This window comes from Pseudarthrobacter sp. B907, from assembly GCF_040137805.1.
GTDB lineage: Bacteria > Actinomycetota > Actinomycetes > Actinomycetales > Micrococcaceae > Arthrobacter.
Map to the genome: position 1 here is coordinate 1 of NZ_JBEEQE010000001.1, position 223,477 is coordinate 223,477.

Genomic DNA, 223,477 nt, shown 5'->3' on the forward strand with positions numbered 1-223,477 from the left:
CAAACCCGAACACATCGCGGCGATCTGCGACTCCAAACCCGAGGTCTTCGCGCACAACGTCGAGACCGTGCCGAGGATCTTCAAGCGCATCCGCCCCGCCTTCCGCTACGAACGCTCCCTGGACGTCATCACCCAGGGCCGCAACCTCGGCATGGTCACCAAGTCCAACCTGATCCTGGGCATGGGCGAGACCCGCGAGGAAATCTCCGAAGCCCTGCGCGACCTGCACGAGGCCGGCTGCGACCTGATCACCATCACCCAGTACCTGCGCCCCTCCGAACGCCACCTCCCGGTGGACCGCTGGGTCAAACCGCAGGAATTCGTCGACCTGCAAAACGAAGCCAACGAGATCGGCTTCCTCGGCGTCATGTCCGGGCCCCTGGTCCGCTCCTCCTACCGCGCCGGCCGGCTCTGGGCCACCGCGATGCGCAAAAAAGGCTGGGACATCCCCGCCGAACTCGCCCACATCGAAAGCTCCGGCAGCACCCGCCAGGAAGCCAGCTCGCTCCTCGCGGGCGCCAACTGAGCGCCTGCTACGTACTAGGCTGTGGGCCCATGAGCACTTTCCCCAGCATGGATCCGGCCATCTTCGCGGCGGATCCGAAGGCGCAATTCGACGCCTTCCTCGACGAGCACCGGGCCGCCCTGCACGACTGCTTGGACGGGCTGAGCGAACAGGAGGCCCGGGCCTCCCTGGTTCCCTCGCGGACAACGCTGCTGGGGCTGGTCAAGCACGCAACATTTGTGGAGAAGGTCTGGTTCGACGAAGCCATCACCCGCCGGAGCCGATCGGAGATCGGCATCCCGGCGACCCCGGACGAATCCTTCATCCTGGACGACGGCGATACCATCGCCGTCGTCCAGGCCGCCTACGTCCAGGCCTGCGAGGACTCGCGCGGCCGGACCGTATCTCTGGGGCTCGACGACGTGGTTACCGGCAACCGCCGCGGGCCGCTGCCGCTGCGCTGGGTCTATCTGCACATGCTGCGGGAACTCGCCCAGCACTGCGGGCACGCCGACATCTTGCGTGAGCAGCTCCTCGCGGCGCGCGCCGGCGCAGCCGAAACGCAGGACGAAAGCTAGGCCCGGAGGCTGCCGAAGTCGCCGTCGTTGAGCGAGGCGTAGCGCCCGTATGCGCCCAGCACGGCACCCTCGATGGCGTCCACATCCAGGTGCGGGACCAGATCGTTGACCGCCCCCGCCGTCGCCGGGTCCCAGTCCAGGCCCAGGGCCGCGTAGCTGGCCTCGAGCACGGCCCGGATCGGCGCGGAGTTTTCCACGATGATCACCGAGCTGAACAGCCAGCCGCCGGAGACCACCCGCTGGGCGGTGCCGATGAGCTTGACTTGATGCCCCGGCACCGCAGGATCCTGCCCGTGGACGCTGAACTCCCCCGGGCAGTACTCGCCCGGGATCTCCCCGACGGCGGCGTTCACCCCGGCGTCACGCAGTCCTTGCGCCAGCAGTTCGCCGAACAACGAAAAGCGCCCCTTGGCGCCTGCGATCGCGTCGGTGTGCGGCTCGAGGTGGTCGATCACCAGCGTGCCCTCGTGGTACGCGGCTGCCCGGCCGCCGGCTTTCCGGATCAGGGGTTCGAACCCGAGTTCGCGGCAGGCCTGCGCCGCGGCCTCGAAGCCCGGAAGATGGGTGTCCCGCTGGCCGAAGGCGACCGTGGGCGCGGGCCGGTAGAGCCGCAGCATGGGCCCGGCCGCGCCCGTCTTCACCCGCTGCAGCAGTTCCAGGGCGAAGTCCAGGTCCGCCGCGGCGCCGAGCGAGTGCTCCTGCCGGAACACCCTCAGGGTCCGGGGTCCGGCCGCGGCCTGCTCCATGTTGTTATGCTCCCTTATGCTCATTCTGCAATTCCTGGTGGTGGCCGCCGCGTTCGCCGTGATTGACGCCGTCTGGCTCAAGTCGATGAACAAGTTCTACCGCCGGCACCTGGGACACCTGATGGCGGACAAGCCCCATCTAGGGTACGCCGTGGTGTTCTACGTGCTCTACATCGCCGGAATTGTCTTCTTCGCCCTCCGGCCGGCGCTCGACGGCGGAAGCTGGCTGACAGCCTTGGGCTATGGCGCCGCGCTGGGCGCGTTCGCGTACGCCACTTACGATCTGACGAACGCCGCGACGCTGAAGAAGTGGCCGCTGGCGATCGTCGTCGCGGACATCGCGTGGGGCGCGTTCCTGACCGGCCTGGCCACCGTTGTCGGCTGGCTCGTCTTCCACTAGCCGCCGCCGGGCGTCCCGCTGCTCAGCTTTTCCGCAGCGTCAGAATCTGTTCGGCGCGCCCGAAGGGTCCCTGCAGGTCATGCAGCACCGTGGAGGTCAGCCCGATGCCGTCCGTGCCGAAGGACACCTCGTTGTCCAGGCCCAGCCACTCCCCCTCAGGGCGGCGGTACATGTGGATCTGCAGGTCCAGGTTGGGGAAGGCGTAGCTGCCCTTGCCCGGCGGAACCCGTGCGGCAATGCCGTTGGCCGTGTCCACCAGGCCCACCAGCCGGGCCAGGTCGCTGCTGTCCGCCCGGTCCGTGAGCGGGTGGTCGGTGTGCAGCCAGACGGTGCCGGAGCCGGCCCGGTGGCCTTCGGCGATCCGCATTGTCAGGGAGGCGATGTAGCCGCCGGGCCAGACCGTGGCGGCGTCGTACGGTTCGCAGTCTTCCGGCGCGGGGATACCGGGGTCCTCGAAGGCGGCGACCGCGGAGGTGTCGGAGGTGATTATGCGCCAGGCCGTGGCCCGGATGGCCACGCGGCCGCCGGCCACGAGTTCGGCCTGCAGGAGCTCGATCGTCCGGCCGGGGCGCAATGTGGTGGTGGTGACCTCGAACTCGCCGCCCGGGATCAGGCCCAGGATCTCGTAGCTGATCCGGGCCATCCGCATGTCCTCGCGCGGCTCGTGCCGGGCCAGGGCGTCTGCCATGATGCCCGACGCCGGCGCCATGTGCTGTTCATGCGCATTCCAGGCACCCTGGGCGTGGATCGTGGAGCGGTACCGCCCGTCCCCCAGCACCTCGTAGTAGAAATCGCCCTCGGCCAGCACCGGTAGTTCAGCAGTCAACGTCGACCCTTTCGCAGCATCCATCAGAGAATCCAACCCACCTTATCGCCTCGGGACGCCGCGCTTCCGCCGCGCCTTTTGTCTCCCCGGACCGGCGGACTGGGTACACTCGGGAGCAGGCTTACCCCGACTATCCTGCGAAGAGGTGCTCCCCCTGATCCGCGTAATCAGCTACAACCTCCGCAAACACAAGGCCAGTGGCGAACTGGAGGCTTTGGCCGGCAGTTTCAATATCGATGCGCTCTGCCTCCAGGAATGTGACACCGAGGATCTGCCCGAGAGCATCGGGGACCTCCACCTCGCCGATGCGACGAGGGGCAACCGGCTCGGCCTGGCGATCTATTACCGCAAGGACCGTTTCACCGCGTATGAGACCAAGACTTTCGCGCTGAAGAAGTCGCTACATGACCACGTGCTGGCTCCTGCCCATGAGCGGCTCATCGGCACCCGGGTGGTTGACAACGAGACTGACCATGACCTCGTCATCGCGTCCTTCCACGCCGCGCCGCTCACGGCGTCGAACTCGCTGCGGCGGAACCAGATCCATGCCGCCCACGCGGAGCTGCTGAGCATGGGCGGGGGGCTGATGACTCTAATGGTGGGCGACTTCAACTACCCGTTTTTCACGAAATACCTCACCGAGCAGATGAAGGACGCCGGCTACGAGCTCTCACTCAGCGACCGGCGCACCTACACCCGCTACAAGGTGTTCAAGGGCCACTTCGACTTCGCCACCTCGCAGGGCCTCATGATCGAAAACGTCGAAACGCTCCCGCGTGGCGCCTCCGACCACCTGCCGATCCTCATCACGGCCGAATACGGCCAGAACGCACCAGGGGCTGCCGCGGGGTAATGCCCCTCCCCCGCCGGCCGCGGGGCAGCCGGCCGCGCATCGGCGTGGCCTCGCTGGCTGTCCAATTCCGGTAACCGCCGGGTGAACCCGGCCGTCCTGTGCGCGAACGTGTGATGAACAGCGCGTGAACTGACCCCCATATCGACCCGGGCGTAACCGTTTCGTGATCTACTTTTTGGCGTGAACTCTACCCGTGAGTAACTTGCCGGGCCCTCCCAGCGATTACCCCTGTAGCGGGCTGGCCGGGTCTCCTCCGGCGACGCGGGAAGTCAGCCCTGACGATAAAGGAATCCGAACGTGAACTTTTCAAGACGCAACTTTTTGGGCGTGGCAGGGACCGCTGCCGCCACGGCTTTGGCCACCGGCGGCACCCTCCGGGCCGCTACGGCCGCCGCGCCCGCGCTGCCGGCGCCCGCGGCCTCCGGAATCGAGCACATCATCGTCGTGATGATGGAAAACCGCTCCTTCGACCACTTCCTGGGCTGGATGCCGGGCGCGGACGGGAAACAGTCCGGGCTGAGTTACATCGACCGCTATGGCATTCCGCACTCGACCCACCACCTGACGGACTTCCAGGGCTGCGGCCACCCGGACCCGGACCACTCCTACGAGGGCGGCCGGATCCAGTACAACAACGGCAAGAACGACGGCTGGCTCCGGGCCGGTGAGAACGACGAGTTCGCCGTCGGATATTACGACGCCGCCGACGTCGACTTCTGGCGGCAGGCCGGCCCTGACTGGACGGTCTGCGACCGGTACTTCGCGGCGACCATGGCCGAGACCTACCCCAACCGCTTCTACCAGCACGCCGCCGCCACCGACCGGATCCATAACTCCTCGGCCACCAGCTCGCTGACCACGATCTGGGACCGGCTCGCCGCAGCGGGAGTGTCCGGCAAGTACTACTACGGCGACATCCCGTTCACCGCGCTGTGGGGCACGAAGTATTTGGGAATTTCGCACCACTACTCCGAGTTCCTTTCCGACGCCAGCGCCGGGACCCTGCCGGCAGTGTCCTTCGTGGATCCGCGGTTCACCGAGGAGGGCTCCGGCACCTCCGGGGACGACCACCCGCACGCCGATATCCGCTCCGGCGAGACGTTCCTCGCCGAGGTCTACAACGCGGTCACTTCCGGCCCGGGCTGGGCCAACACCCTGCTGGTGGTCAACTACGACGAATGGGGCGGCTTCTACGACCACGTCGCCCCGACGACCGCTCCGGACACCAGCCCGGACACCGCACTGCGCGGCTTCCGGGTTCCCTCCCTGGTGGTCTCACCGCGCGCCCGGCGCCGCTATGTCGCGCATGACGTCTACGACCACACCTCGGTCCTCAAGGCCATCGAATGGCGCTGGAACCTGCCGCCGCTGACCCCGCGGGACAAGGCCGCCCGCAACATCGCCGAAGTCCTCGACTTCGGCGCACCGGCCAATCTTGCCGCCCCCAAGTATCTGGTCCCGCCGTTTGTTGCCGGCCCGGCGTGCACCCCCGTGGGACCGCCGCCGGCCGAGGAATGGTCCGGACTGAAACAGAAAGCACTCGCCGACGGATGGAAGCTCCCGTGAACCCCACTACTCCTACAGCACCGCCCGCGCTGGAACGACGCGGCCGCCGCACGCTGCGGCGGCTCGCCGCTGCCGCCATGGTCGTGCTCGCAGCCGCCTCGCTCAGTTACGGCCCGCAGGCAGCCACCGCGGGCACCCCCGCAAGCACCGGCGCCGCTCCGGCCGCCACCAAAGCAGGCGGGTACCTGCCCGGGGCCAAGCATGTCTTTGTGATCAACCTCGAGAACAAGGGCTACGACGAGACCTGGGGTCCGGCGTCGGCCGCGCCGTATCTCTCGCAGACGCTGCGCGGCCAGGGCGTGCTGCTGAACCAGTACTTCGGCACGGCGCATAACTCCCAGCCCAACTATGTGGCCCAGATTTCGGGCCAGGGTCCGAACCCCCAGATGCAGGCCGACTGCCAAAACTACTCGCCGTTCGTCGGCAGCGGGACGGCCAGCCCGGGCCAGGCAGTCGGCGACGGCTGCGTCTTCCCGGCCAGCGTCCCCACCGTCGCGGGGCAGCTCAAGGACGCCGGGAAGACCTGGAAGGGGTACATGGAGGACATGGGAACCCCCTGCCGGCACCCCGCGCTGGGCGCCGTCGACGACACCCAGAAGGCCAAGGTCGGCGACCAGTACGCGGCGCGCCACAACCCGTTCGTGTACTTCGCCGGCATCACCGGTTCGCCGGATTGTGCTAAGAACGACGTCGACCTGTCCGCCCTGAAGACGGACCTCGCCTCGGTCGCCACAACCCCGAACTTGTCGATGATCACGCCGAATCTGTGCAATGACGGCCACGATTCCCCGTGTGTCGACGGGCGGCCGGGCGGCCTGGCCAGCGCCGACGCCTGGCTCAAGCAGTGGGTTCCGGCCATCACCGCCTCTCCCGCGTTCAAGCAGGACGGGGTCCTGGTGATCACCTTCGACGAGTCTGACGGCCCGCAGAGCGACGCGAGTGCGTGCTGCGGCGAGGGCCCTGGCCCGAACTCGCCGATGCCCGGCATTACCGGCATGGGCGGCGGCCGGGTCGGCGCGCTGGTCCTCTCGCCCTTCACCAAGGGCGGTACGTGGTCCACCACCCCCTACAACCACTACAGCCTGCTCGCCAGCATCGAGGACACCTTCGGCCTGCCCTACCTCGGGTACGCCGGGACGCCGGGGCTGAACCGCTTCGGCCTCGACGTCTACAACGCCGGGGTCTAAAACAGGTCCCGCAATGAACGGCAAACGCCCGGCCGGTGCTCCTGCACCGGCCGGGCGTTCGTGTTCACGGTGGCCCCCGTTGACCCGCACGTTCAGTGGATGAGACCCGACACAAGGTTAATGGTGGTCGCCAGCACGATGGCGCCGAGCAGATATGACAGCAGCGCCTGGCGCAACACCGTAGTGCGGATGGCGTCCGTTTTGAGATCGGTATCCGAAACCTGGAACGTCATCCCTACGGTGAAAGCCAAATAGGCGAAATCCAGGTAACGCGGAAGCTTGTCCTCATTGAAGTCGACGCCGGTTTTGTCCCGGTAATAGATGGAGGCGTAACGCAGCGTGTACAGCGTATGCACGAGCATCCAGGACAGAGCCACGCTACCCAAAGCCATCCCGATAATGGCTGCCTTCGTCCCGCCCTCGGCATTGGATGCGTCCAGCAGAATCAGGGCAACCCCGCCGAAGCTGGCCACCGTGGCCGTCAGGACAAGAAGATCGGAGACGCCCCGGCTCGGATCCTCGCGCCGGGCGTGCGCCGCCGTCGCCTCGGCTTGCAGTCCACCGATGACCGCCCAAACCCATATCAGGTAGGTCAACGACGCCGCCGCCCACCCCGTCGCGGGCGCGTAGGCCCACGACTTCAATACCCCGACCGCCAGCCCCGTTCCCAGGCCGACGACGGCCATCACCAGAACCCTGAGCCGCGAATGATGGGCCCGGCTATTGAAACTTCTGCCGTGATTTCCCGGTAATCTGTTTGCACTCATGCTGCGATCATGTCATTTTGCCGGGCATTAAGACCTCCCGGACGCGCCGCGGGTTTTGGCGCCGCGGCGCAGGACGCTGCCGGCCAGCCGGAAGCGCTCCCGGAGAGCAAGGTCGGGCAGGTAGGCGCGGGTGAGCGCGCTGGCAATGCCGGGTAAGGCCGCCGAGTCCGGATAGACCATGTACAGCGGGGCGTACAGCGGACGGAACTTCCCCTTGAAAGCCAGAAGGGACCGGAAGCCGTAGAGGGGCTCCAGTGCCGACCCCAGGCGGTCAAGCAGACGCTCCAGGCGTCCGGCTTCGTCCGGTCCGGCGTCGCGGAGCCGGATTTGCTCCTCCCCCGGGGCATGGGCCAGGGGTGCGCCGGAGAGACTGATGAAGTCGAAACCCTCGTCCCGGAAGCTCAGCGCAGCGGAGGCGATGAGGAACTCGATGCCCGGCCGGAATCCTGAGCTTCGGCCGCGCATGAGGTCCAGCGTCCATCCCGCAATGCGTCCGTCCCGGTAGACCGGCAGCCATGACGTGACCGCGTGAACGTGGTGCCGGACGTCGATGGCGAGCAGGCAGCGGACTTCGGGGTCGTTCAGCTCCTCGACACCCCCAAGGGTGAAGCCCATCTCGGGCATCTTCCGGTCGGCCACCCATTCCTCGGAGATGGCCTGGATCTGCGCCTGGATTGCCAGCGTCGCGGCGGGATACCGCACCCACTCGGCGCTGATGCCTGCCTTCGCGGCGTTGTTCATCGCCGTCCGAATATCCTGGAACTGCTTGCCGCGGAAGGACAGGCCCGCCAGGGGAAGAATGGTCTCCTGGGCGACCTGCACCGAATCCCAGCCCAGGGAGGACGCGGCCTCACGGACTTCGGTGTGCACGGAGTAGAAGCACGGACTCCATCCGTTGGACCTGCAGTACGCGGCGAATTCGTTCACCTCATCGCCGGTCCCGGACCCCGGTCCGACCGGCCCGCCAAGGGTCAGCGCGATACCGGCGATGACCCGGTAGGCGACAAAGCTCTCGCCGCTGCTCGAAAACCAGTAAACGTTACCCGGCCACGTCGTCATCCACGAGATGGAGCTTCCCCGGCCGGCCCGAAGGATCGCCCGGGCCCGGTCAATATCGGCACCGCTGCGGGGGTGGGCCGGACGCAGGAACGAGGTCAGTATCCACCCCCCGCTGATGACCCAGAAGGCGATTCCGACGCCCTCATAGAGCAACACGGCCGGGGTACTTTCGGGGAAAAACGCCGGCGGCAGGTCCACGGTAAAGCCCAGCGGAAGGAATCTGTCCGGGACGTCAGCCACCAGGTCAGCGAGCGTCGGGTCGGGGCTGAAGCCCGGAGCCAGCGCCACTCCGAGGAGAACGTAGAGAACACCGAGAAGTCCCGCCAACCCGAGGACCCGCAAGGCCAGTCGCCGGTACGTCCCGCGCGGCGCAGCAACCGGAAACATCGGCTGGCACGCCAGCAGCACAGCAAAGAGAATGACTGGCAGGAGCAGCGGGAGCACCAGGGTCAGCGGATGGGTCCGGCCGCCCACCCGGCTGGCGTCCACCAGTTCCCCGGCGACCGTGTTGGGACCGGCCGCCTGCAGGACCCCGACCATAGTGATGAGCGCCAGGACCGACAAGGCGGCCTGGACCAGCACAGCACCGAACCAGGCCGCCCGGCGCCCCCGGCGCAGGCCTTCAGCCAGCAGCAGCAACAAGAACGACGGCACGATCGCCATAAAGATGGCCCCGCCTCCGGCCCTCAGCTGCAGGAGCATGGCCTCGCACTCCCGATGCTGGGCGGGGATGGCACACACGCTCTGCAACGTCTGGGGATCCACCGGCTGGATATCGGTGAAGATCAAACGCAGCACAGCGAGCGGACCCGCCGCGTGCGGGGTCAGACCGGCAACCACCGGCCCCACCGCCGACACCGCTACCAGCAGCGCTATCAGCACCCGCCCTTCGTGCCGGGAGCTGACCGGACGCCGGAGCCGGGGTCTGCGGCCAAGGAGCACGGGGCCCAGCAACGCGCCGGCAGCGCCAGCCCCAAGACGGACCAGGTCCGTGAACCCGCCGCTGTAGAACGCCAACAGGATAAGCAGGCCGAACAGTCCCAGCCGGATCCGGCGCCTCCACAGCGGCCCCATCGACGCCGTCGCAGCCAGGAGGGAGCCGTAGACCATGGCGCTCGGACCCAGGAAGTAGGTTGCATCCAGGCCCCGGGCCCAGCTCCCCATCAGGAGCCTCGTTGCCTCCCAGACGCCGGTGGCGGCCAGAACGCCGGCAACCTGGGCCGCGATGGCTGCGAGCGCCAGCTTCAGGCTGCCGATCTGGCGTTCCACAGGGACGCCGACCAGCAGCACGAGCACTGTTCCCAGAATGTAGCCCGGCAGGTTCCGGGCCCAGAGGGCGGAAGCCAGCACGGCGGTCCAGTGGTCGGGCCAGAAATGCGCCGTAGCGGCCACCTCTGCCTTCAAACCCGGCGCCGGCCCCTCGAAAATGCTCGACGACGCGGCGCCGACGATCCAGAAGACAGCGACAAACCCGAGGGTCACCGGCGCGCTCCGCAGTGACGAGAAAACCCACCATGGCGACCCGCTGCGACGCGTCCGCTTCGCCCCGTGGACTGGCGTCGACACTGGAGCTGGCAAAGGGCACTCCTTTCAGGACATCGGAGCTTCAGTTACCCCGTCCCGTTGCTACCATTTGACCACTCCAGCCCGCACGGCAACAGGGGCCCCCGACCGGCTGCCCTTGGCACCTCCGGATCACCCGCAGGAGGGCCGGCACCCATCGGACTCCCAGCGTTTTCCGCGGTCTGCAGTGTTATAACGTCCTAAGAGGGACGCGCGTGATGGAGGGGACCCCATGCAGCAGCTGCTCGGCCTGAACGTCGTGGATCAAACCCTGCTCTACGCCTTCTACGGGCTGTCGGTACTCGCCTGCCTCTACCTCGCGGTCCGGAGGCCGCCCCCGCCGCGCTGGTTGCTCGTGGCGTTTGCGGGGCTGGTGGGCGGGGCCCTCGCAGGTGCCATCACGCTCTTTATCTGCGAAGTCGTGGTCAACGTGTTCGGACTGCCGCTGGAGTCCGATACCCGCGTCTGGGTTATCTCCGCCTTCGCCGGCGTCGGCCTCGCGGTGGTAAACCTGTGGCGTTCGCGCTGGTGGCGAAAGGCGGCAGCCGTGATCGCCGTGCTGGTTTTCGTCTCGACGGCGGCCTTGGCAATCAATGCCGGCTACGGGCTGAACCCCACCCTGGGTGCCATGCTGGGGCTGAACCAGGCCCAGCACCTGGCCCTGCCTGCGCTCAACCCGAAGGCCCGGCAGGACAGCAGTGTTGCGCTGTGGCAGAGCTGGACGCCTCCGGCCGGGATGCCGGCCACCGGCAGGAGCGGGGCCGTATCGATCCCGGCAACCGCCTCGGGTTTCCGCGCCCGGGACGCGTATCTGTACCTGCCGCCTGCGGCCCTGGTTGCCGATCCGCCGCCCCTTCCGATCATCATCATGATGATGGGCCAGCCGGGAGGGCCTGAACAAAACAAATCCGCCGTCCAGGAACTCAACGCCCTCGCCCAACGCAACCACGGGCTGGCTCCGCTCTTCCTCACCATCGACCAGCTGGGCAATCCCTACCAGAATCCCGTCTGCGTCGACTCGGACAAGGGCAAGGTGTACACCTACGTCACCACCGACGTCGTCAATTTCATCCGTACCAGGCTCAATGTCTCGAGCGCCCGCGTCCAGTGGGCGGTGGCAGGCTACTCCAACGGCGGGGAGTGCGCCCTCTCGTTCGGGGCCAAGAGGCCGGAGCTCTTCGGGTCCCTGCTGGACATTTCCGGCGAGCTCGAGCCAATCGACGGCTCTCCCGACAACACCGTGAAGACCATTTTCGGGGGGAACCAGGCGGCCTTCAACGCCGAGAAGCCTGCCACCATCCTCAAGGCGCACCAGTACAGCGACTCGCTCGCCATTTTCACCAGCGGCGCCTTGGATCCGGTGTACGGGCCGCAGGCCGCCGCCGCCGAGGGGTTCGCTAGGGCCGCCGGCATGACAACCCGCCGGTTCGTCGGCGAAGGCATCGGCCACCGCGGCGACTCGGTGGATTACGGTCTCAAAACCGGGCTGCCGTTGCTGTACGAGAGGTTCGGACTGATTCCGCCGGGAAGTTCTTAAGCGTTTCTTAAGCCGGGGGGCAAAGACTGGGATAGGACGCGTGACCGCGCGCCGCCGCCCCCGAGCCGGAGGATTCCATGACTGGACCCGTCCCTGACAGCCGCCCTGCACCAGCCCGCCTTCCCGACGCGCGTTCCGCCGCCGGGCAGCGTTTTCGGGCCCTGCCCCAGGCCCGCCACTGGCTGTCCCTGGGTGCGCTGCTTTGCGTTGCGGTCATGGCGCTGGGCCTGGCCGTGCAACTGGTGCCGGGCGACACCGCAGCCGAGCTGGGCGTAGACCAGGGACTCAGCCTGCACCACGCCGCAGCGCTGACCGCCGTCGCGATGGGCATCAACGTGCTGTTCGGGCCCGTGGCCGGACTCGCGTTAGTCGGCGCCGTGGCCCTCTACCTCTGGCTGGTCCGCCGCGATCTGGTGAAGGCCGTAGCGTTCGGCGTTGTGGCCTGCTCGGGCTGGGCGGCCAGCGAAGTCTTCAAGCTCCTCATCTCCCGCCCGCGGCCCGACCCGACCCTGCTCTTCGACCCGCTCGCGCCGGAGACAGGCGCCGACAGCTTCCCCAGCGGCCACGTCGCCTTCGCCGCCGCGCTGGCCTTCGCGCTGTATTTCCTCGCCCGCGGAACCCGCTGGTCCACGGCCGCCGCAGCCGCCGGCGCGGCCATGTCGCTCATCGTGGCCTGGTCCAGGCTGTACATCGGCGTCCACTACCCCACCGACGTCGCCGCTTCCTTCCTCGCCACGGGGGCCGCAGTCGTGTTGCTCGCCGGGCTATGGAACCGGTTCGGCCCCCGGACCGTGGAACGCCTGCCCGACGCCGTCTTCCTCCGTTCCAGCCGACCCTAAGGACCTTCCCATGCCTGGTATTTTGACCTCGGGGCTTGCCCCGGCCCTGGCCGCCGCCGGAACACCGTCCCTGCTGGACCCGGCCAGCCTGCTCGCGGGGCTCGGCCCCGCGGCACTCGGCGTAATCGCCGCGATGGTGTTCATCGAGTCCGGTGTGCTGTTCCCGTTCCTGCCCGGCGACTCCCTGCTCTTCACCGCCGGCCTGCTGCACCAGCAGCTGCACCTGACCCTGCCCGTGCTGATCGGGGTGGTCACGGCCGCCGCCATCGCGGGCGACCAGGTCGGTTACATGCTGGGCCGCACCTTCGGGCGGCGATGGTTCAAGGACGACGCGAGGATCCTGAAGACCGCCCACCTGACCGCAACGGAGGAGTTCTTCCGCCGCCACGGCGGCGCCGCCGTCGTCCTGGCCCGGTTCGTCCCCATGGTCAGGACGTTTGCGCCGCTAACCGCGGGAATCGGCCGCTACGGGTACAAGGCCTTTACCCTCTGGAACGTCGTGGGGGCGCTGGCCTGGGCCACCTCCGTGACCTTGCTGGGCACCTGGCTGGGCCACTATGAGATCGTCGCCAAGAACATCGACGTCATTGCAGTGGTGATGGTCCTCGTCTCCGTCGTGCCCTGGGTAATCCAGCTGCTCAAGCGCCGCCGCAGCAGCCGCGACACGGACGGCGCCGGACTGAACCGGGAACCGGCCACGGAAGAATAGGGCCCATGACACTCGCTGACCGGCCGGCCCTGCTCCTCGTCGAGGACGACCCCGTCCTGGGCCCGCTGATCGCCGAACTGCTGGAGCCGGACTACCGCGTCCGGCTGGCCGCCACGGGCCAGGACGGCCTGCACCTCGGGCTGACCGAGCCGTGGGACGTGCTGGTGATTGACCGCGGACTGCCCGTGATGGACGGCATTGCCGTGATAGCCGCCCTGCGGTCCAAGGGAATCGCCACGCCCATTCTGATTCTGACGGCGCTGGGCGAACCGGACGAGAAGGTCCGGGGCCTCGACGCCGGTGCCAACGACTACGTGACCAAACCGTTCGACGCCGGCGAGCTGGCCGCGCGTCTCCGCGCCCTCACCCGCAGCTACTCCCGGCCCGCGGGCCCCGTCAGCATCGGCGACTGGGAGCTCGATCCGGCGTCGCGCTCGGTCCGCTCCGTCTACGGAGCCGTGGTATCCCTCACGGCGAAGGAAGCCGAGCTGCTGGCGGCGCTCGCCGCCGAACCCGACAGGGTCTTTACCCGCGATGAACTTCTCGCGGGCTTCTTTGATCCCACTGACCAACCCGGCGTGATCGACACCTACGTCCACCACCTCCGCCGGAAAATCGCCCGGACCGTCATCCGAACCGTCCACGGCGTCGGATACCAGATCGGCGAGGCCAATGACTAGGAAAGCCCATGACTAAGGAAACCCCGCCGGGAGGAACGCCGGACCAGACCACCCTGCGCAAGGCCTCGCTCAAGGTGGCCGTCCGCATCAGCGCGGCCTGCGCGGTGATGGTGCTTTGCCTGCTCGCAGTCGCCGCCCTGTATCTCATGAACAAGCTGGCCCGTCCGGAATTGCCGCCCCCGGCGCCGGCGGGGACCACGTACACCTACCTCGATTCCAGGGACCTTTTGGAGGCGATGGTCATCGCCGGGGTAGCCGGGATTGCACTGGCCGGCCTCGTGGGCTGGCTCAGCGCCCGCAGCGCCATTCGGCCGCTGGGCGAGGCACTGGCCCTGCAGCGCCGGTTTGTCCAGGACGCCAGCCACGAACTCCGCACCCCGCTGGCCATCCTGGACACCCGGATCCAGCTTGCGCAGCGCGGCGCCGCGGCGGATTCGCGCCCGGGCCGGGAGCTGGCCCGGATCCGCGAGGACACTGCCCGGCTCACCGACATCGTCAACGAACTGTTGCTCGCCGCTACGGCGGACGCCCCGGATCCCGCGGCCGGGCCGGCGAATTTGGTTGACCTGGCCGACGTCGCCGCCGCCGTCGCTGAAAGTCTCCAACAACTCGCCGCGGCCAGTGACGTCCGGCTGGAATTCTCCGCGGCCGGCCGGCCGTCGGCCAGGATCGACGCGAACGCGCTGCGCCGCGCAGTGCTGGCGCTGGCGGACAACGCACTCTCCCACACCCCGCCCGGCGGCCGCGTCACCATTTCAGTGGCCGCCGAGCAGCAGCACGCGGTGATCACCGTGGCGGACACGGGCGCCGGGATCACCGGCGTCGACCAGAACAGAATCTTCGAACGTTTCGTCAGGACTGCAGGCCCCGACGGGTCACGCGGGCAGCGCAGCTACGGCATCGGGCTGTCCCTGGTCCGCGAAATCGCCATGGCGGCCGGCGGTTCGGTGGAGGTGGCCCGGACCGGGGCCGATGGAACCGTGATGAGGCTCATCCTCCCTGCCGCCGGTGACTGAGACCGCAGGGGTGGTCAGTTGGCGGCCGCGGCCGACGATCCGCCCCGCTCTTTGACCGGGGAGCCTGCCGGCTCCAAATCCGTCCTGGCGAGCAGCGCGGCCACCACCTCCGCCACAATGTCTTCCTTATCGCGCTTCTTCGCGTCCTCCATCTGGGCGACTTCGACGCGGGCGGCCTGCCAGGCGGACCAGTGGCCGGAGACGAGGGCCCAGAGCGATAGGGCAGAGACGTACACGACGGAGTCCAGCCAGCCCATCATCAGGGAAATAGGGATCATGAGGATCCAGAGGATGGCCAGCCACCCGTTGACCCTCCGCATGAAGACGGGATCCCCCTGCACCATCGCCCAAAGACTCTTTACCGGGCCCACGCATTCTCCTCACATCGGCGGTAGGACAATCCTGCCGTCGGGGACTTTAGCCACGGATTCTGAGAACAGGCTGAGAGCCGTAAACGGGGGGTAGCCCTGCGGCAACCCGCCGGCCGCAACGCAGGTCGACGCCGGGCAGTTACGGGCACCCGGCGCGCGCGGGACTAGTCTCATTCCATGGTGAGTGACTCTGGAATGACGGTGCGCGCCGCCGCCGGCGCGCCATGACCTTCCTGACCCTGGCGCTGATCGCCGTCGTCGCGCTGGCCGGGCCCCTCCTCGCGCTGCCGGTCCGCTGGAACCTGCCGGTGGTCCTGGGCGAATTGCTGGCCGGCGTCCTGATCGGGCGCACTGGGCTCGCGCTGGTCGACCCGGCGGATCCGACGTTCAGCTTGTTGGCCAACATCGGCTTTGCGCTCATGATGTTCGTGGCCGGAACGCACGTACCGGTGCGGGATCCGCAGATCCGTTCCGCCCTTGGCCAGGGGGCACGCCGCGCCGCTCTGGCGGCCATCGCGGCCGCCGTGGTTGGCACCGGCCTGGGCCTGGCCTTCGGCACCGGGCACGCACCGCTGTACGTTGTGCTCCTGGCCTCCTCGTCTGCCGCGCTGGTACTGCCAATTGTCGATTCCCTTCGCCTGGGCGGACCACAGGTAATCGCCATGACGGCGCAGGTGGCCATCGCGGACATTGCCTGCATTCTCGCGTTGCCGCTGGCTGTGGACCCGCCAAACGCCGTCCGCGCCGCGCTGGGGGCGCTCGCAGTGGGGGTCTGCGCCGTCGCCCTCTTCTTCACGCTGCGCTTGCTGGAGCGCCGCGGGACCCGCCAGCGCATGCATCGCCTCTCTGAGGACCGCAAGTTTGCGCTGGAGCTCCGCATCCAACTGGCGCTCCTCTTCGCCCTGGCCGGAGTCGCAAACTTCGGGCACGTCTCTGTCATGCTGGCCGGCTTCTCCTTCGGTCTGGTTGTGGCGGCCGTCGGCGAACCCCGACGCCTGGCGCGTCAGCTCTTCGCCGTCAGCGACGGATTCCTCGGTCCGATCTTTTTTGTCTGGCTGGGATCGTCCCTGAACCTGCGCGACCTGGCCGGCCACCCGGACATGGCGGCCCTGGGCCTCTCACTGGGCGTCGGTACCGTACTCCTGCATGCCGGCCTGAGGGCGTTCGGCCTGCCCCTGCCGCTCGGTGTGCTCTCCGCGGCCCAGCTGGGGATCCCGGTGGCGGCGGCCAGCATCGGCGCGCAACTCCACGTCCTGCAACCCGGCGAGGATGCGGCCCTGCTCCTCGGCGCCCTCGTCACCATTGCCGCCAGTTCCTTGGGCGGAGCGCGTTCCGCACGGTCCTTTGCCGCGCCGCTCAAATCCTGAAACAGCGCTGGGCCACGACCTCCGCCCCTGGTAAAAATTGGGAAATCGTGCAGTCACTGGGGGTTTGCTACCCGCAAGTAGCCCGCCTTAGCCAGAAACCGCTGCACAAACGTGCAAAGGTGGTGCGCGCAATGACCACTTTCCTAGGCTTGAGTGATGGACGTGAGCCGGATCACAGGGGGGCGGATCCCTAACTCACCCCATCCACGCTGACCCCTCACAGCCGAGGGGCCCAACCGAAGAGGTATTACCGTGTCCCAGCTCAACAACACTTCCCGCCCCAAGCGCACGCTGGCCAAGTCCGCGGCCCTGGGGGCGATTGCGCTCCTGTGCGGATCCCTGGCGGCAGCACCGGCAGCCACCGCCAGTACCGTGGATGTTTCCCCTCCCGGCGCAAACGACTGGTCGTGCAAGCCCTCCGCGGCGCACCCCAACCCGGTAATCCTTGTCCCTGGAACGTTCGAGAGCATGGCCAAGAACTGGGCCACGATGGCGCCGGCCCTCAAGAGCGAGGGCTACTGCGTCTACGCCCTGAACTACGGGACCACCAACGGCATTGACGCCACCGGCCCGATCGCGGACTCGGCCGCGCAGCTGGCCCCGTTCGTGGACGCCGTATTGGCCTCGACCGGGGCAAAGACGGTCGACCTCGTGGGACACAGCCAGGGCGGCATGATGCCCCGTTACTACATGGGCTTCCTGGGCGGCGCGAAGAAGGTCAACCAGCTTGTCGGCATCGCCCCGTCCAACCACGGCACCCAGGGGCTGATTACCCCGGCGCCGGGCTCCGTGCCGCCGGCCACGTCTTTGGGCGGCTCGAACTGCCAGGCCTGCGCAGACCAGCAGGCGGGTTCGCCGTTCCTGACCAAGCTGAACTCCATCGGGGACACCGTGCGCGGGCCGGCCTATACCGTCATCTCGACGACCCACGATGAAGTGGTCACGCCGTACCAGAGCCAGTTCCTGGCCGGTCCGGCGGAGAAGGTCACCAACATCACCATCCAGGACAAGTGCCCTGCGGATGTGATCGAACACGACCAGACGCCCAATGACCCGGTAGTCCAGCAGTTGGTCTCCAACGCGCTGGGTCGTCCGGCCGGCCAGCCGGCCGACCCTGCCTTCCAGCCCAGCTGCCTGTAGGCGCAGCGTCGGGGTAATTCCCGGAGTTGCAGGGGGCGGGCGGACGTAGAATCGATCATGAGTCTCGTCCGCCCGCCTGCCGCCCGGAACTAAGCCGGGCCCGCCGTGCGCCGCCGCCGTTGGCTAGGCAGTGCCCCGCCCGGCCTCAAAACTGTCCTCGACTACGAACGGTCCTGGCTCAAATCCGACCTGGCTGCCGGAGCCGCCCTGAGCGCAGCCCTGATCCCGGCCGGCATGGCGTACGCCCAAGCAGCCGGGCTGCCCGCTGTCACGGGCCTCTACGCCTCGGTGATTCCCTTGCTGGCGTACGCCGTCTTCGGCCCCTCGAGGGTACTGGTCGTGGGGCCGGACTCCTCGCTGGTCCCAATGATCGCCGCCGCGATCCTGCCGCTGGCGGCGGGGGACTCCGGCCATGCCGTGGCCTTGGCGGGGGTGCTGTCCCTGCTGATCGGGCTGATGCTGGTCGTGGGCAGGTTCCTCAATCTCGGGTTTGTCACGGGCCTGCTGTCCAAGCCCATCCGCGTGGGCTACCTCAATGGAATTGCCCTCGTCGTGATCGCCAGCCAACTGCCCAAGCTGTTCGGCGTCCCGGCCACCGGCGGCTCCCTCGCGGACAGCCTCGCCGGGACAGCCCGCCAATTGGCCCAGGGCACGGTCCAACCCCTAGCTCTGCTGTTCGGGGCCGGCACCATCGCGATCATCCTCGGCTGCCGGGCGCTGCCCTGGAAGGTTCCCGGGGTACTGCTGGCGGTACTGGCGTCCATGGCGGTCGCAGCGACGGCGGGCCTGGAGTCCGCCGTGCCGGTGGTGGGTGAACTTCCGGCGGGGCCGCCCGCGACCGATCTTGGGAGTGTCCCCCCGGCGGAGGTCCTGGCCCTGCTCGGCCCTGCGGCCGGCATCGCGCTGATCGCGTTCGCGGATACCTCCGTGCTGTCCAAGAGCCTCGCACGCCGCCGTGGCGCCCACGTGAACGGGAACCAGGAAATGGGCGCCCTCGGCCTGGCGAACGCCGCGTGTGGACTCTTCGGCGGGTTTCCGGTCTCCGGGAGCGCCTCGCGCACCCCGATCGCGCTCGAGGCGGGCGCCCGGACTCCGCTGAGCGGCGTGATCGCGGCAGCCCTGGTGGTCCTGTTTATGGTGGCGGCCCCCGGGGCCACCTCATTCCTGCCCTCCAGCACCCTGGCCGGCGTCGTGATCGTCGCGGCAGTCTCGGTAATCGACCTGAAGACATTGGCTCGGCTGGTCAGGATGAGCCGGACCGAAGCGGCGCTGCTGCTGGCGACGTTCCTCGGCGTCGCCTTTGTGGGCGTTTTGGAAGGGGTGGTGGTCGCGATTGGCCTGTCCCTGATTGCCTTTGTGCTGCGCGCCTGGGATCCCTACCGGACGGAACTGGCCAGTGTCGAGGACATGCCCGGCTACCATGACCTCAACAGGCACCCGGAGGGACACCGGGTGCCCGGACTGGTGATCGCACGCTTCGATGCCCCGCTGTTTTTCGCGAACGGCGCCGTGTTTGCCGAGCACATCCGGACGCTCGTGGCGCACGCCCCCGCTCCGGTGCGGTGGGTGGTGGTCGCCTCGGAGGCCATCACGGATCTTGACACCACCGCCCTGGACGATCTGGTGGAACTCGACGACGAACTCGCCCGGAAAGGCATCAGCCTGGTGTTTGCGGAGATGAAGGGTCCGATCAAGGACCGGCTGATCCGATTCGGCGTGAGCAGCCGGTTCGGACCCGACCATTTCTTCCCGACGGTGCACAACGCCGTGCGCTCCTACCGCAAGGAATTCGGCCTCCCGTCGCCCTAGCCCCGGCGCCGGCGCCGGCCCCTCAGCCGCGCAACGGAATGACGTCCACGCTGCCGTCGGCTCCCGCGATAACAAGCACCCGTTTGGCGCTCACCCCGGCCAGTGCCTCGGCCAGGCCGGCGCCCGAGGGCACCCGCGGCGCACCGCCGCCGGTACCAGGCACCCCCTCTCCCGTTGCGGAAGCGGCCGCGGTCAGTACGGGCACGCCGACGTCGGCCCGGCTCCATAGCGTGACGCCGGCCCCGGTCAGCTCTTCGACTGCCCGGCGCAGCGGCTCGGGGTCGGGACCGGCCACCAGGATCACGTGCCCGATCGTGCGTTTGCGACCGGTCCCCGCCGCCGCCTGACGGGACCGGTCCTGCCGCCAGACGGCGAAGTGGTACCCGGCGGCCAGAGCAGTGGCCACCAGCAGCCCCAGCGGCGCACGGATCCGGTCCACCAGGCTGCCGCCCGTTACATCGGCCAGGAAGAACTCGAAGAGCCGGTACCCGATCACCAGCAGGGCGACCAGGGCCACCACGGCGCTGAGGCCGAACACGGCGACAAGGTAGACACGCCGTCCCGTCGGAACCGCGGTATCCTGCCGGTGCTGCCGTGCCGGCCGCCACGCCAGCCACCACACCGCCCCGCCCACCACGAGCGAACTGATGCCGCCCAGCAGCAGCGTGCGGGCATTGCCGCCGGCGAGCGGCGAAACCGCGATGGACAGCGCCGCATTCACGATCACGCCGACGCCGGTCGCGGCCGCCGCCAGCGCCACGCCCGAGGTCACCAGCACGCCGGCCTGCCGGGTCCGCTCGGAGCGGCCGGTCGCGGCGGTGCGGTAATACCGCCAGACCAGCGCGCCGACGGCGGCCGCAGCTATGGCGGCGGCGAGCGGCGACAGCAGTTCCAGCAGGGGGTCTTCCCGGTCAAAAGCCAGCCGCAGCAGCACAAAGAGGACCGTCCCCGCACCACCCAGGGCGAGCAGCCCGGCCGCCAGCACGCCCAACACGATAAGCCCCACGTCGGCGAACCCACCGCGGAGCCGGCGCGCGCCGCCGCGGGCCCAGTGCCACCACCACACCAGGGCTCCCCCGGCCGCCCAGACCAGGTCCTGGAGGGCCGAGCGCCACCAGGGATCCACAGCTGCCGTCAGTTCTAGGGACCCCCGGATTGCGACATCGAGCAGGGCAGCCAGCGCCGTCACCGCGCCGCCGACGCCGATCCCCAGCCCGAAGTAGGTGCCGATCACGGCCGGCACGCTCGAGAGTTCGAGCGGCCCCCGCACCGGGTGCCGCCACATCCAGCGGTGCCACACCCACACCAGGGCCCAGACCAGCCCGACGGACAGCGGCGCCCGCCACTCCGGATTCTCGTCGCCGATGAACGAGGCCGCCATCGCCAGCAGGGACGTCACGAAGATGACCAGGGACACTGTGTAAACCGCCGCCACGTAGAGGCCCCACGACGGCGCTTCCCGCTCCCCGGCCTCGTCGAGCCGCCGCCAGATGAGCCACCACAGCAGCGCGGCGAGCGGGCCGCCGATCAGGGTGAACGCCAGAGACAGCGCCAGCCCCGCCACACCTTCCCCCGCCAGTACCTGCCCGGCGCGCAGCAGCCGCTCCAGCAGGCCGCCGAGCCCGTTGGCGGCGATCACCACCAGGGCGAACAGCAGCACGAACACCACCAGACGGCGGACCTTGGCCTGGGCAGACCCGGCGGCAGGGCCGGTGTGGGTCCGTGCGGCGCTCACTTTTTCACCCCGGGGCCGGTACAGGTCTGGAGGCTGTAAGGGAGTTCATTGATCATCCATTTGCCCGCCACCTTCACGAGGACAACCACGGCGTCCTCGGCAAATTCAGAGGGGCCAAACGGGCCCTCGGCGGACGAATGCACAATCGAGATCTTCACCGTTGCCGTCTCGCCGCGCTCGGTCGTGGACACCAGAACCACCCGGCTGGCCTGCGCGCCGCCGTAGTAGTTGGCGCACCGGGACCGGGCGTTGTCGGTGAGGTAGGCGTCGGCCGCGGCGGGATCGGCGTCGATGACCGCCTTGCTGTAGCGCTGCACGACGCCGGCCGGGGACGCTTCGTCCAGTGGCTGCGGTTCTCCACGAAGGAAGACCACGGCCAGCGCCACTGCCACCAGGACGGCGATCGCCGCTACGATGCCCAGCAGGACCCTGTCCGGCCGGCGGTGTCCGGGGGCCGGTGCCGGCTCCGGAACCCTTGTTTTGTCGTTCTGTGGCGCTGCCGGCGGTCCGGGATCGTACGGTGGTTGACTCATGCCGTCAGTATGGATGCCCGCCACAGCACCGTCATGGTGTCTTTAGGCCCTTTCAGCCCCGGCGCGCGTCGACGACGCTGGCAGCAAACACTACGCTCAGACGATGGGGATCATGCGGAAAATCTTCGGCCCGAAGCTGGCGGGCGCCCTGTTGCTTCTCATCGGCCTGGCCGGCATCCTGCTCGGCGCCGCACCGGCCGCGCTCGCGGTGCCGCCGGCCGACGTCGTCGTGGCCGACCGGGCGGGCGTCCTGGACAGCAACACACTGCTGCCCGCGGTACGGAAAATCGAGTTCTACCAGCCCACCAAGGTGGCTGTGTACACGTATAAGGGCACCGCCGCAGACAACCTCAACGAGGAGGTGCTGCGCTACGCCCGCGCTGAGCACCCGGACTGGATCAGCCAGGACGGGCAGAAGTGGGCGGACGGGCTCTTCATCTTCGCGCTGGATCCGGTGGGCCGGCACGTCGGAACCTACATGGGCGAGGACCGGAAGGTCTCCCTCGAGCAACGCGATGACATCCAGAACGCCGCCAAGGACCTGCTGCGTGATGCCCAGTGGACGGAGGGCACGATCGCCGGCATCCGGCGCGGCGCCGAACTGATCAACCAGCCCTGGTACCGCTCCACCGCCTTCCTCGTCGCGGCCTGGAGCGCGGCGGGTGCCGTGGTGGCCGGTGCGGGCACCTGGTTGCTGGTGCGCTGGCGGACGAGGGTGGGCAGCCGAAAGGAGATCGCCCGCGGGGACGCGAATTACGCCAACGTGAGCATGGACCTCCAAGTCACCGAACTTAACGCCGGCACCATCCCGGAGTCCTCCCGCTACGGCAGCACGGTGCTGGAAAAGCACCGCACTTTCCTGGGCCGGTACAACACTGCCACCGGCCTCTCCAACCAGGTGCACGCGCTGACACAGCGCCAGTTGGGCCGCCGCTCAAGCCTGGCGCTGGCCCGGCAATACGCGGATGCGGCCGCCGAGCTCGATGCCCTGGACGATGTCATCTCCGACACCAACGCCCTGCTGAACCGCGGGTCCATCTGGGCGACGGCCTGGGACCGCCAGCTCGCACCCTTCCGCAGCGATCTGGCTGGCGTCGAGGGCCTGCTGGCCAAGAGCCACGGCGAGGGCGGCTCCGCGACCGCCGCGTCGCTGCGCTCGTTCCGGGACCGCAGCCAGCGGGACATCGAACGCTGGACGGCCGAGCTGTCCGACGGCGGCATCAGCCCGGAAACGGCGCTGGACCGGCTGCGTGACGCCCGGACCGAGCTCTCGGAACTGCTGAAGGCCCATGCGGAGACCGTGATCGCCGGCTATGCCCGCAACGAGCGCGAGGCCAGACTGATGCGCAAGGATATGGAGCAGGCCCAGTCCGGGACCGGGAGGAAACAGCGGCCCCGCTACGAGCCCAGCATCCTGGGCACCGTGTACCCGTCGTACTACTTCTTTTCTGTCCCCACGTTCAACACTGGCCTCAGCACCGGGGTCAGCAGTGTCAGCACCGCCCGTGGCGGCACCACCACGGGATATGGCGGCAGCGGGGGCAGCTTCTCCGGCTCCGGAAGTTCCTCCAGCTTCTAACTCCAGCTGCGAAGAAATTCATATCGACAACCGGCGGCCAAGCGAGGATTCTAGGCCCCGTAAGCAGTTCATTTCCCTGATCGAAGAGAGGGAGTGCAATGTCCGCAAACGTTGTCACCCAGCTGCAAGTGAAGTCCCACAATTCCCCGGATGAGAAGCGCCGCCCAGACAAGAGCGAGATCGATATTGTCTCCGTCGGCGACTACACCATCGGCCGGTTCAGCTTCGAGCCGGGGTGGCGCTGGTCCGAATGCATCAAGCCGGTGGTGCACACGGACTCCTGCCAGAACAGCCACGTCGGTTTTTGTGTCTCCGGCCGGCTGAGTGTCGAGACGACCGACGGCGGCCGGATCGACGTCGGCCCCGGCGATTCCTACACCATCCCGCCGGGCCACGACGCCTGGGTGGAAGGCGGGGACCCGTTTGTCGGGGTGGAGTTCCTCAGCGCCGCCACGTTCGCCAAAGCCGGCGAATAGCCGGCCTGCGGCTTCAGTGGCTCAGCCGGGGAAGAGCGCGGCCGAGACGGTCCGGGTCAGCAGGTGGATGACCCGGGTACGGCTCGTGATTTCCGCGGGACTCCGGCCCAGGGTGTACACCACAAACGCGTACGCCTTCCCGCCGCGGACCAAAAGGCTGGCGTCGTGCAGGTTGCCGTACAGCAGCCCGTATTTGTGGAACACGACGACGTCGGGCGGCAGCGCCGCCGGGATCAGCGTTTCCAGGTTGGTGTCCTGCATGTACGAGAGCAGCTCGGCGGTATTGGGCGCGCTCAGCAGCTGACCGGTGTAGAGCAGTGCGAGCGTGCGCGCCGTCTCGGCAGCCGTGAGCTTGTTGTAGGTGCGGTCGTAGTCGATGCCGATCGACGCCGCGTAGTCGGTCAGGCGCCGTGATCCGAGCGCTTCGAGGATCATGGCCCACGACTCGTTGTTGCTCTGCTGGATCATCTGGCGGATCTGCAGGCCCGCCGTGCTCGCACCCATCGGCGCGTCCAGCGACAGCTCCCCGGTTTCGGCCAGCCGGTAGTACGCCGCCGCGGCGAGGACCTTGGCGGTGCTGGCCGCCGTGAACTTGCTGCGCACACCGTACTCGTGCACAACGCCATCCGCCACGTCGATCAATGCCACCCCCAACTGGTAACCGGGGTAAGACCGGACGATGCGGTTCAGTTGCGCGTCGAGGTCGGGCCCGATGGACGGCGCGGGCGCCGCGGCGGCGGCCGCCCCCAAAGGTGCCCCGGTCTCGGGCGCACCGTCTTCCGGCGCGCCAGCTTCCGGAGGGCTCTGGCTCGGCAGGTTTTCGCTTTGGCCTGGCGGCACCGCGGCCGTCGACGACGGCGACGGCGACCCACCGGTTCCAGCCGGGTCCCGCTGGGCCGCGGCGGTTGGCGCGGGGTCGGCTGTTGGTGCTGCCTGCTGCACGGCGGGCGCGACCGCCATCGCACCCGCTGCGCGCGGGGCGGAGAATGACTCGCTGGACGGGACCGCTGCCTGACCGACGGCGTAGACGCTGGTAGCCAGCACCAGGGAGAGAATGGCGCCGATTCCGGTCAGGGTCTCAGCGCTGGGCCGCCCCCGGCGCGTGTGCCGGACCCCGTGGCGGCTGGAGCCGCCGTTGCGCACCAGACCCACGGGGCATCATCCCCGGCCGGTCGGATCTGTCCGCCGGCCGGTGCCAATGGGCGCTGATAAAGGCATGCAATTCCTCCAGGCACAGGCACTTTCATGAACCGCGGGGCTTCAAAGTCCCTGAATTTTGCCTGCCGGAGGGCGCCGTGGCAAGGGCCGGACCTTGAGAAAACCTTGGCTCAGAACCCCAGTTCCTGGCGCCTGAAGCGCAGCTCCCGTTGGGCGCCACGCAACGGGGAGCCGGCGAACGGCAACTCCTCGAGACGGATGGCCCCGGCTGCCGCAAGGGCGGTGCGGTTGGCGCCCGCCGCAGCCCGCGGCGGCAGCCCAAGGGTGTGCGCGAATTCCGCCCAGTGCCTGGCCTTGAGGTTCTTGGTTTTTCCGGCCACGGGCAGCGCGAGGGTTTCGTCGCCGTACAGCAGGGTGCACGGAACGTCATACACGGGGGCCATGATGAAGCCGGCGGCGCCGCCGAGGACGGCCAGGTTCTTCGCGTGAAGATCGCCGTTTCCGGTCAGCCAGGCGAAGAGGAACTGCAGGTACAGGTTCCGGCTGGCAACCAGCGGCGCCTTGCAGATGCCGGCCAGCGCGGCAGCCACCTGTTCGGCGCTCACCCCGTATTTCGAGGCCGGCGGAAGGCCCAGCACCTGGGTGCCGTCCTCCAGGGGCAGCCGGTGCCACGCGCCGTCGGGCGTCCTGTAGCGGTCGAACCGTTCCACCAGGAGCCCGGGCAGCCCGTTCCGGTCCGCGATGACGGAACTCTTGGCGACCGCGATCTTCAGCGCCTTCGCAGCATTCAAATGGGCTGCCTCGTTTTCCACCAGATGCGGATGTTCCGGCGGATCCAGCTTCAGCAGGTAGCGGTGCCCGCGCAGGGCCAGCGGCGTGGTCAGCATGGAGGCACTGGTCTTGCGCTGCACGCCCGGGATGCCGTGCAGGTCCACGGTGTTCGCGAGGAAAGAAAAGTCCAACTCCTCGGGCCGCGAGGTGTCGGCCAGTGCCGCCGGCTCGGCCGGGGGCTCGCCGGCGGGCACCACCTGGACGTCGCCGGGCACGTCGGAGCCGACGGCGAGCAGCAGGGTCAACTCGTCATCGAAGCTTGTCTTGGTAGCGTTCTTCAAGACCGTGAGCCGGTGCCCCTCGGGCAACAGGCCTGCAAAGAAGGCCGGCAGGGCGCCGGCCGGGGCTTCCACCGCCGTCTCGGACAGGGGCAGCGAGACCGCGACGGCGGGATAACCGCCCGCGAGGTAGTCGGCGCGGTAGGAGAAGCGCACGCCGCCCTGGCCGGTGCGCGCCAACTCCCCCGCCGGGACCCCGTTTTTGTAGACATCGGCGGCCCGGACAAAGCGCAGATCCTGCAGTTCGGCCGGCATCAGGCCACCGCGAGCTTCAGGCCCAGCACATTCGCCACGGCCACCACGGCCTGCAGCGAGGGGTTGCCGGTCCCGGTCTCGATGGCGCGAACGGTGCGCTCCGAGGTGCCGGCCAGATGCGCCAGGTCCTCCTGGGTCAGCCGCGCATCCTTCCTGCCCCGGCGGATTCCCTCGGCGATCGCCGCCACATCATCCATTGTTTTCCCTCCCCAACGGACCCGCCACGACTGTCCGGCATCATTTTGCCGGTTCGGGCGGGAAACTCCCCCTATCGTGCCGCAATTTACGACTTTCGGCAAGATACTGCCGAAACGACCTGAGTGAGGAGATTCAGCCCGCCACCCGGCCCCGGACCGGCACCATGTTGCCGGTCTCCGCGGGCGGGGGCGGCGGTTCCCGCCGTCGTTTCCCCCCGGAACGTTCTCCGCCGGGCTGTTCCCCGGGGTCCGGTGCGCGCGTAGGCTCGGCGCATGCGGAAGATCATCTTTGCACTGCAGGTGTCCCTGGACGGGTTCATGGAAGGCCCCCACCGGGAGCTTGACTGGCACATGGTGGACGACGAGCTCCACAGCCACTTCAACGAGGAGCTCCGCACCATGGGCGCCTTCCTGGACGGCCGCATCACCTATGAGCTGATGGCCGCCTACTGGCCGACGGCGGACCGGAACCCGGCCAGCACGCCGCCCGAGGCCGAGTTCGCGGGCATCTGGCGCGAGATGCCCAAGATCGTCTACTCCAAAACCCTGGAGAGCGCCGATTGGAACACCACGGTGGCGCGCGACGTCGTCGTCGAGGACATCCTGGCACTCAAGGCACAGCCCGGCGGCGACCTGGCCCTGGGCGGAGCCCGGCTGGCGGACAGCTTCCGACGGCTCGGACTGATCGACGAGTACTGGATCTACATCCACCCGGTGCTGCTGGGGCAGGGCACGCCGCTGTTCAAGCCCGCAGACAACAGGGCCGCACTTACGCTCGCCGAAACTCGGACGTTCGGCAACGGAGTGGTCCGGCTGCGGTACACCAGCTGAGTTGCGGCGGACCAGCGAAAGCCGGTGGCCGGCTGTCGTAGCGACAACCGGCCACCGGCCTTCGGGAGCAGTGCTGGTGCAATGCCTACACGGTGCTTACGCTCCGGCGCGGACGAACGTCACACCGCCGGTGGCGGTCAGCCAGGAGAGCGGGTGCGAGATCGTCTGGTTGGATCCGTTCATGCCGCCGCTGATGGCCTGGCCGTTGCCGGCGTAGATGGCGACGTGGCCGGACTGGACGATCATGTCGCCCGGCTGCGGGTCGGCCACAACCTTGCCGTAGTTCATGAACTGCTGGGGACCCAGGTCGCCGACCGGGATGCCGGCAGCGCCGAGGGCCTTCTCGACCATGGCGGTGCAGTCCTGGGTGATGCCGATCTGGCTGTAGGCGGCCGACAGCATTGCGGCGTTGACTCCGCCGGCAGCCGGGGCCGGGGCAACGGCAGCCTGGGCCTGGACCGTGATCTTGGGGGCGGCAGGAGCCTGGGCAACCGCCGGTGCGGCGACGGGCTTGGGCTGCTCGACGACGGGCGCGGGCGTGGTGGCCACGGCCGGACGGTCGAAGCTGATCTGCACCGCGGAGTCGGCGGTGACCGGGGCCGAGACCTTGCTGGCGACGTCGACTGATGATGCCGGGGCGGAGTCGCGCTCGGCCGGTGCGGACGCGGCATTGGCCGCCATGCCGCTCGTCAGGACGAGGCCGGACGCCGCCATAATGACTGCGGCCTGGCGGCCGACCGTGCCGGGCTTGACCGAAAATGCTGAGGTCCGTCCTGCGGGGACGTCGGAACGATGGCGCGCGGCAGTAGTGCGTGAAGTCATGTTGGTAGCCTCTCCCAATGCCTGCGAGGTGAGCTGTCGGATTCGGATGGGAGGCACCCGGCCGCGGACCCGTCAGAGCGGGTTGTGCGGCTTCACCCCAAGACCCGCCGGAGCGGCAGGTCATAAGTGGTTTCCCCGTCTCTGCCAGAAGGTTGCATTCGGATTCCGGGCCGCGGCAGAGTTAGGCAATCGGCTCGGAAGCGCCCGTATCGGAAACAAACAGGCACCTATCCACGGTAACGGTACTGGGCGGTAATGTCACATTCAGGTAACGGGGGCGTGTCCTGGCGGGGAATTAGGCCTAGGGCGCCGGGCGCCGCCACGCATAGGATGGGCTCATCCAGCGTTCCCGGAGCGGAGGCCCTGTTATGAACCGGCACTGTGTCGCCATCTGCCAGCTAAGTGACCAGCCGCAGGAGGACTTCGACGTCAACACGGAGCTGCTGATTCTCGAGGGCGGGGAAATCCACGTTGCCACCTGGGACGCCGAACCGCGCGACGGCGGATTCGACGTCCACGTCCTGAACGACCGTGTAGATGCCCTCGGCTTTATGGTCGTGACGGATTGGCAGTTCCTCGATGGCAAGGCCTACGCCGTTGTGGAGCGCAGGCCGTCCCGCTAGGGAAGCTTGCGGCGCCTGCCACCGTCGGAGCGGAGTTCGCCCGTTGGTGCCAGCAGCGCCGCGCGGCGCAGCCACGGGTCCGGATCCTGCAGCCACCGTTCCAGCACAGCCTCGGCCCGGTTCCGGCTTACCCCGTCAAGACCCGCAATCAGCGGCCCGACGACGTCGACCGCCAGCGGATCCGCCAGCTCACGCAGGCGCGCACCGCGCAGGAAGCCTTCGATCCGGGTCAGGTCCGAGTTGTCCAGCATGGCGAGACGGGACTGCAGCAGGACGACGGCGGCGAGGCGGCGTTCGAAGACCGGTACCGCCCACAATTCCGAGCTGAGCGCCGTGATTCCCTCACGGCCGAGGTGCCGGTAGCGGCGGAGCGCATCCCGGACCGCGCCCCGGACGGCGCCGACGGAGGCGCCATAGGACCCGAGTTCCGGGCCGAAGCGGGACCGTGCCTCCTCGGCCCGCTGCCAGGTGCTTTCGCGCTGCAGCGCCGCATCAATGAAGTCACCGGCCTCGCTCATGGGTCCATTCTGTCGCAGCCGCCGGCCCGGTCCGGCAGCCGGGGTCAACCCTGCGCGGCGAACTTTCCGCGTGCGATGCTCTCTGCGGAGTGGGCCGGGTTCCCGTCGTAGGGTTCGTCGGAGATGTCGAGGACCGGCCGCCCGGTTGCAGCAGGGCCCCATCTCTTTCTCCGGCCATGGCCCTAGGACCGGCAGGCGTTTTGCGAACGAAGGTTACGATCGGGTAACGTTGACGGCTGGCCCGAGGGCCAGGCCCGAACGCAGGGCCCCGGATGCCCGCTGTGCAGGGCGCCGCCGCGCCATTCGGCGCCTGCTCGCCCTGTCCGCCAGGCGGGGCTGAAAGAAGCTGCAAGACGCTCGCCAGCGGCCCGACCGCGCCTGACGCTTGCGCCAATTCAATAGCCCGGAGGGGTCACTTGTTCAAGAAGATTGCCATCACCGTTACCCTCGGTGCCTTGTCGCTGACCGGATGCAGCGCTGCGTCCTCAGCCGGTACCGCCGCGCCCACCAAGGCGGTCAGCCCGACGTCGTCTGCCCGGGCAGCATCCCCGACGTCGGCGCCGGCCACCTCCGCCGCCGCTCCGGCCCCCGCGGAGACCACCGCAGCGGCCCCGGCAGCTCCGCCGGCTGCCGCCGCGGCGGCACCCAACACTCCCCCGGCCGTGCCGGCCGCAGCATCCGCGGTGCCGGCAGCGCCCGCAGTGGCACTGGCCCCGGCAGCCCCCGCCGGCGACGGAGCACAGGCCGCGGCCGCCCTGGGCTGGGGTCCCGTTCTGGCCGGCGACGAATTCTCCTACGCCGGCGCCCCGGACGCCACCAAGTGGGGCGTCTTCAACGGCGCCGGACATGCCGGCAAGGGCGTCCGCAGCCCGCAGGCGTGGTCCGTGGCCAACGGCGTCGCCACGGTCACCGGCGACGCGGCCGGCACCACCGGCGGGATGTCGGCAAAGTTCGGCCAGCAGAAGTACGGCCGCTGGGAGACCCGGATGAAGACCAACGCCCGCGACTCCGAGTACCACCCCGTGCTGCTGCTGTGGCCGAACAACAACACCTCGCCGAACTGTGCCGAGGTGGATTTCGCGGAAGGCACCTCGAACACGGCTTCCATGAAGTTCTTCCTGCACTACGCCTGCAGCGGCGGGGACTTCCAGACGACGGCCGCCACGCCCGTGGACACGACGCAATGGCACAACTACGCGGTGGAGTGGACGCCGACCGGGATCACCGGCTACATCGACGGCGTGAAGACGTTCAGCGACACCAACCCGGCGCACCAGCCCACGGTGGGCATGCACCAGACGATGCAGCTCGACTGGTTCCCCGACGGCACCGCCACCAGCCCGTCGCAGATGCAGGTCGACTGGGTCCGCGTCTACCAGTAGGACAGAGGCGGGCGGCGCCGTATCCGTCACCGCAATACCTAAGGCATCGTCACACCACAAAGGCACCATCTTCGGCTGAGGACGGTGCCTTTGTGGCGCCGGGCATAAATCCTCTGGTGCCGCCGGAGCGCGGGGCGGAAGCTGGGCGCAGCACATCTTTCGACGGCAGGGAGTCCAGTCGTGCGCCCAGGTGCTGCAACAAGAACCAGAATCCCCGGCGGTCCCCCGTGGCGACAGCGCTGGTTTCTGGCCTGCGCCGCGGCCGCGGTGGCGCTGGGCGGCTGCACACCCGGATCACCACCCCCTCCTCCTGCCAGCAGCCGCCCCGCCTCGTCCGCCGCCGAGTCCCCCTCCCCTGCCGGCGCCTCAGCGTCTCCGGCAGGTGATGCGGTGCTCTCCGACGAGGAACTGATGGCCCTGGTGGACCGGGCGATCAACGGCAGCCAGCAGGGCGCCGGGAGGGTCTCAAAGAGCGCGGACCTGCGGACGCGCCTTCAGGGACGGCCTGCACCCGCGCAGGGGCCCGCCGTCGAGCCCGGTGAATGCGGCGTCTTCCAGCCGCACAGCGCGCCGACCAGCAGCGCAGACCTGGACATGAATTTCGCGGCCGGCGTCCTGACGCTCACCGGAGCGTGGTCCCGCGAGGCCGTGGCCTTTGTGCTGGCCAGGAGCGCGCCCCGGGACACGGTGGTTGCCGCGGACTTCGCCTACGCCGACGAGCAGGCCGCCACCTGCGCGAGCTTCCGGCAGGCCTCCGCGGACTCGCCGCCGACCACCATCCGGCTGCTGACCGTCCCTGAACTGGGGGAACGGGCCTACGCCCTGGTTTCGAGCCCGGCCGCAGCAGCAGATACTGCCCCGGCTGCCAGCACCGTGTCCCTGCAGGTCCTCAAGGGAACGGTGTCTCTCGGGCTCAGCCGGCAGGTGCCGGCCAATCCGTCCGACGACGAACTCCAGTCCGCCCTGGCGCCGCTGCTCGGGCTGGCCCAGAAGCTGGTCCGGGAACTGGCCGGCGGCGCCCCGGCCGCCGCGCCGCCCGCCAGTGCGCCGGCCAGCCCGCCGTCGGAACCGGCGTCGGCGCACCCCGCACCAGCCCAACCACCGTCGCGGCAGGCACCCGAACTTCAGACCCCGGAGCAACTGGCGCGGCTGCTGCAGGGCATTACCGGGCCCAACGGAAGCCCGGCCCAGGTGCTGGAGGGCCGCTACACGCCTACGGCACCGGCAACACCCGCGGATCCGGCCGCCCCACACTGCATCTACGACGACGCGGCGTACCTTGCCTCGCTGGGCGGGGCAGCCACCGTGGTGGCGGAGATCCCAGGCACTGGCCAGGAACCTTACCAGATCAGCCTGCGGCTCATCGGCCTGCCTGCGCCGTCGCCGGACGGGTCCGCTTTCGACCGACGGGCCGCGGATCTGGCCGGCTGCACCACGGTTCAGGAGCAGCTGCCTTCGGCCGGGTCCCGGACCTGGTCGCCGCTCAAACACCCCACCGTCGATACCAGCGGGCAGACCGGCTACGCCGTTGTATATATGCTTCCCGACGGAACCGGCGTCCGGCATGTCCTTGTGGGTGCCCGTAAGGGCAGGCTCTGCGTCGAAACCGAAACCAAGACCCTCTCCGACAGCGCCGTCCAGCAGGCGGCGGACGGCCTGGCGGCAACCATCAACAAGGTGATGGCCAGGGTGGGCGGCTAGGCACCGTCCCGGCCGCCGAAGCCGTCCGGACGCAGCTTGCGTGATACCCCCGGGGGTATTATTGTTGAAGTCAGAAGAGGAAGGAATCCCTTCCCCGTCTACATCAAGAAGGAGCACCCTGAATGCTTATCGAGCGCATCTATGACGAAGACCTCGCCCAGGCCAGCTATTTCATCGGCTGCCAGGCCAAGGGAGAGGCGCTGGTCGTTGATCCCCGGCGCGACATCGCCGTCTACGAGGACCTCGCCGCCGCCAATGGCATGAAGATCGTGGCCGTCACCGAGACCCACATCCACGCCGACTTCCTCTCCGGCACCCGGGAACTGGCCGCCGCAACCGGCGCCACCGCCTACGTCTCCGGCGAGGGCGGAGCCGACTGGCAGTACGGCTTCGACGCCGAACGCCTGCACGACAATGAAGAGATCACCCTCGGCAACATCACGGTCAAGGCGCTGCATACCCCCGGCCACACGCCCGAGCACCTGTCCTTCCTGATCACCGACGGCGCATTCGCGAACACCCCCGGTTACCTGCTCTCCGGCGACTTCGTGTTCTCCGGTGACCTGGGCCGGCCGGACCTGCTCGACGAGGCCGCCGGCGGCGTCGATACGCGCTTCGAGGGCGCGAAGCAGCTCTTCGCCAGCCTCCGGGACAAGTTCCTGACCCTGCCGGACCACGTTCAGGTCCACCCCGGCCACGGCGCCGGCAGTGCCTGCGGCAAGGCCCTGGGCGCCATCCCCTCCTCCACCGTCGGCTACGAACGGCTCTACGCCTGGTGGGGCCCTTACCTCGCCGCCAACGACGAGCAGGGCTTCATCGACGAGCTCCTCGACGGCCAGCCCGACGCGCACGCTTACTTCGCCCGGATGAAGCGTGAAAACCGCGAAGGCCCGGCCGTGATGGGCGAGCGGACCCCGCTGGCCGAACTCGCCACCGCCGACGTTGCCGCCGGCCTGGCCGACGACACCCTGACCTTCGTGGACACCCGCCCCAACGGCCAGGTCCACGAGGGCACCGTTGCCCGGTCGCTGAACATCCCGGCCGGCAAGTCCACCGCCAGCTTCGGCGCCTGGGTCGTGAACCCCGAAACCGACAAGAACCCGCTGGTCCTGCTCGCGTCCAGCCAGGCTGACGCGCAGGAGATGTGGGACCACCTCGTCCGCGTCGGCATCGACAACGTCGCCGGCTACCTCACCAGCCTCGAGGGCCTGCCTGCCAGCACCCCGAAGCTGATCCAGCCGGAGGAACTCGACGGCTTCGACGCTGCCATGATCCTGGACGTCCGGAACCGCACCGAGCACACCGCCGGCCACATCCCGGGCTCGTACCAGCTCAGCGGCGGCCGCGTGATGTGGCACCTGGATAAGCTCCCGGCCGAGGGCACCATCGTGTCCTACTGCCAGAGCGGTGTCCGGAACTCCGTCGCGGCCAGCGCCCTGCGCCGCGCCGGCTACGACGTCGTCGAACTCGACGGCAGCTACGCCGCCTGGGCCGCCTGGCAGCAGACGAAGGCAGCCGTCAACGCCGCCTAACCGGGCCCGGACGCCCGGACACCACCGCGCAAAGACCATCGGCGGCACTCCCAGCAGGGGGTGCCGCCGATGGTCTTTGTCGTGCTGATGGTCGTTGTTCTGCCGAAGGTCTTTGTTGTTCCCAGGCCAATCCCTCATCCGGAAGGCGGCATGGTGGGGCTCGCTATCTCAAACCCTTGCCAGTTCACGCACCGAGGGCCAGGTGGTGTAGCCGAGCCGGCGCTCTGCCTTGTATGGCCGGGCCGCGATCACGCAAAGGATGATCACGGCCACGGCCGGAGCCACGATTGCCGCAAGGGCGACGGAGATAAGCCATTCCGGGGGCCTCGCCCCCGTCACTGAACAGATCGCCAGCGACGCCATTACCCCAAGGGCCGACAGGAACGCAACCGAGAGCCGCCGCGTCAGGCGCCACCAGTAGCCGGCGGGCGGCTGGATCGGCAGGGCGCTCCATTGGTCCGGGCGGACGACGCGGACGCCTCGGATCCTTTCCTCGCCGTCATGACTCATCCGGCGTACCCCCTGTGCGTGTCAGTCGCCATGCGCCCACCATGCCACACCGAGACCCCTAACCCCTGTATCTCGAGGACGGCCCGGCCCACGCTCCTGCCAACGGCGCGGGCACGCAGAAAGGCGCCGGAGGAATCAATCCTCCGGCGCCTTCTGTAGGCAACGGGTGCTGCTAGGAGAGCAGGGCCTGCACGCTCACGTAGGCGGCGACCAGCAGGACCAGGACGCCGAATGCGCGCTTGAGCACCTTGTCCGGGATGTTGGTTCCGAGCCGGCCGGCGACCAGGGACGCCACCATCGCTGCGCCGGCGAACGCTGCCGTGACGGCCCAGTCGATCTGCAGGTCACCAAGGTGCGCGGCGAACCCGGCGACCGAGTTGATCACGATGATGACCAGCGAGGTGCCGACGGTCACCGCCATGGGCAGGCCCAGGACCAGGGTCAGGGCCGGGACGATCAGGAAGCCGCCGCCGACGCCCAGGAGCCCGGTGAGGAAGCCCACGACGGCGCCGGTGGCAATGGCCTTGGGCAGGCAGCTGCGCCAGTGGACACCGCCGCCGGGCAAGGCGCAGGACCCGCCGGAGGCCTTGGACGGCAGCATCATCCGGATCCCGGCGAAGACCATGATCGCGGCAAACGCCAGCAGCAGCACTTTCGGGTCCAGCAGCCGGTTCACGTAGGCGCCGAGGTACGCGGTGGCGGTGCCGGCCGCCCCGATAATGAGGGCCAGCCGCCAGTTCACCCCGCCCCGCAGGCGGGGCAGCACCGCGACGGCGGAGGACGCACCGACGACGACCAGCGACGTCGGGATCGCCGCGGCCAGCGGGAGCCCCACGCCGTAGACGAGGGCGGGGACGGCAAGAATGGACCCGCCGCCTCCGACCAGGCCGAGCAGGCCGCCAACGATCAGCCCGAACGCCGCCGCGGTGAGGATCATGCCTTGGCGCCCAGGTTCTGCAGGGCCTGGTGCGCGGTGGGCTCGTTCGCGGAACGGTTCCACGGCATCTTGGAGAGCATCTGGCCCATGGCGCAGCTGTTCGTGGCCGCGGAGAAGGTCAGGCCCGCGCCGATGCCGCCGGCCAGCAGGCCGAGCTTCGGCGAGAGGAACTTGCTGCCGACGATGCCGGCCAGGACCAGCGAGCCCGCCGTCATGCGCACCTGGCGCTCCAGCGCCCAGGTGTTCTTACCCTTGACGACGTTGCCGCCGGCCATGGCGTAGGCGGGGACGCCGCCGGCGAGCACGCTCGCGCTGCCCAGGCCTACGGCGTCCAGGTGCTTGCGGGCCTGCTCGGCCCGGTTGCCGGACTGGCAGACCAGGACCACGCGGGTGCCCATCTTGGCGGCGAACTCTTCGGTGTGCTCGCTCAGCAGCGGCAGCGGGACATGGTAGGAGCCCTTGATGTGCATCGAATCAAACTCGGCACCGCTGCGTACGTCGATCACCATCAGGTCATCGTGGTTGTCCTCCCAGGCCTTCAGGGTGGACGCGTCAATGGTCTGGGGTGCGGTGTCGGTCGTGGTGGTTTTGTTTGAGGAAGTCATAGTCTCTTTCGGTCTAGCTTGGGTGGTTCCGGCGGCAGCCCACGGTCGGGAAGCCGCCATCCACCGGTCCGGCAGCCCGCGGGGGCGGAGCCTGGACAGGTGGGGCCCGGGCGGCGCGCTGGGGGGAAAGCGCCGCCCGGGCAGTTCGTGGGGGTCTTAGCCGGCGGGGAGGCCCGCGGCAGCCCAGTCGAGCATCCCGCCAGTCATGGTGTAGGCGGTGAAGCCGGCGGCGGTCAGCTGGTCGGCGGCGGCCGCACTGCGGCGGCCGCTGCGGCACACGGCGACGACGGGACGGGCCTTGTCCAGTTCGCCCATCTTTGCGGCAAGGTGGCCCAGCGGAATGTGGCGCGCGCCGGCAATCATGCCGCCCGCCACTTCCGCGTCCTCGCGGACGTCCACGATCTGGGCGTCGCTGCCGTTCTTGAGCTGGTCGTTGAGCTGCTGTGCGGTGAGATCCATGCGGGTGCACCTTTCGGGCGTTGGTGGAAAAGGTCGTGGTGAACTGGGTTGAGATAACCCTCAACAATATACCCCAGGGGGTATTGGGCGTTCAACCTGCCGGGAGGCGTACGGGCCTCAGGTCAGGCGAAGGAAAAGCCCGCGGATTTCCTCGAGGGTCGGCTTGCGCCCCGCTGCAGAATCGTCATCCCCGGCACGGGGCGCAGCCGGGGAGTCCGCAATGCAGTCGCGCATGGCGGAGGAGATCAACTCGAAGCCCGCCTTATCGAGGGCCCCGCGGACCGCAGAGAGCTGGGTGACTACTCCCCCGCAGTCGGCCCCGGACTCGACGGCGGCGATCAACGCCGCCAGCTGCCCCTGTGCACGCTTGAGCCTATTGACGGTTCGACGCCGGCCGGCATCGGGGCCCAACCCTGCGGCCGCCCCGCCAACGACGGTGCTCACGGTCAGTTCCCGCCGCTGTAGGCCACCGGATGGCCGTTCCGGTACCACTCGGTAATGCCGCCCATGACGTTGACCGCGTCATATCCGTGTTCCACGAGGTGCGCCGTGGCCCTCGAACTGCGTCCGCCGGAGGCGCACATAACGTACACGGTGCGGCCGATCGGAATATCCCCAAGCGACTGCGAAAACCGGGACAGCGGCAGGTTTTTGGTGCCGGGAACGCTGGCTTCGGCGTATTCCTCGGCCTCGCGGACGTCAATAATGGACACGCCCGGCCCCAGGGCCGCGAGGTCATCCACTGAAATGCTTTTCATCATGCTTTCCTTTCAGGCGTCCGGGTATCCCGGGTGGGTTTGCTTCTCTTCAATCGTGATACCCCCGGGGGTATTTGGCAAGTCGAGACGATCGGGCGGCCTGAAAGCATCCGGACGCTTGCGCAAAATACCCCCGGGGGTATAAATTGGATTCATGGCAACCATCGACATTTCCGAAAAGACCTTCAACGACACGATCTCCGGCAACGACATTGTGCTGGTGGACTTCTGGGCAGCGTGGTGCGGTCCGTGCCGCATGTTTGCCCCGACGTTCAGCAAGGCCTCCGAGGCGCACTCCGACGTCGTCTTCGCCAAGGTGGACACGGAGGCCGAGCCTGCGCTGGCCGCGGCGGCACAGATCACCTCCATCCCCACCCTGATGGCGTTCCGCGACGGTATTCTTGTCTTCTCCCAGCCGGGCGCCATGAATGCCACCGGCCTGGACGAGCTCATCACCGCCGTCAAGGGGCTCGACATGGACGAGGTCCGGGCGAAAGTATCCGCCTCGGCCGCGTCCTGAGCGGCCACGCCTCACCACGAGCAGTTCAACAGAACCCGCGGCACAAGCCGCACCCGTAGTACCCGACTCAAGGAGAAACAATGTGCAGTCCCGTCCGTTGCAATAGCTGTGGCAAGATCACCTGGGCCGGGTGCGGCGAGCACGTGGAGTCCGTCATGGCCGACGTGCCCACCGAACAGCGCTGCACCTGCAAGTGACCCCTCCCCGACCGGCCGGGATGCCACGGCGCCTGCGCCCCACCGGGCGATGATGCCGCCCCGGCCCGCGGCCGTACGGGAGCACCTTCCTGGCCGCGCTTCGCAGCGGAAGGTGCTCTCCGTGCTGGTCGGCGGCCAGATCCTGGGCGGAATCGGTATGGGCGCAACCTTGTCCCTCGGTTCGCTGCTGGCGGCCCAGCTGTCCGGCTCGCCGGCCTGGGCCGGCACGGCAGCGACCATGAGCACTCTCGGCGCAGCCCTCGCCGCGATTCCCCTGGCCCGGCTCGCGCGCGCGCGGGGACGCCGAGTGTCGCTCTCCACCGGCGCCTTCATCGCGGGTGCCGGCGCGGTCATCGCGATCAGCTCGGCCGCGCTCGCGATCTTCCCGCTGCTCCTGCTGGGGCTGATGCTGCTGGGTTCGGGCTCCGCGGTGAACCTGCAGGCCCGGTTTGCCGCCACCGATCTGGCCCGGCCCGGTTCGCGTGCCCGCGACCTCTCCGTGGTCGTCTGGTCCACCACAATCGGAGCCGTGCTGGGCCCCAATCTCTTCGGCCCCGGGGAAACCGCCGGCGCCGCACTCGGCTTGCCGCCAATGACCGGGGCTTTTGCCTTTTCGGTGGCCGCCCAACTCGCCGCCGCCGCCGTGTACCTAGCCGGACTACGGCCGGACCCGTTGCTGGAGGCGCTGAAGTCCGGTGACCGGCCCGGGGAAACTACGGTTCCACAGTCCGGACTGCGGATCCTTCGCAGCAACGCCCGGGCCCGGTACGCCGTCGTCGTCGTGGCGCTAAGCCACGCCACCATGGTGGCGCTGATGTCCATGACTCCGATCCATCTGCGCGAGCACGGCGCAAGCCTGACGATCGTGGGCTTCACCATCAGCCTTCACATCTCAGGAATGTACGCCCTCTCCCCCGTCTTCGGCTGGCTTGCCGACAAGACCGGACGGCTGCCAGTCGTGCTCATGGGCCAGGGCATGCTGCTGACATCTCTCCTTATCGCCGGTTTCGCCGCGGATTCCCGCACGACCGTGACGGTTAGCCTCATCCTTCTGGGCCTGGGCTGGTCCGCCTCGGTGGTCGCGGGATCAGCAATGGTGGCCGAATCCGTTTCCGGGCAGGACCGGCCGGCCATCCAGGGCGTATCCGACCTGGGCATGAACGCCGCCGGGGCCCTCGGCGGCGCCCTTGCCGGTCCGGTCCTTGCCGCGGCCGGCTATTCCGGGCTCGGCTTTCTAGCTATTGCGCTGGTTGCTGTCGTCATCGGCTGGACCGCCATCCGTGCGTGGGGAAAGGCGGAAGAACATGCCGCGGCACACCAAGGCTGAGGATGGGCCCGCCGGCGAACCGGTGGAAGCCTCGGGCTGGCCGCGACGGGAGTGGCGTTTGCTGCGCCGCTGGGAGCGCCCACGACGTGTGACTGCCGGCATTACCGCCGCGACGTTCGCGGTGGTCCTGGCCGCCGCGACCGGCATCGTCGGCGCCGGCGCGGTCTGGGCCGCGTGGTGGACCGTCCCGGCGATCGTCGCCGGTTCGCTACTGGCCGGCCTTGTCGTCGGCAGCTACGTCCGGGCCCCGATCGGCGCAGAGGCCACGGTGTGCGACACCCGATGGCCGGTGCTTGGCCTCGCCGGGCTGGCGCTGGGCACCTCCCCCGGCCCGGACAGCCTCCTTGGTTATCTGTTCAGCTGGGCGTCCCCCGCGTTGCTGGGCGCCGTGATCCAGCCTGCCGCCGCGCTCGCCTCGCTGGCCCTGCTGGGCTGGGCGCTGCGCCTGCGCCTGGATCTTGAACGGACTGCGCTCACCCCGGCCGGCGAGGCACCGCCAGGCGGCGAAGCCTGCACTCACTGCAGGCCGCTATTTCCCGCCGAAACGTCGAACCACACCCTCTGACCCGGAACCGCCTGCAATAGACTGACGCCCATACGGTACGGCCTACAACACGCCGGCAGCGGCCCGCGGAAGGGACCCCTCCATGTCAGACACCCCCACCACCCACTCCCCCGATCGCCCCGAAGGCCCGGGAAGCGTCATCCGGTGGGGAATCCTTGGCACCGGCCTCATTGCCGGGCTGCAGACCTCGGATCTGGTGCAGCACGGCTTTTCGGTCCAGGCGGTGGGCTCCCGCAATCTGGCCACGGCCCGCGAGTTCGCCGCCAGGTTCGGCCTGCCCGCGGCCCATGGCAGCTACGAATCGCTGGTGGAAGACGCCGACGTCGACGTGGTCTACATCTCCTCGCCGCACCCCTTCCACTACGCGAACGCACTGCTGGCTCTGAACGCCGGCAAGCACGTGCTGGTGGAAAAACCGTTCGCGATGAACGCGTGGCAGGCGCAGGAGGTCGTGGACCTCGCCGCGTCCAAGGGCCTGGTCGCCCTCGAGGCAATGTGGACGCGGTACCTGCCGCACATGGTCCGGATCCGTGAACTGGTCGGCTCGGGCGCCCTCGGCGAGGTCCGGACCCTGCTTGCGGACCACAACCAGAACCTCCCCAAGGATCCGGAACACCGGCTTAACGACCCGGCATTGGGCGGCGGCGCCCTCCTGGACCTGGGCATTTACCCGGTGTCCTTCTCCTTCGACCTCTTCGGGGTGCCGGCCGGAATCCAGGCCGCCGCCAGCATGACGGCCACCGGCGTCGACCGCCAGACCGCCATGATCTTCGAATACGGGGACGGACAGCAGGCGGTGCTGCATTGCGCGCTGGACACCGCGGGACCGAACCGGGCCGCGGTCATCGGCACCGGAGGCAGCATTGAAATCGATCCGGTCTGGTACACCCCCACGGGCTTCACCCGCTACGACGACGGCGGTAACGTCGTCGAGCGCTTCGACGAGCCGGTGACCGGCCGCGGCATGCAGTACCAGGGTTGGGAGATGGAGCGGCTGATCGCCGCTGGCGCCACCGCGAACGACATCCTGCCGCCCAGCCAGAGCGTCCAGGTCATGGCGGCGCTGGACACTGTCCGGGGCCAGATCGGGCTCAGCTACAGCAGCGACGCGCGTCCCTGAGCCCTGCCGGGAGCCCACCGCAAACAGCTCAGCAGTTGGGCGAGTCGAACTCGTAGGCTCCGGAATCGGCGGCGGCCGTTCCGTTGCAGTCACCGTCCTGCGGCACCGCGAGTTCTGTCGTTGCCCGCGGCACTGACGTAGTACGTGACACCGGCCGCCTGGGCCGGGACCGCGGATCCGGCCAGCAACCAGCCGGCCAGGATGAAGGTGCCGAGGGCGGCCGCGGTGGGGGAACTGGTTTTCATGGTCATCCTTGCCGTTGGTCCGCCGCTGGAGGACCGGCCCCCTGCCGGTTTGTCCCCTGAATCTAGTGCAGGCCGGTGGAAATGGCTACGCCAACGGCAACCCTTCCTGCCGTGCCCGGTCGACGTCGGCCGCGCTGGCCGTGTGACCGGCGGCCCGAAGTCCTGCCACCACGCCGTCGATGTCCAGGGCAGAGCGGTTCTGGCTCAATTTGGCCTTCGCCTCGATCCTGCTGATCAGCAGTTCGACGCCGACGATGGCCCGCAGTTGGCCGGCGATATACCGCTCCGGGGCGTCGTCGACGGACCATGGCCGGTCTGAACGCGCTTCGTGGAATTCGGTCAACTGCCGGACATGGCGGTCGAGCCAGGCCGGGTCCTCATGGACCACCAGCGTGCCGTAGACGTGTGCGGTGGAGTAGTTCCAGGTCGGCACAACGCGGCCGTGCTCGGCCTTTGAGGCATACCAGGCCGGCGAAATGTAGGCGTCCGCACCCTGAAGGATGACCAATGCCTCTCCGATCGGCGGCTTGGACCACTGCGGATTGTTCCTGGCCAGGTGGCCGTGCAGCGCGCCGTGCGCGCCGGCCGAGGGATCGTAGAGGAGCGGCAAGAAGCTGGCGAGCAGGCCCTCCGAGGTCATGGTGATGAGGTTGGCGGCTACCGGGGCAGCGAGGAGTTCCTCGATGGCGCCCGGGCTGGCGGCGAAGTGTGCGGGGATATACATGGGGCTGTCCTTTGACGATGGGTAAATTGGCGCAGTCCGCGCGTCTTCAGGCTCGCGGCGGCGCCAGCGGCGGCTTCACCCGGGCCCGGACGGCCAGGCCGGCGCAGGCGATCACGGCGGCGCCGCCCATCAGGGTGACCGGCGTCAGCGCTTCGCCGAGGAGTAGCGCCGCCCACGCGATACTGAGCACGGGCTGAACGAGCTGGATCTGGCTGACCTGCGTCATCGGGCCGATTGCGAGTCCCCGGTACCACGCGAAGAATCCGAGGAACATGCTGACGACGCCGAGGTAGGCGAAGGAGGCCCACTGCGCCGGGGTGCCCGACGGCGGCTGCTGGGCCACCGCGAGCGCGGCCAGGGCGACCATCAGCGGCGCCGCGAGGACGAGCGCCCACGACACGGTCTGCCAGGCGCCAAGTTCGCGGGCGAGCAGGCCGCCTTCGGCATAGCCCACCGCCGCGACCGCGACGGCGCCGAGGAGCAACAGGTCCGCCCAATGCAGTTGCCCGAAACCTCCCGGCGGCGCGAAGGCGAAGCCGACAGCGGCAGCAGCGCCCGCCGCCGTGGCGAGCCAGAACGCCGCGGGCGGCCGCTCATGTCCGCGGAGAACGGCGGCAGTCGCCGTCGCGGCCGGGAGCAGCGCGATCACGACGGCGCCGTGGCTGGCGGGAGCGCTGGTGAGGGCGAAGGAGGTGAGCAGCGGGAAGCCGACGACGATTCCGCCGGCGACCACCGCGAGCCTGGCCCACTGCCGGCCCAAGGGGAAACGCTGGCGGGTTAGGACGAGCGCCGCGGAGGCCAGGGCAGCTGCCACAACCGCCCGGCCGGGGCCGATGAACAGGGGCGACAGTCCGGCGACGGCAACCCGGGTGAACGGAACCGTGAAAGAGAACGCCGCCACGCCAAGCAGGCCCCACCAGAGGCCGGCCGCGCGGCCGGCCGAGGGGGCAGCGGGCGCGGCCGGTATCACTGGGCTTACTTTGACAGTAGCGCTACTCTTGTCTCTCATGGACAACGATAGCAGTTCGCGGATTGTGGCGCAGCTGAAGGAATGGATTGCACGGGCCGCCCCCGGCTCACGGCTGCCGTCCACGCGCGCGCTCGTGGCCGAACACAGTGTCAGTCCCGTTACGGTGCAGAAGGCCCTGCAGGCCCTCACCGCCCAGGGCCTGATCGAAAGCCGTCCGGGCGTCGGGACCTTCGTCCGCGCGGTCCGGACGGCGCGTCCCTCCGACTACGGCTGGCAGACGGCGGCCCTGCGGTCACCGCAGGCGCCGCTGCGCTCGGCGTCGGCCGCGATGCGCAGCGCACCCAACGATGTGATCGCCCTGCACTCGGGCTACCCGGCCCGCGAACTACTCCCGGAGCGGCTGGTCCGGGCGGCCCTGATCCGGGCAACCCGCGGCGAGGCGGCACTCACCCGCGCCCCCGCCGCAGGACTTCCCGAGCTGCAGTCCTGGTTCGCCCACGAACTCGGTACCTCGACTCCTCCGGGCGTCACCCCGCCCGGGGCGAGCGACGTCGTCGTGTTGCCGGGCAGCCAAAGCGGCCTCAGCTCGATCTTCAGGGCGCTGGTGGGCAGCGGGCAGCCGCTGCTGATGGAGTCCCCCAGCTACTGGGGTGCCATCCTCGCGGCCGCCCAGGCCGGCGTCCGTGTCGTCCCGGTGCCGAGCGGGCCGGACGGCCCCGACCCGGACGGGTTGGCCCGGGCGTTCGAGGAGACAGGGTCGCGGCTGTTCTATGCCCAGGCAAACTACGCCAATCCCACCGGGGCCCAGTGGAGCGTCCGGCGCGGAGACGAGGTCCTGGAGGTGGTGCGGCGGCATGGGGCGTTCCTCGTGGAGGACGATTGGGCACACGACTTCGGCATCAGCAGCGCCCCCTCCCCCGTGGCCGCGCGCGACGATTCCGGCCATGTGGTGTACCTGCGGACGCTGACGAAGAGTGTGTCGCCGGCCATCCGGGTGGCCGCCGTCATTGCGCGCGGACCGGCCAGGGAGCGCATCCTCGCCGACCGCGGGGCCGAGTCGATGTACGTCAGCGGCCTGCTCCAGGCCGCGGCCCTGGACGTCGTCACCCAGCCGGCCTGGCAGACGCACCTGCGCAGCGTCCGGCACCAGCTCCAGTCGCGCCGCGACCTGCTGGTGACGAGTCTTCGCGAGCACGCTCCGCAGGCCCATCTGACCCTGGTCCCCAAGGGCGGGCTGAACCTCTGGGCGCGGCTGCCGGACGGGACCGACGTCGAGCAGTTGAGCGCCGACTGCGAGCGTGCTGGCCTGCTCATTGCCGCCGGCACGGAATGGTTCCCGGCCGAGCCGGCCGGCCCGTTCATCCGGCTCAACTACGCCGGGCCCAACCCCGGCGCGTTCCCGGAGGGTGCCCGCATTCTGGGCCGGGCCATTCAGGAGAACCTGCGGTAGGGCTGCCGGGTGCACGGACGCTGGTAGGGTCTGCGCATGGATGAAAATTTGGGGAAGTTCATCGACAATTTCGCGCAACTCGTGCAGCTTGCGCAGGCCGGACAGCACCGCGCATCAGCCGGGCCGCAGCTGCTGACGACGCTCACCGGGCATCTGGGCGTGCCGGCCCGGTCGGTCTCCGTCGTGGTGGAAGACATCCCGCCACACCGGTTCGTGGACGCGGACATCCAGATGGCAGAGCTTGCGGGCGAGGATCCGCAGTTCCGGCTGGTCGGCATCGGCGGAGGGGACCAGCGCCACCATCACTCCCTAAGCGACATGCTGCAGCAGGCGCAGGTCTTTCCGCAGTTCCCGCTGTCCCAGCCCGACTACGCCAACCTGGCGGTGGGGCCGGACGAGCAGCGCCAAGCGGTGGCGCTGGGGCTCTGGCTGTTCAGCCACGGCGGCCGGCCGATCGCCGTGCTGCAGCGGGACGCCAACCCCCGGTCCGGCCGGCAGACTGTCCGCCTGGAAGTCCTTGCCGCAGATACTGACTCCGCGGCGGCCTTCCTCGCCGACTTCCGCCGTCGCATGCAGCATCACAGCGTCCTCAAGGGGCAGGTCATTTCACTCGTTATGGGTGAATACGGCCCCAGCGCGGCGGGCGTGACCTTCCACGCGCGCCCATCCCTGGCCGCTGCCGAGGTCATCCTGCCGGACGGCCTGCTGCAGAAGGTTGCCGACCACGCCTTGGGGATCGCCGAGCACCGCGACACCCTCAACCAGTACGGGCAGCACCTCAAGCGCGGCATCCTGCTCTACGGCCGGCCGGGCACCGGGAAGACCCACACGGTGCGGTATCTGCTCAGCCGCAGCCACGGGGCCACCGCCATCCTGCTGTCCGGCGGCTCGCTGGCCCGGATCTCGGAGGCGGCCACCATGGCGCGGGCGCTGCAGCCGTCCATCGTTGTGCTCGAGGACTGCGACCTGATCGCCGAGGACCGCCGCTTCGGCCACGGGCCCCAGCCGCTGCTGTTCGAGGTGCTCGACGCCATGGACGGCCTGGCCGACGACGCCGATGTGGCGTTCGTCCTCACCACGAACCGGGTGGACATGCTGGAGCGTGCCCTGGCGCAGCGGCCGGGCCGGGTGGATCTGGCCGTGGAGATTCCGCTGCCCGCGCAGGCAGAGCGCGTGGCGTTGCTCCGGTTGTATGCCCGCGGGATCGACTTCAGCCCTGCGGCACTCGAGGAGGCAGCGGACCGGACCGACGGCACCACGGCCTCGTTCGCCCGCGAGCTGATCCGCCGCGCCGTCGTGGCCGCCGCCCTTGCCGGCGTCCCGGTCGCGGACACCCACCTTCAGGCGGCCGTGGGCGAGCTGATGGCCGACGGCGAGGCCCTCACCCGCAGTTTGCTCGGCAGCGGAGGCCCGACTACCGGCGGTGGCGGTTACGGCGGGCCGGCGGGCGCCGGACGCTCAGACGCTTTCTGACTCGGCGAGACGCTTGAGGTTGGCGAACTGGCGGGTCTGCATCACCCAGTGCGAGGGCTCCAGCACCACAATGCTCAGGAGAGGCTGTAGCCATTTCGGCCGGAACGACCAGTACCCGCTGACGACGAGCCGGGTGCGCCCGTCCGCCGTTTCCTTCAGCTCGAATCCCCAGAGCGAGTCGGTGAAGTGCCGCGGCCGTGCTCCTGCCGGGTCGAACGGCCTCCCCCGCAGATCGAGGGACATCCGAAGGCCAAGGAACCGTTCCGGCTCCAGCGCTGCCACCTGCCACCACTGGCTGCCGTCCGGTGTGGCCGACAGATGGTCGCCGACGGCGATGTCCTGCCACTCGGGGTGGATGGTTTCCGCGCTGCGCCGTCCGAAGTTGTCCAGCCGGTCCCAGCTGTACCAGCCGCCCCGGTCGGTGCCCATCTGCAGCAGCCAGGGCCACACGCGCGACGGTGGCACGTTGATGGTCACGGCCATCGTTGCGCTGCGCTTTCCACCCGGGACGATCACGGCGCCCGGGTAGGGTCCGAGGACCTCGCCGCCGGTCGCGCCCGCGCGCAACAGGCGCGGGCGCACGAGGGCCAGATAGGCAGCTGCGGACCCGGCGGCAACGATGCCGGCCCGCCGCCCCGGGGCGCTGTTGGTCATTGCTCCTCCCCCGCAGGGCCCAGGTGTTTCTTGAAGAAAACGAGGATGCGACGGCGCGCGTCCTCGGCGGAGGGCTCGTGGTAGCCCGCCGCCACCAGTTTCGCGAGCAGTTGGTCACCGAACGTCAAGTCCGAGGGGCCATGCTTGTTGAGAAAACCATGCCCAGCGCCCGGGTAGACCTTGATGTCGTGGTCTATCCCGGCGGCGGTCAGCAGCGGCTCCAGCCGGGCCGGTGCCTTGCGCACTCCCGGCCAGCGGTCGTTCGCGCCATAGCTCGCCACAATCGGGCAGGCGCGGGGCATTGCCCTCGCCGTCTCGTCGTCGAACCCGCCGTAGTTCACGCTGGCAGCGGCGAAGTCGTGGTCCGGGGCCAACATGAGCGCGAACCCGCCGCCCATGCAAAAACCGATCACGCCAACCCGGCCGGTGCAGTCCTCGCGTGCGGCCAGCCATGCGCGGGTGCGGTCCAGGTCGCCGAGGGGCCGCCACCCGCGGATCAGGGACCACAAACACGTTGCCCGGCTCCCCCAGTGGAACAGGTCCGGCGCCACCGCGAGGTACCCCTCGCCGGCGAGCCAGTCAGCCTGGCTGCGGGTGTCGCGGCTCAGGCCCAGCGCGTCATGGATGACCACGACGCCGGGCCAGGGACCCGCGCCGGGCGGAGCAGCCAGGTAGGTCGGCATTTCGCCGCGTTCCGTCGCGACTGTCACCTCGGCCATGCGCACCTCCCGGAGCGCTCGGATTGATAACACCTGGGTTACCGGTCTACCAGCACAGCGGTGGGGGCGGGAAGGGCCTAGGGCCACCCGCTGTCCTTGATCTCGTCGCTCAGCGGTCTAGGCTGGATCGTGCCAGCGGCGCCAGGACTTCTCCGTCGCCTTCAGCCAGCGAGAGCGAGCTGCTCATGAGTAACGTCGCAACGGTCCTAGGCGGCCTCGATTCCGAGCTGGGGTGGATTCGCGAAACCTACACCGAGTTGCACCGGCATCCGGAACTCAGTCTGGAAGAACACGCAACGTCGACGATGGTCGAAGCCAAGCTCGCGGCGTTCGGCTATTCGGTGAGCCGCATCGGCGGTACCGGCGTCGTGGGCGTGATGCTGAATGGCGAGGGTCCCACCGTCCTGGCCCGGGCCGACATGGACGCGCTGCCCGTCACGGAGGCCACCGGGCTCCCCTACGCGTCGCAGGTGGACGGGGTCATGCACGCCTGCGGGCACGACGTCCACGTCAGCACCCTGCTCGGCGCCGCCAAGTTGCTGGCGGAGGGTCGGGACGCGTGGTCCGGTACCTACATTGCGTTGTTCCAGCCGGCCGAAGAGATCGGGGCCGGGTCCCAGGTCATGATCGACGATGGCCTCGCCACCAAGGTTCCGAGACCCGATGTCGCCTTCGCCCAGCATGTGATGCCACTACCCGCAGGAACCGTCGCGACCACGGCGGGACCGGTCCTCTCGGCCGCCGATTCACTCAAGATCGTCGTATACGGAAAAGGGGCACACGGCTCGATGCCGCACATGTCCGTGGACCCGGTGGTGCTGGCCGCGTCGATCGTCGTCCGGCTGCAATCCGTCGTTTCCCGACAGGTCAAGCCCGGCGACTTCGCAGTCGTAACCGTGGGAGCGTTGAAAGCCGGGACGGCGTCGAACATCATCCCGGACCACGCCACGATGCTGCTGAACATCCGCACCTACGATCCACATGTCCGCAGCACCGTGCTGGCGGCAATCGAGCGGATCGTCAGGGGCGAGTGCTCCGCCGCGGGCACATCGCGGGAACCTGACTTTGAGTATTACGACCAGTTCCCGGCCACGAGCAACGACGCGGCCGTGACGGAGGGCGTACACGCCTCGTTTGTGGCCCACTTCGGGGCGGATGCCGTGCACGAGGCCCAGCGGCAGACGGCTTCCGAGGACTTCAGCCGCATTCCGGACGCGTTCGGCGCGCCGTACACCTTCTGGCTCCTCGGCGGCGCGGACCCGGAAGAGTTCCAGGCCGCGGCGGCGAAGGGAACGGTGGCGAAGGACATTCCGGCCAACCACTCCCCTCTGTTTGCCCCGGTCATGGACCCGACCCTGTCCATGGGCGTCCAAGCCCATGTGGTCAGCGCACTGTCATACCTTGCCGCTCAATGACGCCCGTCCAACGCCGCGAGGAGCCGTGTGACCGAGCCGCCAAGGTTCCACTCGGCGGCAAGGGCCTCAAGTTCGGCGCGGGAACCGCCGGCGACGGGCCGCAGTTGCGCACCTGCCTCCTCAAGAGTCGGCAACTCAAGGTCGCGCACGACGTTCACGACGTCGGGCGCGACGGACAGATAATCCTTGGCCGAGCCGAGCCTTGATCGAATGGACGGGGACAGTCCGCTTCCCGCGTCCGTTGCAGCGGCCAAAAGGCTCTCCAGCGTGCCGTAATCGGCCAGAAGCGCCGCAGCGGTCTTTTCGCCGATGCCGGCGACCCCCGGCAACCCATCCGAGGTATCGCCGCGCAGGGTCGCATAGTCCGCATACTGCCCCGGGAGCACGCGGTACTTGCCGAAAATGACCGACTCGGTGACGACTTCCAGGTTCCGCATTCCCCGCGCCGTGTAGATCACCCGCACCTGATGGGCGTCGTCAACAACTTGGAAAAGATCACGGTCGCCGGTCACCACGTCCACCGGAGACCTGGCGTTGCTGGCGTAGGTGCCGACGACGTCGTCGGCCTCGTGGTCCGCCGCCCCGACGACGGCGATGCCCGCCAGGTCAAGCACCTTGCGGATCAACGGAAGCTGGGCGGTGAGGGCGTCCGGCACGAGCTCGACGTCAGGAGCGCCCGCCACGGCCTCGGCCACGCGATGCGCCTTGTAGCTGGGGAGGCGATCGACCCGCCACTGTGGGCGCCAGTCATTGTCCCAGCACGCAATGAGATGCGACGCGTCGTAGTCGGTGGTGAGCCGCGCGATCATGTCGAGCAGACCGCGAACGGCGTTCACCGGTGTGCCGTCGGAGCTGTGGATTGTGTCGGGCACGCCGTAGAACGCACGGAAATACAACGAGGCGGTATCGAGCAGCATCAGGCGTTGGCGCATAGCCGATCCTCGCACGAATGCGTCCTCACGTCAGCCGGAGGTCCGCATCAGTCCCAGCCCAATGCGGGGCGCAGGTCGCGGGAAATCGACTCCAGCAGCCGCACGTTGAAGTCGACGCCAAGCTGGTTCGGGACGGTCACCAGCAGGGTATCCTCTGCCGCCACCGCGGCGTCGCGGGAAAGCTCTTCCACGAGACGATCGGGCTCTCCGACGTAGCTGCGCCCGAAACGGGCCAGACCGCCGTCGCGGTCGTTGCTGCGGCCGTCGACGCCGACATCCTCCGCGGCCACGGCCAGGTCAACTGCCTGCAGGAGGGCGTCCCGGGCCGAGCGTGTGCGCGAACCGGCGACGTCACCCCAGTGGCCGAAGGACAGAAAACCGATGCGTTTCATAAGACCTCACGCTCTCACGGGAGCTCCGGGGCCCGGAAGCGTCCCGGCGCCGCCCTATATGAACGTTCTTTCCGCGGACCGCTGCACCGTAGGCATTATTGTCGGTGCCTGCTTCTAGTGTGGGGTTATGGAAAGCGGAGCGGCTTTGACTTCGGAGACCCGTGCGGAGACCACGGAGGCGCTGGCGGCTGTTGCCGCGTCCGTTGCTGCGCTGGCTGTCATTATGGACGACGGCGCGGAGCACACCGACCCGTTGCGGAAACTAGCCGACACTTGCCTGGACGGCCTGGCCGAGGTGGCCCGGTGCGAGGGCCGGTTCGCGGCGTTGAAGGTCCGGCTCTCCGCGGAGTACCTCGCGGCGGCCGAGGCCCTGGCGCCGCCGGCGGCGACGCCGCAGGAATGCACCGTCCGGGAGATGGCGGTGGTCTCCGAGGTCGCCTGTGTCCTGACTGTGAGCGAACGGGCCGCCGGGGCGCTGATCTCCGAGGCCCTGGCCCTGACGGCGGGGCTGCCGCTGACCCTGGCCGCCCTGCAGGCCGGCACGATCTCCTGGCAGCACGCCCGGATCATGGTCGACGAAACCGCGAACCTGGACCCGGCCGGGGCGGCCGCGCTGGAAGCGCATTTCCTGGACCCCGACGCGCCCAACCCCGCCCGCGGCTGCGGCGCCGGGGAGCTCGTCCCGGGCCGGTTCCGGGCCAAGGCCCGCGCCTGGCGCGAACGCCACCACCCGGTCAGCATCGAAACCCGCCACACCAAGAGTGCCGGGGACCGGCGGATCGAATACACCCCGGACCGGGACGGCATGGCCTGGCTCTCGGCCTACCTGCCCGCCGACACCGCCGCCGGGATCTGGGAACGAACCACCGCCGCCGCCCGCGACCTGCAGGGCCCGGCCGAACCCCGGACCCTGACCCAGCTCCGCGCCGACATCGCCGCCACGTGGCTGCTCACCAGCGGAATCAGCGACGAAGCTGGCGGAATGCCGTCGCCGCGGGCGCAGGTCCTGATCACCGTCCCGGCCCTGTCCCTGCTGGGCGCCACCGACGAACCCGCCGTCCTCGACGGGCACGGTCCGATCCCGCCGTCGATGGCCCGCCGCCTCGTCGCGGACGGCGCCGAGTCGTTCCACCGGGTCCTGACCGACCCGCGTGACGGCGCCCCGCTGGAAATCGGCCGGACCAGCTACCGGGTCCCGAAGGCCCTGCGGCAATGGCTGCGGCTCCGGGACGGGAAATGCCCGTTCCCCGGCTGCAACAACGCCTCCCTGGACAACGACGCCGACCACCTCCTGGCTTGGGCCGACGGCGGCACCACCGGCATCGCCAACCTCGGCCAGCCCTGCCGCAAACACCACCGCCTCAAACACGGCTCCGGCTGGACGCCCACCGCGGCCGGCAAGAACCACCCGCCAGGCTGGACCTCACCCACCGGACGGACCTACCCCAGCGAACACCAGGACTGGGAACCACCCCACTGGCCAGGCCCCATCTTGGCGGCGGATATGCTGTTCGACTGCGTGCCGCCCCCGGATCTGGCATCTGACTTCGAATCGGACGCGCTTCCAGACGAACCGGACGATGCGGACCAGGGTCCGGACCAGTGTCGCGGCCCGGATCCCGAAACGGACCTGCCCGCTGACCCCTTCCCGGAGTGGTACTTGTTTGCGGCTGCGTAGCCACGTGGTGCAGCGCCCCCATCCCGAAAATCTCAGGCGCCGTAGGCCCTCCTGGGCTATCGTGGTGCCATGCCGAGCCAACTAGCTTCAATTGCCATCGACGCGATCAATCCACAGGTGGTGGCCGACTTCTGGTGCGCCGTCTTCGGCTGGCACGTCCTCGAGGAGGACACCGGGATCATCAGCATCGGCCCGCACGGCAAGACGTACCCCACCATCGATGTGATCGCGGTCCCTGAGGGCAAGACCGTCAAGAACCGGCTGCATTTCGACCTGCGCGCGGACGGCACGTCTACGGCGCAGGAGCTCGAGCGGCTGCTCGCCCTCGGCGCAGAGCGCACGGACGTGGGCCAAGGCCGCGACGTAAGCTGGGTGGTACTGGCAGACCCGGAGGGCAACGAGTTCTGCCTGCTGTCCCGCTCCGTCCAGGACGTGGACCACGACTAGGGGAACCGCGTGGCACGCATCTTCATCACCGGCTCCGCCGCCGGGCTGGGGCTCGGCGCCGCGGTTACCCTTATCGATGAGGGCCACGACGTCGTCCTGCATGTCCGTACGTCCGAGCGCGTCAAAGCCCTCGGCGACCTGGCCAACCGGGCCGCCGGCGTCGTCGTGGGCGATCTCAGCAGCGGGACGGAAACCCGTTCACTGGCCGAGCAGGTGAACAGCATCGGCCGCATGGACGCCGTCATCCACAACGCCGGCACCTACCTGGAGCCGGCCCGCGGCAACACCCCCGAGGGGCACGCACGGACACTGGCCGTGAACACTTTGGCGCCGTACCTGCTGACCGCGTTGATCGACAAGCCGGCCCGCCTGATCTTCCTCAGCAGCGGCCTCCACCGCAGCGGCAGTGGCTCACTTGAGGACATTGACTGGACCCAGCGGCCCTGGAACGCCAGCCAGGCGTACACCGAGAGCAAGCTTTACACCACCACGCTGGCCTTTGCAGCAGCGCTCCACTGGCCCGGCGTGCTGAGCAACGCCGTCGACCCCGGCTGGGTACCCACCCGAATGGGCGGCCCCGGCGCGCCAGACGACCTGGACAAGGGCCACCTTACGCAGACCTGGCTGGCCACCAGCAAGGATCCTTCCGCCCTCACCAGCGAAGGGTACTGGCACCACCGCACACTCCGCGCGCCCTCCGCCGAAGCCCGGGACCCGGGTTTCCAGGACCGGCTCATGGGACGGCTCGGGGAACTGACCGGCATCGCTTTGTTCTGATTCAGTACGTATAGAAGCCCTCGCCCGTCGCGACGCCGAGCTTGCCCTGGTCGATGTAGTTGTCCTTCAGATACCCGGCGAAGGCCTGGGACCCGGCGTCCGGGGACGACGACGCAATGTTGTATGCGGTTCCCAAGCCAACGACGTCGAAAATCTGAAACGGTCCGCTCGGCGCTCCGGTTGCGATGCGCCACGTCTTGTCGATGGTTTCCGGGCTGGCGATGCCCTGCAGTAGCAGGCCTGCGGCCGCGTTCAAGAGCGGGACCAGCAGCGAATTCAGGACGTAGCCGGCCTTCTCCTTCTTGATCTCGATCGGTTCCAGCCCGCTGTTCCGGGCGAACTCGACGACGGCGTCGAACACCGCCGGATCGGTGTCGGCCGTGCCCATCACCTCGGCGATGTTCTGCGCCCAGATGTTGTTGGCGTAATGGATGGCGAGGAAGCGGTCGGGGCGGCCGGTGGACTCCTTGAGGTCGCTCGGCAGCAGGGTCGACGAGTTGGTGGCGAAGATGGTCCTGGCGGGGGCGAGCCCAGCGAGTTTGCGGTAGACCTCGCGTTTCAGCTCAAGCAGTTCGGGGACGGCCTCAATCACGAGGTCCGCACCGGCGACGGCGTGGGCCAGGTCGGCAGTCAAGCGCAGCCTGCCCAGAGCGGCCTCGGCTTCGCCCTCCGCGGCGCCTCCCACCTTTGCCGCCCGGTAGATACCTGCGAGCTGCGCGAAACGGGCCCGGGCCTTGGCGAGGGCGTCGTCGTCAATGTCATAAGCCGTGACAGCGAATCCGTGGAAGGCGGCCTGGTAGGCGATTTGCGAGCCGAGCACTCCGGTGCCGAGCACGGTCAGCGTCTTGATCTGGGGCATCTGCGTTCTTCCTTTCAACGCGGGCATTACCGGCGTCCGGGGTTGTCGGATCCATAGATACTGCGGATCCAGATGGTTGATAGCACATCCAGGGCACTCGACTCGGGGATGGCGGGACTCTCCTGGTTGAGGACCGCGGTGATCACCCGCTCGTTCATCAAATTGAGGCTTACTGCCAAGTCCCGTGCGTCGACACCCTGTGGCGCAGCCCCTCGGTCCTGCTCGGACTGAATCACGTCACTTGAGAAGTCGGCCCAGGACTGCATCGACTTGGACCAGAGCGCACGCACTGCCTCGTTGCGTGCGCGCGCACCAATCGCCGCGGTGGCGACGCCGCGGTGGGCTACGAACACCTCGACGAACATGCCGATGGAGCGCGTCCACGCTCCCGCGGGGTCGGTCGCGAAATCCCGCGGCAATGCGCCCACCCGGTGTTCCACCTCGGTAATCACCCGGTCCAGGAGGGCCAGCAGCACCTCGTCCTTGGACGAGAAGTAGAAGTAGAAGGTGGGGCGCGAGATGCCGGCGCCTCGGGCGAGATCCTCGATCGAGATCTCGTCAAAGGCCCGCTCGCAGAGGAGCCCCTCGGCGGTGAGCAGGATCGCGTCCTGGCGCTCATCCCCGGAGACCCTTGTGCTGCGTCGTCCTCGCTGAACCATGGGCCCATCCTAGCCTCATCTCTCAACATGCTGTTGACTCTCTCAACTTGGAGTCGATAACTTGGCATGATGAGCGAACACGTGGATGTGTTGATTGTCGGCGCCGGGCTAAGCGGCATAGGTTTCGCCAGCCGACTGAAACGCGAGGTACCCGGAAAGACTTTTACGATTCTGGAGTCCCGCGGCGCGGTGGGAGGCACCTGGGACCTTTTCCGCTACCCGGGCGTCCGCTCCGATAGCGACATGTACACGCTCGGCTACTCCTTCCGGCCCTGGGCCGGCGCCAAGGCGATCGCCGACGGCGAGTCGATCCGCGAGTACATCGAGGAGACGGTCGCGGACGAGGGCCTGTCTCCCCAGATCCGGCTGAATCACCGGGTCGTCTCAGCCGAATGGTCCAGCGATACCGCACTGTGGACGGTGACGGCGGTCCCGACGTCGGGCGGAGAATACCGGGCAGGCGATGCGGCGTCTGGTCCCGGCGCGACTGTCACGTTTACCTGCTCGTTCCTGTCCGTCTGCTCCGGCTACTACCGCTACGACGAGGGATTTACCCCGGCCATTAAGGGGACCGAGACGTTTGCGGGGCCGATCGTCCACCCGCAGCACTGGCCGGCCGACCTCGAATACGAGGGCAAGCAGGTGGTGATCATCGGCAGCGGGGCCACCGCCGTGACACTGGTGCCGTCGATGGCGAAGTCGGCCGCCAAGGTGACGATGCTGCAGCGCTCCCCCACCTACATCGCCCCCGTGCCGTCGCGGGACCACCTTGCCGACCGTCTCCGGGGCAAGCTGCCGGCGCAGCTGGCGTACGACGTCGTGCGGGCCAAGAACATCCTCTTTTCGATGTTCACGTACCAGCTCAGCCGACGGCGGCCGGAGACGATGAAGGCAATCCTGCGGAAGTCAGCCATCGCCAAACTGCCGGACGGCTTTGCGGTCGACACGCACCTGGCACCGACGTACCAGCCGTGGGACCAGCGGCTCTGCGCGATCCCCAACGGCGACCTCTACCGTGCGATCAGCGCCGGGACCGCCGACATCGTGACGGACGAGATCGCGCGGATCACCCCGACGGGAGTTGACTTGGCCTCGGGCGGGTCAATTCCGGCCGACGTCATCGTGATGGCGACGGGACTGAACCTGCTGGTGATAGGCGGCATGACGCTCACCGTCGACGGCGAACCTGTGGACGTCGGCAGGACACTGACTTACAAGGGCATGATGCTCGACGGCGTCCCTAACTTTGCGCTCACCGTCGGCTACACGAACGCCTCGTGGACGCTCAAGGCCGATCTGGTCGCAGGTTACGCCTGCAGGTTGTTGAAGTACCTCGACCGCCGGAACCTGCAGTGGGTGGCGCCCAGTGCGCCCGCCGGCGTTGCCGACGCCGAACAGACGTCGCTGATCGATTTGAAAGCCGGCTACATCCTGCGCGGCGCCGGCGACCTGCCCAGACAGGGCCCCCGCTCGCCTTGGCGGCTGCACCAGAACTATTTCCGCGACTTCGCCTTGCTCAGGGCCGGCCGGCTGAGGGACCACGTTCGTTTCGGACGGCGCGGGCAACCCGTGCATGCCCCCGGACGGCGTACGACGGCGGGGAGCCAAGATCCTCTTGCTCTTCCCGGAACGGGACACGTCGACGTCGGCGGCACACGCTTGCGGTACCGGAAGACCGGCAGCGGGGATCCCCTGCTGCTCCTTCACGGCATCGGCCAGAGCCTGGAGGACTGGAACGAGCAACACGAGCGGCTCTCGGCACGCCACACCGTCATCAGCGTGGACCTGCCCGGCTTCGCGTACTCCGACCGGGTCCCGGGACAGGCGACGCTGGCGAAGCTTGCAGCCGTCCTTCCAGGCTTCCTCGATGCCGTCGGGGCGCCTGGGCCGCTGCCCGTGATGGGCAACTCGCTCGGCGGCGCCGTTGCCATGAAACTGGCTGCCGAGCATCCGGACCGCGTATCGGCCCTGGTTCTTGCCAACAGCGCGGGGTTCGGCAAGGAAGTCGCACTGGTGTTGCGTCTGCTCGCAGTCCGCCCGCTCGCCGCGCTGCTCATGCGTCCCGACGAGGACGCTTCGCGCCGCACCGTGCAGTCGCTGTTCTATGACAAGGCCTTGGTTACCGAGCCCCGGGTGGGCCATGCGTTCGCACTGTCGCAACGGGCAACCCACCGCAAGACGCTGCTTGACGTCGCCCGCGACCTCGGAACCGTTTCCGGCGTCAGGGCCGAATGGCGGACGGCCCTTATCGGGGCGTTGGCGCAGCAGGACGTACCCACGCTTGTGGTGTGGGGAACCCACGACCACATCCTCCCGCACAGCCATCTGGCGGCGGCGGTCGAGGCATTCCCACACGCCGAGTCGTACGTCTTCTCGAAGACGGGACACATGCCCCAGATCGAACGCCCCGACGAGTTCGCCGAAGTAGTGGAGGAGTTCCTCTCCCGGGCCCCTGCTGTACTGTCAGGTAGCGATAGCTCTCGCTAGACCGACGGTGCGCCCGGAAGACGAAGCGTTAGTCGGGCATTGGACGCACGGAGGAAGGCCCGCGTGCGGAGCCTTCCTCCGACGTTCAGGCCCTAAGCTGGCGCTGTGAACAAGAATCGGCTGGAGGCGTTCAGCGACGGTGTGCTGGCCATCATCATCACGATCATGGTCCTGGAACTGCGGGCGCCGGAGGAACCGACCTGGTCCGGTCTGGCCGCCGTCCTGCCGACCTTCCTCAGCTACTTGCTCAGTTTCGTCTACGTGGGAATCTACTGGAACAACCACCACCACATGATCCACCTGGCCGACTCGGTCAACGGGTCAGTCCTGTGGGCCAACCTGCACCTATTGTTCTGGCTGTCGCTGTTCCCGTTCAGTACACGCTGGATGGATGAGTCGGGCTTCGTCGAGGTACCGGTGCTGGTCTACGGGATCAACCTGCTCTGCGCAGCCGTCGCCTACTTCGTCCTGCAGCAGGCGCTGATCCGCCGGCAGGGCCGAGGCGGCGCGCTGTCACGCGCAATCGGCCGGGACTGGAAGGGAAAGGCGTCGCCGCTGATCTACCTGGCCGGCATTGCTACCGCGTCCGTGCAGCCACTGCTCGGTCTTGCGCTGTACACCGCGGTGGCCCTGATCTGGCTCGTTCCGGACCGCAGGGTTGAACACTTCGTCACACAAGAGGGTTGGGGCGGGAACGGCGAACGGCACACAGGGTAAATACTTGGCCCTGCCTGTAACGCCTGACGACGTTCCGGAAACTTTGTTTTCAAGCGGGCATTCAGGCCGCCGTCACCGAATTTTGGGGGTTACACAATGAATTCACGTCGCACCGCATTCCTCACGGCAGTCGCCGTGGCGGGAGTCTCCGCCAGCCTCGTCCTGGCTGGCTGCGGGCCGCAACCAGGAACTCCGGCCGCAGCCTCGGACGTCGCCGTGAGTGGCACGGGCGAGCGGACGACGGCGCTGACCGTCCCGGCGTCGTCCATGCCACCGTCGGGAGCCCCCGCTTCCAGCTCCGTACCGGCGTCGAAGGTTCCCGCCTCAAGCGCGAAGCACGGGTCTCCGGCGCTGAAGACCTACACCTTCCCGGACGGGCACATCTCGTTCGCCTATCCGGAGACGTGGACGGTGCGGACGGTACAGCCGCCGGCCGGCCTCCCCGGGGTCGAAGCGATCGTCGCCGACACCGAAGGCAACGATTTGCTGACCTTAGCCAACGGCGTCACCGCCGGGTGCGCGGGCGGCCCGGTGTCACGTCGGGTCTTGGACCAAACGGCGGCTCCCGGAATGACGGCGCCGAACGGTGTGGAACCCAGCTTCGGCTTCGTAGCGGAAGACTATGGGAACGGCGAAGCGTATTTCATGGGACTCACCGATCCCCGGTCGCTGAAGGAAGGTGAGGGCGTCTCGTCTTGGTGCAACCTGATCCCCACGGCGAACGGCGGCCTCTTCACCCGAGTTCATTTCAACGAACCCGGCTTCCCGAACCGCGGCGCGGCCAAGGCCTGGCTGGCGACCGATCAGTACGCCCAGCTCAAGGCCCTGCTGCTGAGCCTGAACTACGCCTGATCCTGGCTGGAGGAGCGGCGGATGTGGCGAAAGCCCTGCACCCAACCGGGTGCAGGGCTTTCGCGTCGCCGCCCGCCGGCCCTGCTTAGGTCAGGGTCCAGGAGCGCTTGGACAGGCCGAACCAGAACCCGTCAATGGCGGTCTTGGCGTTCAGGTCGCCGGACTCGTAGGCCGCGCCAAGAGCCACATAGAGCGGGGCCCAGTGTTCGCTGCGGGGGTGCGCCTCGCGGGCCGCCGGAGCCTTGTCAAGGAAGTCCAGGATGGAGTCGACGTCCCCGCGCGCCATTGCTTCCTCTGCCCAGTGATCGAACTCCCGGGAGACCGACGGCGGTGTGCTGTCGGGTCCGCCGGCGGGGTTGAACCAGCGCAGGTTGTGCGTGGTGAAGCCTGAGCCGACGATCAGCGTACCGCGGTCGCGCAAAGGCGCCAGCGACTTCCCCAGATTGAACAGGCCCTGCGGATCCAGGGTGGGCATGGACATCTGTACCACCGGCACATCCGCGTCCGGGAACATCTCCTTGAGCGGGACGTAGGCGCCGTGGTCCAGGCCGCGGTACTCGTCGCGTTCTACGTGGTGGCCGTGGTCTGCCACGAGCTTCGCCACCTCGGCGGCGAGCTCGGGGGCCTGCGGCGCGTCGTAGGTGACGTCGTAGTACTTCTGGGCGAAGCCGCCGAAGTCGTAGACCAAGCCCGGGTTGCGGGTGGTGGCGCTGAGCGTCACCGGGGCGTTTTCCCAGTGGGCGGACACCATAAGGATGTCCGTGGGCTTGTCAAAGGTGCCGGACCAGGTCTTGAGTTCACGGGTCCAGGTGGCGTCGTCAGCCAGAGGCGGTGCGCCGTGGCTGAGGAAGAGAACCGGGGGGCGGTCGAGTGTCGAAGTCATGACACCATTCTAGTCGGTTTTAGTTGAAGGTTCAAGTGTCTAAATGAGGCGGGCGTTCAGGACGGCTTCGGCAGCCCGCATCAGGGGACGCCCTACACAAACGAGCGCGCCCCCTCCAACGGGATGGGGCGCGCTCGTTGCACCAGGGTCGGCCTAGACGGCGGTGTAGCCGCCGTCGATCGGAATAGTCGCACCGGTGATGAACTTCGCCTTGTCGCTCGCGAGGAAGGTAATGAGGTCGGCGACCTCCTGTGCCTCGCCGACGCGGCCGGCGGGGTGCAGGCCTGCGTACTGCTCGAGGGTCGGCTCGTCGATGAGCGGGGTGCGGATCACGCCCGGGGCCACCGCGTTCACGCGGATGCCCTCCTTCGCATACATGGTCCCGGCGGCGCGGGTCATGTTCACAACGCCGCCCTTCGAGGCCGAGTAGGCGATGTTGTTGGAGACGGCCACCAGACCGAACATCGAAGCGAGGTTGACCACGACGCCCCCGCGGCCCTGCGTGAGGAGCTGCTCGATGGCGTACTTGTTGGTGTAGAACACGCCAGAGTAGTCGATGCCGTTGGTGCGCTCCCAGTTTTCCACGGTGGAGGTGACGACGTCGCCCTCGCCTCCAACGCCGGCCGAAGCGACGGCGATATCAAGGCCGCCAAATTCCTCGACCGTCTTCGCGACGGCCGCTTCGACGCTCTCGGCCTTCGAGACGTCACCCTGGAAGAATTTTGCGCCGATCTCGTCGGCCACTTCCTGCGACTTGGGATTGAAATCGAAGATCATGACCTTTGCGCCTTCGGCAATGAAGGTCTTCGCGGTCGCGAGGCCCAGCCCCGATCCGCCACCGGTAATAAAAGCGACCTTGTTCTCGAGTTGCATGGCTTAATCCAATCTCTCAGCGATGTCGCGGTCAGGGTCGTTATGTCGGCGCTCCCGCGGTACGCGTTTATATGCGTATGCATCTATCCTTGCACTATTACTTGAAAAGTCAACGAATGTGCCGCGTCTCACACGCCGGGAAGGAGCGGAGCGTTGTGCTCCGCGCGACCTGCACCGTCTCGATCCGAAATGAGCTGTCGTTTGCCGAGCACCACTTAGTCTGGACAGGCGCCAACGGCACGGAGGGAAAAGTCAGGGAAGCAAGGCTCGCAACTTCGCCGGCTGTCCACCGACGTCGCCCGCCACGCGCATGACCACCACACGAAAAACGGGGAAATAACAATGAGTTCAATCCAGGCGGATTCAAATGCCAGGAAGAAGTCGACAATCAAGCGCATCACGTTCACACTTGTTGGCGCAGTCGTCGTGGCGCTGGTCGCGCTCGGTGTAGCGAACCTGCTCGGATTCAGCCCGTTCCAAGCGGGCAAGAACGATCGGGACCGGCCCGCACTGTTGAAGTCGATCCAGGACGTCAGCCAGTACCACGCGGCGGTCGGCAACTTCGAAGTCGTGATCGACGACAAGACCGACGATTCGTGGGTGCCGCCCATCATCGCCGGAAGACGGACGTTGTTCGTCGCGGCCGGCACCGTCAACGCCTACATCGATCTATCCGGCCTGGCTGAGAAGGACCTAAATCTGTCCGCGGACGGCAAATCGCTGACGGTGCGGCTGCCAGAGGCGCAGCTCGACAAGCCCAATCTGGATCTTGAGCGCTCCTACACCTACAGTCAGGACCGCGGCGTCTTGGACCGAATCTCGGATGCAGTCGGTATGCCAGAGCAGGAGAAGAAGATGCAAATCCTCGCCGAGAAGAAATTCACCGCTGCCGCTGAGCAGTCAGAGCTACGGAAGCGTGCCACCGAAAACACCAAGTCCATGCTGACTGGGATGTTTGGCTCCATCGGCATCAAGGTTTCGTTCCTCGACAAATAAGTTGCATGGGAACCGGCTCGACCATGGACCCCGCACGAGTTAATGTGCGGGGTCCATTCGGTTTTCGAAGCGCTCACGGGGAGCACTGCGGACAGGCCGGGGACACCGTCGGTTCGGTGTCTGTGTAGACCGCTATCCTCGGGATTATGACTGAAAGCCCTCACTTGGTGAACCGAACCCGCGACTGGATCTCCAGGGCCCGTTCTTTTCACGTCCGGCAACTCACCACGCACCGCAAGGTGAGGCGTCTCGGAAAGACGCGACTGACATTTACCACCGGCCAGGCGCTAACGAACTTGGGCGCCTTTTTCGTTGCCGGGTCTACAGGCTCGGCAACCCTGCCGGACTGGGTGGTTGTAGGCATCGTGCTCGCGGGTTTCCTGTTGGGCAAGTTCCTGTTCCCCATCCCGGTCAGCAGCATCGCCAGCCGGCGCGGCCCAAGCGATGTGGTCAGCCGAAGCTCGTCGGAGCTGGACCGTATGACCCCACAGGAAATCCGGATTTATGAAAACAACATGGTTCTAAAGCACCGGCTCAAAGACTCCAAAGGGCTTGGAGCCGAACAAGCATTGCAACGCCAGCAAGAGGCCATCCGGAAGGCGGAAGAAGCCGCGGGTCTGGCTTCCGGAAGCCTAAGCGGGCTGTCGCTGGCTGACGCCCAAGCCTTCGGCTCCGTTGCCGCACAGCATAAGCTCCTAGACAGCCAGTGGCTGGCCTACGAAGTTGACCCTAAGCTGCAGTTCGATTTCCCGGCCATGTCCGACGCCGCTTTCCCCGCGACCGCGGCCATGAACAGGGCCAGGCGCCACGCCGAGCAGGCAAAGTCAGAATCCAACACGGCCAACTACCGGTCCGCCGTAGCGGCGTTCCGCGCGTCGCTGACTGCGGCCGAGGCCGCCGCCGGGGTGCCCCGGAAGTAGCCACCTATACCATTCGGGAACGACGAAGGCTCCGCGTGTTGATTACAACGCGCGAAGCCTTCGTCGTTGACAGCAGTCGCGGACGACGCGATCCGCCCTTCTCAGGGGAAATCGACGGACGGGACCTAGAAGTCCCAGTCGTCATCCTCAGTGTTAACAGCCTTGCCAATCACATACGACGAACCGGACCCCGAGAAGAAGTCGTGGTTCTCGTCGGCGTTGGGCGACAGGGCCGAGAGGATCGCCGGGTTCACGTCGGTGACGGAGGCCGGGAACATGGCCTCGTAGCCCAGGTTCATCAGCGCCTTGTTGGCGTTGTAGTGCAGGAACTTCTTGACGTCCTCGGCCAGGCCGACGGAGTCGTAGAGATCGTGCGTGTACTGGACTTCGTTCTCGTACAGCTCGAAGAGCAGCTCGAAGGTGTAGTCCTTGATCTCCTGCTTGCGCTCCTCGGACAGACCTTCCAGTCCCTTCTGGAACTTGTAGCCGATGTAGTAGCCGTGCACGGCCTCGTCGCGGATGATCAGGCGGATCAGGTCGGCCGTGTTCGTCAGCTTGGCCCGTGAGGACCAGTACATCGGCAGGTAGAAGCCCGAGTAGAACAGGAAACTCTCCAGCAGCGTCGAGGCGACCTTGCGCTTCAGCGGGTCGTCGCCTTGGTAGTAGTCCATGACGATCTGGGCCTTCTTCTGAAGGTTCTCGTTCTCGGTGGACCAGCGGAAAGCCTCGTCGATCTCCTTGGTGGAGGCCAGCGTGGAGAAGATGGAGGAGTAGCTCTTGGCGTGCACGGACTCCATGAAGGCGATGTTCGTGTAGACAGCCTCTTCATGCGGGGTGAGCGCGTCCGGGATCAGCGAGACGGCACCGACGGTGCCCTGGATGGTGTCCAGCAGGGTCAGGCCGGTGAACACGCGCATGGTGAGCTGCTGCTCGTCCGGGGTCAGCGTCGCCCACGACTGCACGTCGTTGGACAGCGGAATCTTCTCCGGCAGCCAGAAGTTGTTGACCAGACGATTCCAGACGTCAACGTCCTTTTCGTCCTGGATGCGGTTCCAGTTGATCGCCTCAACATGGCTAAGAAGCTTCACTTTTTCTGTCATGACTCCGACTCGCTTTCTGAAGAGAGACTGGGTTTGGCTGAGTCCTCGATGCAGAAGCTGCACTCGGCTTTCTCGATGCCTTTGTTGGTGTGATGTCTTGTGTGGGCACTGCGTCGGCTGGACGGCTTAGGGACGCCTTTCCGTACTGCTGACATTTTCGCACGGGTTTCCGCGCTGGCCTTCTTACCGAAGTTCGGATTGCCGGCACCTTTCCTGGCTTCCGAAAGAGCCGCACGTGTTTCCTCGCTCATGACGCGGCCATAGCTGGGATGTTCAGGGCCGAACTTGCCGAAGTTGGGATTCTCAGGGCCAGTGATCGTGCCCTTGCGCTCACGTGACCATTTTTCGCGCTGCTCAGCACTGTGGTTCTTCCCATAGAAGGAGGCTCCCGGCCCTGAAATCCGGGCGATCTTACGACCAGTCGAACGAATGCGTGCGGCCTCCCGCATGGCGTGCGTCCAAACAACTCCGGTCGGCCCAAGGCCACCATCCGACAGATTGAGCAGACGGTCCCCCTCGCGCCGCAGGTAGCTGATCCAGTCGATCTCGGCCTTCCCTAACTCGGGCAGACCCTCTATCCAGTCCAACTCATCCGCGATAACGTCCGCCGGGTCATGCTTTCGGAGCCAATCGTAGAACGGGGTCTTGCGTCCCTCTGCGGCCACGCGGAGGTGCTGATGGAAACGACGACTAGCCGTCTTGGTGGTGATACCGACATAGCGGTACTCGACCTCCCGCCGAAGACGGATGCCGTAGACCAAGCCGCCCGTCGCCGTCGCCGTTTCCATCATTTCATCTCCTAGTGAGAATCAACCGATATTGGTTTCATAGTGCGCAGCTGACGCAGCCCTCAACCTCGGTCCCTTCCAGCGCGAGCTGGCGGAGACGGATGTAGTAGATGGTCTTGATGCCCTTCTTCCAGGCGTAGATCTGGGCCTTGTTGATGTCGCGCGTGGTGGCGGTGTCCTTGAAGAACAGCGTCAGGGACAGGCCCTGGTCCACGTGCTGCGTGGCCGCGGCGTAGGTGTCGATGACCTTCTCGTAGCCGATCTCGTACGCGTCCTGGTAGTACTCCAGGTTGTCGTTCGTCAGGTACGGCGCCGGGTAGTACACGCGGCCCAGCTTGCCTTCCTTGCGGATCTCGATCTTGGACGCCACCGGGTGGATCGAGGAGGTGGAGTTGTTGATGTAGGAGATCGAGCCGGTCGGCGGGACGGCCTGCAGGTTCTGGTTGTAGATGCCGTGCTCCATGACGGAGGCCTTCAGCTCCCGCCAGTCATCCTGGGTGGGGATGTGGATGTTCTGGAACAGCTCGGCCACCTTGGCCGTCTGCGGAACCCATTCCCGGTCCGTGTACTTGTCGAAGAACTCGCCGGACGCGTACTTGGACTTCTCGAAGCCGCCGAAGGTCTGGCCGGTCTCGATCGCCAGCAGGTTCGAGGCGCGGACCGCGTGGAACACCACCGAGTAGAAGTAGATGTTGGTGAAGTCCAGGCCCTCTTCGGAACCGTAGTGGACCCGCTCGCGGGCCAGGTAGCCGTGCAGGTTCATCTGGCCGAGGCCGATCGCGTGGCTCTGGTCGTTGCCGCGGGCGATCGAGGGCACCGAGGTGATGTTGGACATGTCGGACACGGCCGAGAGCGAGCGGATGGCCGTCTCGATGGTCAGGCCGAAGTCCGGCGAGTCCATGGCCTTGGCGATGTTCATCGACCCCAGGTTGCAGGAGATGTCCTTGCCGGTGGTGTCGTAGGACAGGTCATCGTGGTACGTCGTGGGCTGCGAAACCTGGAGGATCTCCGAGCACAGGTTGGACATGATGATCTTGCCGTCGATCGGGTTTTCCCGGTTCACGGTGTCCTCGAACATGATGTACGGGTAGCCGGATTCGAACTGGATCTCGGCGAGGGTCTGGAAGAACTCGCGCGCCTTGATCTTGGTCTTCTTGATCCGGGAATCGTCCACCATCTCGTAGTACTTCTCGGTGACCGAGACGTCGGAGAACGGCATGCCGTAGACCTTTTCGACGTCGTACGGCGAGAACAGGTACATGTCCTCGTCCTTCTTGGCCAGCTCGAAGGTGATGTCCGGGATCACGACGCCGAGCGAGAGGGTCTTGATGCGGATCTTCTCGTCCGCGTTCTCGCGCTTGGTGTCCAGGAAGCGGTAGATGTCCGGGTGGTGCGCGTGCAGGTACACCGCGCCGGCACCCTGGCGGGCACCGAGCTGGTTGGCGTAGGAGAAGCTGTCCTCGAGGAGCTTCATGACGGGGATGACGCCGGAGGACTGGTTCTCGATCTGCTTGATGGGCGCGCCGACCTCGCGGATGTTGGTCAGCGCGAACGCCACGCCGCCGCCGCGCTTGGAGAGCTGCAGCGCGGAGTTGATGGACCGGCCGATCGACTCCATGTTGTCTTCGATGCGGAGCAGGAAGCAGGAGACCAGCTCGCCGCGCTGCTTCTTGCCGGCGTTCAGGAACGTCGGGGTGGCCGGCTGGAAGCGGCCCTCGATGATCTCGTCCACCATCGCGGTGGCGAGCTTCTCGTCGCCGCGGGCCAGGTGCAGGGCCACCATGCAGACGCGGTCCTCGTAGCGCTCCAGGAAGCGCTTGCCGTCGAACGTCTTCAGCGTGTACGAGGTGTAGAACTTGAACGCGCCGAGGAACGTCTCGAAGCGGAACTTCTTCTTGTACGCGCGGTTGAAGAGCTCACGGATGAAGTTCATCGTGTACTGGTCGAGGGTTTCGCGCTCGTAGTACTCGTTCTTGACGAGGTAGTCGAGCTTTTCCTCGAGGTCGTGGAAGAACACGGTGTTGTTGTTCACGTGCTGCAGGAAGTACTGGTGCGCGGCCTCGCGGTCGGCCTCGAACTGGATCTCGCCGTTGGGGCCGTACAGGTTCAGCATGGCATTGAGCTCGTGGTAGCCCAGGCCCTGGTAGGCGGCCGGCAGCGCCGGCTTCTCGCCGGGGACGGTGTGCTTCTCGACGGCGGTGTTACCGGCCATGTGGGAACCCCCGGTCACTTCGGTGTCTGCGACAGTCGTGTCCAAAATTCTTCCAATCCTTGTTGTACTCGGCTGACGTCTTCCGGCGTCCCCATGAGTTCGAAACGATATAGGTGCGGGACCTGGCATTTGGCGGCGATGATGTCGCCGGCCATGCAGTAGTTGTCCCCAAAGTTCGTGTTGCCCGCCCCGATCACTCCACGGAGCTGTTGCCGGTTCCTCGGATCGTTCAGAAAGCGGATGACCTGCTTCGGAACGGATCCCTCTCCCCCGGTCCCCCCGTAGGTGGGAAGCACCAGCACGTAGGGTTCGGTCGCCAGCAGTGCCGGTTCCCTCGCGTGGAGGGGGATGCGGGCGGCGTCGACACCCAGCTTCTGCACGAAGCGTTTGGTGTTCTCTGAGGTGGAGGAGAAGTAGATGAGGTGGCTGCCGGTAGTGCGAACCGTGGCTGAGTCCACGGTGGTCGCTGCCAGCGGCGGTCCGGCGGTTGCCAGTGCCATAGGAGTCACCTCATCCGACGTGGTGGTGCTGCGTGGAGGCTTTCAGGCGACCGCGACGGCGGCAGCCTGCGCCAGTTCTTCGATCTTGTCCGGGCGGAAGCCGGACCAGTGGTCCTGGTCGGTGACGACGACCGGGGCCTGCATGTAGCCCAGGGACTTGAGGCGTTCGAGGGCCTCGGCATCCTGGGAGATGTCGACGCTCTGGTAAGCGATGCCCTTCTTGTCGAGAGCGCGGTAGGTAGCGTTGCACTGCACGCAAGCCGGCTTCGTGTAAACCGTAACGGTCATGTCCTGAGTCCCCTTTGTTGAAGTCTTTGGTTCGTGTCCGGTGGGGCCGACTCGGAACAGGAATCCTTATCCGCTACTGGCCTCGCCTGGCGGTCTGCAACCGCTTCGCTCGAACTGTAAGTCGATACTACATGTAGTGCAAGAGCCCCGCGTGGACCCCAAGATGATGTATTACAAGTATGTCATTTAACGCACCATTAATCCACAGGCCGGGGCCTTCAAAATGTCCGGAATTCAGCCATTTTCGAGGACACCATCCACACCCTGTGGAGTAGTTAGCCACAATTAACCGCCCCGCGTGTCGCATTCTGGACGGCGTGTCGCGGGTTCCCCCAGAAGGGGCCGGAGTGGGACGAAGCACTACATGTAGTGGCTGACCGCACAGCAAAGGCGGGCACCTCTCGGTGCCCGCCTTTGCTCACGGTGATTCGCCTAACAGCGCTCCCGGCAGGGGACCTGCCGGGAGCCGCCTAAGGGCCGCTGGGGCCGCCTACTCCGGGCGGCTGCAGAGGATCTGTTCCACGCCCATCCGGCCCTCGGCGAAGCTGCGCAGCGCGCCGACCAGGTAGAGCCGCCAGACCCGGGCGATCTCTTCGCCCATCACCGCGACGGCGGCGTCGTGGTTCTGCTCGAACCGCGCGTACCAGGCCTCGAGGGTCCGGACGTAGTCGCGGCGCATCGCCTCGACGGCCTCGACCTCGAGTCCGGCGTCCTCCAGGAACCCCAGGGTCTCCCCCACCGGGCGCATGTGCATGTCCGGGGCGATGAACGACTCGATGAACGGCCCGCCGCCGGGGTGCTTGCCGCGGCGGGACATCTGCTGCACCAGCACCCGGCCGCCGGGGACCACGTTGTTGAACAGCGCGGCGGCGTACACCGGGTAGTTCCGCTGCCCCACGTGCTCGCCCATCTCCAGCGAGGCGACGGCGTCGAACGGGCCGTCCGGAATCTCGCGGTAGTCCTGCACCCTGATCTCCACGCGCCCCTCAAGGCCGCGTTCCTTGATCCGGGCGTCGATGAACGCCTTCTGTTCGACCGAGAGCGTGACGCCGACGACGTCGACGCCGTAGTGTTGCGCGGCGTGCAGGCTCAGCGAGCCCCAGCCGCAGCCGACGTCCAGCATCCGCATCCCGGGCCGCAGCCCGATCTTGCGGCAGACCAGGTCGAGTTTGTCCCGCTGGGCGTCTTCGAGGCCGTAGCCGGGCGCTGCGTTCCCGCGCGAATCCGTCCAGTACCCGCTCGAATAGGCCATCTGCGGGTCAAGAATCAGTGCGTAGAAGTCGTTGCTGAGGTCGTAGTGGTGGCTGATGGCGGCGCGGTCGCGGATCAGGCTGTGCAGCCGCCCCTTCACCCGGGCCTGGCTGGCCGGCGGCTCGGGCGGGGCGCCCAGGGCTCCGGCTTCCCTGGCGATCCGGGCGACGCCGGCGAGCACGGCCGGGGTGGGGCGGATGCCGGACAGGCCGCGGTCCCTGACCACCTTCCACAGGTGCTCGAGGGCGGCGTTGAGGTCGCCGTCGACGTCCAGCTCTCCGGTGACGTACGCCTGGGCGGCGCCCAGTTCCCCCGGTGCCCAGAGCAGCCGGCGGATGGCGTCAGGTGAGTTGAGCCGCACGACGGGGGCGCCGGCGGGGCCGGCCTCGCTGCCGTCCCAGACGATCAGCCGGACGGGAAGCTCGCCGCCCACAAGCGGCCGGAGGACCTCGGCGATGGTGCCGGCCAGGGCGCCCCTCATCCTGCCGCCCGTTCGCCGGACGCCGTCGTCGCGCTGCGGCCGGCAGCCTTGGTGGCTGCCTTGTCCAGGACGATCTGCTGGACGTTCAGGTAGCCGGTCTCGAAGCCGGCGCGGGAGTAGCAGAGGTAGAACAGCCACATCCGTTGGAAGATCTCGTCGAAGCCGAGGGCGCGGACGTCCTCGCCGCGGGCCATAAAGCGCTCCTCCCACAGCCGCAGCGTCTGGGCGTAGTGCTCGCCCATGGCGAGGCGTTCGCGGACGCGGAGCCCGGTCTGCTTCTCGGTGATCTCTTCAATGGCCCGGACCGAGGGGATGACGCCGCCGGGGAAGATGTATTTGTGCACCCAGGTGTAGCTGGTCCGGGTGGCGATCAGCCGGTCGTGGCCGATCGTGATGGCCTGGATGGCGACCTTCCCGCCGGGGGCCAGCACGCGTTCGATCGTCTGGAAGTAGGTGGCCCAGTATTCGTAGCCGACCGCTTCGATCATTTCGACCGAGACGACGGCGTCGTACTCGCCCTCCACGGCCCGGTAGTCCTTGAGTTCGATCGTGACGGCGTCGGCGTAGCCTGCCTCGGCCACGCGCTGGCGTGCCAGTTCCTGCTGTTCGCTGGAGAGGGTCACGGAATAGACCGTGGCCCCGCGGGCTGCGGCGCGGAGGGCGAGTTCGCCCCAGCCGGTGCCGATCTCCAGCACGCGCGTACCTTCCGTCACCCCGGCCTTGTCCAGCAGCCGGTCGATCTTGGCCTGCTGCGCGGCGGCCAGGCCGTCCCACGCCACGTGGCCCAGCGCCTCGCCGCTCTCAGGGAAGAGGGCGCTGGAGTAGGTCATGGTGCTGTCCAGGAAGGTCGCGAAAAGCTCGTTGGACAGGTCGTAGTGCCGGGAGATGTTGGAGCGGGTGTTCTGCTCCGAGTTCCGTTCGGTGCGCGGGGTGCGGGGCAGGTAGAGGCCGCGGAGCTTCTGCAGCGGCTCCGGGACCAGCGTCCCGACCCGGGCGGCGAAGACTTCCATCACTGCCGTGAGGTTGTCCGCGTCCCAGTCTCCGGCCATGTAGGACTCCCCCAGCCCGATCAGGCCGCCGTCGCCCAGGCGTGCGGCGAAGGCTTCCGGCCGGTTCATGGTCATGACGGGGTACGGCTCGCCGGACGGGGACTTGCCGGCGGCGGCCCTGCCAAGGACGGTGCCGTCGGGGTAGCGCACCTCCAGCGGGAGGCTGCGTACGGCGGCGCGGAAGATGGCGTCCGCGACCCGCCCGGCGAGCCGGGCCTTGAGGCTCGAGGGCACCGCGGCGATGCTGGGCCAGATTCCGGCGTCGACGACGGCGGGCGGCTGCGGCACGGTGTAAGGCACGCCGTGGTTGGACTGGGCGTTATTCAGCGCTGCCTTGGACTGTGCTGGGTTCTTCTCCACCGGCTGGGATCCGGTCGCTTCGGTGATGGTCACTGGACTGCCTCCTGTGAGGGGTGGTGTGGTCTTTTGATGACGGGCAGCCTGCGTGCCCAAAGTTTGATGCCCTGCCAGCGGATCTGCGCTGCGACCCGCAGCGGCGCCAGCGGGACGGCGAGCGCCGCGGCCAGGATGTTCGGCACGGTGGCTTCGCTGCGGACGCCGTCCATGGTGGCGACGAAGGGTTTCTGTCCTTCGCGTTCCAGGACGATCGAGACCGCCAGCCGCTCGCCGGGCTCCGGAAGCTTCATCCGGTACTGGCCCTCGACGTCGTTGAACGGCGAGACGTAGAACGCCTTGGGCACGCTGGCCCGGCCGGCGTCGTCGGTCTCCAGGAGGTAGCAGTGACGCTCCCCGTAGGTGTTGTGGACCTCGGCGACCACGCAGCGCAGGTTCCCGGCGGCGTCGTGGCACCAGAACAGGCTCAGCGGGTTGAAGACGTGGCCGAGGACGCGGGCGCTGGCCAGCATGGTGATCCGTCCGCCGTCGAGGGTGATGCCCTGCGTGGCGAGGTAGCGCTCGACGTTGCCGCGAAGTGTCCCGTCCGGGTCGCCCAGGTGGTCCGCGGCGGAGAAGCCGGCCAGCGGCGCGAGCCAGCGCGGCAGCTTCGGGAGGGAGTCGACGTCGACATACCAGCTATAGCAGCGGTAGGTGAAGGCGTTCTTGAGCGGGGTGCGCCGCACGTGCGCGATCGAGGTGCGGTAAATCGCTGCCTGGCTGCTCATGCGCCCTCCAGGGACGTCTGGAGTTCCGCTGCCTGCGGCCCCGCCACGCGGTCTTCCCAGTCGCGGCCCAGCCGGGCGGCGGCGCGGACGCCGGAGAGGGCGCCGTCCTCGTGGAAGCCCCAGCCGTGGTAGGCACCGGCGAAGGCCAGGCGGCTGTCGCCGAGGCCCAGGATCTGCTGCTGGGCGCGCAGCGAATCCGGGGTGTACTGCGGGTGCTCGTAGACCATCTGCTCCAGCACGGTGCCGTCGCCGATCAGCTCCGACTCCCCGAGGCTGACGATGTAGCGTTTGCCGTCCGTCGGTTCCAGCCGCTGCAGCCGGGTCATGTCGTAGCTGACCAGCACCCGGTCCGGGCGGGCGTCGCAGGAGGGCAGTCGGTAGTTCCAGGAGGCCTTGGCGTTGTCGCTGGCGGGCAGCACGGCGTCGTCGCGGTGGAAGACGGTGTGGTTGACCGAGTAGGGCATGCCGGCGAGCGCCTCCCGCTCGGCGGGCGAAGCGTCCGCGAGCATCCGCAACGCCTGCGCCGGGTGCGTGGCGATCACGACGGCGTCGAACGTCTCGGTGCTCTCGGTACCGTTGTCTGTGGTGATGTCCACCCCTCCGGCGAGGCGCCGGACGCGCGTGACCGGGCTGGCGAGGCGGACGTCCGGCAGCGTGGCGGCGAGCTTGTCCACGTAGGTACGGGAGCCGCCGGTGACCGTGCGCCACTGCGGGGAGCCATTGACGCCGAGGAGTCCGTGGTGGCCGAGGAAGGTGAAGAGGTAGCGGGCCGGGTACGCCAGCGCGGTGGTCGGGTCGCAGGACCAGACGGCGCTGACCACCGGGGTCATGAAGTGCACGATGAAGTAGCTGCTGAACTTCTCCCGGTCCAGGAACTCGCCTAGGGTGAGCTCGGGAGTGCCGGCCGTGGCGGCCCCGTCGGCGTCGGTTTCCGCGAGAAGGGCGCGGGCCCGGCGGTAGAAGCGCCCGACCTCCAGCAGCATCTTCAGGTAGCGGCCGCGCAGCAGGGTGGAGGGCCGCGGGATGATTCCCCGCGCGCCGCCCCGGGCACCGGCGTACTCGAGGCCGCAGCCGTCGCAGCGGATGGACATGCTCATTTCCGAGTCCTGGGTCTGCACGCCCAGTTCACGGAAGAGCCTCAGCAGGGTGGGGTAGGTCCGTTCGTTGTGGACGATGAAGCCGGTGTCGATGCCCAGCACGGAGCCGTCGGTCAGGGGCACGTCATGGGTGTGGGCGTGGCCGCCGAGTCGCACGTCTGCCTCGAAGACGGTGACGTGGTCCCGCCGGTTCAGCACGTAGGCGGCGGTCAGTCCGGCCACCCCGCTGCCGATCACGGCAACCCGCCGTCCGTCCGGGATACTTGCTGCTTGCTGCACTGGTCCGCTCCTGTTGCTTCGCCTGAATTGTCCTGATGGATCTACTTATGGGCAATTCGTCACCGCGGGGCCGCCGGATGAGTGTGATTTCGCACCGGCTGCCTGGGAACCAATGTGCCAGAATGAAGCGGGATTTCGCACCCGCCTCACCGTAACCACCGAAGGGCAGCCCTTGATCAACCCCGTGCACCTCCGAACGCTGGTGGAAGTGGTCCGGCTCGGCTCCTTCACGGCGGCCGCCACCCGGCTCGGCTACACGGCATCGGCGGTGTCGCAGCAGATGTCCGCGCTGGAACGGGACACCGGGGTGGCCCTGTTCCAGCGCTCGGCCAGGAGCATCCAGCCCACGGAGGCCGCCGTCGTGATGACCCGGCACGCGGCCAAGGTCCTCACCGATATCGACACGCTGATGGCTGCGGCGGCCCGGACCCACGACAGCACGAGCCAGGAGCTCCGGCTGGGCATCTTCCCGTCCCTGGCCACCTACGTCCTCCCCCGCATCCTGCAGAATCCGGCCTGGCGGAAGCTCGGCATCGAGCTGCGGGTCTCCGTGGCCGAACCTGGCCAGACCATCCAGGGCCTGCGCGCCGGCGGCGATCTCGACGTGGCCCTGGTCTACCAGGTGGGCCAGTCGGGCCTGGCCTGGCCGCACACGGTGAACCGGCAATGGATCGGCGACGACGACTTCCGGGTGGTGCTGCCCGCCGCCTGGGGCATCGGCCCTGATTCCAAGGTCGCGGCGGACCACCTCTCCGACATGCCGTGGATCATGCACCACCCCGGCACCTCGGACGCCACCGTGATTGAGCGGCTCTTCGCCAGCTGCAACCTGCACCCGCGTGTGGTCGCCTACAGCGACGACTTCCACGCCAGCCTGGAAATGGCGGCCGCCGGCCTCGGGGCGGCGCTGGTCCCGGAACTGGCCTTGCTGCGCCGGCCCCCGGGCGTGGTGGTGCTGGACGTCCCGGAAATCCGGCTGGCCCGCAACGTCTTCGCCCTGCTGCCCAAGGAGCAGCTGACGGCCCAGGTCCAGCTTTTCGTAGAGTTACTCTCGGACACGCTGCACAAGCTCGGCACCACTCGCCGGGACTGACCCCTAGGGCTGGCCCGCGCCCTTCCTGGCCTTTTTGCCGGGCTTTTTGCCTGACTTGATGCTGAGTTTCCCGGCCGGCGCCACCAGGGTGCTGATGATCCGGTGCTTGGCCTTGGTGTAGGGCGGGTAGATCAACTCCAGCGTGTCCGGCCAGTGCGGCTTGGACAGGGTGGAGCGCTCGTGCGAGAAGGTCCTGAGCGAATGTTCGCCGTGGTAGGCGCCCATGCCGCTGTTGCCCACCCCGCCGAACGGCAGTCCGGGCACCGTCAGGTGCGCGGCCGGGACGTCGAAGCACAGCGCACCCGAGGAGGTCTGTTCGGAGAACGCCCGGCGCGTGCCGGCGTCGTTGCTGAACACGTACAGGGCCAGCGGCTTCGGGCCGGCATTGATCATCCGGATCGCCTCGTCCCGACCGTTCACCGGGACCAGCGGCAGCAGCGGGCCGAAGATTTCCTCCCCCATCACCGCGTCCCCGGGAGCCGGCCGGAGCAGGGTGGGGGCGAAGTGCCGGCTGGCGGCGTCGCGCCCGCCGCCATGGACCACGGTGCTGCCGTCCGCGAGCGCTGCCAGCCGGTCGAAGTGCCTGTCGTTGATAATCCGGCCGTAGGAGTCGCTCCGGGCCGAGTCCTCCCCAAAGAGGGCCCCGATCGCCTTGACCAGCTCGCGTTCCAGCGGGGCGAGCACGTCCTCCGTGGCGAGGATGTAGTCCGGGGCCACGCAGGTCTGCCCGGCGTTCATGAACCTGCCCCAGGCCAGCCGCTTGGCCGCCTTGGCCACGTCGGTGGAGGCGTCCACGTAGGCCGGGGACTTGCCGCCCAGTTCCAGGGTCACCGGGGTCAGGTGCTCGGCGGCGGCGCGCAGCACTGCCTTGGCCGCCGCCTCCCCGCCGGTGAAGAAAATGTGGTCGAAGCGGAGGGCCAGCAGCTCGGTCGTCTCGGGAATGCCGCCTTCAATGACCTGCGCTGCGCCCGGCAGGTACTCGGGAATCCAGCGGGCCAGGGCGGCGGAGGTGGCCGGGGCGTGCTCGCTGGGCTTGAGCACCACGGTGTTGCCCGCGGCCAGGGCCCCGGCCAGCGGCGCGAGCAGCAGCTGCAGCGGGTAGTTCCACGGGCCGATCACCAGCACCACGCCCAGCGGGGTGAGCTCGGTCCAGGCCTTGGCCGGCTGGACGGCGAGCGGCACGGACACCGGCCGGGGGCGCAGCCAGGTCTCCAGGTGCTTCTCCAGATGCGCGGCCTCGGCCGTGACAAAGCCGATCTCCGTCAGCTGAGCCTCGGTTTCGTGTTTGCCCAGGTCGCCGGCGAGCGCCGCGGCGAAATCCTCGCGCCGTTCGATCAGCATCCGCCGCAGGCTGCCGAGCTGCTCCAGCCGCCACGCCAGCGGACGGGTGGTTCCGTTGTCAAAAACTTCACGGGCACGGGCAACGGTGGCGGCGACGGTCTGCATCCGATCAATGTACCGGCCGCACGCCCCGCGGCGGGTCCGGTATCGGATAAATCCCCAGCGATGCTGGAACGGACCAGTTTTCAGGACTATGTTGAAGACATGAGCAAGGTAGCGAGCCAGCACTTTGGAGAGATCGAGCTCAACCACGGGCGTGACCATAATTTCGCCGCGAAACACGAACTCGCGGGCCAGCCCCTGGAACTTGACCTCAGTGTCAACGCGCATGACCACTTCGACGAGGCGGCCATGCACAAGGTTGACTACCGGCTGCGTTTCCTGCCCGAGCTCGTGGACCAGGTCCGCGACATGATCGCTGAGGAGCTGGAGCAGGAAGGCACCAGCCCGCAGGAATACCTCCGCTTCCACTGCAACGCCATCAAGCCCGAGCACCTAAAGCAGGTCTTCGGCGTGACCGACAAGGCGCAGCTGACCAACCAGGTCTTCCTCAAGGCCCTGAAGCTGGGCCATGTGGGCATCTTCCCCGGCCAGCCGGAGCGCTACTTCGTCTTGGACTTCACCCTGGGCTCACACTTCACCGATGAGGTCCTGGTGGCCTCCGCGGACGAGGACGGCGTCGTCGACGACGAGATCCTCTGGGAATCCTGATCGGCTGCTCCGTTCACGCCCTTTTGAGGGGCCATAAGGGCGTTTGCTCAGCAGCCTGGTAAAACGCGTACGACGGCGGGCGGCCACCTTGTGAGGTGGCCGGCCGCCGTAGGTGGCGCAGCAGGCTACTTGGCCGCTTCCAGCAGCTCGGCGCGGACCGTCTTGGCGGCGTGCACCAGGTTGCGCAGGGACTCCTCGGTCTCGGCGTAGCCGCGGGTCTTCAGGCCGCAGTCCGGGTTGACCCAGAGCTGGCGGGACGGGACGTGCTTGACCGCGGTGCTGAGCAGCTCGGTGACTTCCTGCTCCCCCGGGACGCGGGGCGAGTGGATGTCGTAGACGCCCGGGCCCACGCCGCGGCCGAAGCCGTGTGACTCGAGGTCGTGGACAACCTCCATGCGGGAACGGGCGGCCTCGATCGAGGTGACGTCGGCGTCGAGGCCGTCAATCGCGTCGATGATCGCGCCGAACTCCGAGTAGCACAGGTGCGTGTGGACCTGGGTGGCGTCCGCGGCGCCGGCGGTCGCGAGCCGGAAGGACTTCACGGACCAGTCCAGGTACGCGGCCTGCTCGGCCTTGCGCAGCGGGAGGAGTTCGCGCAGCGCCGGCTCGTCGACCTGGATGACCTTGATGCCGGCGGCTTCGAGGTCCGCGATCTCGTCCCGGAGCGCCAGGGCCACCTGGTTGGCGGTCTCGCCGAGGGGCTGGTCGTCGCGGACGAAGGACCACGCCAGGATGGTGACCGGGCCGGTGAGCATGCCCTTCATCGGCTTGTTCGTCAGGGACTGCGCGTAGCTGGCCCATTCAACGGTGATCGGGGCGCTGCGGGTGACGTCGCCCCAGAGGATGGACGGGCGGGTGCAGCGGGAGCCGTAGGACTGGACCCAGCCGTGCACGGTGACGTCGAATCCCTCGAGGTTCTCGGCGAAGTACTGGACCATGTCGTTGCGTTCGGGTTCGCCGTGGACCAGGACGTCGAAGCCGAGCTCTTCCTGGAGTTCCACCACGCGCTTGATCTCGTCCTGCATGAGCTGCTCGTACTGCTCCGTGCTGAGTTCGCCCTTGTTGGCGCGGGCCCGGGCGGTGCGGATCTCGGCGGTCTGCGGGAAGGAGCCGATGGTGGTGGTCGGCAGCGGCGGCAGGTGCAGGGCCTCGGTCTGCGCGGCCTCGCGGACGCCGTAGGCGGAGCGGCTGAAGTCGGCGTCGGTCAGGGCCGCGGTTCGGTTCCGGACCTCGGCGCGGCGGACGCCGTCGGCCGCGGCGCGGTCGGCGATGATGCGGGTGGCCTCGTCGATGGCCGGACGGACGGCATCAGGGTCGGTCAGGAGCCCGGCGAGGGTGACCACCTCGGCGGCCTTCTGGTCGGCGAAGGCGAGCCAGCTGCGCAGCTGCGCGGAGAGCTGGACTTCCTCCTCGACGTCGTGCGGCACGTGCTGGGTCGACGTAGAGGTGCTGACGGCCAGCTTGGCGACGGACTTCTGCAGCTCGGCGATCTTGGCCGCGGAGGCGGCAAGGTCGTTGCGCCAGATGTTGTGGCCGTCCACGACGCCGGCGACGAGGGTCTTGTTGCCCAGCGCGGCCAGCGCGGCGGCCGAGGGGACCTCACCCTTGAAGACGTCCAGGTGCAGGGCGTCGATGCCGGTGGCCGCGAGGGTGCCGAGCTGGCCGCCCAGCGCGCCGTACGGGGTGGAGACGAACAGCTGCGGGCGGTTCGCGGTGGCGGCGAGAACCTCGTAGGAGCGGGCGACGGCGGCGTCGATTTCCGCTGCCGGGGTGTCCTGGTCCACCACGAGGGCGGGCTCGTCGAGCTGGACCCAGCTCGCGCCGGCGGCGGCCAGCTTCTGGAGCAGGGCGGTGTAGACCGGGAGGACGTCCTCGAGGCGGGACAGCGGGCTGAACCCGGCCGGGGCGTCATCGGAGGCCTTGCTCAGCAGCAGAAAGGTGACCGGTCCGACGAGGTACGGCCGGGTTTCCACCCCGTTGGCGAGGGCGTAGGCGAATTCCTCGACGATCCGCTCGGAGGTCGGCGCGAAGCTGGTCTCCGGGCCGATTTCCGGGACGAGGTAGTGGTAGTTGGTGTCGAACCACTTGGTCATTTCCAGCGGCTGCTGGTCCTTGGTGCCGCGGGCGAGGGTGAAGTAGCCGTCGATGTCGAGCTGGCCGTCGGCGTCCAGGAGGTTGCCGAAGCGGGCGGGCACGGCGCCGAGGTGGGCTGCCGCGTCGAGGACCTGGTCGTAGTAGGAGAAGGTGCCGGGGACGGCGGCGGCCTCGGTCAGGCCCAGGCCCTGCAGGCGCTTGGCGGTGCCGAGCTGGATGTCCTTGGCGGCGGCGTCCAAGGCCGCGGCGTCGATCTTGCCGGCCCAGTAGGCCTCGACGGCCTTCTTGAGCTCGCGGCGGCGGCCGATGCGCGGGTAGCCGAGGATCGAGGCGGACGGGAAGGGGGTGTTGTGCTGTTCAGTCATGGGAAAGTCCTTGGGTTTTGTCGTCAGGTTGCGTCGGAAGCGGATGGTCAGCTGGCGAGCTGCTGGCCGGCGCCGCGGCGCGCGGCCCCGGTGCGGTTGCCGGCCCGGTGCGGGCGCGGCAGCGCAAGCTTGTCCAGCACGTCGAGGGCGCTGGCGTGCTCATTGAAGGTGTAGAGGTGGAGGCCCGGGGCTCCGGCGTCCAGTGCCGCGTTGGCCAGGTCCACGGTGGCCGCGACCCCGATGCGGTTGCGTTCGGCGTCGGTCTCGGCGGCCGAGAGCTTTTCGATCAGCTCCGGGGCCGGCTCCACGCCGGTGAGTTCGCCGAGGCGGGTGAGCCGGCGGATGCTGGTCAGCGGCATCACCCCGGGGACGATCGGGATGGTGACGCCGGCACGGCGTGCCCGGGTTAGGAGCTGCGCATACTGCTCGGTGTGGAAGAAGACCTGGGTGATGGCGAAGTCCGCGCCGGACCGCTGTTTGGCGAGCAGCACCTCGACGTCGTGCGCCTCACTCGGTGATTCGGGATGCCGGGTGGGATAGGCGGCGACGCCGACTGCCACTTTGCCGGCGCAGAGCAGCGCCGAGCGGCGCTGTTCGACGCGTCGGATCAGTTCGATCAGGTCCTGGGCGTACCGGAGCGAGCCGTCCGCCGGGAGTTCGCCGTCCCTGGGCTGGTCCCCGCGCAAGGCGAGGATGCCGCGGACGCCGACGTCGAGCAGTTCGCCGATGATTTCGGCGAGCTCCTGAGGGGTGTTGCCCACGCAGGTCAGGTGCGCCAGCGGGCGCAGCGAGGTTTCCTGCACCAGGCGTCGGACAAGTTCGACGGCGGTGCCCCGGTTGGAGCCGCTCGCACCGTAGGTCACCGACACGTAGTCGGGGCTGGTGGCTTCCAGTTCGGCGATGGTGGTCCAGAGCGTTTCCGCGGCCGCGGGAGACCGGGGCGGGAACAGCTCGTACGACAGGGCCAGAGGGGCCGCGCCGGCGAGATTGGGATGTGCGTCGATAAGGCTTGGTGGTGACATTTGCGTCCTTGGCTGTGAGCCATTGCCGCCAGCTGAGGCCGGAAAACCGGCCGGCGCTGCCGCCAATGAGTTGAGTTTGGGGAACACGGAGGAAACTTCAGCAGGGCGCAGCCGCGACTGTTACGCCTGGTACGAAGTTGTCCGTGAGCAAATGTCAGGCCCACATGGGGGCACCCACACCCTCCTTGGCCGCCGCTGGGATTGCTCCAGTGGGCTGGCCTGCAGCGGAGGATCGCTGACACGTTACCGCGGTAACTTGACTACGACTCTAAGGGCCGGGAAAGCGGCAAACAAGTCGGACGCCGAATTAAGACGCGTCTTTACGCAGCTGTGACGGTCGGGACAGAAGATTATTCGCCCCCAAGGGCCCTCCCCTTGTCCGCGGCGCAGGTCTATCCTGATGCCATGATTCAGCTTCCAGCCAGTTACCAGGAGTATCTCGCAGGCAAGAGCGAGAGTTTTATCAACACGGTCCGGCCGGTGCTGATGCAGTCCGCCGCGGACAAGCTGCACGGTGTCAAGGTGTCTTACAACCGGGGTCCCACCGGGCACCAGGCGCACGTGGACGAGGCGATCCCCTTCGGCACCGTCATCGAGGACATCGACTGAATTGGTGTTGACGGTGACGGCGCTGCCGGCGGCGGCGTCTGAGGGCGGGCCCTAACCCTCCAGCAGCAGGCGCTGGGAGCGGGGCGCCAGGGTGTGTTCGAGGACCAGGCACGCGGCGCCGATCGCACCCACGTCCTCGCCCACGCCCGTGCCCACCACTTCGATCCCGTGGATCTTGCAGGTGGCGCTGTTCTCGCCGACGAGGCCCGGGATCAGCTCCAGGTAGGCCGGCGCGAGGCAGGTCCAGAACGGTCCGCCAAACACCACCCGGTCTACATCCAGGGCGTTGGTGACCGCGGAGATGGCCCGGCCGACCAGCACAGCGGATTTCCGGATGATCTCCAGTGCGGCCTCGTTCCCGCCGTAGGCCAGCGCGCAGAGTTCCGCGAAGCTTTCCTGCACCGCCGGGGCGCTCCGGTCCGCGCGGGAGCCGTCCAACACCCCGGCTGCCTCGGCCTGGGCCACCAGGACCTGCGGGATGGCCGAGGATTTCACGCAGCCGCGCTGGCCGCAATCGCACAGCGGCCCGTCCGGGTCCACGATGATGTGGCCGATTTCGCCGGCGTTGCCGGAGGTGCCGCGGATGACCTCGTCGTTGAGGACCAGACCGCAGCCTATGCCGGTGCCCATGTACATAAAGACGAAACTGCCGGCACCGCTGGGGCCGCCGGCCCATGTTTCGGCCACGGCGGCGCTGGTTACGTCCTTGTCCAGGATCGTGGAGAGTCCGGTCGCCTCGGCCAGGGCGTCGCGCAACGGAACGCGCTCCCAGCCCGGCAGCAGCGGCGGATCCACCACGGCGCCTTCGACCAGGTCGATGGGCCCGGGCGAGGCGACACCCAGCCCTGCGACCTTGGAACGGTCCACCCCGGAGTCCTCGACCAGCTGCTTGATCTCGGCGGCGATGGTGTCGATGATGGAGCCCGGATCCGTGCGGGAGGGGGTCTTGATCCGGGAGTGCTTGACGACGGCGCCGACGAGGTCCAGCACAACGAAGGTCAGGACGGCGGGGTCGAGGTGGACGCCCACGGCGTACATGCCGCCGGGGTTGAGCCTGAGCATGGTCCGCGGTTTTCCGGGCCCGGTGCCTTCCTTGCCCGCCTCGACGATGAGGTTCTGGTCCAGCAGCCGGCGGGAGATGTTGGAAATGGTTTGCGGCGAGAGTCCGACGATCTGCGCGAGTTCCACCCGGCTGAGGCCGCCCGGGGCGCGCCGGATCGCGTCGAGGATGACGGTGAGGTTGAAATCCCCCATCCGGGGGAGGTTCGTTCCGCGCCGCGGCGAGGGTGTGCGGATCTCAGTCACTGATACCTCTAAACGTCTTCGGCCAAGCACTGCTGATTCCAGAATCGTACGTTACCCGCGGCCCGAGCCCCATAGAGCGGCTTCACAGTCGGGCTGTTTTCTGCCCGGCCGGCCGGCGCTGCCGCCAGCGCGGTCTGGGCTACGGCCTGCGGACGCTCGCGGTGACGGTGAATTTCGCATTGCGGCCTACCTGGCGGGTGGGCCCGACCAGCCGTTCCAGCGCCGGCTGGTAGTGCAGGTGGCTGTTGAACACGGTCCAGAGTTCGCCGCCGGGGGCCAGGACCCGGGCGGCGGCTTCGATCAGCTTGAGTCCTGCCCCGGCGTGCACGGTGGCCCCGAGGTGGAAGGGCGGGTTGAGCAGGACCAGGCCGGCGCCGGCGTCGGGCAGGGTGCTCATGGCGTCGTCCTGCAGCACGTCGAGCCGGGCGTCGAGGCCGTTGGCGCGGGCCGTTTCCCGGGCCGATTCGACGGCGGCCGCGGACCTGTCGGTGGCCGTGACACGGGCGTCCGGGTGGCTTCGGGCGTACATAGCGGCGAGGATTCCGGTCCCGCAGCCCAGGTCGACGGCGTGCCGGACGGCGGGCATCTCCGGCAGGAATCCCAGCAGGAAGCGGGTGCCGATGTCCAGCCCGGTGCCGGCGAACACGGCGCCCCGGGCGCAGACGGTGAGGTCCAGCTCGGCGTTGCGCTCGGTGACCGGGAAGGGCGGGACGGCGGCGACCGTTTTGGGGGCGCGGGCGAGCAGGATCCGGGATTTTTGCCGCGCCAGCTGCGGCTGCACCTCGCCGAAGTAGCGTTCCAGCACGGCGTTCATGCCGAGGCTCATGTGCTTGACCCGGCCGCCGGCCAGCAGCACCACCCCGGGCGCGGCGTGCCGGGCGACGGCGTCGGCGATCTCCTCGAGTTCGGCGAGGGACTTGGGCAGCTGGAGCAGCACCAGTCCGGCGCCGTCCAGCGCAGCGTCCAGCGGGAGTTGGTCGAACCCTTCGGTGATCCCCACGAGTTCGGCGTTGTGGCGCAGCGCGCGTTCGCCGGTGACCAGGTCCTCGTGTACGCGGACCCCGCCCGCCTGCGTGCCCGGCCCGCCCAGCGCCAGCAGGCCGAGGGTCAGCGCACCGTACCGGTCGCCGACGACGGCGGTCGTGGCGCCGGGTGCGATGACACCGGCGGCCTGTAGCTCGGCCGCGGTGTCCAGCAGCAGCCTGTCGGTGGCGTCCCAGGCCTGCAGGTTGGCGGCCTCGACATCGGGGAACCGCCGCAGCCGGGGGAAGAGTTGTTCGAGCGTATTTTGCACCGTTTTACGTTATCCCGAACCGGACAGCAGTTTGACGATCCCGGCCACGGCGGCCCGGCCTGCGCGGTTGGCCCCGATGGTGGATGAGGAGGGGCCGTAACCCACCAGGTGCACCCGGGGTGCCGCGGCGACCTGCGTTCCGTCCATCGCGATGCCGCCGCCGGGCCCGCGCAGGTGCAGCGGTGCGAGGTGCTCCAGCTCGGCCCGGAAGCCGGTGGCCCAAAGGATGACGTCGGCGGCCAGGAAACTGCCGTCCGCGAGCCGCACTCCCCCGGGTTCGATGCCGGTGAACATGGGGTTGCGCCGGAGCACACCGCGCTCGGCGGCGGCGCGCAAGGTTGGGGTCCAGATCAGGCCGGTGACGGCCACGACGCTCTGCGGCGGCAGTCCCTGCCGGACCCGCTCTTCGACGAGGGCGACGGCGCCGTGGCCGGCCTGCCGGTCGAAGGCGGTCGCGCCAGACGGGTTCACGCCGGGTGAACCAGGTGGTGGTGGTGACGTGGGAAATTTCCTCGAGCAGGCCGACGGCGGAGATGCCCCCGCCGACCACGAGCACGTGCTGGCCGCGGAACTCCTCGGCCGAAACGTAGTCCGCCACATGCAGCTGCCGGCCGCGGAAGCTGGACTGGCCCGGGTAGATCGGCCAGAACGGCCGGGTCCAGGTGCCGGTGGCGTTGACCACGGCCCGGGCTGACCAGGCGCCGCGGGAGGTGACAACACGCAGCCGTCCGGCCGGATTGCTATCCTCGCGGCTGACCGAGCGCACCTTCACGGGGCGCCGGATGGCCAGACCCAGCTCGGTCTCGTAGTCGCCGAAGTAGCGGCTCAGGAAGCTGGAGCTCGCCTCTTGCGGGTCCACCGAGGGCTGCGGGATGCCGGGGAGATCGCTGATGCCGTTCACGGTGGCCATCAGCAGGCTTTTCCAGCGGTGGCGCCAGGCGCCTCCGGGGCCGTCCTCGGCGTCGAGCACCACATACGTCAGCGGGCCTGCGGCGCTGCCGCCGCCGTGGGCGGCACCCTGGTCGGCGTCGTCAGCCGGGACGAAACCGCGGCGCTGCAGGTGGTAGGCGGCGGACAGTCCGGCCTGCCCCGCGCCAATGACCACAACGTCGGCCAGGCGCTCTTCGTTCACGGTCCCATCCTAGGTGAGGGTTAAACCAGCAGGGTCCCGCTCATTGAGCGGGACCCTGTTCGGTGGAGCTGAGGGGACTCGAACCCCTGACCCCCTGCATGCCATGCAGGTGCGCTACCAGCTGCGCCACAGCCCCGAACTTGCCGCTGATCCCGCCGGCCGAAGGCCGATTCGATCAAGCAACCTGATTAGCTTAATCTACATTTGCCCGTGACGCTAATCGGGGCGCGGCGCGTCGTGCAGCGCGCCACCGCCGGCGTCGTGGCACCGGCTGGGCACAAAAAATCCGCCGGAATCTTTCGATTCCGGCGGATCATCCGGTGGAGCTGAGGGGACTCGAACCCCTGACCCCCTGCATGCCATGCAGGTGCGCTACCAGCTGCGCCACAGCCCCGAATTTTCGCTGCTCCGATTTCGTTCTCCCCGAAGCAACTCAAATATCTTAGATCAGCACTTCTGAAAATTCCAAATCGGGCATATTCAGGCTCTGGCGCTGCGGCGGCCGGGCCGGCTACTCGGTTTCGGTGGCCGCGCCGGCCTTTGCCGAGGCGTCGTCGCCGAGCTGCAGGTCAACCACCGGGCAGTCCTTCCAGAGGCGCTCCAGGGCGTAGAACACGCGGTCCTCTTCGTGCTGGACGTGGATCACGACGTCGGCGTAGTCCAGCAGCACCCAGCGGCCGCCGGAGCGTCCCTCGCGGCGGACCGGCTTGAGGTCGAACTTGGACAGTTCATCCTCGATGCCGTCGACGATCGCGTTGACCTGGCGCTCGGACGGCGCCGAGGCGATCAGGAACACGTCCGCCAGGGCGAGCCGTTCGCTGACGTCGAGGGCCACAATGTCCTCGGCCAATTTTTCCGCTGCCGCACGGGCTGCGTGGCGGGCTGTGGCGATGGATGAATCGGTTGCAGTCACGGGACTCCTTGGTGAAATTGGAAATTCTTGAGATGTAGAAACTCTTAGACGGGGAAGCTGAACGGTCCGTAAGCGCTACCTGGCGGACCGGCGCGGCACGGGGTCGTTGCGGGGTTGGCGGCTAGTGGGCCATTCCGGTGATGATCAGGATGATTCCGGCGATGAGTGCGAGCACGCCCAGGGCCAGGACGCCGAGCTGGAGGGCGCGCAGGCGCTGTGCCCTGCCCAGTCCGGCTGTGGCGGCGTCAAGCGGATCCAGCCCATAGGCGGCGTTGGCAGCCACGGGCGGCCGGGCCGCGAAGTCCTCCTCGGTTACCGGGGCGTCTGGAACCGGCTGGGCGGCCGACACGGCCGGCCGGGTACCCGCCTGCGCGGCAGCCTCCGCCCGGGCCAGGACGCCTGCCCGGCCTTTCACCGGTCCGGCATCCCGCAGCCGGGACAGGCCCGGACGGCGAGAGGTTTTCGGCTGGACCTTGGGGCTGGAGTTGGTGGCGACCGGCACGTGTGACGTGGCAGGGCGCTTCATCACCGGCCGTTCGACGCCGGGAACCTCGACGAATTCCAGCGGAGTGACCATGGCGAGGTTGCTCGCCGTCGAGGGATCGTTGCGCTGCGGCGGCTGGCTGTTCTGTTCGGCCAGCTTCTGCTTGGCCGCGGCCCGCCGGTTGAGCACGGCGGCACGCTCGGCCAGGGCGATCTGCTCGGCAAGCACCTCCGGGTTGACGGCGTCGGGGTCCGTAGCGGCGATGTGCTCCATCTTCGCCACCTGGTTGCGGGCCTGCGCGGCCAGGAGCTCACGCGCGGCCAGGGCCTGCTCGACGCTCATGCCTTCCGGCAGCTTCCCGCCGGGGCCGGGAACACCGCCGTCGGGGTCGGCATCCTGCGTAGCCGGGGCGGCCTGGACCTCCGGTGCAGCGGCAGCCGGCGCGACGACGGGGTGCGAGCGGGTCCGCGGCGAGGGCATCGGCACAATGGGGTTGGCCGAGGTGGCGGGGGCCGTTTCCTCGGCAAGCTGCTGGAGCCGGAGCTGGCGGCGCGTGGGCGGCCCGCCGGGGGAAAGCTGGCCTTCCTTCTCGGCGAGTTCCTTGATGGTGCGCAGGGCCGCGCGGTCGCGGGCGCGGATCTGGGACGACCGCTGGGCAGCCGAAGTGGTCCGGACCGAGTCCACCGGGCCGGGGATCCGGCGGCGGCCGGTGGTTTCGGCCTCGGTCGGCTCCTCGGGCCGCTCGGAGAAGGCAGGGTTCGCGCTGTCCTCGGCCGTACCGGAGCCGGCCGCAGCGGCGCGCTCCGGGGCAGGCGGAACAGCACCGGGCGCGCCGGCGCCGGGGTCCACTTCCTGGCGTTCATCCCTGGCCAGGCGCAATTCGCGGCGGCTGCGGATGGGAGGCTGTTCCTGACTCATTGAAGGCTCATTCGGTGCTGGCGGTTTGGTTTACTTCTTGGACGGGGCGGAACTCTTGGCTGTCCGGCTGGGGATCGGGCCCGCCGTCGTACAGGTCATACTTGGCGATGTACTGGACCACGCCGTCGGGCACGAGGTACCAGACGGGGTTTCCTGCGGCGACGCGTGCCCTGCAGTCCGTGGAGGAAATCGCCATGGCAGGCACTTCCAGCAGGCTGACGTCGTCGCGGCCCATGCCGTCCAGCACGTGCCCCGGGCGTGTCACCCCAACGAAGTGCGCGAGCGACCACAGCTCGTCGATGTCCTTCCAGGACAGGATCTGGGCCAGCGCATCGGCGCCGGTGATGAAGAACAGGTCCGCATCGGGGCGCAGGGTGCGCAGGTCACGCAGCGTGTCGATGGTATAGGTGGGGCCGGGGCGGTCGACGTCCACCCGGCTCACCGTGAAGCGCGGGTTCGACGCTGTGGCGATGACGGTCATGAGGTACCGGTGCTCGGCCTCGCTGACCTTTTTGCTGCTCTTCTGCCAAGGCTGCCCGGTGGGCACAAACACCACTTCGTCGAGGCCGAACTTCGCCGCGACCTCACTGGCCGCGACGAGGTGGCCGTGATGGATCGGATCAAACGTGCCGCCCATCACACCCAGCCGCAGGCGGCGCGTTGCGCCGTGCTGCTTCACGGTGGCGGAAATATTAGTGGCCCTGGCCGTGGTCGTGCTTGTTCGGGTGCTGGCGGTGCGGGTCCGCGTGCTCCTCAACGGCTTCGTGGCGGTTGCCGAGGTTGCCGTAGGACAGCGTGATGAACATCAGGACCAGCAGGATCGCGAACATGGTGCCACCGATAACGAACGGCGGCGCAATGAGCGGCGCGAGTTCTTCGTGTTCGCCGGCCGCGGCGATGGATGTGGCGATCTGCTGCAACAGCATGTTCTCCCCTAGTGAGTTCACAATTTATGACGGTTTTACGGCAGGTTTACGTCGGGTTCACGACTGATTTACGACTGATTTACGTCGCAGAAAGGTCCCGCCGTTCCTGGCTTCCCTTCCATGTTACCGCGTTGCTATGCCCGGATCTGGCCTTCGCCCTGCACGATCCACTTCGTGGTGGTGAGTTCGGTCAAGCCCATCGGACCGCGGGCGTGCAGCTTTTGCGTCGAAATGCCCACCTCGGCGCCCAGGCCCAGCTCGCCGCCGTCGGTGAACCGCGTGGAGGCGTTCACGATCACGGCCGCGGAATCGATCTCGGCGATGAAGCGCTCGGCGTTGGCAAGGTCGTTGGTGAGGATCGCCTCGGTGTGCCCGGTGGACCAGGTGCGGATGTGCTGCACCGCCTCGTCCAGGCTGTCCACCATGGCCACGGCCAGGTCGAGATCCATGTATTCGGTGGCCCAGTCCGCCTCGGTGGCGGCAACGGACTCCACCCCGGGGCCGAGCGCGGCCCGGATCCGTTCGTCCGTGTGCAGGGTGACGCCGGCGGCCCGCAGGGCGGCAGCGACGGCGGGCAGCACGGTGGAGCCCGAATGGACCAGCAGGGTCTCGACGGTGTTGCAGACGCTGGGGCGCTGGGTCTTGGCGTTGAGCAGGATCTCGACGGCCATCTCCTCGTCCGCCGAGGCGTCGAGGAAGATGTGGACGTTGCCTTCGCCGGTTTCGATGACGGGCACCGAGGAGTTCATCACCACGGTCTGGATAAGTTCGCGTCCACCGCGGGGAATCAGCACGTCCACCCGGCCACGGGCCCGCATCAGGACATTCGCACCCTCGCGGCCGAACTCGTCGACGCTCTGGACCGCATCCGCGGGCAGCCCCACCGAGTCCAGTGCCTCGCGGAGCAGACTTACCAGCGCGGCGTTTGTGGCGGCGGCGGCGCTGCCGCCGCGCAGGATGACGGCGTTGCCGCTTTTGAGCGCCAGCCCGGCAATATCGACGGTGACGTTGGGACGAGCCTCGTAGATCGCGGCAACCACGCCCATCGGCACGTTGACCTGGCGCAGCCGCAGCCCGTTCGGGAGGGTCTGGCCGCGGACCACGTTGCCCACCGGGTCGGGGAGGTTGGCGAGGTTTTCCAGGGCGGCGGCGAGGGCCTGGACCCGCGCGTCCGTGAGGGTGAGGCGGTCCAGCAGCGCGGCCGAGGTGCCGTTGGCGCGACCGGCCGCGACGTCCTTGGCGTTGGCGGCCAGAATCCGGTCCTTGTATTCCAGCAGCGCGGCGCCGACGGCGCGCAGGCCGCGGTCCTTCCACGCCCGGTTGGCGCGTGCCATCCGGCGGGAGGCCACCCGGGACCGGTCGGCGATGGCATGCACGGCGGCCTCGACGCCCGTTGCGGCCGACGGGACGCCTTCGGCGGGCGCGTCGTGAACCGGCAGGTCGGGGTGCGAAGTCAGGGCCTCAGTCATGCTCCAAGTTTAGGCGAGCAGCGGGCTTAGACCAGCACCAGGTCGTCAACATGAACAACTTCACGGTCATACCCGCGCCCCAGCGTCTTGCCGAGTTCACGGGTGGAACGGCCCAGCATCTGCGGCAGCTCGGCGGCGCCGTAGTTCACGAGGCCGCGGGCGATCACGGTCCCGTCGGTGCCGACCATCTCGACGGCGTCGCCCGCTTCGAAGTCGCCGTGCACGGCGGAGATCCCGGCCGGCAGCAACGAGGTGTGGCGGTCCCGCACGGCCCGGACGGCGCCGTCGTCGAGCACCAGGGTGCCCTGCACGGAGGCCAGGTGGGCGAGCCAGAGCAGCCGGATGGGCTTGCGGGCGCCGTTGACCGAGAACCAGGTGCCCACGTCCTCCCCCGCCAGTGCGGCGGCGGCGTTCGCGGTGGAGGTCACGAGGGCGTGGATCCCGGAGCCGGCGGCGATGGACGCGGCCTCGACTTTGGTGACCATGCCGCCGGTGCCGACGCCGGCTTTGCCGGTGCTGCCGATCGAGATCCCTTCGAGGTCGTGCGGGCCGGCGACGTGGGCGATCCGCCGGGCACCGTGCGAGGGCGGGCCGTCGTAGAGCGAATCGACGTCGGAGAGCAGTACGAGCGCGTCGGCGCGGACCAGGTGCGCCACCAGGGCCGCGAGCCGGTCGTTGTCGCCGAAGCGGATCTCATGGGTGGCGACGGTGTCGTTTTCGTTGACCACCGGGACCACGCCCAGGTTCAGCAGCCGGTCCAGGGCACGGAAGGCGTTGGTGTGCTGGCTGCGCCGCATAAAATCGTCGGCGGTGAGCAGCACCTGGCTCACGGTCACGCCGTGGGCGCCGAAGGCGTGGGTGTAACGGGCCATCAGGAGCCCCTGGCCCACGCTGGCGGCGGCCTGCTGGGTGGCGAGGTCGCGGGGGCGCTTGTCCAGGCCCAGCGGCGCCAGCCCGGCGGCGATCGCCCCGGAGGAGACGAGGATGATCTCGGTGCCGGCGTTGCGTTTGTGCGCGAGGGCGTCGGCGAGGTCGGTGAGGGCTTCCTCGGCGATGCCGCCGCGGATGGACGTCAGCGAGGAGGAGCCGACCTTGACCACAATCCGGCGGGCGCCGGAGAGCACGGCGCGGCTGGGCGACTCGGCCGCGCCGGGCACAGTGACCGCGTTACTCGTCATCGGCTTCGCCGAGTCCACTCTCCTTGAGCGGCTGCCGGGCGCGCCGGGCACTGACCGATTCGGTCCAGATGCCGGCCTTGCGTTCGGCTTCGAGCTCGGCCCGGGCGGCGGCCTTGGCGTCGCGGCGCTCTTGCTGGTCCTCGCGCTTCTGGCCACGGGTGGGGCGGTCGCCGATGTCGGCGAAGCGCACGTCGGTGCCGCGCGGGGATGCCAGCAGTTCGGCGCCGGCCATCATGGTCGGCTCCCAGTCGAAGACGACGCCGTCGTCCTCGCCGATGACGACCATGTCGCCCGGCTTGGCGCCCTGCTTGAAGAGTTCGTTTTCGACGCCGAGCTTGGCGAGGCGGTCGGCGAGGTAGCCGATGGCCTCCTCGTTGGTGAAGTCGGTCTGCTTGACCCAGCGCACCGGCTTCTCGCCGAGGACGCGGAACAGCGGCTCGAGGTTCTTCTCCTCGCGGCGGATGGTGAAGCCGCTCTCGTTGACGGCGCGGGGCCGCAGCACGGGGGCCTGGACCTTGGGCGGGGTTGCGGCGACGGCGTCGCGGGCGGCCTTGACGATCTCCGCCATGGCGAAGCCCAGCTGGCGGAGGCCCTCATGGCTGGTGGCCGAGATTTCGAAGACCTTGTAACCGCGCTTTTCGAGTTCCGGGCGGACGAATTCGGCCATGTCCTTGCCGTCGGGCAGGTCCACCTTGTTCAGGGCGACCAGGCGCGGGCGGTGGTTCAGCGGCACGACTTCGCCGTCGGTGCCGGCGTAGCTCATGTCCACGGCGTACTTTTCGAGCTCTGCCTCGATCACGGCCAGGTCCGAGAGGGGGTCGCGGTCCGATTCCAGCGTGCCGCAGTCCAGCACGTGCACCAGCGCGGCGCAGCGTTCGACGTGGCGGAGGAAGTGGTGGCCCAGGCCCTTGCCTTCGCTGGCGCCTTCGATCAGGCCCGGGACGTCGGCAATGGTGAAGCGCACGTCGCCGGCCTGGACGACGCCGAGGTTGGGGATCAGGGTGGTGAAGGGGTAGTCGGCAATCTTGGGCCGCGCCGCGGACATGGCCGCGATCAGGCTGGACTTGCCGGCGGAGGGGAACCCGACCAGGGCGATGTCGGCGATGGACTTCAGTTCCAGGACGATGTCGCTGGATTCGCCTTCGATGCCGAGCAGGGCGAAGCCGGGGGCGCGGCGCTTCTGCGAGGAGAGCGCGGCGTTGCCGAGGCCGCCGATGCCGCCGGCCGCGGCGATGAATTCGGCGCCTTCACCCACCATGTCAGCCAGGACGGTGCCGTCCTTGCTCTTGACGACGGTGCCTTCGGGAACGGGCAGGACCAGGGTCTCGCCGTTTTTGCCGCCGCGCCAGTCCCCCATGCCGGGGCCGCCGTTGGTGGCGTGCCGGTGCGGGGCGTGGTGGTAGTCGAGCAGGGTGGTGGTCTGGGGGTCCACGCGCAGGATGACGTCGCCGCCGTTGCCGCCGTTGCCGCCGTCGGGGCCGCCAAGTGGCTTGAACTTTTCGCGGTGGACGGAGACACAGCCGTGGCCGCCGGTACCGCCGGATACGTGCAGTACTACCCGGTCTACAAAGCTCGCCACGTGGATCTCCTCAGTGCTGTTCCTCGGGTCCCAGGGGCCCAAGATGATTGTAATGCGGTTAAAACACCGGTGGAGCGGACCTATTGGCCCGCCCCACCGATTTAGAACTTGTTGTTACTCTGCAGCTGCAGCAGCCACGATGTTCACAACGCGACGACCACGGCGGGTGCCGAACTCGACAGCACCGGGGGTCAGGGCGAACAGGGTGTCGTCGCCGCCGCGGCCGACGCCGGCGCCCGGGTGGAAGTGGGTGCCGCGCTGGCGGACGATGATCTCGCCTGCGGAAACTACCTGGCCGCCGAAGCGCTTGACGCCGAGGTACTGGGCGTTGGAGTCACGACCGTTGCGAGTGGAGCTCGCGCCTTTTTTATGTGCCATTTGGAATGCCTGCCTTCAAAAATTCTGGGGAAACTGTTGGAACCTGATCAGTAACGGGGAGTTACTTGATACCGGTGATCTTGACCTTGGTCAGTTCCTGACGGTGACCCTGGCGCTTCTTGTAACCGGTCTTGTTCTTGAACTTCTGGATAACGATCTTGGGACCACGGAGGTCTTCCAGGATCTCAGCCGTAACCGTTACCTTGGCCAGGTCCTTGGCTGCAGTCGTGACCTTGTCACCGTCCACCAGGAGCAGTGCGGGCAACTCAAAGGTGCTGCCGGCTCCACCGGGGACGCGGTTCAGGGTAACGAAGTCTCCAACGGAAACCTTCTCTTGGCGGCCGCCTGCGCGGACAATCGCGTACACCACTGGGGAACTCACTTCTCTCGACGTTTATTACTAGATTTGCGTGCGGAACCTGGCGCCAAAGTCTTTGGACCGGCTCACGCTGTGCCTCAACGCCGGTGGATTCCCCGGGGGAACCCATGAGCTATCCCGTGGAAAGTCCTGCCCGCAGGGCGGGTGAACAGTTCCTCAAGGTCATAACCCAAGTGTTGGCGTAAGCACCGAAGATCTAGACTACGCTAATTTTGCCTTCGGCCGCAAACGAGGCCGGTCCCGGCGGTAGTGCGTGACGGACGCCACACACTGTCCCCGAAGGGCCAAAGTGGTGGCATCGCAGCGACTTCCGGAACCGCGCCCCATCATCGTACCGGCCGCATCCCGCCGGGCCGCTCAGGCGTGCAACCTCGGCGCGTCGAAGAACTCCACCTCGTACCGGCAGGACTGCCCGAAAGCGAGGGCCATGGCGCTGCGCTCGGCCTCGGAACCCCGCCGGCCCGCCGCGTCCGTGTACCTGATCGCCTGCCGGGTCGACTCCGCGAAGGCCTCGTCGGCGTAGGTGCGCAGCCAGTCCGCGTAGGGGTGACCCACCGGGGCGCCGGCGCCAAGGAACTCCCGGTGCAAGGTGGCGCCCACCTCGGCGTAGAGCCAAAAGCACGGCAGCGCCGCGGCCACCAGCACGCCGTAGCTGCCGGCGAGCGAGGCCGCGTGCAGATGGTCCACGTAGGCCTTGGTGACCGGTCCCGGCGTTCCCGCCACTGCCCGGCCTCCCAGCCAGTTCCGGTGCAGCTCGGACTCCACTTCGAGGCACTGCTGCGCCGAACGGGACCAGAACAGCTGTTCGGCTTCCGACGGCGCGAGGGCGGCCGCGCGCGACAGCACCCGGGAGTAGCCGTTGAGGTAGAGGGCGTCCTGGCCGAGGTAGTAGGCGAACTCCTGTTCCGGCAGGGAGCCGTCCACGAGGCCGCGGATGAAGTCCAGGGCGTAGATCGCGTCCAGCCCGCCGGCGGCGTGCCCGTCGAGGACCGCGGCGAAGTCCCCCTCGCGGGCGAAGGCGGATGCGGAGGGCGAACCGCCCTGCTGCAGGTGGTGGAAATGGTGCACCGGACCGTTGCCGCGTCCGACGTCGAGGCGCCCGGCCTCCCGCAGCGCGCCCAGCAGCCACGGCTTGGCCTCACGCAGCGACGCCTCCCAGTCCCCCGTCCGGACTTGCACCGTGGCCAGCGCCGAGGACAGCGAGCAGCCGGTGCCGTGGCTGTTGCGGGTGGCGATCCGCTTGCCCGGCACCACCACCGTCTCCGCACCAAGCAGTCCCCCGGTGTTGACGAGCGCGTCCGGGCAGCCTGCGCCGTCGTCGTCAGCGCCGGTGTCCTGGAGGTGGCCGCCCTTGACCAGCACGGTGGAGCCGGTCAGCGCCGCGAGCCGTTTGCCCTGGTCCAGCGCCTCGTCCCAGTCCGCGGCGGGTTCTTCGCCAAGCAGCATGGCCAGTTCCGCCAGGTTCGGGGTGATGAGGTCCGCGAGCGGAAGCAGGGCCCGCAGGGCGGTCTCGGCCGATTCCTGCAGCAGCCGGTCGCCGCTGGTGGCCACCATCACCGGGTCCAGGACCACGACGGCGGGGCGGACCTCCTCAAGCCAGGCCCGGACGGCGTCGATCACGACGGCGTCGCCGAGCATGCCGATCTTGACGGCGTCGATGGTGATGTCCTCGCTGATGGCGTCCAGCTGGGCGGTGAGGAAGGACGCGGGCGGCACGTGGACGGACCGGACGCCCTGGGTGTTCTGGGCCGTCAGCGCGGTAATGGCCGCCATGCCGTAGCCGCCATGCGCGGCGATGCTCTTCAGGTCCGCCTGGATGCCGGCGCCGCCGGAGGGGTCCGAGCCCGCAATGGCGAGGACCCGCGGAATCGTCGGCAGAACGGGTTCGCCGGGGGCGGCAGACGGGAACGTGGACTGCAGGATGGACGCGGGCCGGGCCGGTCCTGCCTGCTCGGTTGCGGCTGGCTGGGTCGATGAAATCAAGAGACATCCCTTCGCCGGTGCTAACCGGACAGGTTCAACGGGTCTGGATCTCAGCCGGCTCGTTGCGCGGCACCCCGTGTCAGTCCCCCAGCCTAGCGGTCCGTGCCAGGCTCTGTCCGCACCGCTGCGGTTGTTACCGTGCGCCCGTTAACGAACTCGCGGGTACCGTCCGGGCTCGACGCAATGTTGCGTCTAGCCCGGTCGATACCCGCGAGTGGCGGTGTCTGCCCGGTGCTACAGCTCCGAGGCGGGAACGCCGACGCCGAGGATGATTGGCTCGCTGGCGGCCGGTTTGGCGGCCACCTTCGCCGGCTCAGGGGCCTTGGCCTCGTGGACCGAACCGGCAACGGCCGACGGAGCAGTCGCGCGCTGCTGCACGGACGTCTCGTTGGCGGCGCCCTGGGCGCGGCTGGCGCTCCGGTTCCGGCGTACCCGGCGCGGCGGGGTGGTGTCCGCCGCGGCGGCCTGCACTACGGGAGCCTTGGCAGCTTCCTGCCTGACCGGTGCCTGCGCAGCGGGAGCCTTTGCGGCTTCCTGACGGACCGGTGCCTTGGCGGCTTCCTGGCGGGCGGGCGCCTGCGGCTCGCGGGTGCGGGCACTCGGGGCCTGGATCCGTGCGGTTCGGGCGCGTCCCCGGCCACGGGTGGCACGGGACGGCGCCGCGGCGGCGGCTTCGGCGGCTTCCGCTGCAGGGGCCTGCTCGGCGGCCTCAGCTTGGGCTTCGGGTGCTTCCGCGCCCTGTTCCGCTGCCGCCGGCTTGCCGGCCTCGGCGTCGCCCAGGTTGGCGAAGGCCTCGGTGAGCAGGTCCAGGGTCAGCGCCGGCTGCTGCGCTTCCTCGGCGTGCTCGACGAACGGCAGGGCAACCTGCTCGCCGCCGAAGGTCAGCACGGCGGCCGGACGCCCGGCAGCTTCCTCCGTCGAGGCAACTTCCACGGCCGCGTTCAGCGCCGCCTGGCGGGTTTCGGCGTCGGGCGCAGCCGTCGCGTCGCCGTCGTGCAGGTGGGCGGCGTGTGCGGCGGCGGCGATGTTCGCAAGCGCCGCGCGGGTAGCCTCCGCCTTGGCGTGGCGCTCGGCCTCGGTGGGCTCCGGGTGCACTGCAACGGGCGCGGACTGCTCGTCCGAACCCTGGCCACCCCGGCCGCGGCGGCGCTTGCGCTCGGTACGCGCGGGGGGCTGGTGTTCGGCCCGCGGGACGTGGTGTTCGGCGGCGACGGTGTTGGCACGGCGGTGCTCGACGGGCTCGTCATGGGTGACGACGCCGCGGCCGGCGCAGGCTTCACACTGTTCGCCGAAGACTTCCAGCAGCCCGGTGCCCATCCGCTTGCGGGTCATCTGCACGAGCCCTAGGGAGGTCACCTCCGCCACCTGGTGCTTGGTCCGGTCGCGGCCCAGGCACTCCACCATGCGGCGCAGCACGAGGTCGCGGTTGGATTCGAGCACCATGTCGATGAAGTCGATCACGATGATGCCGCCGATGTCCCGGAGTCGGAGCTGCCGGACGACTTCCTCGGCCGCTTCCAGGTTGTTCTTGGTGACGGTTTCCTCGAGGTTGCCGCCGCTGCCGGTGAACTTACCGGTGTTGACGTCCACCACGGTCATGGCTTCGGTGCGGTCGATCACGAGCGAGCCGCCGGAGGGCAGGAAGACCTTGCGGTCCAGTGCCTTGTGGATCTGCTCGTCGATGCGCCAGGCCGCGAAGATGTCCGTGTCCTTGGTCCACTTCTCGAGCCGGCCCACCAGGTCCGGAGCCACATAGGTGACGTAGGCCTCGATGGTGTCCCAGGCTTCCTCGCCGGAGACGATCAGCTTGGAGAAGTCCTCGTTGAAGACGTCGCGGACCACCTTGATGGTCAGGTCCGGTTCGCCGTAGAGCAGCTCGGGGGCCAGGATCTTCGTAGACGTGGACTGGCTCTCGATGCCTTCCCACTGGGCGCGCAGACGGTTGATGTCGTGCGTCAGCTCTTCCTCGGAGGCACCCTCGGCGGCGGTGCGGACGATCACCCCGGCGCTCTCCGGCAGGCGGTCCTTGAGGATCCGCTTGAGGCGGTTCCGTTCGACGTCGGGCAGCTTGCGGGAGATGCCGGTCATGGAGCCGCCGGGCACGTACACGAGGTAGCGGCCGGGCAGGGAGATCTGGCTGGTGAGGCGGGCGCCCTTGTGGCCGACGGGGTCCTTGGTGACCTGGACCAGTACGGAGTCCCCGGACTTGAGCGCGTTTTCGATCCGGCGCTGCTTGCCCTCGAGGTTGACGGCGTCCCAGTTGACCTCGCCGGCGTAGAGCACGGCGTTGCGGCCGCGTCCGATGTCGACGAACGCGGCTTCCATGGACGGCAGCACGTTCTGGACCTTGCCCAGGTAGACGTTGCCGATCAGGGAGTCCTGCTGGGTCTTGGAGACAAAGTGCTCGGCCAGCACGCCGTCCTCCAGGACGCCGATCTGGATTCTGTCGTCGCGCTGGCGGACGATCATCTGGCGGTCCACGGATTCGCGGCGGGCCAGGAACTCGGCCTCGGTGATGACCGTGCGGCGGCGGCCGGTGTCGCGGGACTCGCGGCGGCGCTGCTTCTTGGCCTCGAGGCGGGTGGAGCCCTTGACGGAGGTGACGCGGTTGCTGGGCGGGGCCTCGCTGATCGCGCGCGGGGCACGGACCCGGGTTACCGTGTTGGGCGGATCGTCGTCCCCGCCGCCGGTCAGTTCGAGGTCCTGGTCGCCGCGGCGGCGACGGCGGCGGCGGCGCGAGGTGACGCCGTCTTCGAGGGTGCCCTCGGTATCCTCACCGGACTCGGCGGCGTCTTCGGTTCCGCCGTCGGCGTCGGTGTCCGCCTCGCCGGCGCGGCTGCGGCCGCGGCGTCCACGGCTGCGACGGCGGCGGCGGCTGCCCGCGTCGTCACCCTCGGATTCGTCGTCCTCGTCCTCCGTTTCCTCGGCTGCGGCCGGGGCGGGGCGGACGACGGCGGTCAGGTCCGGGGCCTGGAAGATCATCGAGGTGACGGCGCCGGGCGCGAGGAAGAGTGACGGGGCCTCGGTGGCTTCGGGGGTATCCGCAGCAGGGGCGGCCTCGGCCGCGGCGTCGGCGGCAGCGAGGACCGGCTCGGCGGCTGGGACGGATTCTGCCGGCGCGGCGGCGTCCTCGGTCTCCTCGGCCACGGGGGCCGCCTTCTTGGCGCGGGAGGCGCGGCGGCGGACGGGCTTCTCCGGGGCTTCTTCGGCTGTGGGCTGCTCAGCCGGGGCGTCAGCGGGCGCCTCTTCAGCTGCTGCAGCTGGTTCGGCGGCGGCGGGCTCTGCTTCGGCTTCGATCTTTTTCCGCGACCGGCCCCGGCGGGCCGGGGCCTTCACCGGCTCGGCTGCCGCGGGGCTGTCGGCGACGGCGTCGGATGTGCCGGCTGCTGCTTCTGCGTCCGCAGCGGGGGCTTCCTCCTTGGCCGCGGCCTTGCGCCGGGTCCGGGTGGCCTTCTTCGGCGCCTCCGTTGCTGCGGCGGTTTCCGTTGCTTCCTCGGTAACAGTTGCTTCGTCGTTACCGGCTACAAGCTGGTCATTATCCATATGTGGCGACACTCCTGCCCCTGATGTACCGCCACATCCGGCACCCGCGGGGGCAAATATTTGTCAACACCCGCAGGCATTGACAGAAGTCAATTGAGTACCCCCAGGTTCGCACCGGCAGTGGGGTGCGGCAGCCCTGGAAGGCCGGCGAGATTGTGCTGAACCCGTTGATCAGTACGTCACAACCAGGTGCCGTCCAATGGCATTGCGGGATAGGACGGATCGAGGGACCCGAAGTATGCCCTGCTCATCATTGGCGGTCTTGAAAACAAAGTCGCCGGACTGAGACGCGAATGTGGATCATGTCCCAGCCACGTTCATTGTCTCACAAGAGCCGCCAAAGCCGGGCTAAGCGGGGCATCCGTCCCGCGCCGCGCACCGAATCACTAGTGCCGGCACAACACCCATCCCGATTCGTCCAGCCTGCGGCGATACAATCGGCCCAAGAGCACCCGACGCGAAGGATCGAGTTCCCATGCCCAGCATTTCCCACGCCCCGGACGACGTGACCGCCGGCGAGCACGCCGCCGGCGCGGCCGAGGCGGAGCGCCCCCTGCCGCCGATGACCCGCGACCGGCCGTTCGCGTGGCTCCTGCTGATCACCGGCGTCGTCGGCTGGCTGGCTTCCGGCACGCTGGTGCTGGAAAAACTGGAAGTCCTGAAGGATCCCGGCCATGTGACGGTGTGCGACGTGAACCCGTGGATCTCGTGCGGCCAGGTGATGCAGACCTGGCAGAGTTCAGTCTTCGGATTCCCCAACATGTTCATCGGCATCGTCGCGTTCGCCGTCATCATCACCACCGCCATTGGCCTCCTCGCCGGCGCCAGGTTCGCCCGCTGGTACTGGCTCGGCCTGCAGGCCGGTGTCACCCTGGGCTTCGCCTTTGTGGTGTGGCTCTGGTCGCAGGCGCTCTACTCCATCCACATCCTGTGCCCGTTCTGCATGATCGTCTGGGCCGCAATGATCCCGCTGTTCGTCTGGGTGACCGTCCGCAACGTCAGCCACGGCGTCATCCCGATGCCCTCCGCCGCAGCCCGCATCCTCGGCGACTCCGGCTGGATCCTTACGGCCCTGCTCTACGTCGCCGTGGTCGCCACCATCTTCTTCGCATTCATCCAGGTCTTCATCGGCACCTCCGGCTACTGAGGAGACGGACCCGGATTAACCGCCGCGAGGTGACAGTTGAGGCCAATGTTCGCGTTGAACATTGGCCTCAGCTGTCACCTCGCTGGGGTGCTGCTGGTTCCTAGAACCAGATGTTGATCTCGCGTTCGGCGGACTCGGCCGAGTCGGAGCCGTGGACCAGGTTCTGCTGAACCTTGACGCCCCAGTCGCGGCCGAAGTCGCCACGGATGGTGCCGGGCGCCGCCGTCGTCGGGTCCGTGGTGCCGGCGAGGGAACGGAAGCCCTCGATCACGCGGTGGCCCTCGAAGATCGCGGCCACCACCGGGCCGCTGAGCATAAACTCGACCAGCGGCTCGTAGAACGGCTTGCCCACGTGCTCCTCGTAGTGTTGCTCGAGGAGTTCGCGGGTCGCGTTGACCTTCTTCAGTTCGGCCAGGGTATAGCCCTTGGCTTCGATCCGGGCGATGATGCTGCCGGTCAGGTTGCGGGCGACGCCGTCGGGCTTGACCAGGACGAGGGTGCGCTCAATGCTCACAGCTGCTCCAATGTGGTTGGGGTGGGGTTCGGGACAAGTCTAGTTGCTTTGGCCCTCGGGGTTCGCGGCGTCCCAGGCTGCCTGCTCGCGTTCGCGCTGGGCAGCCTCGCGGTCGATCCGGATGCCGGTCCGGATGCCGTACCACCAGGTGATGGCGAAGAGGCCGCCGACCACGTACATTGTGGGCTCCACGATGCCGGTGAGGATCAGCAGTATCTGCAGGATCCAGCCCAGGGCCACGCCCCACGGCTTCGAGAGCACCGCGCAGGTCAGCACGAGCACCACGCTCAGGCCGATGCCGACGCCGAAGACGAGAAGCGGCGGCAGCTCCCCGCGCCGCAGCCCGAAGACCGCGAGGGTGCCGAAGAGCGCCACAAAGGCCTCCAGCAGCAGCACGGTCGAGGCGAACATGACCTTGGTGGAGCGGCGCTTTTTGGGCATTCCCGGGCGCCATTCGCGCTGGGCCTTGGTAAGTCTGGCCATGGTTACGCCTCGGGCTTTCCGAGCAGGATCCGGGCCTCGGCCACGAGCGTGATGGAGCCGGTGACGAGGATGCCGCCAGCCAGGTCCTCGTTGGACTCGGCCCTCTCCACGGCCCATTCGAGGGCGTCGTCGAGCTTCTCGGCGACGTGGATGTTGTCCTCACCGAAACCCAGGTCCATCGCCAGCTCGGCGAGGTCCTCGGCCGGTACGGCGCGGGGCGAGTTGGACTGGGTGAAGCAGTACTCCGAGGCGAGGTCGCCCAGCGATTCCTTGAGCTGGCGGAGGATCTCCTCGGCGTCCTTTTCCTTCAGCACACCGACCACCACCACGAGCTTGCTGAAGCTGAAGGCCTCGTGGATGGCCTCGGCGGAGACCCGGATGCCCTCCGGGTTGTGCGCGGCGTCCACAATGATGGTCGGCGCGGTGCGGAGCACCTCCAGCCGGCCCGGGGAGCTGACTGAGGCGAAGGCTTCCTGCAGCACCTCGGCGTCGAGCGGCTTTTCGGCGCCGAAGAAGGCCTCCAGCGCGGCGATCGCGACGGCGGCGTTCTCGGCCTGGTGCGCCCCGTGCAGCGGCACCAGCAGGTCCTCGTAACGGCCGGCGATGCCCTGGATGGTCACCATCTGGCCGCCGACGGCCACGTTGCGGGACTCGACGCCGAATTCCACGCCTTCGAACCGGAACGGCACGTTGGTTTCCTTGGCCTTGTCCAGCAGGACCTGGGCCGCGTCGACGGGCTGCGCCGCGCTGACCAGGAAGCCGCCGGGCTTGATGATGCCGGCCTTTTCGTAGGCGATCTCCTCGGTGGTCTCGCCCAGCAGTTCGGTGTGGTCCAGTGAAATCGGGGTGATGACGGCGACCTGGCCGTCGCCGACGTTGGTCGCGTCGGTAATGCCGCCCAGGCCCACCTCGATGACGGCCACGTTGACCGGCTGGTCCGCGAAGACGGCGAAGCCCAGGATGGTCAGGCACTCGAAGTAGGTCAGCCGGGGCTGGCCCTCGGCTTCGAGCTCGCCGTCCACGATCTCCAGGTAGGGCCGGATTTCGTCCCAGATCCGGACGAAGGTCTCGTCCGGCACCGGCTCGCCGTCGATACTGATCCGCTCGGTGACCTTGGACAGGTGCGGGCTGGTGTAGCGGCCGGTGCTCAGGCCGTGGGCGCGCAGGCCGGCCTCGATCATCCGGGCGGTGGAGGTCTTGCCGTTGGTGCCGGTGACGTGGATGATCGGGAACGCCTTGTTCGGCTCCCCCAGGATGTCCATGGCCCGGTGCAGCGGTGCCAGCCGCGGCTCCATCTTGTTTTCCGGCGCCCGGCCCAGCAGCTCGGCGTAGACGCTCTCTACGGAAAATTCGTCGGTCATGGATTAGGCCTCTATCTTTTCGACGGTGATCTGCAGTTCGGTGCCGTCTCCGTTGGAGGACAAGCCGAGCTCCATCGTGAGGGTTTCGGTGACCACCAGGTTTTCGTGGGCTTTCACGGCGTCGACGACGTCCATCGTGGCGGTGACGTTGGTCCGGATCCGGTCGCTGACGTTCAAGCCGGCATCCTTGCGGGCCTGCTGGATGGCGCGGACCATGTCACGGGCGATGCCTTCGGCTTCCAGTTCCGGGGTGACCTCGGTGTTGAGGACCACGAACCCGCCCCCGGGCAGGACGGCCGCTGCGCGCGAGCCTTCACCCTCCGCGGCTTCCGCCACGACGGTTTCCAAGGTGTACTCCTGCGGTTCCAGGGTCAGGCCGCCGGCGGTGACGACGCCGGCGTCGTCGACGCTCCAGTCGCCGGACTTGGAGCCCTTGATGGCCTGCTGGACGTTTTTGCCCAGGCGCGGGCCGGCGGCCCGGGCGTTGACCACGAGCTTCTGTTCGATGCCGAATTCCTCCGGGGAGGCGCTCTCGGCGTCGAGCAGGCGCACGGAGCGCAGGTTCAGTTCATCGGCGACGACGGCGGCGAAGCCTTCCAGCGCGCCTGCGCCGGGTGCCACCACGGTGAGTTCCTGCAGCGGCAGGCGCACACGGAGGTTGGCGGCCTTGCGCAGCGAGGAGCCGGTGGAGCAGATGTGCTGCACCCGGTTCATCGCCTCGACGAGTTCCGGGTTGGCCGGGAAGAGGTCCGCGTCCGGCCAGTCGGCCAGGTGTACGGAGCGCCCGCCGGTGAGGCCGCGCCAGATCTCCTCGGAGACCAGCGGCAGCAGCGACGCCGCGACCCGGCAGACCGTTTCCACTGCGGTGTAGAGCGCGTCGAAAGCGTCGACGTTCTCGTCGAAGAAGCGCTGGCGGCTGCGCCGGACGTACCAGTTGGTGAGCATGTCCAGGTAGCCGCGCAGCTCGTCGCAGGCGCCGGAGATGTCGTAGCTGTCCAGCTGCGCGGTCATGTTCCGGACGAGGTCGCCGGTGTTGGCCATCAAGTACTGGTCCAGGGTGTCGGCGTAGCCGTCGTAGCGGAGCTTAGCGTCGTAGCCTGCGCCGCCTGTGGCGGCGTTGGTGTACAGCGTGAAGAAGCTGTACACGTTCCACAGCGGCAGGATGACCTGGCGGACGCCGTCGCGGATGCCCTGTTCGGTGACCACGAGGTTGCCGCCGCGCAGGATGGGGCTGGACATCAGGAACCAGCGCATCGCGTCGGAGCCGTCGCGGTCCAGGACCTCGGAGACGTCAGGGTAGTTGCGCAGGCTCTTGGACATTTTCTGCCCGTCCGAGCCCAGCACGATGCCGTGGCTGATGACGTTGCGGAAGGCCGGCCGGTCAAACAGTGCGGTGGAGAGGATGTGCAGCATGTAGAACCAGCCGCGGGTCTGGCCGATGTACTCGACGATGAAGTCCGCCGGGTTGTGGGTGTCGAACCATTCCTCGTTCTGGAACGGGTAGTGCACCTGGCCGTAGGGCATGGAGCCGGAGTCGAACCAGACGTCCAGGACGTCCTCGACGCGGCGCATCACGGACTGGCCCTCCTCCGGGGTGCGCGGGTCGTCCGGGTTGGGCCGGGTCAGTTCGTCGATGAACGGCCGGTGCAGGTCCACCTGGCCGGCCTTGTTCAGCGGCAGCCGGCCGAAATCGGCTTCGATCTCGGCGAGCGAGCCGTAGACGTCGGTGCGCGGGTAGTCCGGGTCGGTGGACTGCCAGACAGGGATGGGGCTGCCCCAGTAGCGGTTGCGGCTGATGGACCAGTCGCGGGCATTGGCGAGCCATTTGCCGAACTGGCCGTCCTTGACGTTGCCCGGGATCCAGTTGATCTCCTGGTTCAGCTCGGACATGCGGTCCTTGAACTTGGTGACCTCGACGTACCAGGAGGAGACGGCGCGGTAGATCAGCGGGTTGCGGCAGCGCCAGCAGTGCGGGTAGCTGTGCTCGTAGCTGGCCTGGCGGACCAGGCGGCCCTGGGCGCGGAGCACCTGGGTGATGGGCTTGTTGGCCTCGAAGACCTGGAGCCCGGCGATCTCGGCGAGGTCGCCGTGGCCGAAGAGCGGCAGGAACTTCGCGCCCTCGTCCACCGAGAGGACCACGGGGATGCCGGCCTCTTCACAGACCTTCTGGTCGTCCTCGCCGTAGGCGGGCGCCTGGTGGACGATGCCGGTGCCGTCGGTGGTGGTGACGTAGTCGGCCACGAGGAAGCGCCAGGCGTTCTCGGTGCCGTACTTCTCGGCGTCGTGGAAGTAGTCCCAGAGCGGTTCGTAGCTCAGGCCCTCGAGCTCGGCACCGGTGTGGCGGGAAGTGACGGCGGCCTCGGCGGCGGTCGCGCCCTCGACGCCGTCGCCGTAGCCGAGGTCCTTGGCGTAGGCGCCCAGCAGGTCCGCGGCGAGCAGGAAGCTTCCGCTGACCGGGGCGTCGGCCGCGGCGGCCTTGATTCCGTTGGGGCCGGCGGGCAGCACGACGTAGTTAATGGCAGGCCCGACGGCGAGCGCCAGGTTGGTGGGCAGCGTCCAGGGCGTGGTGGTCCAGGCGAGCGCCTGCACGCCGGCGAGCTGCCGGGAAAGCTCCGACTCCCCCGCCGTGATCGGGAAGGTGACCGTGACGGTCTGGTCCTGGCGGTTCTTGTAAACGTCGTCGTCCATGCGCAGTTCATGGTTGGACAGCGGCGTCTCGTCCTTCCAGCAGTACGGCAGCACCCGGTAGCCGTTGTAGGTCAGGCCCTTCTCGTGCAGCTGCTTGAAGGCCCAGAGCACGGACTCCATGTACTCGACGTTGAGCGTCTTGTAGTCGTTCTCGAAGTCCACCCACCGGGCCTGGCGGGTGACGTAGCTCTTCCACTCGTCGGCGTACTTCATGACCGAGGCACGGCAGGCGTCATTGAACTTGTCGATGCCCATGGCCTCGATCTGGGTCTTGTCCGTCATGCCGAGCTGCTTCATGGCTTCCAGCTCGGCGGGCAGCCCGTGGGTGTCCCAGCCGAAGCGGCGCTCCACCCTGCGGCCGCGCTGGGTCTGGTAGCGGCCCACGAGGTCCTTGGCGTAGCCGGTCAGCAGGTGGCCGTAGTGCGGCAGGCCGTTGGCGAAGGGCGGGCCGTCGTAGAAGACAAACTCATTGGATCCGTCCTTACCGGCATCGCGCTGGTCAATGCTGGCCTGGAAGGTGCCGTCCTGGTCCCAGTACTTCAGGATGCGCTCTTCGATCTCCGGGAACTTCACGGAGGCGGACACGCCAGTGGTGTTGGAGGCGGAGGTGCTGGCGCCTGCGGGTGCGGCGGAGGCCTTGGGGTAATGGGTCATCTCGACATCCTGGGTTGAGCTGGTGAATAGCGGGATTCATTCAGGATGCGAGGACGGCTCCTGTGTTGTTTCACCAACACCGGCACCGCGGTACCACCTCACTTACCGTCCCCGGTCCCGTCCTTCCTCTAAGAATCCAAAGGAAAGCGCTGCACCGGCGTCGGCCGCTCGTTGACTGCTGTGACGGGCTTACCCGTCCGGTTCTACCGGCCCTGGCGCGGTATGTTTGCCGCGCCGGAGCGTTCTTCCGGAAGCTCACCGGTGATGGCCGGGTCAAAGCTGATACGTCGATGTTACCGGAAGTCCCCGTGTTTCACTGCCCGGCGGACCAGCCACCGGGCAGTGAAACACGACGCCTGCACCTTAGTGGGCGGCCTGCAGCTCGAAGGCCTTGGGCAGTTTCATGCCGGACTCGGCCATGACGTCGCGGAGCAGGTTCGGGTAATCGGTGATGAGTCCATCGACGCCGTCGGCGATCAGGGCCCGCATGGTGGGCTTGTCATCGACGGTCCACGGGATGACCTGCATGCCGGCCGCGTGGGCGCGCTGCACCATATCCGGGGTGACGTAGGGGACGTAGTTGGCGTCGGTGACCTTACCGTTCTGCGGGCTACCGTGCACCGGGGAGATCGCGTTGAAGTGCAGGGACGCAGCCGCGGCAACCAGGTCGCCGCCGAAGTCGTCGGCGTCAATGCCGCCAAGCCACGGGGACTTGCCGGGCTGGCCGACCTGCAGGAAGTCCTTATTGGTCAGTGCCACGGTCGGGATCTGGGGTTGCTGCTGCTGGACCAGGCGCAGCGCGCCCCAGTCGAAGCTTTCGATCGAGACACGGCTCTGCATGTGCGCCTTGTTGATTTCGCGCAGGGCGACCTCGACGAACTGTTCGCGGGGTGCGGTCTGCTCGGGGGCGCCGGCTTCGACCTTGGTCTCGATGTTGAACCTCACCTGGCTGGCGTGGTGGGCGTCCGTCATGGCGAACACCTCGGCGAGGGTGGGCATCTTGGCGCCCGGGGAGGCCTGCTGGCCGGGGAACTGCGGCAGGGTGAGCGAGCCGCAGTCCAGGCTGCGGACCTGGTCGAAGGTGAGGTCCTTGATGTACTTGCCCACATAGGGGAACTGCGGGTCATTCGGGGTGACGGGTGCCGTGTCGAGGCACTTCTGGCCGCTGATCTTGCGGTCATGGGTGATGACTTCGCGACCGTCCTTGGTGATCTGGAGGTCCAGTTCAAGGGTGGAGACGCCGGTCTCGATCCCCTTGGCGAAGGACGCCAGCGTCGATTCAACGGTAAGTCCGATCCCGCCGCGGTGTGCCTGAAGGTCGAAATGGTTGTCGCCGCCGTTCGGGTTGGTGTCGGCCGCCTGGGCCGGGACGGAGGAAGCGAGCAGCAGGGCTGCGCTGAGTACGGCAGCGCCCAGCTTGGTCGTGTTGCGCATGGGAAAGGATCTCCACTCTGGTGGTGTGCAGTTGCACCAGCCACCGTGCCCTCCCCCGGCCAACGCCCGGCCACCACTCCCCGGCCCCCGGGCGACGCCGGGGTGAACGTCCGGGGCCGCCCCAGGCCCCGTCAGCCCTTGCGGATCACCTTGAAGTTGGACGCCTGCGCCACCGGACGGATCACGATCTGGTCCAGGTTCACGTGGTGCGGCGCGGTGACCGCGAAGCGGACGACGTCGGCGACGTCGGCGGCGGTGAGCGGCTTCTCCACCCCGGCGTAGACCTTCTCCGCGGCGCCGGCGTCGCCGAGCCGGTTCAGCGAGAACTCTTCGGTCTGCACCATGCCGGGGGCCACCTCGATCACACGGAGGTTGTGTTCGGCCTCCTCCAGCCGCAACGCGCCGGTGAGGGCGTGCTGGGCGAACTTCGCGGCGTTGTAACCGCCGCCGCCCTCATAGGCGGACAGGCCCGCCGTCGAGGTCAGGTTCAGCACGGTGCCCTCGCCGCAGGCCCGCAGCATCGGCAGGAACGCCCGGGTGAGCTTCATGGTGCCGAGGACGTTGACCTCGTACATCCAGGCCCAGTCCTCCGTCTTGGCCTCGGCCACCTTGTCCGCGCCCCGGGCGCCGCCGGCGATGTTGATCAGGGTGTCGATGCCGCCGGCGCGGGTCACCTCCTCCACCAGCCTGGCGACGTCGGCGTCGTCGGTCACATCGGCGGGGAGCGCGAAGGCTCCAGTCTCGGCGGCGAGCGCGTCAAGCCGCTCGGCGCGGCGGGCGACGGCGAACACGGTCCAGCCCTCCTGGCGGAGGGACCTCACCGTGGCCTCGCCGATGCCGGTGCTGGCGCCGGTGACTACTGCTGCTTTGGCTGCTGGTGCTGTATTGGCAGTTCGTGCGATGTCGATTTCCTCAGTCATGGCACCACCCTAGCGTTTCAGCGCTGCAGGAACTCCAAAAGCACCCGGGCGTGGTTGGTCTCCGGATCCCGGGCGCCGAACAGCAGGGACACCTTGCCGTGCTCCGCGGCCAGGTCCCGCAGCGTCTGCACCGCGGGGTTGGTTTCGAGTTCGGCCTCGTAGGCGGCGCGGAAGTCGGTGAAGCGTTCCTGCATGTGCGCGAATTCGGTCCGCAGCGGCGGCGAGGGCGCTACTTCCTTGAGCCACAGCTGAAGCTGCGCGCGGTCCTTGCTGACGCCGCGCGGCCAGAGCCGGTCCACCAGGACCCGGCAGCCGTCGTCATCCGCGGGTTCGTCATAGATGCGCTTGATCGCGAAGGTCCCGGCAAAAGTCTCCATCTGCGCATGCTACGCCGGAACGCGGATCATGGGCCGTGTTTATTGATGGCAGGAGCGCGTAAATTCACGCCATGGGGACACGGGAACTCTGGGCGGGCATTGTTGACTGGCTGAGTCAAAATGCACCTGTGACGGCTGAAACCATCCGGGCGCCGGCACCGGAAAATCTGGTCCGTTCGTTGGAACAGATTGTGCCCGGCGGGTGGCCGGACGAGCTGTCGGCCCTGTACCGCCTGTTCGACGGGGCAGAATTGTCGCCGGCGGCGAACATATTCCCGAGGTATCGGCCCCTTCCCTTGGAGGAAAGCAGGAGTTTGCGGGAGATGATGCTTGGCGTCTGGGCGCAGGTTGGGGCGGTCATGAACGCAGAATTCGAACGTGAAAGAATCTCCCCCCGATACCGAAACTTGAGGGCGTTCCAGGCGGCCAGCAGCAGCGCCCCTTTGCCCGAACCCCACAAACCCTACGACCCGGAACTGGCGGAAGCTGATGAGGCAGGTACGCAAGCTTCAATGTTCATCGCTTCCTTCCTGCCGATCGCCGACAACAACGCCGGCGACTTCCTGTTCGTCGATCTCAGGCCAGGGCGGCAGCACGGCTGCGTCAGCGAGTATTTCAAGGGCGACGCCGACTGGCGCCCAGCGATCTGGCCGTCCGTTGACGCCCTCCTGGCGGACACACTTTCGAGCCTAAGAGACGGACGGCCAGCATTCTCGGGGCGGTCCATGGTGACATGCGGCAGCTTGCGGTGGGAATTCGTCGTGGGGCGCTAGCAGCGAATCCGGCTGACGGCGGCCTGGTCGCCTCCCCGCATCACCCCTAAGGTCCTCCCCACCGGCAGGCCATTGCGCCCGCCCGCGGCCGGGCGTGAAAGAATTGGCCCATGGCTGAAGACACGCAGGGTACAGACACGCCCACCACCGCCCCCATCAACGTTCCGGACAAGCCCGCATTGGAGGGGCTGGAAGCCGCCCTCACCCGGCGCTGGCTTGACGAAGGGACCTACAAGTTCAACCGGGAGACCACCAGGGAGCAGGTCTACTCGATCGACACTCCCCCGCCCACCGCATCGGGGTCCCTGCACGTGGGGCACATGTTCTCCTACACCCAGACCGACGTCCTGGCCCGCTACCAGCGGATGACCGGCAAGAACGTCTTCTACCCGATGGGCTGGGACGACAACGGCCTGCCCACCGAGCGGCGCGTGCAGAACTACTACGGCGTGCGCTGCGATCCGGCCATCCCCTACGACGCCGGTTACCGGCCGCCGGCGGAGCCCGCCAAGAACCAGCGCGACTTCGACGTCGTCTCGCGCCGGAACTTCATCGAACTCTGCGAGGAACTCGCCGTCGAGGACGAGAAGGTCTTTGAAAACCTGTTCCAGACCCTCGGCCTGTCCGTCGACTGGGACCTGACCTACCGCACCATCGACGACAAGTCCCGCGCCATCTCCCAGCGCGCCTTCTTGGCGAACCTTGCCGCCGGCGACGCCTACATGGCGGAGGCGCCCACCCTGTGGGACGTCACCTTCCGCACCGCGGTGGCCCAGGCCGAGCTGGAGGACCGCGAGGTCGCCGGCGCTTACTACCGCTACCCGTTCTTCACCGAGGACGGCGAAAAGATCTACATCGAGACCACCCGCCCCGAGCTGCTGGCCGCCTGCGCCGCGCTGGTGGCGAACCCCGATGACGAGCGGTACCAGCCGCTGTTCGGCAAGAAGGTCACCTCTCCCCTCTTCGGCGTCGAGGTGGAGGTCAAGGCCCACCACCTCGCGAAGGCGGACAAGGGCTCCGGCATCGCCATGGTCTGCACCTTCGGCGACCTGACCGACGTGACCTGGTGGCGTGAACTGCAGCTGCCCACCCGCGCGATCGTGGGCCGCGACGGCCGAATCGTCGGCGAAACCCCGGAGTGGATCACCACCGGGGAAGGCCGCGCCGCGTTCGAGGCGATCGCCGGCAAGACCGTCTTCAGCGCCAAGGAGGCCGTGGTGGAACAGCTTGCCGCCGCGGACCTGCTCGACGGCGAGCCCAAGAAGATCATGCACCCGGTGAACTTCTTCGAAAAGGGCGACAAGCCCCTTGAGGTCGTGACCTCGCGCCAGTGGTACATCCGCAACGGCGGCCGCGACGAGGAGCGGCGCGAACGCCTGATCGGTCGCGGCAACGAGATCGAGTTCCACCCGTCCTTTATGCGCTCGCGTTACGAGAACTGGATCACCGGCCTCAACGGCGACTGGCTGGTCTCCCGCCAGCGGTTCTTCGGCGTGCCGGTGCCGGTCTGGTACCCACTTGATGCCGACGGCAACCCGGACTATGACGCGCCCATCCTGCCGACCGACGGCCAGCTCCCGGTGGATCCCGCCGCGGACGCGGCCCCCGGCTACGAGGAAGCCCAGCGCGATGTGCCGGGCGGCTTCACCGGCGACGCCGACGTCCTGGACACCTGGGCCACCTCCTCGCTGACCCCGCAGATCGTGGGCGGCTGGAGCACCGACGAGGCGCTCTTCGCCAAGGTCTTCCCGTTCGACGTGCGCCCGCAGGCCCACGACATCATCCGGACCTGGCTGTTCTCAACCGCCGTCCGTGCCGATGCCCTCCAGGACGTCGCGCCGTGGAAGCACGCCGCGATCTCCGGCTGGATCCTCGACCCGGACCGGAAGAAGATGTCCAAGTCCAAGGGCAACGTGATCGTCCCGACCGACGTGCTCAACGAATACGGCTCGGACGCCGTCCGGTACTGGGCGGCCTCGGCCAAGCTCGGTGCGGACACCGCCTACGAGATCGCGCAGATGAAGATCGGCCGCCGGCTGGCGATCAAGCTGCTCAACGCGTCCAAGTTCGTGCTGAATCTGGGCGCCACCGAGAACTCGGTAGTCTCCGCGGACCTGTCAGTGCTGACCAATCCCCTCGACCGCGCCGTGCTGGCGCAGCTCTCCGAGGTTGTCCAGCAGGCCACCAAGGCGTTCGAGAACTACGACTACGCCCGGGCCCTGCAGATCACCGAGAGCTTCTTCTGGCACTTCACGGACGACTACGTGGAGCTGATCAAGGACCGCGCCTACGGTGCCGCCGGCAAGGCCGAGCAGGCGTCCGTGCTGGCCGCGCTGGCCACCAGCCTGGACACCCTGCTGCGGCTCTTCGCGCCGTTCCTGCCGTTCGCGACGGAGGAAGTCTGGGGCTGGTGGCGGACCGGCTCGGTGCACCGCGCACAGTGGCCCTCCCCCGTGGAGATCGACGGCGACACCACCCTGCTCGCCACGGTGGGAACGGCGCTGGGGGGCATCCGCAAGGCCAAGTCCGAGGCCAAGGTCAAGCAGCGCACCGAGGTGCTCTCCGCGACCATCACGGCGTCGGAGTCCCTCACGACCCAGCTGAAGGCAGGCTTGGGCGACCTCAAGGCCGCGGCCAACGCCCGTGAGCTGGCGCTGGTGGCCGGCGAGGGTGAACTGAGCGTGAGCGACGTCGTGCTGGCCCCCGCGGAGGAGCCGGGCCAGGCGTAACGCCCGGTACCGCAGTATCAAACGCGAGGGCCCTCCGGCCGGCTCAGGCCGGGCGGAGGGCCCTCGCGGTTTCGCCGTTCCGCCTCGCTGATGGCCCAGGCCGCGTTGACCAGTCCAATGTGGCTGAACGCCTGCGGGAAGTTGCCCAGCAGTTCCCGGCTGTCCGGAGCCACCTCCTCGGCCATCAGTCCCAGGCCGGCGGCAAATCCGGCCGCACGTTCGAAGACCGCCCTGGCCCGGTCCGTCAGCCCGGCGAGGGCCAGGGCGTGGGCGAGCCAGAAGGTGCAGAGCAGGAAGGCCCCCTCCTCCCCCGGCAGGCCGTCGTCGGTGTGGTAGCGGTAGACCAGGCCGCGCCAGTCGGTGAGCCGGTGTTCGACGGCTTCGATCGTGGCCAGGAACCGCGGGTCATCCGGGGGCAGGAATCCCACGATCCCGAGCATCAGGGCCGAAGCGTCCAGCTGCTCGGCACCGTACGCCTGGGTGTACGCCCCGGCGGCATCGCTCCAGCCGTTCGCGCGGATGGAGTCGGCGATCAGCTCCCGGGCGTCCCTCCAGCGCGGCACTCGGTCCGTGGCCTGCAGCACCCCGGCCAGGGTGATGGCCCGGTCCACGGCGACCCAGCACATCAGCTTAGAATACAGGTAGTGCCGCGGTTCGCCGCGGACCTCCCAGATCCCCTGGTCGCGCTCCTGCCAGCGGGCGACGGCGGCGTCGGCCGCGTCCGCCAGGAAACGCAGCGTTTCCGGTGCCAGGCCGTCGAGGAATTCCGGCATGGTCGCGGCCGCATCCAGCAGCTCGCCGTAGACGTCCAGTTGCCGCTGGTCCCAGGCTCCGTTGCCGACCCGCACCGGCGAACTGCCCCGCCAGCCGGGGAGGTGGTCCAGGACCCGCTCGGGAAGGTCGCGCTCACCGCCAATCCCATACATGATCTGCAGCTCCTCGCCCCCGGCCAGCTGGCGGGCCGCGGCCGTCGCGAGGAACTGGAAGAACTTTCCTGCCTCGTCCGGGCACGCCGCCACCCACAGCGCCTGCAGGGTCATGCTGGCATCCCGGACCCAGGTGTAGCGGTAGTCCCAGTTGCGGGTGCCGCCGGCCACCTCGGGCAGGGAGGTGGTCGGCGCGGCCACGATAGCGCCGGACGGATAGTAGCTGAGGGCCTGCAGGACCCGGCCGCTGCCGGCCACGAGCTCCTGCCAGGGGCCGCGGTAGCCCTGGTGGATCCCGGACCAGCTGCTCCAGCCCTCGAGGGTGTCACCAAGGCGGTGCACCATCTCCTCCTGGTCCCAGAACCCCGGCACCTCGCCCGCTTCAGGCTGGCGGTGGAGGGCGAAGCCAAGGCTGTCGCCGGCGCCGAGCCGCAGGACGGCGCGGGCGGTACCGCCGTCGAGCGTGAACGGCACCGGAGCGGACAGGGCGAGTTCCTCGGCGCCGGCGCGGATCAGCAGGCCGCCGTCCACGGCCTGTAGCAACGGGAGGAGCAGCCCGTACTCCGGCCGCGGCGCGAAGCTGACGTCCACCTCAACGCTCCCCGCGGTGCAGGACAGCCAGCGCAGCAGCGTGCCCGGGGATCCCTGGCCGAGGTCGTGCCCGCGCCGTCCGGAGCCGAGGACCAGCGCGTCGCGCACGGCGAGCCGGCCGTGGGCGGTGGTGTGGAGCGACTCCAGGACCATGGACGGACCTAAGTACCGCCGGGTGGTTGTGTATTCGCCGGAGGGCCGGATGGACCAGTGGCCGGCGTCCTCGCCCAGCAGGCGGCCGAAGATCGACGGGCTGTCGAAGCGCGGGAAGCAGAGCCAGTCCACAGAGCCCGCGGCGCTGACCAGGGCCGCAGACCAGCAGTCGGACAGCAGCGCGTATTCCGCGATGGGCTCAGTGCTCATGGCACCAATCAGAGGCGACTTTTGGGCAAAGGGGAAGCCCCATCAGCTTTTTGCGGTTGGTGGGGCTTCGACTTTTCGATTACCACGTGACGTCTTAGGTAATCTGGCGGGATCCTTGGAGTTTCAGGTCTTCCTACCTCGTCACTGGTAGCCATCATCTGACTTTGCCGAAGGCTGCGTCGGATGAGTGTCACTGAATCTTTGGTTCCTGCGTCCCGCTTCTTTCGAAGTGGGTAAGTTCTATTGTTCTCCCGCTCCTCCGGATGCACAAGGGCCCCGTACGAACTACAAGCGGGTAGTTCATCCGGGGCCCTTGGCGTACCGTCCGGGCCGCGGCCTAGTTGAAGACAGGGCTCTCGGTGCGGCTGCGCTTGAGTTCGAAGAAGTACGGGAATGAGGCCAGCGTCACGGTGGCGTCCCAGAGCTTCCCGGCGTCTTCACCGCGCGGGATGCGGGTGAGGACGGGACCAAAGAACGCGGTGCCGTTGAACGCGACGACCGGGGTTCCGACATCCTGGCCGACCAGCGAGATGCCGGCCTCATGGCTGGAGCGCAGCTGGACGTCGAACTCGTCAGACTGGCCGGCGGCAGCGAGCTCGGCAGGCAGGCCCGCCTCGGCGAGGGACTTGGCGACAACCTCTTCGATGTCCTTGTTGCTTTCGTTGTGGATCTTGGTGCCCATGGCGTCGTAGAGCGGCTTGATGTACTCCGCACCGTGCTTTTCCGCGGCGGCGATGATGACCCGGACCGGCGCCCAGGCCTTGACCAGGAACTCCTTGTACTCGGCCGGGAGCTCGTCGCGGCCCTCGTTCAGGACCGCCAGGCTCATCACGTGCCACTCGGTCTTGATGTCCCGGACTTCTTCCACCTCGGAGATCCAGCGGGAGGTCACCCAGGCGAAGGGGCACATGGGGTCGAACCAGAAGTCTGCTTTGTTCGTCATCGTTTCGGGCACAGGGTTCTCCTTTGGAAGTCAACGGGGAGCGTTCGCCAAGGCCTGCCGGGGGCTGTAGCCACGGACGGCACGGCGCAATGGTTAAGCGCAACAGTTAGGCACAGCGACGCTGCCGCAAGATTTATTCCGGCTTTACCGCGCGCGCGGGCTGTCAGGATCAGGCGGACTTACGGCGCTTGACGTCGTGCGGGATCATGGTGGGCGCGGCTTTTTTGGCCACCACGTCCTCTGTGATGACCACACTGGCGACGTCGTCCCGGCTCGGCAGGTCGAACATCACCGGCAGCAGGACTTCCTCCATGATGGCGCGGAGGCCGCGGGCACCGGTGCCGCGTTCCAGAGCCTGGTCTGCGATCAGGTCCAGCGCCTCGTCCTCGAAGACCAGCTCGACGCCGTCGAGCTGGAACATCTTCTGGTACTGCTTCACGAGGGCATTCTTGGGCGTGGAGAGAATCTGGATCAGCGCCGGACGGTCAAGGTTCGAGACCGTGGTGATGACCGGCAGCCGGCCGATGAATTCGGGGATGAGGCCGAACTTCAGCAGGTCTTCGGGCATAACCTCGCCATAGGAGTCCGCGTTGTTCTTGACCTCGTTCAGCGGGGCGCCGAAGCCGATGCCCTTGCGGCCGGACCGCGAACCGATGATCTCCTCGAGACCGGCGAAGGCGCCCGCCACGATGAAGAGCACGTTGGTGGTGTCGATCTGGATGAATTCCTGGTGCGGGTGCTTGCGGCCGCCCTGCGGCGGAACCGAGGCGACCGTGCCCTCGAGGATCTTCAGCAGCGCCTGCTGCACACCCTCGCCGGAGACGTCACGGGTGATGGAGGGGTTCTCGCTCTTGCGCGAAATCTTGTCGATCTCGTCGATGTAGATGATGCCCTGTTCGGCCTTCTTGACGTCGTAGTCAGCGGCCTGGATGAGCTTGAGCAGGATGTTCTCGACGTCCTCGCCCACGTAGCCGGCTTCGGTCAGGGCGGTGGCGTCGGCGACGGCGAACGGGACATTCAGGCGCCGGGCCAGGGTCTGGGCCAGGTAGGTCTTGCCGCAGCCCGTGGGGCCAATCAGCAGGATGTTGGACTTGGCGATCTCGACGTCGTCGTGGTGGCCGCCCTCGGCCAGGGCGCCGCTCTTGGGTGCGTGGCCCGCCTGGATCCGCTTGTAGTGGTTGTAGACGGCGACGGCGAGGGACCGCTTGGCGGGCTCCTGGCCGATCACGTATTCCTGCAGGAAATCGAAAATTTCGCGGGGCTTGGGCAGCTCAAAGCTTCCCAGGTCAGCTACTTCGGCGAGTTCTTCTTCAATGATCTCGTTGCAGAGTTCAATGCACTCGTCGCAGATGTAGACGCCGGGCCCGGCAATGAGCTTGCGGACCTGCTTCTGGCTCTTTCCGCAAAAAGAACACTTCAGCAGATCGGTGCTCTCGCCAATCCGAGCCATATGGGAACCCCTTAGTATCTTGCTGCCGGCTGGGTCGTGCTCCTGTGCAGCGCTGCATCCGTTACTGGATCACGGACCGTCCCCGCGGGACGAGAGGCCGTGACATCTTCCACTCTAGGTCACTTTCGCCCTGATGGGTGGAAAGAAGACGCCGGTGCCGCCCATTTCTGTTGAGCGGCACCGGCGTCGTGCGGCAGTCGTGTTGGAACTGCCGTTGGAGCTACTTTGTGATCGCCTGCGGCTTGATCTTGCGGGAATCGAGCACCTGGTCGATCAGCCCGTAGCTCATGGCCTCGGCGGCCGTGAGGATCTTGTCGCGTTCGATGTCGTTGTTGACCTGTTCGGAGGTGCGGCCGGAGTGCTTGGCCAGTGTGTCCTCGAGCCAGGAGCGCATCCGCATGACCTCGGCGGCCTGGATTTCCAGGTCGGAGGCCTGTCCGCCCTGGCCGCCGGAGAGGGCGGGCTGGTGGATCAGCACGCGTGCGTTCGGCAGGGCCAGACGCTTGCCCGGGGTGCCGGCGGCGAGCAGCACGGCGGCCGCGCTGGCGGCCTGGCCCAGGCAGACCGTCTGGATCTCCGGGCGGATGTACTGCATCGTGTCGTAGATCGCCGTCATGGCGGTGAAGGAACCGCCGGGCGAGTTGATGTAAAGCGTGATGTCGCGGTCCGGGTCGGTGGACTCGAGGACCAGCAGCTGGGCCATCACGTCGTCGGCGGAGGCGTCGTCGACCTGGACACCCAGGAAGATGATGCGGTCCTCGAACAGCTTGGTGTAGGGGTCCTGGCGCTTGAAGCCGTAGGGGGTGCGCTCTTCAAACTGCGGCAGCACGTAGCGGCTGCTCGGCAGGTTCCCGGCAGTCGATCCGAAGTTGTAGTTCATGTTCATTGCTCCTGGAGTCGGTTCTGTCTGCGTGCCGGTTAGTTTTCGCTGCCGGCGTCGGCGTTGGTTCCGCCGCCGCCCGCCACGGACCCGGCGTGCGCCGCGATCTTGTCGAAGAAGCCGTATTCGAGGGCCTCGGTCGCCGTGAACCACTTGTCGCGGTCGTTGTCCTTGAGGATGGTCTCCACGGTCTGCCCGGTCTGTTCGGCCGTCAGTTCGGCCATGACCTTCTTCATGTGCAGGATCAGCTCGGCCTGGATCTTGATGTCCGAGGCGGTGCCGCCGATGCCGCCGGAAGGCTGGTGCATCAGGATGCGGGCGTTCGGGGTCGCGTAGCGCTTGCCCTTGGTGCCGGAGGAGAGCAGGAACTGGCCCATCGAGGCGGCCAGGCCGGTGGCCACGGTGACGACGTCGTTCGGGATGAACTGCATCGTGTCGTAAATGGCCATGCCGGCGGTCACGGAGCCGCCGGGCGAGTTGATGTAGAGGTAGATGTCCTTCTCGGGGTTCTCGGCCGAGAGCAGCAGCAGCTGCGAGCAGATCGCGTTGGCATTCTCGTCGCGGACCTCGGAGCCGAGCCAGATGATGCGCTCTTTCAGCAGGCGGTTGTAAATGTAGTTATCCTGGGCCGCCGGATCGACGGTAGCCATCCGGGGTGCCCCTGCTTGCTGTGACATGTGTACTTACCTCTCGCTGGCGACGGTGACGCCACTTGACGGCATCACTGAACTTTCCTACATGGACACTAACGGTTTTCGCGGCCGCTTTGTGCGCAGGCGCAGGGCTGTTCGCTGACGGCGCACGATTGGCCGGGAGGGTTCATTGCAGGCTTAAAAAGCCGCACCCCCGGATGCGTGATCCGGGGGTGCGGGCAGGGACTGCGGGAACAGGAAGTGTTAGAACTTCACTGCTGCCGGGTCGTCGTTCTTGGCGGTGGCTGCTTCCTCGGAAGCGGTCTCCTCGGTAGCAGCTTCCTCGGCGTCGGCTTCGAAGGAAGCCTCTTCGCCGCCGGGGCGGACGAAATCGCTCAGGTCGATCTTGTTGCCCTCGGTGTCGGTGACCTCGGCCTGGCCCAGGACGACGGCGAGTGCCTTGCGGCGGCGCACCTCGGACACCATCATCGGAACCTGGCCGCTCTGATCGATGATCTGGGCGAACTGGTTCGGGTCCATGCCGTACTGGCTGGCGGTGGTGACGATGTAGTCGATCAGCTCGTTCTGAGTGACGTTGACTTCTTCCTTTTCGGCGATGGCGTCAAGGATGATCTCGTTCTGGAAGGCGCGCTCGGTGTTGGCCTTGACCTCGGCGCGGTGCTCCTCGGTGTCGTGCTCGCCTTCACCGTGGGAGTTTTCGGCGCTGAAGTGCTGCTCGAGCTGCTCTTCGACGACGGAGGCCGGAACCGGAACCTCGACGAGCTCGACGAGCTTGTCCAGGACCTTGTCGCGGGCCTCGACGCCCTGTTCGACAGTCTTGGAGTCGGCGGCCTGCTTGGCGAGGTCCTCGCGGAGCTCGGCAAGGGTGTCGAACTCGGACGCCAGCTGGGCGAAGTCGTCGTTGGCCTCGGGAAGCTCGCGCTCCTTGACGGCCTTGACGACCACCTTCACCTGAGCGGACTCGCCGGCGTGGTCACCGCCCACGAGGGTGGTGTCGAAGATGGCGTCCTCGTCGGCGCTGAGGCCGGTGACGGCTTCGTCGAGGCCCTCGAGCATGGTGCCGGCGCCTACCTGGTAGGACAGGCCGGAAGCGGAGTCGACCTCGGCGCCGTCGATCGAGGCGGTGATGTCGATAGTGAGGAAGTCACCGTCGGCGGCGGGGCGGTCCACGGACTTGAGCGTGCCGAAGCGGCCGCGCAGTTCGTCGAGGGCCTTGTCGACGTCGGCGTCGGATGACTCGGCGGCGGCGACCTCAACCTTGATGCCGGCGTAGTCCGGGAGTTCGATCTCGGGGCGGACATCGACCTCGGCGTGGAACTTCAGCTCGCCGTCGGTGGCGGACGGGTCCGGCACCTCGGTGATCTCGACCTCGGGACGGCTCAGCGGGCGGATGCCGGTTTCCTGCACGGCAGCCTGGTACCAGCCGTTGAGGCCTTCGTTGATGGCCGTCTCCAGGACGTAGCCACGGCCAACGCGCTGGTCAATGAGCTTGGAGGGGACTTTGCCCTTGCGGAACCCGGGAACCTGGATCTGGGAAGCAACAGTCTTGTATGCCTCGGCGATGCTGGGCTTCAATTCCTCAAAGGGGACCTCAACATTGAGCTTGACCCGCGTGGGGGTGAGGTTCTCGACAGCGCTCTTCACAGTCTAAGTACTCCTGGTTTTGGGGGATGGGGCTCTGCAACGCCACTTCTAAAGGCATTGCTGCAGAGTCGGGGTGACAGGATTTGAACCTGCGACTTCCTGCTCCCAAAGCAGGCGCTCTAGCCAAGCTGAGCTACACCCCGTAAGTGCACAGAACAGTCTACGGTCATCCTGTGGCGATTTGCACATTTGACACTGGGGGCCTGAATTGGGTTTAGTTGTATCCGGCTTCAACAGCCGCCCGGAAGTTTTGCCGAAGTTCCAGCAAATTCCCGGGGACGTAGCTTAATGGTAAAGCCTCAGTCTTCCAAACTGATTACGCGGGTTCGATTCCCGTCGTCCCCTCCGAAATATGACGAAGAACGGCCCCTCTGCGGAGGGGCTTTTTTCATGCCCACCGGGGATGCGGCTCAGGAACGCTGGCAGCCCGGGCACCAGTAGAGTTTCCGGGCGGCGTGCTCGGTCAGGGCTACGGCGGTGCCGCAGTCCCGGCAGTCCAGGCCGTGCCGGCGGTAGACGAAATGCGCGTCCTCCGGTTCCCGCAGTGTCCCTGCTTCACCCGCCCCGGCCTCGCGGAGCCTAGTCCAGTAGTGCGGCGGGGTGGTGATGATCCGGCCGTCGCGGACGCCGTCGGACATCGTGGCGACCGTGTCGTCCCAGAGCAGGCCGGCGGATTCCGCCGGCAGGACACTCCCGGGCAGCCAGGGGTCGAGCCGCTGCCGGAACAGGAGTTCGGCGCGGTAAACGTTGCCGACGCCGGCAATCACCTTTTGGTCCATCAGCAGCGTCGCCAGCGGGGTGCGTTTTTTCGCCAGCGCGGCGATGAAACCCTCCCGGTCGCCCGGGAGGTTCCGCAGCGGGTCCGGACCCAGCCGGGCGGCGACGGCGTCGGCTTCGGCCCGGGTCAACGTCTCGCAGGTGGTGGCCCCGCGCAGGTCAGCCCAGCCGTGCCCGCCGGCCAGCCGCACCCGGACCGCGCCCACCGGCTCAGGCGGGCCGGCATACACGGCGTCCGGGCCGGCGTCGTCGCCGTAGACTTCCCGCTCCCCGATCTTCCGGGGCGCGCCGATGCTGGAGGCCCCGCGGAAGCCGGCGTCGCCGCCGAAGTCCCAGGCGCCGTAGAGCCCCAGATGCACGTGTAGGACCAGGCCGTGCCCGAAGCCCAGGAACAGGTGCTTGCCGTGCGCCACGGACCCGGTGAGGACGTGCCCGTCCAGCAGCGCCGCGCCCTGGGCGAAACGTCCTTGCGGACTGGAGACGGCCAACCGCTCCCCTACCAACACGTCCGCGAACTGCCGGGCCAGTCGGTGGACCGAATGCCCCTCCGGCACTACTCGACGACCTCGCCGGTGGTCTCGTAGGTGGCGATCTTGCCGATCCGGCGGATGTGGCGCTCGTCGTGACTGAACGGCTCGGTCAGAAAGGCCTCGATGATCGCTGTGGCCTCCTCGACGCTGTGCTGCCGGCCGCCGACGGCGACGACGTTGGCGTCGTTGTGCTCACGGGCAAGCTTGGCGGTGGACAGGTTCCAGGCCAGGGCGGCCCGGACGCCCTTGACCTTGTTGGCCGCGATCTGCTCGCCGTTGCCCGACCCGCCCAGCACGATGCCGAGCGCGCGGGTGCCCGCTGCCTGGTCCGCCACGACGGCGCGGGCGGCGTTGATGCAGAAGGATGGGTAGTCATCCAGCGCGTCATAGATCTTGGGCCCGTGGTCCACCACGTCATAGCCCTTGGCGCTGAGGTGGCCCACCAAGTGGGCGCTGAGCTCCATGCCGGCGTGGTCGGTGGCGATATGAACGCGCGGGAAATCCGGGGCAGTGGTCACGGGCGGATCCGTTCTCTGGGGCGCCGGTGAACGTCCGGCGCTGCTGGTCTGGGCTGCTACCAGCCTACTAGGGCTACGATGCCGGCGCCCCGCCGTTGCGGCGGCGCGCGCGGGCAGCGACGCGGGAGAGCACCTGCGCCATATTGTCCGCCGTCGTCGCGCTGCCGCCGCTTACCGCCAGACGGCGGCCATCGAACCGGTCCACGACGACGGCGGGTCCGCTGCTGACCAGCATCGCGGTCGTGGCACCGTGGCTCCGGTAGCCCCAGCCGCCGTAGTCCGCGGCCTTGACGTGTTTGGGGGTGGCCGACTCGATGGCAGCCGCGGGGACATCCATGACCCGCAGGAATCCGCCAGCGAACACCCGGAGCCCGTTCCGGTCAACCCGGATTCGGGCGAAGAGGAACACAGCCACCAGCAGCGCGGCCGCCACCAGCAACGCTGCCAGCCACGGGACGGCGACGGTCAGCAGGGCTGCGGGAAACAGGGCGGCGATCCCGAGCATCACGAACACCGAGCTGCGGGCATGGACCCAGAGGCTGACGGTATCCCGCGCCAGCTCCGGGTCCAGCTCCCGTTCCAGCGCCTCCCGCACCGCCCGCTCGTCATCCACGGACCACCGCTCGTCCGCCTTGAAAACGAAGCCCATCACCACCCCCAGGCCCAGGGCCGCCCCGCTGCCCATGGCCAGGACCGCCACGTCCACGCGGGATTCCCGCGCGTCCGCCAGGCCCAGCTGGCCCACCAGCACGGCGGCCAGGACGGTGGTGACGAACAGACTCACGGTCAGCCCGGTGCCCATCATGAACCGGCGCATCAGCGCCGGGCGGGACAACGGCGCCGCCTGCAACAGGACAGCCCAGCTGACCAGCACGATCAGGCCCGCGCCCACGCCCACCACTGCGCCAAAGGGTGCGAAATCCACGGCGCCCTCACCGGACCAGCGGACGGCCAGCGGCTCGGGCAGGTCGGCCCGGATCAGCAGCGCGCAGACCACGAAGGCAGCCGCCAGCATCAGCGGGAACGCCACCGCGAAGCGCAGGGCCCTGGCGTCCACGGAATCACGGATCTTTCCCATGGCTCCAACGCTACCCCTGCAGGGGCCGCCGGGAGAGACTCGCTGTGACCTGCGCAACTTGCCACCCGCCGCGTCGTGAAAGAATAATTTCACAGTATCGTTCCCACCGTTCCCACCCCCTTTTGGAGGCACCACTTGCCCGGTATGAACCTCACGCGCGCCGAAGCCCGCGAGCGCGCCGCACTGATCGACGTCGACTCCTACGAAGTCAGCCTGGACCTGACCCGCGGCGAGAAGGTCTTCGGCTCCAGCACCGCCGTGAAGTTCACGGCCACACCGGGCTCTTCCACGTTCATCGACGCCGTGACCCACACGGTGCATAGCGTCACGCTCAACGGCCGCGAGCTTGACCCCGCGGAGGTCTCCGACGGCATCCGCATCCAGCTGCCGGACCTCGCCGCCGAGAACGAGCTGCTGGTGGTCGCGGACGCGCCCTATATGAACACCGGCGAGGGCCTGCACCGCTTCGTGGACCCGGTGGACAACGAGGTCTACCTGTACACACAGTTCGAGGTTCCGGACTCCCGGCGGATGTTCGCAGTCTTCGAGCAGCCCGACCTCAAGGCCAGCTTCAGCTTCACCGTCACCGCCCCCTCGCACTGGGACGTCGTCTCCAACTCCCCCACCCCGGAACCGGTGGAAACCATCCCCGGCGAGGACGGCGGCGCCCGCTCGGTCTGGGAATTCGCGCCCACCCCGCGGCTTTCCTCCTACGTCACCGCCCTGATCGCCGGCCCGTACCAGTCGGTCCGCAGCGAGGTGAAGTCCGCGGACGGAAAGGTCACCCCGCTGGGCGTCTTTGCCCGCAAGTCCCTGATGCAGTACCTCGACGCGGACAACATCTTCGAGCTCACCCGGCAGGGCTTCGAGTTCTTCGAGGCGCAGTTCGGCTGCCCGTACCCGTTCGAGAAGTACGACCAGCTCTTTGTGCCGGAATTCAACGCCGGCGCCATGGAAAACGCCGGAGCCGTCACCATCTTGGAAGGGTACGTCTTCCGCAGCAAGGTCACGGACGCCCAGGTGGAGCGCCGCGCCATCACCGTGCTGCACGAGCTGGCCCACATGTGGTTCGGCGACCTCGTGACCATGCGCTGGTGGAACGACCTCTGGCTCAACGAGTCCTTCGCCGAGTACATGTCCCACCTCGCCGCCGTCGAAAACACCAAGTTCGACCACGCCTGGACCACCTTCGCGTCGGTGGAGAAGTCCTGGGCGTACCGCCAGGACCAGCTGCCCACCACACACCCGATCTTCGCCGAGATCAACGACCTGGAGGACGTCGAAGTGAACTTCGACGGCATCACCTACGCCAAGGGCGCCTCGGTGCTGCGGCAGCTGGTGGCCTGGGTGGGCCCGGAGGAGTTCATGGCCGGGGTCCGCGAGTACTTCCGCAAGCACTCCTGGCAGAACACCGAGCTCAGCGACCTGATGGTCGAGCTCGAGAAGGCCAGCGGCCGCGACCTGGACCAGTGGGGCCGGCTCTGGCTGGAGACCGCCGGCGTCAACACGCTCAAGCCCGAACTCTCCGTCGGCGAGGATGGCACGATCTCCTCCTTCGCCATCCTGCAGTCCGCCACCGACGCGCAGCCGACCATCCGCCCGCACCGGCTCGCCGTCGGTTTCTACAACCTGGACGGCGCCGGGAAGCTCGAGCGGGTGCACCGGGAGGAGCTCGACGTCGACGGCGAGCGCACCGAGGTTCCGGCGCTGGCCGGCTTGGCGCAGCCTGACCTGATCCTGCTCAACGACGACGACCTCGCCTATGCCAAGGTCCGGCTGGACCCGAAGTCCCTCGCCACCGCCACGGCGCACCTGAAGGACTTCGGCCAGAGCCTCCCCCGCACCCTCGTCTGGGGTTCGGCCTGGGACGCTGCGCGCGACGGCGAAACCCCGGCCCGCGGCTACGTGGACCTGATCCTGGCCAACATAGCCGAGGAATCCGACTCCTCCGTCATCCTGGTCCAGCTCCGCCAGCTCGCCACGACGCTGAACTTCTACGTCGCCGCCGAGCACAAGGAAGCCACCGCTACCGCCGCCGGCGACCGGCTCTGGGAGCTCGCCTCCCGCGTCCCGGCCGGCTCCGACGCGCAGCTGCAGTTCGTGAAGTCCTACGCCCTGCTGACCCGCAGCGAGGCCCAGCTGGACACCGTCGCCGGGCTTCTGGACGGGTCGCGGGAGCTGGAAGGCCTCGCCGTGGACCAGGATCTGCGCTGGGAGCTGATCACGTCCCTCGTGGTCGGCGGCCGGGCCGGACAGGAAACGATCGACGCCGAGCTGGAGCACGACAACACCGCCACCGGCCAAAACGCGGCTGCCCTGGCCAAGGCAGCCATCCCCACCGCCGAGGCCAAGGCCGCGGCCTGGGAGTCGATTGTGGTCAAGGGCGAACTGTCCAACGCGCTGCAGGGTTCCGCGGTCGCCGGCTTCACCCGGGTGCTGGACACCTCGCTGCTGGAGCCGTACGCCGAGAAGTACTTCGCGGCCGTCCCGGGCATCGTCAAGGACCGTACCCACGCGCTGGCCCAGCAGATCGTCGTCGGCCTCTACCCGGCGCAGCTGACCACGCAGGAAACCGTTGACCGCACCGACGAGTTCCTCACCTCGCTGCCGGAGGAGAGCGCGGCACTGCGCCGGATGATGCTGGAAAACCGCGACGGCGTCGCCCGCGCCCTGCGCGCCCGCGCCGCGGACGTCTAGGCACGCCTCGTTGTTCTAGATCCCCTCGGCACAGGACCCCGGCACCGCATGGCGGCGCCGGGGTCTTGGCGTTTTCGCGCCGCTAGACTGGCGGCATGAGCCTCGACGAGCACCACTACGCGCTGACCGTCCGGTGGACCGGGAACCTGGGCGAGGGGACCTCCTCCTACCGCGGCTACTCCCGGGACCACGACGTCGAGATCCCCGGGCTGCCAGTGCTCAAAGGCTCGGCGGACCCGACCTTTCATGGCGACCGGGAGCGGTACAACCCCGAGCAGCTGCTGCTGGCCGCGCTCTCGCAGTGCCACATGCTCTCCTTCCTCCATGTCGCCGTCAAGCACGGGGTGGTAGTGACCGGCTACGAGGACCGGGCCGAGGGCGTGATGCGGACCAACCGGGACGGCAGCGGCCAGTTCGAGTCGGTCACGCTGAAGCCCCGTGTCACGACGGCGGCTCCGGTGGCCGACGAGCTGATGGCGGAGCTGCACCACGGCGCCAATGCGGTGTGCTTCATCGCCCGGAGCGTCAATTTCCCGGTCCGGCATGAGCCCTCGGCGGCCGTCGATCCGGGTGTGGCTGCTCAGGCGGACTGAAACTCGGCCTCGAACTCCTGCAGCAAGCGGCGCTCGGCCGCCGGGCTCAGGCCGGCCCTGCGGGCCCGGTCGAGTCCGCGGCGGCGTTCGTCGGCCAGGGTGTCGCTCAGTGTCTCGGTCCACGGGCGCACACTCATCCCGGCGGCCCGCGCCGCTGCGTTGCTGCGGGCGGCGAAGCCGTCGTGGCCTGGCGGTAGCCAGAGCGGCAGCGAGTCCGGCCCTGCCCAGTAGTTCGCCCCGCGTGCGGCCAGCCAGCCGGCCGGAGCGGCCGCCACGTCGGCGCTTGACCCGGCGAGCCGCCTAGATTCTTCGAGGTACGCGGCAAAGGGCACCGGCTCGCCGACGGCGTTCAGCGCCCCCGTGACGCCGGCCGCGGCCGCTGTGAGCACCCAGGCGGCCAGATCGCGGACATCGATGACCTGGGTGGGGTCGGCGGGAATGTCAGGCGCCAGCACCGGGCCGGAGTCCCGGGCGAAGCGGGCGGGCCAGTAGCCGTAGCGGTCCGACCCGTCCCCGGGTCCCCCGATCAGCCCGGCGCGGCACAGATGCGCCTTGCCCGCGGCGAGTTTCGCCGTCGAGAGTTCAATCGCCGACTTCGCCTCGCCGTAGGTTTCCGGGGTCGCCTCGGCGCCGGGCGCCAGCGGGGCCAGCACGGCGGCGTCCTCGGCCGCACCCGGGACGGAATGGTCTGCGTAGACCGAGCAGCTGGAGACAAACGTCCAGTGCCGCGCGCTGGTAGCCAGGGCTTCGAGCGCCTCCAGCGCGTACCGGGGGTCCCTGGCCACCTCGACGACGGCGTCCCACTCACCGGCGTGGACGGCGCCGGCGTAGGCAGCCGGGCCCTGCGAACGGTCCGCCTGCAGCCATGTGGCCCCCTCCGGCGGGGCGGACTGTGTGCCGCGGGCCAGGCACATGACCTCGTGGCCGGCGGCGACGGCCTGTCGGGCGATTTCTGCTGAGAGGAAGGCGGTACCGCCGAGGACCAGGATGCGCATGGTGCCACGCTACGGCGCTAATGTTGAAGCTGAACAGAGTCTTATGCGCCCGGCGAACGCGGGCGCGCGAAGGAGCACACCGCGCTGATGTACCGCCTGACCTCCGCCGAGTCCATCACGCCGCCGGACATTTCGGCCGTCAACCTGCCGGGCGTCCTGATCAGCATCGGCGTCGGCGTAGCCACGTGGCTGGTGGCGTCCTTCGTGATCGCCGGGATCACCAAAAGCGTCGCCGCAGGAACCTCGTTCTTCAAAAAGCCCCACTTCCGCTGGGTTGCCCCTGCCTTGCGTGCGCTGGACCATCAGCGGCGCGAACAGCGTGCCAACACCATCGGCTCGTTGCTCAACAGCGTGGCGAGCGTGCTCGTCGTCATCATCACGGTGATGTACGTCCTGCAGAACCTCAACGTGAACATCGCCCCGCTGCTGACCAGCGTCGGCATCCTGGGCGTGGCCATCGGTTTCGGCGCGCAGCAGCTGATCCGGGACTTCCTGGCCGGCATCTTCATTACGATCGAGGACCAGTACGGGATCGGTGACGTGATCGAAACCTCCGAGGTAGTGGGCACGGTGGAGTCCATGGGGCTGCGCATCACCCGGGTCAGGGCCGAGGACGGCACCATCTGGTACCTGCGCAACGGCGAGATCCTGAGGGTGGGCAACCGCTCCCAGGGCACCTATGTTTCCCCCGACAGCCCACCGGCGGACGACGCCGGATCAGCACCCCAGCAACAGGCCGGAGAATAAGAATGACGATCCCCACCGCCGGCGAACCCCGCCAGCCCAAGCAGCTGATGCAGAACGATCCCTTCAGCCAGCCCGGCTACACGGACAACTTCTACGACGCCGTCGGCGGCCACGAGACCTTCGTGAAGCTCATCGACGTGTTTTACGACGGCGTCGCCACTGATCCGCTGCTGCGCCCGATGTACCCGGAGGAAGACCTCGGCCCGGCCAAGCGCCGCTTCCTGATGTTCCTCGAACAGTACTGGGGCGGTCCCACCACCTACGGCGAGGAGCGCGGCCACCCGCGGCTCCGGATGCGGCATCAGCCGTTCCGCGTCACGCCCGAAGCCAAGGACGCCTGGCTTCACCACATGCGCACCGCCGTGGACGCCCTGGAGCTGCCGCCCCTTTACGAGGGCACTCTCTGGGACTACATGGAACGCGCCGCGCTCTCCATGGTCAACAGCCCCTCGGGGGCCTAAGGGCTCCCTAGCGCTGCAGGCGCGGAGCGGCCAGCCACGCACGAATATTCCCCGCGACATGCAGGAGAACGGCGACGACGAGGAACGCGGCGAGCACCTGCGCCGTCGTCGTGAGCGCGGCGCCCCACCCGCCCTCGAGGGTCGGATCGAGGAAGTCGTAGACGTACCAGCCGTCGATGCCACCGCGCACCCACGAGAAGATGAGGAAGGCGGCCGGATAGCCGAGCCACGCCAGCGGACGCCACCAGCTGCCACGGACCGTCCTGGTGACCAGCAGCCAATCCAACGCGGCGATCAGCGGAGCCAGACGGTGGTGCACCAGCTGGGGCCAGTACATGTCCAGGCTCCACCACGGCTCGTCCGGCGGAGCCACAAGGACCACGTAGATGATGCCCGTCATCACCAGGTACAAAGCCAGCGCACCCGACAGGCTGTCCCACCAGTGCGGCAGCCGGACCCGCGGCCGGGCAGCCGCGGCCACCAGCACCAGCCCGAGGGCAAGGTTCGATTGCACCGTGAATTCGGAGTAGAGCTGGGCGACATCCACGTCGTTGCCAGGGCGCGTCGCATCGTATGTCTTCTGGACAAGGGCGACGAGCACCAGGACACCCACCGCGAAGCGCAGCACCCGGATCCAGCCGCGGTCCGGATGTAAGGCCCGGTTGAAACGGGGGTGCCGCTCGACAGGTGGATCCAGCACGGACAGGCTGCTCATGCGCCAAGTATCACAGAGGCGGCAATGCCGGCGCACTGGGGCGCCCGGCCTGGTTTTAGAGATGGAAAGACCCCGGAGGCACTTGGGGGAATGTCTCCGGGGTCTTTCTGCCCCAATAATACCCGGCCGGGTATCCGTCGGCAAGCGTTTCATCTGCCGTGTGCGGGCACCCCGGACAGTAGGGTGAACCCATGCTGATCATCCGAGAGGAACGTAGCGAAGACCGGCCCGCCCTTGCAGCGCTGAGGGCAACGTGGGCCGCGGAGCAGGATCCCGGGCTTGTCGACGATCCGGACTTCGAAGACGTGTACAGCGGCTGGATGGATGCCAACCCGCGGAAGTTCTTTGTTGCCGAGCGGGACGACGAGCTTGTCGGGATGCTCAACCTGCTGGTCCTTGAGCGGATGCCCAAACCCGGGAAGGACCCCTCCCGCTGGGTCTACCTGGGGAATGTCTACGTGCTGCCGGTCTTCCGGAATGCCGGCATCGGAGCGCAACTGGTCGAAGCCGCGATTGAGTTCTCGCAGGGCATCAAGGCGGCACGGATGGTGCTCTCGCCGTCGCCGGCATCACGCAATTTCTACGCCCGGCTGGGCTTCCAGCCCGCCGCGGAGCTGAACATCCTCCGGTTCTGAAGTGAGCCCCGGCTAGGCGCCGTCGGCGGACAGTGCCGACTGGAGTCCTGAGCCGGCGCGGACCAGGACGTGTCCGCGGGCGCTGCTGAGCCGGTACCACCGGCCTGCCCGGAAGAGGCTCTGTTCGCCGTCGGCCAGGAAACCAAGGGTCAGCGCGGCGAACGCGGCCCCGGCGGGCAGTCCCCCGGCGTCGGGCAGCGGCCGGCCCCAGACGGTGGCCCGCGCGTTGTTGACGATCAGGGCGCCCGGCTTGTCCGGGATTATGGCGGCGATCTCGGTGATCCCGGCTTCCGCTGCCTGCCGCAGGGCCGCGTCCGGCAGGGCGCCCAGCGGTTCCCACCCCGTGCGGGGAGCGCCGACGCCGGCCCACGATTCGGTGACGGTCATCGGCGGCACCGGCAGTTCGACGTCATCGGCAACTGCGCGTGCCAGCCGGTCTAGCACGGCTGCGAGCGGGACCGTCACGTCGAGTTCGGCCGACCGGGCCAGGGCCACGGTCCGGAGCCCCAGGATGGTGGGGGTCGACTCCCCCAGCAGGCGGGGCCGGAGCACGCAGACGTAGGCGGCCAGGACCGGCCCGGACGCGGTCAGCCGGATGGCGCCGTCGTCGACCGCCCGGGCCCGGGTTGCGAAGGTGCGCAGGTCGTCAAGGTCGCGGGGATCGGTGAACTGCAGGGGCTGGGTGAGGACGTCAGACACAATCTTGACTCTACCGGCTGTGCCTCTTTTGAGCGGTGCCGGGGTGCCGTCTAGAGTCAAACCATGACTGAAGCCGAAGCCGGATTGCAGGCGCTGCCCATCGAGGACCCCACCTCCTCGCTCATCCAACTCCTGACCCTCGGCGAGCTGGAGGGCGCGCGGACGGACGAGGACATCTTTATGGGCCCGTCCCAGAAGCAGCCGCGGCAGCGTGTGTTCGGCGGCCAGGTCCTGGCGCAGTCCCTGGTGGCCGGCAGTCGCACCGTCCCGGAGGGCCGCGGCGTGCACTCCATGCACGGCTACTTCCTCCGTCCCGGCGACGCCAACAAGCCCATCACCTTCGGTGTCCAGCGGCTGCGCGACGGCCGGTCGTTCTCCGCACGGCGGGTTCACGCGTACCAGGAGGGCATGCCCATCCTGTCGATGATCGCGTCTTTCCAGGACGAGGACGAGGGCATCGAGCACCAGACCGAGATGCCGGCGGGCATCCCGGACCCGGAATCGCTGCCGAGCACTGCCGACCTGCTGGGCAAGTACGACCACCCGGTGGCCCGGCACTGGGCCTATGAGCGGCCTTTCGACATCCGGCACGTGGATCCGGCCCTGTATGTGTCGGCGAAGGGTCCCAAGGAGGCCCGGAACGCGGTCTGGATGCGCACGTTCGGGCCCATGCCCGACGACCCGGAGATGCACCGCGCAGCGCTGGCCTACGCGAGCGACTACACCCTGTTGGAGTCCGTGCTGCGCCGGCACGGGATGAGCTGGATTACTCCGGGCATGTCCGTCGCGAGCCTGGACCACGCCATGTGGTGGCACCGGCCGGTCCGGGTGGACGAGTGGCTGCTCTACGTCCAGGAGTCCCCCAGCGCCCAAGGCGCCCGCGGCCTCGCCACCGGCAAGATCTTCAGCCGCGACGGCCGGCACGTGGCCACCGTGGCGCAGGAAGGCATGATCCGCGTGCCGACGGACTTCAAGAACAAGGTCAAGGGCGCAGTGCAGACGAAGGTGCTGCAGCACCAGATGCGCAAGGCCGACCGCGCCTGAGCGGCACCCACAAAGAAGGCCGGCTCCCCAGTGTGAACTGGGGAGCCGGCCTTTTTCTGTGGCCGTCGCGGGCCCGGCGGGATCTAGTCGCGGGTGAGGCGGCGGTGGGTCACGCGGTGTGGCTTGGCCGCGTCGGGGCCGAGGCGCTCGATCTTGTTCTCCTCGTAGGATTCGAAGTTGCCCTCGAACCAGTACCACTTGGAGGGGTTCTCCTCGTCGCCTTCGTAGGCCAGGATGTGGGTCGCCACCCGGTCCAGGAACCAGCGGTCGTGCGAGACCACGACGGCGCAGCCCGGGAATTCGAGCAGGGCGTTTTCGAGGCTGCTGAGGGTTTCGACGTCGAGGTCGTTGGTCGGTTCGTCAAGGAGCAGCAGGTTTCCGCCCTGCTTCAGGGTCAGCGCCAGGTTCAGGCGGTTGCGCTCACCGCCGGACAGCACCCCGGCCTTCTTCTGCTGGTCCGGTCCCTTGAAGCCGAACGCGGCAACATAGGCGCGGGACGGCATTTCGACCTGGCCGACCTGGATGAAATCGAGCCCGTCGGAGACGACCTCCCAAAGGGTCTTGTTGGGGTCGATGCCGCCGCGGCTCTGGTCCGCGTAGGAGATCTTGACCGAATCGCCGATTTTCAGCTCGCCGCCGTCGAGGGGCTCCAGCCCGACGATGGTCTTGAACAGCGTGGTTTTGCCCACGCCGTTGGGGCCGATGACACCGACGATGCCGTTGCGCGGCAGCGTGAAGGTCAGTCCGTCGATCAGGGTGCGGTCCTCGAAGCCCTTCTGCAGGTTCTTGGCCTCCAGGACCAGGCCGCCCAGGCGCGGTCCCGGCGGAATCTGGATCTCCTCGAAGTCGAGCTTGCGGGTGCGGTCGGCCTCGGCAGCCATTTCCTCGTAGCGGGCGAGGCGGGCCTTGGACTTGGTCTGGCGGCCCTTGGCGTTGGAGCGGACCCATTCGAGTTCCTCAGCCAGGCGTTTGGCCTGCTTGGCGTCCTTCTTGCCCTGGATCTCCAGGCGGGCGCGCTTCTTTTCGAGGTACGTGGAGTAGTTGCCCTCGTACGGGTACAGGTGGCCGCGGTCCACTTCGGCGATCCATTCGGCCACGTGGTCGAGGAAGTACCGGTCGTGGGTAACGGCCAGGACGGCGCCGGGGTAGCTGGAGAGGTGCTGTTCGAGCCACAGGACGCTCTCGGCGTCGAGGTGGTTGGTGGGCTCGTCAAGGAGCAGCAGGTCCGGCTTCTGGAGCAGGAGCTTGCAGAGCGCGACGCGGCGGCGCTCACCACCGGAGAGCAGAGTGACGTCGGCGTCGGCCGGCGGGCAGCGCAGGGCGTCCATGGCCTGCTCGAGCTGGGAATCGAGGTCCCAGGCGTCGGCGGCGTCGATGGCTTCCTGAAGCTGGCCCATCTCTTCGAGGAGGGCGTCGTAGTCAGCGTCGGGGCTGGCCATTTCTTCGGAGATCTCGTTGAAGCGCTGGATCTTGCCGTAGATCTCGCCCACGCCTTCCTGGACGTTGCCCAGAACGGTCTTCTCCTCGTTCAGCGGCGGCTCCTGCAGCAGGATGCCGACGGTGTAGCCGGGGCTCAGCCGGGCTTCGCCGTTGGAGGGAGTGTCCAGGCCGGCCATGATCTTGAGAATGGTGGACTTACCGGCACCATTCGGGCCAACAACACCAATTTTGGCCCCCGGGAAGAAGGACATGCTCACGTCGTCGAGGATAAGTTTTTCGCCAACGGCCTTACGGGCCTTGGTCATTGTGTAGATAAATTCCGCCATGCCTACAAATCTAGTGCTTACACCGGGATAACTCACATTCCCGGTGCCGCACGCCGGAGCCCTGCACCCGGCGCGCGGGGCAGGCGCCACGGGCCGATAACCGCGGCTCAGGCGGCGGCCTCCTTCAGCTCACCGGTCTCCTCGTCGAACTCCGGTTCGTCATCCTGGGAGTGGTCTGCGGCGTCGTCCCGGTCCGCATCCGGCCCGCGGTCGGCGTCGTCCGGCGCGTCGGGCACGCCCTCCCCGCGGTTGGCGGCCGCGGTTTCCTGGCCCGGCACCGGGCCGTTGCCGGCGTTCCGGGTGAAGTTTGCGGACCCCCACATCAGATCGTGGCCGACGGACTCGGCGTCTATTTCCGCCACGTGGTAGATGCGGCCGTCCTTTTCCCAGCTGCGCATCTTGAGCCGGCCTACGACGATGACCCGCTGGCCTTTCTTGATGCTGCAGCCCATGTTTCCGGCCAACTGGCGGTAGCCCTGCACCGTAAACCAGTTGGTGTTGCCGTCCACCCAGGCGTTGGCCGACCGGTCGAAGCGCCGCCCGGTGGAGCCGAGCCGGAAGTTGGCCGTGGCGACGCCACCCGGCGTCGTGGACGTCTTGATCTCCGTGGCCACGAAGCCGCGGACCGTGATGCTGTCATTCATTGCGCTGTCCTGTCTCGATGAGTCTTGCTGGCCATCCCAGCTTCACGCCGGGGCCGGGCCAGCGGCAGGGCCCACCTGCGCTATGTGGACAAACCCACGGGCAGCCGGCGGGTCTCCAGCCGAAGCAGCCTCTCGCGAAGCGGCGACAGGCATGCGGGAATCTCCGGGCGCCCTGACCGGCGGCGCCCACCGGGCACTGTAAACTTCTTGAGGCGTCCCCCGGCAGCAGCCGGACGGCGCGCCACACGCGCCCCAGTAGCTCAGGGGATAGAGCAGCGGCCTTCTAATCCGCCGGTCGGGGGTTCGATTCCCTCCTGGGGCACAAAAGTGGGGGGGTGGGCGCGGATCCTCCNGACGGCGCGCCACACGCGCCCCAGTAGCTCAGGGGATAGAGCAGCGGCCTTCTAATCCGCCGGTCGGGGGTTCGATTCCCTCCTGGGGCACAAAAGTGCGGCTCTGGCCGCGGATCATCCGCCGGCCAGAGCCGCAACCACCTCATTTCACGGCGCCGGCCGTCAGCCGGTCAGATCCATTTGTTGTGCCGGAACGTCAGGTAGAGCCCCAGCCCCATCGCCAGCATCAGCCCCAGGGCCATGGGATAGCCGAAGACCCAGTCGAGCTCAGGGATCAGGCGGAAATTCATACCGTAGATCGAGGCGATGAGCGTCGGGGCGAAGAGGATGGCGGCCCAGGATGAGATCCGCTTCGTCTGCTCGTTCTGGGCGATGCTCGATTCCGTCAGCAGCCGCATTTCGTCGTTCTGCCGCTGCGCCACGAGCGCGGCGTTGACCGCGAGCGCATTCTGCAGCAGGGCCCGGAATGCCGTGATCCGTTCGCTCAGGCGCAGCACATGGTCCAGGACGTCCCGGAAGTGGTCCTGCAGTTCGGGCCCGGGCACCCGGTTGGGGCTGCCCGCCCTGAGCGCCTGCAGTATCGCGGTCAGCGGAGCCGTGGCGCGCTGGAACATGATCACCTGCCGCGAGAGCTCGTAGATCCGGCGGGAGACGCCGGGATCGGCGGCAAAGAGCTCATCCTCGATCTCGTCGACGTCGTTCTCCAGGCCGGCGGCCACGGGCTCGTACTCATCAACCACCTGGTCCAGGATGGCGTACAGTACGGCGTCCGGGCCGAGGGCCAGGAACTCGGGCTCGGCTTCCATCCGGCGCCGTACCCGGGCCAGGTCCGGTGATTCGGCATGGCGGACGGTCACCACAAAGTCGGGGCCGGTGAAGACGTGGATCTCGCCGAATTCGACTTTCTCCACCTCGTCCAGGTAGCGGGCCGGCCGCAGCACCAGGAACAGGGTGTCGCCGTAGTGCTCGAGTTTGGCGCGCTGGTGGCCGGCGAGCGCATCCTCCACCGCCAAATGGTTCAGGTCGAATTCCTCGGCCACCGAGCGGAGCTCCGGGGCGTCCGGGCGGTAGAGCCCGATCCAGGCCATCCCCTGGCGTTGCCGCAACAGGAAATAGGTCTCGTCCAGGTCCTCCGGGTCCGCGGTCCGGTACCCGTCCACGTAAACGGCGTTGTCGACGATCGTCACGGCCATGCCTCCTCGCCTGAACCGCCCGCTCAGGGCGGCCCCTTGGCTGTGACGCTATACCGTCCCCCGCCGGCTGCCAACCGCACGTGCGCCCGCCCGGTCGTCAGTACCCTTAGTATTGGACTGACAAACGGGATATTGGGAATGCCCGACAGCCCGCCCGCAACCGAAAGGTACGGCCGCCATGACCCAGATACCCAGCGGATTCGATCCCCAGGAGCCGAAAGAAGGCCCGAGCCCGCAGTACCCAGCGACAACGGACGCCCCGCCCGGCTCCCGGGAGGAAACACTCCCCGCGGCAGCGTCAACGTCGCCGTCGTCCGCCCCGGGACCCCGTCAGGTCACCCGCGCGGGCATGGTCTGGGCCGCCGTTGCCAGCGCACTCGTGGTGCTGGTCCTGCTCATCGTCTTCATTCTGCAAAACCAGGTCTACGTCCAAGTGAAGTTCTTTGGCCTCGAAGGCTCGGTTCCGCTCGGAATTGCCCTCTTCATTGCCGCGGTCGGCGGCGGCGTGCTGGTCGCCATCGCCGGAGCGGCACGCATCATTCAGCTGCGGCTTGCAACCCATCGTCAACGCGTCCGGCTGGCTGGCCAAAGCACACGGACCCGCTGATAACCCGCGGCCCGGCGTAGTTCACCCGCCCTAGGGCAGCGTCAGGATCTTCGGGCCGTCGGCCGTGATCGCGACCGTGTGCTCGCTGTGCGCTGCCCGGCGTCCGTTGGCCGAGCGGAGCGTCCACTCGTCCTCGTCGTGGTAGTAGTCGTCCTTGCCGCCGAGGATCAGCATGGGTTCGATCGCGATGACGAGCCCCTCGGTCAACTTGATGCCCCGGCCGGGACGGCCTTCATTGGGCACGGGCGGTTCCGCGTGCATGGTTTTGCCGATGCCGTGGCCTCCGTGGTCGGCCAGCAACCCGTAGCCCGCCCGGCGTGCCGCGCCGCCGATCGCGTAGGCCAGATCGCCCATTTTGTTGCCGATGCGCGCGGCTTCGATGCCGCGTGCCAGCGCTTCCTCGGTGGCGGCGATCAGCGCCTGGTCCACCGGTTCCGCCGTGCCCACGATGAAGCTGATGGCCGCGTCGCCGCACCAGCCCTCGAGGAAAGCGCCGCAGTCCACACTGAGCAGGTCGCCGTCGGCCAGCCGGTAGTCGTTGGGGATGCCGTGGACCACGGCGTCGTTAACGGACGTGCAGATCACGCCGGGGAACGGCACCGAGGCCCAGCGTGGACGGTAGTTCAGGAAGGCCGGGGTGGCCCCTTCCCCGGCGATCGTCTCCGCAGCCAGCTCGTCCAGTTCCTTCAGGGACACGCCGACGGCGGCCGCGTCTCGGACGCGTTCCAGCGTGGTGGCCACAACCCGGCCGGCTTCGCGCATCAGGGCAATCTCGGCGGGGCTCTTGATCATCGACATGCCCTAACTCTAGGGCCGGCGGGTGCGTGGCTAAAGTGGTCTCATGGCCCCCGCTGAACTGATCTCCACCATCCGGTCCCGGCTGCAGGCGGCGGCCGATCCTCTCCGGGCGGCAGGGGCCCGGGCGTACATGAAGTCCGAGATGCCTTCGCTGGGGGTCCGCGTTCCGGAGGTCCGGCGGATCGTCAAAGCCGCCGCCAGGGAGCTGCCTCCCGGCTCCCTGGCGGAGCTGCAGTCGGCGGTCCTGGAGCTGTGGCGCGGAGCGCGCTGGCGGGAGGAGCGCTACGCGGCCATCGATCTGGCCGGCCTTCGGCTGGCCGGCGGCGCGCTCGGCATGCTCCCGCTGTACGAGGAGATCATCCGGACCGGCGCCTGGTGGGATCTGGTGGACGGGGTCTCCCACCGGCTCTGCGAACTGCTGCAGACCCACCGGGAAGACATGTCGCCGGTGCTGCTGCGCTGGAGCACGGATCCGGACTTCTGGATCCGGCGGTCCGCCATCACCGCCCAGCTGGGGGCGAAGGCCGCCACCGACCGAGCCCTGCTGGCCGCTGTCATCGAGGCCAACCTGGCCGATTCCGAGTTCTTCATCCGGAAGGCGATCGGCTGGGCGCTGCGCGATTTTTCCGCCACCGACCCGGAATGGGTGCGCGCGTTCGTACAACAGCACTGGGATCAGCTCAGCCCGTTGTCGCGCACGGAAGCGCTGCGGAAACTTCGTGCGGACGCCTAGATGACCGGACGGGTGGTGACCGGCTCCGCCGGCTTGCTGAAGAGCTGTTTGGTTTTCGGGTCGAGGAAGATCAGGTACAGCGCAAAGAGCAGCGCGATAATGGCCGCGGCGTTGCGGGCCAGCGCAAGGGCAAGGCCCAGGTCCTCGGTCTGCAGGTACGGGAAAACCTCCAGCTGGTCCGAAATGGCGTAGACCATAAAGAAGGACACGATGAAGTACACGGCCTTGACCTGCCAGTCGTCACGGATGCCGGTGACCGCAAACAGCGGGATGAGCCAGACGACGTACCAGGACTGGATCATCGGTGCCAGGACCACGACGGCGGCAAAGGCCAGCGTCAGGCGGCGCATCAGGCGGTCGAAGTCGCCCCGGAAGATCTGCCAGGCGACGACGCCCAGCGCAAGCAGCTTCCCGGCGTCGTACACCCACTTGGCCATCCCCCAGCCGTCCAGGCTGAAGGCATTGAAGATCGAGGCGACAATGAGCCCGAGCAGCCCGACCGGCGCGTACCAGATCCAGATGCTGCCCGGGGCGGAGAGTCCGTTGATCCAGCCGAAGCCGAACCCGTTGACCAGGCTCATCCCGTACAGCAGGGCCAGGCTGATGCCCGCGGTGAGCGCCCAGAAGACGAATTTGCGCGGCCAGCCGGCATTTTTGCCCGCCCACAACAGGCCGATGAACGGCAGGAACACGATCGTGATGGGTTTGACCGAGATGGAGAGCGTGACGAGGACCAGGCCAAAGAGCACCCGTTTCGTGGCGCAGTAGTAGAGCCCGGCGAGGGCGAGGCCGATCATCAGGGCGTCGTTGTGCACGCTGGCGATGAAGTTGGTCAGGAACAGGGGGTTGGCGGCGGTGAGCCAGAGGGCGCGGTGCGGGTTGACGCCGTGGAGCTCGGCCAGTTTCGGCACGTAGACCACGCAGAGCACAATGCCGGCCAGGGCCGCGAGCCGGAACAGCATGATGCTGGCCTCGGGATGGACGTTGGTGGACCAGACCACGAGCTGCTCGATCCAGAGGAAGAGCTGCCCGTACGGCACCGGCGCCTCGGTCCACATCTTGTCAGCGCCGAGCTGGAAGTAGTTGGAGAGCGCCGAGATGCCGTTCTCGTAGGGGTTGAAGCCCTCCACCATCAGGCGGCCCTGCCCGATGTAGGCGTAGACATCGCGGCTGAAGAGCGGGACGGAGAACATCATCGGCAGCCCCCAGGCCGCCACCGCGAGCAGCGTCGCCTTGCGCGCGCCCGCGCCCCAGTGCCGCACGCGCTGCCCCAGCCGGAGCCAGGCCCGTACCAGCAGCATTCCGCCGACGGCCAGCAGCACAATGCTCAGTCCGACGCCGACGGCCTCGGTGCGCATCCAGATGAACAGGGGCAGCCGGCGCAGTTCGGAGACCGGGGCGAGCCAGCCGACGCCGAGCGACCCGACCGCCATAAACACGGATCCGAGGAATCCGGAGAGGATCGGCGAGGCGGCGTTGTCCACATCCGCAACCCCTGCCTTCGGGGAGGTGCGGGACGTACCGACAGCCGTTTGCCCCGCCGCAGGTACAGGCGCCGTCATCTCAGGGTCGTCCAATCTGTTGTGGAGCTGGTTTGGCCCGCATCCGGCCCGAAAGGCAGTGAGGGGGCGCGCCGCGATGACGAAAATCTTCGAAGGCCGCGTTGCCAAAATCCTAGCACCGGACCGCTCAGGTGCGCCGGAACGGTAGGCTGGGCGGGTGCCTATATCTAATGAACGCATCGTGTGGATCGACTGCGAAATGACCGGCCTGGACACCAAGAACGACGCCCTGATCGAGGTGGCCGCCCTGGTGACGGACTCGGAGCTCAACATCCTCGGTGACGGCGTCGACGTCGTGATCAAACCCGACGACGCCGCGCTTGCCCAGATGAACGACTTCGTGCGCGACATGCACACCCGTTCCGGGCTGCTGGCCGAACTCCCCCGCGGCAAGACCATGGCCGAAGCGCAGGCCGTTGTGCTGGAGTACATCAAGAAGTGGGTGCCGGACCCGAAGAAGGCCCCGCTGGGCGGCAACTCGGTGGGCACCGACAGGGTGTTCCTGGTCCGCGACATGCCCGAACTGGTGGAGCACCTGCACTACCGCGTGATCGACGTCAGCACCATCAAGGAGCTCTCCCGGCGCTGGTACGCCCGGGCGTACTTCCAGTCCCCCGCCAAGCTCGGCGGCCACCGGGCCCTGGGCGACATCAAGGATTCCATCGACGAGCTCCGCTACTACCGTGAGGCGGTCTTTGTGCCGCCCCCGGGTCCCGACAGCGCCACCGCGCAGCGGATCGCAAAGTCCGTCATGGCGGCTGCCGCATCGGACGCGGAATCGTCAGCGGACGACTCAGCGCAAGCACGGGCGGCAGCACCCGCGGAGTAATCTGCACCACGTTTGGGGAAAATTTCCGCGAATTCGGGGAAATTGGCAAAACCACCCCCAAGGAGCAGGTAAGCTATTTGTCGTTGCCTTTCCAGACAGCCGGTTCGCCGGTGGTCACGGCGGGGCACATGGTGGGCGTAGCTCAGTTGGCAGAGCGCCTGGTTGTGGTCCAGGAGGTCGCGGGTTCAACCCCCGTCGCTCACCCTCACCAAGGACGGCAGAATTGTCCGACCTTGCCAAAGGCCGCACCGGTTATCCGGTGCGGCCTTTGTTGTCTGTCCAGATTGTGTCTGTCCAGCCTTGTCTGTCCAGTGTTGTCCGTCCACGGAAGGAATCTCATGAAGCGCCAGCTCTTTGAAGAAGACCACGAGATGTTCCGTGGGATGGCAGCGGAGTTCAACTCCCGGGCGGTTGCCCCGCACTACGCCCAGTGGGACCAGGACCACATGATGCCCCGCTCGCTGTGGACTGCGGCCGGTGAGCAGGGCCTGCTGGGCCTCGCCGTGCCCGAGGAGTTCGGCGGCATGGGCATGGCCGACTACCGGTTCCGCGCAGTGCTGGACGAGGAATTCGCCCGGAGCAACCACCTAGCCGTCGGCCTGGCCTTCCACCTGCACGATGACCTGGTCCTGCCTCACCTGCTGGCGTACGGCTCCGATGACCTCAAGAGCCGCTGGCTGCCCGGGATGGTCTCCGGTGAAACGGTCACCTCCGTCGCCTGGACCGAGCCCGGCGCCGGGTCGGACCTGCGCGGCATCCGCACTAAGGCCGTGCGCGACGGCGATGACTGGCTGATCACCGGCCAGAAAACGTTCATCGGCAACGGCATTTCCGGCGACGCCTCGCTGGTCCTTGCCCGCACCGACGGCGGCACCGGGCGCGGCGGCCGCGACTCCTTCTCCCTCTTTATGGTGCGCAAGGGCGAGGGCTACACCACGGGCAACCAGCTGGACAAGATGGGCCTGAAGGCATCGGACACCGCGGAACTGTTTTTCGACAACGTCCGCGTCCCGCACACGGACCTCGTCGGCGAGGAGGGCAAGGGCCTGCAGTACGCCGCCGGGCAGCTCCCCCAGGGCCGGCTCGCGATCGCCGTGGCGAGCTCCGCCGTCGTCCGGGCCGTCTACGAGGCGACGGTCAACTACACGAAGGACCGCAATGCCTTCGGCGAGCGGATCATCGACTTCCAGAACACCCGCTTTGAACTGGCCGACATCCTCACCGAGGTTGAGGTCACCGAATCCTACGTTGACCGGGCCATCCAGGCCTTCAACGCCGGCGAGCTCGACGCCGGCTCCGCGGCCCGGGCGAAACTGTGGGCCTCCGAGCGGGCCAAGTCCGTCACCGACCGGTGCCTGCAGCTGCACGGCGGCTACGGCTACATCCTCGAGTACCCGGTGGCGCAGGCCTTCCTGGCGGCCCGGCTGCTGACCATCTTCGGCGGCACCAACGAAATCATGCGCGACGTCGTCGGCCGCACCATCGCGGACTGACCCCTCCGCCGCCAGCAACCCCCAGCACCAAAGGAACTCTTTCGACATGACAGTCCTTCCCATCACAATCTGGGGCGAACCCGTGCTGCACCGCCGGGCCGCCGAGGTTGAGGTCTTCGACGACGAACTCCGCACCCTGATCGCGGACATGTTCGAGACCAACGACGCCGCCAACGGTGTGGGCCTCGCCGCGCCCCAGGTCGGCGTGGGCAAGCGGTTGTTCGTGTACAAATACGAGAACGACGACGGCGCCCCGCCGTCCGGCGTCGTCGTCAACCCCGTGCTGACCCTCTCCAAGGTCTCCGGCGCACTTCCGGACCCGGACGAGGAAGAGGAAGGATGCCTGTCCTTCCCGGGCGGGCAGTACCCGCTCAAACGGGCCGAATGGGCGCGGGTCCAGGGTTTCGACGGCGACGGCAAGCCGGTCGAGTTCGAGGCGACAGGCTGGTTCGCCCGGGTGATCCAGCACGAATACGACCACCTCGACGGCAAGCTGTACGTCAACCGGCTGATCGACCGGTACTCCCGCAAGGCTCTGAAGCAGGCCAAGAAGAACGGCTGGGGTATCCCCGGGCTGACCTGGATGCCGGGCGTGGACCCGGATCCGTTCGGCCACTAGGTTCGCCAGAGACCGGCCCCGGACTATTCCGCGGCGGGTTTCAGCAGCTGGGCGGCGTGGTCCGGGACATAGCGGTACAGCTCGCGCGGTGGGCGGGTGTAATTGACGGCTCGCGGCCGCTCCGGCAGGGTCACGGGCTCGGTACGGACTTCGGTGTAGTCGATGCTGGAGAGCAGGTGGGCGATCATGTTGATCCTGGCCCGCCGTTTGTCCTCTGCCTCAACCACGAACCAGGGCGATTCCGCCGTATCCGTCTGCATGAACATGTCGTCCTTGGCCCGGGAATAGTCTTCCCAGCGCAGGATCGCCTCCCGGTCCATCGGCGAAAGCTTCCATTGCCGCAGCGGATCCTCCAGCCGGGCCCTGAACCGCCGTTCCTGCTCTTCGTGGCTGATCGAGAACCAGTATTTGAACATGAGGATGCCGTCCTGAATCAGCAGGCGCTCAAACACGGGGCACTGGGCCATAAAGCGCTTGTGTTCCGCGGGGGTGCAGAACCCCATCACGCGCTCGACGCCGGCACGGTTGTACCAGGAGCGGTCCATCAGCACGATTTCCCCAGCCGCCGGCAGTTGCTCGACGTACCGCTGGAAATACCATTCCCCGCGTTGCCGGTCGGTCGGAGCCGGCAATGCCACGATCCGGACCACCCGCGGGTTCAGGTACTCCGTGACCCGCTTGATCGCGCTCCCCTTGCCGGCGGCGTCGCGCCCTTCGAAGAGCACCAGCACCCGCGCACCGGTGCTGCGGACCCATTCCTGCAGCGCAACCAGCTCCGCCTGGAGCCGGGCCAGTTCGGCCTCATACACCCCGAGCGGTAGCCGGCCCGGCGCCTCCGGCGACTCCTTGGCGCCGGACTGGCCCGCCAGGTCCTTCCCGCCGGCCGCTATCCCGCCCGCCGCCTTGCCGGCGCCTCCCTTGCGATGTGCCATGGCTCCCACTCCGCTCGTGGCCGCGTACGTCCTGCCGCGTGTCCTGCCGCGCCCATTCTTGCCCAGCACCCTGCTCCGGGCTAGGGCCATCGGCCCGGGATGCGGCCGCGTCTCCTATGCTTGGGCTCATGGAAGCATCCCCATCGGCGCAGGTGTTGCCCATCCTCACGGTCACCGTGAACCCGGCCCTGGACATCAGCACCAGCACCGAACTGGTCGCCAGCGGCCATAAGCTCCGGTGCGGCCCCAGCCGGCTGGATCCGGGCGGCGGCGGCGTCAACGTGGCGCGGGTCGTGCAACGGCTCGGCGGACGCCCGCTGGCCATTTACACCGCCGGCGGTCCCACGGGCGAGGCGTACCGGCGGCTGATCGAAGCCGAACGCCTGCCCACCCTCGTGGTGCCGATCCAGGGCAGCACCCGGCAGGATTTCACGGTCGACGAGGCCTCCACAGGCAAGCAGTTCCGTTTTGTCCTCCAAGGACCGGAATTGAGTGAGTCCGAGTGGCGCCTCTGTTTAACGCTCGTGGCGGATTCCATCCAACCGGGCGGCTTCGTGGTGGCCAGCGGCAGCCTTCCGCCCGGGGTGCCGGATGATTTCTACGCAGAGGTGGCCCGGCTGTCCCGGGAACAGAATGCCCGCTGCGTGGTGGACGCCTCCGGACCGGCCCTGGCCGCCGCACTCTCTGAAGGGGTCTTCCTGATTAAGCCAAGCCGCCGGGAGCTCGGACTGCATTTCGGCATTACCCTGGACAGCGAGCAAAGCGAACTCGATGCCGCCATGGCGCTGGTGGACGATGGATCCACCGAGCTTGTTGCCCTGACCCTCGGCGGCCGAGGCGCGGTTCTCTCGTCCCGGGGCGGCACGCTCCGGCTGCCCGTGCCGCAGGTGGACGTGCGGAGTACCGTCGGCGCGGGCGACAGCTTCCTCGCGGCCTTTGTCCTTCGGCTGGCCCAGGGGCGCAGTCTGGCGGAGGCGTTCCGCTCGGCCGTCGCCGCGGGCAGCGCCACCGTCACGACGCGGGCCACCGAATTGTGCCACCGGGACGACGTCGAACGGCTGGAAGCGGAACTCGCGGCCCAGGACTTCGGAGCCTAAGCGGGAAAAGCTCAGCCGCGCTGGCATGATTTGCCGCATGGGGAAAACTACGACGCCGTTAGACTCAGCACCGCAAGCTCGCACTTTCAAGGATCCATCCGGCCGGGCGGTCTCGCTCGTGGTCTGGGCGGGCTGCGCCGTCGCCGTCGGCTGGCTGCTGCTCGCGGGCAGGACCGGTGCCGCCGCGGCGGCCGCGCCGTGGTTGGCGGTCCTGTCCCTGCTCGTCTACCTGACTCAATGGCGGCCGCGCCTGATCGTCGACGGCGACGGCTTTGAGGTGGTGAATGGCCTGCGCCGGCACCGGATCCCGTTCGCCGCGGTGGACGACATTGAAGTCCGCCACGCGGTGACGCTGACGGCCGGGCGAATAAGTACATCAGCTGGGGTGCTCCGACTCCGCCCAGTGCCTTCGCCGCAGGCTTCGAGCACGCCCGGGACTGGAAGCAGCGCCCCTTCGGATTGCTGCCGTCCAACGAGCGGATGAGGCACTCCGAGCCGGCGACCGGACGTGACGCGATCGTCAGAGCCTGGCAGGACGCCCGGCACGCCGACGGCGCGGCGGCCGGGGACTCCGCTGACCCCACGGTCACTTCGCGGTGGAACATACCTATGCTGATTCTGGGCGTGCTCCTCGCCGGCTGGTGCCTGGCCAAAGTGCTCCTCTGAGAGAAGACCCGCTTCTAGGGCAGCACTTTGTAGAGGTCAACGACCGTCTCGTCCGGCGGCGAGGCGAAGCCACCCTGGATGCCGGCCTGCATCTTTGGCATCAGAATGCCGTCGCGGAACTTCTCCCAGCTCTCCTTCGAATCGTGGACCGCCATGATGGTCCACCCACCGGCGGACGCGCCTCCGGCGTGGAAAATCTGTCCCTCCGGCAAGCGTCCTTCGCCGGGATGGACCGCCGCGATGGACGCCTCGTATTGTTCCTTGGTTCCGCCCGGGAAAAAGTGCACAACTCCGTAAGCCATTTTCTGCTCCTCAAATGGTGGACCCTGATGGTGGGTCCTAGCTGATAAACCCAGTGGTAGACCCGGTGGCTTCGACTGTCAATGAGCATGGGATTCGGGCCAGCAACACTCAGCGCGGCACCACCGTCTGCTGCCCTGGGCAGGCATCAAGGATCCGCTTCATGGCGTCTTTTTCGGCCGGGGTCACCCACAGCCCGTAGGCGGCCTTGACCGAGATCTGCCGGGCGACGTAGTGGCAGCGGAACACCTTGTTCGGCGGCAGCCAGCTCGCGGCGTCGGACGCGCCCTTGTCCTGGTTGGCCTGGCCGTCCGCGGCGATCAGGTTCAGCGGATCGTTGGCCAGGTGCTGTCTCTGCACGGCCGTCAGCTGCTGGGCGCCCTTTTGCCAGGCGTCCCCCAGCGCCACAACGTGGTCGATCTGCACCGCTTTGCTGGACTCGGCACCCCGCCGGAAATCGATGCTCCGGCCGGTGTAGGGCTCCCGGAACGAACCGGCGCCGATCCGGCAGCGGGAGCCCTCGGTGAAGGTGGCCCCGGCCAGGTCGCGGCGAAGAATGTCGTTGCGGGTGTCGCAGCCGTTGCGGTCGACGTCGAGCCAGGCCTGGCCGAAGGCGGTGCGCTCGTAGTTGTTCGCGGCTGCCCGGCCTTTGACCGGCAGCGTCGCCAAGACCTCGACGGCGCTCCCGCCCGGCACGGGCCGCACCGGGGTAACAGGCTTCATCCAGGCCCCCGCGAGGACGGGAGCCTCGGTGGGGCCGTCCGCTTGCGGCTCCCCCAGGGCAAACTGGCCGACGGTGAAGAACCAGCCGAGGGCGGCGAGCAGGGTTAGTCCCGCGGCGGCCAGCAGGGCCCAGGCCTGGCGGGATCGGCGTCGGGCACGCCGGAAATCGGTCCAGGTCGCGGTCACGGAAGGACCCTGGCGGGCTGGGAGCGCTGCACCACCACAGCGTAGGCCGGGCCACCGTCGCCGGGCCGGTTGTCCACAGTGTGGAGGACCGGTCCGGCGACACCGGAAAGGCTAGCGCTCAGGGGTCATTGTTCCCTGGTAACCCGGCGGAGGTCCTCCTCGGCGAGGGTCAGCAGCGCCTCCAACTGGCTGACGCGTGCGTCGTCGACCTCGCCGGCTTCGCGCTTGGCGCGGGCGTCGTCGAGGAGGCGCTTGGCTTCCTTGGCGTTCCGCCGTGCCACATCGAGGGCGTGTTCGAGGGTGGTTTCGTGTTCCAGAGCCGGGTTCTGTTCCATGGCTCCATTGTGGTTCCCTTTCCCGGCCGATTCCAGAGATTCGGCTGGGAAGGTCGCCACAGCAGGTTATCCGACCTCGACCGGCAGGCCGGCTGCTTCCAGCGTTGCGGCTGCATCCTTGGCGGGGAACGACGGCGGGTTTACGCCGGCCATTTCCTCCATGACACGGACCACCTGGCAGCTGTAGCCGAACTCGTTGTCGTACCAGACGTAGAGGATGACGTTCTTGTCGTTGGAGATGGTGGCGAGGCCGTCGACGATGCCGGCGCGGCGTGAGCCGACGAAGTCGGTGGAGACCACCTCGGGCGAATCGATGTAGTCGATCTGCTTCCGGAGGTCCGAGTGCAGGGACATTTCCCGCAGGTAGTTGTTGACCTCGTCCTTGGTGGTGCCGTTTTCCAGGCTCAGGTTCAGGATGGCCAGGGACACGTCCGGGGTGGGGACGCGGATGGAGCTTCCCGACAGTTTGCCAAGGAGCTCCGGCAGGGCCTTGGCCACTGCCGTGGCGGCGCCGGTCTCGGTGATGACCATGTTCAGCGCGGCGGAGCGGCCGCGGCGGTCGCCCTTGTGGAAGTTGTCGATCAGGTTCTGGTCGTTGGTGAAGGAGTGGACCGTCTCCACGTGGCCGTGCACCACACCGTAGCGGTCATTGATCGCCTTCAGCACCGGGGTGATGGCGTTGGTGGTGCAGGAAGCTGCGGAGACGATCTTGTCCGAGTCGGTGATCGCGGTGTGGTTGATGCCGTGCACGATGTTCTTCAGCTCGCCCTTGCCCGGGGCGGTGAGGAGGACGCGGGAGACACCCTTGCTCTGCAGGTGCTGGGACAGGCCCTGGGCGTCGCGCCAGCGGCCGGTGTTGTCGACGACGAGTGCGTCGTGGATGCCGTAGGCGGTGTAGTCCACGGTGGCGGGGTTGTCCGAGTAGATGACCTGGATCTGGACGCCGTTGGCGGTGATCGTGTCGTTCTGGAGGTCCACCTTGATGGTGCCCTCGAAGGAGCCGTGCACCGAGTCGCGGCGCAACAGGCTGGCGCGCTTGGCCAGGTCGTTGTCCGAGCCGCGGCGCACCACGATGGCGCGCAGGCGCAGGCCGTGGCCGCCGCCTGCCTTTTCGATCAGGAGGCGGGCGAGCAGCCGGCCGATGCGGCCGAAGCCGTAGAGCACGACGTCGGTACTGGTGCGGTCATCGCCGCCACGCTTGCCGACGACGTCGGCCAGCTCGGCCCGCAGGAACTCGTCCAGGCTGACGCCGTCGCCCTCGGCGCGGTACTTCTCGGTGAGACGGGCGATGTCGATGGCAGCCGCGCCGAGCTCCAGCTTGGTGAGGGCGTCCAGCAGCGGCGCGGTCTCTTCGAGGCGCAGTTCTTCCTTGCTCATCCGGCGGGCGAAGCGGTGCGCCTTGAGGATGTTCATGGTGGATTTGTTGATCAGGCTGCGGCCGTGGATGGAGGTCACCACGTTGTTCTCACGGTACAGCCGGCCGATCACCGGAATCATGGCCTCGGCGAGCGCCTCCCGGCCCATCCACGTATCAAGACAAGAATCTGACGTCTGGCTCACAGAACTACCTTCCTAGAATCCACCGCATACGTCCTCGTATGCGGAAGTCGGCTGCCGGCGGATGTCCGGAACCTGGCGCTGCGGGAATTCGGTCCAGCCCGCGCACCTTTCTGCACCTATATGCATCGCAAAGAAAAAGCCACCGGCTGCGAACGCAGACCCGGCGGCAGAACTTCTACGTTCGCTATCCATTCTAGGGTGGCCTCCGCTACCCTACCGGCCGGTACGGGGTGAAATCACTCACACCCGATGTCCGCGGATAGGTACTTCCCCTGCCCTAGGATGGCCGGATGGGACTCATCGTTGCACTACTCGTCATTTGGCTCATCCTCTCGATCCTGGGCTTCGTCATAAAGGGCCTGCTCTGGCTGGCTGTGATCGGCCTGGTCCTCTTTGTCGCCACGGCGGCGTGGGGCTGGGTGAAGCGCAAGGCCAAGGCCTGAACCGAAATCTACGGCTGAGAAGGAGGGGCTGGCACCATACGGTGCCGGCCCCTTTTGTGTGGATGGACGGGTTGACCGATACGCCGGGTTCTGTGCTCCCGCGCTGTTACCGGCGCGGGAGTAGCGGCCATCCATCTACGGACGCCGTTGCCGACGCCCTCCAGCGGCCTACCCGGACACTCGGGCGGGCAGCCCTCAAACGTGTCCTGTCTGGCCTTGCTCCGGGTGGGGTTTACCTAGCCTTCCCGGTCACCCGGGAAGCTGGTGGTCTCTTACACCGCCGTTTCACCCTTACCTGCTCCCCGAACCGTGCGGACACGGCCCTTGGGCAGGCGGTCTCTTCTCTGTGGCACTGGCCTGCGGGTTACCCCGAGTGGGCGTTACCCACCACCCTGCCCTGCGGAGCCCGGACGTTCCTCGAGCCACTTGCGTGACGCGCGGCCGCCTGGTCAACCCATCCGTTGTTCATTCTACGGTCTCCCCCGGGCAGGCCCGCCCTGCCGGCGCCTTTTGGCCCAGCCGGTGGGAGAATGGAAGCAGCTAACCCCGCTGAAGGAAGCGATTCGGATGGACATCACCGCCGTCGTCGTTTGGTTGCTCGTTATTGCCCTACTGCTCATCGTGGCCCGGATGTCGATCCGGATTGTGCGCCAGTACGAGCAGGGTGTGTTGTTCCGGCTGGGCCGGGTGATCGGGGTCCGGATGCCGGGCCTGCGCTTCATCATTCCGGTGATCGACAGGCTCCACCTCGTCAGCCTGCGGATCGTGACTATGCCGATCCAGTCGCAGGGCATCATCACCCAGGACAACGTCAGTGTCGACATCTCGGCGGTGGCCTACTACCGGGTGATCGATGCCGTGAAGTCGGTCGTGGCGATCGAGAACGTCGCGGCGGCGATCAACCAGATCGCCCAGACGACGCTGCGGAAAGTCGTCGGCCGGCACAGCCTGGACCAGACCCTGTCCGAGACGGAACACATCAACAGCGACATCCGCGAAATCCTCGACGCCCTCACGCTGGAGTGGGGCGTCGAGGTGACCCTCGTGGAGCTCAAGGACATCCAGCTGCCCGAAAGCATGAAGCGCGCCATGGCCCGGCAGGCCGAGGCCGAGCGGGAGAAGCGGGCCAAGATCATCGCCGCCGAGGGCGAGTCCATCGCGGCCACGGCCCTCGGCGAAGCGTCCGACACGATGATGGCGCATCCGCTGGCCCTGCAGCTGCGGAACCTGCAGTCCCTCGTGGAGATCGCCGTGGACAAGAACTCCACCGTCGTATTCCCGGCCCCGCTGATGAGCACCATCGGCGAGCTGTCGGCCTTCCTGGCGCGTGAGAACCAGGCCGCACAGGCTGCGGCAACCCCAGCACGGCCCCCGCTGCCAGCACCGGCCGCGGTTTCCCCGGACTCCGTTCAGGGTCCAGTCCCCGCACCGCCCGCCAAGGTAGCCTGAGCCCCGTGCGCGGCTTGGGGGCGGCACTGCCACCGCCCGGCTTCCGCGCCTAAGATCAAGGGATGGATGAGCCGCTGCTTGACCGCCGGCGGATGCTGGAACTCGGAGCCGGCTTTGTGGGCGCCGCCACGCTGGCAGCCTGCGCCCCTGAGGCTCGCAACCCCGAGGGCAGCGCCGGCGGCCTGGCCGCCGGCGTCGATCGGTCTGGCCCCCAACCGGCAACGACGTCCACCACGGCTGTGCCCGGGACCCCGGCCCCTCGGGTTGACGTCACCTCCGGCGATTTCGACACAAGGTTCCGCCCGGACACCCCCACCGGGTGGTCCCTGGCCACACCGGTCGTCGCCGGCTACGAGCAGGCCAAGATGCCCGTAGCGCTCTTCCTGCACGGGACCGGCAGCGACAACCGTTTCCTCTTCGACGACCTCGGCATCCAGGCGGTGCTGCAGCGCTACCTCGTGGACGGCGGAACGCCCTTCGCGATCGCCTCCGTGGATGGCGGCGACTCCTGGTGGCATCCGCGAACCGACGGCACAGATACGGAGTCCATGCTGCTGGAGGAATTCATCCCGTTTCTGGGCCGGCAGGGACTGGACCTCGACAGATTCGGGCTCTTCGGCCTCTCGATGGGCGGCTTCGGCGCCCTGCTCCTCGCCTCGCAGGGCAAGATCCCAGGGCTGCGGGCCGTCGCCGCCATGAGTCCGGCGGTCTGGAGTGACTACGACGACGGGCTGGACGGGGCGTTCGACAGCCCGGAGGACTTCGAGGCCAATGACGTCTTCGCGCTGCGGCCCCGGCTCAAAGGCCTGCCGAAACGCATCGATTGCGGCACCGGCGATCCCCTCCTGCCCTCGGTCAAGGACTACGTCGCCGGCCTGCCGGGACACGTCGAGGGCGGCTACCAGCCCGGCGGACACGAGGAGGCGTATTGGCGGCTCATCCTGCCTACCCTGCTGTCCTTCCTCGGCCGCCAACTCGCCTAGCCCGCCGCCGGTAGGATCGTACGGTGCTGATTCTGTTGCCGCCCTCCGAAGGCAAGACCCCCGCAACCGGCGGCGACGCCGTCGACCCTTCCTCGCTCAGCTTTCCCGCGCTGAACAGCTACCGCGCGAAGGTGCTCGAGGCACTCGGCACCGTCAGCGCGCACGAGGATGCACTGGCGCTGCTGGGCGTCGGCGCCTCGCTGGCGGCCGACGTCGAACGCAACACCCGGCTGCACGCCGAGCCCGCCGCGCCCGCCCACCAGGTGTACTCCGGGGTGCTGTACGACGCCCTGGGCTACCGTTCGCTGACGCCCGGCCAGCGGAAGAAGGCGGACGACTCCGTGCTGGTGATTTCCGCGCTCTGGGGCGCCCTCCGGTTCGGCGACCGGGTGCCGGCCTACCGGCTGTCGATGGGCACGGCGCTCCCCGACGTCGGCCGCCTGGCTTCGTTCTGGAAACCGCAGCTGACCGAGGCACTCGCGGCCGCCACGGCCGGGGAACTGCTGGTCGATTGCCGCTCCAGCACCTACGCCGCGGCGTGGGCTCCCCCGCCCGAACAGACCGTGGCTGTCAACGTCTTCACGGAGGTCAACGGGGTGCGCAAGGTCGTCAGCCACTTCGCCAAACACACCCGCGGGGAGCTGGCCCGGCACCTGCTGAGCCGCCGCGGCAAGGCCCCGCAGACTCCGGCGCAGCTGCAGCGGGCCGCCGCCGAGAAGTGGCCGGCGGAACTCATCGAGGGCACGGCCCGTAAGCCGCACACCCTCAGCCTCATCCTGCCCGGTTAGGCCCACTCGGCGGAGCGGACCAGGATGCACCCGGAGTCGGGGCAGAAAACGATATCGTCCTCGGCGGCGGCCTTGATCTCGGCGAGGTCGCCGGGGCTTAGCTGCATGCCGGAACCTTCAGAGGTGCCGTGGAAGAGGCGGGCAGCGCCCACGCCGCGCTTGGCGAGGGTCTTCTCGTAGACGGCAAGCATCCCCGTGTCCAGTCCCCCAGCGAACTCGGCGCGCTGGCCGCGCACCACGGTCATCTCGGCGGCCACTTCGGCCAACTGCTCGTCCAGTTCAGCGCGGATGGCACCGAAGGACCCCTGGATGTCATCAACGATCTGCTGCTGCGTGGCCTGGCGCAGGCGCAGCGAATCGAGCCGCTCCAGGACCTCGAGTTCGACGTCCTCCAGGTCCGAGCGGCGCTTGTTCAGCGAAGCGATGTCGCGCTGGAGGGCCACCAGGTCCTTGGACAGACCGGTGCCGCTGTTGAGCCGGGCCTCGTCGCGTTCGATCCGGGAGGCCACCTGTTCGACGTCGGCCTCGGCGCGCTTGAGCTCGAGTTCGGCGTCGTGCACGGCGACCTTCGCGGCCCCGAGCTCGCCGTTGGCCACGCTGAGGGCGGCCTCCAGGTCGGTGATCCGGGAGTCGCTCTCAAGGCTGCGGCGGCGGTTGGACAGTGACTTGATTTTGGCATCGAGTCCCTGCAATTCGAGCAACTTCAACTGTTCCGCCGGTGCTGCCTTGGCCACTATTTCCTCCGCTTGTTCACTTACCGGCCGGAGCCGGGCACCGTACCGGCGCTCCCCTAGACTCTAGCGCCAACCGTGCTCCCCGGCCTCGCTACGCTCACCCGGGGCCCCTCGCACACCTGGCTTAGCCCGGAGTCAGAATGAAGTCCCACGGGTCACTGTTGGTGGTGCTGACCCGAATCTCGATGTCGTGCCCCTGGTCGGTCAGCACGTTCCCGAGGGCCTCGGCGGCCGCCGGCAGCCACAGCCACTCGCTGGCGAAATGCGAGACGTCGATCAGGTAGGGCCGGTCGTTCACGGCGGCCTCGCGTGCCTCCGACGCCGGGTGGTGGCGCAGGTCCGCGGTCAGATAGACATCGGCGTTGCTCGCACGGACCTCGTTGAGCAGCGAATCACCCGCCCCGCCGCACAGGGCCACCCGGCGGACCAGGCCGTCCCGGTCGCCGGAGACCCGGACACCGCCGGCGACGGAGGGCAGGATGCCGAAAACCTGTGCGGCGAACTCCCCGAGCGTCTGGACCTCGGCGAGGTCGCCGACCCGCCCAATCCCCTCTTCGGGCAGTCCGTTGGCGGCCGGAGTCAGCGGCACCACGTCCTGCAGGCCCAGCGCGTCGGCCAGCACGTCGGAGACACCGCCGACGGCGGAATCGCCATTGGTGTGAACCGTGAGCAGGGCGGTCCCGGACTCAATCAGCCGGTGCACGGCCTTGCCCTTGGGGGTGTTGGCCGCCACCGAGGTGACGCCCTTGAGCAGCAGCGGATGGTGCGTGATGAGCAGTTCGGCGCCCCAGGCGACGGCTTCCTCGATGACTTCGAGGGTGGGGTCGACGGCGAAGAGGATCCTGCTCACCTCGGCGGAGGGGTGCCCGGCCACGAGACCCACCTCGTCCCAGTCTTCCGCCAGCGATTCGGGCCAGAGCTCCTCGACGGCCAGCAGGATCATGCCCAGCGTGGCGGCCTCGCCGGCTTTTACGGCTTCGGCGGGCTGCGCGTCGGCAGGCGACGCGTCGGCGGGCTGCGCTGAAACGTCCGTGTTCTCAGGTTCCATACCCTCATTTTTACCCTATCGGCGGCGCCGGCCACGGCGCCGGCCGCTGACCGACTGCCGGGCTCGGGAATGATCCGGGCGTCTCGTCCATTGAACAGGGCATGAGAACTTTCGTGCTCGGCGGGGGCTGCTTCTGGTGCCTCGACGCTGTCTACCAGAAGACCAAGGGTGTCAGCTCGGTTGTTTCGGGCTACACCGGGGGCCATGACCACAACCCCGATTACTACTCCGTGTGCTCCGGGACCACCGGCCACGCCGAGGTGGTGGCGGTGACCTTTGACGAGGACGTGGTCCCGGCCGACATCATCCTGGACATGTTCTTCGCCCTGCACGATCCCACCACGCTGAACCGGCAGGGTTACGACGTCGGTACCCAGTACCGGTCCTCGATGTTCTACGAGACCACCGAGGAGAAGATCCTGTTCGAGGAGGCGATCGAACGGAACCAGGAGCTGTGGACGGATCCGATCGTCACCGAGGTGAGCCGTCTCCCCCGCTTCCACGTTGCCGAGGATTTCCACCAGGACTACTACGCGAAGTATCCCGAGCAGGGCTACTGCCAGGTGATCATCAACCCGAAGCTCGCGAAGGCCAGGAAATATTACTCTGCATGGCTTAATGCTTAGCTAGGGCTTAAGCGCCATCGTTAGGCTGACCTTAGAATTCCCTCTTCACAGATAGGCACATATACCCATGGCACGGATCTATGACGATGTTACCCAGCTGGTCGGCGGCACCCCGCTGGTCCGCCTTAACCGGCTGAGCGAAGGCCTGGACGCCACCGTGGCGGTCAAGCTGGAGTTCTACAACCCGGCCAACAGCGTCAAGGACCGGATCGGTGTGGCCATCATCGACGCGGCGGAGAAGTCCGGCGCGCTGAAGCCGGGTGGAACCATCGTCGAGGGCACCTCCGGCAACACGGGCATCGCGCTGGCCATGGTCGGCGCCGCCCGCGGCTACAAGGTCATCCTCACCATGCCGGAAACCATGTCCACGGAACGCCGTGTGATGCTGCGCGCCTACGGTGCCGAAATCGTGCTGACCCCCGGCTCCGAGGGCATGCGCGGAGCGGTGGAGAAGGCCCAGGAGATCGTGGCCAACACGGAGAACTCCATCTGGGCCCAGCAGTTCGCCAACGAAGCCAACCCCGAGGTCCACCGCCGGACCACGGCCGAGGAAATCTGGTCGGACACCGACGGCAAGGTGGACATCTTCGTCGCTGGCGTCGGCACCGGCGGAACCGTCACCGGCGTCGGGCAGGTCCTCAAGGAACGCAAGCCGGACGTGCAGATCGTCGCCGTCGAGCCGAAGGACTCCCCCATCCTCAACGGCGGTGCCCCGGGCCCGCACAAGATCCAGGGCCTGGGCGCCAACTTCGTCCCCGAAATCCTGGACACGAACGTCTACGACGAGGTCATCGACGCCACCCTGGAGGACTCGGTCCGCGTGGCACGGGACCTCGGCGTCAAGGAGGGCATCCTCGGCGGCATCTCCTCCGGCGCGATCGTCTGGGCGGCCCTGGAGCTCGCCAAGCGTCCGGAGAACGCCGGTAAACTGATTGTCGCCGTTGTCTGCGACTTCGGGGAGCGCTACATTTCCACCGTGCTGTACGACGACATCCGCGGCTAATTCGGGCCGTGACCCAAGAATTCGTAGAAAGGTCTTTGTGAGCTTCTTCGCAAGACTGAAGGAAGACCTCGACGCCGCCCGGTCCCACGACCCGGCGGCGCGGGGTTCTTTCGAGAACTTCTTTGCATACTCCGGCCTGCACGCGATCTGGGCGCACCGCCTGACGCACCGGCTCTGGCAGAACCCGTCGCTGCGCTTCCCGGCGCGGCTGATCTCGCAGCTGGCCCGTTTCCTGACCGGCATCGAGATCCATCCGGGGGCCACCATCGGCCGCCGCTTTTTCATCGACCACGGCATGGGTGTGGTCATCGGCGAGACCGCCGAAATCGGCGAGGACGTGATGATCTACCACGGCGTCACCCTCGGCGGCCGCTCGCTCGCGAAGATCAAGCGCCACCCCACGATCGAGGACCGGGTGGTGATCGGCGCCGGCGCGAAGGTCCTGGGGCCTATCACGATCGGCCGGGACAGCGCCATCGGCGCCAACGCCGTGGTGGTCAAGGACGCCCCGGCCGAATCAATCCTCACCGGGGTGCCGGCCACCTGGCGGCACCGCGACGCGCAGCGTGAGACCAAGCCCGCCGTCGACCCGGCCGAGTACCTGATCGAATACCGGATCTAAGGGTCCCGCGGCGCACCCGCCCGGGTCTTCAAGCACATCCACCTTCCGCACGAATTTGGAGGCACCTTGAAGCTCCTGCTGACCTCAGGCGGCGTCACGAACCCCAGCATCCATGCGGCGCTCGTGCAGCTTCTTGGCAAGCCGGTCGCCGAATGCCACGCCCTGGTGATCCCCACCGCCCAGTGGGGTCACCCGATGTGCGGACCTGCCTCGGTGCGCGGCCTCGTCGCCGCCGAGCCCACGTGGCAGAACTTTTCCGGCCTGGGCTGGGCGTCGCTCGGGGTCCTCGAGCTCACCGCTCTGCCCTCCATCGGCGCGGAGCGATGGGTACCGTGGGTCCGTGACGCCGATGTGCTCCTGGTCGACGGCGGGGACGCGAGCTACCTGTGCCACTGGATGCGGGAGTCCGGGCTGGCCGATCTGCTGCCTTCGCTAAATGACACGGTGTGGGTGGGAGTAAGCGCCGGAAGCATGGTGATGACGCCCCGGATCGGGGCCTCCTTCGTCGCATGGCCAACTGCCGCGGACGACCGCACGCTGGGCGTCGTCGACTTCTCAATCTTCCCGCACCTGGACGCCTTCCCGGGGAACAGCCAGGCCGCCGCAGAGCGATGGGCCGCCGACCTCGGCGCCCCTGCCTACGCCATCGACGAGCAGACGGCCATCAGCGTGGTCGACGGCTCTGTAGAGGTGGTCTCCGAAGGACGATGGACGAAGTTCGGGTCAGAGCCGGAACCGGTCCTCCGCTAACCGGAGAACCGCTTACAGATGTTACGGCAGCGGGGGGGGGGNGGCTCTGTAGAGGTGGTCTCCGAAGGACGATGGACGAAGTTCGGGTCAGAGCCGGAACCGGTCCTCCGCTAACCGGAGAACCGCTTACAGATGTTACGGCAGCGGCCGGCGCCCCCGGAGTATCGGGAAGCGCCGGCCGCCGGACCGGAAACGGCGTGGACTAGTGCGTGTCCACCGCAGCGATCTCGGACTTGTCCTCGCCCCACAGGGTGTGGAAGGTGCCCTCGGTGTCGATCCGGCCATAGGTGTGTGCACCGAAGAGGTCACGCTGGCCCTGGATCACGGCGGCCGGGAGGCGCTTGCGGCGCAGGCCGTCGTAGTACGCCAGCGAGGAGGAGAACACCGGCACCGGAATGCCCAGCTGCACGGCGGTGGCCACCACCCGGCGCCAGGCCGGGAGGACGTCGGCGATCGCCTTGGTGAACGCCGGGGCGAACAGCAGGTTGGCCGGCTTCTCTTCCGCGGCGTAGGCCTTGGTGATTTCCTTGAGCAGCTCGGCGCGGATGATGCAGCCACCGCGCCACAGCGAGGCGATCTCGTCCAGCTTGAGGTCCCAGCCGTATTCCTTGGCGGCGGAGGTGAGCATGTCCAGCCCCTGGGCGTAGGAGACCAGCTTGGAGGCGTACAGCGCCTGCCGGACGTCCTCGACGAAGGTCTCGGGGACCTCGACGGCGGCCTCGCCCCCTGCCAGCAGTTCCTGGGCCAGCTTGCGCTGCTCCGCCTGGGAGGACAGGGCGCGTGCGAAGACCGATTCGGCGATGCCCGACGTCGGGGAGCCCAGCTCCAGGGCGGAGATGACCGTCCAGCGGCCGGTGCCCTTCTGCCCGGCGGCGTCCACAACGACGTCGACGAACGGCTTGCCGGTCTTGGCGTCGACGTGGCCGAGGACCTCGGCGGAGATTTCGATCAGGAACGAGGCAAGCTCGCCCTTGTTCCACTCTGCGAAGATCTTGGACTGCTCGGCCGGTTCGATCCCGGCGCCGGAGCGCAACAGGTCGAAGGCCTCGCCGATGACCTGCATGTCGGCGTACTCGATGCCGTTGTGAACCATCTTCACGAAGTGGCCGGCGCCGTCGGTGCCGATCCAGGCGCAGCAGGGCTGGCCGTCAACGTGGGCGGCGATCTTCTCCAGCAGCGGGCCGAGGGCCTCGTAGGACTCCCTGGAGCCTCCGGGCATGATCGAGGGGCCGTTGAGGGCGCCTTCCTCGCCGCCGGAGACGCCGATGCCGACGAAGTGGAGGTCTTTTTTGGCGAGGGCGGCCTCGCGGCGGCGGGTGTCCTCGTAGTGCGAGTTGCCGGCGTCAATGATGATGTCGCCCGGTTCCAGCAGCGGCTCGAGCTGCTCGATCACTGAGTCCACCGGCTTGCCGGCCTTGACCATGATCAGCACGCGGCGCGGCTTCTCCAGCGAGTCAACGAGTTCCTGCAGCGTTTCGGTGCGGACGAAGTCGCCGTCGTGGCCGTGCTTTTCGAGCAGCGCGTCGGTTTTTTCCACGGACCGGTTGTGCAGGGCAACGGTGAAGCCGTTACGGGCCAGGTTCCGGGCCAGGTTGGCCCCCATCACCGCGAGGCCGGTGACACCGATGTGTGCTGACATCAAAAACTCCAATTCATTCTGTGCATCGAGTGCAGTTCGTCCCGCACATGCTGCGGAACACGCTTTCTGGGACTTATGGCTGTCAATAAACCATATGTATTTCCGCGGACCGCGTGAAAGCGGTGCCCACGTGGCGGAATACGGCGCGTCACAAACAGTCTATGTTTTTCCGCGGCCCGGGTGCCTTCTGCCGCCGGGACTGCGAGCTGCGCCACTATGCTTACGTTTATGTCAACCAGCCTCCATCACCGCGCCATCGAGCACCTGGGGGCGCGGATTGTCACCGGCGAACTCCCCGCCGGCCACGTCATGCTGGCCGAGCACCTTGAGGACGAACTGAAGGTCTCCCGCTCGGTGGTCCGCGAGGCCGTGCGCGTGCTGCAGTCCCTGGGCCTGGTCGAGACCATCAAACGCGTGGGCATCCGGGTGCTGCCGGCCAGCCGCTGGAACCCCTTCGATCCGCTCGTGATCCGCTGGCGCCTGGCAGGCGAGGGCCGTGGGGCCCAGCTGCGGTCGTTGGCGGAGCTGCGCACCGCCGTCGAACCTGTTGCCGCCGAACTGGCGGCCGTCAACGCCCCCGATGAACTCCGCAGCAAACTGGTGGAAATCTCCTACGCAATGCGCGAGGCGGGCGTGGCCGGCGACGTACCGCTATTCCTGGACCTGGACATCAAGTTCCATTCCCTCCTGCTGACAGGATCGGGCAACGAGATGTTCGCCAACATGGTGGGCCAGGTCGCCGAGACCCTGACCGGGCGCACCGTCCACGGCCTGATGCCGGATCACCCAAGGACCTCGGCGCTGCAGTGGCATGTGGACGTAGCGGAGGCGATCGCGGCCGGCAACGGCGTCGCGGCCCGCGAAGCCTCGGACAAGATCATGCGCGAGACGATCGCCGACATGGAGCCAAGCTGGCGGGACCAGCCGCGGGTGTTCGTCCCGGTCCAGCCCCGCTAGGCCGACAATCCGGGCCGGGTCCGGCCGCAATTAGTCCGTTCTGTGGCGTAATTCAACCGCAAAGCGTTTCACATTTGGACGCATCCACGGTATATTTTTTACAAGCCTTCCACCGCGGCATCCCCCAATAGTCGCGGTGGAAGGCTTTTCCATTGCCGGGACCATTTTCCTTTGCCCGTGGGCCGCCATCCACTCAGGCCGCGTCCGCCACCGCTTCCCGGAGCCTCCAGCCCCCGCCGAGACCGTCCCGGATGATTTCCATCGTGGTCAGCGCGGATCCGCCGTTCCGGCCCAGCCTCGCCTGGACCTGCCACACCTCGACGTCGACCCGGCTCAGGCCTTTCGGCATCCGGCGCTCAGCCTCCCACCAGCTCACCCGCTCGAACCAGCGCACCGGTTCGGCCCCGACGAGCCACTCGCGGCCGCCGCGGACCACCGCCACCGGATGTCCGTCCGGGCCGGTCTTCACCATCACATGTTCCATGCCGGTGACGGTACGGCCGGGCACCGACATTTTCCTGGCCATTGAAACCCGGGCCATCGTGGCAGCAAAAAACCCCGCAGCGGCCGGCCTTCTGGCCTGCTGCGACGGGGTTTTCCTTGGTGGGTCCTACCGGGATCGAACCGATGACATCCACGGTGTAAACGTGGCGCTCTACCAGCTGAGCTAAAGACCCAAGGTGTTGTTTCCGCACTCCAATGCGTCAACCAACGAACAATGACTCTACCGGAACCGGCCGGGGAAACGCCAATCGGCGGGGCCCCGCCAGGCCGATGTCAGAGGGCCGGAAGTACGGCAGCCAGCCAGGTCAAGGCCTCGCTCACGCCGGCCTCCAGCTTGATGGTGGCCAGGTCATCGCCGCGGGTCTGGCCCCGGTTGACGATCACCACGGCTTTACCCTGCTTCGCCGCGTGCCGGACGAACCGCAGCCCGCTCATCACGGTCAAGGACGACCCCGCCACCAGCAGGGCCCCGGCCTCGTCCACCATGGCGTAGGAGCGCTCCACCCGGTCCTTGGGGACGTTCTCGCCGAAGTAGACAAAGTCCGGTTTCAGTGTGCCGCCGCAGGCCGGGCAGTTCGCGACGACAAAACCCGCGATCAGCTCCGGGTCCTCCACGGTGGCGTCGGCGTCGGGAGCCATTTCCACGACTCCGGCGGCGAGGGCGTCGGCGAGGAACCCGGGGTTGAGTTCCTCCAGCACGCCGGCCAGCAGCGAGCGGCTGTAGCGGCGCTGGCAGCCCAGGCAGGCCACCCGGTCGAAGCGGCCGTGCAGGTCCACCACATTGATGCTCCCGGCGTCCTCATGCAGCCGGTCCACGTTCTGCGTGATCAGGCCGGTGAGGAGTCCGCGGTGTTCCAACCGGGCGGCGGCAACGTGGCCGGCATTGGGGTCGGCCCGGCGCAGGTGCGACCAGCCGATATGGTTCCGCGCCCAGTAACGCCGGCGGTTCTCGGCAGCGCCAACGAACTCCTGGTAGGTCATCGGCGCCCGGGGAGCGGCGCCGGGACCGCGGTAGTCCGGGATGCCCGAATCCGTGCTCAGCCCCGCACCGGTCAGCAGCGCGAACCTCTGGCCTGCGAGGACATCATGGATTTCCGCCAGAACCTCCAGCTCGCTGCGTTCGGGTTCGGCGGCGGCGACCGGCGGCAGGCTGGCGAAGCCAGTCATGCCCACGCCGGGCCGCCGCTGCCTCATCGCGCCAGTTCCCCGCCGTCAGTTCCCCGTGAGTCCTGCCAGGGCAGCGCGGTATTCGGCGAAGTCCCGGGCTTGGCCGCGGGGGTTCACGACGACATAGCGGACGATGCCGTCGGCGTCGATAATGAACGTGCCGCGCCTGGCCATGCCGCTCTCCGGATCAAAAACGCCGTACTGCTCCGCCACCGCCCCGTGCGGCCAGAAGTCCGCGAGCAGGTCGAAGGTGTAGCCTTCCTTTTCCGCGTAGGCGCGCTGGGCGAACTTGCTGTCCACCGACACCCCGAGGACGGCGGCGTCGGCATCTTCGAAAAGCGCGAGGTTGTCGCGAAGTTCGCAGAGTTCGCCCGTGCAGATGCCGGAGAAGGCAAAGGGGAAGAACACCAGGACCACGGCGCGTCCGCGCAGGTCCGAGAGCCGGACGGGCTCGCCGAACTGGTTGACCAGCTCAAAGTCGGGGGCGGGCACGCCAACGGCCGGCACGGCCGTGGGTGAAGCCGCCGTTGCGGGGGCCGGTTGGCTCACTTGTTCTTCCGCGTGACCAGGCGGGTGGCGCTCCAGTCCTTGGAGACGCCGGCGGAGGTGGTGTAGTGCAGCCCTGCGGTGGGGGCCGCGTCCTGGATGTCCGCCGGCGAGACGTAGCCGACCCGTCCCGACTTGGGCGTCAACACCCAGACCACGCCGCCCTCGGTGAGGGTGGTCCGCGAGCCGACCAGGGTGTCTACGAGGTCGCCGTCGTCGGAGCGCCACCAGAGGATCACGGCGTCGACAACCTCATGGTCGTCCTCGTCGAAGAGCTCCGAACCGGTGAGGTCCTCGATGTCGTCACGCAAGTCGAAGTCGACGTCGTCGTCATAACCGAATTCCTGAATCAGATCTCCGTTTTTGAAACCCAATTTTTCCGCCACATTCACCGAAGTGGCGGCGTCGGCCTCGCTCACGTGTTGCTCCTATGCTGTTTGTTCATTTGCTGGTTATACGTACAGGGATACTGCTTGGTAAGTCCAGTGGTGCTAGTGATTTCCATTACTACAAGCCAACACCCTTTGGGCCTTTGCTTCAAGCTGCAGGGGCCGCGATCCGCCATATTCTGCGTCACACCGGCCGTTCCGGGGGCCCTGGGGAGGCTCCACGTCACAGAACCAGTATGCCCGTGAAATACGACGGCGGCCCCATGGGACAGCTACGCATCCGCGGACGCACACGGCTAGAGTGGCTGATGACGACTATGCCTGCGCGGGCGACTGCCCGCTACTACACACAGGCATGGTTGTGATTGGACCTAGCCCGGCGTACAGGACCGGGCTGTTGTTACCGATATGTCGCACACGTCGCGTTCACGCCAGGCAGTTACCCTGCCGGAGCTGAGGGTGCCGATGAATGCGCTCAAAGAGAGGTTGGACGTGGCTGCAGGAGAAGATACCTCCCATATCCTCAGCGGGTTGACTAACCAGCTGCCTGATCGTGATCCGGAAGAGACCGCCGAATGGCTGGAGTCCCTGGACACCCTGATTCAGGAACAAGGCACCGAGCGTGCCCAGTACATCATGCGGAGCCTGCTCCAGCGGGCCGGCGCCCAGAGCGTGGGCGTGCCGATGGTGACCACCACCGACTACGTCAACACCATCCCGGTGGACCAGGAAGCGCCTTTCCCGGGCGACGAGGAGATTGAACGCAAGTACCGCGCCTGGCTGCGCTGGAACGCCGCCGTGATGGTGCACCGCTCCCAGCGCCCTGAAATTGGCGTCGGCGGGCACATCTCCACCTACGCGGGCGCCGCGACCCTCTACGAGGTCGGCTTCAACCACTTCTTCCGCGGCAAGGACCACGCCGGCGGCGGAGACCAGGTCTTCTTCCAGGGCCACGCCTCCCCCGGCATGTACGCCCGCGCCTTTATGGAAGGCCGCCTCACCGAGGAGGACCTGGACGGCTTCCGCCAGGAGAAGTCCAAGGAGGGCCACGCGCTCTCCAGCTACCCGCACCCGCGCCTGATGCCCGAGTTCTGGGAGTTCCCCACCGTATCGATGGGCATCGGCCCGATGAACGCCATCTACCAGGCGCAGTCGAACCGCTACCTGCACAACCGCGGCCTCAAGGACACCTCCGACCAGCAGGTCTGGGCGTTCCTGGGCGACGGTGAAATGGACGAGCCCGAGTCCCGCGGCCTGCTCCAGCTCGCCGCGAACGACAAGCTGGACAACCTCAACTTCGTCATCAACTGCAACCTGCAGCGCCTCGACGGCCCGGTCCGCGGCAACGGCAAGATCATGCAGGAGCTCGAAGCGTTCTTCCGCGGCGCCGGCTGGAACGTCATCAAGGTCGTCTGGGGCCGTGAGTGGGACAACCTGCTCGCCAAGGACGAAGACGGCTCGCTGGTGAAGATCATGAACGAGACGGTCGACGGCGACTACCAGACCTACAAGGCCGAATCCGGCGGGTTCGTCCGCGAGCACTTCTTCGGCAAGACCCCGCAGACCAAGGACATGGTCGCGGATATGACGGACCAGGAGATCTGGAACCTCAAGCGCGGCGGCCACGACTACAACAAGGTCTACGCCGCGTACAAGGCCGCCACCGAGTTCAAGGGCAAGCCCACGGTCATCCTGGCCCACACGGTCAAGGGCTACGGCCTGGGCACCCACTTCGAGGGCCGCAACGCGACCCACCAGATGAAGAAGCTCACGCTGGCGGACCTCAAGGCCTTCCGCGACCACCTGCGCATCCCGATCACGGACGAGCAGCTCGAGGCCGACCCGTACCAGCCGCCGTACTACCACCCCGGCGCCGACGCCCCGGAGATCCAGTACCTGATGGAACGCCGGCGGGCCCTTGGCGGGTTCGTTCCGGAACGCCGCTCGAAGCACACCGACGTCACCCTGCCGGGCGACAAGGCGTACGAGGTCGCCAACCGCGGGTCCGGCAAGCAGCAGGCCGCCACCACCATGGCGTTCGTGCGGCTGCTCAAGGACCTGATGCGGGACAAGGACTTCGGCACCCGGATCGTGCCGATCATCCCCGATGAGGCGCGCACCTTCGGCATGGACGCGTTCTTCCCGACGGCGAAGATCTACAACCCGAACGGCCAGAACTACCTGTCCGTGGACCGCGACCTGGTCCTGGCGTACAAGGAATCCATTGCCGGCCAGATCGTGCACGCGGGCATCAACGAGGCAGGTTCGGTTGCCGCCTTCACCGCCGCGGGCACCTCCTACGCCACGCACGGCGAACCGCTGATCCCGATCTACGTGTTCTACTCGATGTTCGGTTTCCAGCGCACCGGCGACTCCTTCTGGGCCGCCGCGGACCAGATGACCCGCGGGTTCATCATCGGCGCCACCGCCGGTCGCACCACGCTCACCGGCGAAGGCCTGCAGCACGCCGACGGCCACTCGCCGATCTTGGCCTCGACCAACCCGGCCGTCGTCACCTACGACCCGGCCTACGGTTACGAGATCGGCGTCATCATGCGTGACGGGCTCAACCGGATGTACGGTCCCGGCGAAGCCGGAAAAGAAATTGCGGACAACGACCCGTCGCGGAACGTGATGTACTACATCACGGTCTACAACGAGCCGATCGTCCAGCCGCCGGCTCCGGCCGAGCTCGACGCCGAGGGCATCATCAAGGGCATCTACCTGCTGGCGCCGGCCAAGATCGACGGCCCGCGCACGCAGATCCTCGCCTCCGGCGTGTCGGTGCCGTGGGCCCTCGAAGCCCAGCGGATCCTGGCCGAGGACTGGGGCGTCTCCGCCGATGTCTGGTCCGTGACCTCCTGGACCGAACTGCGCCGCGACGCGATGGCCGCCGAGGAAGACGCCTTCCTCAACCCGGGCCAGCCGGCGCGCGTCCCGTTCGTCACCGAGCAGCTCGCCGGAGCCACCGGCCCGATCGTGGCGGTCTCGGACTACATGAAGGCCGTCCCGGACCAGATCCGGCAGTTCATCCCGAACGAGTTCGCCTCGCTCGGCGCCGACGGATTCGGCTTCTCGGACACCCGCGCCGCAGCGCGCCGCTTCTTCAAGAACGACACCCACTCGATTGTGGTCCGTTCGCTGCAGATGCTGGCCCGCCGCGGCGAGGTCGACGCCCAGGCCCCGGCCCAGGCCATCGAGAAGTACCGTCTGCTCAACGTCAACGCAGGCACCACCGGCAACGCGGGCGGCGACTCCTAAAGCCGGCCGAACAGCGCACGACGGCGGTTCCCACCACGGTGGGGGCCGCCGTCGGGCGTTAACGGCTGTGCCCGAGCACTGTGATCCGCGACAACGCGCGTTGTAGCCTTTGCACAAATGGAGCTTGGCCGGCCGGCACCGTATGCTCGTTGCATGGCAGAGCCCACCACCACCCCCGCAAAACGCAAGCCGTCCGTGCGGGCCCTCACCCCGGAGAAGGCCGAGACGCTGAAAAAGCTCCGGTCCAGCGTGGGCCAGCTGTCCACGACGACCCTGCGCCAGCTGGAGGCCTCGCTGCCCTGGTACAGCCGGCTGAACTCCGACGAGCGCTCCGCCCTGGGCATGGTCGCGCAAAACGGCATCGCAGCTTTCGTCACCTGGTTCGAGAGGCCCAGCTCCCCCTCGTGGATCCTCTCCGACGTCTTCGGCACCGCACCGACGGAACTGACCCGATCGATCAGCCTGCAGAAGGCGCTGCAGCTGATCCGCATCGTCGTCGAGGTGGTCGAGGAACAGGTGCCGATCATCGCCCCCGAGGCCGACCAGGCCGCGCTGCGCGAGGCCGTGCTGCGCTATTCGCGCGAGGTGGCGTTCGCCGCCGCCGACGTCTACGCCCGCGCAGCGGAGACCCGCGGCTCCTGGGACACCCGGCTGGAAGCACTCATTGTCGACGCGATCCTGCGCGGTGAAAACACCGACGCGCTGCGCTCCCGGATCGCCGCACTGGGCTGGAAAGCCCAGGAACGCTTCACCGTCATGGTGGGAAATTCGCCGTCGGAACCGAGCGCCAGCTACGTCAGCGAGCTCCGCCGCACCGCCGGGCGCTTCGCCGAGGACGCCCTCGTCGGCATCCAGGGCGACCGGCTGATCCTGATCCTCGGCGGGGTGCAGGACCGCGAAACGGCCTGCCAGAAACTGAGCGAACTCTTCGCGCCCGGACCGGTGGTCTACGGGGCCGAAGCCGGGTCGCTGCTGGAGGCCAGCAGCTCCGCCCAGTCGGCCTTCGCCGGGCTGACCGCGGCCCGGGCCTGGCCTTCCGCGCCACGCCCCGTGGCGGCCGATGACCTGCTGCCGGAGCGGGTGATCTCCGGCGACGACGCCGCCCGGCGTTCCCTGGTCAAGAACATCTACCGGCCCCTGCTCGCGGCGTCCAACGGCCTCGTGGAGACCCTCGGGACCTACCTGGAACTCGGGCATTCGCTCGAGGCGACGGCCCGCGAACTCTTCGTCCACGCCAACACCGTCCGGTACCGGCTCAAGCGCGTCTGCGACGTCACGGGCTGGGATCCGCTGATCCCCCGGGAGGCTTTTGTGCTCCAGGCGGCATTGGTGGTGGGCCGGCTTTCGACCCCGCCAAGGCCCACCGCGGAGCGCCAGCCGTCCCGTAACAACTCCTGACCCGTTGTAGACTTCCTACAAACTGACCCAGTGAGCTTGGTGCATGAGAGTACCGATGAATCACGCGGCAATTTGGAAAGCTGGATACGTGCTTGCAATCGTTTGCCCTGGACAGGGCTCCCAGACCCCTGGTTTTCTAGCCCCCTGGCTGGAACTGCCATCCGTCGCAGGCCAGCTGGCCTCCTTTAGCGAAATCGCAGGCATCGACCTCACCGCCCACGGAACCACCTCCGACGCGGAAACCATCAAGGACACTGCCGTCGCGCAGCCCCTGATCGTCGCCGCCGGCCTGGTGACCGCCAAGGCCCTCTTCGACGTCGAACTCGGCACCCTCCCGGTCATCCTGGCCGGGCACTCGGTCGGCGAGATCACCGCCTCGGCCCTGGCCGGCGTCCTGACCGAGACCGAGGCCATGACCTTCGTCCGCGAACGCGCCAACGGCATGGCGGCCGCCGCCGCTGCCACCCCCACCGGCATGAGCGCCGTCGTGGGCGGAGACCCCGCCGACGTCCTGGCCGCGATCGAGGCCTGCGGGCTCACCCCCGCCAACGTCAACGGCGCCGGCCAGACCGTCGCCGCCGGCACCCTGGAGCAGCTCAAGGCCCTCGCCGAGAATCCGCCGGCCAAGGCGCGCGTGATCCCGTTGAAGGTCGCCGGGGCATTCCACACCTCGCACATGTCCCCCGCCGTCGCCGCGCTGCAGGCCCTGCGGCCCTCGCTGCACCCGCGGAACCCGCAGGTCCCCCTGCTGTCCAACTTCGACGGCGCCGAGGTCACCGACGGCGGCGCCGCCGTCGACAGCCTGATCGCCCAGGTCTCGCGCCCGGTCCGCTGGGACCGCTGCATGGAGACCCTCGTGGCGCGCGGGGTGACCGGCGTGATCGAGCTGGCGCCGGCCGGGACGCTGGCCGGCCTGGCCAAACGCGGCATGCCCGGCGTGAAGACCGTTACCGTCAAGACCCCGGATGACCTTTCCGCCGCCTTGGCCCTATTCGCAGAACTGGAGGGAGGGCAATGAGCACTCCAACCCTGAAGCAGGCTCCGCTGCAGGAGCACACCCGCGTGATGGGCGTCGGCGCCTACCGGCCCAGCGTGATCGTCACCAACGAGGACGTGTGCCAGTGGATCGACTCCTCCGATGAGTGGATCCGGCAGCGCACCGGCATCATCACCCGCCACCGGGCCCCCGCCGACGTCAGCGTGATCGACATGGCCGAGGGCGCAGCCCGCGAGGCCCTGCAGAAGGCCGGCATCGACGCTTCCGAGCTCGGCGCCGTGATCGTCTCCACCGTGACGCACCCCTACGCGACGCCCTCGGCCGCCGCCAGCCTGGCCGACCGCCTCGGCGCCACCCCGGCACCGGCGTTCGACATCTCAGCGGCCTGCGCCGGCTACTGCTACGGGATCGCCCAGGCGGACGCCTTGGTCCGCTCCGGCGCGGCCAAGTACGTGCTGGTGGTCGGCGCGGAGAAGCTCTCCGACGTCATCGACAACACCGAACGCACCATCTCCTTCCTGCTCGGCGACGGCGCCGGCGCCGTCGTCGTCGGCCCCTCCGACACCCCGGGCATCGGCCCGTCGGTGTGGGGCTCGGACGGCAGCAAGTGGGACGCCATCGGCATGACCCACTCGATGCTGGACATCCGGGAGCTGGCGCTGGCCGGCAAGCGCGACGCCGCGCTGAGCGAGGGCGAGGCCGCCGTGACCGAGGCGGCGCTGTGGCCCACGCTGCGCCAGGACGGCCAGACGGTGTTCCGCTGGGCGGTCTGGGAAATGGCCAAGGTGGCCCAGCAGGCGCTCGACGCCGCCGGCATCCAGGCCGAGGACCTCGCGGCCTTCATCCCGCACCAGGCCAACATGCGGATCATCGACGAGATGGCCAAGAAGCTCAAGCTTCCGGAGACCGTCAAGGTCGCCCGGGATATCGCCGAAGCAGGCAACACCTCGGCAGCCTCCATCCCCCTCGCAACCCACCGCTTGCTGCAGGAAAACCCTGAACTGAGCGGCGGACTGGCCCTGCAGATCGGCTTCGGAGCCGGACTGGTCTTCGGCGCCCAGGTGATTGTGCTTCCCTAGGCGGCCACCGCACTTCTCGAGCTGCTGGCATCCCCGACAGCACGGATTCCCGAACCAAGCCGAACCCTCGGTTTGAATCATTTCGCCAGAATCTCCCGGCACAACCACCGGAAGCGGACGGCACCAACAAGAAAAGGAGCCATCAATGGCTAGCAACGAAGAAATCCTGGCCGGCCTGGCTGAAATCGTCAACGAAGAGACCGGCCTGGCCCCCGAGGCTGTCGAAATGGACAAGTCCTTCACCGAGGACCTGGACATCGACTCCATCTCCATGATGACCATCGTCGTCAACGCCGAGGAAAAGTTCGGCGTGCGCATCCCGGACGAAGAGGTCAAGAACCTCAAAACCGTCGGCGACGCCGTCAGCTTCATCGCCAGCGCCCAGGCCTAATTCCGCCTGAGCCTTGGTTCCGGCCCCACGGGCCGGAGCTGTGGCCGGTCCGGGGCGCTCCAGCGGCCCCGGACCGGAACCCACCGCTGGACGCCTTTCTTGCATGACCGCTGAGCTCTCTTCAGCATGACCACCAAGTTTTCCCCACGCACGCCCCGGCCTCCCCTCACCGGGTTCCGGACACGGCAGGCGCACCGACGAAAGAGTGATCCCATGGCACGCAAAGTAGTCATTACCGGTCTGGGTGCCACCACACCCATTGGCGGCGATGTCCCCACGATGTGGAAGAACGCGCTGAAGGGCGTCTCCGGAGCGCACACGCTTGAGGACGACTGGGTAGCCAAGTACGAACTGCCCGTGCACTTCGCGGCACGCGCCTCCACCCCCGCCCTCGAAGTCCTGAGCCGGGTCGAGGCCAAACGCATGGACCCGTCCACGCAGTTCGGCGTCATCGCCGCCCGCGAGGCCTGGGCCGACGCCAACATCACCGAGGTCGACCACGACCGCCTCGCCGTCGCCTTCGCGACCGGCATCGGCGGCGTCTGGACGCTGCTGGACGCCTGGGACACCCTGCGTGAAAAGGGCCCGCGCCGCGTCCTGCCGATGACCGTGCCGATGCTGATGCCCAACGGCGTCGCGGCCGCGGTCAGCCTGGACCTGGGTGCCCGCGCCGGCGCCCACACCCCCGTCTCCGCCTGCGCGTCCGGTACCGAAGCCGTGCACATGGGACTGGACCTGATCCGCTCCGGGAAGGCCGACGTCGTCGTCTGCGGCGGCGCCGAAGCGGCCATCCACCCGATGCCGATCGCCGCCTTCTCCTCGATGCAGGCGCTCTCCCGCCGCAACGACGATCCCGAGCACGCCTCGCGCCCCTACGACCGCGACCGTGACGGCTTCGTCATGGGTGAGGGCGCCGGTGCCCTGGTCCTCGAGGCCGAGGAGCACGCGATCGCCCGCGGCGCCCGGATCTACGCCGAGCTCGCCGGCACCTCGGTGACCGCCGACGCCTACCACATCACCGCCCCGGACCCGGAGGGCCTCGGCGCCACCCGTGCGCTGAAGGCTGCCATGTTCGACGGGCGGATCCAGGCCGAGGACGTGGTGCACGTCAACGCGCACGCGACGTCCACTCCGGTCGGCGACAAGCCCGAGTACACGGCCCTTAAGGCCGCCCTCGGCAAGCACGTGGATGACGTCGCGGTCTCGGCCACGAAGTCGCAGATGGGGCACCTGCTGGGCGCCTCCGGTGCGGTGGAGGCCGTGCTGACCGTGCTTGCCGTGTACGAGCGCAAGGCGCCGGTGACCATCAACCTCGAGAACCAGGATCCCGAGATCCCGCTCGACGTCGTCACCTCCGAGCGGGCCCTGCCCGGCGGCAGCATCGTGGCGCTGAGCAACTCCTTCGGCTTCGGCGGCCACAACGCCGTGATCGCCGTTCGCAGCATCTAAGTCGCTTGGCCCTGGGCCTTCGGGTCCGGACGCCAAAACGACAGATGGCGGCAATGTTCCTCGTGAACATTGCCGCCATCTGTCGTTTGGCGTTGCTATGGAGTGTTTAGTGCAGGGTAGTGCGCTGGAGGTTAAGCGGCGGACGCTTAGCCGACCTGGTGGAGCCAGCGCACGGGGGCGCCTTCGGCGGCGTGCCGGAAGGGTTCGAGTTCCTCGTCCCAGGCCTCGCCAAGGGCCAGGGAGAGCTCGTGGTAGACCGCGGAGGGGTCGCCGGCGCCGGATTCGTAGGCGTAGCGGATGCGGTCCTCGGAGACCATGATGTTGCCGTGCACGTCCGTGACGGCGTGGAAGATGCCAAGCTCGGGGGTGTGCGACCAGCGGCCGCCGTCGACGCCCTGGCTGGGCTCCTCGGTGACCTCGTAGCGCAGGTGCGCCCAGCCGCGGAGAGCAGACGCCAATTGAGCCCCCGTGCCCGGCGTTCCGGTCCACGACAGCTCGGCCCGGAACATTCCGGGCGCGGCGGGCTGGGCAGTCCACTCAAGATCCGTCCGCTTGTCCACGACAGACCCAATGGCCCACTCAACGTGGGGGCACAGGGCTGTCGGGGCCGAGTGAACGAACAGGACACCGCGGGTTAGTGCAACAGACATTCCATCCTCCATAGCTATAGGTACGTCTTCCCCAACGACCTCTGCCTGGATGCCTGTCTGCTGCGTGAATCCGCGTGCGGGGCGGTTGCCCCTGCCAGACTATTCAGTTTCTTTGAAACCACATGGTGCAAAAAATAGGTCCGGACCTCAGGTGGTGGAACGATGCTCAAGAGCTTCAAGCACCACTTGAAAGTTGCCGGGCGTGAGTCTTATTCTGCCGTACCCCGCCTAATTACGCCAGTGCAATTCCGCGCGTCGTTTCCGGCGCGCCGTTTTGGCCAGCGGAGGGGTGGACAGACGGGGTCCGGGCGGCCATCAGGCGCGCGGGTGGGCCTGCTGGTAGCTTTGCCGGAGCCTGTCGACCGAGACGTGGGTGTAGATCTGGGTGGTCGCCAGGCTGCTGTGGCCGAGGATTTCCTGCACGGCCCGCAGGTCCGCCCCGCCGTCGAGCAGGTGCGTCGCCGCCGAGTGCCGCAGCGCGTGCGGGCCGGTCGCCGAGGTGTCCCCCAGCCCGTCCAGCAAGCCATTCACGACGCTGCGGACCTGCCGCTGGTCCACCCGCTTGCCGCGCGCGCCGAGGAAGAGCGCGGGTCCCGATTCGGCCGCGGCCAGGGCCGGGCGTCCGCGGCGCAGCCAGTCGTCGACGGCGAGCGCCGCCGGGAGGCCGTACGGGACCGTCCGTTCCTTGTTGCCCTTGCCGAGCACGCGCAGGGTCCGCCGGTCCGGGTCGAGGTCGTCGACGTCGAGGCCGGAGAGCTCCCCGACGCGGACACCGGTGGCGTATAAAAGTTCCAGCATGGCGCGGTTACGCACGGCCAACGGCTCGCCCCCGGCCGCGGCCGACTCGGCCCCTGCAACAAGCCGCTGCACCTGCCCCTGCTGAAGCACGCCGGGCAGGGACTTTTCCCGCTTCGGTGCCTTGAGCCGCAGGGCCGGGTCGGCCGTGATGAGCTCCTCGCGGACGGCCCACGCGGTGAAGGCCCGGGCTGTGGCCGCACGCCGGGCCAGCGTGGCGCGGGACATCCCCGCTTCGCTCTGGGCACCGAGCCAGCGGCGCAGCGTGCCGAGTTCCAGATCAGCGAGGTTCTCCGCATTTTCCGAGACCGCATGAGCCAGCAGGCTGCCGACGTCGGCGAGATAGGCGCGCACGGTGTGGGCCGAGCGGCCGCGTTCCGCTTCCAGGTAACGTCCGAAGCCGTGGGCGGCCTCGGCGAGCGCTGCGGGAAGTTGCGGGGAGGACACCCTCCAACTCTCCCAGCAATTAGTCCGGCACCGGCGCAGCCCGGCGGCGCGTCGCGGGGCGTGGCTGTGGCGGGGCCGTAGCGATTCACCGCCCGCCCCCGCCGCAGAGCCGCACTAACGTGCCCACCGTCATCATCCGGCTGCGGAGGCGCGCTTCCAACCGCCGTGGCGTGATTCGGCCAGGCCCAGCAGTCCGAGCCGGCCGAGGCCCGCCCTGACCGATTCAGGGCTCAGCCCGGCGACCGTGGCGAGCTTCTCCACGGTGCTCGTGATCCGCAGCGGGAGGGCGTCCAAGAGGATCAAGTCCTCGAGGGTGAGGCCGTCGTGGGCTTCCACCCGGCCAGACCCGGGTTCCGGCAGGAAGTCTCCGCTGGGTGAGGCGAGTTCCGCGATCTCGGCGGCGTCCGTGACGCACACGGCGCCGCCTTCGCGTAGCAGACGGTGGCAGCCGGCGGAGTTGGCGCTGTGGACCGACCCGGGAACCGCCCCGACGGCCCGTCCCAGGGTTTCGGCGTGGTGGGCGGTGTTGAGCGCACCGGATCTCCACCGCGCCTCCACCACTACGGTCACGGCGGCAAGAGCTGCGATGAGCCTGTTGCGTTGCAGGAAACGGTAGCGCGTGGGCGCCGAGCCCGGCGGGACCTCGGCCAGCACAGCGCCCTGGTTGGCCACGGTCCGGAGCAGGTCCTCGTTCCCGGCGGGGTAGAACCGGTCCACGCCCCCGGCCATGACGGCGATGGTCGGCAGGCCTTCCGTGGCGCCGGCCAACGCGGCCCGGTGGGCGTGGGCGTCGATGCCGTACGCGCCGCCGGAGATGATCGTAAAGCCGCGTTGCGCCAGCGCATAGGCCAGGTCACCGGTGACGGCGGACCCGTAGGCGGTGCTGTCCCGGGATCCGACCAGCGCGATGGCTTTATGAACCGCTGGCAGTTCTTGTTCCACGCCGCGCCACCAGAGGCAGAGCGGTTCCTGCAGCCCCAGGTCGGCCAGCTGGCGGGGCCACAGGTCATCCGCCGGGATCAGCAGACGGCCGCCGAGCCGCTGCATGGTGGCCAGGTCTCGTGCCGGTGCAAGGTCCGGAACCCGCGGCGCCCAGCGTTTCATGGCCATGCCCAGGCCGGTCCAGCCGCCTCCTGCCCCGTTCTCTTCGAGCACACTGGACAGCTCCTGCTCCAGGTCGGGGCCGGCCGCCAGCTGCCCGGTGGCGATCCGCAGGGCATCCTCGGCCCCGGCGACCCGGACCAGGGCCAGGCCGGCGGCGTCCTGGGGTTCCAGGAGCCGGGACAGCGCGGCCCGCGCCGTCCTTTCATTCTCTGTCATGGTGCTGCTTTCCCTTCACGCTTTGGTTCTCCTTACGGGAAATGCTGGTGATTGTGCAGGGGTGGTAGTCAGGCCGCAGCCGCTGTGGCCTGACGGAGTCCGAGTGCCTGGCCGATGTCGTCCGTGTCGGGACTGTCGCGGCCGTCGAGGTCCGTCAGGGTCCAGGCCAGGCGGAGCACGCGGTCGTACCCCCGGGCCGTCAGGGACCCGCGTTCCAGCGCGTGGTCGAGGATCCGCGTGGTCGGTCCGGGCAGGCGCAGCGGATCGCGCAATACCCGTCCCGGGACTTGCGAGTTGGTTTCCAGCCCGAGGGGACGCAGCCGCTCCAGTTGGCGCTCCCGGGCGGCTTGAACCCGGGCGGCGATGTCCGCGGTTCCCTCTTCGGCGCGGGGCTGGCCGAAGTCCGCCAGTGCCACGCGTTCGACCTCCAGCTGGATGTCCACCCGGTCCAGCAGCGGCCCGGACAGCCGGGCGAGGTAGCGGCGCCGCATGATTGGGGTGCAGGTGCAATCCACGCCCTTGCCGGAGGCTTTGCCGCACGGGCACGGGTTGGCCGCAAGGACCAGCTGGAAGCGGGCCGGGTAGGCCGCCGTGCCCGCCGAACGGTGGATGACCAGTTCACCGCTTTCCAACGGCTGCCGGAGCGCGTCCAGGACCCTGCGCTCGTACTCGGGGGCTTCGTCCAGGAACAGCACGCCGCGGTGCGCCCGGGAGGCCGCACCCGGCCGGGGCAGCCCGGAGCCGCCGCCGATGATGGCGGCCGCGGTCGCGGTATGGTGCGGGTTTTCGTAGGGCGGCCGGCGGAGCAGCGTCACGGACGCGGACGTGAGGGAACTGAGCGAATGGATGGCCGTCACTTCCATCGCTTCCCGGTCGCCGAGGTCCGGGAGCAGGCCGGGCAGTCGCTCGGCGAGCATGGTCTTGCCGGCTCCGGGCGGCCCGGTCAGCAGCACGTGGTGCGCCCCGGCGGCCGCCACTTCCAGTGCCCGGCGGCCCTCCCCCTGGCCCGAGACATCGGACATGTCCGGCGCCAGGGGCGCCGCAGCAGTTCCGCCGGCGTCGTCCGGCTCCTCGTCCTCCGGCTCAAAGTCCAGTGCCAGGTCCTGCGGGTCGGCGCCGAAGTCGAAGGCCAGCCGGGCCAGGGTCCGATAGCCACGGACCCTGGCGCCGGGGACAAGCTCGGCTTCGGCCGCGTTGGCGTGCGCCACCACCACGTCGGGATAGCCGGCCTGGACAGCCGCCATCACGGCCGGGAGGATGCCGCGGACGGGCCGTAGCCGTCCGTCCAGACCAAGCTCCGCGATGAAGACCTGCCGGCCGGTGGGGCGGATGTCGTTGGCGGCCAGCAGCACCGCCATGGCGATGGACAGGTCGAAACCGGACCCGCGTTTGGGCAGGGACGCCGGGATCAGGTTCGCGGTAATCTTGCGGCGGCTGAGCGGGATGCCGGAGTTGTGGGCCGCCGAGCGGATCCGTTCCTTCGCCTCGTTGAGCGAGGCATCCGGCAGGCCAAGGATGACGAAGGCGGGCAACGTCTGGCCGATGTCCGCCTCGACCTCGACGATGTAGCCGTTCAGCCCCACCAGCGCGACAGAATACGTGCGTCCCAGCGCCATCTACCCCACCCCTTTGAGGTGTTCGATGGCCGGCCCGCCGGTGCCGTCGTCGAGCACGGCGATGACGTCCACGCGGCGCAGCGGCATTCTCAGTTCATGGTCCCGGCACCATGCGGAGGCCAGCCGGTGCAGCCGGGCCAGCTTGTCCACGCCCACGGCCTCGAAGGGGTGCCCGTAGGCGAGGGATTTGCGGGTCTTGACTTCGGCGATGACCAGGGCGTCGCCGTCGAGCGCAACAATGTCGATCTCGCCCTCGGGGCAGCGCCAGTTGCGGTCCACGATCCGCATGCCCTGGGCCTCGAGGAAGCCGGCGGCAAGTTCCTCACCGCGGCGGCCCAGCACGTCCTTAGCTCTCATGCCTCCAGCGTGGAACGCAGGGCGGCCAGGACGCGGACAAGACTTTGGCTATGTGGGTAACTCAGGATTCCCAGACGCCAGATAGCCCGGAATCAGTTCCCCAGGCCCTCCACCTTGGGCAGGGCGAGCTCCTCGTTGCGCGGGAGTTCCTCTACGTTGACGTCCTTGAAGGTGATGACGCGGACGCTCTTGACGAACCGGGCGGAGCGGTACACGTCCCAGACCCAGGCGTCCTGCAGGGTCAGATCGAAGTAGACCTCGCCGTCGGCGCTGCGCGCCTGCAGGTCCACGTGGTTGGCCAGGTAGAAACGCCGCTCGGTCTCGACCACATAGCTGAACAGCCCGACGACGTCGCGGTATTCGCGGTAGAGCTGCAGCTCCATGTCGGTTTCATAGTTTTCAAGGTCCTCGGCACTCATGGTTCCATCTTGCACCATCGGGCGCCGGGCGCGCGCCACGGCTCAGTCGCCGAGCAGCTGCCAGCTCACCCGGTGGTACGGCGTGGGGCCGGCGGCGCGGAGCGCGTCCTTGTGCGCGGCGGTGCCGTAGCCCTTGTTCTCGTTCCAGCCGAAGGCCGGGTACTCGGTGTGCAGGGCGGCCATCCGGCGGTCGCGTTCGACCTTGGCCAGCACCGAGGCCGCGGCCACACTGAGGCACTGCATGTCCGCCTTGACCAGGGTGTGGACCGGCGCGTCGCAGCCGGGCTGCTCCGGGGCGTCGTCGGGGTCCGGGTCGAACAGCGAGGCCTGCGCGACGGGCGAAAGCCAGTTGTGGCTGCCGTCCAGCAGCACCACGTCCGGCGTCACGCCGGCGGCCAGCACCGCGGACCAGGCGCGGTTCCCGGCCAGCCGGAGCGCGGCGATGATGCCAAGCGCGTCGATTTCCGCGGCGGAGGCGTGCCCCACCGCGGAAGCGACGCTCCAGCTGCGCACCAGCGGCTCCAGCCGCTCCCGGTCCGCCACCTTGAGCAGCTTGCTGTCCCGCACATCGGCGAGCAGCGTCTGCTGGTGCAGGTCCACGACGGCGATCCCGACGCTCACCGGTCCGGCCAGCGCGCCGCGGCCCACCTCGTCGATCCCGGCGAGCAGCCGGGCACCGGAGCTCCGGAACCGGCGCTCGTAGTCGAGAGTGGGGGCTTCGGACACGGCTGTCCTTACTTCCCGGCGGCCGGGACGCTGCGGAAGACGTCCGGGTAGTTGTCCAGGGCCGTGATCCGGTTCAGCGGCCAGGCGATCACGGCGGCTTTGCCCTCGATGTCGGCCACGTCGATGAAGCCGCCGTTGCTTTCCATGTGGGCGCGGGAGTCGGCGGAGTGGTTCCGGTTGTCGCCCATCACCCAGACCTTGCCGGCGGGCACCACGACGTCGAAGTCGCGCACCTGCGGGACCTCGGCACTGTTGATGTATTTCTCGTCCAGCGGGGCACCGTTGACGCTGATCCGGCCGCTGCCGTCGCAGCAGACAACGTGGTCCCCGGGCAGACCGATGACGCGCTTGACGAGGTGCTGCTCGGAGTTGTCCGGCAGCAGGCCGACAAAGGTCAGTGCGTCCTGCACGCCGGTGAACGGCCCGGCCGGCTTCTGAGCGGTCGGCACGAGCCAGCCCTTGGTGTCCCGGAAAACGACGACGTCGCCGCGCTCCATGGCCATCGGCTCCGGCACCAGCAGGTTGACGAAGATCCGGTCGTTGACGTCCAGGGTGTTCATCATCGACTCGGACGGGATGTAGAACGCCCGGAACAGGAAGGTCTTGATCAGGAAGGACAGTACGACGGCGATCACCACCACGGTGGCGACTTCCTTGAGCCAGAGGAACGCGGGGCTGCGGCCTTCCCGGGCCTTCGCCCGCCGGGCCCTCCCCGACGACGGACCCGCGTGCGACGGACCCGTCTGGGCTGCGTCAGCGGCACGCGCGGGCAACACCGGGTCCGGGGCGTGTTCGCGGCCCGGGGTGTGCTCGGGCCGAGGCACGGCCGGGAGCCGCGTCGTCGGGTGGTCGGCGCCCGGGATGGGCGAGGAGGTCACCCGGGGCTCGTCGTTCCCCTGATCAGGTGTCCGGGGTCCGGTCTCGGGCATCTACTGTCCGTTCTTCATCGTTGTGGCGGCCACGGTGGGCCGCGGTATTGCTGCAAATCTATCAAGCGGCCAGAGGATCTGTACCGGCCGGCCAATGACACGGTCCAGCGGTACCATTCCGCCGCCGGGGGCCCCCAGCAGGCTGCGGGAATCGGCCGACTTTGAGCGGTGGTCGCCCATCAGCCAGAGCCGGCCGTCCGGAACCAGCACGTTGAACTTAAGCTGGCTCGGAACGTCGCCCCCAAACACATAGGGTTCCTCAACTGGCTGGCCGTTGACTGTGAGACGGCTGTCCGCGTCGCAGCACACCACGTGGTCACCGGGCAGCCCGACAACGCGTTTGACGTAGGTGGTGTCGCTGCCGGTCAGGCCCAGCCAGTGGCCCGCCGCGGCGAGGAAGTCGGCGGCCGGGCCCTTGCCGCTGTTCAGCGGGGCGAAGGAGCCGCGGCCGTCGAAGACCACGACGTCGCCGCGGCGCACCGGTTCGACCGTGAAGTCGGTCCGGGATACCACGATCCTGTCCCCGTCGCGGAGCAGCGGCTCCATCGACGCCGAGGGGATGAAATAGACGTCCAGCCATAGCGAGCGGACCAGTCCGCTGATGGCCACGGCGAGGACCAGGCCCAGAAGCACAAAACGCCAGCCCAGTTTTCTGGGCCGGCGTTTTGTCTGTTCCATGATCCGTGTCCTCTAACGCTTTTCTCAGTTGAACGGCGCAGTGGCAGACGGTCCGGGCGAATGCCTGGACCCTCCATGGATCCGCTGTGAAAGTCCGGAGGACTTACTTGGCGGTCTGGAAGTCGCGCTTTTCCTTGATCTTCGCAGCCTTACCGCGCAGTGCACGCATGTAGTAAAGCTTGGCGCGGCGCACGTCACCCTTGGAGACGAGCTCGATCTTGTCGATGATCGGGGAGTGTACCGGGAAGGTACGCTCCACGCCGACGCCGAAGGAGACCTTGCGGACGGTGAAGGTTTCGCGGACGCCGTCGCCCTGGCGGCCCAGGACGAAGCCCTGGAAGACCTGGACGCGGGAGTTCTTGCCTTCGATGATGTTCACGTGCACCTTGATGGTGTCACCGGCGCGGAACTCGGGAACATCGGTGCGCAGCGAGGCTGCGTCTACGGAATCGAGGATATGCATTGATCCACTCCTGGTGAACGCCACAGGTCATTCACGTTGGGTCACGGCGGCCAAGCCCGAATGCAGTGCACCGGAAATTCCCGCCGAAAGTTTTGTCGTTCCGGCTCCGTCAGGACTTGACGGCGCCGGGGTGCCGCACTGTTGGTGACGCTCCCCCTGTGGCAGGTTCGCACCCAGCAGGCACAAGGACTAATTTTGCCACAAACCGGTTCGTTTTGGTGAATTGGCCTCCGTGGAGGCGGCGGCTCACGCGTCGGGGCGGCGCTTCAGCCGGCCGTCGACGACGTCGTACCCGAGGTCCCCGAAAGCGGTGCGGTCCGCGCGGGGTAGCTTCCCGGCGTCGAACGCCTCCAGCAGGTCCGGGCGGCGCTCGGCGGTGCGGCGGTACTGTTCATGCCTGCGCCATTGCGCGATCTTGCCGTGATTGCCGCTGAGCAGCACCGCCGGCACCTCACGTTCGCGCCAGCTGGACGGTTTGGTGTACACGGGGTATTCCAGCAGGCCGTCGGAGTGGGATTCCTCCACGAGCGATTCGGGGTTGCCGACGACGCCGGGCAGCAGCCGGCCGACGGCTTCGACCATGGCCAGGACGGCCACCTCGCCGCCATTCAGCACGTAGTCGCCGAGGCTCATGGGCCGCACGGTGAAGTGCTCCGCGGCCCATTCCAGCACGCGCTCATCGATGCCCTCGTAGCGGCCGCAGGCAAAGACCAACTGGTCCTCTTCCGCGAGTTCGTGGGCGATCGCCTGACTGAACCGCTCCCCCGCCGGGGACGGCACGATCAGCACGGGCTTGCGGGCGGTGCCCGGTTCAGGCGCCTTCGCGCCGGCCTCGGCCACGGCGGTCAGGGCCTGGGCCCAGGGCTCCGGCTTCATGACCATGCCGGCGCCGCCGCCGTACGGGGTGTCGTCCACCGTGCGGTGCCGGTCCGTGGTGAAGTCGCGGAGGTCGTGGACGGTGAGTTCCAGCAGCCCGTCCTGGCGCGCTTTCCCGATCAGGGAGAGCTCCAGCGGCGCCAGGTACTCGGGGAAGATGCTGACGACGTCGATCCGCATGTCAGGCGCGGCCCCCCGCGCCGGGACCGGCAGCGCCGTCGCAGGCGCCGGCATTGTCGGCGTCGCCGTCGTCCGGGGTTGCGCCGGCGTCGGTGTTGACCTCGAAAAGACCGGCCGGCGGGGTGACGAGGACGTACTTGTCGGCGACGTTGACCTCGGGGACGATCTGCTCCACGAACGGGATCAGGATTTCCTTGCCGGTCTGGTCGGTCACCACCAGCAGGTCCTGGACGGGCATGGTGTGCAGCCCGGATACCTTCCCGACCACCTCGTCGCCGACCCGGACGTCCAGGCCCACGAGCTCGTGCTCGTACCAGCCCTCGTCGTCGTCCTCGTCCAGTTCCTCGGTCTCGATGAAGAGCTTCGCGCCGCGGAGGGCCTCCGCATCGTTGCGGGTCTCCACTTCCTCGAAGGCCAGCAGCAGGATGTCCTTGTTCCAGCGGGCGCTCTCCATGGTCAGCGGCCCGGCCGAGGCCGGTTCCACCACAAACTGCGTGCCGGGAACAAAGCGGTCACCGGGCGCATCCGTGAGCACCTGGACGGTCACTTCGCCGCGGATGCCGTGGGGCTTGCCGATTCGTGCCACCTGAAGCTGCATCTGTTCCTCTGTTCGGGTTCTCTTGAAATCTAGGGGGTGTGGGGCGTTCTGCTGCGCAAAACAGTCCGGCCCCTCCACCATAAGCTGGTGGAGGGGCCGGACTAAAGATCAAGTAATGCTGGCTACGCTACCGGCGGCGGTCGGTGTCGACGACGTCGACCCTGACCGGTTCGCCGTCGGCCAGTGCCGCCACCACGGTGCGCAGTGCGCGTGCGGTGCGGCCCTGGCGTCCGATCACCCGTCCGAGGTCTTCCTGATGAACGCGCACCTCGAGGGTATCCCCGCGGCGGTTGTTCTTCGCAGAGACCTTGACGTCCTCGGGGCTGTCAACAATCCCGCGGACCAGGTGTTCGAGCGCTTCTGCCAGCAATTTACTCAGCCTCGGTGGTCTCTGCTTCGGCGTCGGCGGGAGCCTCGGCTGCGTCGTCCTTCTTGGCCTTCTTGGTGATGGCTTCCGGGATGATCACGGAACCCTTTTCCGGGGTGACGAAGGCTTCCTTGGGAGCCTTGGTCTTCAAGGTGCCCTCCTGGCCCGGGAGACCCTTGAACTTCTGCCAGTCACCGGTGATCTTCAGGATCGCGGCAACCTGCTCGGACGGCTGTGCGCCGACGCCGAGCCAGTACTGGGCACGGTCCGTGTCGACCTCGATGTACGAGGGCTCTTCGGTCGGGTGGTACTTGCCGATCTCTTCGATGGCACGGCCATCACGCTTGGAGCGTGCGTCCATGACGACGATGCGGTAGTACGGTGCGCGCATCTTACCGAAGCGCTTAAGGCGAATCTTTACGGCCACTTTTGTGGTCACTCCTGTTTCTGAAACGGGGTCGAGCCCGGCGTTCTGCACCCGTGGGGCGGGCCGTACTAGGGGGTTCTAAAGGACAGGATCCGGACGCGGAGAGAGGGGCCACGCAGATCGAGTACCTGTTCATTGTGCCAGATCACCGCGCGGATTTCGACTTGACACCCGCGGCGGGGGTGATTGGACGCCTTGGGCCCCGGTGTCAGGACGTCCAGACGTAGAGTCCGGCTTTGGTTGCGGGGTCGACGCCGGCGGCGAGGTCAGCGAGCTGGCGGACGTAGCGGGCAGCCTGGTCCACCCCGAAGGGCATGTCTTCCTCAGCGGCCCAGCTTTCGGCGACCTCGGTGAGGACGTCACCCTCCCCCTCGGTCTCGTAGCTGAGCAGGTCTGCCAGGGCCCGGACCATCGCGGCCGGAACGCCCAGCAGCGAGTCACTGGCCACGTCCACCATGGCGAGCTCATAGTCGGCGCCCGCGGCGTGCACCGCGGTGCCGGCCAGGTCGCCCAGCCGCTCAATTTCGAAGTCGCTGATGTCCGCGATCCGGATGGCGCCGGGTGCCGCTGCGGCTCCGCCGTCGAGGTCTGCGGCGCGCTTGAGTGCGGCGTCATGGGTGGCCACGAAGATTTCAGTAAATCCCAATGAGCTCATCCTTAGCTGTCAGGCGGCACACGGCCGCGGTTTTGGCGTCACTTCAGCCTAGCCGCTTCAGCCCGGGCCGCCGGAACGGGCATGCCCATCGCAGGTGCAAGCCCACGGACGGACATGCCCATCGCCCGACCCCCAGCGATGGTCATGCCCGTCTGAGCCCGAGCATCGGAACGGGCATGTCCATCACTGGCGCCGAGCATTGGACATAGCCAGGTTATGTCCATTCCTCGGTGCGTCGACCGGACATGTCCCTCGAACCAGCCCCGCACCAGACGAGCATGCTCGGCCGCAGCACCACGGGATGGGCATGCCCAGCGGCAAGGTTCGAGAATGGGCATGCTCAGCGGGCAGGCTCAAGGATGGGCATGCTCATCCTGCGTGGCATCGAAGGATGGGCATGCTCATTAGTGGAGCCGAACGTTGGGCATGTCCGGTGCACGGCCGCCGGCAACGGGCATGTCCGGGAACGTCCGGAGCTGCTAGCGGACGGCGACGCGGATCCGGTTGCGCCACGGATCCTCAAAGCGCAGCTCAGCCCCGGTGTGGTGCGACTGGACGCCGGCGGTCCTGAGCCGGTCCGCCAGGGCTCCGACGTCGTCGCCGGACGGTACTTCGATCAGCACCTCGCCGAGACCCAGCGTGTCGCGGCGCGGTCCGGCGCCGCGGCTGTTCCAGACGTTCATGGCCATGTGGTGGTGGTAACCGCCGGCGGAGACGAAAAGAGCCTGGCCGTGCCAGCCGGCGGTCTTCTCGAAGCCGAGAGTGCCGACGTAGAAGTCGCGCGCGGACTGCACATCGCCGACCTGCAGATGGACGTGCCCGACACCGGCGTCCGCCTCCCGCTGCCCGGCAAGCGATGCTTCGGTGAGGTGCTGCTCCAGGTAGCGCTGCGGCGGCAGGGCAAGACTGTCCATCACCACGTTCTTGCCCTCCCAGGACCAGGCCTCGCGCGGCCGGTCCCAGTAGAGCTCGATACCGTTGCCCTCGGGGTCGTTGAAGTAGAAGGCCTCGCTGACAAGGTGGTCCGCGCTGCCGGTGAAGGACTGCGGCTCATACTGTGCCGCGGAGGCGACGGTCGCCGCCAGGGAAGGCTGGTCGTTGAACAGCAGGGCCGTGTGGAAGAGACCGGCCTCGCCGCGGGAGGGCAGGTTCAGCCCGGGGGCCGGGGCCAGGTGGACCAGCGGCCTGGCCTGGCGCCCGAGGTAGAGTCCACCGTCCTGCTCGGCGACGATGTCGAGGCCGAGAGCGCGCTGGTAGTAATCGGTCATCATCTTCATGTCGCCGACCTTGAGCATCACGGTGCCCATGGTGAGTTCGGCAGGAAGGAGATCCTGGGTGCTGGCTTCTGCGGTCATCGAAACCCTCCGGTGGTCCTGTGGCCGCCGACCCTCGGCGACCTTACAGTAAGGTAAATTACTTGAAGCTTCAATTTATTCCTAACGGGCGGAGGTGCCCTTCACCGCTCATTGCCTAAAGCCTATTCCGCATGGCGACCCGTGGGCCCAAATCATCCAGCCCCAGCTGCGCCTCGTGGTGCCTCAGTCCGGCCAGCGCACCTCCGGGCTCCGCGACGACGTCGAAGCCGCAGCTCCGGTAAAACGGTGCGTTGAACGCAACGTCTTCAAAAGTGCACAGCGTCATCGATTCATAGCCCCGCCGCCGGGCCGCGTCGAGGGCTGCTTGAACCAGGGAGCGGCCGATCCCCCGGCCGGCCGCGTCAGGATGCACCGAGACTTGTTCGAGGTGGGCCTGCCCGTCGACTTCATCGATGCGGGCAAACCCCACGGGAGGGTTTCCAGCCACCAGAATGAGGACCGGTCCAACCGCTGGCGGCGGTTCGGGGGCGGGGAGCGGGCGGGACCCGAGCACCCCCTCGAGCAGCCGGTCGGCCGCGGCCTCAAGGGCAGGCAGCACTGCGAGGTCCGCCGGCGTCGCCAGCCTGATGCGCGGCCCGCGCACGTCAGGACGCGTGGGCGTGCCGGCTGCGGTTGACGTCGGCGATAAACGAGCGGATGGCCCGGTCGCCTTCCTTCGAATCCTGCGGCCGGTGCCCGCCCGGGGCTGTGCGGTGCAGGGCGCCGGTCTCCCTCAGGTAGCCGGCGATTTCCTCATACAGCGGTTCCCAGCCGCCGGTGAGGACCAGGGTGGGCACGCCCGGTACGATCTGCAGCGGGGCGTCCCACGGCGGGGCCTGGAGGCGGAGGCGGCGCTGTTCCCGTCCGTCGTCGGCCGCGGGGGCGCCCACGGTTCCGCGGACCGGGGCATGGGCGGCGAATACCCGGCGCACGAACTCGCGGTGGAAATCCTCGTCGCCGAGCTGGTGCCGGACGTCGAAGAGCGGCTGCATCAGCGCCCGGTGCGCCGCCGTCGCCGGCAGTTCGGCGGTCAGCGAGAAGCAGGCGGGTTCCACCAGGGTCAGGGACCGGACCAGGTCGGGACGTTCGACGGCGGCCATCATCGCTGCGATGGCCCCCTGCGAATGCGCCACCACGTGGCCGCCGGCCTCGCCGCGGCCGTCGTCGGCAAGGGCGCGCAGCACAATCGCCGCGTCCGCGGCGAAGTCCGTTTCCAGCGGTTCGGCGACGGCGTCGAAGCCGTGCCGGCGCAGGAACAGGGCGTCGTAGCTCAGCGCCATGCCATGCTGCTTCGGCCACGCCGCGGCGCCGAAACTGCCGGCCCCGTGGACGAAAACTACGCGCTGCTTGAACATGCCCTAAGCCTATGGCACCGCCCCGTCATCGGGGCCGGCGACATACTGGCTGTCGGCATGCTGCCCGCCCCCAACCCGCCGCCGGCAGGACGGCTTCCGCTACTTGCTGCCGCCGAGAAACTTATCGAAGCCCTTGGGCAGGTTCAGCTGGGACGGGTCGAACTCGCCGCCCTGCTGGCCGAAGGCTGCGCCGGTGGGCACGGCCTTGGCCCCGGCGGCACGGCGCGCCTCGGCATCTTTGAGCTCCTGCGCGGCCTTGGCCGGGTTGCCGGAGCGGGCCTTCTTCTTCGGCGCGCTCTTGGCACCCTTGCGGGCACCGCCGCCGCCCATGCCCGGCATCCCCGGCATTCCCGGCATGCCGCCGCCGGCAGCCATTTTCTTCATCATCTTCTGCGCCTGCGCAAAGCGTTCCAGGAGGCCGTTGACCTCGGAGACGTGCACACCGGAACCGCGGGCAATGCGGGCACGGCGCGAACCGTTGATGATCTTGGGGGCCACGCGCTCGTGCGGGGTCATGGACCGGACAATTGCCTCGACGCGGTCGATCTCCCGCTCGTCGAACTGCTCCAGTTGCTGGCGGATGTTCTGGGCGCCCGGCATCATCATGAGCATTTTCTTCATCGAGCCCATGTTGCGGATCTGCTGCATCTGGGCGAGGAAGTCCTCGAGCGTGAAGTCTTCCTGGTCGGCGAACTTCTTCGCCATCCGGGCCGCTTCGTCCTTGTCCCAGGACTTTTCGGCCTGCTCGATCAGGGTGAGGACGTCACCCATGTCGAGGATGCGCGAAGCCATCCGGTCCGGGTGGAACAGCTCAAAGTCGTCCAGACCTTCGCCGGTGGACGCGAACATCACGGGCTTGCCGGTGACAGACGCGACGGAGAGCGCGGCACCGCCACGGGCGTCGCCGTCGAGCTTGGAGAGCACGATGCCGGTGAAATTGACACCCTCATCGAACGCCATGGCCGTGTTGACGGCGTCCTGGCCGATCATGGAGTCGATCACGAAGAGGACTTCGTTGGGGACGATCGCCTGGCGGATCCGGCGGGCCTGGTCCATCATTTCGGCGTCGACGCCGAGGCGGCCGGCGGTGTCCACGATCACGACGTCGTGCAGGGTGCGCTTGGCTTCCTCGACGCCGGCCCGGGCGACGGCGACCGGGTCGCCGGCCGGGTGGTCCAGTTCGGTGGAGGTGGCGCCGGGGTGCGGGGCAAAGACGGGGACGCCGGCGCGCTGGCCGACGACCTGCAGCTGCGTCACGGCGTTGGGGCGCTGCAGATCGCAGGCCACCAGCATGGGGCTGTGGCCCTGCGCCTTGAGGTACTTGGAGAGCTTGCCGGCGAGGGTGGTCTTGCCGGCGCCCTGGAGGCCGGCGAGCATGACGATGGTGGGCCCGGTCTTGGCCAGGCGGATCCGGCGGGTTTCGCCGCCGAGGATCTCGACGAGCTCGTCATTGACGATCTTCACGATCTGCTGGCTCGGGTTCAGCGCCCCGGAGACCTCCGCGCCGAGGGCACGCTCACGCACGCGGCCGGTGAACTCCCGGACCACCGGCACGGCAACGTCGGCATCCAGCAGGGCACGCCGGATTTCGCGGACCGTGGCGTCAACGTCCGCCTCGGTGAGGCGGCCCTTGCCACGGAGGTTCTTGAAGGTTGCTGTCAACCGGTCAGAGAGTGAATTGAACACGCGCCGTGCACTTCTTTCAGTGGATCTACAGCTGGCGGCCGGAGCGGCACACCAGAGTCGTGACTGTTTCGCCGGAACGAACTGCCTCGACAACGGGACTCGACTATCTAGGGTACCAAGACGCGCCTTCAAGGTGGCATGCTGGCGTAGGTGACCAGTCAAACAACGGTAAAGACCCTGCTCATCCTCGGCGCCTCGGGCGACCTGACCGGCAGGCTGCTGCTGCCGGGCCTGGCCAGGCTGGTGGCCCGGGGCCACGCCCCCGGGCTCACCCTGGTGGGCGCCGGCTCGGACGACTGGGCCCCGGAGCAGTGGCTGGAGCGGCTGGAGACGTCCTTCGCCGACGCCAATTCCCAGGCCGACTCCGCCGGCAAGCGGGAGCTGAAGCGGATCCGCGAGAGCACCAGCTACCACCGGCTGGACGTCACAGCGGAGGGCGAGCTGGCCGGGCTCCTGGCCACTTTGGAGGGTCCCGTGGCCGTGTACTTCGCGTTGCCGCCCAAGATCAGCCAGCTGGCCTGCGAGGCCCTGACTCCGGAGCAGGTGCCGGCCGGGACCCGGCTCGTGATGGAAAAACCGTTCGGTTCCAGCGAGGAGTCCGCTCGCGAGCTGAACAGGACGCTCGCGGCGCTGGTCCCGGAGGACCACATCCACCGGGTGGACCACTTCCTGGGCAAGGCGACGGTCCTGAACATCCTGGGCCTGCGCTTTGCCAACACCTTCCTGGAACCGGTGTGGAACCGGGACTATGTCGAGAAGGTGGAGATCATCTTCGACGAAGACCTCGCGCTGGAGGGCCGGGCCCGCTATTACGACGGCGCCGGTGCCCTGCGTGACATGATCCAGAGCCACTTGCTGCAGATCATGGCCCTGATGGCGATCGAACCGCCGGCCTCGGTGGACGAGCGGGACCTGCGGGACGCCGTCGCCACGCTCCTGCGCGCCAGCAGCATCAAGGCCCCGTACGCCAAGAACACCCGCCGCGCACGCTACACCGCCGGCTCGATCGACGGCCGCAAGGTTCCGGACTACGCCAAGGAGGAGGGCGTGGACGCGTCGCGGAACACCGAGACCCTGGCCGAGGTGCAGGTGGACATCGACAACTGGCGCTGGCAGGGTGTGCCCTTCGTCCTCCGTTCCGGCAAAGCCCTGGGCGCCATGCGCAAGGAGGCCGTGGTGACCTTCCGGCCGGTGCCGCACCTGCCCAAGGGCTTCACCGGCGTCGACTCCCCCAACCAGCTGCGGATCGGCTTCGGCCCGGACACCCTGCAGTTCGACGTCGACGTCAACGGCCCCGGCAACATCCTCAGCCTGGACCGGGCCACCCTGAAGGCCGAGCTGAGCGCCTCCGAGCTGCTGCCCTACGGTGAAGTCCTCGAAGGCGTCCTCAACGGCGACCCGCTGCTCTCCGTGCGCGGCGACACCGCCGAAGACTGCTGGCGCATCCTCGAGCCCGTGCTGAAAGCCTGGGCCCGCGACAGCGTGCCGCTGGAGGAATACGCTGCCGGAACCCCCGGTCCGGAGGGCTGGCCGGCGTAGCCGCCGGCAACAGCCCACGGCGACGGCCAGCGGGAACGACAAAGCGGGCCGGACACCTTTTCAGGTATCCGGCCCGCTGTCGCAACCCTCGATCGCGGCCCCGCTCGCTGTCCGCTGGCGCGTCGCGGCTGGGGGGCTGCCGCCTAGATGGCTGCCGCGCCGCGTTCCCCGGTGCGGACCCGCACGGCTTCGAACACATCCATCGTCCAGACCTTCCCGTCACCGGCCCGGCCGGTGTTCGAGCTGGCGATGATGACATCCAGGATGTCGTCCGCCTGTTCGTCGGTGGCGAGCACCTCGACCCGGATCTTGGGCAGCAGGTCAACGTTGTACTCGGCGCCGCGGTACACCTCGGTGTAGCCGCGCTGCCGGCCGTAGCCGCTGGCCGCGCTGACCGTCAGGCCCTGCACCCCGTAGGCTTCCAGGCCCTCCCTGATGGCGTCGAGCTTTTCCGGACGGACGATTGCTGTGATCAGTTTCATGCCCCCACACTTTCCTTGCCTGCTGCGGTCTTCTTGCCGTTGGACGCCGCGTCCACGGTTCCGGCGGCGGCAGCTTCGGCAGCCCCGCCTTCCGGCTTGCCGGTGATGAGCTCGTGCAGCGGCTGGAAGCTTCCGCCGTGGCCGCCGACGCCGAACTCGTACGCCGTCTCGGCGTGCAGGCTCAGGTCCACACCCACAACTTCCTGCTCCTGGGAAACCCGGAAGCCCATGGTCTTGTGGATGGCGAAGGCAATCAGCGCCGTGAGGACGGCCGAGTAGACGATCGCCACGCCGGCCACTGCGAGCTGGGCCCAGAGCTGGGTGAAGCCGCCGCCGTAGAAGAGGCCGCCGCCGACGCCGTCGGCCGGGAGGGCGATGAAGCCCAGCGCCACGGTGCCGATGATGCCGGAGACCAGGTGGACGCCAACGACGTCGAGCGAGTCGTCAAAGCCCCAGCGGAACTTCAGGCCGACGGCCAGGGCCGAAGCCACGCCTGCCACGACGCCGAGGCCGAGGGCTCCGACCGGGCTGACGTTGGCACAGGCCGGGGTGATGGCGACCAGGCCGGCCACCACGCCGGAGGCGGCGCCGAGCGAGGTCGGGTGGCCGTCGCGGATGCGTTCCGTGATGAGCCAGCCCAGCATGGCAGCGGCGGGCGCTGCGAGCGTGTTGACCCAGATCAGGCCGGCCTGCTCGGATGTCGTGGCGGCACCGGCGTTGAAGCCGAACCAGCCGAACCAGAGGATGGCCGCGCCCAGCATCACGAACGGGATGTTGTGCGGGCGGTGGTTCGGGTCCTTGCCGAAGCCGCGGCGGTTGCCGATGATCAGGACCAGGACCAGTGCCGCGACGCCGGCGTTGATGTGGACCACGGTGCCGCCGGCGAAGTCGATGGCCGGGCCGAGGGCCTTGCCGATCTCACCCTCGGGGCCGAAGATGCCGCCGCCCCAGACCATGTAGGCCAGCGGGCAGTACACCAGGGTGACCCACACCGGGACGAACACGGTCCAGGCGCCGAACTTGGCGCGGTCAGCGATCGCGCCGCTGATCAGGGCCACCGTGATGATGGCGAAGGTGGCCGCGTAGCCGACCTTGATCAGGCCGTCCGGGGTGGTGATGCCTTCGAGGCCGAAGGTGGCGAACGGGTTCCCGACGATCTCCAGGAAGCCTTCGCCCGAGCTCATTGAGGCGCCCCAGAGCACCCACACCACACCGACCATGCCGATGGAGATGAAGCTCATCATCATCATGTTCAGTGCGGCCTTGGCGCGCGTCATGCCGCCGTAGAAAAATGCGAGTCCAGGTGTCATGAACAGCACAAGTGCTGCTGCCACCATCAGCCATACGTGACCTGCGGTAAGTTCCATGGTGCACGTCCTCCCTTGCTTAGAATTACGTTCGATGCGATCTGAGATGTCCGGCGGATCGCTCCGCCTGCCCCAACGCTGTTTGCGTTCTAAGAAGAGTTTGCTGGTGCCGTGTTTCACCGGCGGAGGATTTACATTGCCGGGCTGTTACAAGAACCTCCCGGAAGTAAATGGTGCGTCTCGTGCTTGTTACGGTTATGTTTCACGCCTTCCATCACGCCCCGCCGGCCGCAAGGCAATAAAAGCGGCACCAGAAGCAGCACCGAAAGCAGCAGCATGAGCAAAACAACCCGTTCCGCCGACGGAACCCGTCGCCCGACCTGGTTCCGGCAGCCAGCCGGCCCCCGCCTGCCCCGGGACATCAAGGTGATGTTGGTCGCGGCCTTCCTGATCGCGCTGGGGTTCGGCCTCGTGGCGCCGGTGCTCCCCCAGTTCGCCACCACGTTCGACGTCGGCGCGACGGCGGCAGCGGTGATCGTCAGCATCTTCGCGTTCATGCGGCTCGTGTTCGCGCCGGCCGGCGGCGCCCTGATCGTCCGGCTGGGCGAACGCCCGGTCTACGTGGCCGGGCTGCTGATCGTGGCCGCGTCCACGGCCGCCTGCGCTTTCGCCCAGGACTACTGGCAGCTGCTGGTGTTCCGGGGCCTGGGCGGGGCCGGGTCGGTGATGTTCACGGTCGCGTCGATGGCCCTCGTGGTGCGGCTGGCGCCGCCGGAGAGCCGCGGCCGGGTCTCCGGCGCCTACGCCTCGGCCTTTCTGATCGGCAATGTGTGCGGACCGATCGTGGGCGGGCTGCTGGCCAGCTTCGGGCTGCGGGTGCCGTTCCTGGCGTACGCGGCGGCGCTGGTGCTGGCCGCAGCGGTCGTGCAGACCCAACTCAGCCACGTCCCCGCGGGTTCGCGTGAGGCCGGGGCGTCTGCCCCGGCGATGCTGTTGCGGGAGGCCCTGCGGGACAGCGCCTACCGGGCCGGGCTGGTCTCCAGCTTCGCCAACGGCTGGGCAACCTTCGGCGTCCGGATGGCCACCGTGCCGCTGTTCGCCGTCGCGGCGCTCGGCGCCGGACCGTCGTCGGCGGGCTGGGCGCTGGCGGTGTTCGCCGGGGGCAATGCCGCGGCCCTGACCTTCTCCGGGCGGCTCGCGGACAGCCTGGGCCGGAAGCCGATGATGCTCGCCGGGCTGGCCGTCACCGGCCTCGCCACCGGCGCGATCGGCTTCACGCACGACCTGCCGTGGTTCCTGCTGGCCTCGACCGTCGCCGGCATCGGCTCCGGGCTGCTCGGTCCGGCGCAGCAGGCGGCCATCGCCGACGTCGTGGGCAATGAGCGCTCCGGCGGCCGGGTGCTCGCGGTGTTCCAGATGACCGCGGACAGCGGCGCGATCGTGGGCCCGGTCATCGCCGGGCTGCTGGCCGACCGGCTGGGGTACGGCTGGGCCTTCGGCGTGACCGGCGGGGTGCTGCTGATTGCGGCCGTCGGCTGGCTGCTGGCCCGGGAAACCTTCCAGCGGACCCCCGCGCGGGGCTAGTTCAGCAGCGCGTCCACGAAGCTCTCGGGGTCGAACGGAGCCAGGTCGTCTGCGCCTTCGCCGAGTCCCACCAGCTTGACCGGGACGCCGAGGGACTTCTGGATCGCGACGACGATGCCGCCCTTGGCGGTCCCGTCCAGCTTGGTCAGCACAATGCCGGTGATGTTGACGACCTCGGCGAAGACCCGGGCCTGGTTCAGGCCGTTCTGGCCGGTGGTCGCGTCGAGGACCAGGAGCACCTCGTCCACCTCGGCGAGCTTTTCGATGACGCGTTTGACCTTGCCGAGCTCGTCCATCAGGCCGACCTTGTTCTGCAGCCGGCCGGCGGTGTCGATCATGACGACGTCGACTTCCTGGTCGATGCCGGCCTTGACCGCCTCATAGGCGACCGACGCGGGGTCGGCCCCGTCGACGTCGGACTTGACTGTGGGCACGCCGACGCGCTGGCCCCAGGTGGCGAGCTGTTCAGCGGCGGCCGCGCGGAAGGTGTCCGCGGCGCCGAGCAGCACGTCCTTGTCCTCCGCGACCAGCACGCGGGCGAGCTTGCCCACCGTGGTGGTCTTGCCGACGCCGTTGACGCCCACCACCATCATGACCGCGGGCTTGTCCGCGTGCCGCTCGACGTTGAGGCTGCGGTCCATTCCGGGGTCCACCAGCTTGATCAGTTCCTCGCGCAGCAGCGCCTTGACCTGTTCGGGCGAGCGCGTGCCGAGCACCTTGACGCGTTCCCGGAGGGCGTCGACCAGCTGCATCGTCGGTTCGGTGCCGAGGTCCGCCAGCAGCAGCGTCTCCTCGACTTCGTCCCAGACGTTCTCGTCGATCTTGTCCGCGGACAGCAGGGTGAGCAGGCCCTTGCCGAAGATGTTGTTGGACTTGACCAGGCGTTCGCGCAGCCGGGTCAGGCGTCCCGCCACCGGCAGCGGGGTCTCGACCGGAACGGTCTCGAGGCCGGCGACGTTGTCCGGCACCTCGACGGTCTCCAGACCCTCGACGTCGACGGCGTCCGACGGCGCCGCACCGCGGGGCGGCGCCGGGCGGTCCTCCAGCAGCGTGCCCCCGCCGGAACCCTGGACGGGGTCGTTCGCGTCGCGCTGCGAGGGGTAGTTGGTGATGTTCTTCCGGGTCTTCATCAGCACCGGAATCAGCGCACCGAGGACCACCAGGGCAACGAGGATGGGCAGGGCAATGGGGAGGATGTCGTTCACTCCCCTAGCTTCTCACAATCCCCAAATGCCCCGCGGACGGCCCGTTCACCTGCCCGTTCACCTGCAGCGGAGGGTCCTCAGACCTCGGCCCCCAGCCGCTGGCTGATCACGGTGGAGACGCCGTCGCCGCGCATCGTGACGCCGTAGAGCGCGTCCGCGACTTCCATGGTGCGTTTCTGGTGCGTGATCACGATCAGCTGGCTGGACTCGCGGAGCTCTTCGAAGATGGTGATGAGCCGGCCCAGGTTGGTGTCGTCCAGGGCGGCCTCCACCTCGTCCATCACGTAGAACGGCGAGGGCCGGGCCTTGAAGATGGCCACCAGCAGGGCCACCGCGGTCAGCGACCGTTCACCGCCGGAGAGCAGCGAGAGCCGCTTGATCTTCTTGCCGGCGGGACGCGCCTCCACCTCGATCCCGGTGGTGAGCATGTCCGAGGGGTCGGTCAGGACCAGCCGGCCCTCGCCGCCGGGGAAGAGCCGCGCGAAGACCCGGACGAACTGGGCGGCGGTGTCCTCGAAGGCCTCGGCGAAGACCTTCTGCACCCGCTCGTCGACTTCCTTGATGATGTCCAGCAGGTCCTTGCGGCTGGACTTGAGGTCCTCCAGCTGCGTGCTCAGGAACTGGTGGCGTTCCTCCAGTGCCGCGAATTCCTCCAGCGCCAGCGGGTTGACCCGGCCCAGGGCTGCGAGGTCGCGTTCGGCCTTGCGCAGCCGCTTTTCCTGTTCCTCGCGGACAAAGGGTTTGCCGGCGACAATTTCCTGTCCGTCCTCGTCCACGGGGGCGCGGAGCGCGGCCCACTTGTCCCCCGATTCGGCCGCCGGCACCGGCACGGGCCGGTCGGGGCCGAAGTCGGCGACCAGCTGGTCCGCGGTCAGTCCGAGTTCCTCGACGCTGCGCAATTCGAGGGCCTCGATCCGGAGCCGCTGCTGCGCGCGGGCCAGTTCGTCCCGGTGCACGGAATCGGTCAGCTCGGCCAGTTCACGGGCGAGGGTGTCGTTGCCGGTGCGCACCGCGGCCAGTTCGCGCTCCATCTGTTCGCGGCGTTCCTCCGCCGTATCGCGTTCGCGGCGGGCCAGCTCGACCGAGACATCGATGAAACCGATCACTTGCTCCACGGCTGCGGAGACGGCGGCGGCGCGGGCGGCCTGGAGCCGGCGGCGGCGGGCGCGTTCGGCCGCCTCCTCGCGGGCACGGCGTTCGGTGGCGGCGGCCCGCTCCAGCGAGGCGGCGCGGTTGCGGATGGCGGTGAGCTGTTCCTCCGCGCTGCGCAGCGAAAGGCGTGCCTCCATCTCGGCGGCCCGCGCCGCAGACGCTGCCAGGGCGAGGGCGTCGCGGTGCTCCGGCGAGGGTTCCTCCTCGGCGGGGGCCTCCTGCGCGGCGGCGAGCCTGGCCGCGACAGCCTCCAGGGCCTCCTGCTCCCCCGTGATGTTCGCTTCCGCACGGGCCAGGGATGCGGCGAGCCGTTCACTCTCCCCGACGGCGCTGCGCAGCACGGAGTTCAGGTGGCCCAGCCGTTCGGCCACGGCAGCGAGCCGGGCGTCCGAGTCGTGCAGTTTTTCCAGGGCGGCGTCCGCGCGGTTCTGGGCGGCGGAGCGGCGGGATTCCGCGGCGGACAGGGCGAATCGGTTGCGCTCCAGGTCAGCGCCGACGGCGGCGAGCCGTGCGACGGCGTCGTCGACGGCGGCCTGGACCTCCAGCAGGGACGGCGCCGAGGCGGAGCCGCCGCTGACGGTGAAGGCGGTGAACACGTCGCCGGCCCGGGTCACGGCGGTCAGTTCCGGCCGGGCGGCGATCAGCCGCGCGGCGGCGTCGAGGTCCTCGACGACGGCGGCGCCCGCCAGCAGCCGGGCCAGCGGCACGCCGCTGGCTTTGTCTCCGACGGATTTGCCCCCGCCGGTTTTGTCCCTGGCGGGGGCGACCAGCGCGGCGGCCCAGCGGGCGCCGTCGGGAAGGTCTGCGGCCGGGGCCGGGTCGGCCGGTCCGGACGCACCGGCGAGCAGCAGGGAGGCCCGGCCGGCGTCGTCGTCCTTCAGGAGCTGGACCGCGGCGGCAGCGGAGGCGGCATCCTGGACGACGACGGCGTCCGAGCAACTTCCCAGCGCGGCTGCGATGGCGGTCTCGTAGCCTGCCTCCACGGCCAGCAAGCCCGCCAGCGGGCCGAGCACGCCGGGCAGCTCGGCGGACAGGACATGCTCCGAGCCATCCCTGCGGTTGAGGCCAAGCTGCAGCGCATCGCGGCGGGCCACGAGGGCGTCGCGTTCCCGCTCGCCGTCCCGCTCGGCGGCTTTGAGGGCGTCGATTTCAGCAACCACTGCGTCCAGAGCCTCGGTCGCCGCCTCGTATTCCGCGTCCAGGGTCTCCTCGCCGTCCTCGACGCCGGCGACCTGGGACTCAAGCGCGCTGAACTCGCTTTGGGCCTGGCGGCGCCGTTCATCTCCGGCCTTCTGGGATTCCCTCAGCCGGCCGATCTCGGCCTGGGCGGACTCGACCCGGGACCTCGCGGCGCCGACCTGTCCCGCGAGCCGGGCAAGGCCCTCGCGGCGGTCCGCGGCAGCCCGGAGCAGGGTGGCGAGGCGCTTGTCTTCGGCGGCGGCCGCGCTCTCGGCCTCCTGTTTGGCGGCGGTGGCGGCGTCCAGGACACCCCGCCGCTCGAGGATGCCGGCCTCCAGTCCGGCCTGCTCCGCCCGGACCCGCTCGGCCTGCTTCTCCAGCTGCTCCGGGTCCCGGCCGGCGTCGGGAGCCGTGTCCGCGGCTCCGAGCAGGCGGCGGCGTTCCTCGGCAAGAGATCCGAGCGAGCGCAGCCGTTCGCGTCCGGAGGAGAGCCGGTACCAGTTGTCCCGCGCGGCGTTGAGCTTCGGGGTGGCCTCCGCGGCGAGTTGCTCAAGCGCGGCCTGGCGCTGGCGGCCGCTTTCGAGCTCGCGTTCGACGACGGCGCGGCGGGCCTTCAGCGCCGTCTCGTCCGCGACGTCCTGCTCCAGCACGGATTGAAGCTGCACCAGGTCGTCGGCGAGGAGTCGGGAGCGGGCGTCGCGGACTTCGAACTGCACGGTCTGGGCGCGGCGCGCCACCTCCGCCTGTTTGCCCAGCGGGGTGAGCTGGCGGCGGATTTCCCCCGTGAGGTCGCTGAGCCGAGCCAGGTTGGCCTGCATGGCCTCGAGTTTGCGGACCGTTTTTTCCTTGCGGCGGCGGTGCTTGAGGATGCCGGCGGCCTCCTCGATGAAGCCGCGCCGGTCCTCGGGCGTGGCGTGCAGGACCTTATCCAGCTGCCCCTGCCCCACGATCACGTGCATTTCCCGGCCCAGGCCGGAGTCGGAGAGCAGCTCCTGGATGTCCAGCAGCCGGCAGCCCGCGCCGTTGATGGCGTACTCAGAGCCGCCGGTGCGGAACAGGGTGCGCGAAATCGTGACTTCGCTGTAGTCGATGGGCAGGGCGCCGTCGCTGTTGTCGATGGTCAGCGAGACGTGCGCCCGGCCAAGGGGCGGCCGGCCGGAGGTGCCGGCGAAGATAACGTCTTCCATCTTGCCGCCGCGCAGGGTCTTGGCACCCTGTTCGCCCATCACCCAGGACAGCGCGTCCACCACGTTGGACTTGCCGGAGCCGTTGGGTCCCACCACGGCGGTGACGCCGGGTTCGAATTCGAACGTCGTCGCGGAGGCGAACGACTTGAATCCGCGGACGGTCAGGCTTTTGAGGTGCAAGGTGTTTCGGGTCTCCTGGATGGCGGAAGCGGGCGTGTTTCCTGCCCTAAATCTACTGGAACCACAACAAATTCATCGGATTTAGGGTGGGTTGGGGGGAATGCGGCAACCGGGTTCGCGGGCGTCCGCTACCAGCGCCCGTTCCGCGGCCGCGGCTGGCAGACGGGGCAGGTATAGGAGGAGCGGTTCATGAACTGTTCGCGTTTCATCAGGCTCACGAGGCCGGCCGCGGCGCAGCGGCGGCATTCCTGGCCCTCGCGGCCGTAGGCGTTCAGGGACCGTTCGAAGTAGCCGGAGGCGCCGTTGACGTTGACGTAGAGGGAATCGAAGCTGGTGCCGCCGGCGGCGAGGGCGTCGGTCATCACCTGGCGGGCGGCGTCGAGCACCCGCAGCGCCTCCGAGCGGCGGAGCGTGTCCGTGGGCCGGGCGTAGTGGAGTTTGGCGAGCCAGAGTGCCTCGTCCGCGTAGATGTTGCCGATCCCCGAGACCAGCCCCTGGTCCAGGAAGGCCCGCTTGAGTCCGGTTTTCCGCGCCCGCAGCCGGCGGAAGAACTCCTCGAAGGAGAAGTGCGGGTCCAGCGGGTCGCGGGCGATGTGCGCGGCCTCCTCGGCGATCAGCGGCAGCGGCATTTCCGCCAGGCCGCCGGGACCGCCGTCGGGCGTGGGGACCAGCGAGGTGAGGAAGAGCCCGCCGAAGATCCGCTGGTCGACGAAGCGCAGCTGTTCGGGCATCCCCGCCGCCGGGCTGAGCCGCAGCCGGATTTTCAGGTGCTTCTCGTCGGCGACGGCGGCGTCCTGCATCAGCAGCTGGCCGGACATGCCCAGGTGGGCCATCAACGCCACCGAGGGCGGCGCGGCACCGGTGGCGGTGCCGGCGTCGTCTGTGCCTGCGGTGTCCGCGAGCGGGAGCCAGAGGAATTTTCCGCGGCGCACCACGTCCAGCACGCGGGCGCCTTCGAGGTTCCCAGCGAAGTCCTCGGCGCCGAGTGCGTGGCGGCGGATGGAGCGCGGGTCCAGCACCTCGACGGCGGTGATGGTCCGGCCCCGCACCCAGTTCACCAGGCCGCGCCGGACGACCTCGACCTCGGGCAGTTCAGGCAAGGGGCGCCTAGCTGCCGGTCTGGGACTTGAGCTGCTGGGACTCCGCAGCGTCGGCCGCCGTAGCGTCCGGGGTCCGTGCCGAGAGGCGGCGCCAGGCGTCCGCGGCTGCTTCCTGCTCGGCTTCCTTCTTGGAATTTCCCGAACCGGTGCCGTAGTCGGTGCCACCGATCCGCAGCACGGCCTCGAACGAACGCGCGTGGTCCGGGCCCGAGCCCTCCACGGCATAGTTGATCGTCCCGAGCTGGCGGCTGGCCGCGAGTTCCTGGATGGAAGTCTTCCAGTCTGTGCCGGCGCCCAGCGCGGCGGCGTCCTGGAGCAGCGGACCGATCAGGCGCATTACGAGCTGGCGGGCGGTCTCCAGATCGTTGGAGAGGTAGGTGGCGCCGATGAGCGCCTCCATGGTGTCCGCCAGGATGGAGGCCTTGTTCTTGCCCTCGGTGAGCTTCTCGCCCTGGCCGAGGTAGATGTACTCCCCCAGCCCGATGCTGCGGCCGATGCCGGCCAGCGCCCGGGTGCTGACGACGGCGGAGCGGCGCTTGGCCAGGTCCCCTTCGGGCAGTTCCGGGTTGTCGCGGTACAGCGCGTCGGTGACGGAGAAGCCCAGGATGGAGTCGCCCAGGAACTCGAGCCGTTCGTTGGTGGGGATGCCGCCGTTTTCGTAGGCGTAGGAACGGTGTGTCAGAGCAAGACGAAGCGTCCCGGCGTCAATAGAGACACCGAGACGCTTCAGAAGCTCTTCAGTTGAAGACATCTTGGTCAGCCTGTTGGCGGATTAGACGTCTGCGACCTTGCGGCCCTTGTACTCAAGGAACAGCGCGGTGCCAGCCGAGTCGGTAACGACCTTTGCCTGGTGCGGCAGGCTGTAAACAACCTGTCCGTTTTCCACGGTCTTCACCAGGTGGGGGGCAGTTGCCTTCCACTGGGAGCGGCGGGCGCGGGTATTCGAGCGAGACATTTTCCGCTTGGGAACAGCCACGGCTAACTCATTTCTCTCTAGTCCAACACTTACAAATCAGTTTTGCCGGTCAGGCTTAGCCAGATCAGCTAGGGCAGCCCAGCGAGGATCTACGACCTCGTGGTGGTGCCCCGGCTCGTCTTCCAGGCGTACTCCGCATTCGGAGCAAAGGCCCTGGCAGTCTTCCCGGCACACCGGCTGGAACGGCAGCATGGTGACAACTGCGTCCCGCAACACCGGCTCAAGATCGATCAGATCGTGCTCGACTCGACGTTGCTCTTGTTCGTCTTCTTCATCCGGGAATTCAACATCCCCGTAGAAGAAAAGTTCTTGCACATTGACCTCAAGGTCATACGCAAGGGGATCCAGGCATCGACCGCATTCGCCGGTTACTTCGACGTTTGCGGTGCCCGATACCAGAATTCCTTCGTGTACGGCCTCCAGGCGCAGATCCAGCTCGACATCCGAGCCTTCCTGCACACCAATGAGCGCCACACCAAGATCACTTGGCGCGGGTACATGTTCCGTCAGTGTCCGCATGCTTCCCGGACTGCGTCCGAGGTCCTTGACGTCGAACGCCAGGGGCGAACTAGCATCTCGTTTAATGAGAACTCCTGTTGAACATATGACCGACGTACCATCTTAGCCTGAATTTCCGGACGGACTCAAACCGGCGGACGGCGCGCGGCTGAGCGCCGCACCCCGGCCCGGTAAGGGCCGCGCAACCGGCAGCAGGCCGCCGAGTACCGATCAAGCTTACCCTCTACGCGGCGTGCCCCGGACCCGGCTCGCCGGATCTCAGCCGCTTCAGCACGGACTTCGGCACAAACTCCGATACGTCCCCGCCGAGGGTGAAGACTTCCTTGATCAGGGTGGAGGACAGGTGCAGGTAGTGGCCCTCGGCCGGAATGAACACGGTCTCCACCCCGGTGAGCTGCCGGTTCATCGTGGCCATCGGCAGCTCGTAGTCGAAGTCAGAGGAGGAGCGCAGTCCCTTGACAATCGCGGAGGCTCCACGCTGCCGGCAGTAGTCGGCCAGCAGTCCTTGTCCCACGGGTTCCACCACGATGCCCCGCAGCGCGGCCAGGGCTTGACGCGCCATGTCGAGCCGTTCCTCGAGCCCAAAGCGGTACTTCTTGGCGTAGTTGGTGGACACCGCCACAATGACCTCGTCGAAGAGGCTGGCCGCCCGGGCAATGACTTCCAGGTGGCCGTTGTGAATGGGGTCAAAGGAGCCAGGGCATACGGCGCGTCTCATCCTCCGAACCTACCCCATCGGCCGTGCGGGCCGGGATAGCATGGCGGAATGTCAGCATCTAAGAGTTCTTCTGCCGAGTCCGTGCGCACTCCGTTCACCGTCGCCGGCGGCGTCGTCCTGGTCACGGGGGCCGCAATGGGCATGGGGCGCCTCTATGCCCTGCGCGCCGCCCGGGAGGGTGCCGCCGTCGTCATCCTCTGGGACGTCGACGCGGATGGCCTGGCGCAGACGGCCGGCGAAGTCACGGCGCTGGGCGCGCGCGCCGTCGTCCGCCGGGTGGACCTGTCCAGCCGGGAGGCAATCGCCGAAGCCGCCGCGGAAGCGCAGTCCGAGGGCCCGCTGACCCTGCTCATCAACAATGCGGGCATCGTGCGCGGCGCGATGTTCTGGGACCACGACCCGGCCCGCGACATCGCCCTGACCATGGACATCAACGCCCTGGCGCCGATGTACGTCGCCCACGCGTTCCTGCCGGCCATGATGGCCGACGGCGGCCGCCCGCGCCGGATCCTGAACATCGCCTCCGCCGCCGGGACCGTGTCCAACCCGCGGATGAGCGTCTACGCCGCCTCCAAGTGGGCGGTGATCGGCTGGAGCGACTCGCTCCGGCTGGAACTCGAGCAGCAGGGCCACGACCACCTCAAGGTGACCACCTTCTGCCCCAGCTACATTTCCACGGGCATGTTCGCCGGCGCCCGCGGCCCGCTGTTCACTCCCCTGATGACCCCGGACGACGCCGTCAACCGCGCCTGGCGTGCCACGGTGGCCGGCCAGCCGCAGCTGATCGCCCCGGCGACGGCGCAACTGGGCAAGGTGTTGCGCGGCCTGCTGCCGGTCCGGGCCTGGGACTTCGTTGGCGGGAAAGTTTTCGGCATCTACACCACGATGGACAAGTTCACCGGACGGACGGACAAGGCGGGAACCCCGTGAGCAACCAGCCGCTCTCCCCCTGGCAGCGTGCGGCCACCGGCGCGAACCTGCTCTCCCCCGCCGGGGACCTGGGCGTCACGATCTTTGAGGAGATGACCACCCTGGCGCTGCAGACCGGCGCCATCAACCTCGGCCAGGGCTTCCCGGACGAGGACGGCCCCGCGGAGATCAAGGACGCCGCCCAGGCCGCAATCGCCGCCGGCGCCAACCAGTACGCCCCCGGCAAGGGCATCCTGGAATTGCGGGAGGCCATCTCCCTGCACCAGGAGCGCTTCTACGGCCTGACCCCGGATCCGCAGACCGAAATCATTGTCACCACCGGCGCCACGGAGGCCATCGCCGCCGCACTGCTGGCCCTGGTGGGGCCCGGCGACGAGGTCCTGACCTTCGAGCCGTTCTACGACTCCTACGGCGCGATCATCGGCCTCTCCGGCGCCCGGCACGTCACCGCGCCGCTGCTGGCCCCCGACTTCATGCCGGACCTCGATGCCCTGGCCGCGGCGTTCAGCGACCGCACCAAGGTGGTGCTGGTGAACAATCCGCACAACCCCACGGGGGCGGTGTTCCCGCGTGAGGTGCTCGAACGCGTCGTCGAACTCGCCACTCGGCACGACGCCGTCATCATCACCGACGAGGTTTACGAACACCTCACCTTCGACGCCGTGCACCTGCCGGTCGCGACGCTGCCAGGTGCCGCGGAGCGCACCCTGACCATTTCCTCGGCCGGCAAGACCTTTTCCTTCACCGGCTGGAAGATCGGCTGGCTCAGCGGCCCCGCCCACCTGGTGGCCGCCGCCCGCACCGTCAAGCAGTTCCTCAGCTACAGTTCCGGGACGCCGTTCCAGAGCGCCATCGCGGTGGGGCTGGGCCTGCCCGATGAGTTCTACACCGGCATCGCCGACACGCTGCGGCTCAAGCGGGACATCCTCAGCGAAGGCCTCCGCGCGGCGGGGCTGGAGGTCTTGAGCCCGCAGGGGACCTACTTTGTAAACGTGGACACCGCCCCGCTGGGCATCTCCGACTCGGTGGACCTGGCCCGCCGGCTGCCGGAACTGGTGGGCGTCGCCGCCATCCCGGTGCCCGTGTTCTGCCATGCCGAAGGCGCCGAGCGGACCCGCAGCCTGCTCCGCTTCGCGTTCTGCAAAAAGACATACATCCTGGAGGAAGCCGCCGAGCGCCTCTCCACGCTCCGGGACAGGCTGTGAGCGCGGACGGCACCCCCGCGGCGACGCGCTTCCTGCGGACCACGGGCCAGCACGCCGTGATTGAGCCCGATGAGTTCACCGAGGGCAGCTTTGTGCTGAGCATCGGCGGCGCCGAGCAGTCCCACGTCAACCTGGCCGACCCGGAAGACATCTTCTACGAGTACCTGCGCCGGATCGGCCATGTGGTCGATCTCGCGGCGCCGTGGGGCGAGCCCATCACAGCGCTCCACCTCGGAGCTGGAGCCCTGACGTTGGCCCGCTACATCCAGGCGACCCGGCCGGGTTCGGTGCAGTATGCGGTGGAGCTGGAGCGGGAATTGCTGGACTTTGTGCTCCAGCAGCTGCCGATGCCGGAGGGGACGTCACTGCAGACCGTGATCGGCGATGCCCGCGAGTCGCTGGGCGCACTCCCCGCGGAACTGCGGTTCGACGTCGTGATCCTGGACATCTTCTCCGGCCCGGAGGCGCCTGCGCACCTTGCCTGCACGGAGTTCTACCAGGAAGCCGCCGACCGGCTGACCGAGCGCGGCGTGCTGATCGTCAATGTCGGCGACGAACCGGGCCTGACCCTGGTCCGCAGCCAGGTGGCCGCGCTGCGCCGGGCCATGGCCGACGTGTCCGCGTTTGCCGAGGCAGGAATGTTCGCCGGCCGCTATCCCGGCAACATCATCCTGACCGGGACCCGGGGACCATGGCCGGACTCGTGGACCGCGGCCCTTACCGCCCGCGGGCCACACCCGGCGAAGGTGCTCTCCGGTGTTGAGCTGGACGTGCTCTCCGTCTAGCCCTCGGACTCCGCAGCCTCCGCATCGATGCCGGGCTCGGCGAACCAGAGCCGGGTTTCGCCGTACTTCTTTTCCGCGAACCGCTCCATCCCCTCCGGCCAGGACGGCTCCGGGGTCCGGGCCGAGCGTTCCACCACGACGACGGCGCCCTCGGCCAGGTGCGGGAGCAGCTTCGCGAGCACCGCGGCCAGGGCCACCTCGTCCAGCGGGTACGGCGGGTCCAGGAACACCAGGTCCCAGGCGGCCTCCGCGGCGGCCCGGTCCAGGAACGACTCGACCTTGGAGCGGTGCACGGAGACTGTCTTCCGCCGCGCCACGGTGTTGACGAGGTCCGCGTTGCGCTGGCACACCTCGCTGGCCTTGCCATCGAATTCGACCAGGTCCACGGTCCGCGCGCCGCGGCTGGCGCTTTCCACCCCGAGGGAACCCGACCCTGCATAGAGGTCAAGGACCCGGGCATCCGCGATCACCTCGAAGGCGTCCAGCCGGGAGAAGAGCGCCTCCTTGACCCGGTCCGTGGTGGGGCGGGTCAGCGAGCCGGGCACGCTGACCAGCGGCGTGCCGCCCGCGGCGCCGGCGATGATCCGGCTCATGGCTGGCGCACCCGTGCGGCCGTGGCCGGCCCCGTGGTCTGATTCGCTGCGCTGTGTGGGCTAGCCGCGTTCAAGGAACGCCTCCTTCTCAGGGTTGAGGTAGTCGTCGATTGCCGCGGCGAGGCCGGCGTGCCGGGCCAGATCCGGGTCCGCGCCGACGATCGCCTGGGCGTCCTGCCGGGCGCGGGCGATCACGTCCTCGTGCTCCAGCACCCGCAGGAGCTTCAGCGTCGAACGGCCGCCGGACTGCGAGGCCCCCAGGATGTCGCCTTCGCGGCGCAGCTTGAGGTCCTCCTGCGAGAGGGCAAAGCCGTCGGTGGTGGCCGCCACCGCGTCGAGCCGGCGCCGGCTCGGATGTTCCGGCTCCAGAGTGGTGACCAGGAGGCAGGTTCCCGGCAGCCCTCCGCGGCCCACCCGGCCGCGGAGCTGGTGGAGCTGCGAAATGCCGAACCGGTCCGCGTCCAGGATCACCATCAGCGTGGCATTGTGCACGTCGACGCCGACCTCGATCACCGTCGTGGAGACCAGCACTTTGGTCCGGTTGGCGGTGAAGGCGGCCATGGTCTCCGACTTCAGGGCCGGGTCCTGCCGGCCGTGCAGCGGCGCCACGGGCACCCCGGCCAGCAAAGGTTCGTCCCGCAGCAGTTCGACGACGCCGGTGACGGAGGCCAGCTCCCGGGTGCCGTTTTCCGCCAGGTCCGCGTCGGTGGGTTCGGCCTCCCCGGGGCTGAAGTCGCCGTCGTCGTCGGTGCCGATCTTGGGGCAGACGACGTAGACCTGGTGGCCGGCGTCGATTTCCTCCCGCGAGCGGGACCAGATCCGGGAGGCCCAGGCGGGGTGTTCGGCCAGGCCCACCACATGGGTGGAGATCGGCGCGCGGCCGGCCGGCAGCTCGTCCAGGACGGAGGTTTCCAGGTCGCCGAACACGGTCATGGCCACGGTCCGCGGGATGGGGGTGGCGGTCATGACCAGCAGGTGCGGCGGTTTGCTGGCCTTGGACCGGAGGGCGTCCCGCTGCTCGACGCCGAAGCGGTGTTGTTCGTCCACCACGATCAGGCCGAGGTCGTAGAAGGAGACGTTTTCGCTGAGCAGCGCGTGCGTGCCGATCACGATCCCCGCGGTCCCGGACGCGGCGTCCAGCATGGCCTGTTTCCGGGCGGCGGTGGGCATGGAGCCGGTGAGGAGGGTGACCTGGACGGAGTCCGAGCCGAGGCCGCCGAGCAGCCCGTCCCGGGAGAGCGGCCCGAGGGTGCGGCGGATGGAATCGAAGTGCTGGGCCGCGAGCACCTCGGTGGGGGCCAGCAGCGCGGCCTGTCCCCCGGCGTCGATCACCTGAAGCATGGCGCGCAGGGCCACAATCGTCTTGCCCGAGCCGACCTCGCCCTGCAGCAGCCGGTTCATGGGCGAGTCCAGGGCCAGCTCGTCGGCCAGCGTCTTGCCGACGGCGGCCTGGCCGGCGGTCAGGGTGAAGGGCAGCTGCCGGTCGAAGGCCGCCAGCAGGCCGCCGGGCACCCGCCGGCGCGCGGTCGCCTCCTCGGCGGCCAGCTGGGCGCGGCGCCGGGCCAGGGCGGACTGCAGCACCAGGGCTTCCTGGTAGCGGAAGCGGTCCCGGGCGCGCTGCCAGTCTGACGCGGTCTCCGGCGCGTGGATCAGCCGGTAGGCGGCGGCGACCGGGAGGAACTTTTCCCGGGCGGCGATCTCCGCCGGGAGCGGGTCCGGGACCGCGTCGAGGTCCGCGGTGTCCAGCAGTGTGGCGACGACCTTCTGGATGGACCAGCTGGTCAACTTGGCGGTGGCCGGATAGACCGGGATGGGCATGGCCGCGAGCTTTTCCGGGTCCATTCCCGGGATGTCCGGGTCTTCATCGAGCAGCTGGAACTCGGGGTTGGTCAGCCCCAGCGCGCCGCCGTAGCGGGTGATCTTTCCGGAAAACAGGGCGCGCCGGCCGGGCTGCAGTTCCGCCTTGGCTCGGAAGCCGTTGAAGAAGCTCACCTTGAGGGTTCCGGGCACGGCTCCGGCCGGACGGGCGGCAGCTCCGGAACCGGCGTCGTCGGTGATCACAACGTCGGTCAGCGAGCCGCGGCGGGCGCGCATCTGCCGGGTGCTGCTGGAGACGACGCGGGCGATCAGGGTGACCTCCTCGTCCAGCGGGACCTCGCTGATAAGGGTCAACTCGCCGCGGTTCATGTAGCGGCGCGGGAAGTAGTTCAGCAGCCCGCCGACTGTGGTGATGCCGAGGTGTTTCTCGATGACAGCCGCCGAACGCTTCCCGATCCGGCGTTCCAGGCCGAGGTCAAGTTCAGTGGTCATGTCCGTCGCGGGCCGCGCTGCGGGGGCCATCGGGGAGGCCTGCCGCTGGGTCACGCGGCACGGCCAGATCGCTGACGCTGATATCCGAGGGTTCGCCGAGCGAGCGGATCAGGTCGACGGCTGGGCCGGCGTCGGGCACGTGGACGTGGACGCGCCAACGGTACGCGCCGTTGGCGTCGGCGTCGCCACCCACCTGGCTCATGATCACGGACTCGCCCATCTCGTCGAGCCGCTGCCGCATGGTGGCCGCGTCCAGCGGCGAGAGCGTGATGGTGCACATGACCTCCACGCCATCGTCCCGCGGCATGTCCGCGTGGATGTGGGGGTCCTGGACGTCGTAGCCGTGCAGTCCGTCGAGGAGCTGGTCCTGGAGTTCCTCGCCGAGCACGGCGGAGCGCAGGCAGTCCAGGACCAGGAGCATCCCGACGCCGCCCGCGTCCACCACGTGGGCGGTGTGCAGGGCTTCTAGCTGGTCCTCGGTGTGAACCACGGCGGCCAGGGCGGCCTCGACGGCGGCGTCGAGGGCCAGGCCGAGGGTGTGGTTGCTGTCGTCGCCGTCATGCTCGGCGTCGACGGCGGCGGCGGCGCGGGCGGCCGCCTCCATCACGGAGAGCATGGTGCCCGGGACCGGGTCGCTCAGCGCAGACCAGGCCCGGATCTGGGCGCGGTTGAGCGCGGCGGCCAGCAGCGGCGAGCTGAGCCGGGTGTGCCCGGCCAGGGGTTCGGCTGCGGCGCACAGGAAGACGGCGAACAGGGTGCCGGAGTTGCCGCGCGCCTGCTCGATCGCGGCCTGGCCTGCCCGCGCCAGGACGGCGCCGACGTCATTCTGGGCGGGGTCCGGCGCGCCCACCGCGTGCACCGGGGTGTCAGCGCTGAGCTGGGGCAGGGCGGCGGTGTCGGTGGCCACGTCGTGAAGGGCCCGGGCGGCGGCGCGCACCGTGAGGTAGAGGTTGGTTCCGGTGTCGCCGTCGGCGACGGGGAAGATATTGATGGCGTTCAAGCGGTCGCTGTGGTTCCCAAGCGTTGTTTCCGCCTTGCCCAACCACCGCTTCATCGCTTGCGCGTTGGCGGCAATTTTAGTCTGCAAAGTGATCCCATCCCACAGTGTCAGCGGGCCGGCCCGCTATTGTCACGCCCGTGCTGTCCGTTGGTGCAGGGGCCTCTACCGAGCCTATCGCAGTGAAACCGGGAGGCAGCTGAACGCCCGCCGGGAAGGCAGCCAGCAGGCCGTGGTCCTCGCCGCCGCCGAGCACCCAGTCCTGCGGGTCCGCGCCCAGCAGGGCGACGGCAGGCTCCAGCGGCGCCGCGAGCTCCTTCAGCGCCGCCGGGTCCAGGTTGAGCACGGCGTGGCTGGCGGCGGCCATCCGCGTCCCGTCCCGGACCAGCCCGTCGGAGATGTCCATCAGGGCGGTGGCGCCGGCTTCCCGGGCCACCGGACCGGCTGCGAGCGGCGGCCGCGGGCGGCACTGGATATCCATCAGGCCGCGCTGTTCCCGGGTCAGCGCCTGCACCGGGGTGGCGGATTCCAGCAGGGCCAATCCGGCGGCGGCCCGTCCCACGCTGCCGGCAAGCGCCAGGGTGTCCCCCGCGCGGGCGCCGGAGCGCAGCACCGGGGCCTGTCCGTCGAGGGTGCCCAGGATGGCGACGCTGACGGCCAGTTCCTTTCCGCGGCCCAGGTCCCCGCCGGCCACGGCGCAGTCCGGGGCGCCCAGTTCGCGGATGCCGGCGCTCAGGCCGTCGGCGAAGTCCTCCACCCAGCCCACGGGGGTCTCCGGGGGCATGGTCAGGCTCACCACCATCGAGGTGGCACGGGCGCCCATGGCGTTGATGTCGCTGAGGTTCTGGGCCGCTGCTTTCCAGCCGACGTCGTAGCCGGAGGTCCGGTAGCCGTTGTTCCACACGAGCCGGAAATCCTGGTCCACCACCTGGGTGTCGATGCTGACCACTGCCCGGCCGTCAGGGGCCGCCACGATCGCGGCGTCGTCGCCGGGGCCCAGCAGCAGGGTGCCGGTGCCCGGGGTGGAGTCTCCGCCGTGAAGCCTCGGGAAGATCCGGGCGAGGAGTTCCGATTCGGAGAGCTCGGCCACGGTCAGCGGCGGCGATGGGGTCGGTTGGGTCAGCGGTTCAGGCACAGCCCTACGCTACCGTGCTGGGCTGACAGCGGCGGGGCCGGGCCGGACCCCGGGCCGGGATAGGCTGGGTGGATGCTCCAGCTCCGCCCGCACGGCCCGCTCCGTCCCGTTCGCTTTCTGGCCGCCGCTGCCGCCGCCGGGCTCCTGCTCAGCGCCTGCTCCCCCGCCGTCGACGTCGCGCCGGCCAAGGATGCGGCGAACGCCGCCTGCGCCCCGATGATGCTGGCGCTGCCGGACAGCATCGGTGAGGCGAAGCTGCGCAAGACCAACAGCCAGGCGACGGCTGCCTGGGGCGATCCGTCCCTGGTGGTGCTGCGGTGCGGTGTCAACGTCCCCGGCCCCACCACGGACCGTTGCGTCAGCGTCAACGGGGTCGACTGGGTGATTAAGGAGGGCCACCCGGTGTGGACCCTGACCACCTTCGGGCGTGAACCCGCCACGGAGATCCTGATGGATCCGGACAAGATCAGCTCGGCGACGGTCCTGGCCGAACTGGCCAATGCCGCAGCCAAGGTGAAAGCGACGCGGAACTGCGTGGGCCAGGCCGACCTGCAGAACCTGCCCACCGGCAAGTAGGCAGGCCGGCGCGGCGCCTACGGGGTCAGCGCAGGCCGGTCTTGCGGTGCAGGGCCAGGTGGATCAGCTCGTCGATCAGCTCCGCGTAGCCCAGCCCGGAGGCCTTCCACATCTGCGGGTACATGCTCTTGGGCGTGAAGCCGGGCATGGTGTTGATCTCGTTGATGATCAGCTCGCCCTCGGGCGTGTAGAAGAAGTCCACCCGGCTCAGGCCTTCGGCGCCCACGGCCTCGAAGGCGACCCCCGCGAGTTCGCGGACCCGGGCGATGGCTTCTTCGGGAAGGTCGGCCGGGCAGCTGAGCGCGGCGGCGTCGTCCTCCACGTATTTGGCGTTGAAGTCGTAGAAGTCGTGTCCGCCGCCGGCCACCGAGATCTCGCCCGGCATCGAGGTGCGCGGCGCATCGGTCCCGCGGCCCTCGAGCACGGCGCACTCGATCTCCCGGCCGATGATGCCCGCCTCGATCACGAGCTTGGGATCATGTTCCCGGGCCGCCTCGATCGCGGCATCCAGGTCATCAAGCGAGTCCACCTTGGAGATGCCCATCGAGGAGCCGGCCCGCGCCGGCTTGACGAACACCGGGAAGCCAAGGGCGTCCACGCGCTTGCGCACCAGCTCCGGGTCGGTGAGCCACTGCCGGTCCGTCACCGCGATGTAGGGTCCCACGCGCAGCCCGGCGGCCTCGAAGACCACCTTCATGTAGTGCTTGTCCATGCCGACGGCGGACGCCAGGACGCCGGCGCCGACGTAGCGGGTGTCAGAGAGTTCCAGCAGCCCCTGGATGGTGCCGTCCTCGCCGAACGGCCCGTGCAGCAGCGGGAAGACCACGTCCACGGACCCCAGTTCCTGCGGGACCTGGTTGGGCGCGGCGACGATCAGCTGGTGTTCGCCGCCGATCTCGGCCAGCGTCACGGTCTGCTCCGACGGCGCCACCTCCGGCAGCGAGGAGGCGGACAGGGACCACGACCGGGTGTCGCCGGAGGCAAGCACCCACTGGCCGGTCTTGGCGATCCCGATCGGGATCACCTCATACTTGTCCTGGTCGATGGCGCCGAGAACCCCGGCCGCCGTGACGCAGCTGACCGCGTGCTCGCTGGAGCGGCCGCCGAAGAGCACCGCGACCCGCGGCTTGCGGCCGGGCTGGGCCTCTGTAGTCACAATCTTTTCCGACACTGTTAGTAATCGCCTTCGGATTTCAGGTCCCGGGACAGCAGCAGCGGCCCCAGTTGGTCTACGGACAGTTTTCCGGCCAGGACCGCGACGACGGCGGCGGTGATGGGCATCTCGACGCCCAGTTTGCCGGCCAGTTCATGCACGGCCTGCGCCGATTTAATGCCTTCGGCCGTCTGCGTCATCTCGGCGGTGACCTGTTCCAGGCTCAGGCCGGTGCCGAGCAGCCGCCCTGCGGTGTGGTTCCGCGACAGCGCCGAGGAGCAGGTGGCGACGAGGTCGCCCAGGCCTGCCAGGCCCGCCATGGTCTGGGCTTCGCCGCCCAGCGCCAGGGTCAGCCGCGAGGTCTCGGCGAGGCCGCGGGTGATCACGGAGGCCTTGGTGTTGTCTCCCATCTGCTTGCCTTCGCAGATGCCCACGGCGAGGGCGATGATGTTCTTGACGATGCCGCCGATTTCGACGCCGACCACGTCCGACGTCGTGTACGGGCGGAAGTAGGGGGCCGTGCAGCTGCGGGCCACCCAGCCGGCCGCCGCGGCGTCGGAGCAGGCCACAACGGAGGCCGTCGGCTCCTCGCGGGCGATTTCCATGGCCAGGTTGGGACCGGAGACGACTGCCACGCGCTCGGCGGGAATGCCCAGTTCCTCGCAAATGACTTCGCTCATCCGGGCATCCGAGTGCAGCTCCAGGCCCTTCATCAGAGACACCACGAGGGCGCCGGACCCGATCAGGTGCCTCCACTCGCGCAGCTGGGGCCGCAGGGTCTGGGCGGGGACAGCCAGAACCACCAGGTCGGCGCCGTCGAGGACCTCGGCGACGTCGGTGGAGGCGGTGATGCTGGCCGGAAGGGCAATGCCTTTGAGGTACTGCTCGTTGCGGTGTTCGGCGTTGATCTGGTCCACGACGGCGGCGCGGCGGCCCCAGAGCCGGATGCTGCGGTCGACGCCGGACGCGGTGGCCGCGTCGGCGAGGATCTTGGCGAAGGTAGTCCCCCAGGAGCCGGCGCCGAGGACGGCGACGCTCTGGGCCGAGCCTGCGGCGTCCGTGCCGCGGGGCACAGCTGTCACTGGATACCGTCCGTGGCGGTGCCTGCGTCGGCGGCGGGTCCACTGTCCGCGGTGCCGGGGTTGCCGCCGCGCTCGACGAACCGCCCGTGAGTGGACTGGTTGTGAGCCGAGGGATCCCAGCGGACCAGCGGCGGCTGTCCGCCGCGCAGGCTGGCCAGCAGTTCGGTGATGGCGTCCATGATCACGTTCGTGGCCTCGGTCAGCGTCGCTTTGTCCAGCGGCCGGCCGGCGAACGCGCTCAGGTCCACCGGGTCGCCCACCAGCACGCGCGAGGTCTTCCGCGGGAAGACGTAGAACCGCTTGGCGTAGCGCGGGAACACCTCATGCGCCCCCCAGTGGGCCATCGGGACGACCGGGATGCCGCTTTCCAGCGCCATCCTCGCCGCGCCGGTGTGGCCCTTCATCGGCCAAAGCTCGGGGTCGCGGGTGAGTGTTCCCTCGGGATAGATGATGATCGCGCCGCCTTCGTCCACTACTTCCTTGGCGACCTGCAGCGAACGGTTGGCGCCCGACGTCGAGCGTTCCACCGGGACCTGCTTGGTGTTGCGCAGCACCGAGCCGAGCACCGGGACCTTGAAGAGGCTGCCCTTGGCCAGGAAATGCGGCATCCGCTTCTGGTTGTAGAGCATGTGGCCGATCACGAGCGGATCGATCTCGGTGCAGTGGTTGGGCGCGGCAATAAATCCGCCGGCGGGGAGCTTCTCCAGCCCCTCCCACTTCTTGTTCATCAGCAGGTTCATGACCGGCCGGACGATTCCGGCCACAATGACAAAGGTGATGTGGCTCTTGGCCGTTTCCTTCACTTTGTCCTCTACCGGGCCGAGGTGATGTCGAAGTCGGCACCGAGGCCGGCGAGCTTTTCGGTGAAACGCTCGTAGCCGCGGTTGATGATGTCGATGCCGGTGACCCGGGAGGTGCCGGTGGCCGCCAGGGCGGCGATGAGGTGGCTGAAGCCGCCGCGCAGGTCCGGTACGTCAATGTCGGTGCCCTTGAGCTGCGTCGGGCCGGAGATGACGGCCGAGTGCAGGAAGTTCCGCTGGCCGAAGCGGCACGGGACACTGCCGAGGCATTCGCGGTGTACCTGGATGTTGGCGCCCATCCGGACCAGGGCGTCGGTGAAGCCGAAGCGGTTTTCGTAGACGGTCTCGTGCACGATCGACACGCCCTCCGCCTGGGTCAGGGCCACAATGAGCGGCTGCTGCCAGTCGGTCATGAACCCGGGGTGCACGTCGGTTTCGAGCACCAGCGGGCTGAGCTTGCCGCCGGGGTGGTAGAAGCGGATGCCGTCGTCGCCGATGTCCATGCCGCCGCCGACCTTGCGGTAGGTGTTCAGGAACGTCATCATGTCGCGCTGGGTGGCGCCTTCGACGAAGATGTCGCCGCGGGTCACCAGCGCGGCGGAGGCCCAGGATGCGGATTCGTTGCGGTCGGACAGGGCCCGGTGGTTGTAGCCGCCCAGGTCCTGGACGCCTTCGATCCGGATGGTGCGGTCGGTCTGGACGCTGATGATGGCGCCCATCTTCTGCAGCACGGCGATGAGGTCGACGATTTCGGGCTCGGTGGCCGCACCGGAGAGTTCGGTGATGCCCTCGGCGCGGGTGGCGCTGAGCAGGACCTGCTCGGTTGCCCCGACAGAGGGGTAGGGCAGCGCGATCTTGGCGCCCTTGAGCCCGTTGGGTGCGGAGATATGGATGCCGCCCGGGCGCTTCTCGACGACGGCGCCGAACTGGCGCAGCACGTTCAGGTGGTAGTCGATCGGGCGGTCGCCGATCTTGCAGCCGCCGAGGTCCGGGATGAACGCCTCGCCGATGGCATGGATCAGAGGTCCGCAGAGCAGGATCGGGATGCGCGAGTCGCCGGCGTGCGCGTCGATAGCCGTGTGCGAGGCCGTCTTGGCGTTCGTCGGGTCCAGCGTGAGGTCCCCGGTGACGGGGTCCTTGTCCACCGTGACACCGTGGAGCTGGAGCAGGCTGGTGACAACCTCAACGTCCTTGATTTCCGGGACGTTGCGCAGCACGGACGGCTCGTTGCCCAGCAGGGCAGCAACCATCGCCTTGGGGACAAGATTCTTGGCCCCGCGGACGGTGACGCGGCCGGTCAGCGGGACGCCTCCGCGGATTGTCAGAACACTACTCATTTACCAGTTTCCTCACGACTACTCGCCCCCAAATCCTTACAAAGGCTCCAGCTAAGCATAGGAGCTTGCGTTACCGATCTGAAATACGGCGCGGTGCGGGCCTTCGTGGCGGGCCCCGCCTTAGCCGTCGGAAAACACACGACGCGGGGTCACTTACGGCCCGTCCCGGCTCTCGGAATGGGCCGTAAGTGACCCCGCGTTGTTGTGGTGCGACGCCGAACTAGGACAGCTTGGCCGGTAGCGTCGTGGGCTTGAAGGCCGGCCGGGTGGCCTCGTACGCGGTGATGTCCTCTTCATGCTGGAGGGTCAGGCCGATGTCATCCAGGCCTTCGAGCAGGCGCCAGCGGGTGTAGTCGTCAATGTCGAACGGCGCGACGACGTTGCCACATTCGACCGTCTTGGAGACGAGGTCCACCTTGACCTCGGTGCCCGGGGCGTTTTCCAGCACCTTCCAGATGAGTTCAATATCGTCCTGGGCCAGCTCGGCGGCCAGCAGGCCCTGCTTGCCCGAGTTGCCCCGGAAAATGTCCGCGAAGCGGGAGGACAGCACGGCCTTGAAGCCGTAGTCCTTCAGTGCCCAGACGGCGTGCTCGCGGGAGGATCCGGTGCCGAAGTCGGGCCCGGCGACCAGCACGGAGCCTGCGCTGAACGGGTCCTGGTTCAGGATGAACGCCGGGTCCTTGCGCCAGGCGGAGAAGAGCGCGTCCTCGAACCCCGTCCGGGTGATGCGCTTGAGGTAGACGGCGGGGATGATCTGGTCGGTGTCGACGTTGCTCTGGCGCAGCGGGACACCGATGCCGGTGTGGGTGGTGAACTTTTCCATGGCGGATCCTTCGTTGGCGGTGGGGACCGGTGCAGGCGGACGCTATGCGGTGCCGGCGCGGTGGCCGGCGGACGCGGGCTCGGATTCCAGGTCCGACGGCGAGCTCAGCGTCCCGCGCACCGCCGTCGCCGCGGCGACGACGGGCGAGACCAGGTGGGTGCGGCCGCCCTTGCCCTGCCGGCCCTCGAAGTTGCGGTTGGACGTGGAGGCGCAGCGCTCCCCCACCTCCAGCTGGTCCGGGTTCATGCCCAGGCACATCGAGCAGCCTGCGAACCGCCATTCGGCGCCGAAGTCCGTAAAGACTTTGTCCAGGCCCTCGGCCTCGGCTTCGAGCCGGACGCGCGCGGAGCCGGGGACCACAAGCATCCGGATGTTCGGGTCCTTGGTGCGGCCGCGGATGATGTCCGCGGCGGCCCGGAGGTCCTCCATCCGGGAGTTGGTGCAGGAGCCGAGGAACACGGTGTCGACCCGGATGTCCTTCATCGGCGTGCCGGGCTCGAGGCCCATGTACTGCAGGGCACGTTCGGCGGCGGCTTTGGCGTTCTCGTCGCCGAAGTCCGCCGGGGAGGGCACCTTGGCGGACAGCGACACGCCCTGGCCGGGGTTGGTCCCCCACGTCACGAACGGTTCCAGGGTGTCGGCGTCGAGGTCCACCTCGGCGTCGAAGACGGCGCCGTCGTCGGTGCGCAGGGTGTTCCAGTATTCGACGGCGGCCTCCCAGTCGGCGCCCTGGGGCGCGTGCGGGCGGCCGTGCATGTAATCGTAGGTGGTCTGGTCAGGGGCGACCAGGCCGGCCCGGGCGCCGGCCTCGATGGACATGTTGCAGATGGTCATCCGGGCCTCCATGGAGAGCGCCCGGATCGCGGAGCCGCGGTACTCGAGGACGTAGCCCTGGCCGCCGCCGGTGCCGATCTTGGCAATCACGGCCAGGATGATGTCCTTGGCCGAGACGCCGGGGCGCAGCCTGCCCTCGACATTGATGGCCATGGTCTTGAACGGCTTCAGCGAGAGCGTCTGGGTGGCCATCACGTGCTCCACCTCGGAAGTGCCGATGCCCATCGCGAGCGCGCCGAAGGCGCCGTGCGTGGAGGTGTGCGAGTCGCCGCACACCACGGTCATGCCCGGCTGGGTCAGTCCCAGCTGCGGGCCGACCACGTGCACGATCCCCTGCTCGGCGTCGCCAAGGGAGTGCAGGCGGACGCCGAACTCCTTGCAGTTGTTGCGCAGGGTCTCGATCTGGGTCCGGCTGGTGAGGTCCGCGATTGGCTTGTCGATGGCCAGCGTGGGAGTGTTGTGGTCCTCCGTGGCGATGGTGAGGTCCGGCCGGCGCAGCTTCCGGCCGGCGAGCCGCAGGCCCTCGAAAGCCTGCGGGGAGGTCACCTCATGCACCAGGTGGAGGTCGATGAAAAGGAGGTCCGGCTGGGCGTTGGCGCCTTCGCCGTCCCCCTTGCGCACCACGTGCGCGTCCCAGACTTTCTCGGCCAATGTCTTTGCCACGGCCTGCTCCCTTCACTGCTTTTTCGCCGCGTGTGTAACTTCGCCGCCGTGCTTGGTCCCGCTCCCGCGGGTTGATGCTCTCCACTGAATCAGCCCAACCGCCGGATGCGCCAGCGCAATGATTTGCATCTCAGATATTGAGACGGCAATATCATTACATGGACAATTCTAGTGGCGTCGGTGTCATCGATAAAGCGGCCCATGTGCTTGACGCACTCGAGGCCGGACCCACCACCCTGGCGCAGCTCGTGGCCGCGACCGGCCTGGCCCGGCCTACCGTGCACCGCCTCGCCCTGGCGCTTGTCCACCACCGCCTCGTCAGCCGCGACATCCAGGGCCGCTTTGTCCTCGGCAGCCGGCTGGTGGAACTTGCCTCGGCCGCCGGTGAGGACCGGCTGATCGCCACCGCCGGGCCCGTCCTGATGCAACTGCGCGACGCCACCGGCGAAAGCGCCCAGATCTTCCGCCGCCAGGGCGACTGGCGGGTCTGCGTGGCGTCCGCCGAACGGCCCATCGGCCTGCGGGACACCATCCCGGTCGGCACCCAGCTGTCCATGAAGGCCGGATCCGCCGCCCAGGTGCTGCTGGCCTGGGAGGACCACGACCGCCTGCTGGAGGGCCTCCAGGCGGCCCGCTTTACGCCCACCGTCCTGGCCGGGGTACGACGCCGGGGCTGGGCCCAGAGCCTCGGCGAGCGTGAGCCGGGGGTCGCCTCGGTGTCGGCGCCCGTCCGCGGGCCTTCCGGCCGGGTGATCGCCGCCGTCTCCATCTCCGGGCCGATTGAACGCCTGACCCGCCAGCCGGGCCGCCTGCACGCCGAGGTGGTCTGCAACGCCGCGCGCGTCCTGACCGAGGCGCTGCGCAAGACCAACGACTGACCCCGGCCGGCGATCCGCGGCGCTAGGCTGTGCCCATGAACAGCTACGCGGTCTTCCTGCGCGGGGTCAACCTGGGCGGCATCAACATCAAGATGGCCGACCTCAAAGCGGCCCTGAAATCACGCCCGTTCTCAGCCGTGGCAACGCTGCTCGCCAGCGGCAACGTGGTGCTCTCCAGTGAACTTCCGGCCGCCGGCGTGAAGACCGAGTTCGAGGCCTGCCTGCGCGAAACATTCGGCTACGACGCCTGGGTGGTGGTGCTGAGCGCGGCCCAGGTGGCGGCGCTGGTGGAGGCCTGCCCCTACCCCGCGGATGACAAGGCCACACACAGCTATGTCACGCTGTCCTCGGATCCGGAGATCCTTACCGAGCTGTACGACGCCGGCCGGGCCCTGGACGGAGTGGAGCTGGCCCGGCTGGCGCCCGAAGCCGTGGCCTGGCTGGCCCCGGCCGGCGGCACCCTCGAGAGCCCGTTCAGCAAACTCTCCGCCAAGGCCCGCTACAAGGCCAGCACCACCACCCGTAACCTGCGGACCATGATCAAGGTCCGCGACGCCGCCGTGCCGCCGGGCGCAGGCTAGCCGCGGCGCTCCGCGACGGGCCTCAGCCCGCGGCTAACCTCGGCCCGCGGCGGACTTCAGTGCGGCGTTGAAGGACCGGAGGCGGCTGACCTCCAGCTCCACGGGGGCGACCACGAGGTCCTCCGCGACGGCGGCAACCGAGGCGCGCAGCCGCCTGCCGGCCGCCGCCGCGCGGGCACGCGCCGCGGCGCCGGCAATGAATCTTGCCGCGACGGCCAGCACGATGCCCAGCAGCACGCCTCCGGCCACCAGGACTGTCGGGACGGGCCAGCCCTGCACCCGCGGGACTTCCGGAACCGGCAGCTGGAAGTACGCCAGGGCCGCCAGCACCCCGAGCCAGCCGAGACCGCCGAGTGCGGTGAGCAGGCCCAGCCACTGGACAGCGTTGAAGGCGGTCCACCACCAGGAGCCGCGGCCTGCTTTGAGGTCCGTGCCGGCGATAGCCTGGTCCAGGGCGTCGGGGAGCCGCTCCCGGCCTTCCCGGGCCGCCCCGCGGATGACCGCCCGCCAGGGCCCGGGGGCGCCGTCGGAGGCGGCGTCGGCAAACTGCCGCACGGCGGCGTCGGTGCGGGCCCGCTCCGGGGCTCCTGCGGGCGGCAGCGAGGTCCGGTTCAACTCCGGCTTCTCCCCGGACCGGCGCAGGTTCAGCCGCCGCAGCGGGTCCGGCCGGAACCGGACCAGCCAGCGGGCCACGGGCCAGCCGGTGCGGCGGGTGGCTTCCTGCCGGTAGGAGCGGGCCACGGCGTCGACCACCAGCGGCACGTTCGCGGCCACGGCCAGCTCGCCGGCCAGCCGGTCCCGGGTTCCGGCCTTCACGCCGGCAGCCTCCCCGGCGCCCGAGGCTTCGGTGAGACGTTGCGCGGCCCGGTCAACGTCCGCCGCGAGACGCTGTGAGAGCGCCAGCCGCTGCATGGCGACCTGCCGGATCGCGGCCCGGACCTTGTCCACGCCGGTGCCAACGACGGCCGAGGCGCCCAGCACCTGAACCTTGCCCAGCCCGTCCCTCGCCAGAATGGCCTTGAGGGACTCCAGCACCGGACGGATCTCATGCTCGGGCAGCCGGTCCACCTGGTTGAGCACCACCAGCGTCACCGCCGCGTGCGAGGCGAGCGGGGCCAGGAAGTCATTGTGAACCGCGGCGTCGGCGTATTTCTGCGGGTCCAGCACCCAGACCAGCACGTCCACGAGCCCCACCATGCGCTGGACGATCTCCCGGTTTTCCGAACGGGTCGAGTCAAAGTCGGGCAGGTCCAGCAGGATCAGCCCGGTGGCCTCATCGGCGAACCCGGGCACGGCGTCGGCGTGGTGCCGGTTGCGGACCTCGAGCCAGTCCAGCAGGGCTTCGCTGCCGTCCGCGCCCCAGATACCGGCAAGGGGTTCGGAGGTCGTGGGGCGCCGGGCGGCCGCCGTGGCGATCTCGGCCCCGCTGACGGCATTGAAGAGCGAGGACTTGCCGCTTCCAGTCGCGCCGAAGAAGCCCACCACGGTGTGCTCCGCCGAGAGCGAGCGGCGTGAACTCGCCCGTTCCAGGACGTCGAGCACCTCGTCCAGGGTCGCCTCGGGCAGGGCGCCGGCGGCCAGTTGCCGGGCCTCGTCCAGGGCTTCCAACCGGCGGTGCAGCTGCGAGGCCTGCCGGGCGGCGCCGTGGCGGTTCATGCAGCGCCTGCCAGACGGCCGAGGGCTTCTGCCTGTTCCGCGAGGGCTGCCGGCGGAACCGCACCGGGGGCGTCCAGCCGGTCCAGGAAGCGCCGGCTTTCGGCCTGGAGGAGGCGCTGGCAGCGGGCCTGCAGGTCGTCTCGAGCGGTCTTGGCCAGTCGGCGCACGGCGTCTTCGCCGAAGACTGCTTCGAGCACGCGCTGGCCGACGACGGCGGTGCCGCCGGCCACGCCGATCTCGAGGCCGGTCAGGCCCGCGGTCATGGAGAAGACAACGATCATCAGCGCCGCGCCGAGGCCGTTGATGCCAAAGGAAAGCCAGCGCGCCTGGCTGCGCTTGCCTTGGCCTTCGGTGCGGATCAGTTCCATCAGGCTGCCCTGCCAGGCCCTGATCTCGGCGGCAACGGCGTCGGCGAAGCCTTCGCTGGTGCCCGAGAGGTCGTCGGTGCCGAGCAGCTGCCGGCCGGCCGGGTCCGACCGCCAGCGCCGGTCTGCCTCTTCGGCGGCGTTGGCTGCCTCGTCGAGGATGACCGCCTGCAGGCCGGTCTCAATTGCTGTCTCCACGCGCACGGCCGGGGTGGGCTCTCCACGGAAGAAAGCACCCATCCGGTCCCGCAACCTGCCGATGTTCTGCTCCATGACGCGGAAGAATTCGCCGGTGCCCACAAAGTCCTGCCAGCGGGCCAGGACTTCGCCGCGGAGCAGGGCGCCGTCCCGGGTGGCGTCGAGGATCCTGCCCACGGCGTCCTCGTAGGCGTTGCCGGCGTCGCTGCCCAGCCGTCCGGCCGCGCGGTGCTGGGCGCGGACGGCTTCCGCTACCGCATCCACCCGCCCGCCGAGGGCCTTGACCGTGCCGTTGAGCGTCCGGCGGGCGATCGCCGCGCGGCCGGCGGCATCGGCGGCGAGTTCCCGGAGCCAGTTCCGCAGCGGGGCGACGGCGTCGGCGGGCAGCATACCCATCGCATCCAGTGCCACCTCGGGAACCACAAACAGCCGGGCGGAGCCCAGGCCCTCGCGGCCGAGCATGGAGCGAAGATCGGCGCTGACCTCCTCTTCGGCGGCCTGCGGCACCCGGTCCAGCACCACGACCACCATGATGTCGCGGGAGGCTGCGTCGAGCAGCAGGCGCCAGGGCACGGCGTCGGCGTAGCGGTTGGCGGTGGTGACGAAGACCCACAGGTCAGCGGCGGCGAGCAGTTGTCCCGCAAGCCTGCGGTTGTCATCGGAGATGGAGTCCACGTCGGGGGCATCGAGCAGCGCGATGCCCGGCGGCACGGCCGGGTCGGCGGCGAGCACCAGCGAGGTGATGGCGGCGGCGTCCGGGGCGGGGCCGGCCCGGTTGGCGGGCAGCGGCGCGGCGACCACGGTGCCGCGGATCCGGCTCAGGTTCGGCAACACCCGCTGGTCCTCGAACCAGGCAGCGTCGCCGGGGTGGTGCAGCAGGATGGGCTGCCTGGTTGTGGGCCGGATCGCTCCGGCCCGGGTGACCGCATGCCCCACGAGCCCGTTGACGAGCGTGGATTTGCCCGCTCCGGTGGACCCGCCGACTACGGCGAGCAGCGGGGCATCCAAGCTGCGGTAGCGGGGCAGGATGTAGTCATCCAGCTGGGCCAGGGCCTGGCGGATGTCCAGCCGGGCGGCCTCGGCGCCGGGCAGGGCCAGCGGCAGCGACACCGCGGACAGCTCCTTCCGCACTGCCTCGAGCAGTTCGACGGCAGCGCCCTGGCGTGCGGCTTGGGACTGTTGCCCGGTCGGGCCGGCGCTTTCCATGGAGCTCACAGCATCATCATGCCAGTTGGACCGGCCCGCGCCGGCGCGCCCGCAGCCCCCGACGTGCGGTGGCGGGCAAACAAAAACGGCCCCGGGCTGATGCCCGGGACCGTTCTGATGGTGACCCCAGCGGGATTCGAACCCGCGTTACCGCCGTGAGAGGGCAGCGTACTAGGCCGCTATACGATGGGGCCCTGTACTTTCCAAACAGCATTTCTGCCGTTCAAGCCAAGTCAGTATTTCATAAACTCGGCATGTGTTCCAAATCGGCGCGGCCGGCTCGGAACCCCTGATCCGTCGCGGAAATCCGCGGGTTTTTCAGAGCTGGGATACCAGGACTCGAACCTAGAATGACGGTACCAGAAACCGTAGTGTTGCCAATTACACCATATCCCAATGGAACTTTCGGGCCGGTTTCGCAGGTCCAAACCCGCGCTCCCAGCGCCTCAGCACGAGTAATTACTTTACCCGAGACTTTTGTCCGGCACAAATCGGGCCCGCCCCGCCAGCCCCAGCGGCCCCACCGCCAGCCGCGTGGACCTAAATATCCAGGGTTATCCCCAAAAAACCCTTGCCAATCCGGCGCCGCTAAGTTTACGCTCGGTAAGTTACCAATGAGTAACAACTCCTCCCCCACCCAGTTGAGGGCGGAGCAACGTCTATTTTTGGATGTTAGCTGCATCACATATTGGGGGCCGGTAGCAGAGCCGTTGCCGGCGAGATCGTCGAGAGGAACAACCTGTGTCACAGAGTCGTGCCGCCACCGCCCCGACCCGCACCCGTGCTCAACAGATCGCCATCGCCGTCCTGGCCCTGCTGCTGATTGCGCTGCTGGGGTTTTACACCCTGGTTACCGGAAGGATCACAGACGGTTCCGCGAAGCTCAACGACGGAGCCGGGCAGGCCGCAACCGGTGCCCAGCAACTGAAGGACGGCGCAGGCAAGCTCGCCACCGGCGCAGGCCAGGCCGATACCGGCGCGGGCAAGCTCTCGGAAGGTGCCGAGAAGGTCCGCGCCGGCATCGCCGGCAAACTCGCCCCGGGCGCAGAACAGCTCCAGGAAGGCGCCAGCCAGCTCGCCGAGGGTTCGGTGAAGATTGAAACGGATGTCAGCAATAAGCTGACCCCCGCCGTGTACAAGGTGGACGACGGCGCCCAAAAGCTCGCCGCGGGGGCCGTTCAGCTCTCCGCCGCCCTTACCCCCACCGCCGCGGGCAACGCCGAAAACAACCTGGCCGACGGCGCCACCCAGCTCGACGCCGGGGCGGCCCGGCTGGAGGCCGGCACCGGCCAGCTGGCGGCCGGCACCGACCAGCTGAAGGGCTACCGCGGGGCGAACAATGACCCTGCGGCCGGCACCGGAACGGCTGCGCTCGCCCAGGCCCTGGAGCAGCTGTACGCGGCCGCCAACGATCCCCTCCAGGGGGCCGTGCCGCTTGCCGTGGTCAAAGACAAGATCGCGAAAATCCTCGCCGGTGCCCAGCGACTGGATGCCGGGGCGTCCCAGCTCCAGGCTGGTGCGGGCCAGCTCAACGCCGGGGCCGGCCAGCTCCACGCCGGCACCGGCAAGCTCACTGCTGGGTTCGCCACCCTGGCAGCCAAGCTCAACAGCCGCGATCCCAACAGCCCGGGTGTGGTCATGGGCACCGCGCTGCTAGCCGAGGGCACCGCGAAGATCCGGGTCGGCATGGACGGCGTTCCTGGCGACCCCGAGCACCCCGGTCTGCTCAAGGCGACCGCCAGGCTGGCCGATGGCAGCTCCCGCCTCGCCGACGGCACACTGGCCCTGAACGCCGGCATCAAGGGCGACCCCGCTGATCCGGCCAACCCCGGACTGCTCAACGGTTCCACGGCCCTGGCATCCGGCGCAACACAGCTCTCCGAGGGGAACACCAAGCTGGCTTCCGGCTCATCGCAGCTGTCCGCCGGGGCCGACAAACTGGCCGACGGCAACGCCAAGATTGCCGCGGGCACCGGCACGCTGTACTCCAGTGCCGCTGCCGTCTCGCCGTCGAACATGGTCAAGGCCGACGCCGCGGTGGCCCTGGGCCTCGTGGCACTCCTTGCCCTCGGCGCCGTCGGAGGGTACCTGGCCCTGCGGAACCGGCGGCTGGCAGAGAAGACGGCCTAGCCACCGGCAAACAGCACAAGAAAACGGCCCTGCCGGCGGAACCTTCTCCGACGGCAGGGCCGATTGTTGTGGACCGGCTGTGGCCGCTCCGGGGTCAGGCCAGCAGGTCCAGCAGCGAGACGACCTCGCGGCCGGCGAAGCCGGGGGCGGGTTCGCCGCCGCGGTTCAGCCAGACGCCCAGCAGGCCGGCCGCCGTCGACCCTTCCGCGTCGAGCAGGCGGTTGTCGCCGACATACAGCGTTTCGCCGGGGTCGGTGCCGAGCCGGCGCACGCCTTCAAGGTAGATAGCGGGATCCGGCTTGGGCACGCCGACCGTGTCCGTGCCGACCAGGACGCCGACGCGGCGCAGCCCCGCGGCGTCGAGCTTCACCCGCTGGTAGTCGTGCACATTGTTGCTGACGGCGCCGTAGGGGACGCCGGCGGCGTCCAGGGCGTCCAGCAACGGAGCCACGTCGTCGAAGGCGCGGATGTAACTGTGCTGGAGGCTGGCGTAGGAGCTGACCCAGTGGTGGGCCTGTTCGCCTTCCTCCAGTTCGACGCCGAAGTGCCCCAGCGCGGCCCGGCCGCGCAGCAGGCGCTGTTCGTTGAAGCTCAGTTCACCGGCCAGGTAGCGGTCGTAGAAGTGGGTCGTCTCGCGCGTGAAGATCCGGCCGAACCGCTCCCAGCCCGCCTCGTCAAGGCCCGGCAGGAGGTGCTCGCTGACGCCGCGCAGCGCCGACGTCATCGCGAACTCGAGGTCCACCAGGGTGTCGTCGATGTCGAACAGCACCCCGCGGATGCCGTCGAGCCCGGAGGCAAGGACACCGCTGCCGGAGCCGGCCCCGCCGTTCATCAGCCGCGGAACGCGCGCAGCCGGGCCAGGGATGAATCCTTGCCCAGGGTGACCATGGATTCGAACAGCGGCGGGGAGATCCGGCGGCCCGAGACGGCCGTGCGGACGGGCCCGAAAGCCAGCCGCGGCTTCACGCCGAGGCCTTCGACGAGGGCCTCCTTCAAGGCAGCCTGGATGTTCTCGGCGGTCCAGTCCGCGACAGGCTCGAGCGCGGCCAATGCGGCGTCGAGCACCTCGGTGAGGTTCTCCGGCAGGCCCTTGCGGGCGTCGTCGGCGACGTCGATCGCGTCGTCGGCCTTGAACAGGAAGGCGAGCATCTCCGGGGCTTCGCCGAGGAGCGAGATGCGCTCCTGGATCAGCGGCGCCGCCTCGGCGAGGATCTCCTCCTCGCGGGGGGTGAGGTTCTCCCCCACCAGGCCGGCGGCCTGCAGGTAGGGCACCAGCCGGCCGCGGAAGTCCTCCGGGGCCAGCATGCGGATGTGCGTGCCGTTGATCGCTTCGGCCTTTTTGATGTCGAAGCGGGCCGGGTTGGCGAGGACATCGTTGACGTCGAAGTTTTCGATCAGCTGGTCCACGGTAAAGATGTCCTCGTCGGCGGAGAGGCTCCAGCCCAGCAGGGACAGGTAGTTCAGCAGGCCCTCGGGGATGAAGCCACGGTCCCGGAGCAGGAAAAGGTTGGACTGCGGGTCGCGCTTGGAGAGCTTCTTGTTGCCCTCCCCCATGACGTACGGCAGGTGGCCGAACACCGGCAGGTAGCTGGCGACGCCGATGTCCATCAGCGCCCGGATGAGCACCACCTGGCGGGGCGTGGAGGACAGCAGGTCCTCGCCGCGCAGCACGTGGGTAATGCCCATCAGCGCATCGTCGACCGGGTTGACCAGGGTGTAGAGCGGCGAGCCGTCGGCGCGGACAATCACATAGTCGGGGATGCTGCCGGCCTTGAAGGTGATCTCGCCGCGGACCATGTCGGTAAAGGTGACGTCCTCGTCCGGCATCCGGACGCGCAGGACGGGCTGGCGGCTTTCGGCCTTGAAGGCGGCCAGCTGCTCGTCGGTGAGCTCGCGGTCGAAGTTGTCGTAGCCGAGCTTGGGATCCCGGCCGGCGGCGCGGTGGCGGGCCTCGACTTCCTCCGGGGAGGAGTAGCACTCGTAGGCGTAGCCGGCCTCCAGGAGCTTGGCGACGACGTCCTTATAGAGGTCCAGGCGCTGCGACTGGCGGTAGGGCTCGTGCGGGCCGCCCACTTCGACGCCTTCTTCCCAGCTGATGCCGAGCCACTTGAGGGCCTCGAGCAGCTGCTGGTAGCTCTCCTCCGAGTCGCGCGCCGCGTCGGTGTCTTCGATGCGGAAGACGAAAGTGCCCTTGGTGTGCTTGGCGTGGGCCCAGTTGAAGAGTGCCGTACGGATCAGGCCGACGTGCGGGGTGCCGGTCGGCGACGGGCAGAACCGGACGCGGACCGGGGTTTCGGCGGTGACTTCACGGGTGGCTTCACGGGTCAGTTCCGTGGTGGCAGTGCTGGAGACGGCGTCGGGCGCGGTGGGAGTAGTCATAGTGGTACCAACTTTACCGCGTGCCCGGCGCCGGATTCCGCTACAAAAATGGACAGCCGCACCGTGGATCCACGGTGCGGCTGTCCGAAACCGGCGCGGTTTCTTCCGCCGCGGAGACGTTAGCGGCGGACCACCGGGTTGGAGAGGCGTCCAATGCCCTCGATCTCGACCTCAAAGCGGTCACCGGCCTGGACCAGACCGACGCCGGCCGGGGTACCGGTCATGATCACGTCGCCGGGGAGCAGCGTAAACGCCTGCGAGACGATGGACACGAGCTCGCGGACGCCGCGGATCATCTGGCTGGTGCTGCCGTCCTGGCGGAGCTCGCCGTTGAGACGACCCTGGATCTGCAGGTCCTCGGTGTCCAGCTCGGTCTCGATCCAGGGCCCCAGCGGCGCCGAGGTGTCGAAGCCCTTGGCGCGGGCCCACTGCAGGTCCGTTTTCTGCACATCCCGGGCGGTGAGGTCGTTGCCGCAGGTGTAGCCGAAGACGACGTCGTCGACGCGTTCTTCCGGGACGTCCTTGCAGATCCGGCCGATCACAACGCACAGCTCGGCCTCGAAGGAGACCTCCTCGGAAAATTCCGGCAGGATGATCGGATCGTTGGGTCCGATCACCGAGGTGTTGGGCTTGAGGAAGAGCAGCGGCTGCGCCGGCACCTCGTTGCCGAGCTCGTGGGCGTGCTCCACGAAGTTGCGGCCGACGCCGATGACCTTGCTGCGCGGGATGATCGGCGCGAGGAGGCGGACATCCTCCAGTTTGTGCTTGACGGCGGTCCGTTCCACACCGTGGAAGAAGGGGTCGCCGTTGATGACAGTGATTTCCTCACTGCCGGGCTGGCCCTCAACAATGCCGTACATGGGATCAGAATCGACTACAAACCGGGCGATACGCATGGTTCCAAGCCTACCGTCCGCGCAGGTACTCCAGCTGCGCGGCGACGGACAGTTCCGCCGCGGGCCGGACGGCGGGGTCGACGGCGGCGTAAACGGCGTTCGCCACCTCCTGCACACCGGCTTCCGCGCCGAGCTCGGCGAGGGCGGCGCGGATCTGGCCAAGGCGGTCCTGCCGGTGGTCCCGGTAGGCCCGCACAATGCTGTCCAGGGCCGGCAGCATGGGCCCGTGGGCGGGCAGGACCGTGGCCGGGCCGAGGCTCTCCAGCCGGTCCAGCGAGTCGAGATAATCCCCCAGCGTGCCGTCCGGGTAGTCCAGGACGGTGGTGCCGACGCCCAGAATGGTGTCGCCGGTGAGGACGGCTCCGTGGGCGCCGTCCTCCGGAAGGTGGAAGCAGACTGAGTCGGAGGTGTGCCCCGGCGTCGCCAGCACCCGGATCTCCACGCCGGCGGCGTGCAGCACCTCGCCCTCCTGGAGCGGCCCTGCGCCGTGGCAGTGCGCGGGATCCGCGGCGCGGACGGGAGCACCCGTGAGCTCGGAGAACCGTGCAGCGGCCGCGGTGTGGTCGGCATGGCGGTGCGTGATAAGGATCAGCTCCACGGCGCCGTATTCGGTCAGCTCGCGCAGATGTTCCTCGTCGAGCGGTCCTGGATCCACGACGACGACGTTCGGCGAGCCTGGGGCGGCGACCACATAGGAGTTGGTGCCGTGCAGGCTCATCGGGCCGGGGTTCGGAGCCAGGCGGAATCGCGTCAGCTCGGTGCTGCGGACCAGGGAGCGGGCATCGTCGGGAATCACCCTTCCATCTTCCCACCGCAGGGCCTTCATAGGAGCAGGAGGGCAACAATCACTGCCGGCAGCAGTGCCTCGGCGATGGCGCTGGCCCAGAGCCGCCGCTCCGAAAGGACCAGGATGACGCCGAGGATCACGTGGCCGGCAGCGGTGAAGAGCAGCAGCGCACGCCCGGCCGCGGGCTCGGCCCCCGTCAGCATAAGCGCGCCAATGATTGCGCCGACGCCCCAAACCATGTTGTAGAAGCCGAGGTTGAAGGTCCACATCCGAACGGCCGGCACGTCTTCCGGCTTGATCAGAAACAGTCGGTAGAAGCGCTGGTCGCGGTAGAAAAAGGATTCCAGGGTTCCGACGGCGATCAGCACGACTCCGAAGACAACGCCCAGTACCTGCAGCAGCCCAGTCATGGAACCAGTGTCGCCCCGGCGGCGGCAACGGGACAGGGTCTTCCGGACCCAGCGGCGCGCACCAACGACGACGGCGGCCCGCACCGGAGGGTGCGGGCCGCCGTCGAACGGGTATGCGCAGGCTACGCGAGA

217 protein-coding genes, 10 tRNA genes, 1 other RNA gene, 1 pseudogene and 2 riboswitches (1 of these 231 cut by a window edge) are annotated in these 223,477 nt (G+C 68.3%); of the genes and pseudogenes, 85 read left to right on the plus strand and 144 right to left on the minus strand.

Features of this window, described 5'->3' with window-relative positions; translation table 11 throughout:
- Both ABLI39_RS00005 and ABLI39_RS00010 read left to right on the plus strand, forming a co-directional pair.
- Positions 1 to 526 (plus strand): lipoyl synthase (locus ABLI39_RS00005; RefSeq protein ID WP_502935158.1); only part of this gene is annotated, 526 nt, incomplete at its 5' end.
- A 29-nt stretch (positions 527 to 555) separates the two neighbouring features.
- A complete protein-coding gene (locus ABLI39_RS00010; protein ID WP_349411285.1) occupies positions 556 to 1,083 on the plus strand; it encodes a DinB family protein in 528 nt (175 codons plus the stop codon).
- Here the strand turns inward: ABLI39_RS00010 and ABLI39_RS00015 are convergent.
- A complete protein-coding gene (locus ABLI39_RS00015) occupies positions 1,080 to 1,829 on the minus strand; it encodes a lipoate--protein ligase family protein (protein WP_349411588.1) in 750 nt (249 codons plus the stop codon). The genes ABLI39_RS00010 and ABLI39_RS00015 overlap by 4 nt on opposite strands.
- Positions 1,830 to 1,845: 16 nt before the next feature.
- Here ABLI39_RS00015 and ABLI39_RS00020 point away from each other — a divergent pair, with 16 nt between their 5' ends.
- Complete coding sequence (locus tag ABLI39_RS00020) at positions 1,846 to 2,229, plus strand: DUF2177 family protein (RefSeq protein WP_349411286.1); 384 nt, start codon at positions 1,846 to 1,848, stop codon at positions 2,227 to 2,229.
- A gap of 22 nt (positions 2,230 to 2,251) precedes the next feature.
- Here ABLI39_RS00020 and ABLI39_RS00025 read toward each other — a convergent pair whose 3' ends face one another.
- Positions 2,252 to 3,055, minus strand: coding sequence for a thioesterase family protein (locus ABLI39_RS00025; protein ID WP_349411287.1), 804 nt, complete (start codon positions 3,053 to 3,055; stop codon positions 2,252 to 2,254).
- A gap of 157 nt (positions 3,056 to 3,212) precedes the next feature.
- On the opposite strand from ABLI39_RS00025, the gene ABLI39_RS00030 reads away from it, so the two are divergent.
- From ABLI39_RS00030 to ABLI39_RS00040, 3 genes are all read left to right on the plus strand, one after another.
- On the plus strand, positions 3,213 to 3,908 hold the full coding sequence (locus ABLI39_RS00030) for an endonuclease/exonuclease/phosphatase family protein (RefSeq protein WP_349411589.1): 696 nt from the start codon (positions 3,213 to 3,215) through the stop codon (positions 3,906 to 3,908).
- Between the two features lie 327 nt (positions 3,909 to 4,235).
- Positions 4,236 to 5,474 carry an alkaline phosphatase family protein gene (locus ABLI39_RS00035; RefSeq protein WP_349411288.1) on the plus strand — a complete coding sequence of 413 codons (1,239 nt, stop codon included), beginning with the start codon at positions 4,236 to 4,238 and terminating at the stop codon, positions 5,472 to 5,474.
- Positions 5,471 to 6,661, plus strand: coding sequence for an alkaline phosphatase family protein (locus ABLI39_RS00040; protein WP_349411290.1), 1,191 nt, complete (start codon positions 5,471 to 5,473; stop codon positions 6,659 to 6,661). Before ABLI39_RS00035 ends, ABLI39_RS00040 begins: the two co-directional genes overlap by 4 nt.
- A gap of 92 nt (positions 6,662 to 6,753) precedes the next feature.
- Here the strand turns inward: ABLI39_RS00040 and ABLI39_RS00045 are convergent, their stop codons facing one another.
- Both ABLI39_RS00045 and ABLI39_RS00050 read right to left on the minus strand, forming a co-directional pair.
- Positions 6,754 to 7,428, minus strand: a complete 675-nt coding sequence (locus ABLI39_RS00045) for a DUF1345 domain-containing protein (RefSeq protein WP_349411291.1) — start codon at positions 7,426 to 7,428, stop codon at positions 6,754 to 6,756.
- A gap of 27 nt (positions 7,429 to 7,455) precedes the next feature.
- Complete coding sequence (locus tag ABLI39_RS00050) at positions 7,456 to 9,969, minus strand: bifunctional lysylphosphatidylglycerol flippase/synthetase MprF (protein ID WP_349411292.1); 2,514 nt, start codon at positions 9,967 to 9,969, stop codon at positions 7,456 to 7,458.
- A gap of 313 nt (positions 9,970 to 10,282) precedes the next feature.
- Between ABLI39_RS00050 and ABLI39_RS00055 the strand changes: the two genes are divergently transcribed.
- The 5 genes from ABLI39_RS00055 to ABLI39_RS00075 all read left to right on the plus strand — a co-directional run bounded on the left by ABLI39_RS00055 (position 10,283) and on the right by ABLI39_RS00075 (position 14,831).
- Complete coding sequence (locus ABLI39_RS00055) at positions 10,283 to 11,587, plus strand: alpha/beta hydrolase (protein ID WP_349411293.1); 1,305 nt, start codon at positions 10,283 to 10,285, stop codon at positions 11,585 to 11,587.
- 77 nt (positions 11,588 to 11,664) lie between these two features.
- A complete protein-coding gene (locus ABLI39_RS00060; RefSeq protein WP_349411294.1) occupies positions 11,665 to 12,426 on the plus strand; it encodes a phosphatase PAP2 family protein in 762 nt (253 codons plus the stop codon).
- A 10-nt stretch (positions 12,427 to 12,436) separates the two neighbouring features.
- Positions 12,437 to 13,135, plus strand: coding sequence for a DedA family protein (locus tag ABLI39_RS00065; protein ID WP_349411295.1), 699 nt, complete (start codon positions 12,437 to 12,439; stop codon positions 13,133 to 13,135).
- Positions 13,136 to 13,140: 5 nt separating this feature from the next.
- The gene (locus ABLI39_RS00070) at positions 13,141 to 13,815 is read left to right on the plus strand and encodes a response regulator transcription factor (protein WP_349411296.1); all 675 of its coding nucleotides are present in this window, start codon (positions 13,141 to 13,143) and stop codon (positions 13,813 to 13,815) included.
- An 8-nt stretch (positions 13,816 to 13,823) separates the two neighbouring features.
- Positions 13,824 to 14,831, plus strand: coding sequence for a sensor histidine kinase (locus ABLI39_RS00075; RefSeq protein WP_349411298.1), 1,008 nt, complete (start codon positions 13,824 to 13,826; stop codon positions 14,829 to 14,831).
- Between the two features lie 14 nt (positions 14,832 to 14,845).
- On the opposite strand, the gene ABLI39_RS00080 is transcribed toward ABLI39_RS00075, so the two are convergent.
- On the minus strand, positions 14,846 to 15,202 hold the full coding sequence (locus ABLI39_RS00080; RefSeq protein ID WP_349411299.1) for a hypothetical protein: 357 nt from the start codon (positions 15,200 to 15,202) through the stop codon (positions 14,846 to 14,848).
- 224 nt (positions 15,203 to 15,426) lie between these two features.
- Between ABLI39_RS00080 and ABLI39_RS00085 the strand changes: the two genes are divergently transcribed.
- The 3 genes from ABLI39_RS00085 to ABLI39_RS00095 all read left to right on the plus strand — a co-directional run bounded on the left by ABLI39_RS00085 (position 15,427) and on the right by ABLI39_RS00095 (position 19,518).
- The gene (locus ABLI39_RS00085) at positions 15,427 to 16,569 is read left to right on the plus strand and encodes a cation:proton antiporter (RefSeq protein ID WP_349411300.1); all 1,143 of its coding nucleotides are present in this window, start codon (positions 15,427 to 15,429) and stop codon (positions 16,567 to 16,569) included.
- A gap of 291 nt (positions 16,570 to 16,860) precedes the next feature.
- Positions 16,861 to 17,709: an esterase/lipase family protein gene (locus ABLI39_RS00090; protein ID WP_502935167.1), complete on the plus strand. Its 849-nt coding sequence runs from the start codon at positions 16,861 to 16,863 to the stop codon at positions 17,707 to 17,709.
- A gap of 105 nt (positions 17,710 to 17,814) precedes the next feature.
- Entirely contained in the window at positions 17,815 to 19,518 is a 1,704-nt protein-coding gene (locus tag ABLI39_RS00095; protein ID WP_349411302.1) for a SulP family inorganic anion transporter, read from the plus strand.
- Between the two features lie 22 nt (positions 19,519 to 19,540).
- Here the strand turns inward: ABLI39_RS00095 and ABLI39_RS00100 are convergent, their stop codons facing one another.
- Positions 19,541 to 21,253 (minus strand): DUF5671 domain-containing protein, encoded by a 1,713-nt coding sequence (locus ABLI39_RS00100; protein WP_349411303.1) that lies wholly within the window; start codon positions 21,251 to 21,253, stop codon positions 19,541 to 19,543.
- Positions 21,250 to 21,786, minus strand: coding sequence for an LpqB family beta-propeller domain-containing protein (locus ABLI39_RS00105; RefSeq protein WP_349411304.1), 537 nt, complete (start codon positions 21,784 to 21,786; stop codon positions 21,250 to 21,252). Before ABLI39_RS00105 ends, ABLI39_RS00100 begins: the two co-directional genes overlap by 4 nt.
- 103 nt (positions 21,787 to 21,889) lie before the next feature.
- On the opposite strand from ABLI39_RS00105, the gene ABLI39_RS00110 reads away from it, so the two are divergent.
- Together ABLI39_RS00110 and ABLI39_RS00115 are read left to right on the plus strand one after the other, a co-directional pair.
- Complete coding sequence (locus ABLI39_RS00110) at positions 21,890 to 23,365, plus strand: DUF5129 domain-containing protein (RefSeq protein ID WP_349411305.1); 1,476 nt, start codon at positions 21,890 to 21,892, stop codon at positions 23,363 to 23,365.
- A 98-nt stretch (positions 23,366 to 23,463) separates the two neighbouring features.
- Entirely contained in the window at positions 23,464 to 23,841 is a 378-nt protein-coding gene (locus ABLI39_RS00115; RefSeq protein ID WP_349411306.1) for a cupin domain-containing protein, read from the plus strand.
- 21 nt (positions 23,842 to 23,862) lie between these two features.
- Here the strand turns inward: ABLI39_RS00115 and ABLI39_RS00120 are convergent, their stop codons facing one another.
- The 3 genes from ABLI39_RS00120 to ABLI39_RS00130 all read right to left on the minus strand — a co-directional run bounded on the left by ABLI39_RS00120 (position 23,863) and on the right by ABLI39_RS00130 (position 26,560).
- The gene (locus ABLI39_RS00120) at positions 23,863 to 24,993 is read right to left on the minus strand and encodes a serine hydrolase (protein ID WP_349411307.1); all 1,131 of its coding nucleotides are present in this window, start codon (positions 24,991 to 24,993) and stop codon (positions 23,863 to 23,865) included.
- A gap of 176 nt (positions 24,994 to 25,169) precedes the next feature.
- Positions 25,170 to 26,363 carry a type II toxin-antitoxin system HipA family toxin gene (locus ABLI39_RS00125; protein WP_349411308.1) on the minus strand — a complete coding sequence of 398 codons (1,194 nt, stop codon included), beginning with the start codon at positions 26,361 to 26,363 and terminating at the stop codon, positions 25,170 to 25,172.
- Positions 26,363 to 26,560: a helix-turn-helix transcriptional regulator gene (locus ABLI39_RS00130; RefSeq protein ID WP_349411309.1), complete on the minus strand. Its 198-nt coding sequence runs from the start codon at positions 26,558 to 26,560 to the stop codon at positions 26,363 to 26,365. The genes ABLI39_RS00125 and ABLI39_RS00130 overlap by 1 nt, the downstream gene beginning before the upstream one ends.
- 273 nt (positions 26,561 to 26,833) lie before the next feature.
- Between ABLI39_RS00130 and ABLI39_RS00135 the strand changes: the two genes are divergently transcribed.
- Entirely contained in the window at positions 26,834 to 27,391 is a 558-nt protein-coding gene (locus ABLI39_RS00135; protein WP_349411310.1) for a dihydrofolate reductase family protein, read from the plus strand.
- Between the two features lie 96 nt (positions 27,392 to 27,487).
- Here the strand turns inward: ABLI39_RS00135 and ABLI39_RS00140 are convergent, their stop codons facing one another.
- Positions 27,488 to 28,213, minus strand: coding sequence for an NlpC/P60 family protein (locus tag ABLI39_RS00140; RefSeq protein ID WP_349411311.1), 726 nt, complete (start codon positions 28,211 to 28,213; stop codon positions 27,488 to 27,490).
- Positions 28,214 to 28,217: 4 nt separating this feature from the next.
- Positions 28,218 to 28,380: riboswitch (cyclic di-AMP (ydaO/yuaA leader) on the minus strand.
- 201 nt (positions 28,381 to 28,581) lie between these two features.
- Between ABLI39_RS00140 and ABLI39_RS00145 the strand changes: the two genes are divergently transcribed.
- On the plus strand, positions 28,582 to 28,836 hold the full coding sequence (locus ABLI39_RS00145; RefSeq protein WP_349411312.1) for a hypothetical protein: 255 nt from the start codon (positions 28,582 to 28,584) through the stop codon (positions 28,834 to 28,836).
- Here the strand turns inward: ABLI39_RS00145 and ABLI39_RS00150 are convergent.
- Entirely contained in the window at positions 28,833 to 29,354 is a 522-nt protein-coding gene (locus tag ABLI39_RS00150; protein ID WP_349411313.1) for a DNA alkylation repair protein, read from the minus strand. The genes ABLI39_RS00145 and ABLI39_RS00150 overlap by 4 nt on opposite strands.
- 416 nt (positions 29,355 to 29,770) lie before the next feature.
- Here ABLI39_RS00150 and ABLI39_RS00155 point away from each other — a divergent pair, with 416 nt between their 5' ends.
- From ABLI39_RS00155 to ABLI39_RS00165, 3 genes are all read left to right on the plus strand, one after another.
- Positions 29,771 to 30,736 (plus strand): glycoside hydrolase family 16 protein, encoded by a 966-nt coding sequence (locus tag ABLI39_RS00155; RefSeq protein ID WP_349411314.1) that lies wholly within the window; start codon positions 29,771 to 29,773, stop codon positions 30,734 to 30,736.
- A 390-nt stretch (positions 30,737 to 31,126) separates the two neighbouring features.
- A complete protein-coding gene (locus tag ABLI39_RS00160) occupies positions 31,127 to 32,437 on the plus strand; it encodes a hypothetical protein (protein WP_349411315.1) in 1,311 nt (436 codons plus the stop codon).
- Between the two features lie 122 nt (positions 32,438 to 32,559).
- On the plus strand, positions 32,560 to 33,969 hold the full coding sequence (locus tag ABLI39_RS00165; protein WP_349411316.1) for an MBL fold metallo-hydrolase: 1,410 nt from the start codon (positions 32,560 to 32,562) through the stop codon (positions 33,967 to 33,969).
- A gap of 168 nt (positions 33,970 to 34,137) precedes the next feature.
- Here ABLI39_RS00165 and ABLI39_RS00170 read toward each other — a convergent pair whose 3' ends face one another.
- From ABLI39_RS00170 to ABLI39_RS00195, 6 genes are all read right to left on the minus strand, one after another.
- Positions 34,138 to 34,479 carry a hypothetical protein gene (locus tag ABLI39_RS00170; RefSeq protein ID WP_349411317.1) on the minus strand — a complete coding sequence of 114 codons (342 nt, stop codon included), beginning with the start codon at positions 34,477 to 34,479 and terminating at the stop codon, positions 34,138 to 34,140.
- 172 nt (positions 34,480 to 34,651) lie between these two features.
- On the minus strand, positions 34,652 to 35,416 hold the full coding sequence (locus tag ABLI39_RS00175) for a sulfite exporter TauE/SafE family protein (protein ID WP_349411318.1): 765 nt from the start codon (positions 35,414 to 35,416) through the stop codon (positions 34,652 to 34,654).
- A complete protein-coding gene (locus ABLI39_RS00180; protein ID WP_349411319.1) occupies positions 35,413 to 36,021 on the minus strand; it encodes a rhodanese-like domain-containing protein in 609 nt (202 codons plus the stop codon). Before ABLI39_RS00180 ends, ABLI39_RS00175 begins: the two co-directional genes overlap by 4 nt.
- Before the next feature lie 156 nt (positions 36,022 to 36,177).
- Positions 36,178 to 36,480 carry a rhodanese-like domain-containing protein gene (locus ABLI39_RS00185; RefSeq protein ID WP_349411320.1) on the minus strand — a complete coding sequence of 101 codons (303 nt, stop codon included), beginning with the start codon at positions 36,478 to 36,480 and terminating at the stop codon, positions 36,178 to 36,180.
- Between the two features lie 117 nt (positions 36,481 to 36,597).
- The gene (locus tag ABLI39_RS00190) at positions 36,598 to 36,924 is read right to left on the minus strand and encodes a metal-sensitive transcriptional regulator (protein WP_349411321.1); all 327 of its coding nucleotides are present in this window, start codon (positions 36,922 to 36,924) and stop codon (positions 36,598 to 36,600) included.
- 2 nt (positions 36,925 to 36,926) lie between these two features.
- A complete protein-coding gene (locus tag ABLI39_RS00195) occupies positions 36,927 to 37,238 on the minus strand; it encodes a rhodanese-like domain-containing protein (protein ID WP_349411322.1) in 312 nt (103 codons plus the stop codon).
- A 154-nt stretch (positions 37,239 to 37,392) separates the two neighbouring features.
- Here ABLI39_RS00195 and trxA point away from each other — a divergent pair, with 154 nt between their 5' ends.
- From trxA to ABLI39_RS00215, 5 genes are all read left to right on the plus strand, one after another.
- Positions 37,393 to 37,758 (plus strand): thioredoxin, encoded by a 366-nt coding sequence (gene trxA, locus ABLI39_RS00200; RefSeq protein ID WP_349411323.1) that lies wholly within the window; start codon positions 37,393 to 37,395, stop codon positions 37,756 to 37,758.
- Between the two features lie 80 nt (positions 37,759 to 37,838).
- The gene (locus ABLI39_RS17370) at positions 37,839 to 37,955 is read left to right on the plus strand and encodes a DUF8730 family Cys-rich protein (protein ID WP_497900093.1); all 117 of its coding nucleotides are present in this window, start codon (positions 37,839 to 37,841) and stop codon (positions 37,953 to 37,955) included.
- Positions 37,956 to 38,076: 121 nt separating this feature from the next.
- Positions 38,077 to 39,282 (plus strand): MFS transporter, encoded by a 1,206-nt coding sequence (locus ABLI39_RS00205; protein ID WP_349411324.1) that lies wholly within the window; start codon positions 38,077 to 38,079, stop codon positions 39,280 to 39,282.
- Between the two features lie 88 nt (positions 39,283 to 39,370).
- Positions 39,371 to 39,847, plus strand: coding sequence for a hypothetical protein (locus ABLI39_RS00210; RefSeq protein ID WP_349411325.1), 477 nt, complete (start codon positions 39,371 to 39,373; stop codon positions 39,845 to 39,847).
- Positions 39,848 to 39,929: 82 nt separating this feature from the next.
- A complete protein-coding gene (locus ABLI39_RS00215; protein WP_349411326.1) occupies positions 39,930 to 40,967 on the plus strand; it encodes a Gfo/Idh/MocA family protein in 1,038 nt (345 codons plus the stop codon).
- Positions 40,968 to 41,056: 89 nt separating this feature from the next.
- On the opposite strand, the gene ABLI39_RS00220 is transcribed toward ABLI39_RS00215, so the two are convergent.
- The 3 genes from ABLI39_RS00220 to ABLI39_RS00230 all read right to left on the minus strand — a co-directional run bounded on the left by ABLI39_RS00220 (position 41,057) and on the right by ABLI39_RS00230 (position 42,945).
- Positions 41,057 to 41,212, minus strand: coding sequence for a hypothetical protein (locus ABLI39_RS00220; protein WP_349411327.1), 156 nt, complete (start codon positions 41,210 to 41,212; stop codon positions 41,057 to 41,059).
- Positions 41,213 to 41,297: 85 nt separating this feature from the next.
- On the minus strand, positions 41,298 to 41,936 hold the full coding sequence (locus ABLI39_RS00225; RefSeq protein WP_349411328.1) for an FMN-binding negative transcriptional regulator: 639 nt from the start codon (positions 41,934 to 41,936) through the stop codon (positions 41,298 to 41,300).
- Positions 41,937 to 41,982: 46 nt separating this feature from the next.
- The gene (locus tag ABLI39_RS00230) at positions 41,983 to 42,945 is read right to left on the minus strand and encodes a DMT family transporter (protein ID WP_502935159.1); all 963 of its coding nucleotides are present in this window, start codon (positions 42,943 to 42,945) and stop codon (positions 41,983 to 41,985) included.
- Here ABLI39_RS00230 and ABLI39_RS00235 point away from each other — a divergent pair.
- Positions 42,944 to 44,356: an aminotransferase-like domain-containing protein gene (locus ABLI39_RS00235; protein ID WP_349411330.1), complete on the plus strand. Its 1,413-nt coding sequence runs from the start codon at positions 42,944 to 42,946 to the stop codon at positions 44,354 to 44,356. The genes ABLI39_RS00230 and ABLI39_RS00235 overlap by 2 nt on opposite strands.
- Positions 44,357 to 44,392: 36 nt before the next feature.
- On the plus strand, positions 44,393 to 45,829 hold the full coding sequence (locus ABLI39_RS00240; RefSeq protein WP_349411331.1) for an AAA family ATPase: 1,437 nt from the start codon (positions 44,393 to 44,395) through the stop codon (positions 45,827 to 45,829).
- Here the strand turns inward: ABLI39_RS00240 and ABLI39_RS00245 are convergent.
- Both ABLI39_RS00245 and ABLI39_RS00250 read right to left on the minus strand, forming a co-directional pair.
- Positions 45,815 to 46,483: a hypothetical protein gene (locus ABLI39_RS00245; RefSeq protein WP_349411332.1), complete on the minus strand. Its 669-nt coding sequence runs from the start codon at positions 46,481 to 46,483 to the stop codon at positions 45,815 to 45,817. The genes ABLI39_RS00240 and ABLI39_RS00245 overlap by 15 nt on opposite strands.
- The gene (locus ABLI39_RS00250) at positions 46,480 to 47,202 is read right to left on the minus strand and encodes a dienelactone hydrolase family protein (protein WP_349411333.1); all 723 of its coding nucleotides are present in this window, start codon (positions 47,200 to 47,202) and stop codon (positions 46,480 to 46,482) included. Before ABLI39_RS00250 ends, ABLI39_RS00245 begins: the two co-directional genes overlap by 4 nt.
- 185 nt (positions 47,203 to 47,387) lie before the next feature.
- On the opposite strand from ABLI39_RS00250, the gene ABLI39_RS00255 reads away from it, so the two are divergent.
- Positions 47,388 to 48,617 carry an amidohydrolase gene (locus ABLI39_RS00255; protein WP_349411334.1) on the plus strand — a complete coding sequence of 410 codons (1,230 nt, stop codon included), beginning with the start codon at positions 47,388 to 47,390 and terminating at the stop codon, positions 48,615 to 48,617.
- On the opposite strand, the gene ABLI39_RS00260 is transcribed toward ABLI39_RS00255, so the two are convergent.
- Together ABLI39_RS00260 and ABLI39_RS17375 are read right to left on the minus strand one after the other, a co-directional pair.
- Positions 48,611 to 49,549 carry a 5'-3' exonuclease gene (locus ABLI39_RS00260; RefSeq protein WP_349411335.1) on the minus strand — a complete coding sequence of 313 codons (939 nt, stop codon included), beginning with the start codon at positions 49,547 to 49,549 and terminating at the stop codon, positions 48,611 to 48,613. The two genes, ABLI39_RS00255 and ABLI39_RS00260, sit on opposite strands and share 7 nt — an antisense overlap.
- A 47-nt stretch (positions 49,550 to 49,596) precedes the next feature.
- Positions 49,597 to 49,941 carry a hypothetical protein gene (locus ABLI39_RS17375; protein WP_502935160.1) on the minus strand — a complete coding sequence of 115 codons (345 nt, stop codon included), beginning with the start codon at positions 49,939 to 49,941 and terminating at the stop codon, positions 49,597 to 49,599.
- A 127-nt stretch (positions 49,942 to 50,068) separates the two neighbouring features.
- Between ABLI39_RS17375 and ABLI39_RS00270 the strand changes: the two genes are divergently transcribed.
- The 3 genes from ABLI39_RS00270 to ABLI39_RS00280 all read left to right on the plus strand — a co-directional run bounded on the left by ABLI39_RS00270 (position 50,069) and on the right by ABLI39_RS00280 (position 52,843).
- On the plus strand, positions 50,069 to 51,619 hold the full coding sequence (locus ABLI39_RS00270; protein WP_502935161.1) for an HNH endonuclease signature motif containing protein: 1,551 nt from the start codon (positions 50,069 to 50,071) through the stop codon (positions 51,617 to 51,619).
- Between the two features lie 69 nt (positions 51,620 to 51,688).
- Positions 51,689 to 52,066: a VOC family protein gene (locus ABLI39_RS00275; RefSeq protein WP_349411337.1), complete on the plus strand. Its 378-nt coding sequence runs from the start codon at positions 51,689 to 51,691 to the stop codon at positions 52,064 to 52,066.
- A gap of 9 nt (positions 52,067 to 52,075) precedes the next feature.
- Positions 52,076 to 52,843, plus strand: a complete 768-nt coding sequence (locus ABLI39_RS00280; RefSeq protein ID WP_349411338.1) for an SDR family NAD(P)-dependent oxidoreductase — start codon at positions 52,076 to 52,078, stop codon at positions 52,841 to 52,843.
- Between the two features lies 1 nt (position 52,844).
- Here the strand turns inward: ABLI39_RS00280 and ABLI39_RS00285 are convergent, their stop codons facing one another.
- Together ABLI39_RS00285 and ABLI39_RS00290 are read right to left on the minus strand one after the other, a co-directional pair.
- Positions 52,845 to 53,702 (minus strand): 3-hydroxyacyl-CoA dehydrogenase, encoded by an 858-nt coding sequence (locus tag ABLI39_RS00285; protein ID WP_349411339.1) that lies wholly within the window; start codon positions 53,700 to 53,702, stop codon positions 52,845 to 52,847.
- 26 nt (positions 53,703 to 53,728) lie between these two features.
- Positions 53,729 to 54,361 carry a TetR/AcrR family transcriptional regulator gene (locus tag ABLI39_RS00290; RefSeq protein WP_349411340.1) on the minus strand — a complete coding sequence of 211 codons (633 nt, stop codon included), beginning with the start codon at positions 54,359 to 54,361 and terminating at the stop codon, positions 53,729 to 53,731.
- Between the two features lie 69 nt (positions 54,362 to 54,430).
- Between ABLI39_RS00290 and ABLI39_RS00295 the strand changes: the two genes are divergently transcribed.
- The 3 genes from ABLI39_RS00295 to ABLI39_RS00305 all read left to right on the plus strand — a co-directional run bounded on the left by ABLI39_RS00295 (position 54,431) and on the right by ABLI39_RS00305 (position 58,417).
- Positions 54,431 to 56,848, plus strand: a complete 2,418-nt coding sequence (locus ABLI39_RS00295; protein WP_349411341.1) for an alpha/beta fold hydrolase — start codon at positions 54,431 to 54,433, stop codon at positions 56,846 to 56,848.
- Between the two features lie 105 nt (positions 56,849 to 56,953).
- Positions 56,954 to 57,565, plus strand: coding sequence for a TMEM175 family protein (locus ABLI39_RS00300; RefSeq protein WP_349411342.1), 612 nt, complete (start codon positions 56,954 to 56,956; stop codon positions 57,563 to 57,565).
- 96 nt (positions 57,566 to 57,661) lie between these two features.
- Entirely contained in the window at positions 57,662 to 58,417 is a 756-nt protein-coding gene (locus tag ABLI39_RS00305) for a hypothetical protein (RefSeq protein ID WP_349411343.1), read from the plus strand.
- Between the two features lie 85 nt (positions 58,418 to 58,502).
- Here the strand turns inward: ABLI39_RS00305 and ABLI39_RS00310 are convergent, their stop codons facing one another.
- Both ABLI39_RS00310 and ABLI39_RS00315 read right to left on the minus strand, forming a co-directional pair.
- Positions 58,503 to 59,300 carry a dioxygenase family protein gene (locus ABLI39_RS00310; RefSeq protein WP_349411345.1) on the minus strand — a complete coding sequence of 266 codons (798 nt, stop codon included), beginning with the start codon at positions 59,298 to 59,300 and terminating at the stop codon, positions 58,503 to 58,505.
- Positions 59,301 to 59,453: 153 nt separating this feature from the next.
- Complete coding sequence (locus ABLI39_RS00315; RefSeq protein ID WP_349411346.1) at positions 59,454 to 60,173, minus strand: SDR family NAD(P)-dependent oxidoreductase; 720 nt, start codon at positions 60,171 to 60,173, stop codon at positions 59,454 to 59,456.
- Positions 60,174 to 60,515: 342 nt separating this feature from the next.
- Between ABLI39_RS00315 and ABLI39_RS00320 the strand changes: the two genes are divergently transcribed.
- Positions 60,516 to 61,169 (plus strand): DUF4230 domain-containing protein, encoded by a 654-nt coding sequence (locus ABLI39_RS00320; protein ID WP_349411348.1) that lies wholly within the window; start codon positions 60,516 to 60,518, stop codon positions 61,167 to 61,169.
- Positions 61,170 to 61,315: 146 nt separating this feature from the next.
- Positions 61,316 to 62,089: a hypothetical protein gene (locus ABLI39_RS00325; RefSeq protein ID WP_349411349.1), complete on the plus strand. Its 774-nt coding sequence runs from the start codon at positions 61,316 to 61,318 to the stop codon at positions 62,087 to 62,089.
- Positions 62,090 to 62,214: 125 nt separating this feature from the next.
- On the opposite strand, the gene nrdF is transcribed toward ABLI39_RS00325, so the two are convergent.
- From nrdF to ABLI39_RS00370, 9 genes are all read right to left on the minus strand, one after another.
- Positions 62,215 to 63,189 carry a class 1b ribonucleoside-diphosphate reductase subunit beta gene (gene nrdF, locus ABLI39_RS00330; protein ID WP_091561398.1) on the minus strand — a complete coding sequence of 325 codons (975 nt, stop codon included), beginning with the start codon at positions 63,187 to 63,189 and terminating at the stop codon, positions 62,215 to 62,217.
- Positions 63,186 to 63,980 carry an NUMOD3 domain-containing DNA-binding protein gene (locus ABLI39_RS00335; RefSeq protein WP_349411350.1) on the minus strand — a complete coding sequence of 265 codons (795 nt, stop codon included), beginning with the start codon at positions 63,978 to 63,980 and terminating at the stop codon, positions 63,186 to 63,188. The genes nrdF and ABLI39_RS00335 overlap by 4 nt, the downstream gene beginning before the upstream one ends.
- 34 nt (positions 63,981 to 64,014) lie before the next feature.
- Complete coding sequence (gene nrdE, locus ABLI39_RS00340; RefSeq protein ID WP_349411592.1) at positions 64,015 to 66,189, minus strand: class 1b ribonucleoside-diphosphate reductase subunit alpha; 2,175 nt, start codon at positions 66,187 to 66,189, stop codon at positions 64,015 to 64,017.
- A gap of 14 nt (positions 66,190 to 66,203) precedes the next feature.
- Positions 66,204 to 66,689 carry a class Ib ribonucleoside-diphosphate reductase assembly flavoprotein NrdI gene (nrdI, locus tag ABLI39_RS00345; RefSeq protein ID WP_349411351.1) on the minus strand — a complete coding sequence of 162 codons (486 nt, stop codon included), beginning with the start codon at positions 66,687 to 66,689 and terminating at the stop codon, positions 66,204 to 66,206.
- 42 nt (positions 66,690 to 66,731) lie between these two features.
- On the minus strand, positions 66,732 to 66,977 hold the full coding sequence (gene nrdH / locus ABLI39_RS00350) for a glutaredoxin-like protein NrdH (RefSeq protein ID WP_018773329.1): 246 nt from the start codon (positions 66,975 to 66,977) through the stop codon (positions 66,732 to 66,734).
- Between the two features lie 490 nt (positions 66,978 to 67,467).
- Positions 67,468 to 68,709, minus strand: a complete 1,242-nt coding sequence (locus ABLI39_RS00355) for a class I SAM-dependent methyltransferase (RefSeq protein ID WP_349411352.1) — start codon at positions 68,707 to 68,709, stop codon at positions 67,468 to 67,470.
- The gene (locus tag ABLI39_RS00360; RefSeq protein WP_502935162.1) at positions 68,706 to 70,151 is read right to left on the minus strand and encodes a class I SAM-dependent methyltransferase; all 1,446 of its coding nucleotides are present in this window, start codon (positions 70,149 to 70,151) and stop codon (positions 68,706 to 68,708) included. The genes ABLI39_RS00355 and ABLI39_RS00360 overlap by 4 nt, the downstream gene beginning before the upstream one ends.
- Positions 70,148 to 70,879, minus strand: a complete 732-nt coding sequence (locus ABLI39_RS00365; RefSeq protein ID WP_349411353.1) for a DUF1365 domain-containing protein — start codon at positions 70,877 to 70,879, stop codon at positions 70,148 to 70,150. The genes ABLI39_RS00360 and ABLI39_RS00365 overlap by 4 nt, the downstream gene beginning before the upstream one ends.
- Positions 70,876 to 72,255, minus strand: coding sequence for an NAD(P)/FAD-dependent oxidoreductase (locus ABLI39_RS00370; protein WP_349411354.1), 1,380 nt, complete (start codon positions 72,253 to 72,255; stop codon positions 70,876 to 70,878). The genes ABLI39_RS00365 and ABLI39_RS00370 overlap by 4 nt, the downstream gene beginning before the upstream one ends.
- 172 nt (positions 72,256 to 72,427) lie before the next feature.
- Between ABLI39_RS00370 and ABLI39_RS00375 the strand changes: the two genes are divergently transcribed.
- Positions 72,428 to 73,348, plus strand: a complete 921-nt coding sequence (locus ABLI39_RS00375) for a LysR family transcriptional regulator (protein ID WP_349411356.1) — start codon at positions 72,428 to 72,430, stop codon at positions 73,346 to 73,348.
- 3 nt (positions 73,349 to 73,351) lie between these two features.
- Here the strand turns inward: ABLI39_RS00375 and ABLI39_RS00380 are convergent, their stop codons facing one another.
- Positions 73,352 to 74,794 carry an aldehyde dehydrogenase family protein gene (locus ABLI39_RS00380; RefSeq protein WP_349411357.1) on the minus strand — a complete coding sequence of 481 codons (1,443 nt, stop codon included), beginning with the start codon at positions 74,792 to 74,794 and terminating at the stop codon, positions 73,352 to 73,354.
- A gap of 99 nt (positions 74,795 to 74,893) precedes the next feature.
- Between ABLI39_RS00380 and ABLI39_RS00385 the strand changes: the two genes are divergently transcribed.
- Complete coding sequence (locus ABLI39_RS00385; protein ID WP_349411358.1) at positions 74,894 to 75,400, plus strand: DUF2004 domain-containing protein; 507 nt, start codon at positions 74,894 to 74,896, stop codon at positions 75,398 to 75,400.
- A gap of 125 nt (positions 75,401 to 75,525) precedes the next feature.
- On the opposite strand, the gene metE is transcribed toward ABLI39_RS00385, so the two are convergent.
- Together metE and ABLI39_RS00395 are read right to left on the minus strand one after the other, a co-directional pair.
- A complete protein-coding gene (metE, locus tag ABLI39_RS00390) occupies positions 75,526 to 77,859 on the minus strand; it encodes a 5-methyltetrahydropteroyltriglutamate--homocysteine S-methyltransferase (RefSeq protein WP_349411359.1) in 2,334 nt (777 codons plus the stop codon).
- 47 nt (positions 77,860 to 77,906) lie between these two features.
- Positions 77,907 to 78,881 carry a methylenetetrahydrofolate reductase gene (locus tag ABLI39_RS00395; protein WP_349411360.1) on the minus strand — a complete coding sequence of 325 codons (975 nt, stop codon included), beginning with the start codon at positions 78,879 to 78,881 and terminating at the stop codon, positions 77,907 to 77,909.
- Positions 78,882 to 79,286: 405 nt separating this feature from the next.
- Between ABLI39_RS00395 and ABLI39_RS00400 the strand changes: the two genes are divergently transcribed.
- Complete coding sequence (locus tag ABLI39_RS00400; protein ID WP_349411361.1) at positions 79,287 to 79,490, plus strand: hypothetical protein; 204 nt, start codon at positions 79,287 to 79,289, stop codon at positions 79,488 to 79,490.
- A 51-nt stretch (positions 79,491 to 79,541) separates the two neighbouring features.
- Here ABLI39_RS00400 and ABLI39_RS00405 read toward each other — a convergent pair whose 3' ends face one another.
- From ABLI39_RS00405 to ABLI39_RS00480, 16 genes and pseudogenes are all read right to left on the minus strand, one after another.
- On the minus strand, positions 79,542 to 80,744 hold the full coding sequence (locus ABLI39_RS00405) for an ROK family transcriptional regulator (protein WP_349411594.1): 1,203 nt from the start codon (positions 80,742 to 80,744) through the stop codon (positions 79,542 to 79,544).
- Between the two features lie 190 nt (positions 80,745 to 80,934).
- Entirely contained in the window at positions 80,935 to 82,089 is a 1,155-nt protein-coding gene (locus ABLI39_RS00410) for a class I SAM-dependent methyltransferase (RefSeq protein ID WP_349411362.1), read from the minus strand.
- A 9-nt stretch (positions 82,090 to 82,098) separates the two neighbouring features.
- Positions 82,099 to 83,221, minus strand: a pseudogene (locus tag ABLI39_RS00415) (NAD(P)-binding domain-containing protein).
- Positions 83,222 to 83,284: 63 nt separating this feature from the next.
- Positions 83,285 to 83,357, minus strand: a tRNA-Ala gene (locus ABLI39_RS00420).
- 185 nt (positions 83,358 to 83,542) lie between these two features.
- A tRNA-Ala gene (locus tag ABLI39_RS00425) sits at positions 83,543 to 83,615 on the minus strand.
- 117 nt (positions 83,616 to 83,732) lie between these two features.
- A complete protein-coding gene (rsfS, locus tag ABLI39_RS00430; protein ID WP_349411363.1) occupies positions 83,733 to 84,134 on the minus strand; it encodes a ribosome silencing factor in 402 nt (133 codons plus the stop codon).
- A gap of 121 nt (positions 84,135 to 84,255) precedes the next feature.
- Complete coding sequence (locus tag ABLI39_RS00435; RefSeq protein ID WP_349411364.1) at positions 84,256 to 85,536, minus strand: hypothetical protein; 1,281 nt, start codon at positions 85,534 to 85,536, stop codon at positions 84,256 to 84,258.
- 7 nt (positions 85,537 to 85,543) lie between these two features.
- Positions 85,544 to 86,173: a nicotinate-nucleotide adenylyltransferase gene (gene nadD / locus ABLI39_RS00440; RefSeq protein ID WP_502935168.1), complete on the minus strand. Its 630-nt coding sequence runs from the start codon at positions 86,171 to 86,173 to the stop codon at positions 85,544 to 85,546.
- Between the two features lie 55 nt (positions 86,174 to 86,228).
- Positions 86,229 to 86,462, minus strand: a complete 234-nt coding sequence (locus ABLI39_RS00445) for a hypothetical protein (RefSeq protein WP_349411367.1) — start codon at positions 86,460 to 86,462, stop codon at positions 86,229 to 86,231.
- Between the two features lie 134 nt (positions 86,463 to 86,596).
- Entirely contained in the window at positions 86,597 to 87,931 is a 1,335-nt protein-coding gene (locus tag ABLI39_RS00450; RefSeq protein ID WP_349411369.1) for a glutamate-5-semialdehyde dehydrogenase, read from the minus strand.
- A gap of 26 nt (positions 87,932 to 87,957) precedes the next feature.
- Complete coding sequence (gene proB / locus ABLI39_RS00455) at positions 87,958 to 89,109, minus strand: glutamate 5-kinase (RefSeq protein ID WP_349411371.1); 1,152 nt, start codon at positions 89,107 to 89,109, stop codon at positions 87,958 to 87,960.
- A complete protein-coding gene (gene obgE, locus ABLI39_RS00460; protein ID WP_349411372.1) occupies positions 89,099 to 90,688 on the minus strand; it encodes a GTPase ObgE in 1,590 nt (529 codons plus the stop codon). Before obgE ends, proB begins: the two co-directional genes overlap by 11 nt.
- Before the next feature lie 114 nt (positions 90,689 to 90,802).
- Complete coding sequence (rpmA, locus tag ABLI39_RS00465; protein WP_009372867.1) at positions 90,803 to 91,066, minus strand: 50S ribosomal protein L27; 264 nt, start codon at positions 91,064 to 91,066, stop codon at positions 90,803 to 90,805.
- A gap of 61 nt (positions 91,067 to 91,127) precedes the next feature.
- Positions 91,128 to 91,436, minus strand: a complete 309-nt coding sequence (gene rplU, locus ABLI39_RS00470; RefSeq protein WP_138770443.1) for a 50S ribosomal protein L21 — start codon at positions 91,434 to 91,436, stop codon at positions 91,128 to 91,130.
- Between the two features lie 366 nt (positions 91,437 to 91,802).
- A complete protein-coding gene (locus tag ABLI39_RS00475) occupies positions 91,803 to 93,368 on the minus strand; it encodes a bifunctional hydroxymethylpyrimidine kinase/phosphomethylpyrimidine kinase (RefSeq protein WP_502935169.1) in 1,566 nt (521 codons plus the stop codon).
- 49 nt (positions 93,369 to 93,417) lie between these two features.
- Positions 93,418 to 93,515, minus strand: a riboswitch (TPP riboswitch).
- Positions 93,516 to 93,662: 147 nt separating this feature from the next.
- Complete coding sequence (locus ABLI39_RS00480; protein ID WP_349411373.1) at positions 93,663 to 96,971, minus strand: Rne/Rng family ribonuclease; 3,309 nt, start codon at positions 96,969 to 96,971, stop codon at positions 93,663 to 93,665.
- A 475-nt stretch (positions 96,972 to 97,446) separates the two neighbouring features.
- Here ABLI39_RS00480 and ABLI39_RS00485 point away from each other — a divergent pair, with 475 nt between their 5' ends.
- The gene (locus ABLI39_RS00485) at positions 97,447 to 98,118 is read left to right on the plus strand and encodes a vitamin K epoxide reductase family protein (RefSeq protein WP_349411374.1); all 672 of its coding nucleotides are present in this window, start codon (positions 97,447 to 97,449) and stop codon (positions 98,116 to 98,118) included.
- A gap of 100 nt (positions 98,119 to 98,218) precedes the next feature.
- Here ABLI39_RS00485 and ndk read toward each other — a convergent pair whose 3' ends face one another.
- The 7 genes from ndk to ABLI39_RS00520 all read right to left on the minus strand — a co-directional run bounded on the left by ndk (position 98,219) and on the right by ABLI39_RS00520 (position 106,549).
- Positions 98,219 to 98,632, minus strand: a complete 414-nt coding sequence (gene ndk / locus ABLI39_RS00490; protein ID WP_349411375.1) for a nucleoside-diphosphate kinase — start codon at positions 98,630 to 98,632, stop codon at positions 98,219 to 98,221.
- 39 nt (positions 98,633 to 98,671) lie between these two features.
- Entirely contained in the window at positions 98,672 to 99,115 is a 444-nt protein-coding gene (locus ABLI39_RS00495) for a DUF4233 domain-containing protein (protein WP_349411376.1), read from the minus strand.
- Between the two features lie 2 nt (positions 99,116 to 99,117).
- Positions 99,118 to 100,476 (minus strand): bifunctional folylpolyglutamate synthase/dihydrofolate synthase, encoded by a 1,359-nt coding sequence (locus ABLI39_RS00500; protein WP_349411377.1) that lies wholly within the window; start codon positions 100,474 to 100,476, stop codon positions 99,118 to 99,120.
- A 3-nt stretch (positions 100,477 to 100,479) separates the two neighbouring features.
- On the minus strand, positions 100,480 to 103,818 hold the full coding sequence (gene ileS / locus ABLI39_RS00505; protein WP_349411378.1) for an isoleucine--tRNA ligase: 3,339 nt from the start codon (positions 103,816 to 103,818) through the stop codon (positions 100,480 to 100,482).
- Between the two features lie 363 nt (positions 103,819 to 104,181).
- Complete coding sequence (locus tag ABLI39_RS00510; RefSeq protein ID WP_349411379.1) at positions 104,182 to 105,252, minus strand: glycerophosphodiester phosphodiesterase; 1,071 nt, start codon at positions 105,250 to 105,252, stop codon at positions 104,182 to 104,184.
- Between the two features lie 131 nt (positions 105,253 to 105,383).
- Positions 105,384 to 106,172 carry an SDR family oxidoreductase gene (locus tag ABLI39_RS00515; RefSeq protein ID WP_349411380.1) on the minus strand — a complete coding sequence of 263 codons (789 nt, stop codon included), beginning with the start codon at positions 106,170 to 106,172 and terminating at the stop codon, positions 105,384 to 105,386.
- A gap of 17 nt (positions 106,173 to 106,189) precedes the next feature.
- Positions 106,190 to 106,549: a DUF488 domain-containing protein gene (locus tag ABLI39_RS00520; protein ID WP_349411381.1), complete on the minus strand. Its 360-nt coding sequence runs from the start codon at positions 106,547 to 106,549 to the stop codon at positions 106,190 to 106,192.
- Between the two features lie 128 nt (positions 106,550 to 106,677).
- On the opposite strand from ABLI39_RS00520, the gene ABLI39_RS00525 reads away from it, so the two are divergent.
- Together ABLI39_RS00525 and valS are read left to right on the plus strand one after the other, a co-directional pair.
- Positions 106,678 to 107,322 (plus strand): SMI1/KNR4 family protein, encoded by a 645-nt coding sequence (locus ABLI39_RS00525; protein ID WP_349411382.1) that lies wholly within the window; start codon positions 106,678 to 106,680, stop codon positions 107,320 to 107,322.
- Positions 107,323 to 107,432: 110 nt separating this feature from the next.
- Entirely contained in the window at positions 107,433 to 110,051 is a 2,619-nt protein-coding gene (gene valS, locus ABLI39_RS00530; protein ID WP_349411383.1) for a valine--tRNA ligase, read from the plus strand.
- Positions 110,052 to 110,068: 17 nt separating this feature from the next.
- On the opposite strand, the gene ABLI39_RS00535 is transcribed toward valS, so the two are convergent.
- The 7 genes from ABLI39_RS00535 to ABLI39_RS00565 form a co-directional block, all read right to left on the minus strand.
- Positions 110,069 to 111,931 carry a glycoside hydrolase family 15 protein gene (locus ABLI39_RS00535; RefSeq protein ID WP_349411384.1) on the minus strand — a complete coding sequence of 621 codons (1,863 nt, stop codon included), beginning with the start codon at positions 111,929 to 111,931 and terminating at the stop codon, positions 110,069 to 110,071.
- A gap of 337 nt (positions 111,932 to 112,268) precedes the next feature.
- A complete protein-coding gene (locus ABLI39_RS00540; protein ID WP_502935163.1) occupies positions 112,269 to 112,886 on the minus strand; it encodes a mycothiol-dependent nitroreductase Rv2466c family protein in 618 nt (205 codons plus the stop codon).
- Between the two features lie 157 nt (positions 112,887 to 113,043).
- Positions 113,044 to 114,324: an ATP-dependent Clp protease ATP-binding subunit ClpX gene (gene clpX / locus ABLI39_RS00545; protein WP_349411385.1), complete on the minus strand. Its 1,281-nt coding sequence runs from the start codon at positions 114,322 to 114,324 to the stop codon at positions 113,044 to 113,046.
- A 220-nt stretch (positions 114,325 to 114,544) separates the two neighbouring features.
- Complete coding sequence (locus ABLI39_RS00550) at positions 114,545 to 115,204, minus strand: ATP-dependent Clp protease proteolytic subunit (RefSeq protein WP_146338590.1); 660 nt, start codon at positions 115,202 to 115,204, stop codon at positions 114,545 to 114,547.
- Between the two features lie 38 nt (positions 115,205 to 115,242).
- Positions 115,243 to 115,854: an ATP-dependent Clp protease proteolytic subunit gene (locus ABLI39_RS00555; protein ID WP_138770441.1), complete on the minus strand. Its 612-nt coding sequence runs from the start codon at positions 115,852 to 115,854 to the stop codon at positions 115,243 to 115,245.
- Positions 115,855 to 116,100: 246 nt separating this feature from the next.
- On the minus strand, positions 116,101 to 117,501 hold the full coding sequence (gene tig, locus ABLI39_RS00560) for a trigger factor (protein WP_146337346.1): 1,401 nt from the start codon (positions 117,499 to 117,501) through the stop codon (positions 116,101 to 116,103).
- A 68-nt stretch (positions 117,502 to 117,569) separates the two neighbouring features.
- Positions 117,570 to 117,644, minus strand: a tRNA-Pro gene (locus ABLI39_RS00565).
- Positions 117,645 to 117,775: 131 nt separating this feature from the next.
- On the opposite strand from ABLI39_RS00565, the gene ABLI39_RS00570 reads away from it, so the two are divergent.
- Positions 117,776 to 117,846: transfer RNA gene (locus ABLI39_RS00570), tRNA-Gly, on the plus strand.
- Positions 117,847 to 117,911: 65 nt separating this feature from the next.
- On the opposite strand, the gene ABLI39_RS00575 is transcribed toward ABLI39_RS00570, so the two are convergent.
- From ABLI39_RS00575 to ABLI39_RS00585, 3 genes are all read right to left on the minus strand, one after another.
- On the minus strand, positions 117,912 to 118,832 hold the full coding sequence (locus ABLI39_RS00575) for an Fpg/Nei family DNA glycosylase (protein WP_349411387.1): 921 nt from the start codon (positions 118,830 to 118,832) through the stop codon (positions 117,912 to 117,914).
- Positions 118,832 to 119,326, minus strand: a complete 495-nt coding sequence (locus ABLI39_RS00580) for a ribose-5-phosphate isomerase (RefSeq protein WP_349411388.1) — start codon at positions 119,324 to 119,326, stop codon at positions 118,832 to 118,834. The genes ABLI39_RS00575 and ABLI39_RS00580 overlap by 1 nt, the downstream gene beginning before the upstream one ends.
- 73 nt (positions 119,327 to 119,399) lie before the next feature.
- Complete coding sequence (locus ABLI39_RS00585; protein WP_349411389.1) at positions 119,400 to 120,404, minus strand: hypothetical protein; 1,005 nt, start codon at positions 120,402 to 120,404, stop codon at positions 119,400 to 119,402.
- Positions 120,405 to 120,548: 144 nt separating this feature from the next.
- On the opposite strand from ABLI39_RS00585, the gene pepN reads away from it, so the two are divergent.
- Positions 120,549 to 123,101 carry an aminopeptidase N gene (gene pepN, locus ABLI39_RS00590; protein ID WP_349411390.1) on the plus strand — a complete coding sequence of 851 codons (2,553 nt, stop codon included), beginning with the start codon at positions 120,549 to 120,551 and terminating at the stop codon, positions 123,099 to 123,101.
- A gap of 95 nt (positions 123,102 to 123,196) precedes the next feature.
- Complete coding sequence (locus tag ABLI39_RS00595; RefSeq protein ID WP_349411391.1) at positions 123,197 to 123,694, plus strand: OsmC family protein; 498 nt, start codon at positions 123,197 to 123,199, stop codon at positions 123,692 to 123,694.
- Here the strand turns inward: ABLI39_RS00595 and ABLI39_RS00600 are convergent.
- Entirely contained in the window at positions 123,682 to 124,689 is a 1,008-nt protein-coding gene (locus ABLI39_RS00600) for an NAD-dependent epimerase/dehydratase family protein (protein ID WP_349411392.1), read from the minus strand. The genes ABLI39_RS00595 and ABLI39_RS00600 overlap by 13 nt on opposite strands.
- Positions 124,690 to 124,776: 87 nt before the next feature.
- Between ABLI39_RS00600 and ABLI39_RS00605 the strand changes: the two genes are divergently transcribed.
- Entirely contained in the window at positions 124,777 to 125,436 is a 660-nt protein-coding gene (locus tag ABLI39_RS00605) for a mechanosensitive ion channel family protein (RefSeq protein WP_349411393.1), read from the plus strand.
- 2 nt (positions 125,437 to 125,438) lie between these two features.
- Positions 125,439 to 125,897, plus strand: a complete 459-nt coding sequence (locus ABLI39_RS00610) for a globin (RefSeq protein WP_349411394.1) — start codon at positions 125,439 to 125,441, stop codon at positions 125,895 to 125,897.
- Between the two features lie 7 nt (positions 125,898 to 125,904).
- Here the strand turns inward: ABLI39_RS00610 and ABLI39_RS00615 are convergent, their stop codons facing one another.
- Entirely contained in the window at positions 125,905 to 126,612 is a 708-nt protein-coding gene (locus ABLI39_RS00615; protein ID WP_349411395.1) for a Pr6Pr family membrane protein, read from the minus strand.
- 191 nt (positions 126,613 to 126,803) lie between these two features.
- On the opposite strand from ABLI39_RS00615, the gene ABLI39_RS00620 reads away from it, so the two are divergent.
- Positions 126,804 to 127,247, plus strand: coding sequence for a GNAT family N-acetyltransferase (locus ABLI39_RS00620; RefSeq protein ID WP_349411397.1), 444 nt, complete (start codon positions 126,804 to 126,806; stop codon positions 127,245 to 127,247).
- Positions 127,248 to 127,259: 12 nt separating this feature from the next.
- Here ABLI39_RS00620 and ABLI39_RS00625 read toward each other — a convergent pair whose 3' ends face one another.
- Complete coding sequence (locus tag ABLI39_RS00625; RefSeq protein WP_349411398.1) at positions 127,260 to 127,946, minus strand: DUF8185 domain-containing protein; 687 nt, start codon at positions 127,944 to 127,946, stop codon at positions 127,260 to 127,262.
- 63 nt (positions 127,947 to 128,009) lie between these two features.
- Here ABLI39_RS00625 and tesB point away from each other — a divergent pair, with 63 nt between their 5' ends.
- Positions 128,010 to 128,990: an acyl-CoA thioesterase II gene (gene tesB / locus ABLI39_RS00630; RefSeq protein ID WP_349411400.1), complete on the plus strand. Its 981-nt coding sequence runs from the start codon at positions 128,010 to 128,012 to the stop codon at positions 128,988 to 128,990.
- Between the two features lie 83 nt (positions 128,991 to 129,073).
- On the opposite strand, the gene ettA is transcribed toward tesB, so the two are convergent.
- Together ettA and ABLI39_RS00640 are read right to left on the minus strand one after the other, a co-directional pair.
- Positions 129,074 to 130,756 carry an energy-dependent translational throttle protein EttA gene (gene ettA, locus ABLI39_RS00635; RefSeq protein WP_146337334.1) on the minus strand — a complete coding sequence of 561 codons (1,683 nt, stop codon included), beginning with the start codon at positions 130,754 to 130,756 and terminating at the stop codon, positions 129,074 to 129,076.
- Positions 130,757 to 130,863: 107 nt separating this feature from the next.
- Positions 130,864 to 131,400, minus strand: a complete 537-nt coding sequence (locus ABLI39_RS00640) for a single-stranded DNA-binding protein (protein WP_349411402.1) — start codon at positions 131,398 to 131,400, stop codon at positions 130,864 to 130,866.
- A 249-nt stretch (positions 131,401 to 131,649) separates the two neighbouring features.
- On the opposite strand from ABLI39_RS00640, the gene ABLI39_RS00645 reads away from it, so the two are divergent.
- Both ABLI39_RS00645 and ABLI39_RS00650 read left to right on the plus strand, forming a co-directional pair.
- Positions 131,650 to 131,722 (plus strand) — tRNA-Arg (locus tag ABLI39_RS00645).
- 48 nt (positions 131,723 to 131,770) lie between these two features.
- Positions 131,771 to 131,843: transfer RNA gene (locus ABLI39_RS00650), tRNA-Arg, on the plus strand.
- Between the two features lie 80 nt (positions 131,844 to 131,923).
- Here ABLI39_RS00650 and ABLI39_RS00655 read toward each other — a convergent pair.
- Positions 131,924 to 132,940: a magnesium and cobalt transport protein CorA gene (locus tag ABLI39_RS00655; RefSeq protein WP_349411404.1), complete on the minus strand. Its 1,017-nt coding sequence runs from the start codon at positions 132,938 to 132,940 to the stop codon at positions 131,924 to 131,926.
- Positions 132,941 to 133,124: 184 nt separating this feature from the next.
- Between ABLI39_RS00655 and ABLI39_RS00660 the strand changes: the two genes are divergently transcribed.
- Positions 133,125 to 133,553, plus strand: a complete 429-nt coding sequence (locus ABLI39_RS00660; RefSeq protein ID WP_349411405.1) for a LapA family protein — start codon at positions 133,125 to 133,127, stop codon at positions 133,551 to 133,553.
- A gap of 30 nt (positions 133,554 to 133,583) precedes the next feature.
- Here ABLI39_RS00660 and map read toward each other — a convergent pair whose 3' ends face one another.
- On the minus strand, positions 133,584 to 134,351 hold the full coding sequence (gene map / locus ABLI39_RS00665) for a type I methionyl aminopeptidase (protein WP_349411406.1): 768 nt from the start codon (positions 134,349 to 134,351) through the stop codon (positions 133,584 to 133,586).
- 43 nt (positions 134,352 to 134,394) lie between these two features.
- On the opposite strand from map, the gene ABLI39_RS00670 reads away from it, so the two are divergent.
- Positions 134,395 to 135,084 (plus strand): DNA alkylation repair protein, encoded by a 690-nt coding sequence (locus tag ABLI39_RS00670; RefSeq protein ID WP_349411407.1) that lies wholly within the window; start codon positions 134,395 to 134,397, stop codon positions 135,082 to 135,084.
- Here ABLI39_RS00670 and mptB read toward each other — a convergent pair.
- On the minus strand, positions 135,081 to 136,919 hold the full coding sequence (gene mptB / locus ABLI39_RS00675) for a polyprenol phosphomannose-dependent alpha 1,6 mannosyltransferase MptB (protein ID WP_349411409.1): 1,839 nt from the start codon (positions 136,917 to 136,919) through the stop codon (positions 135,081 to 135,083). The genes ABLI39_RS00670 and mptB overlap by 4 nt on opposite strands.
- Here mptB and orn point away from each other — a divergent pair.
- The 4 genes from orn (at position 136,846) to def (ending at position 139,587) form a co-directional block, all read left to right on the plus strand.
- Entirely contained in the window at positions 136,846 to 137,475 is a 630-nt protein-coding gene (gene orn, locus ABLI39_RS00680) for an oligoribonuclease (RefSeq protein WP_497900329.1), read from the plus strand. The genes mptB and orn overlap by 74 nt on opposite strands.
- A gap of 131 nt (positions 137,476 to 137,606) precedes the next feature.
- A tRNA-His gene (locus tag ABLI39_RS00685) sits at positions 137,607 to 137,679 on the plus strand.
- 134 nt (positions 137,680 to 137,813) lie between these two features.
- Positions 137,814 to 138,968 carry an acyl-CoA dehydrogenase family protein gene (locus ABLI39_RS00690; RefSeq protein WP_349411411.1) on the plus strand — a complete coding sequence of 385 codons (1,155 nt, stop codon included), beginning with the start codon at positions 137,814 to 137,816 and terminating at the stop codon, positions 138,966 to 138,968.
- Positions 138,969 to 139,014: 46 nt separating this feature from the next.
- Complete coding sequence (gene def / locus ABLI39_RS00695) at positions 139,015 to 139,587, plus strand: peptide deformylase (RefSeq protein ID WP_349411412.1); 573 nt, start codon at positions 139,015 to 139,017, stop codon at positions 139,585 to 139,587.
- 23 nt (positions 139,588 to 139,610) lie between these two features.
- On the opposite strand, the gene ppk2 is transcribed toward def, so the two are convergent.
- The gene (ppk2, locus tag ABLI39_RS00700) at positions 139,611 to 140,519 is read right to left on the minus strand and encodes a polyphosphate kinase 2 (protein WP_349411413.1); all 909 of its coding nucleotides are present in this window, start codon (positions 140,517 to 140,519) and stop codon (positions 139,611 to 139,613) included.
- A gap of 128 nt (positions 140,520 to 140,647) precedes the next feature.
- Between ppk2 and ABLI39_RS00705 the strand changes: the two genes are divergently transcribed.
- From ABLI39_RS00705 to ABLI39_RS00715, 3 genes are read left to right on the plus strand one after another with little or no spacing between them, the layout of a single operon-like run.
- Positions 140,648 to 141,616 (plus strand): 1-phosphofructokinase family hexose kinase, encoded by a 969-nt coding sequence (locus tag ABLI39_RS00705; RefSeq protein ID WP_349411415.1) that lies wholly within the window; start codon positions 140,648 to 140,650, stop codon positions 141,614 to 141,616.
- 37 nt (positions 141,617 to 141,653) lie between these two features.
- On the plus strand, positions 141,654 to 142,100 hold the full coding sequence (locus tag ABLI39_RS00710; protein WP_349411416.1) for a PH domain-containing protein: 447 nt from the start codon (positions 141,654 to 141,656) through the stop codon (positions 142,098 to 142,100).
- Positions 142,097 to 142,282, plus strand: a complete 186-nt coding sequence (locus tag ABLI39_RS00715) for a hypothetical protein (RefSeq protein WP_349411417.1) — start codon at positions 142,097 to 142,099, stop codon at positions 142,280 to 142,282. Before ABLI39_RS00710 ends, ABLI39_RS00715 begins: the two co-directional genes overlap by 4 nt.
- A 14-nt stretch (positions 142,283 to 142,296) precedes the next feature.
- On the opposite strand, the gene ABLI39_RS00720 is transcribed toward ABLI39_RS00715, so the two are convergent.
- From ABLI39_RS00720 to ABLI39_RS00735, 4 genes are all read right to left on the minus strand, one after another.
- Complete coding sequence (locus ABLI39_RS00720; protein WP_349411418.1) at positions 142,297 to 142,584, minus strand: hypothetical protein; 288 nt, start codon at positions 142,582 to 142,584, stop codon at positions 142,297 to 142,299.
- 109 nt (positions 142,585 to 142,693) lie between these two features.
- Entirely contained in the window at positions 142,694 to 143,491 is a 798-nt protein-coding gene (locus ABLI39_RS00725) for an HNH endonuclease family protein (RefSeq protein WP_349411419.1), read from the minus strand.
- 125 nt (positions 143,492 to 143,616) lie between these two features.
- Positions 143,617 to 143,826: a hypothetical protein gene (locus ABLI39_RS00730; protein ID WP_349411420.1), complete on the minus strand. Its 210-nt coding sequence runs from the start codon at positions 143,824 to 143,826 to the stop codon at positions 143,617 to 143,619.
- 66 nt (positions 143,827 to 143,892) lie between these two features.
- Positions 143,893 to 145,386 carry a glyceraldehyde-3-phosphate dehydrogenase gene (locus ABLI39_RS00735; protein WP_349411421.1) on the minus strand — a complete coding sequence of 498 codons (1,494 nt, stop codon included), beginning with the start codon at positions 145,384 to 145,386 and terminating at the stop codon, positions 143,893 to 143,895.
- 290 nt (positions 145,387 to 145,676) lie between these two features.
- Between ABLI39_RS00735 and ABLI39_RS00740 the strand changes: the two genes are divergently transcribed.
- Entirely contained in the window at positions 145,677 to 145,829 is a 153-nt protein-coding gene (locus ABLI39_RS00740; RefSeq protein ID WP_349411423.1) for a hypothetical protein, read from the plus strand.
- A gap of 63 nt (positions 145,830 to 145,892) precedes the next feature.
- Here ABLI39_RS00740 and rnpB read toward each other — a convergent pair.
- An RNA gene (gene rnpB, locus ABLI39_RS00745) (RNase P RNA component class A) lies at positions 145,893 to 146,286 on the minus strand.
- A gap of 110 nt (positions 146,287 to 146,396) precedes the next feature.
- On the opposite strand from rnpB, the gene ABLI39_RS00750 reads away from it, so the two are divergent.
- The 3 genes from ABLI39_RS00750 (at position 146,397) to ABLI39_RS00760 (ending at position 149,049) form a co-directional block, all read left to right on the plus strand.
- Positions 146,397 to 147,278 carry a slipin family protein gene (locus ABLI39_RS00750; protein ID WP_349411425.1) on the plus strand — a complete coding sequence of 294 codons (882 nt, stop codon included), beginning with the start codon at positions 146,397 to 146,399 and terminating at the stop codon, positions 147,276 to 147,278.
- Between the two features lie 62 nt (positions 147,279 to 147,340).
- On the plus strand, positions 147,341 to 148,261 hold the full coding sequence (locus ABLI39_RS00755) for an alpha/beta hydrolase (protein ID WP_349411426.1): 921 nt from the start codon (positions 147,341 to 147,343) through the stop codon (positions 148,259 to 148,261).
- Positions 148,262 to 148,284: 23 nt separating this feature from the next.
- Positions 148,285 to 149,049, plus strand: a complete 765-nt coding sequence (locus ABLI39_RS00760) for a YaaA family protein (protein ID WP_349411427.1) — start codon at positions 148,285 to 148,287, stop codon at positions 149,047 to 149,049.
- On the opposite strand, the gene ABLI39_RS00765 is transcribed toward ABLI39_RS00760, so the two are convergent.
- Together ABLI39_RS00765 and ABLI39_RS00770 are read right to left on the minus strand one after the other, a co-directional pair.
- Positions 149,046 to 149,783, minus strand: a complete 738-nt coding sequence (locus ABLI39_RS00765; RefSeq protein ID WP_349411428.1) for a zinc ribbon domain-containing protein — start codon at positions 149,781 to 149,783, stop codon at positions 149,046 to 149,048. The two genes, ABLI39_RS00760 and ABLI39_RS00765, sit on opposite strands and share 4 nt — an antisense overlap.
- A 124-nt stretch (positions 149,784 to 149,907) precedes the next feature.
- Positions 149,908 to 150,831 carry a Nif3-like dinuclear metal center hexameric protein gene (locus ABLI39_RS00770; protein ID WP_349411429.1) on the minus strand — a complete coding sequence of 308 codons (924 nt, stop codon included), beginning with the start codon at positions 150,829 to 150,831 and terminating at the stop codon, positions 149,908 to 149,910.
- A 101-nt stretch (positions 150,832 to 150,932) separates the two neighbouring features.
- On the opposite strand from ABLI39_RS00770, the gene msrA reads away from it, so the two are divergent.
- The 4 genes from msrA (at position 150,933) to ABLI39_RS00790 (ending at position 153,832) form a co-directional block, all read left to right on the plus strand.
- Complete coding sequence (msrA, locus tag ABLI39_RS00775; RefSeq protein ID WP_349411430.1) at positions 150,933 to 151,457, plus strand: peptide-methionine (S)-S-oxide reductase MsrA; 525 nt, start codon at positions 150,933 to 150,935, stop codon at positions 151,455 to 151,457.
- A gap of 67 nt (positions 151,458 to 151,524) precedes the next feature.
- Positions 151,525 to 152,460 (plus strand): cysteine synthase A, encoded by a 936-nt coding sequence (gene cysK, locus ABLI39_RS00780; protein ID WP_349411431.1) that lies wholly within the window; start codon positions 151,525 to 151,527, stop codon positions 152,458 to 152,460.
- A gap of 37 nt (positions 152,461 to 152,497) precedes the next feature.
- Entirely contained in the window at positions 152,498 to 153,082 is a 585-nt protein-coding gene (gene epsC, locus ABLI39_RS00785; protein WP_138769044.1) for a serine O-acetyltransferase EpsC, read from the plus strand.
- A gap of 66 nt (positions 153,083 to 153,148) precedes the next feature.
- Complete coding sequence (locus ABLI39_RS00790; RefSeq protein WP_349411433.1) at positions 153,149 to 153,832, plus strand: Type 1 glutamine amidotransferase-like domain-containing protein; 684 nt, start codon at positions 153,149 to 153,151, stop codon at positions 153,830 to 153,832.
- Positions 153,833 to 154,034: 202 nt separating this feature from the next.
- On the opposite strand, the gene gnd is transcribed toward ABLI39_RS00790, so the two are convergent.
- Positions 154,035 to 155,471, minus strand: coding sequence for an NADP-dependent phosphogluconate dehydrogenase (gnd, locus tag ABLI39_RS00795; protein ID WP_349411434.1), 1,437 nt, complete (start codon positions 155,469 to 155,471; stop codon positions 154,035 to 154,037).
- Positions 155,472 to 155,699: 228 nt separating this feature from the next.
- Here gnd and ABLI39_RS00800 point away from each other — a divergent pair, with 228 nt between their 5' ends.
- Complete coding sequence (locus ABLI39_RS00800; protein WP_349411435.1) at positions 155,700 to 156,428, plus strand: FadR/GntR family transcriptional regulator; 729 nt, start codon at positions 155,700 to 155,702, stop codon at positions 156,426 to 156,428.
- A gap of 193 nt (positions 156,429 to 156,621) precedes the next feature.
- Here ABLI39_RS00800 and ABLI39_RS00805 read toward each other — a convergent pair whose 3' ends face one another.
- From ABLI39_RS00805 to ABLI39_RS00825, 5 genes are all read right to left on the minus strand, one after another.
- Positions 156,622 to 156,912 (minus strand): hypothetical protein, encoded by a 291-nt coding sequence (locus tag ABLI39_RS00805; RefSeq protein ID WP_349411597.1) that lies wholly within the window; start codon positions 156,910 to 156,912, stop codon positions 156,622 to 156,624.
- Between the two features lie 117 nt (positions 156,913 to 157,029).
- Positions 157,030 to 157,105 (minus strand) — tRNA-Val (locus ABLI39_RS00810).
- Positions 157,106 to 157,205: 100 nt separating this feature from the next.
- A complete protein-coding gene (locus tag ABLI39_RS00815; protein ID WP_349411436.1) occupies positions 157,206 to 158,126 on the minus strand; it encodes an NAD-dependent protein deacetylase in 921 nt (306 codons plus the stop codon).
- A gap of 18 nt (positions 158,127 to 158,144) precedes the next feature.
- Complete coding sequence (locus ABLI39_RS00820) at positions 158,145 to 158,648, minus strand: peroxiredoxin (RefSeq protein ID WP_349411437.1); 504 nt, start codon at positions 158,646 to 158,648, stop codon at positions 158,145 to 158,147.
- Positions 158,645 to 159,064: a DUF3052 domain-containing protein gene (locus ABLI39_RS00825; protein ID WP_146337308.1), complete on the minus strand. Its 420-nt coding sequence runs from the start codon at positions 159,062 to 159,064 to the stop codon at positions 158,645 to 158,647. Before ABLI39_RS00825 ends, ABLI39_RS00820 begins: the two co-directional genes overlap by 4 nt.
- Before the next feature lie 435 nt (positions 159,065 to 159,499).
- On the opposite strand from ABLI39_RS00825, the gene aceE reads away from it, so the two are divergent.
- From aceE to fabF, 6 genes are all read left to right on the plus strand, one after another.
- A complete protein-coding gene (gene aceE, locus ABLI39_RS00830; protein WP_349411438.1) occupies positions 159,500 to 162,295 on the plus strand; it encodes a pyruvate dehydrogenase (acetyl-transferring), homodimeric type in 2,796 nt (931 codons plus the stop codon).
- A 153-nt stretch (positions 162,296 to 162,448) separates the two neighbouring features.
- Positions 162,449 to 163,693, plus strand: coding sequence for a PucR family transcriptional regulator (locus ABLI39_RS00835; RefSeq protein WP_349411439.1), 1,245 nt, complete (start codon positions 162,449 to 162,451; stop codon positions 163,691 to 163,693).
- Positions 163,694 to 163,781: 88 nt separating this feature from the next.
- On the plus strand, positions 163,782 to 164,711 hold the full coding sequence (locus ABLI39_RS00840) for an ACP S-malonyltransferase (RefSeq protein ID WP_349411440.1): 930 nt from the start codon (positions 163,782 to 163,784) through the stop codon (positions 164,709 to 164,711).
- Positions 164,708 to 165,769 carry a beta-ketoacyl-ACP synthase III gene (locus ABLI39_RS00845; protein WP_349411441.1) on the plus strand — a complete coding sequence of 354 codons (1,062 nt, stop codon included), beginning with the start codon at positions 164,708 to 164,710 and terminating at the stop codon, positions 165,767 to 165,769. Before ABLI39_RS00840 ends, ABLI39_RS00845 begins: the two co-directional genes overlap by 4 nt.
- A gap of 145 nt (positions 165,770 to 165,914) precedes the next feature.
- Positions 165,915 to 166,160, plus strand: a complete 246-nt coding sequence (locus ABLI39_RS00850) for an acyl carrier protein (protein ID WP_138769033.1) — start codon at positions 165,915 to 165,917, stop codon at positions 166,158 to 166,160.
- 213 nt (positions 166,161 to 166,373) lie between these two features.
- Entirely contained in the window at positions 166,374 to 167,609 is a 1,236-nt protein-coding gene (fabF, locus tag ABLI39_RS00855) for a beta-ketoacyl-ACP synthase II (RefSeq protein ID WP_349411442.1), read from the plus strand.
- A 146-nt stretch (positions 167,610 to 167,755) separates the two neighbouring features.
- On the opposite strand, the gene ABLI39_RS00860 is transcribed toward fabF, so the two are convergent.
- The 19 genes from ABLI39_RS00860 to ffh form a co-directional block, all read right to left on the minus strand.
- Positions 167,756 to 168,259, minus strand: a complete 504-nt coding sequence (locus ABLI39_RS00860; protein ID WP_136322385.1) for a DUF3145 domain-containing protein — start codon at positions 168,257 to 168,259, stop codon at positions 167,756 to 167,758.
- A gap of 315 nt (positions 168,260 to 168,574) precedes the next feature.
- Complete coding sequence (locus ABLI39_RS00865) at positions 168,575 to 169,501, minus strand: tyrosine recombinase XerC (protein WP_349411443.1); 927 nt, start codon at positions 169,499 to 169,501, stop codon at positions 168,575 to 168,577.
- A 132-nt stretch (positions 169,502 to 169,633) separates the two neighbouring features.
- Positions 169,634 to 170,821, minus strand: a complete 1,188-nt coding sequence (gene dprA / locus ABLI39_RS00870) for a DNA-processing protein DprA (protein WP_349411444.1) — start codon at positions 170,819 to 170,821, stop codon at positions 169,634 to 169,636.
- A gap of 68 nt (positions 170,822 to 170,889) precedes the next feature.
- Complete coding sequence (locus ABLI39_RS00875; protein WP_349411445.1) at positions 170,890 to 172,437, minus strand: YifB family Mg chelatase-like AAA ATPase; 1,548 nt, start codon at positions 172,435 to 172,437, stop codon at positions 170,890 to 170,892.
- Positions 172,438 to 172,794: a YraN family protein gene (locus ABLI39_RS00880; protein WP_349411446.1), complete on the minus strand. Its 357-nt coding sequence runs from the start codon at positions 172,792 to 172,794 to the stop codon at positions 172,438 to 172,440. It lies immediately after the preceding gene.
- A 92-nt stretch (positions 172,795 to 172,886) separates the two neighbouring features.
- Positions 172,887 to 173,213, minus strand: a complete 327-nt coding sequence (locus ABLI39_RS00885; protein ID WP_349411448.1) for a DUF2469 domain-containing protein — start codon at positions 173,211 to 173,213, stop codon at positions 172,887 to 172,889.
- A gap of 42 nt (positions 173,214 to 173,255) precedes the next feature.
- The gene (gene rnhB / locus ABLI39_RS00890; RefSeq protein ID WP_349411449.1) at positions 173,256 to 173,939 is read right to left on the minus strand and encodes a ribonuclease HII; all 684 of its coding nucleotides are present in this window, start codon (positions 173,937 to 173,939) and stop codon (positions 173,256 to 173,258) included.
- 8 nt (positions 173,940 to 173,947) lie between these two features.
- Complete coding sequence (lepB, locus tag ABLI39_RS00895; RefSeq protein ID WP_349411451.1) at positions 173,948 to 174,868, minus strand: signal peptidase I; 921 nt, start codon at positions 174,866 to 174,868, stop codon at positions 173,948 to 173,950.
- A complete protein-coding gene (gene lepB / locus ABLI39_RS00900) occupies positions 174,869 to 175,546 on the minus strand; it encodes a signal peptidase I (RefSeq protein ID WP_349411453.1) in 678 nt (225 codons plus the stop codon).
- 103 nt (positions 175,547 to 175,649) lie between these two features.
- Positions 175,650 to 176,009 (minus strand): 50S ribosomal protein L19, encoded by a 360-nt coding sequence (gene rplS / locus ABLI39_RS00905; protein WP_146337296.1) that lies wholly within the window; start codon positions 176,007 to 176,009, stop codon positions 175,650 to 175,652.
- Positions 176,010 to 176,255: 246 nt separating this feature from the next.
- Entirely contained in the window at positions 176,256 to 177,065 is an 810-nt protein-coding gene (gene trmD / locus ABLI39_RS00910; protein WP_349411455.1) for a tRNA (guanosine(37)-N1)-methyltransferase TrmD, read from the minus strand.
- 1 nt (position 177,066) lies between these two features.
- Positions 177,067 to 177,663: a ribosome maturation factor RimM gene (rimM, locus tag ABLI39_RS00915; protein ID WP_349411457.1), complete on the minus strand. Its 597-nt coding sequence runs from the start codon at positions 177,661 to 177,663 to the stop codon at positions 177,067 to 177,069.
- A gap of 127 nt (positions 177,664 to 177,790) precedes the next feature.
- A complete protein-coding gene (locus tag ABLI39_RS00920) occupies positions 177,791 to 178,033 on the minus strand; it encodes an RNA-binding protein (protein ID WP_349411459.1) in 243 nt (80 codons plus the stop codon).
- A gap of 1 nt (position 178,034) precedes the next feature.
- Positions 178,035 to 178,457: a 30S ribosomal protein S16 gene (gene rpsP, locus ABLI39_RS00925; RefSeq protein WP_138769023.1), complete on the minus strand. Its 423-nt coding sequence runs from the start codon at positions 178,455 to 178,457 to the stop codon at positions 178,035 to 178,037.
- A gap of 208 nt (positions 178,458 to 178,665) precedes the next feature.
- A complete protein-coding gene (locus ABLI39_RS00930) occupies positions 178,666 to 179,103 on the minus strand; it encodes a hypothetical protein (RefSeq protein WP_349411460.1) in 438 nt (145 codons plus the stop codon).
- Positions 179,104 to 179,591: 488 nt separating this feature from the next.
- The gene (locus tag ABLI39_RS00935; protein ID WP_349411461.1) at positions 179,592 to 180,467 is read right to left on the minus strand and encodes a VOC family protein; all 876 of its coding nucleotides are present in this window, start codon (positions 180,465 to 180,467) and stop codon (positions 179,592 to 179,594) included.
- 115 nt (positions 180,468 to 180,582) lie between these two features.
- Positions 180,583 to 181,071 carry a GNAT family N-acetyltransferase gene (locus ABLI39_RS00940; RefSeq protein WP_349411462.1) on the minus strand — a complete coding sequence of 163 codons (489 nt, stop codon included), beginning with the start codon at positions 181,069 to 181,071 and terminating at the stop codon, positions 180,583 to 180,585.
- A 1-nt stretch (position 181,072) separates the two neighbouring features.
- The gene (locus tag ABLI39_RS00945) at positions 181,073 to 181,822 is read right to left on the minus strand and encodes an alpha/beta fold hydrolase (protein WP_349411463.1); all 750 of its coding nucleotides are present in this window, start codon (positions 181,820 to 181,822) and stop codon (positions 181,073 to 181,075) included.
- A gap of 99 nt (positions 181,823 to 181,921) precedes the next feature.
- Positions 181,922 to 183,508, minus strand: coding sequence for a signal recognition particle protein (gene ffh / locus ABLI39_RS00950; RefSeq protein WP_349411464.1), 1,587 nt, complete (start codon positions 183,506 to 183,508; stop codon positions 181,922 to 181,924).
- 150 nt (positions 183,509 to 183,658) lie between these two features.
- On the opposite strand from ffh, the gene ABLI39_RS00955 reads away from it, so the two are divergent.
- Positions 183,659 to 185,047: a glucose-6-phosphate dehydrogenase gene (locus tag ABLI39_RS00955; protein WP_349411465.1), complete on the plus strand. Its 1,389-nt coding sequence runs from the start codon at positions 183,659 to 183,661 to the stop codon at positions 185,045 to 185,047.
- Positions 185,048 to 185,190: 143 nt separating this feature from the next.
- Here ABLI39_RS00955 and ABLI39_RS00960 read toward each other — a convergent pair whose 3' ends face one another.
- The gene (locus ABLI39_RS00960; RefSeq protein WP_136322366.1) at positions 185,191 to 185,529 is read right to left on the minus strand and encodes a P-II family nitrogen regulator; all 339 of its coding nucleotides are present in this window, start codon (positions 185,527 to 185,529) and stop codon (positions 185,191 to 185,193) included.
- Positions 185,526 to 186,896: an ammonium transporter gene (locus tag ABLI39_RS00965; RefSeq protein ID WP_349411466.1), complete on the minus strand. Its 1,371-nt coding sequence runs from the start codon at positions 186,894 to 186,896 to the stop codon at positions 185,526 to 185,528. Before ABLI39_RS00965 ends, ABLI39_RS00960 begins: the two co-directional genes overlap by 4 nt.
- A gap of 276 nt (positions 186,897 to 187,172) precedes the next feature.
- Here ABLI39_RS00965 and ABLI39_RS00970 point away from each other — a divergent pair, with 276 nt between their 5' ends.
- Positions 187,173 to 188,420, plus strand: coding sequence for an MFS transporter (locus ABLI39_RS00970; RefSeq protein WP_502935164.1), 1,248 nt, complete (start codon positions 187,173 to 187,175; stop codon positions 188,418 to 188,420).
- Here the strand turns inward: ABLI39_RS00970 and ftsY are convergent.
- From ftsY to coaD, 7 genes are all read right to left on the minus strand, one after another.
- On the minus strand, positions 188,417 to 189,625 hold the full coding sequence (ftsY, locus tag ABLI39_RS00975; protein ID WP_349411467.1) for a signal recognition particle-docking protein FtsY: 1,209 nt from the start codon (positions 189,623 to 189,625) through the stop codon (positions 188,417 to 188,419). The two genes, ABLI39_RS00970 and ftsY, sit on opposite strands and share 4 nt — an antisense overlap.
- A gap of 77 nt (positions 189,626 to 189,702) precedes the next feature.
- Positions 189,703 to 193,323, minus strand: coding sequence for a chromosome segregation protein SMC (smc, locus tag ABLI39_RS00980; RefSeq protein ID WP_349411469.1), 3,621 nt, complete (start codon positions 193,321 to 193,323; stop codon positions 189,703 to 189,705).
- A gap of 128 nt (positions 193,324 to 193,451) precedes the next feature.
- Positions 193,452 to 194,423 (minus strand): bifunctional DNA-formamidopyrimidine glycosylase/DNA-(apurinic or apyrimidinic site) lyase, encoded by a 972-nt coding sequence (gene mutM / locus ABLI39_RS00985; protein WP_349411471.1) that lies wholly within the window; start codon positions 194,421 to 194,423, stop codon positions 193,452 to 193,454.
- Between the two features lie 7 nt (positions 194,424 to 194,430).
- Entirely contained in the window at positions 194,431 to 195,174 is a 744-nt protein-coding gene (gene rnc, locus ABLI39_RS00990; RefSeq protein WP_349411472.1) for a ribonuclease III, read from the minus strand.
- Between the two features lie 21 nt (positions 195,175 to 195,195).
- A complete protein-coding gene (gene rpmF / locus ABLI39_RS00995) occupies positions 195,196 to 195,399 on the minus strand; it encodes a 50S ribosomal protein L32 (RefSeq protein ID WP_056738282.1) in 204 nt (67 codons plus the stop codon).
- A gap of 36 nt (positions 195,400 to 195,435) precedes the next feature.
- Positions 195,436 to 195,960, minus strand: coding sequence for a YceD family protein (locus ABLI39_RS01000; RefSeq protein ID WP_349411599.1), 525 nt, complete (start codon positions 195,958 to 195,960; stop codon positions 195,436 to 195,438).
- A gap of 181 nt (positions 195,961 to 196,141) precedes the next feature.
- The gene (gene coaD / locus ABLI39_RS01005; protein WP_349411474.1) at positions 196,142 to 196,636 is read right to left on the minus strand and encodes a pantetheine-phosphate adenylyltransferase; all 495 of its coding nucleotides are present in this window, start codon (positions 196,634 to 196,636) and stop codon (positions 196,142 to 196,144) included.
- A 48-nt stretch (positions 196,637 to 196,684) separates the two neighbouring features.
- Here coaD and ABLI39_RS01010 point away from each other — a divergent pair, with 48 nt between their 5' ends.
- Genes ABLI39_RS01010 through ABLI39_RS01020 form a run of 3 tightly spaced genes read left to right on the plus strand, consistent with a single transcriptional unit; the run spans position 196,685 to position 199,556 of the window.
- The gene (locus tag ABLI39_RS01010) at positions 196,685 to 197,566 is read left to right on the plus strand and encodes an SDR family NAD(P)-dependent oxidoreductase (RefSeq protein WP_349411475.1); all 882 of its coding nucleotides are present in this window, start codon (positions 196,685 to 196,687) and stop codon (positions 197,564 to 197,566) included.
- Positions 197,563 to 198,771: an aminotransferase class I/II-fold pyridoxal phosphate-dependent enzyme gene (locus ABLI39_RS01015; protein ID WP_349411477.1), complete on the plus strand. Its 1,209-nt coding sequence runs from the start codon at positions 197,563 to 197,565 to the stop codon at positions 198,769 to 198,771. Before ABLI39_RS01010 ends, ABLI39_RS01015 begins: the two co-directional genes overlap by 4 nt.
- Positions 198,768 to 199,556, plus strand: coding sequence for a spermidine synthase (locus tag ABLI39_RS01020; RefSeq protein ID WP_349411478.1), 789 nt, complete (start codon positions 198,768 to 198,770; stop codon positions 199,554 to 199,556). The genes ABLI39_RS01015 and ABLI39_RS01020 overlap by 4 nt, the downstream gene beginning before the upstream one ends.
- Here the strand turns inward: ABLI39_RS01020 and rsmD are convergent.
- Genes rsmD through thiL form a run of 4 tightly spaced genes read right to left on the minus strand, consistent with a single transcriptional unit; the run spans position 199,553 to position 204,591 of the window.
- A complete protein-coding gene (gene rsmD, locus ABLI39_RS01025) occupies positions 199,553 to 200,149 on the minus strand; it encodes a 16S rRNA (guanine(966)-N(2))-methyltransferase RsmD (protein WP_349411479.1) in 597 nt (198 codons plus the stop codon). The genes ABLI39_RS01020 and rsmD overlap by 4 nt on opposite strands.
- Before the next feature lie 60 nt (positions 200,150 to 200,209).
- The gene (locus ABLI39_RS01030; RefSeq protein ID WP_349411481.1) at positions 200,210 to 202,459 is read right to left on the minus strand and encodes an ATP-dependent DNA helicase RecG; all 2,250 of its coding nucleotides are present in this window, start codon (positions 202,457 to 202,459) and stop codon (positions 200,210 to 200,212) included.
- Positions 202,449 to 203,513: a DAK2 domain-containing protein gene (locus ABLI39_RS01035; protein ID WP_349411482.1), complete on the minus strand. Its 1,065-nt coding sequence runs from the start codon at positions 203,511 to 203,513 to the stop codon at positions 202,449 to 202,451. Before ABLI39_RS01035 ends, ABLI39_RS01030 begins: the two co-directional genes overlap by 11 nt.
- A 22-nt stretch (positions 203,514 to 203,535) precedes the next feature.
- Positions 203,536 to 204,591, minus strand: a complete 1,056-nt coding sequence (thiL, locus tag ABLI39_RS01040; protein WP_349411483.1) for a thiamine-phosphate kinase — start codon at positions 204,589 to 204,591, stop codon at positions 203,536 to 203,538.
- A 72-nt stretch (positions 204,592 to 204,663) separates the two neighbouring features.
- Here thiL and ABLI39_RS01045 point away from each other — a divergent pair, with 72 nt between their 5' ends.
- Complete coding sequence (locus tag ABLI39_RS01045; RefSeq protein ID WP_349411485.1) at positions 204,664 to 205,167, plus strand: DUF3515 family protein; 504 nt, start codon at positions 204,664 to 204,666, stop codon at positions 205,165 to 205,167.
- Positions 205,168 to 205,192: 25 nt separating this feature from the next.
- On the opposite strand, the gene ABLI39_RS01050 is transcribed toward ABLI39_RS01045, so the two are convergent.
- From ABLI39_RS01050 to leuC, 6 genes are all read right to left on the minus strand, one after another.
- Positions 205,193 to 206,338, minus strand: coding sequence for a D-alanine--D-alanine ligase family protein (locus ABLI39_RS01050; protein WP_349411486.1), 1,146 nt, complete (start codon positions 206,336 to 206,338; stop codon positions 205,193 to 205,195).
- Positions 206,339 to 206,340: 2 nt separating this feature from the next.
- Complete coding sequence (locus ABLI39_RS01055; protein WP_349411600.1) at positions 206,341 to 207,393, minus strand: NAD(P)H-dependent glycerol-3-phosphate dehydrogenase; 1,053 nt, start codon at positions 207,391 to 207,393, stop codon at positions 206,341 to 206,343.
- Positions 207,394 to 207,398: 5 nt separating this feature from the next.
- The gene (locus ABLI39_RS01060) at positions 207,399 to 208,205 is read right to left on the minus strand and encodes a lysophospholipid acyltransferase family protein (RefSeq protein ID WP_349411487.1); all 807 of its coding nucleotides are present in this window, start codon (positions 208,203 to 208,205) and stop codon (positions 207,399 to 207,401) included.
- A gap of 8 nt (positions 208,206 to 208,213) precedes the next feature.
- On the minus strand, positions 208,214 to 209,539 hold the full coding sequence (gene murA / locus ABLI39_RS01065) for a UDP-N-acetylglucosamine 1-carboxyvinyltransferase (protein WP_138768996.1): 1,326 nt from the start codon (positions 209,537 to 209,539) through the stop codon (positions 208,214 to 208,216).
- Positions 209,540 to 209,759: 220 nt separating this feature from the next.
- Positions 209,760 to 210,362 (minus strand): 3-isopropylmalate dehydratase small subunit, encoded by a 603-nt coding sequence (leuD, locus tag ABLI39_RS01070; protein ID WP_349411488.1) that lies wholly within the window; start codon positions 210,360 to 210,362, stop codon positions 209,760 to 209,762.
- Positions 210,363 to 210,404: 42 nt separating this feature from the next.
- The gene (gene leuC / locus ABLI39_RS01075; RefSeq protein ID WP_349411490.1) at positions 210,405 to 211,859 is read right to left on the minus strand and encodes a 3-isopropylmalate dehydratase large subunit; all 1,455 of its coding nucleotides are present in this window, start codon (positions 211,857 to 211,859) and stop codon (positions 210,405 to 210,407) included.
- A gap of 158 nt (positions 211,860 to 212,017) precedes the next feature.
- On the opposite strand from leuC, the gene ABLI39_RS01080 reads away from it, so the two are divergent.
- Both ABLI39_RS01080 and ABLI39_RS01085 read left to right on the plus strand, forming a co-directional pair.
- Complete coding sequence (locus tag ABLI39_RS01080; RefSeq protein WP_138768991.1) at positions 212,018 to 212,737, plus strand: IclR family transcriptional regulator; 720 nt, start codon at positions 212,018 to 212,020, stop codon at positions 212,735 to 212,737.
- A gap of 35 nt (positions 212,738 to 212,772) precedes the next feature.
- Positions 212,773 to 213,318, plus strand: coding sequence for a DUF1697 domain-containing protein (locus ABLI39_RS01085; RefSeq protein WP_349411492.1), 546 nt, complete (start codon positions 212,773 to 212,775; stop codon positions 213,316 to 213,318).
- 33 nt (positions 213,319 to 213,351) lie between these two features.
- Here ABLI39_RS01085 and ABLI39_RS01090 read toward each other — a convergent pair whose 3' ends face one another.
- The 4 genes from ABLI39_RS01090 to ABLI39_RS01105 all read right to left on the minus strand — a co-directional run bounded on the left by ABLI39_RS01090 (position 213,352) and on the right by ABLI39_RS01105 (position 217,139).
- Positions 213,352 to 214,974 carry a GTPase gene (locus ABLI39_RS01090; RefSeq protein WP_349411493.1) on the minus strand — a complete coding sequence of 541 codons (1,623 nt, stop codon included), beginning with the start codon at positions 214,972 to 214,974 and terminating at the stop codon, positions 213,352 to 213,354.
- Complete coding sequence (locus tag ABLI39_RS01095; protein WP_349411602.1) at positions 214,971 to 216,743, minus strand: dynamin family protein; 1,773 nt, start codon at positions 216,741 to 216,743, stop codon at positions 214,971 to 214,973. The genes ABLI39_RS01090 and ABLI39_RS01095 overlap by 4 nt, the downstream gene beginning before the upstream one ends.
- 118 nt (positions 216,744 to 216,861) lie before the next feature.
- Positions 216,862 to 216,937 (minus strand) — tRNA-Glu (locus tag ABLI39_RS01100).
- Between the two features lie 130 nt (positions 216,938 to 217,067).
- Positions 217,068 to 217,139, minus strand: a tRNA-Gln gene (locus tag ABLI39_RS01105).
- A gap of 345 nt (positions 217,140 to 217,484) precedes the next feature.
- Between ABLI39_RS01105 and ABLI39_RS01110 the strand changes: the two genes are divergently transcribed.
- Complete coding sequence (locus ABLI39_RS01110; RefSeq protein ID WP_349411494.1) at positions 217,485 to 218,873, plus strand: hypothetical protein; 1,389 nt, start codon at positions 217,485 to 217,487, stop codon at positions 218,871 to 218,873.
- A 94-nt stretch (positions 218,874 to 218,967) separates the two neighbouring features.
- Here ABLI39_RS01110 and ABLI39_RS01115 read toward each other — a convergent pair whose 3' ends face one another.
- The 6 genes from ABLI39_RS01115 to ABLI39_RS01140 form a co-directional block, all read right to left on the minus strand.
- Positions 218,968 to 219,705: an HAD family hydrolase gene (locus tag ABLI39_RS01115; protein WP_349411496.1), complete on the minus strand. Its 738-nt coding sequence runs from the start codon at positions 219,703 to 219,705 to the stop codon at positions 218,968 to 218,970.
- On the minus strand, positions 219,705 to 221,252 hold the full coding sequence (gene gltX, locus ABLI39_RS01120) for a glutamate--tRNA ligase (protein ID WP_349411497.1): 1,548 nt from the start codon (positions 221,250 to 221,252) through the stop codon (positions 219,705 to 219,707). Before gltX ends, ABLI39_RS01115 begins: the two co-directional genes overlap by 1 nt.
- 119 nt (positions 221,253 to 221,371) lie before the next feature.
- On the minus strand, positions 221,372 to 222,148 hold the full coding sequence (locus tag ABLI39_RS01125; protein WP_146337260.1) for a fumarylacetoacetate hydrolase family protein: 777 nt from the start codon (positions 222,146 to 222,148) through the stop codon (positions 221,372 to 221,374).
- A gap of 10 nt (positions 222,149 to 222,158) precedes the next feature.
- Positions 222,159 to 222,974, minus strand: a complete 816-nt coding sequence (locus tag ABLI39_RS01130; RefSeq protein WP_502935165.1) for an MBL fold metallo-hydrolase — start codon at positions 222,972 to 222,974, stop codon at positions 222,159 to 222,161.
- Positions 222,971 to 223,345 carry a DUF1304 family protein gene (locus ABLI39_RS01135; protein ID WP_349411500.1) on the minus strand — a complete coding sequence of 125 codons (375 nt, stop codon included), beginning with the start codon at positions 223,343 to 223,345 and terminating at the stop codon, positions 222,971 to 222,973. Before ABLI39_RS01135 ends, ABLI39_RS01130 begins: the two co-directional genes overlap by 4 nt.
- Before the next feature lie 122 nt (positions 223,346 to 223,467).
- Positions 223,468 to 223,477: the 3' end of a branched-chain amino acid aminotransferase gene (locus tag ABLI39_RS01140; RefSeq protein WP_349411502.1), read on the minus strand. The gene runs 1,103 nt beyond the window's last position; the window shows 10 of its 1,113 coding nt (coding positions 1,104-1,113); the start codon falls outside the window, past its right edge; its stop codon occupies positions 223,468 to 223,470.

Coding starts and splice junctions, on each gene's coding strand:
- ABLI39_RS00515 (WP_349411380.1), bottom strand. CDS start 106,172: ATGACTGAGGAAATCGACATCGCACGAACTGCCAATACAGCACCAGCA.
- ABLI39_RS01090 (WP_349411493.1), bottom strand. CDS start 214,974: ATGAACCGCCACGGCGCCGCCCGGCAGGCCTCGCAGCTGCACCGCCGG.
- nrdE (WP_349411592.1), bottom strand. CDS start 66,189: ATGGCCGGTAACACCGCCGTCGAGAAGCACACCGTCCCCGGCGAGAAG.
- ABLI39_RS00670 (WP_349411407.1), top strand. CDS start 134,395: ATGGCCCCCGCTGAACTGATCTCCACCATCCGGTCCCGGCTGCAGGCG.
- ABLI39_RS00165 (WP_349411316.1), top strand. CDS start 32,560: ATGCTTATCGAGCGCATCTATGACGAAGACCTCGCCCAGGCCAGCTAT.
- ABLI39_RS00860 (WP_136322385.1), bottom strand. CDS start 168,259: ATGTCTGTTGCACTAACCCGCGGTGTCCTGTTCGTTCACTCGGCCCCG.
- aceE (WP_349411438.1), top strand. CDS start 159,500: ATGAATGCGCTCAAAGAGAGGTTGGACGTGGCTGCAGGAGAAGATACC.
- ABLI39_RS00010 (WP_349411285.1), top strand. CDS start 556: ATGAGCACTTTCCCCAGCATGGATCCGGCCATCTTCGCGGCGGATCCG.
- ABLI39_RS00400 (WP_349411361.1), top strand. CDS start 79,287: ATGATTCAGCTTCCAGCCAGTTACCAGGAGTATCTCGCAGGCAAGAGC.
- ABLI39_RS00595 (WP_349411391.1), top strand. CDS start 123,197: ATGAGCCTCGACGAGCACCACTACGCGCTGACCGTCCGGTGGACCGGG.
- ABLI39_RS00800 (WP_349411435.1), top strand. CDS start 155,700: ATGTCAACCAGCCTCCATCACCGCGCCATCGAGCACCTGGGGGCGCGG.
- ABLI39_RS00275 (WP_349411337.1), top strand. CDS start 51,689: ATGCCGAGCCAACTAGCTTCAATTGCCATCGACGCGATCAATCCACAG.
- ettA (WP_146337334.1), bottom strand. CDS start 130,756: ATGGCGGAATTTATCTACACAATGACCAAGGCCCGTAAGGCCGTTGGC.
- ABLI39_RS00130 (WP_349411309.1), bottom strand. CDS start 26,560: ATGGATGATGTGGCGGCGATCGCCGAGGGAATCCGCCGGGGCAGGAAG.
- ABLI39_RS00875 (WP_349411445.1), bottom strand. CDS start 172,437: ATGGCGCTGGGACGCACGTATTCTGTCGCGCTGGTGGGGCTGAACGGC.
- ABLI39_RS00805 (WP_349411597.1), bottom strand. CDS start 156,912: ATGGAACATGTGATGGTGAAGACCGGCCCGGACGGACATCCGGTGGCG.
- coaD (WP_349411474.1), bottom strand. CDS start 196,636: ATGAGACGCGCCGTATGCCCTGGCTCCTTTGACCCCATTCACAACGGC.
- ABLI39_RS00395 (WP_349411360.1), bottom strand. CDS start 78,881: ATGTCACCACCAAGCCTTATCGACGCACATCCCAATCTCGCCGGCGCG.
- lepB (WP_349411451.1), bottom strand. CDS start 174,868: ATGCCCGAGACCGGACCCCGGACACCTGATCAGGGGAACGACGAGCCC.
- ABLI39_RS00355 (WP_349411352.1), bottom strand. CDS start 68,709: ATGAGGGGCGCCCTGGCCGGCACCATCGCCGAGGTCCTCCGGCCGCTT.
- ABLI39_RS01095 (WP_349411602.1), bottom strand. CDS start 216,743: ATGGAAAGCGCCGGCCCGACCGGGCAACAGTCCCAAGCCGCACGCCAG.
- clpX (WP_349411385.1), bottom strand. CDS start 114,324: ATGGCTCGGATTGGCGAGAGCACCGATCTGCTGAAGTGTTCTTTTTGC.
- ABLI39_RS01130 (WP_502935165.1), bottom strand. CDS start 222,974: ATGAAGGCCCTGCGGTGGGAAGATGGAAGGGTGATTCCCGACGATGCC.
- ABLI39_RS00555 (WP_138770441.1), bottom strand. CDS start 115,854: ATGGCTACCGTCGATCCGGCGGCCCAGGATAACTACATTTACAACCGC.
- ABLI39_RS00105 (WP_349411304.1), bottom strand. CDS start 21,786: ATGAGTCAACCACCGTACGATCCCGGACCGCCGGCAGCGCCACAGAAC.
- nrdF (WP_091561398.1), bottom strand. CDS start 63,189: ATGACAGAAAAAGTGAAGCTTCTTAGCCATGTTGAGGCGATCAACTGG.
- ABLI39_RS00260 (WP_349411335.1), bottom strand. CDS start 49,549: ATGCGCCAACGCCTGATGCTGCTCGATACCGCCTCGTTGTATTTCCGT.
- ABLI39_RS00740 (WP_349411423.1), top strand. CDS start 145,677: ATGGGACTCATCGTTGCACTACTCGTCATTTGGCTCATCCTCTCGATC.
- ABLI39_RS00085 (WP_349411300.1), top strand. CDS start 15,427: ATGACCTTCCTGACCCTGGCGCTGATCGCCGTCGTCGCGCTGGCCGGG.
- ABLI39_RS00535 (WP_349411384.1), bottom strand. CDS start 111,931: ATGAGCACTGAGCCCATCGCGGAATACGCGCTGCTGTCCGACTGCTGG.
- ABLI39_RS00185 (WP_349411320.1), bottom strand. CDS start 36,480: ATGGATCTCACCGCACAGCAGCTCAACGACCAGCTCAAGAACGGCAGC.
- ABLI39_RS00320 (WP_349411348.1), top strand. CDS start 60,516: ATGAGTTCAATCCAGGCGGATTCAAATGCCAGGAAGAAGTCGACAATC.
- ABLI39_RS00170 (WP_349411317.1), bottom strand. CDS start 34,479: ATGAGTCATGACGGCGAGGAAAGGATCCGAGGCGTCCGCGTCGTCCGC.
- ABLI39_RS00250 (WP_349411333.1), bottom strand. CDS start 47,202: ATGGCCGAGGTGACAGTCGCGACGGAACGCGGCGAAATGCCGACCTAC.
- fabF (WP_349411442.1), top strand. CDS start 166,374: ATGGCACGCAAAGTAGTCATTACCGGTCTGGGTGCCACCACACCCATT.
- ABLI39_RS00620 (WP_349411397.1), top strand. CDS start 126,804: ATGCTGATCATCCGAGAGGAACGTAGCGAAGACCGGCCCGCCCTTGCA.
- ABLI39_RS01135 (WP_349411500.1), bottom strand. CDS start 223,345: ATGACTGGGCTGCTGCAGGTACTGGGCGTTGTCTTCGGAGTCGTGCTG.
- ABLI39_RS00230 (WP_502935159.1), bottom strand. CDS start 42,945: ATGAGAGACAAGAGTAGCGCTACTGTCAAAGTAAGCCCAGTGATACCG.
- ABLI39_RS00290 (WP_349411340.1), bottom strand. CDS start 54,361: ATGGTTCAGCGAGGACGACGCAGCACAAGGGTCTCCGGGGATGAGCGC.
- pepN (WP_349411390.1), top strand. CDS start 120,549: ATGAACCTCACGCGCGCCGAAGCCCGCGAGCGCGCCGCACTGATCGAC.
- ABLI39_RS00115 (WP_349411306.1), top strand. CDS start 23,464: ATGTCCGCAAACGTTGTCACCCAGCTGCAAGTGAAGTCCCACAATTCC.
- ABLI39_RS00495 (WP_349411376.1), bottom strand. CDS start 99,115: ATGGCCAGACTTACCAAGGCCCAGCGCGAATGGCGCCCGGGAATGCCC.
- rpmA (WP_009372867.1), bottom strand. CDS start 91,066: ATGGCACATAAAAAAGGCGCGAGCTCCACTCGCAACGGTCGTGACTCC.
- ABLI39_RS00730 (WP_349411420.1), bottom strand. CDS start 143,826: ATGGAACAGAACCCGGCTCTGGAACACGAAACCACCCTCGAACACGCC.
- ABLI39_RS00335 (WP_349411350.1), bottom strand. CDS start 63,980: ATGATGGAAACGGCGACGGCGACGGGCGGCTTGGTCTACGGCATCCGT.
- ABLI39_RS01030 (WP_349411481.1), bottom strand. CDS start 202,459: ATGACCACTGAACTTGACCTCGGCCTGGAACGCCGGATCGGGAAGCGT.
- trmD (WP_349411455.1), bottom strand. CDS start 177,065: ATGCGGATCGACGTCGTCAGCATCTTCCCCGAGTACCTGGCGCCGCTG.
- ABLI39_RS00380 (WP_349411357.1), bottom strand. CDS start 74,794: ATGCAGACCGTCGCCGCCACCGTTGCCCGTGCCCGTGAAGTTTTTGAC.
- ABLI39_RS00755 (WP_349411426.1), top strand. CDS start 147,341: ATGGATGAGCCGCTGCTTGACCGCCGGCGGATGCTGGAACTCGGAGCC.
- ABLI39_RS00885 (WP_349411448.1), bottom strand. CDS start 173,213: ATGAGTGCCGAGGACCTTGAAAACTATGAAACCGACATGGAGCTGCAG.
- murA (WP_138768996.1), bottom strand. CDS start 209,539: ATGAGTAGTGTTCTGACAATCCGCGGAGGCGTCCCGCTGACCGGCCGC.
- rimM (WP_349411457.1), bottom strand. CDS start 177,663: ATGCAGCTTCAGGTGGCACGAATCGGCAAGCCCCACGGCATCCGCGGC.
- ABLI39_RS00060 (WP_349411294.1), top strand. CDS start 11,665: ATGACTGGACCCGTCCCTGACAGCCGCCCTGCACCAGCCCGCCTTCCC.
- ABLI39_RS00835 (WP_349411439.1), top strand. CDS start 162,449: ATGGCAGAGCCCACCACCACCCCCGCAAAACGCAAGCCGTCCGTGCGG.
- ABLI39_RS00285 (WP_349411339.1), bottom strand. CDS start 53,702: ATGCCCCAGATCAAGACGCTGACCGTGCTCGGCACCGGAGTGCTCGGC.
- ABLI39_RS17375 (WP_502935160.1), bottom strand. CDS start 49,941: ATGAAACGCATCGGTTTTCTGTCCTTCGGCCACTGGGGTGACGTCGCC.
- ABLI39_RS00385 (WP_349411358.1), top strand. CDS start 74,894: ATGAGCAAGGTAGCGAGCCAGCACTTTGGAGAGATCGAGCTCAACCAC.
- ABLI39_RS00880 (WP_349411446.1), bottom strand. CDS start 172,794: ATGAGAGCTAAGGACGTGCTGGGCCGCCGCGGTGAGGAACTTGCCGCC.
- proB (WP_349411371.1), bottom strand. CDS start 89,109: ATGACGAGTAACGCGGTCACTGTGCCCGGCGCGGCCGAGTCGCCCAGC.
- ABLI39_RS00690 (WP_349411411.1), top strand. CDS start 137,814: ATGAAGCGCCAGCTCTTTGAAGAAGACCACGAGATGTTCCGTGGGATG.
- ABLI39_RS00240 (WP_349411331.1), top strand. CDS start 44,393: ATGGATGAAAATTTGGGGAAGTTCATCGACAATTTCGCGCAACTCGTG.
- ABLI39_RS00325 (WP_349411349.1), top strand. CDS start 61,316: ATGACTGAAAGCCCTCACTTGGTGAACCGAACCCGCGACTGGATCTCC.
- mptB (WP_349411409.1), bottom strand. CDS start 136,919: ATGTTGAGCTCCGAGTCCGTCACCAGGGCGGCCACCTCGATCAGGGCG.
- msrA (WP_349411430.1), top strand. CDS start 150,933: ATGAGAACTTTCGTGCTCGGCGGGGGCTGCTTCTGGTGCCTCGACGCT.
- ABLI39_RS00845 (WP_349411441.1), top strand. CDS start 164,708: ATGAGCACTCCAACCCTGAAGCAGGCTCCGCTGCAGGAGCACACCCGC.
- ABLI39_RS00220 (WP_349411327.1), bottom strand. CDS start 41,212: ATGAAAACCAGTTCCCCCACCGCGGCCGCCCTCGGCACCTTCATCCTG.
- ABLI39_RS01080 (WP_138768991.1), top strand. CDS start 212,018: ATGGACAATTCTAGTGGCGTCGGTGTCATCGATAAAGCGGCCCATGTG.
- rplS (WP_146337296.1), bottom strand. CDS start 176,009: ATGCATATCCTCGATTCCGTAGACGCAGCCTCGCTGCGCACCGATGTT.
- ABLI39_RS00110 (WP_349411305.1), top strand. CDS start 21,890: ATGGGGATCATGCGGAAAATCTTCGGCCCGAAGCTGGCGGGCGCCCTG.
- ABLI39_RS00405 (WP_349411594.1), bottom strand. CDS start 80,744: ATGGGGGATTTCAACCTCACCGTCATCCTCGACGCGATCCGGCGCGCC.
- ABLI39_RS00585 (WP_349411389.1), bottom strand. CDS start 120,404: ATGGGAAAGATCCGTGATTCCGTGGACGCCAGGGCCCTGCGCTTCGCG.
- ABLI39_RS00750 (WP_349411425.1), top strand. CDS start 146,397: ATGGACATCACCGCCGTCGTCGTTTGGTTGCTCGTTATTGCCCTACTG.
- gnd (WP_349411434.1), bottom strand. CDS start 155,471: ATGTCAGCACACATCGGTGTCACCGGCCTCGCGGTGATGGGGGCCAAC.
- ABLI39_RS00255 (WP_349411334.1), top strand. CDS start 47,388: ATGAGTAACGTCGCAACGGTCCTAGGCGGCCTCGATTCCGAGCTGGGG.
- ABLI39_RS00710 (WP_349411416.1), top strand. CDS start 141,654: ATGGGGAAAACTACGACGCCGTTAGACTCAGCACCGCAAGCTCGCACT.
- ileS (WP_349411378.1), bottom strand. CDS start 103,818: ATGACCCATTACCCCAAGGCCTCCGCCGCACCCGCAGGCGCCAGCACC.
- ABLI39_RS01010 (WP_349411475.1), top strand. CDS start 196,685: ATGTCAGCATCTAAGAGTTCTTCTGCCGAGTCCGTGCGCACTCCGTTC.
- ABLI39_RS00045 (WP_349411291.1), bottom strand. CDS start 7,428: ATGAGTGCAAACAGATTACCGGGAAATCACGGCAGAAGTTTCAATAGC.
- ABLI39_RS01085 (WP_349411492.1), top strand. CDS start 212,773: ATGAACAGCTACGCGGTCTTCCTGCGCGGGGTCAACCTGGGCGGCATC.
- ABLI39_RS00970 (WP_502935164.1), top strand. CDS start 187,173: ATGAGCAAAACAACCCGTTCCGCCGACGGAACCCGTCGCCCGACCTGG.
- ABLI39_RS00435 (WP_349411364.1), bottom strand. CDS start 85,536: ATGAGTCAGGAACAGCCTCCCATCCGCAGCCGCCGCGAATTGCGCCTG.
- ABLI39_RS00270 (WP_502935161.1), top strand. CDS start 50,069: ATGGAAAGCGGAGCGGCTTTGACTTCGGAGACCCGTGCGGAGACCACG.
- ABLI39_RS00125 (WP_349411308.1), bottom strand. CDS start 26,363: ATGCCGGCCGAACTGCAGGATCTGCGCTTTGTCCGGGCCGCCGATGTC.
- ABLI39_RS00550 (WP_146338590.1), bottom strand. CDS start 115,204: ATGAACTACAACTTCGGATCGACTGCCGGGAACCTGCCGAGCAGCCGC.
- tesB (WP_349411400.1), top strand. CDS start 128,010: ATGACTGAAGCCGAAGCCGGATTGCAGGCGCTGCCCATCGAGGACCCC.
- ABLI39_RS00850 (WP_138769033.1), top strand. CDS start 165,915: ATGGCTAGCAACGAAGAAATCCTGGCCGGCCTGGCTGAAATCGTCAAC.
- rsmD (WP_349411479.1), bottom strand. CDS start 200,149: ATGAGCCGGATCATCGCCGGCGCCGCGGGCGGCACGCCGCTGGTCAGC.
- ABLI39_RS00065 (WP_349411295.1), top strand. CDS start 12,437: ATGCCTGGTATTTTGACCTCGGGGCTTGCCCCGGCCCTGGCCGCCGCC.
- ABLI39_RS00295 (WP_349411341.1), top strand. CDS start 54,431: ATGAGCGAACACGTGGATGTGTTGATTGTCGGCGCCGGGCTAAGCGGC.
- ABLI39_RS01035 (WP_349411482.1), bottom strand. CDS start 203,513: ATGAAGCGGTGGTTGGGCAAGGCGGAAACAACGCTTGGGAACCACAGC.
- rnc (WP_349411472.1), bottom strand. CDS start 195,174: ATGTCTTCAACTGAAGAGCTTCTGAAGCGTCTCGGTGTCTCTATTGAC.
- ABLI39_RS00520 (WP_349411381.1), bottom strand. CDS start 106,549: ATGGAGACTTTTGCCGGGACCTTCGCGATCAAGCGCATCTATGACGAA.
- ABLI39_RS00715 (WP_349411417.1), top strand. CDS start 142,097: ATGAGGCACTCCGAGCCGGCGACCGGACGTGACGCGATCGTCAGAGCC.
- nrdH (WP_018773329.1), bottom strand. CDS start 66,977: ATGACCGTTACGGTTTACACGAAGCCGGCTTGCGTGCAGTGCAACGCT.
- ABLI39_RS00640 (WP_349411402.1), bottom strand. CDS start 131,400: ATGAATGACAGCATCACGGTCCGCGGCTTCGTGGCCACGGAGATCAAG.
- ABLI39_RS00235 (WP_349411330.1), top strand. CDS start 42,944: ATGGACAACGATAGCAGTTCGCGGATTGTGGCGCAGCTGAAGGAATGG.
- ABLI39_RS01125 (WP_146337260.1), bottom strand. CDS start 222,148: ATGCGTATCGCCCGGTTTGTAGTCGATTCTGATCCCATGTACGGCATT.
- ABLI39_RS00055 (WP_349411293.1), top strand. CDS start 10,283: ATGCAGCAGCTGCTCGGCCTGAACGTCGTGGATCAAACCCTGCTCTAC.
- ABLI39_RS00445 (WP_349411367.1), bottom strand. CDS start 86,462: ATGCTGTTGCAGCAGATCGCCACATCCATCGCCGCGGCCGGCGAACAC.
- ABLI39_RS00965 (WP_349411466.1), bottom strand. CDS start 186,896: ATGGAACTTACCGCAGGTCACGTATGGCTGATGGTGGCAGCAGCACTT.
- ABLI39_RS00935 (WP_349411461.1), bottom strand. CDS start 180,467: ATGACCGCAGAAGCCAGCACCCAGGATCTCCTTCCTGCCGAACTCACC.
- ABLI39_RS00225 (WP_349411328.1), bottom strand. CDS start 41,936: ATGTATATCCCCGCACACTTCGCCGCCAGCCCGGGCGCCATCGAGGAA.
- ABLI39_RS00365 (WP_349411353.1), bottom strand. CDS start 70,879: ATGAGCAGCCAGGCAGCGATTTACCGCACCTCGATCGCGCACGTGCGG.
- ABLI39_RS00180 (WP_349411319.1), bottom strand. CDS start 36,021: ATGACTTCCTCAAACAAAACCACCACGACCGACACCGCACCCCAGACC.
- nrdI (WP_349411351.1), bottom strand. CDS start 66,689: ATGGCACTGGCAACCGCCGGACCGCCGCTGGCAGCGACCACCGTGGAC.
- ABLI39_RS00945 (WP_349411463.1), bottom strand. CDS start 181,822: ATGTTCAAGCAGCGCGTAGTTTTCGTCCACGGGGCCGGCAGTTTCGGC.
- valS (WP_349411383.1), top strand. CDS start 107,433: ATGGCTGAAGACACGCAGGGTACAGACACGCCCACCACCGCCCCCATC.
- ABLI39_RS00610 (WP_349411394.1), top strand. CDS start 125,439: ATGACGATCCCCACCGCCGGCGAACCCCGCCAGCCCAAGCAGCTGATG.
- ABLI39_RS00510 (WP_349411379.1), bottom strand. CDS start 105,252: ATGCGCAACACGACCAAGCTGGGCGCTGCCGTACTCAGCGCAGCCCTG.
- ABLI39_RS01045 (WP_349411485.1), top strand. CDS start 204,664: ATGCTCCAGCTCCGCCCGCACGGCCCGCTCCGTCCCGTTCGCTTTCTG.
- gltX (WP_349411497.1), bottom strand. CDS start 221,252: ATGACTACTCCCACCGCGCCCGACGCCGTCTCCAGCACTGCCACCACG.
- ABLI39_RS00770 (WP_349411429.1), bottom strand. CDS start 150,831: ATGGAACCTGAGAACACGGACGTTTCAGCGCAGCCCGCCGACGCGTCG.
- ABLI39_RS00705 (WP_349411415.1), top strand. CDS start 140,648: ATGGAAGCATCCCCATCGGCGCAGGTGTTGCCCATCCTCACGGTCACC.
- leuD (WP_349411488.1), bottom strand. CDS start 210,362: ATGGAAAAGTTCACCACCCACACCGGCATCGGTGTCCCGCTGCGCCAG.
- ABLI39_RS00310 (WP_349411345.1), bottom strand. CDS start 59,300: ATGACTTCGACACTCGACCGCCCCCCGGTTCTCTTCCTCAGCCACGGC.
- ABLI39_RS00215 (WP_349411326.1), top strand. CDS start 39,930: ATGTCAGACACCCCCACCACCCACTCCCCCGATCGCCCCGAAGGCCCG.
- ABLI39_RS00150 (WP_349411313.1), bottom strand. CDS start 29,354: ATGAGCGAGGCCGGTGACTTCATTGATGCGGCGCTGCAGCGCGAAAGC.
- def (WP_349411412.1), top strand. CDS start 139,015: ATGACAGTCCTTCCCATCACAATCTGGGGCGAACCCGTGCTGCACCGC.
- dprA (WP_349411444.1), bottom strand. CDS start 170,821: ATGACAGAGAATGAAAGGACGGCGCGGGCCGCGCTGTCCCGGCTCCTG.
- ABLI39_RS00615 (WP_349411395.1), bottom strand. CDS start 126,612: ATGAGCAGCCTGTCCGTGCTGGATCCACCTGTCGAGCGGCACCCCCGT.
- ABLI39_RS00140 (WP_349411311.1), bottom strand. CDS start 28,213: ATGACTTCACGCACTACTGCCGCGCGCCATCGTTCCGACGTCCCCGCA.
- map (WP_349411406.1), bottom strand. CDS start 134,351: ATGTCGATGATCAAGAGCCCCGCCGAGATTGCCCTGATGCGCGAAGCC.
- ABLI39_RS00145 (WP_349411312.1), top strand. CDS start 28,582: ATGAACCGGCACTGTGTCGCCATCTGCCAGCTAAGTGACCAGCCGCAG.
- ABLI39_RS00075 (WP_349411298.1), top strand. CDS start 13,824: ATGACTAAGGAAACCCCGCCGGGAGGAACGCCGGACCAGACCACCCTG.
- cysK (WP_349411431.1), top strand. CDS start 151,525: ATGGCACGGATCTATGACGATGTTACCCAGCTGGTCGGCGGCACCCCG.
- ABLI39_RS01115 (WP_349411496.1), bottom strand. CDS start 219,705: ATGAACGGCGGGGCCGGCTCCGGCAGCGGTGTCCTTGCCTCCGGGCTC.
- ABLI39_RS17370 (WP_497900093.1), top strand. CDS start 37,839: ATGTGCAGTCCCGTCCGTTGCAATAGCTGTGGCAAGATCACCTGGGCC.
- ppk2 (WP_349411413.1), bottom strand. CDS start 140,519: ATGGCACATCGCAAGGGAGGCGCCGGCAAGGCGGCGGGCGGGATAGCG.
- ABLI39_RS00605 (WP_349411393.1), top strand. CDS start 124,777: ATGTACCGCCTGACCTCCGCCGAGTCCATCACGCCGCCGGACATTTCG.
- ABLI39_RS00070 (WP_349411296.1), top strand. CDS start 13,141: ATGACACTCGCTGACCGGCCGGCCCTGCTCCTCGTCGAGGACGACCCC.
- ABLI39_RS00815 (WP_349411436.1), bottom strand. CDS start 158,126: ATGAGGCAGCGGCGGCCCGGCGTGGGCATGACTGGCTTCGCCAGCCTG.
- trxA (WP_349411323.1), top strand. CDS start 37,393: ATGGCAACCATCGACATTTCCGAAAAGACCTTCAACGACACGATCTCC.
- ABLI39_RS00450 (WP_349411369.1), bottom strand. CDS start 87,931: ATGACTGAGGCCCTGACTTCGCACCCCGACCTGCCGGTTCACGACGCG.
- ABLI39_RS00015 (WP_349411588.1), bottom strand. CDS start 1,829: ATGGAGCAGGCCGCGGCCGGACCCCGGACCCTGAGGGTGTTCCGGCAG.
- nadD (WP_502935168.1), bottom strand. CDS start 86,173: ATGGGCGGCACGTTTGATCCGATCCATCACGGCCACCTCGTCGCGGCC.
- lepB (WP_349411453.1), bottom strand. CDS start 175,546: ATGGAACAGACAAAACGCCGGCCCAGAAAACTGGGCTGGCGTTTTGTG.
- ABLI39_RS00315 (WP_349411346.1), bottom strand. CDS start 60,173: ATGCAACTCGAGAACAAGGTCGCTTTTATTACCGGTGGCGGATCGGGG.
- ABLI39_RS00960 (WP_136322366.1), bottom strand. CDS start 185,529: ATGAAACTGATCACAGCAATCGTCCGTCCGGAAAAGCTCGACGCCATC.
- ABLI39_RS00485 (WP_349411374.1), top strand. CDS start 97,447: ATGCCCAGCATTTCCCACGCCCCGGACGACGTGACCGCCGGCGAGCAC.
- ABLI39_RS00480 (WP_349411373.1), bottom strand. CDS start 96,971: ATGGATAATGACCAGCTTGTAGCCGGTAACGACGAAGCAACTGTTACC.
- ABLI39_RS00020 (WP_349411286.1), top strand. CDS start 1,846: ATGCTCATTCTGCAATTCCTGGTGGTGGCCGCCGCGTTCGCCGTGATT.
- ABLI39_RS00660 (WP_349411405.1), top strand. CDS start 133,125: ATGACCCAGATACCCAGCGGATTCGATCCCCAGGAGCCGAAAGAAGGC.
- ABLI39_RS00175 (WP_349411318.1), bottom strand. CDS start 35,416: ATGATCCTCACCGCGGCGGCGTTCGGGCTGATCGTTGGCGGCCTGCTC.
- ABLI39_RS00245 (WP_349411332.1), bottom strand. CDS start 46,483: ATGACCAACAGCGCCCCGGGGCGGCGGGCCGGCATCGTTGCCGCCGGG.
- ABLI39_RS00195 (WP_349411322.1), bottom strand. CDS start 37,238: ATGAAAAGCATTTCAGTGGATGACCTCGCGGCCCTGGGGCCGGGCGTG.
- ABLI39_RS00720 (WP_349411418.1), bottom strand. CDS start 142,584: ATGGCTTACGGAGTTGTGCACTTTTTCCCGGGCGGAACCAAGGAACAA.
- ABLI39_RS00600 (WP_349411392.1), bottom strand. CDS start 124,689: ATGCGCATCCTGGTCCTCGGCGGTACCGCCTTCCTCTCAGCAGAAATC.
- metE (WP_349411359.1), bottom strand. CDS start 77,859: ATGACTGAACAGCACAACACCCCCTTCCCGTCCGCCTCGATCCTCGGC.
- ABLI39_RS00305 (WP_349411343.1), top strand. CDS start 57,662: ATGAATTCACGTCGCACCGCATTCCTCACGGCAGTCGCCGTGGCGGGA.
- ABLI39_RS00500 (WP_349411377.1), bottom strand. CDS start 100,476: ATGACCGACGAATTTTCCGTAGAGAGCGTCTACGCCGAGCTGCTGGGC.
- orn (WP_497900329.1), top strand. CDS start 136,846: ATGACCGGCCTGGACACCAAGAACGACGCCCTGATCGAGGTGGCCGCC.
- ABLI39_RS00135 (WP_349411310.1), top strand. CDS start 26,834: ATGCGGAAGATCATCTTTGCACTGCAGGTGTCCCTGGACGGGTTCATG.